General features: G+C 60.0%; 205 protein-coding genes and 2 pseudogenes (2 of these 207 cut by a window edge). 111 read left to right on the forward strand and 96 right to left on the reverse strand.

The window, feature by feature from the left end; translation table 11 throughout:
* Positions 1-629 carry the 3' portion of a threonine/homoserine exporter RhtA gene (gene rhtA, locus AC54XV_RS16540; protein ID WP_024642975.1) on the forward strand. It extends 259 nt beyond the left edge of the window, so only the last 629 of its 888 coding nucleotides appear in the window; the start codon falls outside the window, past its left edge; its stop codon occupies positions 627-629.
* Positions 630-795: 166 nt separating this feature from the next.
* Positions 796-1110: a hypothetical protein gene (locus tag AC54XV_RS16545; protein ID WP_003315720.1), complete on the forward strand. Its 315-nt coding sequence runs from the start codon at positions 796-798 to the stop codon at positions 1108-1110.
* A gap of 24 nt (positions 1111-1134) precedes the next feature.
* Here AC54XV_RS16545 and AC54XV_RS16550 read toward each other — a convergent pair whose 3' ends face one another.
* Positions 1135-2943 carry an aminopeptidase P family protein gene (locus AC54XV_RS16550; RefSeq protein WP_103754710.1) on the reverse strand — a complete coding sequence of 603 codons (1809 nt, stop codon included), beginning with the start codon at positions 2941-2943 and terminating at the stop codon, positions 1135-1137.
* Between the two features lie 57 nt (positions 2944-3000).
* The gene (locus AC54XV_RS16555) at positions 3001-4191 is read right to left on the reverse strand and encodes a cysteine desulfurase family protein (RefSeq protein WP_003407600.1); all 1191 of its coding nucleotides are present in this window, start codon (positions 4189-4191) and stop codon (positions 3001-3003) included.
* 669 nt (positions 4192-4860) lie between these two features.
* Here AC54XV_RS16555 and AC54XV_RS16560 point away from each other — a divergent pair.
* The 13 genes from AC54XV_RS16560 (at position 4861) to ssuE (ending at position 19892) form a co-directional block, all read left to right on the forward strand.
* A complete protein-coding gene (locus AC54XV_RS16560) occupies positions 4861-5982 on the forward strand; it encodes a DegT/DnrJ/EryC1/StrS family aminotransferase (RefSeq protein ID WP_024642978.1) in 1122 nt (373 codons plus the stop codon).
* 5 nt (positions 5983-5987) lie between these two features.
* Positions 5988-7502 (forward strand): lipopolysaccharide biosynthesis protein, encoded by a 1515-nt coding sequence (locus AC54XV_RS16565; RefSeq protein WP_496717098.1) that lies wholly within the window; start codon positions 5988-5990, stop codon positions 7500-7502.
* Between the two features lie 3 nt (positions 7503-7505).
* Positions 7506-8441, forward strand: coding sequence for a glycosyltransferase family 2 protein (locus AC54XV_RS16570; RefSeq protein WP_122249098.1), 936 nt, complete (start codon positions 7506-7508; stop codon positions 8439-8441).
* Positions 8431-8883 (forward strand): low molecular weight protein-tyrosine-phosphatase, encoded by a 453-nt coding sequence (locus AC54XV_RS16575; protein ID WP_011268288.1) that lies wholly within the window; start codon positions 8431-8433, stop codon positions 8881-8883. Before AC54XV_RS16570 ends, AC54XV_RS16575 begins: the two co-directional genes overlap by 11 nt.
* On the forward strand, positions 8884-11091 hold the full coding sequence (locus tag AC54XV_RS16580; protein ID WP_116800175.1) for a polysaccharide biosynthesis tyrosine autokinase: 2208 nt from the start codon (positions 8884-8886) through the stop codon (positions 11089-11091). It begins immediately after the preceding gene.
* Positions 11092-11143: 52 nt separating this feature from the next.
* Complete coding sequence (gene rfaH / locus AC54XV_RS16585; RefSeq protein ID WP_024642981.1) at positions 11144-11656, forward strand: transcription/translation regulatory transformer protein RfaH; 513 nt, start codon at positions 11144-11146, stop codon at positions 11654-11656.
* An 85-nt stretch (positions 11657-11741) separates the two neighbouring features.
* On the forward strand, positions 11742-12743 hold the full coding sequence (locus AC54XV_RS16590; protein WP_054091958.1) for a glycosyltransferase: 1002 nt from the start codon (positions 11742-11744) through the stop codon (positions 12741-12743).
* Positions 12740-13945: a glycosyltransferase family 4 protein gene (locus AC54XV_RS16595; protein WP_496717099.1), complete on the forward strand. Its 1206-nt coding sequence runs from the start codon at positions 12740-12742 to the stop codon at positions 13943-13945. The genes AC54XV_RS16590 and AC54XV_RS16595 overlap by 4 nt, the downstream gene beginning before the upstream one ends.
* Positions 13946-14049: 104 nt before the next feature.
* Complete coding sequence (locus AC54XV_RS16600; protein ID WP_011268293.1) at positions 14050-15165, forward strand: glycosyltransferase family 4 protein; 1116 nt, start codon at positions 14050-14052, stop codon at positions 15163-15165.
* 73 nt (positions 15166-15238) lie between these two features.
* Positions 15239-16468 (forward strand): glycosyltransferase family 4 protein, encoded by a 1230-nt coding sequence (locus tag AC54XV_RS16605; protein ID WP_011268294.1) that lies wholly within the window; start codon positions 15239-15241, stop codon positions 16466-16468.
* 13 nt (positions 16469-16481) lie between these two features.
* Positions 16482-17891, forward strand: coding sequence for an undecaprenyl-phosphate glucose phosphotransferase (locus AC54XV_RS16610; RefSeq protein WP_011268295.1), 1410 nt, complete (start codon positions 16482-16484; stop codon positions 17889-17891).
* Between the two features lie 80 nt (positions 17892-17971).
* Positions 17972-19060, forward strand: a complete 1089-nt coding sequence (locus AC54XV_RS16615; protein ID WP_011268296.1) for a polysaccharide biosynthesis/export family protein — start codon at positions 17972-17974, stop codon at positions 19058-19060.
* 250 nt (positions 19061-19310) lie between these two features.
* Entirely contained in the window at positions 19311-19892 is a 582-nt protein-coding gene (gene ssuE, locus AC54XV_RS16620; protein ID WP_011268297.1) for an NADPH-dependent FMN reductase, read from the forward strand.
* Positions 19893-19911: 19 nt separating this feature from the next.
* Here the strand turns inward: ssuE and AC54XV_RS16625 are convergent, their stop codons facing one another.
* The 3 genes from AC54XV_RS16625 to AC54XV_RS16635 form a co-directional block, all read right to left on the reverse strand.
* A complete protein-coding gene (locus tag AC54XV_RS16625) occupies positions 19912-20520 on the reverse strand; it encodes a LysE family translocator (RefSeq protein WP_011268298.1) in 609 nt (202 codons plus the stop codon).
* Between the two features lie 124 nt (positions 20521-20644).
* Positions 20645-20926 carry a lipoprotein gene (locus AC54XV_RS16630; protein WP_003348622.1) on the reverse strand — a complete coding sequence of 94 codons (282 nt, stop codon included), beginning with the start codon at positions 20924-20926 and terminating at the stop codon, positions 20645-20647.
* Between the two features lie 88 nt (positions 20927-21014).
* Positions 21015-21905, reverse strand: coding sequence for a LysR family transcriptional regulator (locus AC54XV_RS16635; RefSeq protein ID WP_003407625.1), 891 nt, complete (start codon positions 21903-21905; stop codon positions 21015-21017).
* A 129-nt stretch (positions 21906-22034) separates the two neighbouring features.
* Here AC54XV_RS16635 and AC54XV_RS16640 point away from each other — a divergent pair, with 129 nt between their 5' ends.
* The 3 genes from AC54XV_RS16640 to AC54XV_RS16650 all read left to right on the forward strand — a co-directional run bounded on the left by AC54XV_RS16640 (position 22035) and on the right by AC54XV_RS16650 (position 25088).
* The gene (locus tag AC54XV_RS16640) at positions 22035-22736 is read left to right on the forward strand and encodes a CoA transferase subunit A (protein WP_003407626.1); all 702 of its coding nucleotides are present in this window, start codon (positions 22035-22037) and stop codon (positions 22734-22736) included.
* A gap of 42 nt (positions 22737-22778) precedes the next feature.
* The gene (locus AC54XV_RS16645) at positions 22779-23435 is read left to right on the forward strand and encodes a CoA transferase subunit B (protein ID WP_003315741.1); all 657 of its coding nucleotides are present in this window, start codon (positions 22779-22781) and stop codon (positions 23433-23435) included.
* Between the two features lie 234 nt (positions 23436-23669).
* A complete protein-coding gene (locus AC54XV_RS16650; protein ID WP_003412089.1) occupies positions 23670-25088 on the forward strand; it encodes a short-chain fatty acid transporter in 1419 nt (472 codons plus the stop codon).
* A gap of 4 nt (positions 25089-25092) precedes the next feature.
* Here AC54XV_RS16650 and AC54XV_RS16655 read toward each other — a convergent pair whose 3' ends face one another.
* The 3 genes from AC54XV_RS16655 to AC54XV_RS16665 form a co-directional block, all read right to left on the reverse strand.
* Positions 25093-25419 carry an antibiotic biosynthesis monooxygenase family protein gene (locus tag AC54XV_RS16655; RefSeq protein WP_024638409.1) on the reverse strand — a complete coding sequence of 109 codons (327 nt, stop codon included), beginning with the start codon at positions 25417-25419 and terminating at the stop codon, positions 25093-25095.
* Positions 25416-26138: a CTP synthase C-terminal region-related (seleno)protein gene (locus AC54XV_RS16660; protein WP_496717100.1), complete on the reverse strand. Its 723-nt coding sequence runs from the start codon at positions 26136-26138 to the stop codon at positions 25416-25418. Before AC54XV_RS16660 ends, AC54XV_RS16655 begins: the two co-directional genes overlap by 4 nt.
* A gap of 109 nt (positions 26139-26247) precedes the next feature.
* On the reverse strand, positions 26248-27180 hold the full coding sequence (locus AC54XV_RS16665; protein ID WP_024652157.1) for a 2-hydroxyacid dehydrogenase: 933 nt from the start codon (positions 27178-27180) through the stop codon (positions 26248-26250).
* 270 nt (positions 27181-27450) lie between these two features.
* Here AC54XV_RS16665 and AC54XV_RS16670 point away from each other — a divergent pair, with 270 nt between their 5' ends.
* Positions 27451-28593 carry a glycerophosphodiester phosphodiesterase gene (locus AC54XV_RS16670; RefSeq protein ID WP_058822188.1) on the forward strand — a complete coding sequence of 381 codons (1143 nt, stop codon included), beginning with the start codon at positions 27451-27453 and terminating at the stop codon, positions 28591-28593.
* Between the two features lie 38 nt (positions 28594-28631).
* Here AC54XV_RS16670 and AC54XV_RS16675 read toward each other — a convergent pair whose 3' ends face one another.
* The gene (locus tag AC54XV_RS16675) at positions 28632-30818 is read right to left on the reverse strand and encodes a TonB-dependent receptor (RefSeq protein WP_496717101.1); all 2187 of its coding nucleotides are present in this window, start codon (positions 30816-30818) and stop codon (positions 28632-28634) included.
* A 292-nt stretch (positions 30819-31110) separates the two neighbouring features.
* Between AC54XV_RS16675 and pssA the strand changes: the two genes are divergently transcribed.
* Positions 31111-32454, forward strand: coding sequence for a CDP-diacylglycerol--serine O-phosphatidyltransferase (pssA, locus tag AC54XV_RS16680; RefSeq protein ID WP_058822190.1), 1344 nt, complete (start codon positions 31111-31113; stop codon positions 32452-32454).
* A gap of 86 nt (positions 32455-32540) precedes the next feature.
* On the opposite strand, the gene ligD is transcribed toward pssA, so the two are convergent.
* Together ligD and ku are read right to left on the reverse strand one after the other, a co-directional pair.
* Positions 32541-35141, reverse strand: a complete 2601-nt coding sequence (gene ligD, locus AC54XV_RS16685; RefSeq protein WP_024652154.1) for a DNA ligase D — start codon at positions 35139-35141, stop codon at positions 32541-32543.
* A gap of 20 nt (positions 35142-35161) precedes the next feature.
* Entirely contained in the window at positions 35162-36067 is a 906-nt protein-coding gene (gene ku / locus AC54XV_RS16690; RefSeq protein ID WP_003407644.1) for a non-homologous end joining protein Ku, read from the reverse strand.
* Between the two features lie 388 nt (positions 36068-36455).
* On the opposite strand from ku, the gene ssuD reads away from it, so the two are divergent.
* The gene (gene ssuD / locus AC54XV_RS16695; protein ID WP_003407645.1) at positions 36456-37595 is read left to right on the forward strand and encodes an FMNH2-dependent alkanesulfonate monooxygenase; all 1140 of its coding nucleotides are present in this window, start codon (positions 36456-36458) and stop codon (positions 37593-37595) included.
* Positions 37595-38701 (forward strand): sigma-54 interaction domain-containing protein, encoded by a 1107-nt coding sequence (locus tag AC54XV_RS16700; RefSeq protein WP_003407646.1) that lies wholly within the window; start codon positions 37595-37597, stop codon positions 38699-38701. The genes ssuD and AC54XV_RS16700 overlap by 1 nt, the downstream gene beginning before the upstream one ends.
* Positions 38702-39168: 467 nt before the next feature.
* Here AC54XV_RS16700 and AC54XV_RS16705 read toward each other — a convergent pair whose 3' ends face one another.
* The gene (locus AC54XV_RS16705) at positions 39169-40572 is read right to left on the reverse strand and encodes an FAD/NAD(P)-binding protein (protein WP_440058222.1); all 1404 of its coding nucleotides are present in this window, start codon (positions 40570-40572) and stop codon (positions 39169-39171) included.
* Between the two features lie 42 nt (positions 40573-40614).
* Positions 40615-41184, reverse strand: coding sequence for a helix-turn-helix domain-containing protein (locus tag AC54XV_RS16710; protein WP_003397107.1), 570 nt, complete (start codon positions 41182-41184; stop codon positions 40615-40617).
* A gap of 111 nt (positions 41185-41295) precedes the next feature.
* On the opposite strand from AC54XV_RS16710, the gene AC54XV_RS16715 reads away from it, so the two are divergent.
* The 7 genes from AC54XV_RS16715 to AC54XV_RS16745 all read left to right on the forward strand — a co-directional run bounded on the left by AC54XV_RS16715 (position 41296) and on the right by AC54XV_RS16745 (position 48507).
* Positions 41296-42231, forward strand: a complete 936-nt coding sequence (locus AC54XV_RS16715) for a DMT family transporter (RefSeq protein ID WP_024650951.1) — start codon at positions 41296-41298, stop codon at positions 42229-42231.
* A gap of 194 nt (positions 42232-42425) precedes the next feature.
* Entirely contained in the window at positions 42426-45344 is a 2919-nt protein-coding gene (locus AC54XV_RS16720) for a monovalent cation/H+ antiporter subunit A (RefSeq protein ID WP_011268309.1), read from the forward strand.
* Positions 45344-45688: a Na+/H+ antiporter subunit C gene (locus tag AC54XV_RS16725; protein WP_002554068.1), complete on the forward strand. Its 345-nt coding sequence runs from the start codon at positions 45344-45346 to the stop codon at positions 45686-45688. Before AC54XV_RS16720 ends, AC54XV_RS16725 begins: the two co-directional genes overlap by 1 nt.
* A complete protein-coding gene (locus AC54XV_RS16730) occupies positions 45685-47370 on the forward strand; it encodes a monovalent cation/H+ antiporter subunit D (protein ID WP_024650950.1) in 1686 nt (561 codons plus the stop codon). The genes AC54XV_RS16725 and AC54XV_RS16730 overlap by 4 nt, the downstream gene beginning before the upstream one ends.
* Complete coding sequence (locus AC54XV_RS16735; protein ID WP_024650949.1) at positions 47367-47855, forward strand: Na+/H+ antiporter subunit E; 489 nt, start codon at positions 47367-47369, stop codon at positions 47853-47855. Before AC54XV_RS16730 ends, AC54XV_RS16735 begins: the two co-directional genes overlap by 4 nt.
* Positions 47852-48130 carry a K+/H+ antiporter subunit F gene (locus AC54XV_RS16740; protein ID WP_002554071.1) on the forward strand — a complete coding sequence of 93 codons (279 nt, stop codon included), beginning with the start codon at positions 47852-47854 and terminating at the stop codon, positions 48128-48130. The genes AC54XV_RS16735 and AC54XV_RS16740 overlap by 4 nt, the downstream gene beginning before the upstream one ends.
* Entirely contained in the window at positions 48127-48507 is a 381-nt protein-coding gene (locus AC54XV_RS16745; protein WP_024641109.1) for a Na+/H+ antiporter subunit G, read from the forward strand. Before AC54XV_RS16740 ends, AC54XV_RS16745 begins: the two co-directional genes overlap by 4 nt.
* A gap of 18 nt (positions 48508-48525) precedes the next feature.
* On the opposite strand, the gene AC54XV_RS16750 is transcribed toward AC54XV_RS16745, so the two are convergent.
* On the reverse strand, positions 48526-48993 hold the full coding sequence (locus tag AC54XV_RS16750) for a hypothetical protein (RefSeq protein ID WP_003412111.1): 468 nt from the start codon (positions 48991-48993) through the stop codon (positions 48526-48528).
* Between the two features lie 443 nt (positions 48994-49436).
* On the opposite strand from AC54XV_RS16750, the gene AC54XV_RS16755 reads away from it, so the two are divergent.
* Entirely contained in the window at positions 49437-49676 is a 240-nt protein-coding gene (locus AC54XV_RS16755) for a DUF2789 domain-containing protein (RefSeq protein WP_003397146.1), read from the forward strand.
* Between the two features lie 19 nt (positions 49677-49695).
* Here the strand turns inward: AC54XV_RS16755 and AC54XV_RS16760 are convergent, their stop codons facing one another.
* The 16 genes from AC54XV_RS16760 to AC54XV_RS16835 form a co-directional block, all read right to left on the reverse strand.
* Positions 49696-51180, reverse strand: a complete 1485-nt coding sequence (locus AC54XV_RS16760) for a phospholipase effector Tle1 domain-containing protein (RefSeq protein ID WP_024638398.1) — start codon at positions 51178-51180, stop codon at positions 49696-49698.
* Positions 51181-51460: 280 nt separating this feature from the next.
* Complete coding sequence (locus AC54XV_RS16765; protein ID WP_058398479.1) at positions 51461-53065, reverse strand: methyl-accepting chemotaxis protein; 1605 nt, start codon at positions 53063-53065, stop codon at positions 51461-51463.
* A 192-nt stretch (positions 53066-53257) separates the two neighbouring features.
* A complete protein-coding gene (locus tag AC54XV_RS16770; RefSeq protein ID WP_002554078.1) occupies positions 53258-53662 on the reverse strand; it encodes a TraR/DksA family transcriptional regulator in 405 nt (134 codons plus the stop codon).
* A gap of 302 nt (positions 53663-53964) precedes the next feature.
* Positions 53965-54990, reverse strand: a complete 1026-nt coding sequence (locus AC54XV_RS16775; protein ID WP_003370536.1) for an ABC transporter permease — start codon at positions 54988-54990, stop codon at positions 53965-53967.
* A 47-nt stretch (positions 54991-55037) separates the two neighbouring features.
* Positions 55038-56615 carry a sugar ABC transporter ATP-binding protein gene (locus AC54XV_RS16780; RefSeq protein WP_024638396.1) on the reverse strand — a complete coding sequence of 526 codons (1578 nt, stop codon included), beginning with the start codon at positions 56613-56615 and terminating at the stop codon, positions 55038-55040.
* A 69-nt stretch (positions 56616-56684) separates the two neighbouring features.
* A complete protein-coding gene (locus tag AC54XV_RS16785; protein WP_004417204.1) occupies positions 56685-57620 on the reverse strand; it encodes a sugar ABC transporter substrate-binding protein in 936 nt (311 codons plus the stop codon).
* Positions 57621-57664: 44 nt separating this feature from the next.
* The gene (locus AC54XV_RS16790) at positions 57665-57835 is read right to left on the reverse strand and encodes a hypothetical protein (protein ID WP_003403653.1); all 171 of its coding nucleotides are present in this window, start codon (positions 57833-57835) and stop codon (positions 57665-57667) included.
* A 250-nt stretch (positions 57836-58085) separates the two neighbouring features.
* Entirely contained in the window at positions 58086-59105 is a 1020-nt protein-coding gene (locus tag AC54XV_RS16795) for a Gfo/Idh/MocA family protein (RefSeq protein WP_024641778.1), read from the reverse strand.
* A gap of 66 nt (positions 59106-59171) precedes the next feature.
* The gene (locus AC54XV_RS16800) at positions 59172-60032 is read right to left on the reverse strand and encodes a sugar phosphate isomerase/epimerase family protein (protein ID WP_024641779.1); all 861 of its coding nucleotides are present in this window, start codon (positions 60030-60032) and stop codon (positions 59172-59174) included.
* A 52-nt stretch (positions 60033-60084) separates the two neighbouring features.
* Complete coding sequence (iolG, locus tag AC54XV_RS16805) at positions 60085-61095, reverse strand: bifunctional inositol 2-dehydrogenase/D-chiro-inositol 1-dehydrogenase (protein WP_024650943.1); 1011 nt, start codon at positions 61093-61095, stop codon at positions 60085-60087.
* A 68-nt stretch (positions 61096-61163) separates the two neighbouring features.
* On the reverse strand, positions 61164-63101 hold the full coding sequence (gene iolD / locus AC54XV_RS16810; RefSeq protein ID WP_024641781.1) for a 3D-(3,5/4)-trihydroxycyclohexane-1,2-dione acylhydrolase (decyclizing): 1938 nt from the start codon (positions 63099-63101) through the stop codon (positions 61164-61166).
* A 58-nt stretch (positions 63102-63159) separates the two neighbouring features.
* The gene (locus tag AC54XV_RS16815; protein WP_024641782.1) at positions 63160-63990 is read right to left on the reverse strand and encodes a TIM barrel protein; all 831 of its coding nucleotides are present in this window, start codon (positions 63988-63990) and stop codon (positions 63160-63162) included.
* A gap of 35 nt (positions 63991-64025) precedes the next feature.
* A complete protein-coding gene (locus AC54XV_RS16820; RefSeq protein WP_024650940.1) occupies positions 64026-65528 on the reverse strand; it encodes a CoA-acylating methylmalonate-semialdehyde dehydrogenase in 1503 nt (500 codons plus the stop codon).
* Between the two features lie 28 nt (positions 65529-65556).
* On the reverse strand, positions 65557-66366 hold the full coding sequence (gene iolB / locus AC54XV_RS16825) for a 5-deoxy-glucuronate isomerase (protein ID WP_060400925.1): 810 nt from the start codon (positions 66364-66366) through the stop codon (positions 65557-65559).
* Positions 66367-66379: 13 nt separating this feature from the next.
* Positions 66380-67285, reverse strand: coding sequence for a myo-inosose-2 dehydratase (gene iolE / locus AC54XV_RS16830; protein ID WP_496717102.1), 906 nt, complete (start codon positions 67283-67285; stop codon positions 66380-66382).
* Positions 67286-67346: 61 nt separating this feature from the next.
* Positions 67347-69284 carry a bifunctional 5-dehydro-2-deoxygluconokinase/5-dehydro-2-deoxyphosphogluconate aldolase gene (locus AC54XV_RS16835; RefSeq protein ID WP_496717103.1) on the reverse strand — a complete coding sequence of 646 codons (1938 nt, stop codon included), beginning with the start codon at positions 69282-69284 and terminating at the stop codon, positions 67347-67349.
* Between the two features lie 283 nt (positions 69285-69567).
* On the opposite strand from AC54XV_RS16835, the gene AC54XV_RS16840 reads away from it, so the two are divergent.
* Complete coding sequence (locus tag AC54XV_RS16840) at positions 69568-70476, forward strand: MurR/RpiR family transcriptional regulator (RefSeq protein ID WP_003391642.1); 909 nt, start codon at positions 69568-69570, stop codon at positions 70474-70476.
* A gap of 11 nt (positions 70477-70487) precedes the next feature.
* On the opposite strand, the gene AC54XV_RS16845 is transcribed toward AC54XV_RS16840, so the two are convergent.
* From AC54XV_RS16845 to AC54XV_RS16855, 3 genes are read right to left on the reverse strand one after another with little or no spacing between them, the layout of a single operon-like run.
* A complete protein-coding gene (locus AC54XV_RS16845; RefSeq protein WP_024650939.1) occupies positions 70488-71486 on the reverse strand; it encodes a lysylphosphatidylglycerol synthase domain-containing protein in 999 nt (332 codons plus the stop codon).
* The gene (clsB, locus tag AC54XV_RS16850; protein WP_003403681.1) at positions 71483-72733 is read right to left on the reverse strand and encodes a cardiolipin synthase ClsB; all 1251 of its coding nucleotides are present in this window, start codon (positions 72731-72733) and stop codon (positions 71483-71485) included. The genes AC54XV_RS16845 and clsB overlap by 4 nt, the downstream gene beginning before the upstream one ends.
* Positions 72730-73515 (reverse strand): endonuclease/exonuclease/phosphatase family protein, encoded by a 786-nt coding sequence (locus AC54XV_RS16855; RefSeq protein WP_496717104.1) that lies wholly within the window; start codon positions 73513-73515, stop codon positions 72730-72732. The genes clsB and AC54XV_RS16855 overlap by 4 nt, the downstream gene beginning before the upstream one ends.
* A 204-nt stretch (positions 73516-73719) precedes the next feature.
* On the opposite strand from AC54XV_RS16855, the gene AC54XV_RS16860 reads away from it, so the two are divergent.
* Entirely contained in the window at positions 73720-74259 is a 540-nt protein-coding gene (locus AC54XV_RS16860) for a cytochrome b (protein WP_011268328.1), read from the forward strand.
* A gap of 1 nt (position 74260) precedes the next feature.
* On the opposite strand, the gene AC54XV_RS16865 is transcribed toward AC54XV_RS16860, so the two are convergent.
* From AC54XV_RS16865 to psrA, 3 genes are all read right to left on the reverse strand, one after another.
* Complete coding sequence (locus AC54XV_RS16865; protein ID WP_011268329.1) at positions 74261-75001, reverse strand: S-methyl-5'-thioinosine phosphorylase; 741 nt, start codon at positions 74999-75001, stop codon at positions 74261-74263.
* Between the two features lie 9 nt (positions 75002-75010).
* Positions 75011-76021: a beta-N-acetylhexosaminidase gene (nagZ, locus tag AC54XV_RS16870; protein ID WP_058398475.1), complete on the reverse strand. Its 1011-nt coding sequence runs from the start codon at positions 76019-76021 to the stop codon at positions 75011-75013.
* Positions 76022-76146: 125 nt separating this feature from the next.
* Positions 76147-76863, reverse strand: a complete 717-nt coding sequence (psrA, locus tag AC54XV_RS16875) for a transcriptional regulator PsrA (protein ID WP_003403692.1) — start codon at positions 76861-76863, stop codon at positions 76147-76149.
* Positions 76864-77119: 256 nt separating this feature from the next.
* Between psrA and lexA the strand changes: the two genes are divergently transcribed.
* Together lexA and sulA are read left to right on the forward strand one after the other, a co-directional pair.
* Positions 77120-77728 (forward strand): transcriptional repressor LexA, encoded by a 609-nt coding sequence (gene lexA / locus AC54XV_RS16880; RefSeq protein ID WP_003403693.1) that lies wholly within the window; start codon positions 77120-77122, stop codon positions 77726-77728.
* Positions 77729-77737: 9 nt separating this feature from the next.
* Positions 77738-78208: an SOS-induced cell division inhibitor SulA gene (gene sulA / locus AC54XV_RS16885; protein WP_003403697.1), complete on the forward strand. Its 471-nt coding sequence runs from the start codon at positions 77738-77740 to the stop codon at positions 78206-78208.
* A 14-nt stretch (positions 78209-78222) separates the two neighbouring features.
* Here the strand turns inward: sulA and AC54XV_RS16890 are convergent, their stop codons facing one another.
* The 8 genes from AC54XV_RS16890 to AC54XV_RS16925 form a co-directional block, all read right to left on the reverse strand.
* Complete coding sequence (locus AC54XV_RS16890) at positions 78223-78456, reverse strand: hypothetical protein (RefSeq protein ID WP_003315798.1); 234 nt, start codon at positions 78454-78456, stop codon at positions 78223-78225.
* A gap of 64 nt (positions 78457-78520) precedes the next feature.
* Positions 78521-79042 (reverse strand): DUF6586 family protein, encoded by a 522-nt coding sequence (locus tag AC54XV_RS16895; RefSeq protein WP_003403699.1) that lies wholly within the window; start codon positions 79040-79042, stop codon positions 78521-78523.
* A gap of 123 nt (positions 79043-79165) precedes the next feature.
* On the reverse strand, positions 79166-81778 hold the full coding sequence (gene topA, locus AC54XV_RS16900) for a type I DNA topoisomerase (protein ID WP_024641788.1): 2613 nt from the start codon (positions 81776-81778) through the stop codon (positions 79166-79168).
* A gap of 113 nt (positions 81779-81891) precedes the next feature.
* Positions 81892-82128 carry a DUF1653 domain-containing protein gene (locus AC54XV_RS16905; protein WP_003315802.1) on the reverse strand — a complete coding sequence of 79 codons (237 nt, stop codon included), beginning with the start codon at positions 82126-82128 and terminating at the stop codon, positions 81892-81894.
* 102 nt (positions 82129-82230) lie between these two features.
* Positions 82231-83406 (reverse strand): acetyl-CoA C-acyltransferase FadA, encoded by a 1176-nt coding sequence (fadA, locus tag AC54XV_RS16910; RefSeq protein WP_003417674.1) that lies wholly within the window; start codon positions 83404-83406, stop codon positions 82231-82233.
* Positions 83407-83410: 4 nt separating this feature from the next.
* Entirely contained in the window at positions 83411-85576 is a 2166-nt protein-coding gene (fadB, locus tag AC54XV_RS16915) for a fatty acid oxidation complex subunit alpha FadB (RefSeq protein ID WP_024661214.1), read from the reverse strand.
* A 215-nt stretch (positions 85577-85791) separates the two neighbouring features.
* Positions 85792-86169 carry a hypothetical protein gene (locus AC54XV_RS16920; RefSeq protein WP_496717105.1) on the reverse strand — a complete coding sequence of 126 codons (378 nt, stop codon included), beginning with the start codon at positions 86167-86169 and terminating at the stop codon, positions 85792-85794.
* A gap of 98 nt (positions 86170-86267) precedes the next feature.
* Entirely contained in the window at positions 86268-86705 is a 438-nt protein-coding gene (locus AC54XV_RS16925; RefSeq protein WP_024638385.1) for a hypothetical protein, read from the reverse strand.
* Between the two features lie 130 nt (positions 86706-86835).
* Here AC54XV_RS16925 and AC54XV_RS16930 point away from each other — a divergent pair, with 130 nt between their 5' ends.
* Positions 86836-87276 carry a universal stress protein gene (locus AC54XV_RS16930; protein ID WP_011268338.1) on the forward strand — a complete coding sequence of 147 codons (441 nt, stop codon included), beginning with the start codon at positions 86836-86838 and terminating at the stop codon, positions 87274-87276.
* 69 nt (positions 87277-87345) lie between these two features.
* Here the strand turns inward: AC54XV_RS16930 and AC54XV_RS16935 are convergent, their stop codons facing one another.
* Positions 87346-89256, reverse strand: a complete 1911-nt coding sequence (locus tag AC54XV_RS16935; RefSeq protein ID WP_024638384.1) for an ATP-binding cassette domain-containing protein — start codon at positions 89254-89256, stop codon at positions 87346-87348.
* Between the two features lie 204 nt (positions 89257-89460).
* On the opposite strand from AC54XV_RS16935, the gene AC54XV_RS16940 reads away from it, so the two are divergent.
* Positions 89461-91389, forward strand: coding sequence for a transglycosylase SLT domain-containing protein (locus AC54XV_RS16940; RefSeq protein ID WP_024638383.1), 1929 nt, complete (start codon positions 89461-89463; stop codon positions 91387-91389).
* Between the two features lie 57 nt (positions 91390-91446).
* Here AC54XV_RS16940 and AC54XV_RS16945 read toward each other — a convergent pair whose 3' ends face one another.
* Both AC54XV_RS16945 and AC54XV_RS16950 read right to left on the reverse strand, forming a co-directional pair.
* A complete protein-coding gene (locus AC54XV_RS16945) occupies positions 91447-92256 on the reverse strand; it encodes an MOSC domain-containing protein (RefSeq protein ID WP_024641793.1) in 810 nt (269 codons plus the stop codon).
* Between the two features lie 102 nt (positions 92257-92358).
* Complete coding sequence (locus AC54XV_RS16950; protein WP_003315817.1) at positions 92359-93285, reverse strand: chemotaxis protein CheV; 927 nt, start codon at positions 93283-93285, stop codon at positions 92359-92361.
* A 450-nt stretch (positions 93286-93735) separates the two neighbouring features.
* Here AC54XV_RS16950 and AC54XV_RS16955 point away from each other — a divergent pair, with 450 nt between their 5' ends.
* Together AC54XV_RS16955 and AC54XV_RS16960 are read left to right on the forward strand one after the other, a co-directional pair.
* Positions 93736-94167 carry a hypothetical protein gene (locus AC54XV_RS16955; RefSeq protein WP_003403718.1) on the forward strand — a complete coding sequence of 144 codons (432 nt, stop codon included), beginning with the start codon at positions 93736-93738 and terminating at the stop codon, positions 94165-94167.
* Positions 94168-94333: 166 nt separating this feature from the next.
* Positions 94334-94996 carry a response regulator gene (locus tag AC54XV_RS16960; protein ID WP_003403720.1) on the forward strand — a complete coding sequence of 221 codons (663 nt, stop codon included), beginning with the start codon at positions 94334-94336 and terminating at the stop codon, positions 94994-94996.
* On the opposite strand, the gene yegS is transcribed toward AC54XV_RS16960, so the two are convergent.
* Entirely contained in the window at positions 94980-95897 is a 918-nt protein-coding gene (yegS, locus tag AC54XV_RS16965) for a lipid kinase YegS (RefSeq protein WP_011268343.1), read from the reverse strand. The two genes, AC54XV_RS16960 and yegS, sit on opposite strands and share 17 nt — an antisense overlap.
* Positions 95898-96418: 521 nt before the next feature.
* Here yegS and AC54XV_RS16970 point away from each other — a divergent pair.
* The 11 genes from AC54XV_RS16970 to AC54XV_RS17020 all read left to right on the forward strand — a co-directional run bounded on the left by AC54XV_RS16970 (position 96419) and on the right by AC54XV_RS17020 (position 110702).
* Positions 96419-97855: an undecaprenyl-phosphate glucose phosphotransferase gene (locus tag AC54XV_RS16970; protein ID WP_024641794.1), complete on the forward strand. Its 1437-nt coding sequence runs from the start codon at positions 96419-96421 to the stop codon at positions 97853-97855.
* A complete protein-coding gene (locus AC54XV_RS16975; RefSeq protein WP_496717106.1) occupies positions 97855-99312 on the forward strand; it encodes a mannose-1-phosphate guanylyltransferase/mannose-6-phosphate isomerase in 1458 nt (485 codons plus the stop codon). The genes AC54XV_RS16970 and AC54XV_RS16975 overlap by 1 nt, the downstream gene beginning before the upstream one ends.
* Before the next feature lie 132 nt (positions 99313-99444).
* Complete coding sequence (locus tag AC54XV_RS16980) at positions 99445-100224, forward strand: polysaccharide biosynthesis/export family protein (protein ID WP_003403729.1); 780 nt, start codon at positions 99445-99447, stop codon at positions 100222-100224.
* A 17-nt stretch (positions 100225-100241) separates the two neighbouring features.
* Positions 100242-102233 carry a GumC family protein gene (locus tag AC54XV_RS16985; protein ID WP_003403730.1) on the forward strand — a complete coding sequence of 664 codons (1992 nt, stop codon included), beginning with the start codon at positions 100242-100244 and terminating at the stop codon, positions 102231-102233.
* Entirely contained in the window at positions 102233-103411 is a 1179-nt protein-coding gene (locus tag AC54XV_RS16990; protein WP_496717107.1) for a glycosyltransferase, read from the forward strand. The genes AC54XV_RS16985 and AC54XV_RS16990 overlap by 1 nt, the downstream gene beginning before the upstream one ends.
* A 1-nt stretch (position 103412) precedes the next feature.
* The gene (locus AC54XV_RS16995) at positions 103413-104726 is read left to right on the forward strand and encodes a cellulase family glycosylhydrolase (RefSeq protein WP_496717108.1); all 1314 of its coding nucleotides are present in this window, start codon (positions 103413-103415) and stop codon (positions 104724-104726) included.
* Between the two features lie 3 nt (positions 104727-104729).
* Positions 104730-105947, forward strand: coding sequence for a glycosyltransferase family 4 protein (locus AC54XV_RS17000; protein ID WP_496717109.1), 1218 nt, complete (start codon positions 104730-104732; stop codon positions 105945-105947).
* The gene (locus AC54XV_RS17005; protein ID WP_496717110.1) at positions 105938-107038 is read left to right on the forward strand and encodes a glycosyltransferase family 4 protein; all 1101 of its coding nucleotides are present in this window, start codon (positions 105938-105940) and stop codon (positions 107036-107038) included. The genes AC54XV_RS17000 and AC54XV_RS17005 overlap by 10 nt, the downstream gene beginning before the upstream one ends.
* Positions 107038-108453, forward strand: coding sequence for an O-antigen ligase family protein (locus AC54XV_RS17010; protein ID WP_003403740.1), 1416 nt, complete (start codon positions 107038-107040; stop codon positions 108451-108453). The genes AC54XV_RS17005 and AC54XV_RS17010 overlap by 1 nt, the downstream gene beginning before the upstream one ends.
* Positions 108450-109271, forward strand: coding sequence for an acyltransferase (locus AC54XV_RS17015; RefSeq protein ID WP_096135327.1), 822 nt, complete (start codon positions 108450-108452; stop codon positions 109269-109271). Before AC54XV_RS17010 ends, AC54XV_RS17015 begins: the two co-directional genes overlap by 4 nt.
* Positions 109272-109286: 15 nt before the next feature.
* A complete protein-coding gene (locus tag AC54XV_RS17020; RefSeq protein ID WP_116893721.1) occupies positions 109287-110702 on the forward strand; it encodes a lipid II flippase MurJ in 1416 nt (471 codons plus the stop codon).
* On the opposite strand, the gene AC54XV_RS17025 is transcribed toward AC54XV_RS17020, so the two are convergent.
* Positions 110636-111589 carry a LysR family transcriptional regulator gene (locus tag AC54XV_RS17025; RefSeq protein ID WP_116893720.1) on the reverse strand — a complete coding sequence of 318 codons (954 nt, stop codon included), beginning with the start codon at positions 111587-111589 and terminating at the stop codon, positions 110636-110638. The genes AC54XV_RS17020 and AC54XV_RS17025 overlap by 67 nt on opposite strands.
* Positions 111590-111718: 129 nt before the next feature.
* On the opposite strand from AC54XV_RS17025, the gene AC54XV_RS17030 reads away from it, so the two are divergent.
* The 7 genes from AC54XV_RS17030 to AC54XV_RS17060 all read left to right on the forward strand — a co-directional run bounded on the left by AC54XV_RS17030 (position 111719) and on the right by AC54XV_RS17060 (position 118888).
* Positions 111719-112879, forward strand: a complete 1161-nt coding sequence (locus tag AC54XV_RS17030) for a TDT family transporter (protein WP_024641749.1) — start codon at positions 111719-111721, stop codon at positions 112877-112879.
* Positions 112880-112944: 65 nt separating this feature from the next.
* Positions 112945-113877, forward strand: coding sequence for a hypothetical protein (locus tag AC54XV_RS17035; protein ID WP_103713087.1), 933 nt, complete (start codon positions 112945-112947; stop codon positions 113875-113877).
* An 83-nt stretch (positions 113878-113960) separates the two neighbouring features.
* On the forward strand, positions 113961-114305 hold the full coding sequence (locus tag AC54XV_RS17040) for a DUF7693 family protein (protein WP_024641751.1): 345 nt from the start codon (positions 113961-113963) through the stop codon (positions 114303-114305).
* Between the two features lie 560 nt (positions 114306-114865).
* Positions 114866-116241, forward strand: a protein-coding gene (locus AC54XV_RS17045) for an IS3-like element ISPsy9 family transposase (protein ID WP_099081513.1) whose coding sequence is annotated in 2 segments (ribosomal slippage) — positions 114866-115337 and positions 115337-116241 — 1377 coding nt in all. Because the reading frame shifts where the segments join, the coding sequence is not laid out codon by codon here.
* A gap of 309 nt (positions 116242-116550) precedes the next feature.
* Positions 116551-117768: an aldose 1-epimerase family protein gene (locus AC54XV_RS17050; protein ID WP_003403753.1), complete on the forward strand. Its 1218-nt coding sequence runs from the start codon at positions 116551-116553 to the stop codon at positions 117766-117768.
* 166 nt (positions 117769-117934) lie between these two features.
* Positions 117935-118612 carry a type 1 glutamine amidotransferase domain-containing protein gene (locus tag AC54XV_RS17055; RefSeq protein ID WP_024642312.1) on the forward strand — a complete coding sequence of 226 codons (678 nt, stop codon included), beginning with the start codon at positions 117935-117937 and terminating at the stop codon, positions 118610-118612.
* 126 nt (positions 118613-118738) lie between these two features.
* Positions 118739-118888 carry a hypothetical protein gene (locus tag AC54XV_RS17060; protein ID WP_002554136.1) on the forward strand — a complete coding sequence of 50 codons (150 nt, stop codon included), beginning with the start codon at positions 118739-118741 and terminating at the stop codon, positions 118886-118888.
* Positions 118889-118895: 7 nt separating this feature from the next.
* Here the strand turns inward: AC54XV_RS17060 and AC54XV_RS17065 are convergent, their stop codons facing one another.
* From AC54XV_RS17065 to AC54XV_RS17075, 3 genes are all read right to left on the reverse strand, one after another.
* Positions 118896-119831: a LysR family transcriptional regulator gene (locus AC54XV_RS17065; protein WP_024642313.1), complete on the reverse strand. Its 936-nt coding sequence runs from the start codon at positions 119829-119831 to the stop codon at positions 118896-118898.
* 68 nt (positions 119832-119899) lie between these two features.
* A complete protein-coding gene (locus AC54XV_RS17070; RefSeq protein WP_111522262.1) occupies positions 119900-121126 on the reverse strand; it encodes a cyanate transporter in 1227 nt (408 codons plus the stop codon).
* Between the two features lie 113 nt (positions 121127-121239).
* Positions 121240-122331, reverse strand: a complete 1092-nt coding sequence (locus AC54XV_RS17075; protein WP_011268359.1) for an MBL fold metallo-hydrolase — start codon at positions 122329-122331, stop codon at positions 121240-121242.
* A 195-nt stretch (positions 122332-122526) separates the two neighbouring features.
* Here AC54XV_RS17075 and AC54XV_RS17080 point away from each other — a divergent pair, with 195 nt between their 5' ends.
* Positions 122527-123141: a TetR/AcrR family transcriptional regulator gene (locus tag AC54XV_RS17080; protein WP_003403760.1), complete on the forward strand. Its 615-nt coding sequence runs from the start codon at positions 122527-122529 to the stop codon at positions 123139-123141.
* 11 nt (positions 123142-123152) lie between these two features.
* Here the strand turns inward: AC54XV_RS17080 and fahA are convergent, their stop codons facing one another.
* Both fahA and hmgA read right to left on the reverse strand, forming a co-directional pair.
* A complete protein-coding gene (gene fahA / locus AC54XV_RS17085; RefSeq protein ID WP_024661117.1) occupies positions 123153-124448 on the reverse strand; it encodes a fumarylacetoacetase in 1296 nt (431 codons plus the stop codon).
* Positions 124448-125752 carry a homogentisate 1,2-dioxygenase gene (gene hmgA / locus AC54XV_RS17090; protein ID WP_003403762.1) on the reverse strand — a complete coding sequence of 435 codons (1305 nt, stop codon included), beginning with the start codon at positions 125750-125752 and terminating at the stop codon, positions 124448-124450. The genes fahA and hmgA overlap by 1 nt, the downstream gene beginning before the upstream one ends.
* Before the next feature lie 141 nt (positions 125753-125893).
* Between hmgA and AC54XV_RS17095 the strand changes: the two genes are divergently transcribed.
* Positions 125894-126685 carry an IclR family transcriptional regulator gene (locus AC54XV_RS17095; protein WP_058398938.1) on the forward strand — a complete coding sequence of 264 codons (792 nt, stop codon included), beginning with the start codon at positions 125894-125896 and terminating at the stop codon, positions 126683-126685.
* A 1-nt stretch (position 126686) separates the two neighbouring features.
* Here the strand turns inward: AC54XV_RS17095 and AC54XV_RS17100 are convergent, their stop codons facing one another.
* The gene (locus AC54XV_RS17100; protein WP_058398937.1) at positions 126687-128261 is read right to left on the reverse strand and encodes a sensor domain-containing diguanylate cyclase; all 1575 of its coding nucleotides are present in this window, start codon (positions 128259-128261) and stop codon (positions 126687-126689) included.
* A 363-nt stretch (positions 128262-128624) separates the two neighbouring features.
* Here AC54XV_RS17100 and AC54XV_RS17105 point away from each other — a divergent pair, with 363 nt between their 5' ends.
* Positions 128625-130823 (forward strand): putative bifunctional diguanylate cyclase/phosphodiesterase, encoded by a 2199-nt coding sequence (locus AC54XV_RS17105; RefSeq protein WP_496717111.1) that lies wholly within the window; start codon positions 128625-128627, stop codon positions 130821-130823.
* 60 nt (positions 130824-130883) lie between these two features.
* Here the strand turns inward: AC54XV_RS17105 and hppD are convergent, their stop codons facing one another.
* Complete coding sequence (gene hppD / locus AC54XV_RS17110; RefSeq protein ID WP_010438666.1) at positions 130884-131960, reverse strand: 4-hydroxyphenylpyruvate dioxygenase; 1077 nt, start codon at positions 131958-131960, stop codon at positions 130884-130886.
* Positions 131961-132102: 142 nt separating this feature from the next.
* A pseudogene (locus AC54XV_RS17115) lies at positions 132103-132258 on the reverse strand (glutathione S-transferase family protein); the annotation flags it as partial.
* A 138-nt stretch (positions 132259-132396) separates the two neighbouring features.
* On the opposite strand from AC54XV_RS17115, the gene glcD reads away from it, so the two are divergent.
* Genes glcD through AC54XV_RS17135 form a run of 4 tightly spaced genes read left to right on the forward strand, consistent with a single transcriptional unit; the run spans position 132397 to position 136623 of the window.
* Positions 132397-133896, forward strand: a complete 1500-nt coding sequence (gene glcD, locus AC54XV_RS17120; protein WP_003403770.1) for a glycolate oxidase subunit GlcD — start codon at positions 132397-132399, stop codon at positions 133894-133896.
* Positions 133896-134945, forward strand: a complete 1050-nt coding sequence (gene glcE, locus AC54XV_RS17125; RefSeq protein ID WP_058398934.1) for a glycolate oxidase subunit GlcE — start codon at positions 133896-133898, stop codon at positions 134943-134945. The genes glcD and glcE overlap by 1 nt, the downstream gene beginning before the upstream one ends.
* Positions 134946-134948: 3 nt before the next feature.
* The gene (glcF, locus tag AC54XV_RS17130) at positions 134949-136181 is read left to right on the forward strand and encodes a glycolate oxidase subunit GlcF (RefSeq protein WP_011268367.1); all 1233 of its coding nucleotides are present in this window, start codon (positions 134949-134951) and stop codon (positions 136179-136181) included.
* Between the two features lie 34 nt (positions 136182-136215).
* Positions 136216-136623 (forward strand): heme-binding protein, encoded by a 408-nt coding sequence (locus tag AC54XV_RS17135; protein WP_011268368.1) that lies wholly within the window; start codon positions 136216-136218, stop codon positions 136621-136623.
* Between the two features lie 48 nt (positions 136624-136671).
* On the opposite strand, the gene AC54XV_RS17140 is transcribed toward AC54XV_RS17135, so the two are convergent.
* Positions 136672-137643 carry a beta-propeller fold lactonase family protein gene (locus tag AC54XV_RS17140; protein WP_024638673.1) on the reverse strand — a complete coding sequence of 324 codons (972 nt, stop codon included), beginning with the start codon at positions 137641-137643 and terminating at the stop codon, positions 136672-136674.
* Between the two features lie 328 nt (positions 137644-137971).
* Positions 137972-138988 (reverse strand): HTH-type transcriptional regulator GntR, encoded by a 1017-nt coding sequence (gene gntR, locus AC54XV_RS17145; protein WP_024661113.1) that lies wholly within the window; start codon positions 138986-138988, stop codon positions 137972-137974.
* Between the two features lie 283 nt (positions 138989-139271).
* Between gntR and AC54XV_RS17150 the strand changes: the two genes are divergently transcribed.
* The 3 genes from AC54XV_RS17150 (at position 139272) to csrA (ending at position 142067) form a co-directional block, all read left to right on the forward strand.
* Complete coding sequence (locus tag AC54XV_RS17150; protein ID WP_024638672.1) at positions 139272-139760, forward strand: gluconokinase; 489 nt, start codon at positions 139272-139274, stop codon at positions 139758-139760.
* A gap of 241 nt (positions 139761-140001) precedes the next feature.
* Positions 140002-141354 carry a GntP family permease gene (locus AC54XV_RS17155; RefSeq protein WP_003315860.1) on the forward strand — a complete coding sequence of 451 codons (1353 nt, stop codon included), beginning with the start codon at positions 140002-140004 and terminating at the stop codon, positions 141352-141354.
* Positions 141355-141878: 524 nt separating this feature from the next.
* Entirely contained in the window at positions 141879-142067 is a 189-nt protein-coding gene (csrA, locus tag AC54XV_RS17160; RefSeq protein ID WP_002554157.1) for a carbon storage regulator CsrA, read from the forward strand.
* A gap of 117 nt (positions 142068-142184) precedes the next feature.
* Here csrA and AC54XV_RS17165 read toward each other — a convergent pair whose 3' ends face one another.
* From AC54XV_RS17165 to AC54XV_RS17175, 3 genes are all read right to left on the reverse strand, one after another.
* A complete protein-coding gene (locus AC54XV_RS17165; protein WP_496717112.1) occupies positions 142185-143585 on the reverse strand; it encodes a pyridine nucleotide-disulfide oxidoreductase in 1401 nt (466 codons plus the stop codon).
* Positions 143586-144301: 716 nt separating this feature from the next.
* Positions 144302-144562 (reverse strand): DUF1652 domain-containing protein, encoded by a 261-nt coding sequence (locus tag AC54XV_RS17170; RefSeq protein WP_003403781.1) that lies wholly within the window; start codon positions 144560-144562, stop codon positions 144302-144304.
* 404 nt (positions 144563-144966) lie between these two features.
* Positions 144967-145464 carry a GNAT family N-acetyltransferase gene (locus AC54XV_RS17175; protein ID WP_003403782.1) on the reverse strand — a complete coding sequence of 166 codons (498 nt, stop codon included), beginning with the start codon at positions 145462-145464 and terminating at the stop codon, positions 144967-144969.
* Between the two features lie 365 nt (positions 145465-145829).
* Between AC54XV_RS17175 and AC54XV_RS17180 the strand changes: the two genes are divergently transcribed.
* The 3 genes from AC54XV_RS17180 (at position 145830) to AC54XV_RS17190 (ending at position 149499) form a co-directional block, all read left to right on the forward strand.
* The gene (locus tag AC54XV_RS17180; protein ID WP_104684400.1) at positions 145830-146774 is read left to right on the forward strand and encodes an alpha/beta hydrolase; all 945 of its coding nucleotides are present in this window, start codon (positions 145830-145832) and stop codon (positions 146772-146774) included.
* A gap of 54 nt (positions 146775-146828) precedes the next feature.
* The gene (locus AC54XV_RS17185) at positions 146829-147269 is read left to right on the forward strand and encodes a GNAT family acetyltransferase (protein WP_024642324.1); all 441 of its coding nucleotides are present in this window, start codon (positions 146829-146831) and stop codon (positions 147267-147269) included.
* Between the two features lie 109 nt (positions 147270-147378).
* Complete coding sequence (locus tag AC54XV_RS17190; protein ID WP_496717113.1) at positions 147379-149499, forward strand: TonB-dependent siderophore receptor; 2121 nt, start codon at positions 147379-147381, stop codon at positions 149497-149499.
* A 58-nt stretch (positions 149500-149557) separates the two neighbouring features.
* On the opposite strand, the gene AC54XV_RS17195 is transcribed toward AC54XV_RS17190, so the two are convergent.
* Positions 149558-150079 (reverse strand): DUF3237 domain-containing protein, encoded by a 522-nt coding sequence (locus AC54XV_RS17195; RefSeq protein ID WP_024651395.1) that lies wholly within the window; start codon positions 150077-150079, stop codon positions 149558-149560.
* Between the two features lie 184 nt (positions 150080-150263).
* Between AC54XV_RS17195 and AC54XV_RS17200 the strand changes: the two genes are divergently transcribed.
* The 3 genes from AC54XV_RS17200 to AC54XV_RS17210 all read left to right on the forward strand — a co-directional run bounded on the left by AC54XV_RS17200 (position 150264) and on the right by AC54XV_RS17210 (position 153211).
* Positions 150264-150881 carry a TetR/AcrR family transcriptional regulator gene (locus AC54XV_RS17200; RefSeq protein WP_024651396.1) on the forward strand — a complete coding sequence of 206 codons (618 nt, stop codon included), beginning with the start codon at positions 150264-150266 and terminating at the stop codon, positions 150879-150881.
* Between the two features lie 131 nt (positions 150882-151012).
* A complete protein-coding gene (locus tag AC54XV_RS17205) occupies positions 151013-152641 on the forward strand; it encodes a methyl-accepting chemotaxis protein (RefSeq protein ID WP_024651397.1) in 1629 nt (542 codons plus the stop codon).
* A 141-nt stretch (positions 152642-152782) separates the two neighbouring features.
* The gene (locus tag AC54XV_RS17210) at positions 152783-153211 is read left to right on the forward strand and encodes a nuclear transport factor 2 family protein (protein ID WP_032607810.1); all 429 of its coding nucleotides are present in this window, start codon (positions 152783-152785) and stop codon (positions 153209-153211) included.
* A 28-nt stretch (positions 153212-153239) separates the two neighbouring features.
* On the opposite strand, the gene AC54XV_RS17215 is transcribed toward AC54XV_RS17210, so the two are convergent.
* From AC54XV_RS17215 to AC54XV_RS17230, 4 genes and pseudogenes are all read right to left on the reverse strand, one after another.
* Complete coding sequence (locus AC54XV_RS17215) at positions 153240-154121, reverse strand: CAP domain-containing protein (protein ID WP_011268378.1); 882 nt, start codon at positions 154119-154121, stop codon at positions 153240-153242.
* 138 nt (positions 154122-154259) lie between these two features.
* Positions 154260-155123 carry a methyl-accepting chemotaxis protein gene (locus AC54XV_RS17220; RefSeq protein ID WP_404944258.1) on the reverse strand — a complete coding sequence of 288 codons (864 nt, stop codon included), beginning with the start codon at positions 155121-155123 and terminating at the stop codon, positions 154260-154262.
* A pseudogene (locus tag AC54XV_RS17225) lies at positions 155118-155972 on the reverse strand (MCP four helix bundle domain-containing protein); the annotation flags it as partial. The pseudogene AC54XV_RS17225 and the gene AC54XV_RS17220, both read right to left, overlap by 6 nt.
* 127 nt (positions 155973-156099) lie before the next feature.
* Positions 156100-156825 carry a GNAT family N-acetyltransferase gene (locus tag AC54XV_RS17230; RefSeq protein WP_024638663.1) on the reverse strand — a complete coding sequence of 242 codons (726 nt, stop codon included), beginning with the start codon at positions 156823-156825 and terminating at the stop codon, positions 156100-156102.
* Between the two features lie 576 nt (positions 156826-157401).
* Between AC54XV_RS17230 and katB the strand changes: the two genes are divergently transcribed.
* Both katB and AC54XV_RS17240 read left to right on the forward strand, forming a co-directional pair.
* Positions 157402-158907 (forward strand): catalase KatB, encoded by a 1506-nt coding sequence (katB, locus tag AC54XV_RS17235; RefSeq protein ID WP_024638661.1) that lies wholly within the window; start codon positions 157402-157404, stop codon positions 158905-158907.
* Positions 158908-158968: 61 nt separating this feature from the next.
* Entirely contained in the window at positions 158969-159538 is a 570-nt protein-coding gene (locus tag AC54XV_RS17240) for an ankyrin repeat domain-containing protein (RefSeq protein ID WP_011268381.1), read from the forward strand.
* Positions 159539-159550: 12 nt separating this feature from the next.
* Here AC54XV_RS17240 and AC54XV_RS17245 read toward each other — a convergent pair whose 3' ends face one another.
* The 3 genes from AC54XV_RS17245 to AC54XV_RS17255 all read right to left on the reverse strand — a co-directional run bounded on the left by AC54XV_RS17245 (position 159551) and on the right by AC54XV_RS17255 (position 163079).
* Positions 159551-161644, reverse strand: a complete 2094-nt coding sequence (locus tag AC54XV_RS17245) for a hybrid sensor histidine kinase/response regulator (RefSeq protein ID WP_058398930.1) — start codon at positions 161642-161644, stop codon at positions 159551-159553.
* A gap of 216 nt (positions 161645-161860) precedes the next feature.
* Positions 161861-162085, reverse strand: coding sequence for a DUF6434 domain-containing protein (locus AC54XV_RS17250; RefSeq protein WP_011268383.1), 225 nt, complete (start codon positions 162083-162085; stop codon positions 161861-161863).
* A 109-nt stretch (positions 162086-162194) separates the two neighbouring features.
* On the reverse strand, positions 162195-163079 hold the full coding sequence (locus AC54XV_RS17255) for a LysR family transcriptional regulator (RefSeq protein WP_003403808.1): 885 nt from the start codon (positions 163077-163079) through the stop codon (positions 162195-162197).
* A gap of 99 nt (positions 163080-163178) precedes the next feature.
* On the opposite strand from AC54XV_RS17255, the gene AC54XV_RS17260 reads away from it, so the two are divergent.
* Positions 163179-163658 (forward strand): multidrug/biocide efflux PACE transporter, encoded by a 480-nt coding sequence (locus tag AC54XV_RS17260; RefSeq protein WP_003403809.1) that lies wholly within the window; start codon positions 163179-163181, stop codon positions 163656-163658.
* 102 nt (positions 163659-163760) lie between these two features.
* The gene (locus AC54XV_RS17265) at positions 163761-164594 is read left to right on the forward strand and encodes a PhzF family phenazine biosynthesis protein (RefSeq protein WP_496717114.1); all 834 of its coding nucleotides are present in this window, start codon (positions 163761-163763) and stop codon (positions 164592-164594) included.
* Between the two features lie 6 nt (positions 164595-164600).
* Here the strand turns inward: AC54XV_RS17265 and AC54XV_RS17270 are convergent, their stop codons facing one another.
* Positions 164601-165752 carry an MFS transporter gene (locus tag AC54XV_RS17270; protein WP_003403811.1) on the reverse strand — a complete coding sequence of 384 codons (1152 nt, stop codon included), beginning with the start codon at positions 165750-165752 and terminating at the stop codon, positions 164601-164603.
* A gap of 224 nt (positions 165753-165976) precedes the next feature.
* Here AC54XV_RS17270 and rarD point away from each other — a divergent pair, with 224 nt between their 5' ends.
* Positions 165977-166861: an EamA family transporter RarD gene (gene rarD, locus AC54XV_RS17275; RefSeq protein ID WP_003403812.1), complete on the forward strand. Its 885-nt coding sequence runs from the start codon at positions 165977-165979 to the stop codon at positions 166859-166861.
* 3 nt (positions 166862-166864) lie between these two features.
* Here the strand turns inward: rarD and zapE are convergent, their stop codons facing one another.
* Both zapE and AC54XV_RS17285 read right to left on the reverse strand, forming a co-directional pair.
* Positions 166865-167980: a cell division protein ZapE gene (gene zapE / locus AC54XV_RS17280; RefSeq protein WP_024651403.1), complete on the reverse strand. Its 1116-nt coding sequence runs from the start codon at positions 167978-167980 to the stop codon at positions 166865-166867.
* 77 nt (positions 167981-168057) lie between these two features.
* On the reverse strand, positions 168058-169503 hold the full coding sequence (locus AC54XV_RS17285; RefSeq protein ID WP_024651404.1) for a SulP family inorganic anion transporter: 1446 nt from the start codon (positions 169501-169503) through the stop codon (positions 168058-168060).
* A gap of 144 nt (positions 169504-169647) precedes the next feature.
* Here AC54XV_RS17285 and ampC point away from each other — a divergent pair, with 144 nt between their 5' ends.
* A complete protein-coding gene (ampC, locus tag AC54XV_RS17290; RefSeq protein ID WP_116831074.1) occupies positions 169648-170805 on the forward strand; it encodes a class C beta-lactamase in 1158 nt (385 codons plus the stop codon).
* On the opposite strand, the gene ada is transcribed toward ampC, so the two are convergent.
* A complete protein-coding gene (gene ada / locus AC54XV_RS17295) occupies positions 170794-171900 on the reverse strand; it encodes a bifunctional DNA-binding transcriptional regulator/O6-methylguanine-DNA methyltransferase Ada (protein ID WP_003403817.1) in 1107 nt (368 codons plus the stop codon). The two genes, ampC and ada, sit on opposite strands and share 12 nt — an antisense overlap.
* Before the next feature lie 69 nt (positions 171901-171969).
* Complete coding sequence (locus AC54XV_RS17300; protein WP_024651405.1) at positions 171970-172635, reverse strand: DNA-3-methyladenine glycosylase family protein; 666 nt, start codon at positions 172633-172635, stop codon at positions 171970-171972.
* Positions 172636-172887: 252 nt separating this feature from the next.
* Between AC54XV_RS17300 and efeU the strand changes: the two genes are divergently transcribed.
* Genes efeU through efeO (AC54XV_RS17320) form a run of 4 tightly spaced genes read left to right on the forward strand, consistent with a single transcriptional unit; the run spans position 172888 to position 177163 of the window.
* Positions 172888-173742, forward strand: a complete 855-nt coding sequence (efeU, locus tag AC54XV_RS17305; protein ID WP_024651406.1) for an iron uptake transporter permease EfeU — start codon at positions 172888-172890, stop codon at positions 173740-173742.
* Positions 173743-173750: 8 nt separating this feature from the next.
* Positions 173751-174962: an iron uptake system protein EfeO gene (gene efeO / locus AC54XV_RS17310; protein WP_024661104.1), complete on the forward strand. Its 1212-nt coding sequence runs from the start codon at positions 173751-173753 to the stop codon at positions 174960-174962.
* A 24-nt stretch (positions 174963-174986) separates the two neighbouring features.
* Complete coding sequence (gene efeB / locus AC54XV_RS17315) at positions 174987-176309, forward strand: iron uptake transporter deferrochelatase/peroxidase subunit (protein WP_024651408.1); 1323 nt, start codon at positions 174987-174989, stop codon at positions 176307-176309.
* 29 nt (positions 176310-176338) lie between these two features.
* Entirely contained in the window at positions 176339-177163 is an 825-nt protein-coding gene (gene efeO / locus AC54XV_RS17320) for an iron uptake system protein EfeO (protein WP_003403826.1), read from the forward strand.
* 137 nt (positions 177164-177300) lie between these two features.
* Here the strand turns inward: efeO (AC54XV_RS17320) and AC54XV_RS17325 are convergent.
* The 4 genes from AC54XV_RS17325 to AC54XV_RS17340 all read right to left on the reverse strand — a co-directional run bounded on the left by AC54XV_RS17325 (position 177301) and on the right by AC54XV_RS17340 (position 181251).
* Positions 177301-178676, reverse strand: a protein-coding gene (locus tag AC54XV_RS17325) for an IS3-like element ISPsy9 family transposase (protein ID WP_085990149.1) whose coding sequence is annotated in 2 segments (ribosomal slippage) — positions 177301-178205 and positions 178205-178676 — 1377 coding nt in all. Because the reading frame shifts where the segments join, the coding sequence is not laid out codon by codon here.
* Positions 178677-179183: 507 nt separating this feature from the next.
* Complete coding sequence (locus AC54XV_RS17330; RefSeq protein ID WP_004407366.1) at positions 179184-179954, reverse strand: molybdopterin-dependent oxidoreductase; 771 nt, start codon at positions 179952-179954, stop codon at positions 179184-179186.
* A complete protein-coding gene (locus tag AC54XV_RS17335; RefSeq protein ID WP_011268393.1) occupies positions 179951-180571 on the reverse strand; it encodes a cytochrome b/b6 domain-containing protein in 621 nt (206 codons plus the stop codon). Before AC54XV_RS17335 ends, AC54XV_RS17330 begins: the two co-directional genes overlap by 4 nt.
* 74 nt (positions 180572-180645) lie before the next feature.
* A complete protein-coding gene (locus AC54XV_RS17340; protein WP_011268394.1) occupies positions 180646-181251 on the reverse strand; it encodes a hypothetical protein in 606 nt (201 codons plus the stop codon).
* A gap of 170 nt (positions 181252-181421) precedes the next feature.
* On the opposite strand from AC54XV_RS17340, the gene AC54XV_RS17345 reads away from it, so the two are divergent.
* Together AC54XV_RS17345 and AC54XV_RS17350 are read left to right on the forward strand one after the other, a co-directional pair.
* On the forward strand, positions 181422-182111 hold the full coding sequence (locus AC54XV_RS17345) for a heavy metal response regulator transcription factor (protein WP_004407375.1): 690 nt from the start codon (positions 181422-181424) through the stop codon (positions 182109-182111).
* Entirely contained in the window at positions 182090-183478 is a 1389-nt protein-coding gene (locus AC54XV_RS17350) for a heavy metal sensor histidine kinase (RefSeq protein WP_024652368.1), read from the forward strand. Before AC54XV_RS17345 ends, AC54XV_RS17350 begins: the two co-directional genes overlap by 22 nt.
* Positions 183479-183497: 19 nt before the next feature.
* Here the strand turns inward: AC54XV_RS17350 and AC54XV_RS17355 are convergent, their stop codons facing one another.
* Entirely contained in the window at positions 183498-184166 is a 669-nt protein-coding gene (locus AC54XV_RS17355; RefSeq protein WP_011268396.1) for a polysaccharide lyase family 7 protein, read from the reverse strand.
* A 540-nt stretch (positions 184167-184706) separates the two neighbouring features.
* On the opposite strand from AC54XV_RS17355, the gene AC54XV_RS17360 reads away from it, so the two are divergent.
* From AC54XV_RS17360 to AC54XV_RS17380, 5 genes are read left to right on the forward strand one after another with little or no spacing between them, the layout of a single operon-like run.
* Complete coding sequence (locus tag AC54XV_RS17360) at positions 184707-185159, forward strand: MarR family winged helix-turn-helix transcriptional regulator (RefSeq protein ID WP_004407381.1); 453 nt, start codon at positions 184707-184709, stop codon at positions 185157-185159.
* Positions 185156-187243 (forward strand): FUSC family protein, encoded by a 2088-nt coding sequence (locus AC54XV_RS17365; protein WP_004407383.1) that lies wholly within the window; start codon positions 185156-185158, stop codon positions 187241-187243. The genes AC54XV_RS17360 and AC54XV_RS17365 overlap by 4 nt, the downstream gene beginning before the upstream one ends.
* Positions 187240-187449, forward strand: coding sequence for a DUF1656 domain-containing protein (locus AC54XV_RS17370; RefSeq protein WP_003315925.1), 210 nt, complete (start codon positions 187240-187242; stop codon positions 187447-187449). The genes AC54XV_RS17365 and AC54XV_RS17370 overlap by 4 nt, the downstream gene beginning before the upstream one ends.
* The gene (locus tag AC54XV_RS17375; RefSeq protein ID WP_024641167.1) at positions 187446-188330 is read left to right on the forward strand and encodes an efflux RND transporter periplasmic adaptor subunit; all 885 of its coding nucleotides are present in this window, start codon (positions 187446-187448) and stop codon (positions 188328-188330) included. The genes AC54XV_RS17370 and AC54XV_RS17375 overlap by 4 nt, the downstream gene beginning before the upstream one ends.
* A complete protein-coding gene (locus AC54XV_RS17380; protein ID WP_004407388.1) occupies positions 188327-189760 on the forward strand; it encodes an efflux transporter outer membrane subunit in 1434 nt (477 codons plus the stop codon). The genes AC54XV_RS17375 and AC54XV_RS17380 overlap by 4 nt, the downstream gene beginning before the upstream one ends.
* A gap of 20 nt (positions 189761-189780) precedes the next feature.
* Here AC54XV_RS17380 and AC54XV_RS17385 read toward each other — a convergent pair whose 3' ends face one another.
* Positions 189781-190323 carry a GNAT family N-acetyltransferase gene (locus tag AC54XV_RS17385; RefSeq protein ID WP_024652369.1) on the reverse strand — a complete coding sequence of 181 codons (543 nt, stop codon included), beginning with the start codon at positions 190321-190323 and terminating at the stop codon, positions 189781-189783.
* 263 nt (positions 190324-190586) lie between these two features.
* Here AC54XV_RS17385 and AC54XV_RS17390 point away from each other — a divergent pair, with 263 nt between their 5' ends.
* Entirely contained in the window at positions 190587-191420 is an 834-nt protein-coding gene (locus AC54XV_RS17390; RefSeq protein ID WP_004408189.1) for an ion transporter, read from the forward strand.
* 76 nt (positions 191421-191496) lie between these two features.
* Entirely contained in the window at positions 191497-192522 is a 1026-nt protein-coding gene (locus AC54XV_RS17395) for a sulfate ABC transporter substrate-binding protein (RefSeq protein WP_004408188.1), read from the forward strand.
* Between the two features lie 59 nt (positions 192523-192581).
* On the opposite strand, the gene AC54XV_RS17400 is transcribed toward AC54XV_RS17395, so the two are convergent.
* Genes AC54XV_RS17400 through ccmA form a run of 10 tightly spaced genes read right to left on the reverse strand, consistent with a single transcriptional unit; the run spans position 192582 to position 199978 of the window.
* Complete coding sequence (locus tag AC54XV_RS17400; RefSeq protein ID WP_003316888.1) at positions 192582-192989, reverse strand: lipoprotein; 408 nt, start codon at positions 192987-192989, stop codon at positions 192582-192584.
* Between the two features lie 11 nt (positions 192990-193000).
* Positions 193001-194194, reverse strand: a complete 1194-nt coding sequence (gene ccmI / locus AC54XV_RS17405) for a c-type cytochrome biogenesis protein CcmI (protein WP_496717115.1) — start codon at positions 194192-194194, stop codon at positions 193001-193003.
* Positions 194191-194661, reverse strand: a complete 471-nt coding sequence (locus tag AC54XV_RS17410; RefSeq protein WP_024640412.1) for a cytochrome c-type biogenesis protein — start codon at positions 194659-194661, stop codon at positions 194191-194193. Before AC54XV_RS17410 ends, ccmI begins: the two co-directional genes overlap by 4 nt.
* Positions 194658-195194 (reverse strand): DsbE family thiol:disulfide interchange protein, encoded by a 537-nt coding sequence (locus tag AC54XV_RS17415; protein WP_011268401.1) that lies wholly within the window; start codon positions 195192-195194, stop codon positions 194658-194660. The genes AC54XV_RS17410 and AC54XV_RS17415 overlap by 4 nt, the downstream gene beginning before the upstream one ends.
* Positions 195191-197164 (reverse strand): heme lyase CcmF/NrfE family subunit, encoded by a 1974-nt coding sequence (locus AC54XV_RS17420; protein ID WP_103359754.1) that lies wholly within the window; start codon positions 197162-197164, stop codon positions 195191-195193. Before AC54XV_RS17420 ends, AC54XV_RS17415 begins: the two co-directional genes overlap by 4 nt.
* Positions 197165-197167: 3 nt before the next feature.
* Positions 197168-197635 (reverse strand): cytochrome c maturation protein CcmE, encoded by a 468-nt coding sequence (gene ccmE, locus AC54XV_RS17425; protein ID WP_240878935.1) that lies wholly within the window; start codon positions 197633-197635, stop codon positions 197168-197170.
* Positions 197632-197808 carry a heme exporter protein CcmD gene (gene ccmD / locus AC54XV_RS17430; RefSeq protein WP_148193842.1) on the reverse strand — a complete coding sequence of 59 codons (177 nt, stop codon included), beginning with the start codon at positions 197806-197808 and terminating at the stop codon, positions 197632-197634. The genes ccmE and ccmD overlap by 4 nt, the downstream gene beginning before the upstream one ends.
* A complete protein-coding gene (locus AC54XV_RS17435; protein WP_004408171.1) occupies positions 197805-198608 on the reverse strand; it encodes a heme ABC transporter permease in 804 nt (267 codons plus the stop codon). The genes ccmD and AC54XV_RS17435 overlap by 4 nt, the downstream gene beginning before the upstream one ends.
* 54 nt (positions 198609-198662) lie before the next feature.
* A complete protein-coding gene (gene ccmB / locus AC54XV_RS17440) occupies positions 198663-199334 on the reverse strand; it encodes a heme exporter protein CcmB (RefSeq protein WP_004408170.1) in 672 nt (223 codons plus the stop codon).
* A complete protein-coding gene (gene ccmA / locus AC54XV_RS17445) occupies positions 199331-199978 on the reverse strand; it encodes a cytochrome c biogenesis heme-transporting ATPase CcmA (protein WP_024640414.1) in 648 nt (215 codons plus the stop codon). The genes ccmB and ccmA overlap by 4 nt, the downstream gene beginning before the upstream one ends.
* A gap of 189 nt (positions 199979-200167) precedes the next feature.
* Between ccmA and fliK the strand changes: the two genes are divergently transcribed.
* A complete protein-coding gene (fliK, locus tag AC54XV_RS17450) occupies positions 200168-201793 on the forward strand; it encodes a flagellar hook-length control protein FliK (protein WP_496717116.1) in 1626 nt (541 codons plus the stop codon).
* A complete protein-coding gene (locus AC54XV_RS17455; protein WP_003370273.1) occupies positions 201793-202116 on the forward strand; it encodes an EscU/YscU/HrcU family type III secretion system export apparatus switch protein in 324 nt (107 codons plus the stop codon). The genes fliK and AC54XV_RS17455 overlap by 1 nt, the downstream gene beginning before the upstream one ends.
* 21 nt (positions 202117-202137) lie before the next feature.
* Here the strand turns inward: AC54XV_RS17455 and recR are convergent, their stop codons facing one another.
* Both recR and AC54XV_RS17465 read right to left on the reverse strand, forming a co-directional pair.
* The gene (recR, locus tag AC54XV_RS17460) at positions 202138-202740 is read right to left on the reverse strand and encodes a recombination mediator RecR (protein WP_004408165.1); all 603 of its coding nucleotides are present in this window, start codon (positions 202738-202740) and stop codon (positions 202138-202140) included.
* 110 nt (positions 202741-202850) lie between these two features.
* Positions 202851-203735 carry a LysR family transcriptional regulator gene (locus AC54XV_RS17465; RefSeq protein ID WP_004408163.1) on the reverse strand — a complete coding sequence of 295 codons (885 nt, stop codon included), beginning with the start codon at positions 203733-203735 and terminating at the stop codon, positions 202851-202853.
* Between the two features lie 96 nt (positions 203736-203831).
* On the opposite strand from AC54XV_RS17465, the gene AC54XV_RS17470 reads away from it, so the two are divergent.
* The 5 genes from AC54XV_RS17470 (at position 203832) to AC54XV_RS17490 (ending at position 209095) form a co-directional block, all read left to right on the forward strand.
* On the forward strand, positions 203832-204968 hold the full coding sequence (locus tag AC54XV_RS17470) for a DSD1 family PLP-dependent enzyme (protein WP_496717117.1): 1137 nt from the start codon (positions 203832-203834) through the stop codon (positions 204966-204968).
* Positions 204958-205356 (forward strand): RidA family protein, encoded by a 399-nt coding sequence (locus AC54XV_RS17475; protein WP_011268409.1) that lies wholly within the window; start codon positions 204958-204960, stop codon positions 205354-205356. The genes AC54XV_RS17470 and AC54XV_RS17475 overlap by 11 nt, the downstream gene beginning before the upstream one ends.
* 13 nt (positions 205357-205369) lie before the next feature.
* Positions 205370-206554, forward strand: a complete 1185-nt coding sequence (locus AC54XV_RS17480; protein WP_496717118.1) for an NAD(P)/FAD-dependent oxidoreductase — start codon at positions 205370-205372, stop codon at positions 206552-206554.
* Between the two features lie 38 nt (positions 206555-206592).
* Positions 206593-207450, forward strand: coding sequence for a GNAT family N-acetyltransferase (locus AC54XV_RS17485; protein ID WP_011268411.1), 858 nt, complete (start codon positions 206593-206595; stop codon positions 207448-207450).
* 184 nt (positions 207451-207634) lie between these two features.
* Complete coding sequence (locus AC54XV_RS17490) at positions 207635-209095, forward strand: aldehyde dehydrogenase family protein (RefSeq protein WP_024659642.1); 1461 nt, start codon at positions 207635-207637, stop codon at positions 209093-209095.
* A 519-nt stretch (positions 209096-209614) separates the two neighbouring features.
* Here AC54XV_RS17490 and rlmM read toward each other — a convergent pair.
* Entirely contained in the window at positions 209615-210688 is a 1074-nt protein-coding gene (rlmM, locus tag AC54XV_RS17495; RefSeq protein WP_054092377.1) for a 23S rRNA (cytidine(2498)-2'-O)-methyltransferase RlmM, read from the reverse strand.
* Between the two features lie 192 nt (positions 210689-210880).
* Here rlmM and acnA point away from each other — a divergent pair, with 192 nt between their 5' ends.
* The 5 genes from acnA to AC54XV_RS17520 all read left to right on the forward strand — a co-directional run bounded on the left by acnA (position 210881) and on the right by AC54XV_RS17520 (position 218144).
* On the forward strand, positions 210881-213625 hold the full coding sequence (gene acnA, locus AC54XV_RS17500; protein ID WP_110392863.1) for an aconitate hydratase AcnA: 2745 nt from the start codon (positions 210881-210883) through the stop codon (positions 213623-213625).
* A 124-nt stretch (positions 213626-213749) separates the two neighbouring features.
* Positions 213750-214547, forward strand: coding sequence for a CPBP family intramembrane glutamic endopeptidase (locus AC54XV_RS17505; protein WP_103359749.1), 798 nt, complete (start codon positions 213750-213752; stop codon positions 214545-214547).
* A gap of 91 nt (positions 214548-214638) precedes the next feature.
* A complete protein-coding gene (locus AC54XV_RS17510; protein WP_011268416.1) occupies positions 214639-216204 on the forward strand; it encodes a methyl-accepting chemotaxis protein in 1566 nt (521 codons plus the stop codon).
* A 323-nt stretch (positions 216205-216527) separates the two neighbouring features.
* On the forward strand, positions 216528-217193 hold the full coding sequence (locus tag AC54XV_RS17515; protein WP_069704312.1) for a hypothetical protein: 666 nt from the start codon (positions 216528-216530) through the stop codon (positions 217191-217193).
* Positions 217194-217619: 426 nt separating this feature from the next.
* The gene (locus AC54XV_RS17520) at positions 217620-218144 is read left to right on the forward strand and encodes a hypothetical protein (protein WP_024640083.1); all 525 of its coding nucleotides are present in this window, start codon (positions 217620-217622) and stop codon (positions 218142-218144) included.
* 64 nt (positions 218145-218208) lie between these two features.
* Here AC54XV_RS17520 and AC54XV_RS17525 read toward each other — a convergent pair whose 3' ends face one another.
* Positions 218209-220152: an autotransporter outer membrane beta-barrel domain-containing protein gene (locus tag AC54XV_RS17525; protein WP_162886525.1), complete on the reverse strand. Its 1944-nt coding sequence runs from the start codon at positions 220150-220152 to the stop codon at positions 218209-218211.
* 603 nt (positions 220153-220755) lie between these two features.
* Here AC54XV_RS17525 and AC54XV_RS17530 point away from each other — a divergent pair.
* The 3 genes from AC54XV_RS17530 to AC54XV_RS17540 all read left to right on the forward strand — a co-directional run bounded on the left by AC54XV_RS17530 (position 220756) and on the right by AC54XV_RS17540 (position 225821).
* The gene (locus tag AC54XV_RS17530; protein ID WP_011268419.1) at positions 220756-222585 is read left to right on the forward strand and encodes a hypothetical protein; all 1830 of its coding nucleotides are present in this window, start codon (positions 220756-220758) and stop codon (positions 222583-222585) included.
* A gap of 50 nt (positions 222586-222635) precedes the next feature.
* Positions 222636-225269, forward strand: coding sequence for an immunoglobulin-like domain-containing protein (locus AC54XV_RS17535; protein ID WP_058823137.1), 2634 nt, complete (start codon positions 222636-222638; stop codon positions 225267-225269).
* Between the two features lie 93 nt (positions 225270-225362).
* Complete coding sequence (locus AC54XV_RS17540) at positions 225363-225821, forward strand: hypothetical protein (protein WP_004408129.1); 459 nt, start codon at positions 225363-225365, stop codon at positions 225819-225821.
* A 1-nt stretch (position 225822) separates the two neighbouring features.
* Here the strand turns inward: AC54XV_RS17540 and AC54XV_RS17545 are convergent, their stop codons facing one another.
* On the reverse strand, positions 225823-226512 hold the full coding sequence (locus AC54XV_RS17545) for an alpha/beta family hydrolase (RefSeq protein ID WP_024640087.1): 690 nt from the start codon (positions 226510-226512) through the stop codon (positions 225823-225825).
* Between the two features lie 669 nt (positions 226513-227181).
* Here AC54XV_RS17545 and ccoN point away from each other — a divergent pair.
* From ccoN to AC54XV_RS17570, 5 genes are all read left to right on the forward strand, one after another.
* Positions 227182-228624 carry a cytochrome-c oxidase, cbb3-type subunit I gene (gene ccoN / locus AC54XV_RS17550; protein ID WP_011268422.1) on the forward strand — a complete coding sequence of 481 codons (1443 nt, stop codon included), beginning with the start codon at positions 227182-227184 and terminating at the stop codon, positions 228622-228624.
* Complete coding sequence (gene ccoO, locus AC54XV_RS17555) at positions 228624-229232, forward strand: cytochrome-c oxidase, cbb3-type subunit II (protein ID WP_004408121.1); 609 nt, start codon at positions 228624-228626, stop codon at positions 229230-229232. Before ccoN ends, ccoO begins: the two co-directional genes overlap by 1 nt.
* Before the next feature lie 5 nt (positions 229233-229237).
* The gene (locus AC54XV_RS17560; protein ID WP_004408120.1) at positions 229238-229429 is read left to right on the forward strand and encodes a CcoQ/FixQ family Cbb3-type cytochrome c oxidase assembly chaperone; all 192 of its coding nucleotides are present in this window, start codon (positions 229238-229240) and stop codon (positions 229427-229429) included.
* Positions 229426-230403, forward strand: a complete 978-nt coding sequence (gene ccoP / locus AC54XV_RS17565) for a cytochrome-c oxidase, cbb3-type subunit III (protein ID WP_024642994.1) — start codon at positions 229426-229428, stop codon at positions 230401-230403. The genes AC54XV_RS17560 and ccoP overlap by 4 nt, the downstream gene beginning before the upstream one ends.
* A gap of 125 nt (positions 230404-230528) precedes the next feature.
* Positions 230529-230686 carry the 5' portion of a type II toxin-antitoxin system prevent-host-death family antitoxin gene (locus AC54XV_RS17570; protein WP_003370228.1) on the forward strand. 94 nt of this gene lie beyond the right edge of the window, so the window shows 158 of its 252 coding nt (coding positions 1-158); the start codon lies at positions 230529-230531; its stop codon lies off the right edge, out of view.

Here is a 230686-nt window from a genome sequence, read left to right on the forward strand (position 1 = left end):
TTCTCTTCTATATGTCGTTGCAGACAGTACCCCTGGGAATTGCAGTAGCCCTTGAGTTCACCGGTCCGCTGGCGGTGGCTTTGCTGTCCTCCCGCAAGCCCATCGATTTTCTCTGGGTGACTCTGGCAGTCATTGGCTTGCTGCTGTTGATCCCTCTGGGGACCTCATCTGCCGCAATTGATCTGCTCGGTGCCGGCTACGCCTTGGGCGCCGGTGTGTGCTGGGCCGCGTACATCGTGTTCGGTCACAAGGCCGGCGCCGACAACGGTGTGCAGACAGCAGCGCTCGGCGTCGTGATTGCCGCGCTCTTTATAGGGCCGATAGGCGTGATACACGCAGGCTCTGCGTTACTGGATATTTCACTGATACCCGCAGCATTGGGTGTCGCCATCCTCTCGACTGCCCTGCCCTATAGCCTGGAGATGATTGCCCTGACGCGCATGTCGGCGCGTACATTTGGCACACTGGCAAGCCTGGAACCCGTCTTCGCTGCGCTTTCAGGCCTGGTGTTTCTTCATGAAAGCCTTTCACTGACTCAATGGCTGGCGATCGGCGCAATCATCTTCGCGTCCATCGGTGCAACCCTTGGCTCGGCAAACAGCAAACCGCAACTGGTGCCGGCCGACTGAACTTACCACGCAGCAAGAAGCCATATGGCACTAGCATTTGTAACGCGCATGCGCCATGTTTGCACCTGACCGATTTATCTTCGGTGGCTATGCGTTACAGTTCAAAAGACTCATGGTCCAGTCAATCGGATGGATCGCGATCAGCAATGGCCCGCTAAGGAAAGGAATGAAATACATTTTTGTCGTATTGGCCATACTGGCTGTGGCAGGTTGTGCAGCCACGTCCAAACCCGTCACGCAAAGCAAGCGAGGCATCCACATCAACTGCTCAGGCCTCACATCGTCCTGGGCAAAATGCTACGAACTGGCTACCAACTCCTGCGCGTCGAGGACTTTCAAGGTGATCGCGAAGTCCGGCGATGCCACCGAGGAGCCCGAAGACTATCCGTTCGGCCTGAACCCGGCGGGCTACACCAGCCGCAGCATGATCATCGTGTGCAGGAAAGCTGCACCTCTGGCCGATCCGTCGCCGCAGGACTAAGCCCGCGGCAACGCAGAGCCTTGATCAGACGGGGATCGTGCGGGCCTGCAGCCACAACAGCGCAGTGCCCTGCAGCAGTGGGCTCAACCGCTTCAGAACCTGCACATGGTAGTCGTTCAGCCAGGCGCGCTCTTCTGCGTTCAACATCGACACCTCGAGGCAACGGGTGTCGATCGGACACAGCGTCAGAGTTTCAAAGCGCAGAAACTCGCCGAACTCGGTTTTGCCGGCTTCCTGGTTGATCACCAGGTTTTCGATACGCACCCCCCAGCGTCCAGGACGGTACGTACCCGGCTCGATGGACGTGATCATGCCCGGCAGCATGGCCGTCTGCGGCGTTGCCGGCGCCTGATAGGCAATGACCTGCGGCCCCTCGTGCACATTCAGGAAATACCCCACTCCATGCCCGGTGCCGTGGCCGTAATTGACACCCTCACTCCAGATAGGCGCTCGGGCAATTGCGTCCAGCAGCGGCGACAGAATGCCCTTGGGAAAATGAGCACGCGACAGCGCGATCACACCCTTGAGGACGCGCGTACAGTCCTGCTTCTGTTCGGCACTCGGTGTTCCGATCGCCACCATGCGCGTGATGTCGGTGGTACCACCAAGGTACTGGCCGCCCGAATCGATCAGCAGCAGACCATCACCTTCTATCCGTGCATGCTCCGCCTCGGTCGCGCGATAATGTGGCATCGCGCCATTGGCGTTGAAGCCCGCAATGGTGGCAAAGCTCGGCGAGACATAGCCCGGACGCCGCTCGCGTGCCTGAGTGAGCTTTTCATCGATGGTCAGTTCGCTGACAGGCTCTCGCCCCAGCGCACTGTCCAGCCAGGCGAAGAACTCGCAAAGCGCTGCGCCGTCCTGCTCCATTGCCTGACGGATGTGGGCCGTATCAGCTTCGGTTTTTTGCGACTTCAGTAACGTGCTCGGGTTAAGCCCTTCAACCAGCGTGACCTCGCTGTCCAGGTAATCGAGCAGCCCGCAGGTAACCCGGGCCGGATCGACCAGCAGTCGCGCATCCTTCGGCAGCTCGCGCAAGGCGGCGCCAATCTGCGTGTACTCCATGAGGTTGATGCCGTCGCGCTCCAGGCGCGCACGTACCGGGTCCGGCACTTTCTTCGAGTCCACGAACAGCGTGACGCTTTGCGGACCGATCAAGGCAAATGCGATGAACACCGGATTGTAGGAAACGTCTGCGCCACGCAGATTGAACAGCCAGGCGATGTCGTCCAGCGTTGCAATGAAGTGCCAGTCAGCCTTTCGCTCGGCGATGATCTGACGAACCCGCGCAAGTTTTGCGCTACGGTCCAGTGACGCCTGGGGAGGCAAATGCTCGTAAATCGGGTGAGACGGCAACGCGGGGCGGTCCTGCCACAGCTCGGTGAGCAGGTCGATATCGGTTCGCAGCCGCGCGCCGCGCTCATAGAGCCTGCTTGCCAGGGTTCGCGAAGAAGCAACGGCGAGAACCGCCCCATCAACGGCCACCACGCTCTCGGCCTTGGCCTCGTCTGCCAGCCATTCGAGCGGACCTTGCTGGCCGGGCACCAGTTTCACCAGCTCGATGCCACTGCCGGCCAGCTCTTTGGTGGCCTGTTCCCAGTAGCGGCTGTCAGCCCATATGCCGGCAAAATCCTGGGTGATGATCAGCGTACCGACCGAGCCGTGAAAACCCGACAGCCACTGGCGCCCCTGCCAATAGCCGGGCAGGTATTCGGAGAGGTGCGGATCCGCTGACGGCACCAGATAGGCATCGATGCGCTCCCTGCTCATCAAGGCGCGGGTTTGCGCCAAACGTTCTGCCACGTCTGAACTGGCATTGGATTGCGTGCTCATTGACTCTCCTGCTGACCCGGAAATTGACTGCTTTCATTGGTTCAGATAATGGAGCACTCACCGAGCCTGAGCAACCGCCCAGAACGCTGGCTCAATCAAAGAGGCGCGAATCAAGTCAGCTGCGCGCGCTATGTCCTGCTCGCGAGTGAAGCGCCCCAGACTCAGGCGTATGGTCTGGCTCGCGGCCTGCGGGCTCAGTCCCAGGGCGAGCAGGACATGCGACGGCAGGTTTTTCGCCGAGTTGCAGGCGGAGGTGGACGAAAAGGCGAGGCTCTCACCCAGCGCGGCGACGTCCAGATCGTTATGGGTAAAAGTAAAACTGAGTGTGTGGGCAATCCGCTGCGTGGGACTGCCGTTTATACACACGCCGGGGATCTCGGCCAGGCGATCACAAAGAAGATCGCTCAAGCGCTGTATTTCAACCGCCTCCTCTTCAAGCACTTCTGCCGCCAGGGCAAAAGCCGCGCCCATTCCGGCGATCTGATGCGTCGCCAGCGTCCCGGAGCGCAGGCCGCATTCGTGCCCTCCCCCGTGAATCTGGGCGAGAACACGCTGCTGCGCACGCGGGCCGACATACAAGGCGCCAATGCCTTTGGGCCCGTAGATCTTGTGTGCCGAGAGCGACATCAAATCCACCGCGAGCTGGCTGAGGTCGATCGGCAGCTTGCCAGCGCCCTGTGCAGCGTCGACATGCAGCAGCGCCCCGTGCCCACGTACGCGCCTGCCGATTTCGGCGATGTCGTTGACGGTACCCAGCTCGTTATTGACCAGCATCAGCGAGACCAGAAAGGTATCGTCACGCAAGGCTGCACTGACTGCATCGGCACTGATCAGACCCTCGCTGTCCGGCGCCAGCCAGGTGACATCGACGCCCTGTTCCTCAAGTTGACGAGCAGTGTCGAGGGTAGCCTTGTGCTCGATCAGGCTGGTGATGATATGACCAGGTCTGCCTCCGGCGGCGGCTTGCCGCTTGGCACGTTCCTGAGCCACCCCCTTGAGTGCCAGATTGCTGGACTCGGTCGCGCCGGAAGTCCAGATGATCTGCGAGGCTTGCGCACCCACCAGATGCGCAACCTGCTCACGGGCAAGTTCCACTGCAAGGCGGGCCTTTTGGCCGAACGAATGGGAGCTGGAGGCAGGGTTGCCGAAATTGCCTGACGCCCCCAGGCAATCGACCATCACGCTGATAACGCGCTCGTCCACAGGCGTGGTGGCGGCGTAATCAAAATACAGCACTGGTTCGTTCATGCGCGTTCCTCGTTCACAGACCATGAAGAGGATCATGCACGAAATCAAATAGAACCAAAAATTATCAATTAGAATTTATATAGACAAAAATAGAATATATAAAAAGGTACCGTCGTAAAAAATCTGTTTATCTCTTGACGTCTGAGAGAAGCGGTCGGTTGTGTCATTAAATACACATCGGCGGATGATATTTTTTTGACATACATATAAATCAGTACGTTAGATTCACTGCCCTACCATTTATCAAAAATCTAACAGAAACCTGACGAAATAATTTGACAGATACCCTGCCGCCACCGATATATAGGACCGTCAGGCACATTCCGGTTTTACGCACATGCCGCAGAGCATGGCGTCGGAATAATCAGCCGAAGTTGACTGTTGTTCCGTCTCACTCTGTCAGTTATTTCCACGGCGCTTATCAGGCGCTGGCGGATGTCTGTTGACTCTCACTTCCTTTTTAAAATGCTGAATGCGTTCGGTGTGGCGGTAGCGTTGCCTGTTGCAATGCGACCCACTCGACGCTTACGCGTTGATTCTGTGTAAGCAGTGCCCTGACTGGATCGACACGATTCGGCGGTAGCGTGCCCGGCAATCAACGTACTTCTGCGACAGATGCCCGGTCACCCGCTTGGCAACGCGCTGATTCAAAGAAACATGGAGGCTTCGATGATTAACGTGACCAAGACGTATCTGGGTGATATCGACCAGTTCAAACGCTACGTCGAAGGCATCTACGCACGTGGCTGGCTGACCAATCACGGTCCGCTGGCCAGGGAACTGACGGATCGACTCAAGGACTACCTGGGTGTCAGGCACATTATTCTGACCAACAACGGCACCCTGGCTCTGCAAGTGGCCTATCGGGCTCTCGGCCTGAGTGGCAGCGCAGTGACCACGCCATTCAGTTTTGTCGCGACCAGCAGCTCGCTGCAGTGGGAAGGTATCCGGCCCATCTTTGCCGATATCGATGCTCACACCTGGAACATCTCGCCCAAACACATCGAAAACAGTATTGCCGAAGACACCACTGCGATCGTCGCCACCCACGTGTTTGGCAATCCTTGTGACGTGCAAGCCATTGAGCACATAGCCCGCGAGCACAAGCTCAAGGTCGTCTATGACGGCGCACACGCATTCGCCGTGCGTCACGCCGGCCAGTCGGTGCTCAATCATGGCGATATCAGCACCCTGAGTTTTCACGCCACCAAACTGTTTCACACCATTGAAGGTGGCGCGATCATCACCAACGATGACGAACTGGCCAGACAGGCCCATCTGATGTGCAACTTCGGCATTTCCGGCGTCGACCGGATCGATGGGATCGGCATTAACGCCAAGCTCAACGAGTTCTCCGCCGCCATGGGGCTGTGCGTTCTCGACAATATCGACAGCATTCTCGAACAGCGCGCAGAGATAGCCGATCACTACACCTCATCGCTGCAAGACTATCTGGATCTGCAGACACCGCAGGCCGACAGCCAGTTGAATCACAGCTATTACCCTGTGGCCCTGCGCGACGAGCAACAACTGTTGAGCGTGCGCACAGCACTCAACCAGCACAAGATCAACCCCCGCCGTTACTTCTACCCCTCGCTGGACACCCTTGAATACCTGCAGCCTCAACCCGGCCAGCCGGTCTCCAGAGCGTTGAGCGAACGAGTGCTGTGCCTGCCGATCTATCCAGGCCTGCTGAGAAGCGAGCAGGACCTGGTGATCCGCACCCTGATCGAAGCCTGCACTGTGACTGAAGCTGACTACCGGGCTTGCACCGTTGCGCGGGTCTGCTGACGATCATGCCAGGCAAACATTCCCTCATCCGCAACACCCTTCTGAATTACGGCGGGCAGGCTTATGTGCTGCTGATCGGCATTCTGATCATGCCGTTCTATCTGGGCCACCTGGGTGCCGAAGCGTACGGCCTGATCGGTTTCTTCACCCTGCTGCAAGCCTGGCTGCAATTGCTGGATGCCGGTCTGTCGCCCAGCCTGGTGCGTGCCGTGGCGCACGGGCGAGACACTCCTGCAAGCAAACACTATCTGGGCCGTCTGTTGCGCTCGTTCGAACTGATCTTTCTGCCGATGGCCATGTTCAGCGCCCTGCTGGTCTGTGTCGCCAGCCCCTGGATCGCTGCGCACTGGCTGAACGCGAACACGTTACAACCTGACACGCTGACGCATTGCATCACCTTGATGGGCATCATCATTGCCCTGCGTCTGTATTCGACACTGTACAAAAGCGGCATTCAGGGCCTTGAACAACATGGCTGGCTCAACGCAGCCAATGTGTCGATCGCTACGTTGCGCTATTTCGGCGGCCTGGTGCTGGTCAGTCAGTTTTCCCGGGACCCGCAGGACTTCTTTGAATTTCAACTCGCGGTGGGGCTGATCGAAACCCTGCTGTTTGCTGGCAAGGCCCGCGGGCAGATGCCTGCGCCACATTGGCTGACCGGCCTGGACTGGCCATTGATCAAGCCGCTGCTGCCCTTTGCCGCCAGCCTGTCGCTGAGCGCTGTGCTGTGGATTGTGCTGACCCAGGTGGACAAGGCACTTCTGTCGAATCTGTTGCCGCTGGACCAGTACGGATACTTCTCACTGGTGGCGTTGATCGCCACCGGCATCGTGATGCTGACCAACCCGCTGGTTCAGACGCTGCTGCCGCGCCTGACCGTGTTGATGGCCGAGGGGCGGCGCGACGAGATGCACGCCTTGTTTCTGGCCGCCAATCGTCTCGCCTGTACCTTTCTGTTCCCGCTGGCTGCAGTCATTGCCCTGTATGCAGAGCCATTGATCCTCGTCTGGACCGGCGATCCGGTCGCTGCACGCTGGAGTCGTCCGGTGCTGGGCTGGTATGCACTGGGCAGCGCCATCATGGCCGCCAGTGCCTTTCAGTTCTATTTGCAATACACCTACGGCCGGATGCATTTGCACCTGTGGTACAGCCTGATTTCGACGCTGGTCAGCGTGCCGGTGATGATTCTGGCGATCCATTACCAAGGCGTGTACGGCGCGGCGTTGGCGTGGTTTTTTCTGCGTGCGACGTCCTTCGCGATATGGCCAGTCATCGTGCATCGACATCTGGCGCCCGGTCTTCACCGCCAGTGGTTGAGCGACATCCTGCGTATCAGCGCGATGACCGCCGCAGGCCTGGTGGTCAGCGCCCCCGTCTTCAATCTGATTGCCGGTGAAAGCCGTACCAGCCTGCTTCTGGCACTCGCACTCAGCGGCCTTGTCACGCTGACGCTGGTGGCGGCGAGTCACAGGCCGCTGGCATCGAAACTCTATGTTCTGTTCAGTAAACCGAGTACTTGAGCCATGGACGACACTGTAAAAAATACCGACGAAACCTGTCTGGCGCCGCCGCTGCTGAGCGTCATATGCCCTGCCTACAACCAGGAGGCCTTCATCGCTCAGGCGCTGGACGGGCTTTTGGCACAGCAGACCGATTTCAGGTACGAAATCCTGATCAACGACGACGCCTCCACAGACGCCACCGCGCGCATCATTGCGCACTACGCCGAGCGGCATCCGACGATCATTCGGGCCTTCTATCAGCAGGTCAATCAGTACAGTCAGGGCAGAGCGTGCGTCCCGGGCCTGTTTGGCGATGCACGCGGTCGCTACATCGCCTACTGCGAAGCCGACGACTATTGGACCGATCCGCGAAAGCTGCAGCAGCAAGTGGACTTTCTCGAAGCTCATGCGGATTACGTCATCACCTATCACGACGCGTTCGTCTTCGATGAGCACGGCCAGTATGGCGTGCAGTTGCAAGGCCATCTGCGCGCCGATGCCTCGGCACTGGAGTTGCAACAGGCAAGACGCCTGTCGACCCTGACCGTCTGCTTTCGCAATGTGTTCAGCCAGATGCCACCCGAATTGAGCCTGTGCAGCGCGCCGTTGAACGATATGTGCTGGTGGTCGTTGCTGGGGGCCTACGGCAAGGGCAAGTTCATGGCCGGGATCAAGCCGGCCGCTTATCGGATGCACCCTGGAGGGGTGTTCTCGATGCGCAGTGACAAACGCAAGTTGCACATGAACCTGCAGACCTGCTCAAGCCTGGCCAACTATTACAACCGCCTCGGCAATCAGCCGCTGTACCAGTATTTCCTGATGCAGACGGTGTGCCTGTCGCTGGCGGCACTCGCCCCACGCCACAAGTTGCAGACGCTGTGCAAAGTGGCAGGCAACGTGATCGGCAACCTGGCCAGGCGCCTGTTGCCAGCCAACGGCAAAGCTCATGTTCAGTAGTGTGCTGGTGGTGTGCGTGGGCAACGTCTGCCGCAGCCCGATGGCCGTCGCGATGCTGCATCAACGCCTGAAAGCCACACAGGTACGTATTCAGTCGGCAGGCATCGCTGCGTTATCGGGTTCGTCGATCGACCCGACAGCACATGCGGTTCTGCAGTCGCACCGGGTGCAGCCTCAGCGGCATGCCGCTCGCCAGATGAGTCGCGAGCTGCTGCGCCAGGCCGACCTGATCCTGCTGATGGAGCAGGCGCATTTTTCCGACGTCCTCGACCTTGCCCCCGAAGTGCGCGGCAAAGCCTTTCTGATCGGTAAATGGCAGGACCCGCTCGACATCACCGACCCTTACCGACGACCCGCGTCGGCCTTCGAACAGACCTACGCGCAGCTCTCACGCTGCATTGACGACTGGCTTCCCCATTTTCAGTCAGGAGCAACAGGATAAATGACCGCCATGAACCATCCTTCCCTGAATTTCCAACCGGACTCCCGGATTGATCTGGCAACAGTCCTGCGCATGCTGTTCGATCACAAAGCCCTGATCCTGTGGACCGTCGGCGTGTTTTTTCTGATCGGCCTGGGCTATGCCATTCTGGCCACGCCGGTGTATCAGGCCACCGCCATGATTCAGATAGAGCCCCGGAAAATCGGCATCGAGGGCACGCCGGAGGTCAGTGCCAAGCCACTCTCGGTGTCGCAGGCGACCACCGAGATCGAGCTGATCAAGTCCCGCGCACTGCTGGGCAAGGTCGTCGACGATCTGCAGCTCAATAGGCTCCAGACACCTGACTTGTTTCCCGTGATCGGTCCTTATCTGTATCGCACCTTCAAGCCTGCACGCGAAGGTGAACTGGCGCAGCCTTTATTCGGCCTGACCCAATATGCGTGGGGCGGCGAAAAAATAGAGGTGTTCCAACTGGAAGTGCCGGAGCACCTGCTGGGTGAAAAACTCACCCTGACCGCAGGCAAACCCGGCCAGTTCTCGCTCTACGATAGCGAACACACTCTGCTGCTCGGTGGTGCGATCAATCGCGTGGTCGAAGGCCACGGCATCAAGATTCAGGTCGCTACGCTGCAGGCCCGGCCCGGTACCGACTTCACTGTCTCCAGACAGCGCACACTCAGCACCGCGCTGATCTATCAGAACCGCCTGAAGATCGCCGAGGCCGGCAGGGACTCGGGCATCATCTATCTGTCGATCGAGGACCAGGACGCACAAAGGGCCAACCGGATTCTCGATGAGGTCAGCCATCTGTACGTACGTCAGAACGTCGAGCGCAGTTCGGCTGAAGCTGCCCAGCGGCTGCAGTTCCTGCGCTCGCAGTTACCGGCCGTGCGCAAGCAGCTCGAGGAATCGGAAACCGCACTGAATACCTTCCAGACCAGCGCCCGATCGGTGGACCTGAGTATCGAAACCAAGGGGGTGCTTGACCAGGTGGTCAGTCTCGACTCGATGCTGTCTGAGCTGAAACTCAAACGCGTCGAACTGGAACGGCTGTATACCCGTGAACACCCGACCTATCGCAGTCTGATGAGCCAGATAAACCAGCTGGAACAACAGCGCCAGGGCCTGCTGAAAAAAATCGACGCGCTGCCCATGACCCAGCAGGAGTTGTTGCGTCTGACCCGCGATATGCAGGTCATCAGCCAGACCTACACGCTGATGCTCAACAAAAGCCAGGAGCAGGACATTTTGCGCGCCGGCAACATCGGCAACGTACGGGTCATTGACAACGCCGACACCAATGTCGAAAGGCCCGTGAAACCGATGAAGACGCTGATTGTGCTGATCGCCACGCTGCTCGGCGCGCTGGTCGCGATGACCATGGTATTCGTGCGCCAGGCGTTCTACCGCGGCGTCGAAAGCGCCGAGATCATCGAAAATCTGGGTATGCCGGTCTACGCGTCGCTGCCCCACTCTCGTCAACAGGAGCATCTGGACAAGCGCGACCATGCCGGCAAGGAGTCGAAGTTGCTGAGCATCGCGGCGCCCGCCGAGCTGGCGATTGAATCATTGCGCAGCCTGCGCACAAGCCTGCACTTCGCCATGCTTGAAGCACGCAACAACGTGCTGATGATATCCAGCCCGACACCGGGTGCCGGCAAATCGTTTGTATCGAGCAATCTGGCGACCATCATTGCCCAGACCGGCAAACGGGTCCTGCTGATCGATGCCGACATGCGCAAAGGCTATCTGCATCGCCTCTTCGGGCTACAACCCAAACACGGGCTGTCCGACACACTGGCGGCGCGGTTGCGCTGTACCGAGGTCATCAACACCACCCGTGTCCGGCATCTGGATTTCATCTCCTGTGGTTTCGCCGCGCCCAACCCCTCGGAACTGCTGATGCATGACAACTTCCACAAGATGCTTGCCGAACTGTCGCCGCTGTATGACCTGATTCTGATCGACACCCCGCCCATTCTGGCCGTGACCGACGCGACGCTGGTGGGCCGTCAGGCGGGCACTTGCCTGCTGGTGGCGCGCTTTGGCATGACCACCGTCCAGGAAATCGAAGCCAGCAAACGCCGTCTGGGTCAGAACGGAATCCTGATCAAGGGCGCCATTTTCAACGCGGTGGTGCGCAAGGCCACAACGTCCGACTACGACTGCGCCGCCTACGGCTACAACTACCACCCCGCGCCCCGATAGAAGGGACGCTGCCTGCCGCCGACCGAGCTGTTTCATTTAAAAGGAATTAACCATGTCCCACTCCGAACAGGATGTCCGCTGGTACCTGATCCAGACCAAACCACGGCAGGAAGCTCGCGCCGAAGAGCATTTGCGGCGTCAGCAGTTCGAGTGCTATCGACCGTTACAGGCCGATGCAAAAAAAACCGGTACCAGGGTTCAGGCCGGCGAGCCCTTGTTCCCCGGCTATCTGTTCATTCACATGGATCAGGTACAAGACAACTGGTACCCGATTCGCTCCACCCGCGGCGTCTCGCGCATCGTGACCTTCGGTGGTCATCCGGTGCCGGTTCGGGATCATCTGATCGAGCAGATCCGCCAACGACTGGCCACGCCCGCACCGAAAACTCAGTTTGCCCAAGGCGACGCGGTGCTGATCACGCATGCCAGTTGGGGTGACGTCGAGGCCATTTTTCTGAGCAAAGACGGCACGCAGCGGGCGGTTATTCTGCTCAATATGTTGCAGCGCCAGCAAAAAGTGGTGCTTCCCATCAGCAGCCTGTCGCGAATCGAAGCCCGCGCCTAGCACTGGAATCCGCAGAAACCTGCCGCACGACGTGTGCCTGAAAACATGTGTCGCATGCCTACTCCACCAGCCTCGGAACCACACCATGCCGCGCCAGACCACCCTGGTGACGCTCACCTATGGTGACCGTTTCAGCTATTTGCACACCCTGATCAGCCGCTCGCTGGAAAGCCCGCTGATCGGCCGTGTGATCGTTGTCAGCAATGCTTCCACCGCGCCGCTGCAAGCGCTGTGCGATGAGTGGCCTGATCGGGTTGAGGTGATCTGGCTGGCGCACAACACAGGCTCGGCGAATGGCTATTCGGTAGGCATCAAGGCCGCGCTGCAAGCCGGAGACGACTGCATATGGCTGATGGACGATGACAACGCACCGACCGCGCAGGCCATCGAGGTATTGCATCGATCCTTGTGGGAACGACAAACAGTCGAGGGCCAGGACAACTGCGCGGTGCTCGGTTTTCGCCCCACCCACCAAGCCGACATCGCCGCAGGTGTACCGCTGCAATACGCGATCCAGCGGCGCTCAAGCTTCTTCGGTTTTCACATCGCTCAATTGCCGTACAAGATCTGGCGGCGTCTGCCCTGGGGCCAGCCCGACGCGACCCGGCTGATGCCGCAGCGCGTGCAACTGCCCTTTGCCACTTACGGCGGGCTGCTTGCCCATCGCAGCCTTTACGAAAAGATCGGCCTGCCACTGGATGCTCTCAAGCTGTACAGCGATGACAGCGAATACACCTGGCGCATCACCGACGGCGGCGGAAAGCTGTTTCTGGTGCCCGACGCGCGGCTGGACGATCTGGAAGACTCCTGGAACATCAAGGCGCGGACCCGCAATGTCTATGAAAGCTACCTGCTGGGCGGATCGGATCTGCGCGCTTACTACGCAGCGCGCAATCAGGCCTGGTTCGACAGGCATGTCTGGGCAGCTTCCACACTCAGCTATCGGCTCAATCGCCGGGTCTTTCTCTGCCTGCTGAACCTGTATGCCTGGCGCTATGGCGCGGCCCAGCGTCTGGACCTGCTCAACGACGCCATTCGCGAGGGCGAAGACGGCAGGCTGGGCCTGAACAGGGCCTACCCGCTATGAAAATCCTTTTCATCAACAGCCTCTACGCACCCGATATCGGCGGCGGCGCAGAAATCATTCTGCAACGTACCGTCGAGGGCTTGCAGCAGCGTGGGCACAGCGTCGCGGTACTGGCCACCACCGACCAGCCTGGCTTGCAGCTGGCGGAGGTCAATCGGGTGAAGGTCTATCGGGCCGGCCTGCTCAACCGCTACTGGCACTTCATGGCCCAGCGCCCAGGACGACTGGCGCGGTTTGCCTGGCACTGGCGTGATCGCTACAACGCGGACATGCGCGAGTACGTGGAGCGCGTGATGGAACTGGAGCAGCCGGAACTGGTGGTGTGCCATAACCTGACAGGCTGGTCGGTCTCGGCATGGGACCAGATCACCCAGGCCGATTGCCCGATCGTGCAGGTGCTGCATGACTTCTACCTGCTCTGCCCGGCAAGCACGATGTTCAGAAAAGGCAAAAGCTGTCAGCGCCAGTGCACGACGTGCACACGGTTGCGCAGCCATCATGCACAACAGTCGGAACAGGTCAGCGCGGTGGTCGGTGTCAGCCGCTTCATGCTCGACACGCTGCAGGCGCAGGGTTATTTCAAGGGCGCGAGAGGGTATGTGGTGCATAACGCCAGCCCGTTTACGCCAGCGCCTCGCGAGCAACCCGGAGCGCCTGTCGATACCGCGCCGTTGCGCTTCGGTTACCTGGGCACACTGTCGACCAACAAGGGGCTGGAGTGGTTGATCAAGCAGTTCCAGCACCTGCCGTTCAAAGCCACCCTGCAGATTGCCGGGCGCGGACAGCCATCCGACGAAAAGCGCTTCAGGGCCATGGTCACGTCCCCCGACATCAGCTTCGTCGGCTTGCAGAGACCCGATAATTTTTACCGCCAGATCGACGTGGCGATCGTGCCCTCGATGTGGAATGAGCCATTCGGCATGGTCGCGGTCGAGGCGTGCGCACACTCCCTGCCGGTCATCGCCAGCCGTATGGGCGGGCTGACGGAAATCATTCAGGAACCGCTCAACGGCTTGCTGTGCAGCCCCGATGACCCCGATTCACTGGGGCTGGCGATGCTCAGGCTGCATCAGCAGCCCGAACTGCTGGCACGCCTCGGCAGCCAGGCACGCAGCAGCGTCGCGTCGTTGATGAATCTGGACCTGATGCTGGACCAGTACGAAAGCATCTTCGCCCAGACCTTGCAGGACCGCAGCACGTAGCACCTGGCACAAAACACGGCGAACGGGCGCAATTGCCCCCTTTGACGACATCAAGGACATGGTGTGGCCCCCGCCAGCTCACCTTCATCAGCAGGACGCTCAAGATGATTTTCATCAATGCACGGTTTCTTACCCAGGACATCAGTGGTGTACAGCGCTACGCAGAGCAGATGTGCCGAGCGCTGAAGCGACTGCGCGACGATCTGGTATTCGTTGCCCCGCATAACATCAGACTGCATGACTGCGCCAGCGCACTGGAGGCGCACTGCATCGGGCGCTCCATCGGGCATGCGTGGGAGCAGATCGACCTGCCGCTGTACCTGAAACGTCGGGGCAGTCCGCTGCTGATCTCGATCAGCAACACCGGGCCCATGCTGTATGGCAACCAGATTGCGACTCACCACGACATCAACTATGTGCGCTACCCGCAAAGTTACACCCGGCTGTTCCGGCTGGCCTATCGGACCATCACCCCGATCCTGCTGTCGCGCGCCAGAACGCTGATCACCGGCAGCCACTTCTCGCGCAAAGAAATATCCTCGTTCTATGGCTACGCAGAAGACAAGGTGCTCGTCGTCCCTGCTGCGGTCAGCGACGATTTCATACCGGGGCCGACCGCTGTGAATCGTCCGAAATACCTGTTGGCCGTGTCTTCGCCGGCCGTGCACAAGAATTTCAGACGCATGATTCAGGCCTTTCTCAGCCTGCGTGGCCACACGGATCTGCAGCTGCACATTGTCGGCGCAGCCAGCGCGCTGTTCGCCGACCCGAACCTGCAACACCTCGCCTGCCGTGACCCGCGTATCCGTTTTCTGGGACGCCTCAGTGACGCCGAGCTGATCGCGCAATACCAGGGCGCGACCGCGTTCGTGTTCCCGTCGCTTTACGAGGGCTTCGGCATCCCGCCGCTCGAAGCCCAGGCCTGCGGCTGTCCGGTGCTGGCGGCCAATGCCGCGTCGATCCCGGAAGTTCTGCAGGCCAGTGCGCTGTATTTCGACCCGCTGGACGTCAGTCACATGGCCGCAGCCATGCAGCGCATTCTGCTGGATGCGCCCTTGCGCAACGCGCTGCGTGTCCAGGGCCTGCAAAACGTGCAGCGTTTTTCCTGGGAGCTTTCCGCGCAACGCCTTTCCCAGCGCATCGATACGTTGCTGGCGTCTGACCCCGTGCAGCAAAGCAAGCTGCACGTCGCTGCCGACTCGCCCAGCGGCAAACCCTGAACCCACAACAGCAACGCCAGGATGCGCGCCGTCGCGTCCGCAGTAGCGCGGGCCATTACAGCAAGGAACGCCCATGAGAATCGCTATCGTCCACGACTGGCTGGTGAGTTACGCCGGCGCCGAGCGCGTGCTCGCGTCGCTGATCAACGTCTGGCCCGCTGCGGACCTGTTTGCGGTCATCGACTTCCTCAGCGATCAGGACCGCGCGCACCTGCATGGCAAGGTCGCCAGAACGACGTTCATCCAGAAGCTGCCCGGCGCGCGCAAACACTATTCGCGCTACCTGCCGCTGATGCCGCTGGCCATCGAGCAACTGGATCTGTCCGGCTATGACCTGATCATCAGCAGCAGCCATGCGGTGGCCAAGGGCGTGCTGTGCGGCCCGGACCAACTGCACATCAGCTATGTGCACTCGCCGATCCGCTATGCCTGGGACTTGCAGCACCAGTACCTCCAGGAATCAGGGCTGAACAAGGGAGCCAAGGGCGGTCTGGCACGCCTGATCCTGCATTACATGCGCCTGTGGGATCAGCGCACATCGACCGGCGTGGACGCCTTCATTGCCAACTCCGGGTTTATCGGCGCGCGCATCACCAAGGCCTATCGTCGCGACTCCACCGTCATCTACCCGCCGGTAGACACGCTCGGCTTCACCGCCCAGGGCGCGCGCGGGGACTTCTATCTCTGTGCCTCGCGAATGGTGCCTTACAAACGCATGCCGATGATCGTCGAAGCCTTTGCCGCCATGCCTGACAAACGCCTGATCATGATCGGCGACGGGCCGGACCTGGCCAAGGCGCAGGCCATTGCCAGCCAGGTGAGCAACGTGACGCTGCTGGGTTTTCAGCCAGGCAGCGTGCTGCTCGAGCATATGCGCAGCGCCAGGGCGTTTGTCTTCGCCGCCGAGGAGGATTTCGGCATCAGCCCGGTCGAGGCCCAGGCTTGCGGTACGCCGGTCATCGCCTTCGCCAAGGGCGGCGTCATGGAGACCGTGCGCGGCCTGGATCACCCGCAGCCGACCGGCGTGTTCTACCGAGAGCAAACGGTAGCGTCACTGATCGCCGCCATCGGCGAATTCGAAGCGGCGCAATCACGCATCTCTCCCGAGGCCTGCCGGGCCAATGCCGAGCGGTTTTCGGTCGCGCGTTTCGAGCAGGAAATCAAAGCCTTCGTCGAAGACCGTCTGGCCCTCTCACACGGGGTTCATCTGGCGCGCCCGCCTCAGTCGCAACGGGTCGCCCAGGCATCACCCGGCCTCGGCAGCGAGCTGCCGAACCGTGTCGTCCCCCTGAAAATCGTCTGAGCGAGCCCTTCCCATGCGTACTTCAGTCCGCGGCATTCTGCGTGCCCACCAGTCAGCGCTTTCGCTCGCCCACCGCTTGCTGGACCTGGCTGTCATCGTGCTGATCGGTTACTGGCAAACCGGGCTGACGGTCACCGACAGCACAGAGGCCTGGTCGCACATTTTCCTCGCGGTTCTGGTGTTTCACTGGGTCAGCGAGTATCACCAGTTGTATGGCTCATGGCGTGGCGAGCGCATTCTGCGCGAGCTGACCAAGGTCTTCAGTTACTGGGCGATGACCTTCATCACTCTGCTGTCGCTGAACAGCCTGCTGCTCAACCAGACGCAATTGCCCGATAACGGCCAGATGAGCTGGTTCGCGCTGGCACTCGCCGTGCTGTGCGGCTACCGGCTGCTGATCCGTCTGGCCCTGCACACCCTGCGTCGGCGTGGCTTCAACACGCGCCGGGTGGCCATCGTCGGCACCGGGCAGGTCGGCGAGCGGCTGGCCCGGTCCATCGCCCTGGCGCCCTGGATGGGCCTGATCCTGCTCGGCTTCTACGACTCGCACCCGCAGCAGATGAATCTGCAGGCACACAAGCGCCGCCCGCGAGTACTGGGTGACCTGCAGCAGTTGATCGACGATGCCCGCGCAGGCCGCATCGACAAGGTGTATATCACCCTCGCCTTCAGCGCCGAACCGCAACTGCGCGAGTTGATTACCGGCCTGAGCGACACCACCGCCTCGGTGTACCTGATTCCGGATGTGTTCATGTTCGACCTGCTGCATGCGCGCAGCGAAAGCATCAACGGCCTGGCCAGCATCAGCATTTTCGACTCGCCCATGGACGGCGCCTGGAGCCTGGCCAAACGCGCCGAAGACATCGTGCTGTCGAGCCTGATTCTGTTGCTGATCGCTGTGCCGCTGCTGATCATCGCGGCAGCCATCAAGCTCACCTCCGCCGGGCCGGTGCTGTTCCGCCAGCGCCGCTACGGGCTGGACGGTCGCTCGATCATGGTCTGGAAATTCCGCAGCATGAGCGTCCAGGCAAACACCGACGTGGTGCTGCAGGCGACGCGCAACGATACACGGGTAACACCGCTGGGCCGCTTTTTACGCCGGACTTCGCTGGATGAGCTGCCGCAGTTCTTCAACGTGCTGCTCGGCGACATGTCCATCGTCGGCCCACGCCCCCATGCCATTGCCCACAACGAACAGTACCGCAGGCAGGTCAGCGGCTACATGTTGCGCCACAAGGTCAAGCCCGGCATCACCGGCTGGGCGCAGATCAACGGCTGGCGCGGCGAGACCGACACGCTGGACAAGATGCGCATGCGTGTCGAATTCGACCTGGAATACATCGAGCACTGGTCGATCTGGCTGGACCTGAAAATCATTCTGCTGACGCTGCTCAAGGGGTTCGTCAACAAGAACGCCTTCTGATGCCTGCGCTGACCTGAGCACCCACCGAACACCCTCGGTACGCAACACGAAAGGAGCAATGCCATGAAAGGAAAAACGTCATGAATCGAAGCATTACTGCGTTACTGCTGGTCAGCCTGGCGCTGCAAGGCTGTGCATTCGCGCCGGGGCAACATATGACGCCGGATGACGTCACCCTCGACACGCCGGACGAACCCCGGGCACAGTTGATCGAGGTCACCCCGAAAACCCTGCAGCAACAGCAATTGCGCGCCACCGCCGAGGCCAAAGCCCTGCCGCAGGTGCTGCTCGACTACAGGACTCCGGAATACGTGATCGGTGCTGGCGATACCTTGCTGGTCACCGTGTTCGAACACCCCGAACTGACCGCGCCGGGCTCACAGGACCAGCTGGATGCCAACACCCGGGAAGTGCTCAATGACGGCACGCTCTACTTCCCCTATGTAGGCAGAATCCGCGCGAGTGGCAGAACGGTCAGCGAGGTTCGTGAGCAGTTACGCATGGGCCTGGCGCCGCAATACACCGAGGTCAAGGTCGACGTCAAAGTGCTGCGCTACAACAGCCAGCGAATACTGCTGTCCGGCTCTTTCAAGGTTCCCGGCCCGCAACCGATTACCAATATTCCGTTGAGCCTGGTGCAGGCGGTGAGTGTCGCCGGTGTCGACCTGACCGATGCCAACCTGGCCGGGCTGACCCTGCGCCGCGAGGGCAAGGACTACCTGATCGACATCGACTCGCTGAATCGCCGCGATTCGCAACTGAGCCGGATCTTCCTGAAGGACGGCGATTACCTGCACCTCAACAGCAACTCGCGAAACAAGATCTACGTGCTGGGCGAGGTCCGTAACCCTCAGGTGATCTCGTTCGGCACCACGCGCCTGACCCTGCTCGAGGCGTTGGGAAACTCCGGCGGCCTCAGCCCGGACAGCGCAGACGGCGATGCGGTGTACGTCATACGTGGTGCGGAAGACTTCGCCCAGGCGCCCTCCACCGTCTACCACCTCAATGCCAAAAAGCCCACCGCCTACCTGCTGGCGGGGCAGTTCGAGCTCAAGGCACAGGATGTGGTGTTCGTCGGCCCTGCCGATATCACCCGCTGGAGCCGCTTCATCAGCCAGCTGCTCGGCTCGGCCAGTGTGATACAGACCGGTGCGGCCTTTCGCAACTGACCCGGGCGGCCATTCGCCGATCTCCCTGCACGCAGTTGTGCAGGGATTTTTTTTGCCCGTCGCACCGCGTCAGACTGTTGCCAGAGCAACAGCTGTTCAACAGTTGACGGCTTTTGCATCAGCGCGGCGAACCCTCTCCTGCGGCATGCAACAGACGCAGGCCCAACGGCTGCGGGCCATAGCCAGACACACAAGAAGGCTGGCACATAAGCTGCTTTGCACATTTACGCTTATCGCAAGGACATCCCATATGCGCGTCGTTTCACTTTCAGGCAGTCCCTCCCCCAAATCCCGTTCCGGCGTTGTACTGGCCCACGCCGGCCGCTGGCTGCAGAGTCACGGCGTTGAAGTTACCACATTGCGCATACGCGACTTCAATGCAGAGGACCTGCTTTTCGCCCGTTTCGACAGCCCGCAGGTGCTGGAATTGATCGAAGCGGTCAGCCAGGCCGATGGCCTGCTGATTGGTACGCCGGTGTACAAGGCGTCATTTTCCGGCGCGCTGAAAACCTTGCTCGACTTGCTGCCAGAGCGCGCGCTGCATGGCAAAGTGGTCTTGCCGCTGGCCACCGGCGGCAGTATCGCGCACATGCTGGCCGTGGATTACGCGCTCAAACCGGTGCTGTCGGCGCTCAAGTCGCAGGAAGTGCTGCACGGCATCTTCGCTATCGATACCCAGGTCAGCTACGACGACAACGAACTAGGCGGTACGCTGGACGAAATTCTCACCGAGCGCCTGCATGAAGGGCTGGAGCATTTCCATCACGGCCTGCAACGCCGCTTGCAGGCGCGTCACAAGCAGGCTGGCGGACATTTGCAGCTGGCGTTGTAGCCCCGGAATATCCCCGGAATCAATGTTCGATAAACAACGGATACAGCGAGGCCACCAACAGCGCTGCCATGACGCCGTTGAAAATACGTAACCCGAGCGGATCGCGCAGCACATTGCGCAGCAAACTGCCAAAGCCTGCCCAGACGCCCACGCTGGGCAGGTTGATCAGCGCAAACACTGCCGAAATCACCACCACGTTGTAGAAGTAGCCCTGCATGGGGGTGTACGTGCTGATCGCGCCGATCGCCATGATCCAGGCCTTGGGATTGACCCATTGAAAGAGCGCGGCGCTCATGAAACTCAGCGGCTTGCCCTCGCTGTCGAGGCTATCGGAGGCCGGCCCCGAGGTGGCGATTTTCCAGGCCAGGTACAGCAGATAGGCAGCGCCCACGTAGCGCAGGATCGTATAGAGAACCGGCCAGGCCTTGAACACACTGCCCAGACCGAAGCCGACGGCCAGCACCAGAACGAAAAAACCGACACTGATACCCAGCATGTGCGGCAGGGTGCGACTGAAACCGAAATTCACGCCCGAGGCCAGCAGCATCATGTTGTTGGGGCCGGGAGTAATGGAGGTGACGAACGCGAAGAGTGTGAATGCCAGAAGCAAATCGAAAGAGAGAACCATGCTGCCTGTCCGGATCAGTGAGTCAGGTACTCACCCTATCGAAGGCGGTGCAGGAAACACACGGACAGTTGACAGCCAATTACTGCAGTACAGTTTTTACGCAAAGAACTTTTCAGTCAGACTGTTAACCTTGTGGCTGCTGACCGGTGACACCCAGATCGACGCTCGTTTCGCCTTTTTCATCGAAGTCCCGCGCCTGCTGGATCTGCGGATCTGCCATCAATTGCGCCTTGCGCGCCTGGTACTCATCAAATGACAGGCCGCGACGGTTGAGGTCTTCAAGGGCCAACTGATGACTTTCTTCAGCGCTGAACGCCCGCTGCTCGACAGCATGGTGAGTGGAGCAGCCGGAAACCAGCGCAACAGTGAATGTCAGGACAAGCGCAAGGGCAAGCATACGGTTCATCGGGGGCCTCCGGTGGGGCTTCATTTCAGGAATGAAGCAAGGTTACGCCTGCCCCTGACACAGCAAAAATCATCCGCCGTGATAGTCGCTATCGACTGTTGCGAGCATTCTCGATCAACACCTCGCGCAACGCCTGAGCCGCAGTTGAAAGCTTGTGATCGGCGAGCATCATCAGGCCGATACGCCGCTCGATAAGCGGCTCCACCAGCGCCACGCAGCAGGCCCCCAGTTCCTGCATCTGCCCGATGCACAGTGACGGCACCGCGCTGACGCCCAGGCCATTGGCAACCATGCGCCCGATGGTCGACAACTGATGGCTCTCGAACGCGACCGCCAGCTTGCCGTGGCGCGGCTCGATGGCCTGTTCCAGCAGCAAACGTACTGCCGACGGGCGTTGCAGGGCGATGAAATCTTCACGCAGCAGTTCTGCCCAGGTAACCTCACGCCGCTCGGCCAGCGGCGACTCCCGGGGCACCACGGCGACGAAGCGGTCCATATAGAACGGGGTGAACGACAGGGCACTGTTCGACTCGGGCTCAAAGCCGATACCCAGTTCGACACGGCGATGGCGAACCATTTCCAGCACTTGCTCATTGATCACGTCATGCACCGCCACATTGACGCGCGGGTAGCGCCCGCGAAACACCTTCAAGGCCGCGGGCAGCAGATTGCCGGCAAACGACGGCATGGCGGCCACCGACACCCTGCCCATTTGCAACGTAAAACGCTGGCGCAGCAGTTCTTCGGTGTTGTCCCAGTCGGCCAGCAACTGGCGCGCCAGCGGCAACAGGGTTTCGCCTTCAGGCGTCAGACCGACGTTGCGCGTGGTGCGCGTCAACAACTGTCCGCCGAGGTCCTCCTCAAGGCTCTTGATCGTCAGGCTCAAGGCCGGTTGCGACACGTTGAGTCGCTCGCCGGCCTGAGCGAAGCTCAGGTACTGCGCGACGGCCAGAAAAGCACGAAGCTGCTTGACGTTCATATATTTGCTTTTCTTATGAATTGATCAGAAAAACAAAATTAACAAATCAGTCGCACCGAGAGAAGATGCAGGTCACCCGATCCTCCGGCAGCGCGACTGCCGGTCAACAACTATAAAAGGCGGATCATCATGGCTGGACTCGATAAACGAGTAGCGACCTACGAAGAAGCCCTCGCCGGGCTGACCGACGACATGACGGTACTCTGCGGCGGCTTCGGCCTGTGCGGCATCCCGGAAAATCTCATCGCGCAGATCAGGCGCATGGGCATCAAGGGCCTGACCGTGGTCTCCAACAACTGCGGCGTTGACGGCTTCGGACTCGGCATCCTGCTTGAGGACCGGCAGATCCGGAAAATGATTTCGTCCTACGTCGGCGAGAATGCCTTGTTCGAAAAGCAGTTGCTCAGCGGCGAGCTGGAAGTCGAACTCACGCCACAAGGCACTCTGGCGGAGAAACTGCGCGCCGGCGGCGCGGGCATTCCGGCGTTCTATACCGCCACCGGTTACGGAACGCCGGTCGCCGAAGGCAAGGAAACCCGCCAGTTCAACGGCCGCAACGTGATTCTGGAAGAGGCCATCACCGGTGACTTCGCCTTGATCAAGGGCTGGAAAGCCGACCACTTCGGCAATGTCATCTATCGTCATACCGCACAGAACTTCAACCCGGTGGTGGCCACCGCCGGACGGATCACCGTGGTCGAGGTCGAGGAAATCGTCGAACCCGGCGTGCTGCTGCCGACCCAGATCCACACCCCCGGCATCTACGTCGACCGGGTCATACAGGGCACTTTCGAAAAACGCATCGAACAACGCACCGTCAGAAAATCCTGATAGCGCAGCCTTGGCCCTACAACAATAAAGAGGCTTCAGACGATGGCACTTTCCCGCGAACAAATGGCTCAACGCGTCGCCCGTGAACTCAAGGACGGTTATTACGTGAACCTTGGCATCGGCATTCCAACCCTGGTGGCCAACTATGTACCCGATGACATCGACGTCATGCTCCAGTCGGAAAACGGCCTGCTGGGCATGGGCGCCTTCCCGACCGAAGACACCATCGACGCGGACATGATCAATGCCGGCAAGCAGACGGTCACCGCGCGCATTGGCGCCTCCATTTTCTCGTCGGCCGAATCCTTTGCCATGATCCGCGGCGGCCATGTCGACCTGACAGTACTCGGCGCTTTCGAGGTGGATATCGAGGGCAACATCGCTTCGTGGATGATCCCCGGCAAGCTGATCAAGGGCATGGGTGGCGCGATGGACCTGGTGGCGGGCGCCGACAACATCATCGTCACCATGACCCATGCGTCGAAGGACGGCGAATCCAAGCTGCTCACCCGTTGCAGCCTGCCACTGACCGGCGCAGGCTGCATCCGCAAGGTGCTGACTGATCTGGCCTACCTGGAAATCGAAAACGGCGCGTTCATCCTCCGCGAACGCGCGCCGGGGGTCAGCGTGGAAGAAATCGTGGCCAAAACCGCAGGCAAGCTGATCGTGCCGGATGACGTGATCGAGATGAGTTTCTGAGTGCGGACATCCTTGATGCGTCTCTCGTTGCCACACGCCCGTGTGGCCTGCGTAACGGTGTGACGCGGAGCGTCACGAACTGCATTCCCACGCGGAGCATGGGAACGATACTCATGGCCAGCCACCATCGTTCCCACGCTCCAGCGTGGTAACGCCGTTCTGGGCGCTCTGCGTCCGCAATAGTCGGCTGTTGAAGTCACTCCCCGATAATAATTACAAAAAGAGGTGCCCCTGATGGCCGCCAACATAGAAGAAAGCCGCTCCGCCCGATTTGCCTTGCGCTGTGCTGCGTGGGCTGAACGCTGGTTTCCCGATTCATGGGTATTTGCCGCACTGGCGGTGGTCATCGTCACGCTGGCAACGCTGGCCATCGGCGCGCGTCCGGCCGAGGCTGCCAAGGCGTTCGGTGACGGGTTCTGGAGCCTGATTCCGTTCACCATGCAAATGGCCTTCGTGGTCATCGGCGGTTACGTGGTCGCCAGCTCACCGCCTGCAGTACGCCTGATCGACCGCCTGGCCCGGGTACCGCGCAACGGCCGTTCGGCGGTGGCCTGGGTGGCGCTGATTTCCATGCTCGCTTCGCTGCTCAACTGGGGCCTGTCGCTGGTGTTCGGCGGCCTGCTGGTGCGCGCCCTCGCCCGCCGCACTGACCTTCGCATGGATTACCGTGCAGCTGGCGCCGCGGCCTATCTGGGCCTGGGCGCGGTCTGGGCGCTGGGGCTGTCGTCTTCGGCCGCGCAATTGCAGGCCAACCCGGCCAGTCTGCCGCCGTCGATCCTGGCGATTACCGGGGTGATCCCGTTCACCGAAACCATCTTTCTCTGGCAATCCGGGGTCATGCTCGCCGCGCTGGTGGTCATCTCACTGATCGTTGCCTACGCCACCGCGCCTGGCCCGAACAGCGCCCGCGACGCCAAGGCCTGCGGTGTCGACCCGGCCTTCAACCTGCCGCCGCTGCCGCCCCGCACACGGCCCGGGGAATGGCTGGAATACAGCCCGCTGCTGATCATCCTCATGGTGCTGCTGGGGGTTGGCTGGCTGTTCAACGAGTTTTCGAGCAAACCGGCGATCACGGCGATTTCCGGGCTCAATACCTACAACTTCCTGTTCATCATGCTCGGTGCCCTGCTGCACTGGCGGCCGCGCAGTTTTCTCGACGCCGTCGCGCGGGCGGTGCCCACCACCACCGGCGTGCTGATTCAATTCCCTCTGTACGGTTCGATCGCCGCGCTACTGACCACGGTCAAGGGCGGCGATGCGCAAACCCTGGCGCATTACATCTCGACGTTCTTCACCAGCATTGCTTCCCACGATACTTACGCGATTCTGATGGGGGTCTATTCAGCCATATTGGGCTTTTTCATTCCGTCAGGCGGCGGCAAGTGGATTATCGAAGCGCCCTACGTGATGCAGGTCGCCAACGACCTGCAGTACCACCTCGGCTGGGCAGTACAGATCTACAATGCAGCCGAAGCCTTGCCCAACCTGATAAACCCGTTCTACATGCTGCCGCTGTTGGGTGTGCTGGGCCTGAAGGCGCGTGACCTGATCGGCTTCTCGTTCGTGCAGCTGCTGGTGCACACGCCGCTGGTGCTGTTTCTGCTCTGGGCACTGGGCACCACGCTGGCCTATGTGCCACCGGTAATGCCCTGAATGCCTATGCGTCGAACGCGTAGTCACGCTCGACCCGGCAGATTCGCGTGGTAAACGCCTGATACCAGCGTGAACGTCCCTGCTCGCGGACCTGGGCATGATCGGCCTGCTGTTTCCAGGCGAGAATCGCGGCCTCATCGCTCCAGTAGGACACGGTGATGCCCAGGCCGTCGTCACCGCGCGCCGACTCCACACCCAGAAAGCCGGGCTGTTGTCGGGCCAGGCTGACCATGCGCTGCGCCGCCTCTGCATACGCCTGATCATCGTCAGGCGTACGCAGCGAGGTAAACACCACGGCGAAGTAAGGCGTGGCAAACCGGGCGGCCATCATGCCGGGTTGCTCATGCAGGCGCGGACGAACGCGGCCACCAGAGGAGGCGTCTGGCCCTGCAACGCAGCACGCTCCGGCTGGAACAGTGTGGCGACATAGAACGGGTGCCCCTGCAACTCCATACAGCGCACTTCGCCCTCGGGACCGCGCCCACTGACTTTCAGGTGCTTGCCGAACAGCGCCGACTCCAGCTCGCGGCGCAGGCCGTAGCGACAGTGGTAGCGCTCGTCGATGTCGAGCCTGCCATAGGCGTGGGCAATCAGCGTGTCGGGGTGCAACTGGATCGCTGCCACCGATTCAACCAGCGAGCAACTGAGTGGCTCGATAATCACGTTTGCCGCGTGCGGCGCAGTTTCGCCATGCTCGGCGTCTGCCCATCCCAGCCGGTTGCGGGCGTACTCGAGCAACGCGTGCTGAAAGCCCCCGCAAGTCCCCAGAAACGGTACCCGATGCTCGCGGGCGAAACGGATGGCGGTCAGCGCGCCCTGCATGTCCCGATAAGGGCTGGCCGGGACGCACCACAGGCCGTCGAACTCCGCGAGGTGCGCACCGCTGCCGATCTGCGGGGTCGGCAGCCATTCGATATCAACCGCTACCTGCACCTCCGCCGCCGCCCTGTGCAAGGCCAACGGAATGGCCTGATGCGCGGGGACATCCTCACTGAAGTCCCCGACCAGACCAATCCGTATCCCGTTGCGTGTGTTATCTGCTTTGCCCATGCCCTGCTCCCTGTCTGGTTTCGTACAGCCCGGGCGGACTATAAACAGGCAGCAAAACCAGCAGAATGGGCGTTACAGCAATGCCTCGCGTGCAAGCGTGCACGGTTGCTCATTCAGTCACAGGCGTCAGCACCGGTTGCCCGGCAAAAAACGCCAGCAGGTTATCGTTGACCCTCTGCACACTGTCTCTGGACGCCTCGGGGGACAGGCCTGCCACGTGCGGTGTCAGCACCACATTGCCGAGGGTCTTGAATACATCCGGCACCGTCGGTTCATCGTCGAACACGTCCAGCGCAGCACCGGCAATCTGCTCATGCTGCAGTGCACTGACCAACGCCTGGGTGTCCACCACGCTGGCGCGGGCAATGTTGACCAGAAACCCCTCAGGGCCCAGTGCTTCAAGCACCCGGGCGTCGATCAGGTGCTGCGTGCCGCTGCCACCGGGCGTGGCGATGACCAGAAAATCCGACGCGGCCGCCAGTGCCTGCGCCGTCGCATGCCAGGTGTAATCGCAGTCGCTGCGCGGCTTGCGGTTGTGGTAACCGATGACGATATCGAAAGCGGCTGCACGCCTGGCAATCGCCAGCCCTACCGCTCCCAGACCGACGATCCCCAGACGCTTGCCTGCCAGTGACGGGCGTACCACCTTGCGCCATTCGCTGCGGCGCACCGAGGCATCGGCCTGCGGAATGTCGCGCACCAAAGACAGCAGCAACGCCAGCGTATGATCGGCCACCGTGGCGGCGTTGACGCCTGCACCATTGGTGACGACGATGCCCCGCGCCTGCGCGGCAGGCAGATCGACCTTCTCGTAACCGGCGCCGCTTACGCAAATGATGCGCAGCTGCGGCAGTGCATCCATTTCCTCAGCGAAAAATCCCAGCGGTCCGCGTGTCACCACCGCGCTGATGCGCTGCCCGTGCGTGGCAATCGCCGCGGCGCGCAGTTCGGCCGTCGGGGCGCGAATCAACTGAAAACCGCTGCTTTCAAGAATCGGCAAATACGTGTCCAGGTTTTCCACCAGCACCAATACCGTTGTCATGCGCGCTCCCGTTCGATCAGCAAAACGCTGACCTTAACGCGACTCGACGCGCTTGTGCAGCGTCGCTGACGCCGGAACTGAAAAAAGCCTTCCCGAATACGCCGGGCGTTCATAAAGTGGACGCATTTGCCGGACAGACTCATGAGCAAGCTGACCCGGCAATCACCCAGGTGCGCTATCGTTGCGTGCAGTGACGCAACCAGCGGCTCGGGCTGGCGCGCACGCTGTTCATAAAACAGGCTTTCTCAAAAAACAAGGAAACACCCGCCCATGCAAGGATTTCCCACCACCCTGTTGAAAAAGACCCTATTGGCTGCGGCTGTGATGTCGGGCCTGATGCTGTCGTCAGGCATGGCAGCGGCGGCGGACGCCCCAGGCAAGGTGCTGAGCGAGAAATACGGCCTGCCCTGGCCGGCCGTGATCGCCCATCGCGGTGCTTCGTTCGACGCACCGGAAGAAACCACCCCGGCCTACACCCTGGCGCGGGACCTGGGCGCGGACTACCTGGAAATGGACATCCAGCGAACCAAGGACGGCGTGCTGATAGCGCTGCACGATGACGTGCTGGAACGCACCACCAACATCGCTGACGTGTTCCCAACACGGGTGAAAGACCCGGTCAGCACCTTCACCCTGGCGGAGCTCAAGCAACTGGACGCCGGTTCGTGGTTCAACAAGGCTTACCCGGACAGGGCCCGCGACAGTTACAACGGGTTGCAGATCCTGACGCTGGATGAGGTCATCGACATCGCCGAGGGCGGCGCCAACAAGCCGGGGCTGTACATCGAGACCAAGGTGCCGAACAAGTTTCCAGGTGTCGAAGCCGACCTGAAAAAACTGCTGGCCAAACGCGGCTGGCTCGAACAGCGGCCTGCGGCAGCGGCCGGCCATGTCAACGTTGCGCACATGCCAGGACGCGTGGTCCTGCAGACGTTCGAGAAGCAAAGCCTGGAACTGCTGCAGAAAGAAATGCCGAAAGTGCCCAAGGTCATGCTGCTGTGGATTGGCGAAGGCTCGATAGAGCCCAAATCCAGCGTCGCGTTCAAGGACTCGGGGGCCAAGGACAAGGCCAGCTATTACGCGACCCAGGAAGTCAAATCACCGCAGGAGTTCGAGCAGTGGATTGACTGGGCCAAGGCCCACGGCGCCATCGGCACCGGCCCTTCGTCGCAACTGGCCAAGGGTGGCGACCAGAGCTATATGGACCTGGTCAAACCCTGGATGAACAACCTGACCCACGAGAAAGGCATGGTGATCCATCCGTATACGGTGGACGACGCAGAGGACTTCAAGCGGATCAGCCATGATGGCGCGGACGGCTTCTTCACCAACCGCACCGCCGAACTGTTGAAGTTCTACGGGCGGCCAGCGAAAGAAAGCATTGAAACGATTCTGAAGCGCAACGGTTACTGATTCAGCGGCTGGCCGCATCCTGCGATGCGGCCAGTCAATCAGAAGTCGACAGTGCCCGACAGCTTGAGGGTACGCGGCTCGCCCTGAGTCAGGTAACCGCCATTGGCTGATGCCCAATAATCCTTGTTCATCAGGTTCTCGACGTTGGCGCGCAGGGTCACGTCCTTCTGCGCAACGTTGAAGGTGTAGCGTGCGCCCAGGTCGAAGCGGTTCCAGGTCGGGATGCTCAGGTTGTTGGCAGCATCGACATATTGCCCGCCGGTGCGCAGCATGCGCGCATTGATGGCCGCGCCTTCGATCCCCGGAATATCCCAATCGGCACCGGCGTTGAACTGGAAGGTCGGCACACCAATGGCCCGATTGCCGTCGTTGCTGCCGCCGTCAGTACCGCTCACCTCGGTGTCCATCAGGGTCAGACCGGCCAGTAGACGCAGGCCGCTGACAGGCTGGCCAAAGACGTTCATCTCCACGCCGCGGTTGCGCTGCTGACCATCACGGACATAACGCGACCCGGTGCCTTCCAGAACCTGGTAGCCGTCAGCCGGTTGCTCGATGCGGTACACGCCCAGGCTCGCGCCGAACGTGCCCATGTCCAGCTTGACGCCTGCCTCGACCTGCTTGGAGCGTGCCGGCGCAAAGACCTCGCCGGGGTTGATGGTCACCGTGTCGGGAGCGGTCGGCCCCTGGGCCAGGCCCTCGATGCGGTTGGCGTAGAACGACACATAGTGCCAGGGCTTGAATACCACCCCGTAGACCGGCGTGGTGATCGCTTCGTCGTACAGCGCATTACGCGGGCCGCTGCCGTATTCATACCCCTGAACACGCAGTTGCTGGCGACGCAGGCCTGCGGTCAGCAACAGGCGATCATCGAAAAAGCCCAGCGTGTCGGAGAACGCCGCACTGCGCATACGGCTCTTGCCGACAATGCCGGGATCGTTCAGATCGCCTGCGGTGAAACTGTCGAGTGCCGGGCGCTCTTGGGAGACAGGCTCGTAAAGGTTGTTGCTGGAGGTGCCGCCGAACAGATACGCACTGCGCTGTTCGGTCCAGATGCCCGACAGCCCGAAGTTGACCTTGTGACTGACCGCGCCGGTCTGCAGCTTGCCGTTGATGCCGGCCATGGCCGTCTTGTTGTCTTCATCATGCGGGATAAAGGACGGTGCGGCCGTGGTATTGCCTGCGGCATCGTGGACGGTTGGCGAGCCATATACGCCGACCTCGCGAGTGTGCTTCGCGCCCACTGCGGCATACAGCGTCCAGTCTTCGTTGAGGTCGTACTCGGCGCGGCTCATGCCGAAGGTGTCTTCGGTTTCGGTCCAGGTCCAGTTCGGCGCGTAATTGGTATCCGAGTCCGGAGCATGCGGCACGCTGGTCAGGGCGCTGTCGACAAACACCGTATTGCGGCTCTGGTTGATGCGCTGCTTCTGATAGGCAAAATCGCCGGACAGACGGAAGTTGTCACCTCGGTAATCAAGCCCCAGCGCGAACAGCTTGCTGCTATGCTCTTCATCCTCGACGCCGGTCTCGCCTTCGCGCTGCGACAGGTTGAGACGCGCGCCAAAGCGATTGCCTTCGCCAAAGCGCTGCCCCAGGTCGAGATGCTCGCCGACCCGACCGTCGCTGCTGATGTCGGTGGTGAAACGACGCGTCGGCGTATCCTGCGCGCGCTTGGGCTGCAGGTTCACGCCGCCGCCAATCCCGGAGCCGGTCGGGGTCACGCCGTTGATGAAGGCGTTGGGACCCTTGAACACTTCAACGCGTTCCAGCGCATCGGTCGATATGATCTGGCGCGGCAGTACGCCGTAGAGACCGTTGTAGGAAATATCGTCGGTGGTCAGCTTGAGGCCGCGAATGACGAAGATGCTCGAGGCGTTGGCATAGCCACTCGACTGACGCACCGATGCATCATTGAGCAATACGTCGCCGACGGTTTCGGCCTGTTGGTCCTCGATCAACTGTTCGGTGTAACTGCTCATGGTGAACGGCACGTCCATGATGTCGGCATTACCCAGAACACCCAGTTGCCCGCCGCGCGCCACCTGCCCGCCAGCATAAACCGGCGGTAGCGCGTGAGGATCGGCCTTGTCGGCACTGATGTCGGTCTCGCCCAACACCACAGGGCCGTCCTGCCGACCGGCAGCCTCTGCAGCGGCCCAGGCCGGAGATCCAATGGAACAGCAAAACGCGAGCAACGTGAGGCGCATCGGGAACGATGGGGAGTTCATCAATAGGTCCTGCAGACAAGTTGAACGAGATCGGAAGCAACCGTCCTGGACATCACCGATCGGGTGGATGCGAAATGATATCAGATGTTACTGGTAATGCTTATCATTTGTTTACGCATGAAAAGTGAGAGGCGAGCAACGCCACGCGGGTCGTTCCCGCGCCCGGCGTTAAAAATCAGCGCGAATGGCGACCCGTGGCGTTCCGCAATGCCTTGAAACAGGTTGGCGACAGCCACAGGAGGGCGACTGTCGTGTAAGCTCACAGGCTATTGGTTTTCCCATCGAGAGGCCTATGCAGTCCACTTTCCGACGCTCGACCCTGGCAGCACTTCGCGGTTTTGCCCTGCAGAGCGATGCAATCTCCATTGTTCCTTCTGCCGCCGACTATCGACGCTGCCTGCTGGAAAAGATCGCTTCGGCCACCCGGCGCATCTACATCATCGCGCTGTACCTGCAACAGGATGAAGCCGGCCAGGAGATTCTCGACGCGCTGTACGCTGCCAAATCCGCGAGGCCGGAGCTGGATGTGGTGGTTCTGGTCGACTGGTTCCGCGCGCAACGCGGCCTGATCGGTGCCGGACGCCAGCCCGGCAACTCGACCTGGTACCAGGCGCAGAACCTCGAATACGATCAAGAAGTGCCGATCTACGGCGTGCCGGTGCAGACCCGCGAACTGTTCGGGGTGTTGCACCTCAAGGGCAGTGTGGTCGACGACTGCGTGATCTACAGCGGCGCCAGCATCAACAACGTCTACCTGCACAAGCTCGATAAATACCGTCTGGACCGTTATCACCTGATCGAAAACGCAGCACTGGCCGACGCTTTCCAGAATCTGGTGCAGCGGGAAATACTCTCCTCGCCGGCCGTGCACCGCCTCGATCTGCAATCGCCGCCCAGCTCACGCAGTTTGCGCAGTGAGATCCGCGCGTTTCGTGGCGACCTGAAACGCGCCGCCTACGACACCTCGGCGGGCGAAAAGGAAAACGGCGACATGCGCGTGATTCCGCTGCTTGGCGTCGGCCCGCGCAACAATCTCAACCGCGCCATCTGCGATCTGATAGCGTCGAGCAAGATTCAGCTGACCATCTGCACGCCATACTTCAACCTGCCGGTGGCCGTCACTCGCGAAATCAATCGGGCGCTCAAGCGCGGCGTGCAGGTCGATATCATCATTGGCGACAAGACCGCCAACGACTTCTTCATCGATCCGGATGAGCCGTTCAAGGTGATCTCGGCCCTGCCCTATCTCTATGAGATCAGCCTGCGGCGCTTTGCCCACAAGCATCAGAAGGCAATCGCCCAGCATCGCCTCAATGTGCACCTGTGGAAACACGGCGATAACACCTTCCACCTCAAGGGCATCTGGGTCGACCAGCGCTACACCCTGCTGACCGGCAACAACCTGAACCCTCGCGCCTTCAATCTGGACCTGGAAAACGCCTTGCTGATCGACGATCCGCAGGGCCAGTGGAGCGAGCCAAGGGAAGCGGAAATCGCGCATTTGATGCGCAACACGCAGCGCGTCAACCAGTATGACGAGCTCGACACACTGGCCAACTACCCCGAAGGCGTGCGCAAGTTTCTCAAGCGTGTCAGTCGCGTGCGGGTCGAGCGACTGTTGTACCGGATTCTCTGAGCACTCAACGTGCGGCCGGCATGCGAGCTATGATCAGGCGTGCCGGCCCACGTATCCCCTTGCAAAACCCGGACAGTGGCCTTGCCTCAAGGCCGTTTCGCACCCAGTTGCTTCCACATCTTCTGCGTGATTTTGCGCCGGTTGCTGTAACCGGCCCACGGGTCGTCCTTGAGCCGCTTCAAACGCTGCTCAAGATTGGTGATGTCCCACTGTGCCGACGACTTCAGACCCGCCAGCTCATCCAGCGCGATCGGCACCGAGACCGGCAACCCTGGCCGGGCGCGTACTGAGTAGGCGGTTACGGTGCTGCCGCCGCGGCTGTTGCGCAGGTAATCGATGAAGATTTTTCCGACGCGGTTTTTCGGCCCCATGGTGGCGGTGAAGCGTTCCGGCAGCTGACGGCTGGCAAACTCGGCGATGGCCTTGGCGAACGCCTTTACCGTGTCCCAGTCTGCCTGGCGCGCCAACGGCACAATGATGTGCATGCCCTTGCCACCGCTGGTCTTGAGGAAAGCCTCCAGCCCCAGTTCTTCCAGCACGGCGAGCACCATTTGCGTGGCCTCGATCATGCTGCGCCAGGGCAGTGCCGGATCGGGATCAAGGTCCAGCACGAAATGGTCCGGCGTTTCGATTCTGTCACGCGTCGCGCCCCAGGTATGCAGCTCGATGGCGCCCATTTGTGCAGCACCGACCAGTGCCGGCACCGAATCTATTTCCATCAGCGCGGCATGCCCGGGGTCCAGGGCACGATCCAGTTGCCTGATGTGCGGGATCGCCAGATGTTCGGCATGCTTCTGGAAAAACTGCTCACCGTCGATGCCCTCCGGACAGCGCAGCAGAGCCACGGGACGCTTGTTCAGGTAGGGCAGAATCCAGTCGGCGATGGACTGGTAAAACTGCGCCAGTTCGATCTTGCTGGTGCCGGACTTGCTGTCGATGACGCGGTCCGGATGACTGATGCCGGTGCCCGCCACATCAACCTTTCCGTGCGCGGCCTTTTTGCGCGCCTTGGGCGCTGCCGTTGTGGTTGGGGGCTGGCTGGCCACTTTGGCAGGCTGAGCGTCTTCACGCACCACGTCCTTGGCGGGCTTGTCGCTGCGCAGCCCGACAAAGGCAGCCTGGCGCACGATGCCTTCGCGGGTCCACTGGGCGAACTCGGCTTCGCAGACCAGTTGCGGCGCCACCCACTGCACGCCACGCGCCTGGGACGCGGAGAGCTTTTTGGCCAGCGGTGATTCCTTGCGCTGCACCTTCTTCAGCTGTTTATGCAGTTGCTCAAGGCTCACTTCAGTGAATCCGGTGCCGACCCGCCCGGCATAGATCAACCCGTCCTCACCGGCATTGACCGCAAGCAACAAGGCCCCGAACGCCGATCGGCTGCCCTGCGGCGCCGTATAGCCGACGACCACGAATTCCTGTCGCAAGCGACATTTGAGCTTGATCCAGTCGGCATTGCGCTTGCTGACGTAGGCACTGCCGGCACGCTTGCCGATCACCCCTTCCAGGCCCATTGCCGCAGCACTCGCGACAATGTCCTGATGGCCTGCCTGAAAGGCATCCGAGTAACGCAACAGGCGACTTTTCTGTGCGTCGAGAACTTGTTTCAAGGCATCCCGACGCTGCTCGAGCGGCACTTCGCGCAAGTCCTCCGCACTCAGAAACGGCATGTCGAACAGGTAGTACAGAATGTCCTTGCTGTTCCCCGCGTCGAAGGCATTCTGCAAGCCCTGGAAGTCGGGCAGCCCTTGCTCATCGAGAACCACCACTTCGCCGTCGAACCAGCTGTCGCGCAGCTTCATGCCCTTGAGCGCCTTGACCAGTTCCGGCAGCCGCTCGGTCCAGTCATGCCCGTTGCGGGTGAACAGCCGCACATCGTCGCCCTGAATACGAGTCAGCATGCGGTAGCCATCGAATTTGATTTCGTACAGCCAGTCACCGGCTGGCGGCGCCTCCACCAGCGTCGCCAGTTGCGGCGCAAGCGTGTCCGGGAAGGCCGACTTCGCTTTCCTGCGCGCAGGCTTTGCAGCGAGCGTAGACGCTTTTGCTGCGGCGGGTGTCGCGGCCTTGGCTTTGGCGGCGCTGGCCCCGGACTTTTTCGAGGTGCCGCGTTGCTTGCCGACATGAGCTCCACTGATCACGCTTTGCGGCTGCTCATGGGTGATGTCGTACTCGGCAGCAGGTCGCGCGACGTCATCCTTTTCCTTGATCAGCAGCCACTGTTCCTTGCTGCCGCTGCCCTTGAGCCGGGTACGCACCAGCGCCCAGTCACCGCTGAGTTTCTCGCCGACCAGGGTGAACTTGAGTTTGCCTTCCTCGTAGGTCTTTTGCGGATCACCGTGCGGCTGCCAGACACCCCGGTCCCAGACAATCACATCGCCGCCACCGTATTGACCCTGCGGGATACTGCCCTCGAAGCCGGCGTAGTCCAGCGGATGGTCTTCGACATGCACTGCCAGACGCTTTTGCGTGGGGTCCAGGCTCGGACCTTTGGGCACGGCCCAGCTCTTGAGCGTGCCCTCCAGCTCCAGTCGAAAGTCGTAGTGCAGGTTCCGTGCGTCATGCTTCTGGATCACGAAACCGAGCGCGCCAGGCTGCGACTTGCCTTTGCCCTTACGCTTGCTCTCCGCAGGCTCGGAGGTGATGGCGAAATTGCGCTTGCGGGTGTATTCACTGGCGGGCTTGGCCATAACCGGTCACTCCGTAGGGCTCAAGAGGCTTTGCTGGTTTTCTTGCGCGCGGCGGGCCGCTTGGGCCTGGGGCTGTCCTTGTCGGCCGGTTTTTCCTTCGCCGCAGGCTTGCTCGTCTTGGCTTTACCGGCCCCGCCCTTGCCCGCCAGACTGCGTCGCAGCAGGTCGGTGAGGTCAATGACATCGGCACTCTTGCGTTCTTCCTCGGCCGGATCGGTCTCGACATCCTCGATCTCGCCTTCGTCTGCCTTGGTCTTGACCAAGTGCATGATCTTGTCCTGAAAAGTGTCGCGATACTGCTCAGGCTGCCAGTCAGCGCTCATGTCCTTGACCAGACGCTTGGCCATGTCACGTTCGCTCTTGTTCAACTTGGCGTCGGTCACCGCGTCGCTCAGTTCCAGTGTGTCCAGTTCACGCACGTCGGCAGGCCAGCGCAGGATCACCATCACCAGCGCCGACTCCAGCGGCATGACCGCAGCCAGGTGTTCGCGGGTATGCAGCACGACGTTAGCCAGCGCGACCTTTTTGGTATCGACCAGGGTTTCGCGCAACAACGCATAGACTTTCTCGCCGCGCTTGTCGGGCGTCAGGAAATAAGGCGTGTCGATGTTCTGCAAAGGGATCTGCTGGCTGTCGACGAAGGCGAATATGTCGATGGTCTGCGTCGATTTGGGGTGGGCGGAACGAATTTCCTCCTCACTGAGTACCACATAGCGATCCTTCTCGTATGCCACGCCCTTGACGATGTTTTCGCTGGTGACTTCCTTGCCGGTGACCTTGTTGATTCGCTTGTAGCCGACCGGGTCCATGCTGCGTTTGTCGAGCCAGTCGAAGTCGACACTGGTCGACGTTGTCGCCGAAACCAACGCGACCGGTATATGCACCAGCCCGAAGCTGATTGCGCCCTTCCAGATTGCCCTTGCCATGGTCTGACTCCTGTTGGTCCTGGAAAGGTGACAGGGCCGGTCGGAGAAAAGTTTCGGCCGCCTGACGAGCGCCGGGAAACCCGCTGTGCTGAACGAGTTTTTTTATCCTGAAGAACCAACTGTCAACGTTTTGGCTCCTGATAGCCGGGATAGGGATCCGGGTCGTACCTCCGTCAAAGCCTCGTAGTGCAAGGGCTGCGCGAGGTTATGCAAAGTTGCCCGGCCCTTATATGCATTTAGGGTCTAAAAATATGGTTTAACGTTCTTTTACGGAATAAAAAAGACGTTCTATAAATGGCCCCACCCCGAACGCTGTTGGTGAGGTGTCTGCCAACCGACAGCGGGTCCCGTCAGCTTTCACCCGGCTGATTACTTCCAAGGATTTGTCATGAACGTTTTCTGGTTTCTTCCGACTCACGGCGACGGCCATTATCTGGGCACGACAAAGGGCGCACGTCCCGTCACCCTCAACTATTTGAAACAGGTGGCGCAGGCCGCCGATGACCTGGGTTATTACGGTGTATTGATCCCCACCGGTCGCTCCTGCGAGGATTCGTGGGTCATCGCCTCGGCGCTGGTGCCGCTGACCGAGCGCCTGAGGTATCTGGTGGCGATCCGCCCCGGGATCATCTCGCCGACCGTCTCGGCACGCATGGCCGCCACGCTGGATCGTCTTTCCGGCGGCCGGCTGCTGATCAACGTGGTGACCGGTGGCGACCCGGACGAAAACCGTGGCGATGGCAGCTTTCTCGACCACAGTGAGCGCTATGAAGTTACCGACGAATTTCTGAAAATCTGGCGCCGCGTCCTGCAGGGCGAAGCGGTCGACTTTGAAGGCAAGCACTTGCGCGTGCAGAACGCCAAGGCGCTTTACCCGCCGATTCAAAAACCCTACCCGCCGCTGTACTTCGGTGGCTCCTCCGACGCGGCGCATGACCTTGCGGCCGATCAGGTGGACGTGTACCTGACCTGGGGCGAGCCTCCGGCAGCCGTAGCGCAGAAGCTCGCCGATGTACGTGAACGGGCAGCGCGCAAGGGACGCACCGTGAAGTTCGGCATTCGCCTGCACGTGATCGTGCGCGAAACCAGCGAAGAAGCGTGGAAAGCCGCCAGCACGCTGATCGAACACATCAGCGATGACACCATTGCTGCAGCGCAGAAGTCCTTTTCGCGTTTTGATTCCGAAGGTCAGCGGCGCATGGCCGCGCTGCACGACGGGCGCCGCGACAACCTGGAGATCGCGCCCAACCTGTGGGCCGGTGTAGGCCTGGTGCGCGGCGGTGCAGGCACGGCGCTGGTCGGCAATCCCGAAGAGGTCGCGGCACGCATCAAGGAATATGCCGACCTGGGCATCGAGAGCTTCATTTTCTCGGGTTACCCGCATCTTGAAGAAGCCTACCGCTTCGCCGAACTGGTCTTCCCGCTGCTGCCTGAGCCTTACGCCAGCCTCGCCGGGCGCGGCATCACCAACCTGACGGGCCCGTTCGGCGAAATGATCGCCAACGATCTGCCCCCGCAGGCCAAGTGATGTCCGGGCAACTGCTGACCTTACCCCACTCGCCTGCGCTGGCCACCTCGATCAGGGCCACTGCGCAGGTGTTCGAAGACCCCAAGTCGCGAGCCCTGCTCGCTCACGTACGCCAGGTCGCGCCCAGCGATGCCAGTGTGCTGATCATCGGCGAGACCGGCACCGGCAAGGAACTGGTTGCTCGCCACGTCCACGAACTGAGCGCCCGCCGCGACAAACCGTTCGTGGCGGTCAACTGCGGCGCGTTCTCCGAGAACCTGATCGAGGCGGAGTTGTTCGGCCACGAAAAAGGCGCGTTCACCGGAGCGATCAGCGCCAAGGCCGGCTGGTTTGAAGAGGCCAACGGCGGCACGCTGTTTCTCGATGAGATCGGCGACCTGCCCATGACCTTGCAGGTCAAATTGCTGCGCGTGCTTCAGGAGCGTGAAGTGGTGCGTCTGGGCTCGCGAAAGAGTGTGCCCATTGATGTAAGGGTGCTCGCAGCCACCAACGTGCAACTGGAAAAGGCCATCAACGCCGGGCATTTCCGCGAGGACCTTTACTACCGGCTCGACGTGGTTAATCTGGAATTGAGCCCGCTGCGCGAGCGGCCGGGCGATATCCTGCCCCTGGCCCGGCACTTCATAGAGGTCTACAGCCAGCGGCTGCGGCATGGTCCGGTGCGGATCAGCCCCGAAGCCGAGCACAAGCTCAAGACCTACAGCTGGCCAGGCAATATTCGCGAGCTGGAAAACGTCATCCATCACACCCTGCTGGTGTGCCGTGAAGGTGTCATTCAGCGTGATGACCTGCGCATGTCGAACCTTAGAATCGAGCGTCAGGATGAACACAACCCGCCTGACGAATCCGCCGAGCAACTGCTCAACCGGGCGTTTCAGAAACTGTTTGAAGAACAGGCCGGTGCCTTGCACGAGAAGGTCGAAGATACGTTGCTCAGAACCGCCTATCGCTTCTGCCACCACAACCAGGTGCACACGGCCAGCCTGCTGGGCCTGACCCGCAACGTCACGCGCACACGTCTGATCAAGATTGGCGAACTGGCGGTCAACAAACGCAGGCCGGGTGAAAATGTCCAGGGCGACCGCATGCTGCACCTGTCGGTGTGAAGGCGCAGACCGATGACGCGGAGCGTCACGAACGGCATTCCCACGCTGGAGCGTGAGGAACGATAGCTGTCCGGAAGAACACCATCGTGCCCATGCTCCGCGGCGCTGCGCCAAGAGCTGACGCAGAGCGCCATGAACGGCATTGCCACGCTGGAGCGTGAGGAACGATAGGTGCTCGCGAGAACACTATCGTACCCATGCTCCGCGGCGCTGCACCAAGAGTTGACGCGGAGCGTCACGAACGGCATTGCCACGCTGGAGCGTGAGGAACGAGAGGTGCTCGCGAGAACACTATCGTAGCCATGCTCCGCGGCGCTGCACCAAGAGCTGACGCAGAGCGTCACGAACGGCATTGCCACGCTGGAGCGTGAGGAACGAGAGGTGCTCGCGAGAACACTATCGTAGCCATGCTCCGCGTGGGTATGCCTTTCCGGACGCTCTGCGTCCTCTTCTGAGCAGGCGGTGCCTTACGACAAATGTATCGCCAGCGCCTTGGCCTGGATCGCCACGTCGGTCACTGCGGTGCTTTCCCACCACATGCCGCGCAATGGCGGGCCCATGGCGAACAGGCGTGCCGAGTACTGACCGTGTGCGTCAAGTACTGCGCCCGCAGCGTCGGCGGCGATGCCGAGTGCCAGCGGGCCGGGCTGGATCAGCCCGCGTGCCAGCAACTGCCGGGGCAACGGGCGATCCACGCGTCGCCAGTCGTACTCGATGCCGGTGGAGTTGATCAGCGCATCGCCGGTGATCTGCGTCGGCTGGCTCTCACCGCGCCGACGCACGCTGATCTGTACCTGACCTGACGGCAGACTGGCCACGCCCTGCAGCGAGGCCGCGTCAATACTCAACCGCCCTTGCCTGATCAGCCGCGCCAGCAGCGCAGCGCTCGGTGGCGGGGAGCGATGGTGGTGGCTCTCCCACCAAGGCCTTACATGACGGACGAACTGGCGGCGCTGTTGATCGCTGGCCTGATTCCACAGCCTGCCGACGTTGGCGCGCACAGTGTCCAGCGGGGCCTGCCAGTCAATGCCGCTCTCGATGGCCAGCTCGCACTGTTCACGCACTTTGCGCACCAGTTGCCGAGTACTGCGGATACTCGGGTCCTGAGCAAGAAAATCAGGCCATTCCGGCGGCTGACGCCGGACATGCGGCAGCAGGCCGTGCCGGGAAAAGATCTGGATGGGCCCACGATGCCCGGCCGTTTCCAGCGAAACCAGCGCATCGACCATGGTCAGCCCCGAGCCGATGATCAGCACCCTCGACTGCGGATCGAGCTTTCTCATCACCGCCACATCCCAAGGGTCCAGTGCTGCGGTGTTCAGTTCGTTCGAATCACGTCGCGGGGTGCGTGAAGCCGCGTACATGCCGGTCGCCAGCACGGCCCGACTGCCGCGCAGCATACGACCGTCAGCCAGCGAGATACTTACGCCATCTGCATGGACCTGCAGGTCCACTGCCTCGCCGGGCACATGCACGGCGGTCGAGCCAAAGGCTTCAGCAGCGCTTCGGGCTTCACGCAGTCGCTGCTGGACATAAAGCCCGAACACACCGCGCGGCGGAAACAGCTCGGCGACCGGGACCCTCTGCTCGGCGGCTTCAGGCCAGCCCCCGGCAGCCAGATAGTCAGTCAGCCACTGGGTGAGGTCATCCGGGTTGTCCGGATCGACGCTCATCCGTGCAGCGTTGCCATTGAGTGTATGGCCCGGCTCCGTCGCACTGTAGGCCTCGCCCCTGCCGAGTTCGCTGCGGGTTTCGATGATCAGGATTCGGCGCCGGCCCGGTCTGCGCAGCAGTTGCGCCGCCAGCATGGTCCCGCTCAGACCGCCGCCGATGATCAGAATGTCAGCCGTCTGGTGGGAATCTTCGATCATCGAACAGTGCCTCGCTGGGGTGGCTGTAAAAGAATGGGAAGGTCAGAGCACGACGTTACGCACGAAGCGCAGGGGCACATCGGCGTCGTTGCAGTAGCGGTGCGGCTGATTGCTGGGGAACATGAAGAACTCGCCCGCCCCTACCTGCTGCATGGCCGCCGGGTCGGAAAAGCGCAACGTCAGGTGCCCTTCGACAACGTAGACCTGTTCACTCCAGCCATCGGGATCGGCCTCCGAGACATAGGCGTCCCCAGGCTGCAGACAGAATTCCCACAACTCCACCTCGCGCCGGGCAACGGCCCTGGCCAGCAGCACCGCTTTGCTGCCGGCGATCGTACCGGCCCATGCCAGCTCGTTGATGCGGCTGTAATCACGATTTTCGGGCGCCTGGATCAGGTCGCTGAACGCCACTTCCAGGGCTTCGGCCACGCGATCCAGGGTCGCCAGACTGACGTTTTTCTCGCCGGCCTCGATAGCGACCAGCATGCGTCGGCTGACTCCGGACTTTTCCGCCAGCGCCGTCTGACTGAGGTCCGCACAGTTACGCAGACGCCGTACGTTCTGGCTGACGTGCTGCAGCACCGGAGGGCGCTGGGAATTTTCTTTGTGCATGCTGGTGCTCACATCAAACCGTTGCGCATTATACTGCCCAGCCCAGGGACACTGTCAGGGTGTTCAGCCTTTCATCGCGCACATGGCAATTAACAGGAATCCGGAGCTGACATGAAGTCTATCAGCCGTATACCCCGCATCAGCAAGGCAGAAGCCGTACTGATTCTGATCACCATGCTCTGGGGAGGCACCTTTCTGCTGGTCCAGCATGCGATGACCGTCAGCGGGCCAATGTTCTTCGTCGGCCTGCGCTTTGCCGCCGCAGCGCTTATCGTAGCGCTGTTTTCAATGCAGGTGCTGCGCGGTCTTACCTTTCTCGAACTCAAGGCCGGTGTCTTCATCGGCACCGCGATCATGCTCGGCTACGGCCTGCAGACCGTCGGACTGCAGACCATCCCCAGTAGCCAGTCGGCGTTCATCACGGCGCTCTACGTGCCCTGCGTGCCGTTGTTGCAATGGCTGGTACTCGGCCGGCGACCAGGATTGATGCCGACACTGGGCATCATCCTCGCTTTCACCGGGCTGATGCTGGTAGCCGGGCCGCAGGGAGCGTCCCTGCAACTCAGTTCCGGCGAGATCGTGACGCTGATCAGCACGGTGGCCATCGCCGCCGAGATCATCATGATCAGTGCCTATGCCGGTGAGGTCGATGTGCGTCGAGTCACCGTGGTGCAACTGGCCACCGCATCAGCGCTGGCATTTCTGATGATCGTGCCCACCCAGGAACACTTGCCGGAGTTTTCCTGGTTGCTGGTGCTCAGCGCTGTGGGGCTTGGGACCATGAGTGCGGCGATCCAGATCGCCATGAACTGGGCACAGAAAAGTGTTTCGCCTACCCGCGCCACGGTGATTTATGCCGGTGAACCGGTCTGGGCCGGAATTGTCGGAAGACTCGCCGGCGAGCGTTTGCCGGGCATCGCCCTGCTGGGTGCGGCATTGATCGTGGCCGGGGTGATCGTCAGCGAAATCAAGCGGCGTTCTGCGCCTGATGAACACAACATTGTCGACGAAGAGGAAGGACAACAAGGCGCGCGCAAAGCTGAATGAACAGCGGGTATTGCCAGCCATGAAGCACCTTGTTTCCTCGAAACTGCGTCAACGACCTTTCGTTGTATTAGAAGCAATTATTTACTGAATTAAAAAAGCAGACACTTTTTGTAGGAAATTTCGGAAACCGTCCCTTTGGTATCGGAGTGTCTGGCACGTATGATGCTTGACATTCCCCTGCAGATTAGAAGCCTATGTCCCTGATAGTTCTACTGCTTCTGCCTTTCATCGGCAGCTGTCTGGCGGCCTTTTTGCCGCACAACGCGCGTAACGCGGAATCATTTCTGGCCGGTCTGATCGCCCTCATCGGCGCTGTGCAGATGGCCTTGTGGTTCCCGCAGATCGCCGACGGCGGCGTGATTCGTGAAGAGTATTTCTGGCTGCCAAGCCTGGGCATGAACTTCGTTCTGCGTATCGATGGCTTCGCCTGGCTGTTCTCGATGCTGGTACTGGGCATCGGTGCGCTGGTTTCGCTGTATGCCCGCTATTACATGTCGCCGGACGACCCGGTGCCGCGCTTCTTTGCGTTTTTCCTGGCCTTCATGGGCGCCATGCTCGGTCTGGTGATGTCCGGCAATCTGATTCAGATCGTATTTTTCTGGGAGCTGACCAGTCTTTTCTCGTTCCTGCTGATCGGCTATTGGCACCATCGGGCCGATGCCCGACGCGGCGCTTACATGGCGCTGATGGTTACCGGCGCGGGCGGTCTGGCGCTGCTGGCAGGCATGATGATCCTCGGCCATGTGGCCGGCAGTTATGATCTTGACCGTGTTCTGGCCTCCGGCGACGCGATTCGTGCGCACGCCCTGTACCCGGTGTTACTGACCCTGATTCTGATCGGCGCACTGACCAAAAGCGCCCAGTTCCCGTTCCATTTCTGGCTGCCGCACGCGATGGCCGCGCCCACGCCGGTGTCGGCGTATCTGCACTCGGCAACCATGGTCAAGGCCGGGGTCTTTCTCATGGCGCGCATGTGGCCGGCGCTATCCGGCACCGAGCAATGGTTCTGGATCGTCAGTGGCGCGGGTGCCTGCACGCTGATTCTCGGCGCCTACGCGGCGATCTTCCAGAACGATCTCAAGGGGCTGCTCGCCTACTCGACCATCAGCCACCTGGGCCTGATCACCCTGCTGCTCGGCCTCAACAGCCCGCTGGCTGCGGTGGCCGCGGTGTTCCATATTCTCAACCACGCGACCTTCAAGGCGTCGCTGTTCATGGCCGCCGGCATCATCGACCACGAGAGCGGGACCCGCGATATCCGCCGTCTCAGTGGCCTGATAAGGCTGCTGCCCTACACCGCGACGCTGGCGATGGTCGCCAGCGCCTCGATGGCCGGCGTGCCGCTGCTCAACGGCTTTCTGTCCAAGGAAATGTTCTTTGCCGAAACCGTGTTCATTTCCGCCACTGCCTGGGTCGAGATTGCCTTGCCGGTGATTGCGACCATCGCCGGGATCTTCAGCGTTGCCTATTCGCTGCGCTTCACTGTCGATGTGTTTTTCGGTCCGGCGGCCAAGGATCTGCCCCACTTGCCCCACGAACCGCCGCGCTGGATGCGTGCGCCGGTCGAACTGCTGGTGCTGACGTGTCTGGTGGTGGGGATTTTCCCGGCGCAATCGGTCGCTCCCCTGCTCGCCGCCGCTGCGCGCCCCGTTGTCGGTGGAACACTGCCCGAGTACAGCCTGGCGATCTGGCACGGCTGGAACCTGCCGATGGTCATGAGCCTGGTGGCGATGGCGGGCGGTATCATTCTGTACCTGTTGCTGCGCAAGCCGCTCAAGCACGAGCGCATCACCGCCCCGCCGCTGGTGGGACGCCTCAATGGCAAGCGCTTTTTCGAGCGCAGTCAGGTAGTGATGATGCACTGGGCACGCCGTTTCGAACGCAAGGTCAGCACTCGCCGCCTGCAGCCACAACTGTTTCTGCTGGTGCTCGCGGCGGTACTGGGCGGTTTCATTCCGATGTATTTCAGCGGCCTGACCTGGGGCGACCGACCGAAGATTCCGGGTTCCGGGGTGTTTGTCACGCTGTGGCTGATCGCGATTGCCTGCGCCATAGGTGCGGCCTGGCAAGGTAAATATCACCGTTTGGCGGCACTGGTCATGGTCAGCGTCTGCGGGCTGATGACCTGCATCACCTTCGTCTGGTTCTCGGCCCCTGATCTGGCGCTGACGCAACTGGTCGTGGAGGTGGTGACCACCGTGCTGATCCTGCTCGGTCTGCGCTGGCTGCCACGACGCAATGAAGACGTCGCCCCGCTCAGCGCACGCCTGCGTGCCCGTACCCGGCGCATACGCGACTTCGGCCTGGCAGTGCTCGTGGGGCTGGGCATGGCGATACTCTCCTACGCCATGCTGACCCGCCAGACGCCCAACGCCATCTCGTCCTTCTACCTGAGTCGCGCGCTGCCCCAGGGCGGCGGCACCAACGTGGTCAACGTGATGCTGGTGGATTTCCGCGGCTTCGATACGTTTGGCGAAATCACCGTGCTGGCGGCGGTCGCCATGACAGTGTTCGCCCTGTTGCGACGCTTCCGCCCACCGAAGGAAAGCATTCTGCTGCCCGCCCAGCAGCGCCTGCTGGCCCGTGATGTGGTGACGGATCTGGTCAACCCGCGCAGCGCCAGCGATACCGCGCTCGGCTTCATGATGGTTCCGGCAGCGCTGGTTCGATTGCTGCTGCCGATTGCCTTCATCATCTCGATGTACCTGTTCGTCCGCGGCCACAACCAGCCCGGCGGCGGGTTTGTCGCCGGGTTGGTGATGTCGGTGGCGTTCATCCTGCAATACATGGTGGCAGGCACCCAGTGGGTCGAGGCGCAAATGAGCCTGCGCCCGCTACGCTGGATGGGCACAGGCCTGTTATGCGCGGTGCTGACCGGCGCGGGCTCGATGCTGCTGGGTTATCCGTTCATGACCACCCACACCGCCCATGTCGATTTGCCGATCCTGGGTGACATTCACATCGCCAGCGCGCTGTTCTTCGATGTCGGCGTGTACGCCGTGGTGGTCGGCTCGACGCTGTTGATTCTTACCGCACTGGCGCACCAGTCGGTGCGCAGCCATCGGCCGACGCAGTTGCCCAAGCCTGTCGCCAACCCGCAAGGAATCCTCTGATGGAAGAAGTCATTGCAATCGCCATCGGCGTGCTGGCCGCCTCGGGCGTCTGGCTGATCCTGCGGCCACGTACCTTTCAGGTGGTCATGGGTCTGTGCCTGCTGTCGTACGGGGTCAACCTGTTCATTTTCAGCATGGGCAGCCTGTTCATCGGCAGAGAGCCGATCATCAAGGACGGCATTCCTCAGGACCTGCTCAATTACACTGACCCGTTGCCACAGGCGCTGGTGCTGACCGCAATCGTCATCAGCTTCGCCATGACCGCGCTGTTTCTGGTGGTCTTGCTCGCCTCCAGAGGCCTGACCGGCACCGACCATGTAGATGGCCGGGAGCCCAAGGCATGAGCTGGATGAACCAACTGATCATCGCGCCCATCCTGCTGCCGCTGCTGACCGCCGGGCTGATGCTCTGGCTGGGCGAAAAGCACCGGCCGCTCAAGGGCCGTATCAATCTGTTTTCCAGCATCCTCGGGCTGGGCATTTCCGTAGCGCTGTTTCTCTGGGTGCAACACAGCGGCAGCAGCGGCTCGATCGGTGTCTATCTGCCGGGCAACTGGGGCGTGCCGTTCGGCATCGTGCTGGTGGTGGACCACCTGTCAGCGATGATGCTGGTGCTGACCGGGATCGTCGGGGTCTGCGCCCTGCTGTTCGCGCTGGCTCGCTGGGACAGGGCCGGTGCCAGCTTCCATGCGCTGTTCCAGATCCAGCTCATGGGGCTGTACGGTGCGTTCCTGACCGCTGACCTGTTCAACCTGTTCGTGTTCTTCGAAGTACTGCTCGCAGCGTCCTACGGCTTGATGTTGCATGGCTCTGGCCGGGCAAGGGTGTCGACGGGGCTGCATTACATTTCGATCAACCTGCTGGCTTCGTCGTTGTTTCTGATCGGTGCTGCGTTGATTTACGGGGTGACCGGCACGCTGAACTTTGCCGATCTGGCCATCAAGATCCCGCAGGTGGCGGAGTCCGATCTGGGCCTGCTGCATGCCGGAGCTGCGATTCTGGCCACGGCGTTCCTGGCCAAGGCCGGCATGTGGCCGCTGAATTTCTGGCTGGTTCCCGCCTACTCGGCAGCCAGCGCGCCGGTAGCGGCAATGTTTGCGATCATGACCAAAGTGGGGGTCTACACCCTGTTGCGTCTGTGGACCCTGCTGTTTTCCGGTCAGGCCGGTGCGTCGGCCTTCTTCGGCGGCGACTGGCTGATCTACGGCGGCATGGCGACGATTTTCACCGCAGCCATCGCCATCATCGCCGCCCAGCGCCTGGAACGACTCGCCAGCCTGAGCATACTGGTGTCAGCAGGCATTCTGCTCTCCGCCGTCGGCTTCGCCCAACCGAGCCTGACCTCGGGCGCGCTATTCTATATGGTCAGCTCGACGCTGGCATTGAGCGCCATGTTCCTGCTGGGCGAACTGATCGAACGCTCCCGCTCGGCCAACGAGATCCCTCTGGAATACGACGTGGATCAATTGCCTCGTACCCTGGAGTCCCTGCATCCGCCGCCCGGTGCCAACCTGGACGACGAACAGAAGGTCGTGGTCGGTCAGGTCATTCCCATGACCATGGCTTTTCTGGGCCTGAGTTTTATCGCCTGCGCCTTGCTGATCATCGGCATGCCGCCGCTCTCTGGGTTCATCGGCAAGCTCACCTTGATCAGCGCGCTGATGAACCCGCTGGGGCTGGACGTCGCGAAGGATGAGGCGCTTTCCACTCAGGCATGGATGCTGATCGGCCTGCTGATCTTTTCCGGGCTGGCGTCGCTGATCGCTTTTTCAAGGCTCGGCACGCAACGTTTCTGGACGCCACACGAGCGCCCTTCGCCGATGCTGCGTCGCAACGAATGCCTGCCGATCATCATTCTTCTGGGTCTGTGCATCGCGCTGACCTTCAAGGCCGAGCCCTTGTTGCGCTACACCCAGGACACCGCCGCAGCGCTGCATGAGCCCAAACAGTATGTGCAGTCAGTGCTCGCCACACGCCCGATACCCGGCCCCACCAGCCAGCAAGCAGATCCGGAGGAGCAGCCATGAAGCGCCTGTTTCCCGCCCCGCTGCTCTCGTTGGCACTCTGGCTGTTGTGGTTGGTATTGAATCTGTCGATCAGCCCCGGTCACCTGCTGCTGGGCGCGGTGCTGGGGTTTCTTGCCCCAATATTGATGGCCCCCTTGCGCCCGCTGCCGGTACGTATTCGCAAACCCGGCACGATCCTGAAGTTTCTGTGGCGGGTGGGACGCGACGTGGTGGTCTCCAACGTGCAGGTCGGCCTGAGCGTCTGGCGGCTCGAAAGCCGTCCGCCACGCTCGGCTTTCGTGCGCATTCCACTGGATCTGCACGACGCCCACGGCCTCGCCGCGCTGGCGATGGTCACCACGGTAGTGCCGGGAACGGTGTGGTCGGAGCTGGCACTGGATCGCAGCGTGCTGCTGATGCATGTCTTCGATCTGGAGGACGAAGCGCACTTCATCGAGCACTTCAAAACCACTTATGAGCGACCGTTGATGGAGATCTTTCAATGAGTGCACTGCTCGACAACGCCATCCTGATCAGCCTGCTGATCTTCGCCCTGGCGATGGTGATCACCCTGCTGCGCCTGCTCAAGGGACCTTCGGCCCAGGACCGGGTACTGGCGCTGGATTATCTGTACATCATTGCCATGCTGATGATGCTGGTGCTTGGCATTCGCTACGCCAGTGACACGTATTTCGAAGCGGCCATGCTGATTGCCCTGTTCGGCTTCGTCGGCTCATTCGCTCTGGCCAAGTTCCTGCTGCGCGGAGAAGTGATCGAATGACCGGACTGCCGAATACAGTGCCCTTCTGGGTGGAAATACTGACCGCCGGGCTGCTGATCGCCAGCAGCCTGTTCGCCTTGACCGGCGCGCTCGGGCTGCTGCGCCTCAAGGACTTTTTCCAGCGCATGCACCCGCCCGCCCTGGCGTCGACGCTGGGCGCCTGGTGCGTTGCGCTGGCGTCGATCATCTACTTCTCGGCGCTGAAGTCGGAACCGGTGATCCACGCCTGGCTGATCCCGGTATTGCTGGCGATCACGGTACCAGTGACCACCCTGTTGCTGGCGCGCACAGCGCTGTTCCGCAAGCGCATGGCCGGTGACGATGTGCCCGCGGAAATCAGCAGTGGTAACGGCAATGGAGAATCAGCAGGCGGCTGAGTCGATGCCTGGCCAGTGTTACTCGCTGGCCTTGAACGTCAGCTCGCCCTTGCGCCATTTGGCGGCCTTGCCGACGGCGCCTTTGAGAAGCTTGCTCATGCCGATCTGCAGTTGCTCTTTCGCAGCGAAGACCATGAAGACGGTCTGACCTTCCTTGAACACGATACCGTGGCCCTCGGGAATATCGACGAAGGCATATTCACCCAGCCCGTACACGGTGGTCTTGATTTCACGAAATTTCAATTCAAGCTTGCCGCCCTCGCGGCTGGGCAGGACAGACGCGCGAAAATGGTCGCCCACCTTTAGCTCAAGGCGAGGTTTGTCGTCGACGACCAAGGCGCTTTCGGTGTCGATTTCAGCGATATAAATGCCTTCGGCTGATTGCTCGGTGATGTAGACAAAACGGGATTGGAACTGCTTGACCAATTGTGCGCGGAGGTCGCCGAGCACGAACAAGGCGTGGGTATCCAGATTACTTACAGCCAAAGTACAAACCCTCAAACATGAAATGAGGCTGCCTGATGTCAGGGCAGTCGAGAAAGTGATTCATCCATAGACCGCTTCATGTGGCCGGAGATTGTCCGGCATGCTGCACGCAGAAACGCAGACAGCGCCGCCGCACACCTTGTGCAGGCGGGTGGCGGATTCTACCGGCTCATGGCTGCTACGGGATATATACCTTTTGTACACAGCAGTGTCGCGCAAGCGCTGGGGCCCTGAAAATAGCGGCCACCCCGGGCACGGCGCAAAGGCTGGACGGGTTCCAGCCTGCGTTGGGTGCATCCTGCGATAGCGGAAACATAGCATTTATATCCACTGTAGAAAAAGCCATCTTTTCCTGCACAGCTAAATGCATCGAACTCTTGCCCGTACCCACCACTCCCATAAGAACTGATGAATACGGGGATACCCCCCGGCGAGGAGATGACATGGAACAGACTACAACTACCATCAAAGACCTGTTCGAACAGTTGGGGCTTGACTCCGATGATGAGAGCATCGAAAAGTTTATCGCCAGCCATCCTCTGCCCGACGACGTCAAACTGATCGACGCAGAGTTCTGGACGCCGCGTCAGTCTGACTTTCTCAAGGAACAGCTGCACGAAGATGCCGAATGGGCGATGGTGGTCGACGAACTCAACGTGCGCCTTCACAAAAAGCCCGAGTGAGCCACTCGGGCGTTGATACCTATTGCGGATAACCGGGCTGGCCGATATTGGGATGCAATATCCGGCCGCCTGGCTGTGGTGCGTGGACGAAAACAGCGTCGCCAAAAGTACCCACTCTGCCGACGACTGCATTCCAGTGCGCAGACTGATGGATGTAGCGCCAGCGCAGTAATGCCTCTTCATGGCTGTCCAGCAGGTAAGACCCGCCTCGCGCATAATCAATCAACCGGGTAGAAATGTTCTCAAGCTCGGGAGGAAGCTGGAATTCAGGTGCTTGTGGCACCGGGTCGAAAGGCACGCCCTCGTCACACGCCAATGTGTGCATGACCAGTAACGATACCCTCGACAGGTGGCCAAACACCTGACGGCTCATGCCCACTGCGGCAACGACCGTACTCATGCCATTCAAACTTTTCCTGCACGGATAACACTTGCTCTCGCATGCCTGAACCCTCAGCCAGGCCTGGCTATCGAGCGGGTCGATCCAGTGATCGCGATTCATTCGGCTTAATTCAGCCTGTGCCTCCTTCCAGCTCGGTGCCGCCTCGTACGGACTGCCACGGCTGACCACACTGCCGCGAGGGCGCGTGAGCAGTACGTTTTCTTCCATCTGTGGAGGATAACCACCACCGATATCGGAATGTGCACCGGGCAGAACAATTTCCCGGGGCCACACGGGCAGGACGCTGTTCAACGCAAAGTTGCGCCGGGATTCATCGCGGGCCACCAGATGCAACACCTGCTGCGCGCACCCCGGAGGCAGGTACAGATTGACCCTCCTGTTGCTCGCATCGCGGGTATTGCCCATATCCTTGAAGCTGCCTATGGCTGCAACGGTGTCGAACAGACCGATAACCTTGAGCCGTACGCTGCCGTTGCTCCAGCTGAAACGGTCGCTCAACCTGACCTTGCGGCTTTCGAGTATCGGCTCGAGCATGCCCGAACGCTGCTTGAGAATTTCATTGACCAGATGCCTGGCCGACGCTGCACCTCGACTGAAGCCGAACACGTCCAGTTCCAGCGCGTCCAGCACACAATCGGGGTTGTCGCGGGGGAACGCCTTCAATACCGACGCCAGCTTTTTGAATGCGTTTTCCACTTTGGAGATCACACCGGTTGCCCCGCGACCGAAACTCTGCCCCGGCCATACCGAATCACGTCCACCGGAAGTAGTGCCGGCCCCGCTTACATAGATCGGGTAATACACCTTCAGGCCGTCACCGTCATTTTCGGCAACAGGTTGCAGGCGGTAGATATCGACCAGTCTGGCTATATTGCTCGGATCATTATTGTAACTACTGCCAGGCTGAACATGACGACCCGCACACGCTTTAATGTGCTGCCCCTCATTGATCTCGATCAATGCCTGGCAGTCGGCCCCGATCTGACTATTGAAGCGATTATTTCCCGTACCGTCGAAGAAAATGCCTACTCGCGCCGTCACGCGCCGCGTGACCACATCTGAAAGGACTGCTGACTGTTGAAAACTCCGTTTATCGCTCATAACTTTTCCGTCCTTAGAGGCAAGCCAAGAAAAGGCCGCACTTAAATCAAAACGTAAATAACGTTGATTTAAACAGCTTGCTTAAAGACAGTGAGCAGTCAAGTCATGTTGCGTCTTTTCAGACAACTCCTACAACATCTGTAGCCATGAATTTATTATTTATGAATAGAAACCTACACACACGCAGCGATAACTTTTTTGATGCGTTCTTGCGTTAAAAAGACCAACTAAAAGGCCAGCTCCCTTGCCGGGCTTACCGACCTGAATGATCGCTTACACATCAGCGGCCTTGCGGCCTGTACCCAAGGCGCAGACCACCCCAGTGTCGCCCGTTGACCATGATCGGCACGGACAGGTCGTGCATCAGTTCGCCGGTGTCTCGCGTGTAGGTTTGCAGCAGGACCGGCTGTTGGTGGCTACCACAGCGAATGCCGGTGCGATCATCGAACTTGCGCTTGCTTCGATTGCGCGCGTTATCCAACGTCGCGTCGCCCGTCAAGGGCTGACTGAAGGCATTGTTGTGCGTCGGCACATAGCCCTGCTGGGTACAGGCGATGGCAAATACCAGACCTTCATGGCGAGACAGTAGCGGTTCCTGCAGTGCTGGCAATACCTGATCGGTGTAACGGTCGAAACGCGTCGTAAACCGAGTGGGCGACGTATTGGCGACGGGTTTGTAGTTACGATCAAACAGGTCATCAAGGCTGACCCGCCCCTGTTCGATATCGGCCTCGAACTTTTCGCTGATCATTCGCGCGCCTTCACGGGCCAGGTCATAAATGCGCTGGTGGTATTCATCCAGACCAACCTGCGCCAGACGCTGGCTGATGGTCTCGGCCTGCCCCTCCATTTGTACTGCGGACCTGGCCAGTTGCCGGGTCTGCTCATCGCTGACGGCAAGATCACTGCGCATATGCTCGACAGCGTCGAACAGGCTCGCCAACTGATCCTGATTACTCCGCGCGCCCTGAGCGATTTCGCCAACCTGGCTTTCCAGCTCGACCGCAAGCCGGGCGATATTGCCCAGGTGCTCGCCGGTCAGCTCGATCTGCTCGACCCCCATATCCAGATCGGACGACAGCTCGCGAATCTGCTCCACGACCTGGGCGGTGCGCTGCTGAATATCCGCGACCATCTGCCCTACCTCGCCTGTGGCGCTGGCAGTGCGGCCAGCGAGACCACGGACTTCGTCGGCAACCACGGCGAAACCGCGTCCGTGCTCGCCAGCCCGCGCCGCTTCGATGGCGGCATTGAGCGCCAGCAGGTTGGTCTGGCTGGCAATCGACTGAATGACCAGCGTCACACGCTGGATCTCTTCGCTGCGCTGGCTCAGCGCCTCGATCAACTCGCGGCTGCCGACGGCACGCTTGCTCAGGCGGTGCATGCGTTCGATGGACTCATTCAGCACGCCGCTGCCCGATTCGCTGCGCTGCCGCGCCTCGCTGGCGGCAACCAACGCCTGTTGACTCAACTGGGCCGTCTGTTGTTCGGTGGCGATCATCTGCTCGGCACTGCTGACGATCTGTTCGGCAGCCCCCAGTTGCGACTGCACCTTGCCAGCCAGGTGCCCGACCGAAAATGCCACCTGGGCCGCGGACAGCGCGTTATGACTGGTAGTGCGCGACAGGTCGCGGGTCAGCAAGGCGATATCGCTGTCAGCCAACGCGCGTTGCGGCAGCGTTGGCCGGCTGCGCAGCAGGCGCGGCAACCAGACCACCAGCAAGGCCAGAGGAACGACAACATACAGCGACAGGCCCGCAACACTCATGGCGCCGAACAGCAGGCACAGGACAACGCTTTGCACCGCCGGCACCCACCACCTGGATGCAGCGTCGGGCGTATCGGCCAGCGGCAATCCGGCTGCCATGGATAGGTTCTCGGCCATGTTGCGTCACCCCGTCTGTCATTGTCGTTATGACGCTATTAAACGCCAGATAACGGCCTTGTGCCATGCGCTGTTGGTCGTAGCGACCGAGCGGTGGCGATCAAAGTGTTTTCGACAAATTCCGGGCACAACAAAACCGGGAGGCAATTGCTTGCCTCCCGGTCTGGTCACTCAGTCGCGGCTGCCTGCGTATCAGGCCTGGCGCTGGTGCTTGTCGATCTGCTCGTGGCGCTCTTGCGCCTCGATGCAATACTTGGTGGTCGGGCTGATCAGCAGGCGCTTGAGGCCGATTGGCTCGCCGCTGTCGTCGCACCAGCCGAAGGTGTCATCGGCAATGCGCGAAAGGGCCATTTCCAACTGTGGCAGCATGCGCTGGTCGCGATCGATCACGTTGACCAGCCAGTGACGCTCTTCTTCGACCGAAGCAGCGTCAGCCGGGTCGGCAGGCGTGTCCAGGCTCTCGATCGCAATGCGGCTCTGCTCGATACGCTCGTGGATCTCGACCTTCATGCCCTGCAACAGCTCGACGAAGAAAGCGTGCTGCTCGGCGTTCATGTAGTCATCGGCCGGCATGGCCAGCAACTTTTCCTTTGTCATTTATTTCTCTATAAAAAAACGTGCATTGAGGAGCGGCCTGACGTTGCCGTACAAACCAATAATCTCCAAGCGCCACCTGGCACTCAATTTACGAGGGGCGGCAGTCTAAGGCCGGCTAGCGGGCTCGGCAACACAATTGAAGGGTTTTTGTACAACAATTGCCGTAAAACCCTTGAAATGCGGGCGAAAGACCTGGCCAGCAGGTTGCTTGATGAGGCTCTGACCCATTGACAACGAATCGGTTCCTGCAACATCCAACGCACAAAAGGGCCTGAAAAGGCCCTCTGATGCAGATGATTGAATCAGCGCTTGGTCTTGCGCTTGTTGCGATATTGATCGATTACCACGGCCACGACAATGATCAGGCCTTTGATAATGTCCTGCACATAAGCGTCCACGCCGACAAAGGTGAAGCCGCTGGCCATCACGCCGAGGATCAGCGCACCGATCACTGTACCGGTGATCCGCCCCACCCCACCGGAAAGGCTGGTGCCACCGATGACCGCAGCGGCGATGGCGTCCAGCTCGTAGGACATGCCCATCCCGGCCTGTCCGGTTGCCGCCCGCGCCGAGGCGACCACCCCCGCCAGCCCGGCCAGCAGCCCGGCGATGCTGTAGACAATCACCAGATGGCGCTTGACGTTGATGCCCGAAGTACGTGCAGCCTGCATGTTACCGCCAATGGCGTAGGTGTACTTGCCGTACTTGGTGTAACGCAGGGCGATGTGAAAAATGACCGCCACCACCAGGAAGATGATCACGGGCATCGCGCCCTGGCCGATGGCCGTGTACGAGTCGGAGAGCATGCTGACCGGCTGGCCTTCGGTATAGAAACGTGCCAGACCGCGCGCAGAGACCATCATGCCCAGCGTGGCAATGAAGGGAGGAATGCCGGTTATGGCAATGATGCTGCCGTTGATGGCACCGGCCAGCAGCCCGACCCCGAGACCGACGACGACCGGAATCCATACCGGCAGGTCGGTCAGCGACGGGAACACCGCCCGGGAGAAGTCGGAAGTTTGTGCCAGGCTCGCGGCAATCATCGCTGAAAGCGCAAGCACCGAGCCGGACGAGAGATCAATGCCGGTGGTGATGATCACCTGAGTCACGCCGATGGCCAGCAAGCCGATGATCGACACCTGCAGGATCATCAGTACCAGACGCTGGGAGTTGAGCAGGAAGCTCTGATCGCGGACGATCCAGCCGAACAGCTCAAAGATCAGGCCGATGCCGATCAGTACCAGAAAGATGCTCAGTTCGGTGGGCAGCCGCCGTTTGCTTCTGGTCGGCGTCATGGCTGGTTTATTTTGCAGAATCGCGTCGCTCATGTTCGTTACCCTCTTGTTCTTCTTCTACCGAGCCCTGTAGTGCGAACTCAATGAACCTTGTGGCCGGAGGCCAGATGCATGACTTTTTCCTGGGTCGCTTCGCCACGATCGAGGATGCCCATCATTTCGCCTTCGTGCATGACCATGACCCGGTCACTCATGCCGAGAACCTCCGGCAGCTCCGAGGAAATCATGATGACCGCCATGCCTTCACTGGCCAGCAGGGAGATCAGGCGGTAGATTTCTACCTTGGCGCCCACGTCGATACCGCGTGTGGGCTCATCCAGAATCAGCACCCTGGGGTTGGTCATCAGCCAGCGCGCCAACAGCGCCTTCTGCTGGTTGCCGCCGGATAATGTGTCGATGCACTGCTCCAGCGACGGCGTCTTGACCCGAAGCTTTTTGCACATGTCTTCGCACAGTGCGCGCAAGGCCTTCTGTTGCACGAAACCGTTGCCGGCATAGTTGGCCAACACGGCCATCTCCATGTTTTCCATCACCGACAGGCATGGAAAAAGGCCGGTCAGTTTGCGGTCCTCCGTGAGCAGCGCAAACCCCAGTTCGATGGCCTGATGTGGATCGCCGATGTGCACCGTCTTGCCATCGAAGCGTACCTCGCCGCTGTCGCTGGGAGTTATGCCGAACAGGGTCTCGGCCACATTGGTGCGCCCGGACCCCATCAGCCCGGCAATGCCAAGCACCTCTCCGGCACGCAGGTCGAAGCTCACATCCTTGAAAATGCCGTTCAGGCTCAGCTGGTTGACGGACAGCAGTACGTCGCCTGCCGGTTTTTCCCGCTCGGGAAACAGCTGGGTCAGTTCACGGCCGACCATCATGGTGATCAGGCTGTCGCCGTCCATGCTTTCAGCGCGCTGCAGACCGATGTAGGCGCCGTCGCGGAACACCGCCACTTCGTCGGCGATTTCGAAGACTTCGTTCATCTTGTGGGTGATGTAAATGATGCCTTTGCCCTGGGCACGCAGGTCGCTGATGATCGAAAACAGGTGAGCGACTTCGGTTTCGGTGATCGCCGAGGTCGGTTCGTCCATGATCAGCACGTCCGAGTTGTATGACACGGCCTTGGCGATCTCCACCATCTGCCGCTCGGCAATGCTCAGCGTGCCGACCAGTTCCTCTGGGTCGAGTTTAATGCGCAGGCGCTCCAGCAGTTCGGCAGTGCAGCGGTGCATCTCGCGGTGGTCGACCATGTGCAGGCCGTTGAGCTGCTCGCGACCGATCCAGATGTTTTCGGCAATACTCATGAACGGCATCAGGTTAAGTTCCTGATGAATCATGGCGATACCTGCCTGCAACGCTGAAAGAGGCGTATCGAAGCGGACCGGCTTGCCACGCAGGCGGATTTCGCCTGCGTCCGGCTGATAGATGCCCGCGATGATTTTCATCAGGGTCGATTTTCCGGCTCCGTTCTCACCCATCAGCGCCAGCACGCTGCCAGGGCGAACGCGCAGTTGCACATCATTGAGCGCAATGACGCCAGGAAAGCCCTTGCTGACATGGCTGATTTCCAGCAGATACGGGGCCTGGTCATCAGGCGCCTCACTACCCCCGTCGCCGGACGGCAGATCGCGTTGCGCGGGTGGATTGGCAGTAGCAGAACCGAACATGATCACAACTCCTCAAGCGGCAGGCTGCGGGAGAGCATTTGCAGGCCCTCCCGCGCCTGGCGATCGTTGTTATTTGAAGGTGGCGACGTTTTCAGGCGTGATCAGGCGATAAGGAATGATGATCGCCTGGGGCTCGACCTTTTCCTTCCTGGCCAGTTTCACTGCGGCATCGATCGCCCCGTCGGCCTGTCCTTTCGCATCCTGATAGACCGATACGGCCAGATCGCCCTTGGTCACGGCGTTGAGCCCGTCCGGCGTACCGTCGACACCAGCGACGAAAACACTGCCTTTGCCGACGCCTGCCTGCTTCAGCGCCATCGCCGCGCCAATGGCCATTTCATCGTTATTGGCCAGCACCGCATTGAATTTTCGCCCTTGAGTGAGCCAGTCGTTGGTCAGGTCCATGCCCTTCTGACGCAGCCAGGTACCAGTCTGCTCCTGGTCTATCTTGATGTCCGGGTACTTGGCCAACACCTCCTTGATGCCCTTGGTGCGGTTTTGCGTGGAGTTGTTGGCCAGATCACCCAGCAGAATCATGACGCTGCCCTTGTGGTCCATCTTGTCAGCGATGTATTGCGCCTGAAGTCGACCGGCCTCCATGTCATCCGACGTCACGGTGGCGACGCCTGCAGGCAGTTTCGGATCGTCCGGGCGGCGATTGACGTAGACCAGCGGGATACCGGCGGCGACCGCTTCCTTGGTGATCCGCGCGGTAGCAGCGGTATCGACCGGATTGACGATCAGCGCGTCGACTTTCTTGTTGATCAGGTCCTTGACCTGATCGAGCTGTTTGTTGACGTCCGCGCGGGCATCGACGAACTGCAGGTCCACTTTCTCGGTCGTGGACATGACTTTGGCCTTGGCATTCATGTCGTCACGCAGGTAGGTCAGCCAGGTGTCATCGAACTGCGACATGGCCACACCGATCTTGATATCGGCCAACGCTGCACCGCTGCCCAGCATCAGCGCCATCGCCAACGAGGTCAAAGCAATCTTGGTCTTCATGAGGATCTGTCTCCAAATTCTTGTTGTTGTGTGGATGCAGCGAATCAGCGTGACAGGCGGATCCCGGTGGCGCCGGGGATGCAGAACAGTTGCGCGTCCTTGTGGCGCACGCACAGGCCCCGGGCGACGACGGTGAGAAATCGCTCCAGGGTCCGGATCCAGAATGACGAGGTGGCAGAACGCTTGGCGGTGACGCCAGAGGTAGGGGTTTTCATCGACAGTACCTATCTTTTGTTTTGTTTTTGTTGGCTTGCTTCTCGTGATCTGAAAAACCTTCAAAACGCGAGTGATTCGATAGTCGGTAACCTGAAAACGACTCTATTGGAAAATATTTTCCAATTCAACTGATTTTAGAATTTTATTCCATTTCATTTTGTTCAGGCGCAGATGCGAAAAAGCCCGACGCACGGCAGGCGTCAGGCTCTCTTCGCTAACGGGGGCTGGGTGCGCAGCAGCGCGTAATGGCTACAGCACCACAACGCGCCCTTCTCTAGCGCTCAGGCGCGCGGCATCCATGACCTGCGCCGCGGCTATCGCATCGTGTGGATTAACCGGATTGCCGCCCTGTTCGTCAACGGCGCTTTGCAACTGGCGGTAGAACTCAAGCCAGCAACCGCGCTCCGACGGCACACGCTCGCGATGTTCGCCCTGCTCGAACCAGCCCCAGCGCCGATGCTCCTCGACGCCCCAGCGCTCGCCCTCGGACCTTGGCGTCAGCCCGGCAAAGGCGGCCTCTTCCTGGCCGTCCAGCCCGTCGACGCTGTAACAGCCCTTCGCTCCACTGACCCTGAAACGCGGCCTTGCACTGTTTTGCAGGCAACCGCCGGACAGGTGTGAAGTCACGCCGCTGGCATGCCTCAGGGAAACGAAGAACGTGTGATCCAGTTCGTCTTGCGGCGCAGCGTATTGCAGCTCGGCATACACCCGTTCGACCGGGCCGAACAGCACCAGCGCCTGATCCACCAGATGACTGCCCAGGTCACGCAGCATGCCACCACCGCTGGCCTTGCCGACAGAACGTGGCGAATAACGCTCGATGCTGGACTCGAACCGGCTGACCGCGCCCAGCGCCTCACTGTCCAGCAACTTGCGCACGGTGAGGAAGTCCGAATCCCAGCGGCGGTTCTGATAAACGCTAAGCAATACGCCACGTCGCTCGGCCGCGTCCACCAGCTCGCGCGCCTGCGCTGCATCACTGGCGAAAGGCTTGTCGCTGACCACCCCGACACCCAGTTCTATCGCTTCGAGGATCAACGCTCGCCGCGAGGCCAGCGGTGTGGAAATCACCACCACATCAACCCCGGCCGCAACCAGCTCGGCCAGTGTGTCGAAGGTCGCCACGCCGGGATGGTCTGTGGCCACTTCCTGCTTGCGCTCGGGTGAACGGGTCACCACCCCCACAAACGTAGCGCCCGGCAAACTTGAAATCAGCGTCGCATGAAAGTAACGCCCGCCTTTGCCATAGCCCACCAGCCCTGCACGCATGGATATCTCCTGTAGTCCATGAACCTCATGGCCGCAGCCATCGGTCGTGTATTTGATGCCGCCGTATCAACGAAGCAGCTCGCTTTTGACCCGCTCCAGCATGAATCGGCTCGATTCATCTGCGCGCTCCTCCCAGGCAAAGACAGCCACTGTGGCAATACCGTCGAAATTGATATCCCGCAACGTTGAGAAAAATGCTTCCCAGTTCACCTCGCCCTGGCCGATGTCCAGGTGCTGATGCACCGTCGCCGTCACGCCGGGCGGGTTGACGATGTAGCGCAGGTTGGAAGAAGCCCGATGATTATAGGTGTCGGCAATGATCAGATGCGTGAGTTTTTCGCCAGCGTAGCGGAGCATCGAGGCAACATCGCCAACGCCATCATCGTAGAAAAAAGTGTGCGGCGCGGCGTACAGGTAGTTGATCCAGTCGCGATCGAGCCCGCGAATGATATCCACCGACTCATTGTTGCGCTCGCAGAAATCATAGGGATGCGCCTGAATATCGAGCTTTATACCTTCGCGCTCGAAATGCGGCATCAATTCATCCATGGATTTCATGAACTGGTTTTCACAGACCAGCGCATGGTCGGATTGCCCGCTGAACTCGGTATTCATCAGGTCGCAGTCCATTTCAACGGCGACCTGAATGGCGCGTTTCCAGTTGCGAACCGCTGCAATACGCAGGTCTTCATCCGGCGCAGCCCAGTGGTACAGCGGCAGCAGCGAGGAGAGTTTCACCCCGGCATCGCTCAAGGCCTTGCGAAACTCCCTGATCCGCGCCCGATCCACCCGTGGGTATTTGTAAAACGGCATGAAATCTTCACGCGGCGACAACTCGATGTAGTCGTAACCCAGCTCCGCGGTTTTATCGACCATCGCCCCCAGTGACAGATGGCGATACATGTAAGGGTCCAGTGCAATACGCATGATGCCTCCCTTTTGTTCCGTTCAAGAGATGTCCTGGTTAACCGCAAGATGCTCAGCTATAGAACACCGGACGCATGGCGAGGGTGATCGGCACGACTGCTCCCGTGTTCTGCGCCAGCACACAGGCATCGGCGGCCACGGCAGCGGCATAGCCGTCCCAGGCCGAAGGGCCGTAGAGGGTCCCCGCTTTGACGCCGTCGATGAAGTCCTGCAACTCGACGTCGTAGGCAGCAATGAAGCGGTCCTTCCAGTCCATCAGAATCGCGTTGGACAACTTCGCTTCGCTGCGCAACTGGACCTGAGAGGGCTCCGGCAGTTTGGCAATACCGCTCTCGCCGACCACTTCACACTGGATGTCGTAGCCATACTGGCAGTTGACGAATACTTCGACGTCGATGCGTGTGCCTCTGGCCGTTTCCAGCATCACGATCTGCGGGTCCTTCATGTGCGCCAGGGCCTTGCTGGTCTTGCGCGGGAATACCACTTGCACCGACACATAGTCATCGTTGAGCAGCCAGCGCAGCACGTTGAGTTCGTGAATGAGCGTATCGGTGATGGCCATGTCGGTCTTGTAATTCTCGCCAACACGCGGGTTGCGGTGCGCGCAGTGGAGCATCAGCGGCTCGCCGATCTGGCCACTGTCGATCACTGCCTTGAGCGCGCGATAGCCCTGATCATAAGGGCGCATGAACCCCACCTGAACCAGACGCCTGCCACTGGCGATCTCGGCTTCGACAATGTGCCGGCAGCCTTCGGCAGTGACTGCCAGCGGCTTTTCGCAGAACACCGGCTTACCTGCGGCAATTGCCGCCAGCACGAACGCTTCATGACTGGGGCCCCAGGAACAGACCAGTACCGCCTCGACGTCCGGCGCGGCGATCAATGCGTGCCCGTCGGCATACACTTCGGCGCTCAGGTCCAGATCGCGCACCACCTTCGCTGCTTGTTCGAGATTGATGTCGGTGACGGCCACCACCTGACTGCCGACCAGCGTCTTGCTGCAGCGCCGGATATGATCCTGACCAATTGCGCCTGTACCGATCACGCCGAGTTTCAATGCCATTTTCATGTTCCTTTTTTGTTATTGGATATACCCGTGAACGGTTCACGAGCGCTGAACGATAAAAGTGATCAGTACTGGCGAGCCTTGGCCAGCTCGCGGTTGAGCTTCTCGTACACCTGAGCGGTGGTGCCGGTGGTCGACACTTCGGCAACCCCTACACGCCACCACGACAGGTATTTGTGGATCATGGTCTTGGGCAGGACCTTGATGTCGATCAGCGTCGACACCGTCTGACGTTGCGCATCGGCCAGTGCGTTGCGCAGTTGGTCGGCCGTACTCACCTTGTAGGTCTTGCAGCCATAGGCAGCAGCACTCATGGCGAAATCCACCGGCACGAAGTCACCGTCGAGCCTGCCGGTTTCCGGATTGCGGAAACGGAACTCAGTGCCGAAGCTGTTCATGCCGTGCTCCATCTGCAGGTTGTTGATGCAGCCGAAGGTCATATTGTCCAGCAACACAACGTTGATCTTGCGCCGCTCCTGGATGGAGGTCGCCAGCTCGGAATGAAGCATCATGTAAGAGCCGTCACCCACCAGTGCAAACACTTCCCGATGCGGCGCCGCAAGCTTCACGCCCAGTGCGGCGTTGACCTCATAACCCATGCACGAATAACCGTATTCGACGTGATAGGTATCTACTCCGGTACTGCGCCAGGCGCGCTGCAGATCACCCGGCAAGCTGCCCGCTGCTGCAACGATCACCGCATCGGCAGGCAGGCTCTGGTTGAGGATGCCCAACACACCACTCTGAGTCAGGCACGAATCGGTCAGCTCGATAAACTCGCGCAGCACCGCAGGGTCCAGGTGATCGTTGATTTCCGGGACAAAATCCTCGTTCTGGTACTCGACCGCGTACAGGCGATCCACCTCGGCATGCAGCTCGGCACGTGCCGATTGCGGTGCATCGCCCCAGGCCGCACGATAACCGCAGGCCTGGAGGCTTTCGGTCAGCGCCTGCAATGCCGTCTGCGCATCAGCCAGCACCTGCACACCGTCCAGTTTCTGCACATCGAAGGCACCGACATTGAGGTTGAGAAACTGCACATCCGGGTTCTGGAACAGCCATTTCGACGCGGTGGTGAAATCGCTGTAACGGGTGCCGACGCCGATGATCAGGTCAGCCTCTTTGGCCAGCCGATTGGCTGCCAGCGTGCCGGTTTCGCCGATGCCGCCCATGTTCAACGGGTGCGCCGAAACGATGGCACTCTTGCCGGCCTGGGTTTCGGCGAACGGGATATCGAAGCGCTCGGCAAAGGCTTGCAAGGCATCGGCTGCACCTGAGTAACGCACCCCGCCGCCACAGATCAGCAGCGGCTTGCGCTTGCCCGTCAGCAGCTGCAACGCGTCTTCGAGCATGGCCTGGCTCGGCGGGCGACGGTCGATACGGTGCACGCGTTTTTGCAGAAAGCTGTCCGGGTAGTCGTAGGCTTCAGCCTGCACATCCTGAGGCAGCGCCAGGGTAACGGCGCCCGTATCGGCCGGATCGGTCAGTACGCGCATGGCATTGAGCGCAGCGCTCATCAACTGCTCGGGACGGTTGATACGGTCCCAGTATTTGCTCACCGCCTTGAACGCATCGTTGGTGCTGATGCTCAGGTCGTGAAACTGCTCGATCTGCTGCAACACCGGATCGGGCTGGCGACTGGCATAGACATCACCCGGCAACAGCAGCAGCGGAATGCGGTTGGCCGAGGCCGTTGCAGCGGCGGTGATCATGTTCGCCGCGCCTGGACCGACCGACGAGCTGCACGCGTAGATTTTGCGACGCAGGTGCTGTTTGGCAAAACCGACAGCGGCATGGCACATGCCCTGCTCGTTACGTCCTTGATGGACCACCAGGTCGCCGCAGTCCTGCTCCAGCGCCTGCCCAATCCCAAGCACGTTGCCATGCCCGAAAATGGTGAAGATGCCAGCGACGAATTTGCTCTGTACGCCATCGACTTCGACGTACTGGTTATCGAGAAACTTCACCAGGGCCTGGGCCATGGTCAGTCGGGTTGTACTCATGTTCGCACCTTGTTCTTGTTTGAAGTGGCCAGGGTTTGAGGTGGACTGAAGGCTGAAGTCAGTGGCGCTGCGAAACGGCTCGTGACAAATGCGTCATGCTTGCCGCTATTGCCTGAGGGATATCGTCCAGCGCATGAACGCTTTCGGCAAACGGCTCGAACGACAGATGCCCCTGATAGCCACTGTCCAGCAAGCGCTCGATCTGCGACGCATTGCCCAGAATGTCGCCTTCGCCGACCAGCACGCGATGACCATCACGAATGCTGTTCAGCGGCGCCTGTGCATCCTCGACGCCGGAGATATGCACCAGCCCGGTCAGCTCCGGGAACAGCTCGACCTCGCCGGCCAGATGGTGATGAAAGGTGTCGTGAACCAGCCGGTAGACATCCAGCCCGCCCACAGCTTTGATCGCATCCACCGCTTGACGCTTGAGTCTCAGCGAGCACTCCTCAAAGCCGAGGGGTTCGACCAAGCCGAGAATTCCGTGCTCGCGAAGGATGGGGGCCAATGCGGTCAATGCGGTACGCAGCCCCGAGGCGCGCTGCGCGCCGTTGCGCGGGTCGGCGCGGTCATTGAGCGGGCACAGCACCAGACCGCGCGCACCACAATCGCGGGCGTACTGCGCCAGCTTCGTCGCCTGGGCAGCGCGCTCTTCATTCCAGACATCGAACGGGTACAGCGCGTTGATGGACAGCACCTGTACCCCCCTGGCAGCACAAAGATCACGAACGACCCCGGGGGCAGTGCCGTTTTCGATCTCGACGCCCTTGAGGTCGTTACGAATCTCGATGGCATCGGCCCCCAGCTTCACCGCCAGGTCGACGAAACTTTCCAGAGACAGGCGCGGCGCAACCATTCGATTAAGGGCAAAACGCAGAGGTTGGTTCATTGTTTTTGTTCTCCGCAACATTCCATTGATGAAGACTATTTGGCGGTCGGCATACTGAACTCGGGCCCTTTGGCGATGCTGTCCGGCCAGCGCTGCATGACGCTTTTGTAGCGGCTGTAAAAACGCAGGCCTTCTTCGCCGTAGGCGTGATGATCACCGAACAGCGAACGCTTCCAGCCACCAAACGAATGCCAGGCCATGGGCACCGGGATCGGCACGTTGATGCCGACCATGCCGACCTTGATGCTGCGAGCGAATGCACGCGCCACGCCGCCATCGCTGGTGAAGCACGACACGCCATTGCCGAACTCGTGGGCATTGATCAGCGCCACGGCACTGGCAAAATCCGCAACGTGCACAATGCCCAGCACCGGGCCGAAGATTTCCTCCTTGTAGATCTGCATCTGCGGCGTGACGTGGTCGAACAGCGTCGCGCCAACGAAAAAGCCCTGCTCGGCACCCGGCACCTTGAAGTTGCGACCATCAACGAGCAGCCTGGCGCCCTCTTTGACGCCCTGATCGATGAAACCCTCGACCTTGGCCTTGTGCACGGCGGTGACCAGCGGTCCCATGTCCGAATCGGCCTGCATGCCGTTGCCGACCTTGAGCTGGTCGATGCGCGGTAGCAGCTTGTCGACGAGGCGCTGGCCGACATCGCCGACCACCACGGCAATCGAAATCGCCATGCAGCGCTCCCCTGCCGAGCCATAGGCCGCCCCGATCAAGGCGTCGGCGGCCTGATCCAGATCAGCGTCGGGCATCACGATCATATGGTTCTTGGCCCCACCCAGCGCCTGCACGCGCTTGCCGTGGGCCGTGCCTTGCTGATGGATGTATTCAGCGATCGGGGTCGAGCCGACGAAGGAAATGGCCTCGATGTCAGGGTGCTGCAGCAACGCATCGACCGCCACCTTGTCGCCCTGCACCACATTGAAGACGCCATCGGGCAGGCCGGCTTCCTTGAGCAGGCGCGCCATCAGCAGGCTGGCCGACGGATCGCGTTCCGAGGGTTTGAGGATGAAGCAGTTGCCGGTCACCAGCGCCATGGGAATCATCCACAAGGGCACCATGACCGGAAAGTTGAACGGCGTGACCCCGGCGCAGACGCCCAGTGGCTGACGCAGGTTCCAGTTATCGATACCGCCGCCGATGTTGTCGCTGAAATCGCTCTTCAACAGGCTGGGCGCACCGCAGGCAAATTCGACGATCTCGATACCGCGCACCACCTCGCCGCGTGCGTCGGACAACACCTTGCCGTGCTCGCGGCAAATGATCTGCGCCAGTTCATCGTGGTGCTGGTCCAGCAGCTCCTTGAACTTGAACATCACCCGCGCCCGGCGCAACGAGGACTGCTCGGCCCAGGCCGGAAACGCAGCTTTGGCCGCCGCAACCGCTTCATCCACGGTCTTCACGCTGGCCAGCGCAACGCGCGCCTGGACCGTGCCGATCGCCGGGTTGAAGACCTCGCTGTAACGCTCACCCTCGCCATTGTTCAGGTGTCCGTTGATGTAGTGGCCGATCACCGGTGACTCGTTCATCTCATGCCTCCAGAACAAAAATGGGAAATCAGAGATCCAGCAGCCAACTGTGCTGCGGATCGTTGTGGAACTGCCAGGCGCGCGTCGGGCCGGCCATTACATTCAGGTACCAGGATTCATAGCCATAGGGGACGGAGACCGGGTGGTAGCCCTTGGGCACGGTCACCAGGTCATTGTTTTCCACGGCCATGGCCTGATCGATGCTGCGGTCGTCGGTGTAGACCCGCTGAAAAACGAAGCCCTGCGGCGGGTTGACCTGGTGGTAGTAGGTTTCTTCGAGGAAGCTCTCGTGCGGCAGGTTGTCCCGGTCATGCTTGTGCGGCGGGTAACTGGAGGAATGCCCGGAAGGTGTACGCACCTCGACCACCAGCAGCGAATGCGCCGCTTCGCTGTCCGGCAATATGTCGCACACATAACGGGTATTGGCGCCCTTGCCGCGTACGCTGCGCTTCATGCTGCCCGGCATGATCAAGCGTGCCGGAAAATGTTTGCCGGCATCGCCCGGCGCCGTGCATACGGCAAGCTGCACCGCGCCCCGCGCGACAAACTGCGCCTGGCTATGCGGCGGCAGGTAGACCGCGAATGGCGATTTTTCTTCAAACACCGATTGCCGGTCGCCGATGTTTTCCCAGTTGAAAGCGCCCTGCCCCGGCGCTTCACCACTGACGCTGGCGTGCCCGGTCAGCAGGACCACACACAGCTCGTTTTCTTCTGCGCTCAGCGGCAGGCTTTCTCCGGACTCCAGGCGGTAGGCGGCGAAGTTCACGTATTCCAGCGAACCGGGGGCCAGCGCTACGACGTCGCGGCCAGTGGATTTGCTCTTGGTCAGCAGATTCATGTTTCAGTCCTCCTTATCGTGCATCGGCCAGCAGTTGGCGCAACGTGTCATAGCCCTTTTTGGCGTACACATAGCTCGGCGCTACCGCTGGGTCCTGTTCGGCCTCGACCACCAGCCAGCCGCGGTAATCGGCCTGCAGCAACACCTTGAGCAGCGCCGAGAAGTCGATGTCGCCATCGCCCGGCACCGTGAAGGTGCCGTTGATGATGCAGTCGGGAAAGCTCCACAGATTGTTGCGCGCCAGTTGCACCACCGGCTTGCGCACGTCCTTGAAATGCACATGACAGATACGCTGGATGTGCTTGCTCAACACCTGAAGAGGTTCGCCACCGCCCATGTAGCAATGCCCGGAATCGAACAGCAGGCCGACTTCCTCACCGGTCAGCGCCATCAGCCGGTCGATATCCTGCGGCGACTCGACATAAGCGCCCATGTGATGGTGATACGCCAGGCGCACGCCTCGAGACAGGGTAAAACGCGCCAGCTCGGTCAGTTTTTCGGCGTATTCATGCCAGGCGGCATCGGTGTGAAAACGCGGTCGTTCGACCAGCGGAATACGCTGCCCCTGAATCGAGTCGGCCACTTCGCCATACACCAGCACCGAAGCGCCATTTTCGGCGAGCAGTTGCACATGCGCAGTGATGGCTTCGATCTCCTCGGCCACCGAACGCCGCGCCAGGCGGCTGGAGTACCAGCCGGACACCAGCGCCAGATCATGGGGCCGCAACACATCGCCGACGCCCTTGGCATCTTTCGGAAACTTGCCGTTGAGCTCGAAGCCTTCATAGCCAATGGCTTTGCCTTCGCTCAGCGCCGTGCTCAGCGGGGTTTCTCCGCCAAGGGCCGGCAAATCATCGTTGCTCCAGGAGATCGGATTGATGCCGATGCGGATCCTGGGTGTGGAAGTCGAAACGGGCATGGCTGCACCTTTTTTGTTGTTATCGCGACGTTGTTGTCGTGACGTCGAAACCCGGAACCGATCAGGCGCGGCTTTCACGCCAGGACTCGATCAACCAGTTGAAGGTGCTCTGCACCCGACTGATCAGTGTCGCATCGTCTATTTCGCCGGCCATCCAGGCCCGGCTTGGCTCACGGAATATTGTCCGGCCGACGGCAAAGCCCTGGCAGACGCGGCTGTGGCGTGCTTCGGCAAAGCCGGCGCCGAGCTCTTCGACAGGCGCATTGAGCCCGAGCAGCACCACGCCGCGGCAATACGGATCGCGTTGCTGGATCAGTTCGTCCAGTTGCTGCCAGACCTGCGCGCTCTGCGCCTCGATCTTCCACCACGCCGGGTAGATGCCCAGGTTGTACAAGCGCTTCAGCGAGCGAAGCATCACGTCCGGGTGAGGCGACGGGTGATCCTTGGGCGGGATGATTTCCAGCAGCAACTCATGGCCGCTGACTTTCGAAGCGTCGTAGAGCGCCTTGATCTGCGCTTCCTGCTCCAGGCGCAACATCGGCTCGTCATCGGGGTGATATTGCACCAGGCACTTGATGATCTGCTCTTGCGGCCAGGCGAGCAGATTGCTGCCGATGGAGCGACCGTGCTCGAAGGCCAGCGGCCTTGAACCCTGCACTTCCACCGGACGCGCTACCCACCAGCCGCGACCGGTCGCCGCGTTGAGTGAATCCTGACCGAAGCGCTGGTCGGCAAGCAGACCGACATCGGCTTCGATGCCGCGCTTGCGCAGGTCGGCTTCGACCCGCTCGACCGCCTGCACGAACAGCTGCTTGAGCTGGCTGATGCTGCGAAGATCACGCCCGGCCTGTTGCGCCAGTTCGACCAACTGGCCGCGATGATCGAAGGCGAAGATGAACAACTGTCGCCACTGCTTGCGCGGCACGCTGACCTGATGCAGCCGTTGCAGGGCGACATCCTGATCAGGGCGAGTAATGGGTTCAGGGCTGTTGAACAGGTAATCGAGTTCGGCCGGGGTCGGCATGGCGGGCGCACAGGCGTGCCGCGACACCACCAGCCCGCCACAGGCATTGGCCAGCTGGCAGCAGCGTTCGTCGCTGGCCTCCTTGAGCCAGCCGCTGAGAAAACCGGACATGAACGCATCGCCCGCACCGAGCACGTTGAGCACTTCGACCTGCACGCCGGGGTAGATGGCGCCCTCTTCCAGCCGCGCAGGAATGGCCCCGTGAATCACCGTGCAGCCTTGCGGGCCGAGCTTGACCACCAGCGTTGCGGCCGTCAGTTCACGCACCTTGCGCAGGGCAGCGAGCAAATCGGTCGAACCGCCGGCAATCTGAAATTCCTCTTCAGTGCCGACGATCAGGTCGAAACGCGGCAGGATGCGCTGCACATGCTGGCTGACCTTCTGATCGGCAACGAACCGGGTCTCGCCGTCGGCCTTGCCTGCCAGCCCCCAGAGCACCGGGCGGTAGTCGATATCCAGCACGCGTTTGACGTCATGCTTCTCGGCATAGTCGAGCGCCTGGCTGCTGGCCTTGAACACCTGATCAGTGGAGAAATGCGTGCCGGTGATCAACAGCGCCTTGCTGGATGCAATCTGCTGTTCGTCGATATCCTCGGCGCGCAGGGCCATGTCAGCGCAGTTTTCACGGTAGAACACCAAGGGGAAGGTTTCACGATCCTTCAGCCCCAGCAGCACCATCGCCGTCAGGCGCTCGGGGTCGCGCTTGATCGCACTGACATCACAGCCTTCGCGGGCCAGGGATTCGACCAGAAAGCGGCCCATATGATCATCGCCGACCCTGCTCAGCATGGCCGACCTGAGCCCGAGCCTGGCGGTGCCGAAGGCGATATTGGCCGACGAGCCGCCCAGGTACTTGGCGAAACTGGAAACGTCTTCCAGCCGCGCGCCCACTTGTTGTGCATAAAGGTCGACGCCCAGGCGTCCGAGGCAAATCAGATCCAACTGACGCCCAGTGGCAAAGCGTGTCTGGCCCATGGTGGCTCCTGTTATTTTTATCAGCCTGCAGCGCCTGCATCATGTGTACACGCTGCTTTGTGAATGCAGCGTAAAACGTAAGCGCGCATCAATCAATATTTTTTCTATAATTATTTTTATTGGAATATTTTTTCCATACCGCCACTCAAGTGCTGGCACGCTGCACAGGCGGGTAGGATATAGTCGTCGCTCCTGCCCCAAGGCAGCCTCCACCGTCAGACCCACAACGGTCGTGCTGTGCACGAAGTTGCCCTGAAAAAGAACAAGCAGATAGGATGTGAATATGACCAGCACCGATCAGCCCACTTTGCCCGGGACGAGCGTCGACATGCCGCCGAACAGTGCCGAAGGCTTGTTGCGACTGATCACTGATGAATACGAGGGACTGCCACGTCAGCTCAAGCGGATCGCCAGCTATATGAGCCAGCAGAGCGACCGGATCATGGTTGACCGGATCAGCGACATCGCCCGCGAGTGCGAAGTCCACCCTTCGGCCATCGTGCGATTTTCCCAGCGCTTCGGCTTCAGCGGTTTCAGCGAGATGCAGGCGTTATTTCGCGAGGCTTATACGCACAAGACCACGCCGGTGCAGAACTACCAGCAGCGTATCCGCAGCCTGATCGCCAACAAGTCACAGAAAGCCAACGCAGGCGATCTGGCACGCGAATGCGTCAGCGCCACCCTCTCTGGCCTGGAACGCCTGAGTGTCGAACTGGATGACGATGAATTCGAAAAAGCCGTGGACCTGGTGGTCAACGCCGACAACATCTATGTGGTGGGCGTGCGCCGCTCGTTCGCGGTGGCTGATTATCTGGTCTACAACCTGCAACACACCAACAAGCGCATTCACCTGATCTCTGGCCTGGGTGGCAGCTATCGCGAGCAAATGCGCAGTGTGCGCGCCAATGACCTGGTGATTGCCATCAGCTTCACGCCCTATGGCAAGGAGACCCAGCACTGCCTGCGCATTGCCCAGCATCATCAGGCCAAGACGCTGATCATCACCGACAGCAACCTGTCGCCGCTGGCCAAGCGCGCCAACTCGGTGTTGCTGGTCAACGAGGGCAGCTCGTTCGCCTTCCGCTCGCTGAGCGCCACGCTATGCCTGTGCCAGGCACTGTTCATCGCCGTGGCCTATCGCCTGGAACTCAAGGTCGACGAAATACACGAGCAGGTCGGCTTTGATGATTGAGGGCCGAGCCCTCAGGACTTGGCTTCCTCGCCCATGCGCTGCTGGTTCTTCTCGCCCATCTTCTTCGCGCGTTTTTCCAGCACCAGATACACCACCAGTGCCAGCAGCAGCGGCAGCAGGAAGTAGATCGCGCGGTAGCCGATCAACGCTGCGAGCAGGCTGCCCTTGGAGAACTGGTGCGCCAGCAAGGTGATGAACACTGTCTCGAGCACGCCGAGGCCCGCTGGAATATGAGTGATCACTCCGGCGATGCTGCTGATCAGTAACACACCGAGAATCGCCGGATAAAACGCCTTGTCCGGCAGCAGGGTGTAAATCACCGCCGCCATCAACGACCAGTTCAGTGCGCCCAGACTGGCCTGCATCAGGGCCTGCTTCATCGACGGCAGATTGAATTCCTGATCACGGATGGTCCATGAGCGTTTCTTCGAAAACCGGCAGGCCAACAGATAGGCAAAACACACCGCCAACAGTCCGAAGCCGATCAGTTGCAGGGTTGTGGTGCCGATCGACCACTCCTCAGGCAACTCCAGAAAGCGCATCGAAAACACAAAACCGGCCAGCAGCATATAGCCCAGCCAGTTGGTGATCAGGCTTAGGCTGAGAATGCGCGTGATGGTCGAAACGTCCAGCCCCAGTCGCGAATACAAGCGGTAACGCAAGGCAATGCCGCCCACCCAGGAACTGAGATTGAGGTTGAACGCGTAGCAGACAAACGTTACCGGCACGATCTGCTTGATCGCCAATGTGTGCCGGGTGTAATAACGCGCCAACACGTCAAAGCCGCAGTAGGTCGCGTAGCTGGCAAAGGCCACCACCGCCGCGATAGCCAGAGTGCTGGCCTTGTAGGAGGCCAACGCCTGTTTCACTTCTTGCCAGTCAAGCTTCTTGACCAACATAAACAGCAGAACCGGGACGGCGATGAAGAAAAACAGATTGAACGCCCGCTTTGCCCACTTCCACCTGGTTCCCTGCGCACTGTGCGGCGCTGCCTGCGTGGCTTGGGTCATAGGGTTTTCTCCTGATCCATCGGATGGTTGTTCTGCTGCTGTTCGATCACTTTCGCTTCGGGCACTACATCACCGGCACGCAAAGGCTTGAGGCGCACACCGTGAACCGGGAACAAACCGGCAATGGCCGGGAAACGGCGCAGGAAAAAGAAACTCAAGACGATCATCGGCGCACGCCACCACTGGCCACGCGCCGCCCCCTTGAGGCTCATCTGTTTGCTGTGCGCCGCGGCAAGCTCCATCAGATGATTTTGCAGATGCTCATTGAGGGTGCGATCACGAATGAACAGGTTGGCTTCCAGGTTCAGCGCCAGGCTCAGCGGGTCGAGATTGCTGGAGCCCACGGTGGACCAGTCCTGGTCGATCAGCGCGACCTTGCCGTGCAATGCACGTTGCTTGTATTCGTGAATGGCCACGCCATCGCGCAGCAGGTAGGTGTAGGTCAGTCGCGAGCAGACCCGCACGAACGGCATGTCGGGCTGGCCTTGCAGGATCAGGGTGACCTTGACGCCCCGCCGTGAGGCGTTGCGCAGCTCACGCAGAAAGCGGTAGCTGGGGTAAAAATACGCATTGGCCAGGGTGATGCGTTGCTTAGCAGCGCGAATCGCCTCCAGGTACTGCTCTTCGATATCGGTGCTGTGCTCGTCATTGTCGCGCTCGGCGAGCAGCATGCTGGCGTCACCGGCGCGGTCCAGCTTGAGTGCAATGGGCGGCAATTTGTCACGAACGACCTTGCTGAGCATATTCAACGCGCTGTGGTGAATGTCGCCAACAATCGGCCCGCGCACCAGAACGGCGTAGTCCTGTTTGGCCGTCAGACCGGTGTCGGTCATATGATCAACGCTGTAGTTGATGCCGCCGATAAAGCCCAGTTCGCCATCGATCACCACCACCTTACGGTGCAGACGGCGAAACAGATTGGTGCGCATGCCCATGAACCGCGGGCGCGGATCGAACAGCTGAATCTGGATACCGGCGTCGATCATGGTTTTGACAAACGTCGAACTCAGGTCCGAGGTGCCATAGTCATCCACCGTGACGACCACCTTCGCGCCATTCGCGGCGGCTTCGAGCAACGCCTGTTGCAGGCTCTCGCCGATCCGGTCTTCAAAAATGATGAAGGTCTCGATCAGCACTTCTTTGCGCGCGGCACGTATGCATTCGAATACGCGGGCGTAGAAATCCTCGCCATTGATCAGCAACTCTACCGAGTTGCCGTCGCGCCACTGCCCTGTCGTATTGCTCATAAGATCAACTCCACCGCCAGCGGTGCATGATCGGAAAGGTGCGACCACGGTCGGCTGGACAACACTTTCGGCCGGTGCGAGGTCGCATTGCGGACATAGATCCGGTCCAGGCAGAGCAAGGGCCAACGGGCCGGAAAGCTTTTGGCTGGCGCCCCGAAGCGCTCGACGAAAACCTCATGCAGCCCACTGCCCTGCAGCGACGCATCGGCGCGCTGGCGCCAGTCATTGAAGTCACCGGCAACGATCACCGGCTCGCCCTCGGGAATACGTGCCATCAGCTCGTTAAGCAGTTTGAGCTGTTGACGCCGATGGCTTTCACGCAACCCCAGATGCACACAGATCGCATGTACCCGGCCCGCATGTGGCACGTCGAGAATGCAGTGCAACAACCCGCGCTGCTCGGTGCCATGAATGGAAATGTCGAGGTTTTCATGCTGGATGATCGGGTATTTGGACAGCAACGCGTTGCCATGATCGCCATCCGGATACACCGCATTGCGGCCGTAGGCAAAATCATTCCACATGCTGTCGGCCAGAAACTCGTACTGCGAAATCGTCGGCCAGTCCTTGACCCTGCGCGCGTGGCTCTGCTGTTCGCCGTGCACTTCCTGAAGAAACACAATATCGGCCGATACAGTGCGCACAGCTTCACGCAACTCCGGCAGAATGAAGCGGCGATTGAAAATGCCAAAGCCCATGTGCATGTTCATGGTCAGTACATTCAATGAAACACTGGCGGACACAGGTGTTGCTGGGCCGACAGGCGGATTGGCACTGGTCAAGACTTGCTCCCGGGTGAATATTCACGGCATATGAAGCCACCCGTGGGCACAGGTTCCGTCGCGTCTCTCACGTGCTGTGTATTTGCCATATTCAATGGCCGGAGATGCACGCGAAAAACTCAGGCCAACATGAAACGCAGGCGCCCGATCGACAGCCTAAGCTGTCTACCAGACCTGCAAAAAAAAGAGACAAGGAATCAAACCGTGGATGTATCGACTTCTCAACGCTACACCGCCCGGGCCAGATGGCTGCACTGGGTCATGGCCATTCTGATCGTGCTGGCCTACACCCTGATTCTGAGCCGCACTCAGTTCGGCAAGGGCTCTGAATACCGCTTGCTGGTTGTGCAGAGTCACTACTGGGTCGGCATTCTGATTCTGATCATGGCGTTTTTCCGTGTCGCCGAGCGTCGACGCCATCGTCCGCCCGGCATCACACCGCCACTTGAGGGGGCGTTGCGCATTGTCGCGACCCTGACCCATTACGCGCTGTATGCGTTTCTGCTTGCCCAGCCTTTACTGGGACTGCTGACGGTGATGGTGGAAAAAGGCGCGCTGCCCATCCCCCTCACCGACCTGCAGATTCCTTGGCCGCTGGCCACCTCGGACCACCTGGCCGAGACGTTCGAAGACCTGCACAAGTTGCTGGGCTCGATCTTCTACTATGTCATCGGTCTGCATGTGATCGCTGCGCTCTGGCACCATCTGGTGCGCAAGGACAATACCCTCAAGCGCATGCTGTAATTCAGGACGCTGACAGAACCCGGGCAAGAGTGGCTTTCACCTTGCCCATTCCGTCGCGCAAGGCCTGTTCGATTTCCGCCATGGTAATGACGGTGGTCGACTTGCCCGCTGCCGGATTGACCACCAGCGCCAGGCAGGCGTATTCAAGCTCCAGCTCACGCGCCAGCGCGGCTTCGGGCATGCCAGTCATGCCGACGATGTCGCAACCATCACGCTCCAGGCGAATGATTTCGGCAACGGTCTCCAGACGCGGTCCCTGGGTACAGGCATAAACGCCCCGATCAGAGAACGCGCATCCTTCAGTAGCCAGCGCCGCAATCAGCCGGGCACGCAGTGGCTCGCTGTACGGATAACTGAAGTCGATGTGCGTGACCTCTTCCAGGTCATCGGCAAAAAATGTGTGCTGGCGACCGCTGGTGTAGTCGACCAGATCATGCGGCACACAGAAATGCCCGGTGCCCATGGCCGGATGAATGCCACCAACTGCGTTGACCGCAAGAATCGCTTCGGCACCGGCCTGCTTGAGCGCCCAGATATTGGCCCGGTAGTTGACCTGATGCGGCGGCAAGCGGTGCGGGTGGCCGTGGCGCGCCAGAAACATCACTTCGCGACCGGCATAGTCGCCGATCTGGATTTCGCCGGAAGGTGCGCCATAAGGCGTGTTCATCGGCAGGGATTGCCGAATGTTCAGGCCTTCGAGCTGGGTCAGGCCAGTACCGCCAATAATCGCGTAAACAGTCATCGCAAATCCTTAATCGATCAGTTGAGCAGCGCGCAGAGCCTGGAGCGCGGCCTGCCAGCGCGGGTGTTGCCGATAGTCGGTACTGGCCGACGCCTGACCGCGCATACGGGCGATACGTGGCGAAGGCTTGACCTTCAGGCGCTGCGCAGCGCCCAGCGCAAGCTCTGCGGCCGCGCGGTCGTTGCACACCAGGCCCATGTCGCATCCGGCTGTCAGCGCTGCCTCGATACGGCTGGCCGCATCCCCGACGACATGAGCGCCGGCCATCGACAGGTCGTCACTGAAAATAACACCGTCAAATTGCAGTTCGTCGCGCAGAATGTCCTGCAGCCAGTGCCTTGAAAAGCCAGCGGGCTGCGAATCGACTTTCGGGTAGATGACATGCGCCGGCATCACTGCAGCCAGCTGCTGACTCAGGCGTGCAAACGGCACCAGATCGCTGGCGCGGATCTCTTCCAGGCTGCGCTCGTCATTCGGGATAGCCACATGAGAATCGGCTTCAGCCCAGCCGTGACCGGGAAAATGCTTGCCGGTGGCAGCCATGCCGGCGGCGTTCATCCCACGAATGAACGCCCCTGCCAGCAACGCCGCGCGCTGCGGATCGCCTTCGAACGAACGCGTGCCGACCACAGCGCTGCGCTGGTAGTCGAGGTCCAGCACCGGGGCGAAGCTCAGGTCCAGTCCGACCGCCAGCACTTCGGTCGCCATCAGCCAGCCACAATGCTCAGCCAGATGCTCGGCGTCAGGCTTGTCGGCGATGGCGCGCATCGGCGGCAGGCGTACGAAGCCCTCACGCAGGCGCTGTACCCTGCCGCCCTCCTGATCGACAGCGAGCAGCAGGTCCGGGCGCACGGCACGAATCGCGGCGCTCAATTCACGAACCTGACGGGGATGCTCGATGTTTCGGGCAAAGATGATCAAACCGCCCACTTCGGGCTGACGCAAAAACTGACGGTCTTCGCTGGTCAGCCAGGTGCCGGCGACATCGACCATCAGGGAGCCTTGCAGGCCAGAACTCATAGAAAAACCCTTACACACCAGTGCTCGTTCACAATCCGGGCATGGTGCTTGATCCTGAAGCCCGACGCAATGCGACACGCCGGTGCAGCCTGATTCAGGGCAGAGGTTGATTCAAGGCAGAGGCTTCAGGCCTTGGCGACCGCAGGTGTGCTGGTGCTGCTCTTGGTCCGCGGCCTGAGCTGGGCGGCGATCATCGCAGGATCGCTGACGCCGGTGTCGGCGCGCATGCCGGCGGCCAGAAAAGGCACCATCAGGCGCATGACCTGCTCGATGGAGGTATTGACGCCGAAATCGGTCTCGGCAATGGCGCGCAGGGCCTTGATCCCGGACATGCTGAACGCCGCAGCGCCGAGCATGAAGTGCACGCGCCAGAACAGCTCGATGGGCGGAATGCGCGGCGCGGCTTCGTTGACCAGCGTCATGTAGCGACGGAACACCTTGCCATACATGTCTTCGAGGTAGCGCCGCAGGTGGCCCTGGCTCTGACTGAAGGCAAGCCCCAGCAGGCGCATGAAGATCGACAGGTCGTTACCGCTGCGCGGCTGCACCACAAGCGCCTGCTCGACGAGAATCTCCAGCAGTTCCTCAAGGCTTGGCTTGTGTTCGGGTTTCGCCTGGCGGCGCTCCAGTTCGCGATCGAGACTGATGCAGAACGGTCCCAGAAAACGCGAGAACACGGCCTGAATCAACGCCTTCTTCGAGCCGAAGTGATAATTCACCGCAGCCAGATTGACCGACGCCTTGCTGGTGATAAGACGCAAGGACGTTTCGGCAAAGCCTTTCTCTGCGAACAACTGCTCTGCAGCATCAAGAATGCGTTCAACGGTTTCCGACTGGGCCATGGCTCTCTGCCTAACAAACGAACGTTTGAAACATACGTATCAAACGCCTCGATTGTCAAGCCGGACCGTTCATTTTGTGGCCGAACAGTCACGGTAAAGGATGTTAAATGACAAAAGACAGGCATTGCCGAGGTTTTTGACCAGAGGCTCCGCCCGGGTTGAACACCGCCTGGCGGCGAAAATGAAATGGATGATTGCCAACGCGCCTTCACTGTATATAATCCCAGTCACTGTATAAAAAGCCAGAGCGCCCCTCATGATCAAACTGACGCCACGCCAGGCTGAAATCCTGGGTTTCATCAAACGCTGCCTGGAAGACAACGGGTTCCCGCCGACACGTGCGGAAATCGCTCAGGAGCTGGGCTTCAAATCGCCCAACGCGGCGGAAGAGCACCTCAAGGCCCTGGCCCGCAAAGGCGCTATCGAAATGACTCCGGGTGCTTCACGCGGCATTCGCATCCCCGGTTTCGAAGCGCGGCAGGACGACAGCAGCCTGCCCGTCATCGGCCGCGTTGCAGCAGGTGCACCGATCCTGGCGCAGCAACACATCGAAGAGTCCTGCAACATCAACCCTTCCTTCTTCCACCCCAGCGCCAACTACCTGTTGCGCGTTCATGGCATGAGCATGAAGGACGTCGGCATTCTGGACGGTGATCTGCTCGCCGTGCACACCACGCGTGAGGCTCGCAACGGCCAGATCGTGGTTGCCCGGATAGGCGATGAAGTGACCGTCAAGCGTTTCAAGCGTGAAGGCAGCAAGGTCTGGCTGCTGGCGGAAAATCCTGATTTCGCACCCATCGAGGTCGATCTCAAGGATCAGGAACTGGTGATCGAAGGTTTGAGCGTCGGCGTCATTCGCCGCTAAGGAGACGTTATGCAGTTCCATCAAGCACCGCATTCGCAATTGCCGCTGTTCGAGGCGTTTCTGGCCCAGCCCATCGCCCCGCTGCTCACAAATGCAGTCGAAACGCCTTGGGGCGATGAGCCAGAGCCCTTCAGTGAGCTGTCATTGCGCGGCGCCGCCGGGAACTGCCTCAACCTGCTGGCACCCATCCTTCGGGAGCTGAGCGAGGAACTGGATGCGCGCTGGCTGACACTGATCGCACCGCCATCCAGCCTGACGCAGACATGGCTGCGCGACGCGGGACTCAACAGGGAGCGGATTCTGCTGCTGCAGCCACGCGGCATACAAAGCGTACTAGAGCTGACGCGCGAAGCACTTCGACTGGGCCGTAGTCATACGGTGGTGAGCTGGATCAACCCGCTGGGCGCCATAGCGCGTCAGCAATTGATCAGTGCAGCAAAAATCGGGGAAGCACAGAGCCTGAACATCCGGCTGGGCTGAGGCCCGGTCGTCGATCAGTGCAGAACGTGGGGTACATCGTCCTTTTCGATTTCGCCTTCAGCCAGGCGGCCTGCCATCTGCACACCCACACTCAACATGGCTTTGGCGACTTCGACATGCTGACCTTGCATGAACGCTTTGGCATCCGCAGAGAAATCAAGCGTTACCAGAGAACCCTCGTCATCGGCACGACGCAGCTCGATACGTCCGTCAGGCAGTTCGACAATTTCCAGGAAAGAGGTAGGCATTGGTACAGTTACTCCGCGATAAGCCGGCATTGTAACAGCCTGCCAGCCCTTACTTCATTGGTTTTCAGCACTCGCTCAGGCCTTCACGAAAACGGATGGCCAACCCTTTGAGTTGTTGACGCCAATTTTCGAGCTCTTCACGTGAGAGTTCAGACTCCGGCTCGGCGTCCAGGTTCACTGCCTGTATCATCGGCTGCGTGACATCACCCTTGAGCTTTTTCGGCGCACGCGGTGGCTCATACAATGCGTTGTAGGCCGCCATTAGTTGCGCAAGCCATGTCTGGCGATTCTGGGCGAGTTCTAACAGCTCGGCCATTTCGGGAATGGCGATGGCGTTCAGCACTTCCTGCGTCAACAATTCTTCCGCACGACGCGCGCCGGCCTGCGGCAAACGGTAGTAGCCAGCGATCTCGTGGCACAGGCCCAGCAGCGCACCATACAGATGAAACAGCGCGGACTCACGCTCTGCCTGCAACAACGCAGGAGAGTTCACCGCCTGCCCCTTCTCCGCCCTGCCCAACGCTTCGAGCGAGAGCCCTGCGAAATAGATTTTCTGGTTGGTACGGGTATAGAGCTCATGAGCCATGGCGACACTCTCCACAACGATGGGATAGAAAACAGCATAGCCTGTGACGCCTGGACAGTCCGGCGAAACAGGCGGATGCCTGTCGAAAACAGCGCCCGACTCCCTTGAGCCGGGCATTTGCGATCAACGCTTGTCTTCAACCTTCCAGGCGCTGCCGTCGTAGAACGCACGCCAGCCGGTAGGCTTGCCTTCTACTTCGGTCTGGACGTATTGCTCTTTGGTCTTGCGACTGTAGCGGATCACGGCTGGACGACCGTCCGGATCCTTCTTCGGCGCTTCGCAAAGGAAGTGATACTTAGGATCGATTTCGTCCTTGTGCGGGGCGATTTCGATGACCAGCGGCGCGCGGGTTTCGCGATTCTTCGGGAACTGGCTGGCGGCCAGGAACAGACCCGAAGCCCCGTCACGCAGGATGTAAGTATCGTCAACCTTGTCGCACTTGAGCTCCGGCATTTTCACCGGGTCCATCTTCGGCGGCGCCGCGTCGCCGCTTTTCAGCAGTTTACGGGTGTTCTTGCAGTCCGGATTGGTGCAGCCGAAAAACTTGCCGAAACGGCCGGTCTTGAGCTGCATCTCGCTGCCGCACTTGTCACATTCCAGGCTCGGACCTTCATAGCCTTTGATGCGATAAGTGCCTTCCTCGATCTCGTAACCGGTGCAATCAGGGTTGTTGCCGCAGATATGCAGCTTGTGCTTCTCGTCCAGCAGGTAGGCGTCCATCGCCGTGCTGCAGATCGGGCAGCGATGCTTGCCGCGCAGAACCCGCGACTCGGACTCACCCTCATCATCGTCGGCAATTTCGTCGCCGGGGGTCAGATTGACGGTCGCCTTGCAGCGTTCCTTGGGTGGCAGGCTGTAGCCGGAGCAACCCAGGAAAACGCCCGTCGAGGCAGTACGGATCTGCATTGGACGACCGCACACCTTGCACGGGATATCCGTCATCACCGGCTGGTTGGCGCGCATGCCGCCATCAGCGGCCTCGGCCACCTCGAGTTTTTTACGGAAATCGCCGTAGAACTCGTCCAGCACGTTCTTCCAGTCACGCTCACCCTGCGCCACGTCGTCGAGGTTCTCTTCCATCCCGGCGGTAAAGCCATAGTCCATCAGGTTGGAAAAGCTTTCGGACAGTCGCCCAGTGACGATGTCGCCCATCTTTTCCGAGTAGAAGCGGCGGTTATGCAACGCCACGTAGCCACGGTCCTGAATGGTCGAGATGATCGCAGCGTAGGTCGACGGGCGGCCGATGCCACGCTTTTCCATCTCCTTGACCAGGCTCGCTTCCGAGTAACGCGCAGGCGGCTTGGTGAAGTGCTGGCTTGGGTCGAGCTTGTTCAGTTTCAGCGTTTCGCCCTGCGCCATGTCCGGCAGAACATCGTCATCGCCCGGCTTGGCCATCTGCGGCAGTGCACGGGTGTAACCGTCGAACTTGAGGATGCGGCCCTTGGCGCGCAGCTCGAAATCGCTCGCGGCGACCGTGACGGTGGTCGACAGGTATTGCGCAGGCAGCATCTGGCAGGCCACGAACTGGCGCCAGATCAACTCGTAAAGACGCTCGGCGTCACGCTCCATCCCGGTCAGTTTGCTCGGGTGAGTGTTGACGTCGGAAGGACGAATCGCTTCGTGCGCTTCTTGCGCGCCTTCCTTGCTGCTGTAGACGTTAGGCGACTCCGGCAGGTACTTCTTGCCGAATTCGGTTTCGATGTAGTCACGCGCCATGCTGACGGCATCAGCCGACAGGTTGGTCGAGTCGGTACGCATGTAAGTGATGTAGCCCGCTTCGTACAAGCGCTGAGCCATCATCATGGTCTTCTTCACGCCGAAGCCCAGACGATTGCTCGCCGCCTGCTGCAGGGTCGAGGTGATGAACGGCGCCGATGGCTTGCTGCTGGTCGGCTTGTCTTCACGCTTGACGATGCTGTAGCTGGACGCCTTGAGCTTTTCAAGGGCAGCCATGGCCTGGGTTTCATTCAGCGGCTTGAACGCTTCGCCGTTTTCACGCGCCACTTCGAAACGCACATTGGCGCCCTTGGCGGTGCCCAGATCGGCGTGGATCTCCCAGTATTCCTCAGGGTTGAACGCACGGATTTCACGTTCGCGTTCGACCACCAGTTTTACTGCGACCGACTGCACACGTCCGGCGGACAAGCCGCGGGCGACCTTCTGCCAGAGCAGTGGCGAGACCATGTAGCCAACGACGCGGTCGAGGAAGCGACGCGCCTGCTGGGCGTTGACCCGGGCAATATCCAGTTCGCCTGGCTTGGAGAACGCTTCCTGAATGGCTTTCTTGGTGATTTCGTTGAACACCACGCGCTTGTAACGGCTGTCATCCCCACCGATGGCTTCGCGCAGGTGCCAGGCAATGGCTTCCCCTTCGCGGTCCAAGTCCGTCGCGAGATAGATGATGTCGGCATCCTTGGCGAGCTTGCGCAGCTCTTCGATGACCTTTTCCTTGCCGGGAAGGATCTCGTACTTGGCTTTCCAGCCGTGTTCCGGATCGACTCCCATGCGCGAGACCAACTGGCGTTGCGCCTTTTCTTTCGGCGTCAGTACCGGGCCTTCGCCCGCAGCAGCCTTGCCACGCTTGGCGGCAGGATCTTTGGCGGCACTCGCCGAACCGCTGGTGGGCAGGTCTCGGATATGGCCGATACTCGACTTCACCACGTACTGGTTGCCCAAATACTTGTTGATGGTCTTGGCCTTAGCCGGGGATTCCACGATGACCAGCGATTTGCCCATGGATCAGAAAATTCCTGAATACTAGATGAAAGACAGTGAGGAGCTTGTAAAGGCCACGCTATATATAGTGGCTACAAGGTGAGGTCAAGCACAGCCTGTTGTGCAATCGCCTCTCACGTTCGGGAAAACAGGCTGGGTTCAGCCTCAACCAGAGCAAAGCGCGGGACGTGCTCGCCGTCAACCTCGACCGACTCCAGAAACATGCTCAAGGGACGTACCCACATGCCGAAATCGCCGTACAAAGCCTGATAAAACACGACTTCCTCTTCGGTTTCGGAATGTTTTGCAACGCTGAAAACCCGGTAGTGCGGGCCCTTGTAATGGCGATAGAGCCCTGGTTGCAGTTGCATGTCGCGGTCCCCTTGTAACACGTCCAAAAAATTTGCCTGAAACCATTTTTTCAAAAAACAAAAGCCGGGGCACCAAGCCCCGGCTCGCATCACACTCGGGAATCAGACGCGTTCGAAAACGGTCGCGATGCCCTGACCCAGACCAATACACATGGTCGACACACCGAAGGTGCCGCCATTTTGCTTCATGACATTGAGCAAAGTGCCGGAGATGCGTGCACCGGAACACCCGAAAGGATGCCCCAGAGCGATGGCGCCGCCGTGCAGGTTAACCTTCTCGTTCATCTTGTCGAGCACTTTCAAATCTTTCAACACCGGCAAGGCCTGTGCAGCGAAGGCTTCGTTGAGCTCGAAGAAGTCGATATCGGCAATACTCAGACCGGCGCGCTTGAGCGCTTTCTGGGTGGCCGGAACCGGACCATAGCCCATGATTGCGGGGTCGACACCGGCCACTGCCATCGAACGGATCACCGCCAGCGGCTGGATACCGAGGTCCTGGGCACGCTGGGCCGACATGACGATCATGCACGACGCACCATCAGTGATCTGCGAGGACGTACCGGCAGTCACGGTGCCACCTTTTGGATTGAAGGCAGGCTTGAGTGCCGCCAGACTTTCCAGGGTGGTGTCCGGACGGATGGTTTCATCGTAGTCGAAGACCTTGAGGAAACCGTTCTCGTCATAGCCCTGCATGGGGATGATTTCGTCCTTGAACTTGCCTTCCAGCGTCGCCTTGTGCGCCAGCTGGTGGGAACGCAGACCGAACGCGTCCTGCTGCTCGCGGGTGATGCCGTGCATTTTCCCGAGCATTTCGGCGGTCAGGCCCATCATGCCGGAGGCCTTGGCAGCGTGCAGGGACATGTGCGGGTTCGGGTCAACGCCGTGCATCATGCTGACATGGCCCATGTGCTCGACACCGCCGATAACGAACACATCACCGTTGTTGGTCATGATTGCCTGAGCAGCCGTGTGCAGCGCGCTCATGGACGAACCACAAAGACGGCTTACCGTCTGGGCGGCCGAGGTGTGCGGGATCTGGGTCAGCAATGACGCCATGCGCGCGATGTTCCAGCCCTGCTCCAGGGTCTGGTTGACGCAGCCCCAGATCACGTCTTCGACTTCAGCCGGGTCGACCTTGTTGTTGCGCTCGAGCAATTTGCTGATCAGGTGCGCGGACATATCTTCAGCGCGGGTGTTGCGGTGCATGCCGCCCTTGGAGCGGCCCATCGGGGTGCGACCGAAGTCGACAATCACGACGTCTCTTGGATTAAGGCTCATTGGTTCATTCCTCGGAACACGCTTGACCGAAGAAGCTCTGGCCTTTGGCGGCCATCTCACGCAGCTTCGCGGTCGGTTGATACAGGGCACCCAGTTCGGCGTATTGGTCAGCCAGGGCAACGAATTCGGCAACACCGATGGAATCGATGTAGCGCAGCGCGCCGCCACGGAACGGAGGGAAACCGATACCGTAGATCAGGCCCATGTCAGCCTCGGCAGCGGTTTCGACAATGCCGTCTTCCAGGCAGCGGACCGTTTCCAGGCACAGCGGGATCATCATCCAGTTGACGATGTCTTCATCGCTGACTTCGCGCTGCTCGTAGACAATCGGCTTGAGCACGTCCAGCACTGCCGGGTCATTGACCTTCTTGGGCTTGCCCTTCTTGTCGGTCTCGTACGCGTAGAAACCCTTGCCGTTCTTCTGCCCGAGGCGCTTGGCGTCGTACAGAGCGTCGATCGCAGAGCGACGATCATCTTTCATACGATCAGGGAAACCTTCGGCCATGACGTCACGACCGTGGTGGCCTGTGTCGATACCGACCACGTCCATCAGGTAGGCAGGGCCCATCGGCCAGCCGAATTTCTCCATGACCTTGTCGATGCGCACAAAATCCACGCCTGCACTGACCAGTCTGGCGAAACCACCGAAATACGGGAACAGCACACGGTTGACCAGAAAGCCCGGGCAGTCGTTGACCACGATCGGGTTCTTGCCCATTTTCTTGGCGTAGGCAACGGTCGTGGCGACCGCTTCTTCACTGGATTTCTCGCCACGGATCACTTCCACCAGCGGCATCATGTGCACCGGGTTGAAGAAGTGCATGCCGACGAAATTTTCCGGGCGCTTGAGGGCCTGGGCCAGCAGGCTGATCGAGATGGTCGAGGTGTTGGACGCCAGAATGGTGTTTTCACCCACGTTGGCTTCGACTTCGGCCAGTACCGCCTGCTTGACCTTGGGGTTCTCGACGACTGCTTCCACGACCAGATCGACATTGCCGAAATCGCCGTAGGACAGCGTAGGACGAATGGCGTTAAGCGCTTCGGCCATCTTCGCTGCGGTCAGACGACCTTTCTCCAGGCGACCACCCAGCAGTTTGGACGCTTCGTTCAGACCCAGTTGAATGGCTTCTTCGCGGATATCCTTCATCAGGATCGGCGTGCCTTTGACTGCCGACTGGTAGGCAATGCCGCCGCCCATGATCCCGGCGCCCAACACGGCCGCCTGCTTCACGTCCTTGGCAATCTTGTCGTAGCCCTTGGCTTTCTTTTTCAGTTCCTGGTCGTTCAGGAACAGGCCAATCAGACTCTGCGCAGCAGCAGTCTTGGCCATTTTCACGAAACCGGCGGCTTCGATCTCCAGCGCCTTGTCACGACCGAAATTGGCGGCCTTCTGGATAGTCTTGATAGCTTCGACCGGGGCCGGATAGTTCGGGCCGGCCTGACCGGCGACGAAGCCCTTGGCGGTTTCGAATGCCATCATCTGTTCGATGGCATTGAGCTTGAGCTTGTCCAGCTTCGGCTGACGCTTGGCCTTGTAATCGAACTCGCCGGAAATGGCGCGCTGGATCAAATCAAGGGCGGCGGCCTGCAGCTTGTCGGGCGCTACCACTGCGTCCACGGCACCCACCTTGAGAGCGTCTTCCGCGGCGTTTTCCTTGCCCGAGGCAATCCACTCGATCGCGTTGTCGGCACCGATGATGCGTGGCAGACGCACGGTGCCGCCGAAACCCGGGTACAGGCCCAGCTTGACCTCGGGCAGACCGACGCGAGCGCTGCTGGCGATGACTCGATAGTCTGCGGCCAGGCACATTTCCAGACCGCCGCCCAACGCGATACCGTTGATTGCCACGACAGTCGGCACGTTCAGGTCTTCGAAATCACTGAAAATCCTGTTGGCTTCCAGATTGCCGGCGACCAGCTCAGCTTCCGGCAACTTGAAGTTGTCGACGAATTCGGTGATATCGGCGCCGACAATGAATGAATCTTTGCCACTGGTGACAATCACGCCCTTGACCGATGCGTCGGCCTTGACCGCATCGACTGCCTGACGGAACTCATTGAGGGTGAGACGGTTGAACTTGTTGACGGACTCACCCTTGAGGTCGAAATTCAATTCGACGATGCCACTTTCAAGAGCCTTAACCGTGATGGCTTTACCTTCGTAAATCATCAACTGATCTCCACAATATGGAAGCTGAACAATACCCGCCGGACCTCAATGTCCGACGGGGCTACGACGTCGCCGTCGATGAACACGCCAAATCACACGCTTACCGCCGCGACGTGGTAGTCGGGATTCTGTCAGAGCCCTCTGACGACCAAACGCTCATTTCATACGCCCGTTTGATTTGGGTACGCACACCATCAGGCATAACCACAGGATTGTCAATTCGACAAAACGCCTGAAAATCCACGTTTTAACAGGAGCATGCCCAAGGCCATATTGCCCACGAAGACCTGCGATCCTCCATCATTCGCAGTAATGATAGTGGCCATTCGAATGCCCTGCAGCTGCCGCATCTGGCACGCAATGATACGCCGCAACGCCAGGGATGCCGGGCTATGCATGACGATAGCCACGCCGCGTGACATTCGATAGGTACAGGGAAAAATCAGCCAGGAACGCACCGCACGAGGGCACGCGCAAAAAATATTTGCAGGAATCGCGACAAAAAGGAGCAAAAGGTCTAGAGTCGCAGCACTGCGCCACAAGAGGCTCGCAATGCAGCTGATTTGCGGGTGCGCAACAGCGAAAGCCGACATGGCGGCGAAAGCCTGTCGGCACGCGACGAATTATCGGCCTGCCTGGCCAACCCCGGCCCGATGTTGTTATCGGGCTTTTTAATGCCTGCGATTCAGGGTCAGGCCAGCGCCTTGAGCAGCGCATCAATACGCTGTAACACTTCTGCCTCGCCCCGCTCCGCCCAGTACACCGCAACCAGCTGCCCGTCAGCCTCGACCTTGTAGGCATCCACGGGCAATGTTTGCAGATAAGGCAGCAGCTTCGCGTCTTCGCAAGGTTCGCGCCAGCGATTGCGCCACTCGCCCGGCTCGCTTTGCCAGTACACCCAGGCATCTGCATGCGAGCCCCGACGCGGACGATGGTACTGCGCACAAGGGCTGGGCGGCTGCTTGCTCAACCAGTGCGGCCACTCCTGCGGTGTCAGTTGCATGCCCATACCCAGACGCCGCGCCTGCATGCGCAACGCCATCCTGCCGCTCTGCTGGCGCGAGGGGCGTAACCACACCAGCGGACTCAGCATCACACCAATGATTGACAGGACTATCCAGACCGTCATATTTCTTGCCCCCAGCCGATTTCAGGCTCTTTACAACACTCTTGAAAACAATGACTTGCACATGGGCCTGCCCAGATGCCAACGAAAGAGCCATACTCCCATCACTGCAATTCTCCCGGAGGACACCCTCATGCCATACAAACACATTCTGGTTGCCATCGACCTCACCGATGAGTGTGACCCGGTCATCCGTCGCGCCAGCCTGCTGGCCAAGGCCAGCGAGGCAAAATTGTCGGTCGTGCACATCGTCGAACCGATCGCGATGGCGTTCGGCGGCGACGTGCCGATGGACCTTTCACAGCTGCAACAGCAACAGATCGATCAGGCCAGGGAGAAGCTCGGCAAGCTGAAGCTCAAGTATCCGCAACTGGAACACAGCGAAAGCCACATGGTGTTCGGTCAGCCACGCCAGGAAATCCACAAGCTGGCCAAGAGCGAAGCGTGCGATCTGATCGTTGTCGGCAGCCATGGCCGTCACGGCCTGGCTCTACTGCTCGGCTCGACAGCCAACGACGTTCTGCACGGCGCACCCTGTGATGTACTGGCAGTGAGCCTCAAGAAGCCCGAGTGAGCTGACCCGCTACAGCGAAAAGCCCGGTTAACCCGGGCTTTTTTTGCATCTCAGGAACGCGCCGGACGATCACTCGTCCAGTTCGGCCCAACGCTCCAGCAGCTTGTCCAGCTCGGCCTGCAGGCTTTCCAGCTGCGCCAGCACCGCTGCAGTCTGCTCGGACGAGCGCTGGTAGAAGCCCGGCTCGGCCATTTCCGCGTTCAGCGCGGCCATCTTGCCTTCGACTTCATCGATCTGCGCAGGCAACGCTTCCAGTTCGCGCTGAAGCTTGTAGCTGAGCTTCTTCTTCGCCACCGGCATGTCCTGCGCAGCGACCGGTGCGGCCTGCACCACAGCGCTGGCCAGCTCGGCCTTCCCAGACTTGGTGTCGGCGACGCCCAGCAGACGCGGCGAACCGCCCTGACGCAGCCAGTCCTGATAACCACCCACGTACTCGCGAACCTTGCCCTCGCCTTCGAACACCAGGGTACTGGTGACGACGTTGTCGAGGAATGCCCGGTCGTGACTGACCATCAGCACGGTGCCCTTGAAGGTCAGCAGAACCTCTTCGAGCAGCTCCAGGGTTTCGACGTCCAGGTCGTTGGTGGGTTCGTCGAGCACCAGCAGGTTGGCTGGCTTGCTGAACAGCTTGGCCAGCAAAAGACGGGCACGCTCGCCACCGGACAGCGCCTTGACCGGCGTGCGGGCACGTTGCGGGCTGAACAGGAAGTCGCCGAGGTAGCTCAGCACATGACGGCTCTGGCCGTCGATATCGATGAAATCACGCCCCTCGGCAACGTTGTCGATTACGGTCTTTTCCAGATCGAGCTGGTGACGCAACTGGTCGAAATAGGCCACGTCCAGACGCGTACCGACTTCAACCTTGCCGCCGGTCGGCTGCAGGTTGTCGAGCATCAGCTTGAGCAGCGTGGTCTTGCCGGTACCGTTGGCGCCGAGCAGACCGATACGGTCCTCGCGCTGCAGGACCATGGAGAAATCCTTGATCAGTGTCGGCCCGCCAGGGTGGGCGAAGCTGACGTTATCGAGGACCATGACCTGCTTGCCGGATTTCTCGGCAGTGTCGAGCTGAATGTTGGCCTTGCCGGTACGCTCACGACGCTCGCTGCGTTCTACACGCAGCTCCTTGAGCGCACGCACGCGACCTTCGTTACGGGTACGACGCGCCTTGATGCCCTGACGGATCCAGACTTCTTCCTGGGCCAGACGTTTGTCGAACAGTGCGTTGGCGGTTTCTTCGGCGGCCAGCGCGGCTTCCTTGTGGACCAGGAAACTGGCGTAGTCGCCGTCCCAGTCGATCAGGCCGCCGCGGTCCAGCTCAAGGATGCGGGTCGCAAGGTTTTGCAGGAATGCCCGGTCGTGCGTGATGAACAGCACTGCACCCTGGAAATCCTTGAGGGCTTCTTCAAGCCAGGCGATGGCGCCGATATCCAGGTGGTTGGTCGGCTCATCGAGCAACAGCAGGTCCGGCTCGGACACCAGAGCCTGAGCCAGCAGAACACGGCGACGCCAGCCACCGGACAGTTCGGCCAGGGTCTTGTCGGCAGGCAGCTGCAAGCGGCTGAGGGTGCTCTCGACCAGTTGCTGCAGGCGCCAGCCATCACGGGCTTCGAGGTCCTGCTGAACATGCATCAGCTTGTTCAGGTCTTCCTCGGTGACGCAGTTCTGCGCAAGGTGGTGGTACTCGGCCAGCAAGGCACCGACGCCATCCAGACCTTCGGCAACCACGTCGAACACCGTCCGTCCGTCGGCTACCGGCAATTCCTGCGGCAATTCACCGATCTTGAGGCCGGGCGCACGCCAGACAGCCCCTTCATCAGGCTTCTGAACGCCTTTTACCAGCTTCAACATGCTGGATTTGCCTGTGCCGTTACGGCCGATGATGCACACCCGCTCGCCACGGGCGATCTGCCAGGACACCTTGTCCAATAACGGCATGGCGCCGAAAGCAAGGGACACATCGCTGAATTTGAGCAGGGTCATGAGCTTCTCCAAAAACCGGGCGCGCATTCTACCTGAGATAGCAGGCAGATGTCGGCATTCGTGGCACCGCCCCGCGCCTCGACAAGACTTTATGACCGCCAATTATTTCCATATGAGACAAGCTCGTCGGCAATGCTTTCACCAAGAGCTGGCAAAAGGCTAAGCTAGCAATACTTTTCACCGACTCATCTGCTCGGAAGTCTCATGCGCAGTCGTTTGTTCAGCCTTTTATCGTGCCTGCTCCTCTCCGCCACCGCCGTCCAGACTGCTCATGCGGTAGACCTCAACCAACAACGCAAGTATTACGACGAAGCAAAGCGCGCACTGGCCAAAGGCGATTCCGGCCCCTACCAGATGTACGCCACGGCCCTGGCCGACTATCCGCTGGAGCCTTACCTCGAATACGACGAACTGACGACACGCCTGAAAACGGCAAGCAATCCCGAAATCGAGAAGTTTCTTGCCGAGCACGGCGACCTGCCGCAAGCCAACTGGATGAAGCTGCGCTGGTTGCGCTGGCTGGCCGAGCGTGGCGACTGGCAAACCTTCGTCAAGTATTACGACCCGAAGATGAAGTTCGTCGAGCTGGATTGCCTGTACGGGCAGTATCAGCTGAACAGCAACAAGCGCGCCGAAGGCTTTGCCAGTGCCGAAAAGCTGTGGATGACCGGCAAGACATTACCCGCGGCCTGTGACGGTTTCTTTGCCCAGTGGGCGGCCGCCGGCCAGTTGACCGAACAGAAGCGCTGGCAGCGCGCCAAGCTGGCGGCACAGACGCGCAATTACAGTCTGGCCAGCACGCTGGTGGACAGCCTCAACTCGCTGGCACCGCAAGGCCGTCTGCTGCTGGCGGTCGCGCAGAAACCGGAGATGGTCAGCAACCCGTCGCAATTTGCCCCGGTAGACGAGGCGATGTCCGATGTGGTCGGTCTCGGCCTGCGCCGGCTCGCCAAGCAGGACCCGCAGAAAGCCCTGTCGATGCTCGATGGCTATGCCGCGACCATGCATTTCTCCCGCGAAGAGCAGGTCGAGATTGCCAAGGAAATCGGCCTGACCCTGGCACGTCGTTATGACGACCGCGCACTGGAGGTCATGACCAGATACGACCCTGAATTGCGTGACGACACCGTGACCGAATGGCGCCTGCGCCTGCTGCTGCGCCTGGGTCGCTGGGAAGACGCCTACGAGCTGGCGCGCCGACTGCCCAAGGATCTGGCAGCGACCAATCGCTGGCGTTACTGGGAAGCGCGCTCTCTGGAACTGGCACAACCCAACAGCCCGCTGATTGCCGCGCTGTACAAGGATGTCGCCAAGGAGCGTGATTTCTACGGGTTTCTGGCTGCCGACCGCACTCAAAGCCCCTACCAGCTCAACAACAAGCCGCTGGTGCTGAGCCAGGCACTGATCAACAAGGTACGCAACACGCCGGGCGTGCGTCGCGCACTGGAGTTTCACGATCGCGGCGAGATCGTCAACGGCCGACGCGAGTGGTATCACGTGAGCCGCCTGTTCAATCGTGACGAGATGGTTGCCCAGGCCAAGCTGGCCTATGACATGCAATGGTATTTCCCGGCAATCCGTACCATCAGCCAGGCGCAATACTGGGACGATCTGGATATTCGTTTCCCGATGGCGCACCGCGACACGCTGGTGCGCGAAGCCAAGGTGCGCGGCCTGCATTCGAGCTGGGTGTTCGCCATCACGCGCCAGGAAAGCGCCTTCATGGACGATGCCCGCTCGGGCGTCGGCGCCAGCGGGCTGATGCAACTGATGCCTGCCACCGCCAAGGAGACTGCGCGCAAATACAGCATCCCGCTGGCCTCGCCTCAGCAGGTGCTGGATCCGGACACCAACATCCAGCTGGGCGCCGCCTACCTGAGCTCGGTGCATGCGCAGTTCAACGGTAATCGGGTGCTCGCTTCAGCGGCCTACAACGCAGGTCCCGGGCGCGTGCGCCAATGGCTCAAAGGTGCCAACCATCTGGCCTTCGATGTCTGGGTAGAGAGCATTCCATTCGATGAGACCCGTCAGTACGTGCAGAACGTGTTGTCGTACTCGGTGATCTACGGCCAGAAACTCAACTCGCCGCAGCCTCTGGTGGACTGGCACGAGCGGTTTTTCGACGACCAGTGACCGGTCGGCAGGAGTGCTGCGTTAAGCACTCCTGCCAGACAACGGCGGCGCCTGCCCCTACTCCAGCACTTCGACTGACATCCCCACTTCAAGCTCGCCCAAACCCTCGTTGACCACGTTCTGACCGAACAGCACGCTGCCTTCCACTTCCCGATAAGTCTTGAGCGTAGCGAACGGTTCGCGATCTGCACTGCGCTCGCCGGTTGCCGGGTCGACGGTGGTGAGGATGCAGCGCGCACAAGGCGTGAGCAGCTGGAACTCGATGTCGCCGATGCGGATACGTTTCCAGCCATCCTCGGCAAAGGCCTCGGCCCCTTCGATCACCAGATTGGGTCTGAAGCGCAGCATTTCCATCGGCCTGCCCATGCGCGCTGACAGGTCATCGAGCGAGCCCTGGCCGATCAGCAGCAATGGAAAACCATCGGCAAAGCTCACCCGGTCGTTGACCGTCTGATAGCCGCCAGGGATCCAGCGTGCACGCTCTGCCGGCAGATAGACCATACGCGTGGGCTTGCCGATAAACCGGCTGACCCATTCGGCTGCCTCATCGCCCGCGTCCGGCACCTGCAACGAGTCACGCCAGACGGTCACACCCCGCAGGTTCAAGTCGATATCCGGCGGAACCGCGACATCCAGAGGCTCGAAGCCGGGTGCCGAAAGCGTTACACCGCCGCTGGCGTTCCACAACACCGACAGTTGGGACATGTGCGGCAGCGCGCGCTGAGTGAAGAACCTGCCATTGCCGGCGTCGACCAGCATCCAGCGTCGATCACCCGCCAACCCCAACGCATCGAACGATGCGCGCTGCATCAACTCGGCCTTGCAGGATTTGAGCGGGAAACGATAGAGCGAGCTGAGACGTAACATGGGCGCCGATTCCTTTGAGGGCTGGATAAGCTTTGCTGCAGACAGCAAAGCTTATCCGATGCCGGAGCCGGCGGCACTCGCGATGTAGAATCGAGCGCGGTGTCAGACAATCATCAGAAGACGTTCGCGCACAACCTCGACCAGCTTGTCGGGCTGGAATTTGGAAAGGAAGTTGTCACAGCCGACCTTCTTGACCATCGATTCGTTGAAGCTGCCGGACAACGAGGTATGCAGGACGATGTACAAACCGCGCAGGCGTGCATCGTTACGAATCTCGGTGGTCAGACGATAGCCGTCCATTTCCGGCATTTCCGCATCGGTGAACACCATCAGCAGCTTCTCATGCACGTTCTCGCCTGCATCCGCCCAGGCCTTGAGCATGTTCAGCGCCTTGAGGCCATCGCTGGCGACGTGCAGCTTGAGGCCCAACTGAGACAGCGTGTCGCGCAGCTGCGCCAGCGCGACCTTGGAGTCGTCGACCAGCAACACTTCGCGGCCACGGGCATTTTCCAGCACCGGGTCTTCAAGCTTCTCGCGGGACACCTTGGCGTTGTAAGGCACGATCTCGGCGAGTACTTTTTCAACGTCGATGATTTCTACCAGTTGATCATCGACCTTGCTGATCGCGGTCAGGTAATGCTGACGACCGGCGCTGACCGGCGGCGGCATGATGGCATCCCAGTTCATGTTGACGATGCGGTCGACGCCGCCAACCAGGAACGCCTGAACCGATCGGTTGTATTCGGTGACGATGATCGTGCTGCCTGGACCCGGCACCAGCGGACGCATGCCGATGGCCTGGGAGAGGTCGATGACCGGAAGGGTCTGGCCGCGCAGGTTGACCACGCCACACACAAACGAGTGACGTTGCGGCATGAGGGTCAGCTTGGGTAGCTGCAATACTTCCTGGACCTTGAACACGTTGATCGCAAACAACTGCCGACCGGCAAGGCGAAACATGAGGATTTCCAGGCGATTCTCGCCCACCAGTTGTGTGCGCTGATCTACTGTGTCGAGAATGCCTGCCATTATTAGCTCCTGAAGCGATGGTCGCGTTGATTCTGTTGAGCCTGTATCGGCTGAAATCAGCCGGACCTTAATGGCGATGAACGGCCACTCTCAAGCATTGATGTCATTTTAGCATCATGCTTTACTGGTGTCGCTTTCAAGACACGTAAATCCAGCCACAAACCAGCACCGGAAATGCCTCGGTGGCCCTTTGCGGCCAAAGCCGAATCAAAGACCTGCGAAAAGTCAATCAGGGATAACCTGATATGATCGACATCTAATTGCCACTATTGTGACGGCATTCTCACTAAATGAATGGCATCCGATTTGTGTCCGCGTCCCAATCCTTGCAATCGAGCGACGCTGGCAACATTCAGAAACGCCCTACATACTTTTGTTTGAAATCGACATTAACTGTCAGCCATTCGCCGCGGGCGGAAGTTCGCTATCCATGATCAGTGGAGACAAAGGATGCTGAGCCACAACGATTGGCAGCACAAGCACGACGAGTTCCTGAACCTGTCTCAGGCACTTTTGCACAAGTCGGAAGAATGTCTTTCGCATCTGGAGCTGATCCCCAACGATGAGGACGCTACCGGCTGCCTGCTGACAACCCTGCGCAAGCTGGCGCAGGAGGCAGAAGCCGTTCCTGTGCCGTGCATTGCCGATTTTTCCCGCCAGTTGTGTCAACTGTTGAAAACCGGCAGCCAGGCCAGCGAGCTTTCCCAGGAAGCCGTGCTGGCAGTCAAGAACTGCCTGACACTGATGTACTGGCAAGTCGAACTTCTCGATCCGCACACCGGCGAGTTGACGATGGACGACCACGAACAGCTCGAGCTGCTGGAAAAACTGGCCAGCGTCTCCGCGCAATCGGCCTCGCCGAAAGATGCGACCCGCCAATAACACTCGATAACGCCCGGCCGTTGAGCATCGCATCGCGATGTCATTGAGGCAGCGTTGTCACGTCAGCATTTTCCGTTCATTGTCTTCACTGCCGCTAACATCGTCTTCAAGCATGACCGGAGACTGCACACGCGCTTGAGCGGCCCCATTTGCACAAGAAATCACAATGACCTGCAATCTGTTACTGGTCGACGACCACTCCCTTATCAGAGCCGGCGTGCGAGCGCTGGTTGCAGACATGCCTGGATACACCATCCTGGGCGAAACGGCTGACGGCGCGCAGCTGGCGGGTCTTGCGCAGCAGCTCAAGCCCGACATCATCCTGTTCGACATCTGCATGAAAAGTGTCGACGGCCTGGATGCACTCGAGCAGCTGCTGAAGGTGCAACCGCACTGCAAGGTGTTGATCCTGTCGATGCAGAACGATCCGGACATGATCATGCGTGCGCTCGACATTGGCGCGCAGGGCTACCTGCTCAAGGACACTACGGCTGCGGAACTCGAACAGGCACTGGGGGCGCTGCGTGGCAACGAGCGCTACCTGAGCCCGGCCATTGCCCACACCGTCATCGAGCGCGCCCTGCGTGGCAAGCGATCCGACAGGGCCCGGTCGGCAAAGGAACGGTATCACCTGACCGCTCGGCAACTTGAAATCCTGCGCCTGATCGTGCGCGGCAAGTCCACACGCGAGATCGCCGATGGCCTGGGACTGAGCGTCAAGACCATCGAGACTCACCGCGCCCAGGTCATGAAGCGCCTGCAGATATTCGACGTGGCCGGATTGGTGCTGTTCTGCGTTCGCGAACGGATTATCAGTCTGGACGATTGAGCTTCGGTGCGCCGCCCAGTAACGGCGAGTCCGCTGGCAGGTGCACGTGAAGCGCGCCTGGCCGGGCCTCGAAACGCAGGTCCTCGCCCGACAGCGGCTCACCGTCCAGATTGATATCCAGACCCTGGGTGGACTTGAGTTCTACCCACGGCAAACGCGCACGAATGAACATATTATCGATACCCAGCCCGCCCTCCAGGAGGCTCCTCAGCGTGCCGACCACTTCCTGAGGCGCCGGCAGGATACTGATGTCGAGCAGACCATCATCGGCCAGTGCGGTCGGGCACAGCTCGTGTCCACCGCCCGCCTGCCGACCATTGCCGATACCCAGGGCGAGCAGATCGCCGCGCCAGTGGAAATCCGGTCCGGTGAGCTCGCCATGCGCCGAATGCAGCTCGCTGAATCGGGTCAGGCCGGTAAACAGATAGGCGGCACCCCCCAGCACCTTCTTGAGGTCCTCGGACGTGTTCGCCGTGACCTGGCTGCCAAACCCGCCGGTCGCCATGTTGAGGAACAGCTTGCCACCGACCTCACCCAGATCGACGGCACGCGGGGCCACGTCCATCAGTTGCAGGGCTTTGGAGACCTCCAGCGGCACGCCGGCCGCACGGGCAAAGTCGTTGGCAGTCCCCAGCGGCAGAATAGTCAGGCTGGCACTGGTTTCGGCCAGTGCCAGGGCTTCGGCGATATCGCGCAAGGTGCCGTCGCCACCACCTGCGACGATGTGCCGATGGCCGGCCGCCAGGGCTTCGCTGACCAGGCGCTGGGCATCGCCAGCTTCCCAGGTGAGTCGCACGTCCAGTTCCCAGCCCTGCTTGCGCTTGTCTGCCACAGCGTCACGCACGTCTTCATTGAGCGCCTGTTTACCGTGAAGAATGAGCATTGCCCTGCGTTGTGTCATGACACCTCCTCTGCCGAACCCTACCAATTGAAGCCTGCGAGCGATGCTCTTTGTATAATCGGCGCCCGCCTACATTTCGCACGACGCATGACTGTGACCCCGGGCAGTCGGAAAAAGCCCATCCATTTCGGAAAAATTTTTCACCCCCGCAACAGCTCGTCTGCCCCTGCCGGCACTGGGGAAAACCACGCAACGGGCTGTCAGGATCAACGCCTGCATCAAGGCTGAAGCACTTTTGTCCTGTCGCTATTCGTTTCATGAGCTTTACTGACAGCATTACCCTCACTTGAGGGAAATTTCCTTCACAAATGATTGAAAAGGCTTAAATAAAATCCGCTAAGGGACGACATATATAAAGTGATATCTACAAAAGACGATCCGGATTCCTCATACGCACGACGCGTAACTGGCTACGCTTGGACACTGTCCACGTAGAAACGCCTTCGGGTGTTGCAGGCAGACAATAGAAAGACGTCCAGGATCAGCAGAATTCAGATGCATACAGGGAGTAAGGGATTTCTATGAGGTTGCAGCCCGTTGACAGTCTTTCGCTGACCCGCACCAGCCTGGTCGAATACTTTCTTTTTGGCATCCGCCTGGCTCACGGTATCGCCTGCATTTTGCCGGGCCTCCTGATCATGCTGCTGATCAAGGATGGCAGCCCGGAAACACAGAAGAGCTACATGGCCATGCTGCTGTTTTTCGGCTTTGTCGGGCTGCTGGTGTTTCAGGCCATGGGCGTCTATTCCGAAGCACTGTTCAGCAACGACCTGCGCATGGGCGCAATGGCGCTGGCCTGGACTGCCGCCTTCGGACTGTTGCTGTTCATGCAGCAGGCGATGGGCCTGTTCGGCTACCTTCCCCCCGAAGAACTGCTGATCTGGTACCTGACCAGCCTTGCGCTGTTCGGCATCATTCGCCTGCTGTTGCTGATGCTGTTCAAACATCAGATGCGCAAGGGCGTCTTCCTGCAGCATGCCGTGATCCTCGGCGCGACGGAAAACGGCCAGCGTCTGGCCGAATACCTGCTTGAACATCAGGACATTCGTTCGGGGGTGACCGGCTTTATCGACGACCGTATCGGGCGCATGCCAAAGACCGTCGCCAACCTGCCACTGCTGGGCAATACCAACGACCTGGAACGGCTGATCCGTGAAGAGAAAGTGACTCAGGTGCTGGTCGCCCTGCCCTGGACGGCAGAAAACCGCATGGACTACATCATCCGCGAATTGCGCAGGCTACCGGTCAATGTGTTGCTGGTGCCGGACATGATCGCCTTTCGACACACTCACAACCGCATCACCGAAGTCGCCCGGCTGCCGATGTTCAATGCCTCGGACCTGCCGCTCAGTGGCTGGTCGCCGTTCATCAAACGCGCTGAAGACATCGTGCTGTCATCGCTGGCATTGCTGGCGCTGTCCCCCTTGATGCTGCTGGTTGCACTGGCGATCAAGCTCGATTCGCCAGGCCCGGTGTTTTTCCGTCAGAAGCGCTATGGGTACAACAATCGCCTGATCGAAGTGTTCAAGTTCCGCTCCATGCATCAGCACCAGGCCGATGCGACGGCCGAGCGGCAAACCACCCGCGGCGACGCCAGAATCACCCGGGTCGGACGCTTCATTCGCAAGACCAGCCTGGATGAACTGCCACAGCTGTTCAACGTGGTGGCGGGCAGCATGTCGATGGTCGGGCCGCGCCCGCATGCCACGGCGACCAAGGCTGCCGGGATTCTCTTCGAGCAGGCAGTGAAGGAATACACCTCGCGGCATCGCGTCAAACCAGGCATTACCGGGCTGGCGCAGATCAACGGCTATCGGGGTGAAACCGACACCGTTGAAAAAATCGAAAAACGCGTCGAGTTCGACCTTGAGTACATAGAAAACTGGTCCGTCTGGTTCGACCTCTACATCCTTATGCGCACTGTGCCTGCAGTGCTATTCACCCGTGAGGCTTACTGATGAGCACGCTCATTCCCTGCATCATTGCCGGCGGCTCCGGCACACGCCTGTGGCCGGTTTCGCGTGAAGCCATGCCCAAGCCGTTCATGCGTCTGCCAGACGGCCAGAGCCTGCTGCAGAAGACCTTTCTGCGTGCAGTCGGCCTGCCCGGCGTCGAGCGTCTGCTGACGGTGACCAACCGGGAAGTGTATTTCCGGACGGTGGACGACTACCGCCAGTTGAACAAGGGCAATGCACGCCTGGATTTCATCCTTGAGCCTTTCGGCCGTAATACGGCAGCTGCGGTTGCCGCTGCGGCACTGCATGTCAGCCAGCTGTATGGCGACGAGGCGCAACTGCTGGTGTTGCCTGCCGATCACCTGATTACCGACGTGGCGGAATTCTCCCGAGCAGTGACGGCTGCACAGAAGCTGGCCGCAGAGGGCTGGCTGGTGACGTTCGGCATCCTGCCGACCGCGCCGGAAACCGGTTTTGGCTACATCGAGAAAGGCCCGGCACTCAATGCCGACGCCTGTCAGGTCGCCCGTTTTGTCGAAAAACCGGACGCGATCACTGCCCAGGGCTATCTGGACAGTGGTCAGCATTTCTGGAATGCCGGCATGTTCTGCATGCGCGCCGACGCCGTGCTGCGCGAGTTGCGCACGCATGCGCCGGACGTCCTGAGCGCCGTCAGCGCGTGCCTGGAATCGAGCCCGCGCAAGGAAGGCAACCGTGAGCTGCAGGTCGAGCTGGACAGTGAGTCGTTTGCCCTGACACCGGACATTTCCATCGACTACGCGCTGATGGAACGCTCCGACAAAGTCGCCGTGGTGCCTTGCCAGCTTGGCTGGAGTGATATCGGCTCATGGCAGGCGGTGCGTGAACTGTCTCCGGTCGATGCGCAAGGCAACTACTGCAATGGCGAAACCGTGCTGCACGACGTCAGCAATTGCTACATCGATTCCCCCAAGCGTCTGGTGGGCGCGATCGGCCTCGACAATCTGATCATCATCGACACCCCCGACGCCTTGCTGATCGCCGACGGCGGCCGCAGCCAGGACGTCAAGATCATCGCTCAGGAGCTCAAGCGTCAGGGCCATGATGCCTATCGCCTGCACCGCACCGTTACACGCCCCTGGGGCACCTACACCGTCCTCGAAGAAGGCAAGCGTTTCAAGATCAAGCGCATCGTGGTTCGCCCGCAGGCGTCACTGTCGTTGCAGATGCACCATCACCGCAGCGAACACTGGATCGTGGTCAGCGGCATGGCCCGCGTCACCAACGGCGAGCGCGAGTTCATGCTGGATACCAATGAATCGACCTTCATCAAACCGGGCCACACACACCGTCTGGTCAACCCCGGCGTCATCGATCTGGTGATGATCGAGGTGCAAAGCGGCGAGTACCTGGGCGAAGACGACATCGTGCGTTTTACCGACATTTATGGACGTGTACCCGACAAGGCCGTGAAGAGCTGATCGGCGCAGCAACGAGCGCCGCCTGATTCAAGCGGCACGCAATCGACAGCACCCGGAACAGGCATGACCCGCCAACATGAATTTATTACCCGCGAGGGAGCCGTATTTGTGCATGACAGGAGTTCAGGAACAATGAAAAGCATGATGCTGATCGCCAGCTTATTGCTGTTGAGTGCGTGCAATACCCCTTCCAGGGTGGGCCTGCCCGATGACCGTGCGCAAATCGAGGCCGGCCAGGCTGCGGGCCGCGCACTGGCTGGCAAGCCGCTGCCGCCGGAGCGAATCCGCCCCGGCGATACGCTGCGCATCGTGCGCAACAGTGGCGAGGCGCCGTCGATTTCGGCGTTTACCGCCAACTCCATCTATGAACTGACCCTGTTTCAGGTGCTCAACGACGGCACCTTTTCCTACCCTTATATCGGCACCGTCAAGGCTGCGGGCCTGACCCTTCAACAGTTGAACGACCTGCTGGAAAGCAAACTGCAGAGCGTCTACCGCGAGACCGCGCTAACCATCAACATTTCCCAGTCACCGGGTAACACGGTGTTTGTCGGTGGCGCGGTGCGCAACTCGGTCACCCTGCCGGTCAACGTCGCCACCAACCTCGACCAGGCGATTGTCGGCGCGGGCGGCGTGGCGCTCGATGCCGATGCCGGTCAGGTCGCGCTGCTGCGTCAGGAAGAAAACGGGCTCTACAAGACCTACTTCTTCGATTACAGCAAATTCCTCTGGGCGGGCGGCGCCGGTGGCCCTACCGCCCCGGTCCTGTTGAAACGCGGCGATATCGTGTTCGTTCCCAAATCATCGGTCGGCAACAAGGTTGACGGCGTATCCCTGTATTTCAACCAGTTGATCCCCTTCGCGAAGTCGATCGGCCTGGGCCTGAACTACGAGCTGCGCAACAACAATTAATTGTCAGGGAAACAGACATGATCAACATCCGCTCATTCCGCGACTTGCTGCGCCTGCTGTTCATCTTCCTGCGCGAAGTCAGGATTACCGTGCTGGCGACGTTCGTCATCATTCTTCTGGGCGCGTTTCTGCTCCCTAACCGCTATGAGTCCACCGCCCTGTTGCTGGTCAAGCCCGGCCGCGACAGCAGCACTGTGCCAATCGAGTTGTCCGACCGACAGGCCATCGTGATACCGAGCGGCCTGCGCGATCCGCTGCTCGACGAGGAGCGCATGCTCAGCGGGCGGCCGATCATGCGTGCCGTGTCCGAGAAATACCTCGCCGAGCTGTCCATGGTGCCGCCTGAAACCGGCGTTCTGGCCTCGGTGAAGAACGGCATCAAGACCGTCGTCGGAGCGCTCGTCAACGGCGTGCGCAGCGTTCTGCAATTCATCGGGCTGGTGGAACACCGCTCCCAGGCCGAACGTCTGGCCGAGGATCTGGAGAAAAACTTCAAGGTCAGCCATGAGCCTGGCTCATCGGTGATGGAGCTGAGGTTTACCTGGAGCGACCCGGAAGTCGCGCAGACCGTGCTCAGGACCTGGATCACCGAGTACCAGACGCAGCGCACCAAGACACTGGGCCGGGTCAGCCTGTACGCGTTCTACGAAGCGGAAGTGAAGACGACCGGTGCGAACATCATCGAGTACAAGAAGCAAATTCAGAACTACCTGAACCAGTTGAGCGCGGTAAGTATTTCCCAGCGTCTGGCCGACACCTCGCAGGCGCTCAACGATCTGCGCACCGAGCGCAACAACACCACCCGCTCGATTGCCTCGACCAAGGCAGGTCTGGACCTGCTGAAGAAACAACTGGCAGAGCAGCCAAAGACCGTCTCGGCAGGCCGCGAACTAGCCCTCAACCCCAATCGCCAGGACTTGCAGAATCGCATCAACGGCAAGGAAGTGGAGCGTCAGGAAATGCTTCGCTCGTTCAAGGACGAGGCGCCACCGATTCGGGCCATCAACGCGGAAGTCAGTAACCTCAAAAAGCTGCTCAAGGAACAGGACGCCACCGTACAGCGTTCCGAAAGCATCACGCCCAACCCGATCTACAACCGCATGCAGAACGTGTACGCCGACCAGCAGACCAGCTACGCGCGCCTGCAAACCCAGTTCATCCAGCAGAACGAGCAAATCGCGCAACTGGAACGCGACCGCCAGCAGGCACTGAATCTGGAGCCGGAACTGTCACGCCTGCAGAACGAGCTGGATGCGGCAGAAAAAAGCTATGCACTGTACAAAAACAGCCTGGAAAAATCGCGTATCGACCGTGAACTGGACAACAGCCAGATCAGTAATATCGCGACCATCGAGGAGGCGACCTTCAACCCCAGCCGGGTATTCCCGAAAAGCCTGATGATGCTGTTTCTGGCGTTCCCGCTGAGCGTCGTGGTCGGTGCCGTGGCACTGTACTTCTTCTACCTGCTGGACCAGCGCATTCACGACGGCGACAAGATCGAGAGCAGCTTCGGTGTTCCGGTCTGGACCAGCCTTCCCGACCTGGAACGTGCTCAGGAACGCAGTGCAGCCCTCACCTCGAACCTGCATAGGGTCTACGGCATTCTGCCGCTGGACCAAGTAGAAGAGCGCGGGCTGACCATCGGTTTTACTTCGGTCAAGTACGGGGCCGGCGTGTCGTTCGTGATCGCGCGCTTGAGCGCGCTGCTGATCGAACAGGGCCATCGGGTACGCACCGAAGGCCGCAGTCCGGCCATTCCAGGCGAAATTGTGCTGATCAACGCTTCGGCGCTGTCGGCGAATCAGGATGCCTTCGTGCTGTTGCGCAAGGCTGACCTGATCGTGCTGGTGGTTCGCGCCCAGGACACCACGGTGCCGATGCTGGAAGACACGCTGAACAACCTCAACACCGCGTTCAAGAAAGTCGACGGCATCATCATCAACCGTCGTCGCTTCGAAGTGCCTGAAAAGGTCCTGAGTTTTCTCAAGCGGATCGGGAGCCGAGGCTGATGCGAATAGCGTTGCTTGCGCCGCTGCCACCCGAACAGAACGGCATCGCCGATTACGCCGGACATCTGCGGCATGCGCTTGAATGCCTGGGTCTGCAGATCAGTACACCACTGCAAGGCGTCGGCAACGATCCACGCGCTGCAGAACAGCGCGTGGCTGAAACGGACTGGAGCGGCATTGATCTGGTCCACGCCGAACTGGGCGGTGGGCGACTGGCGGAGTTTCAAGCGCTGCGCGCACTGCGTCGGCGCTTCCCGAGGCTGCCGTTGACCGCGACCGTGCACGATCCCGAGCGGCTGGTCTGGCGGCGCGAGAAACTGCCCTGGCCGTTGTCGGTGGTCAGCGGCATGCGCTCGCCGCTGCCGGAGATCGCCACGGTACTGGCCGATCCGCTGTGCCTGCATGAAGAACGGCAACTGGCGCGGCACATGACCCGTCTGGTGACCCTGACCCAGGCGGGCAGCCAGAGCCTGCGCCAGCGCATGGGTCTGACAGCGGCGCAGATGGCCGTCATCAATCACGGCAACCTCGACATCGCCCCCGCGCCGTTGCCGCCCTTGAACCCTCTGCGCCTGCTGTATTTCGGCTTCATTTATCGCGGCAAGGGTATCGAGGACCTGCTCGATGCGCTGTCCAGCGTATTCATTGCTCAGCCTGCACTGCGCTCGAGCGTGCGCCTGACCCTGGCCGGTGGCAGCGAGCCGGAAATGGCCTTCGGCCCATCCGGCAGTTATCTGGAACAACTGCGACTGCGCATCCGCCAACTGGGCCTTGTCGACCTGATCGACTGGCAACTGGACCTGCCTGCCGAACAGATTCCGCAGGTGATCCAGGCCCACCACGTCATGGTTCTGCCCTATCGCGAATCGAGCAAACTGAAGATTCTCGGCAAGCTGCGCGGCACCAGTGGCGCGCTGTCGTGGGCGGTGGCCTGTGGCAGAGGCGTAATCACTTCGGATGCACGCTCGTTTGCCGAAGAGGTCTCGCATGGCAACGGCACGATCTACCCGCAAGGCGATGTCGAGGGGCTGGCACGAGCCCTGGCGCGTGCCTGCGCAACACCGGATCTGGTCAGGCAATGGGCCGACAACGCCGCGCAGATGGGCAAGGCCAGGGTCTGGAGCCATACCGCGGAACATTTTCGGGATGTATTTCGTCAGGCCTGCCAGGAGAAGTGACATGCAGCGTCCATCCAGATTCGGGCAACTCGTCACCCGCGTACTGCTCGGCGCAACGCTGAGCTGTGCCGCGCAGGCGTCAACGGTCCTCAAGGCTCCCCGTGAAGTGGTCTGGGCGGACTTTCTGGGCGTCAACGTACAGTTTCAGTATTTTGCTCCGGACATCTATCAGCAGCAGATGAGCCGTCTGGACGAACTGGGCTTGAACTGGGTAAGACTGACCATTCACTGGCCAGTGATCGAGCCGCAAAAGGATCGCTACGCCCTGACCGAACTGGACGCCGCCATGACTGCGATCAAGGCACACAATTACAACACTGTCGCGTACCTGGTCGGGTCGGCGCCTTTCGCCAGCAGCGCGCCGGCCGACGCAAAGGGCCGCGATCAATATCCGCCGACGGATTTCAACGTGTTTGCCGCACGCATGACGGCCCTGGCCCAGCGCTATCCGCAAGTGAACAACTGGCAGATCTGGAACGAGCCGAACATCGTCTGGCTGCCCAAAGAGGATCCGGCTGCCTATGGCCGCTTGCTGACCACCACTGCCAACGCGATTCGCGCCGCCCTGCCGGACAAGACCATCGTCACCGCTGGCATGGCTTATTACAGTCAGATGCACAGCACCTCCGGCTACATGCTGCAGACCCTGCTCGATAACGGCCTGGGCCAGCAGAATATCGTCGCGGCCTATCACCCCTATTCCGAGTACCCGGAAGGCGATTCCACACCGGATCGCGATTTTCTGGTGCGCGCCAATGCCATAAACCAGTTGTTGCACAGCAATGGCGTCAAGCAGGTGTGGGCCACTGAATGGGGCTGGTCGAGCTATGCAGGCCCGGTGGAGATGCAGCACCTGATTGGCACCTCCGGCCAGGCTGATTACACCCTGCGACGTCTGGCGCTGATGAGCGCCATGGATTTCCAGCGCATCTTCCTGTTCAACCTCAGCGATCTGGACGAGCGCGCCTCGGCCCGCGATCAGGGCTATGGGCTGCTTGACCTGCAAGCCAGTCCAAAACCGGTCTATACCGCGCTGCAGAACTTTCTGAAAATCACCGGCCCGCGCCTGCAACCTGCCGAACCGCCAGCCGTGAGCAGCGTACCGGACGACCTGTATGCCGTTCCGTGGACGCGTGCAGACGGCACGCATTTGCTGATGTTCTGGAGTGCGGCGGGCACGTCATTGAATTTCCCGGCTATCACCGACGCGGTGGTTCACGACCCCTTGACCGGTAGCCGCACCCCGCTGTCCGGCAGCCAGGGCGTCACCCTGCTGCTGAAGCCGACTCTGCAAATTCTGGAATGGAAGCCCTGAGCCATGCGAATCCTGTGGACACTCCCCTACCTGCCCTGGCCCACCACCAGTGGTGGCAAGACCCGGGAATACCATTTGTTGCGCAACCTGGCTGCGCGCGGTCATCGCATCACGCTGCTGGTGCAGTCCAAGAACCCGCTGGACGACGACGCGCGCGCGGCACTGGAGCCTTGGCTGGAACGCCTGATCGTGATCGACCGCCGCCCGCTGCTCAGCCTGCGTACGCTGCTGGCTGTGGCTTTTGCAGCGCCACCGATGCTGGCCAGCGTGAACGGCTACGCGCCACAACTGGAAAAAGCCTTCGAGCAGTTGCTGGAGGAGGACTGGGACATTATTCAGTTGCAACACACTTACGCCTTTCAGCCCTTTGAGCGCGCGCTCAAGCGCTCCGGCAAACCCTTCGTGCTGACCGAGCACAATGTCGAATCGGACCTGGGTGCCGCCAGTTACGACCGTCTGCCGCGCTGGGCCAATGCCTTCGCGGTCTATGACCGCTGGCGCTACCGGCGCTGGGAAACCCGCGTGTTTCGCCAGACCGGCGAGTTGATCGCGGTCACCGAGGACGACGCCAAGGTACTTTCGCGCCTGAGCGGCAGGGCCACGTCCTATGTCGTCAACAGTGTCGACTGCGATTACTACGCCAGCGTCCATGCGGACCGTCACAGCCATCGCCTGCTGTTCATCGGCAACTATGAATACGGCCCCAATGTCGACGCCATCGAATGGGCGGTGGACGAGATCATGCCGCAGGTCTGGGCTCAGGCACCCCATGTACGGTTTGCCATCGGCGGCTTCGGTATGCCTCAGGCCTGGCGCGAGCGCTGGCCTGACCCACGCATTGAATGGCTGGGTTTCGTACCTGACCTGCGTGCCTTGCAAGCCACTGCCTCGATGTTCTTCGCGCCTCTGCGCCAGGGTGGCGGCTCCAAGCTCAAGACGCTGGAAGCCATGGCTGCCGGCCTGCCGGTGGTGACCACCGCGCAGGGGGTTTCCGGGCTGACGGTGCGGCATGGCGAACATTACCTGGGCAGCGAGGATGCCTCCGGGCTGGCGACGCTGATCGCTGAATACACTGACAAACCGCTGCAGCTCGAGCAGATTGGCGAAGCCGGCCGCGTTTATGTTCGCGCGCGGCACGACTGGTCCGTTTCGGCCGCTCAGCTGGAAGTGATCTACACCCGCTTTTCGTTCTCCAAGCAAGGATTGCGCTCATGCGTATAGGACTCGACTACCGCGCGGCAGCCGGTTATCCCATCAGCGGCATCGGTCGCCAGAATCTGGCACTGGAACAGGCCTTTCGTGAACACCCGGACGTGCAATTGCAGCTGTTCGGCGTGGCCCCCTACGATCATCCGGTACGCCGCCTGATGCACGCCCCACGCTGGGCCGCACCTCTGAATTCGGTGCATCGGCTGCCGGATCGCCTGCGCTTCGAAGGCCAGTTCCTGCCTGCTGCCCTGCGCGACGCCGGTATCCAGATCTACGTGGCCAATATCAACATGGGCCTGCCGCTGGGGCGCAAACCGGCCGATATGCGCTACGTACTGCAACTGCACGATCTGTTTCAGCTCACGCAACACAACAGTCACGGTTCGCGACTCAAAGCCAGGATCTACCGGATGACCGACTACCTGTCGATTGCCTGGTCGCTGAAGGTTGCCGACCAGATCTGGGTGCCTTCGCAATTCACTGCAAACGAAGCTGCTCGTATGTTCCCCAGGTTCAAGGCCAAACTGCGCGTCATACCGCTGCTGGTGGAAGCCTTCAAGGGTGAGCCGGCCGACATCGCGCAACTGCACCTGCCGCTGCGTTACTGGCTGTGCGTGGGCACGCGGGAACCGCGCAAGAACATCAAATGGTTCGTGGATGCCTGGCAGACCGCGCGCATGCAATTCGTCGATACCCCGGAACTGGTACTGGTCGGTGGCGACGATCCGCTGACAGAGGCCCAGCGCCAGTTACCGGGTCTGCATGTGCTCAGCGGCCTGAGCGACGCCGAACTGCACGCGCTCTACAAAAATGCCGAACGGCTCTGGCAACCCTCCACAAGCGAAGGCTTCGGGCTGCCGGTGATTGAAGCGCTGAACAGCGGCACACCGGTTGCGGTGGCAACGGGCTCGTCGCTGGATGAGGTCGCCCCGCCCGATAGCCCGCGCTTTTCACCGCTCGATAGCGGCAATCTGATCAGGTTGATGGGCACCCTGTCGCAGGCCCCCGAAGAAGATCCGGCGATTGCCACAGAATGGACGCAGCGCTATCAGTTGAAAGCCTTTTGCGAGCGCGTGCACGCGGCGCTGGAGGAATTGCGCTGATGCCACTGGCCTTGCCTCTGGGGCTGTTGTTCAGCCTGCTATTCGGCGTGATGATCTGGATGCTGCCCGCGCCTTTGGTGGTGGCGGCAGCGATCGGTATCGTGGCGGTTGCCACGATCATGCGTCGGCCGGTACGCGGGCTGCTGCTGTTCTGCCTGATCGGAACCTTCCTGCCCTACTCGACGGTTCAAATCGGCATTCGTACCACGGTGTCCGAAGCGCTGATCATGCTGACCTGGGCCAGCTACCTGCTGCATGGAGTCTTCCAGGAACGCCAGCGTTTGCCCAGCATGCTGCGCCCCGAACGGCTGCTGGTGGCATTGATGCTGTTCAGTGCGTTCCCGTTTCTGGTCGGCCAGTTAACCGTCGTCGCAGAGGGCAACGGCCCGATCAACTGGATACGCTGGCTGTTCAACCTGTCGATCCTGTTTCTGGTGCCGCGCCTGCTGACCGACCTCAAGACGCTGGAAGACGCGATCATTGCGCTGCTCGGCGGGACGCTGCTGCTGCTGGTGCTGTCGATTGGGGTTTACGTCACCAAAGGCTCGGCTACGGCAATCATCCCAATCCTCGGCAGCCTGGGCTACAGCGGTGCCGACATCCTGAGCCAGAGCCTGCTTTCGCTCGCCAGCCGCATGGGCTCACCGTGGATGCACCCCAACGTGGCGGGGGGAGCGCTGGCGATGCTGCTGCCGCTGGCCTTCTGCTTCGGCATGACGCGCAGCGGCGCGGCTCGCAAGCTGGGCCTGACGGTGGCCGCACTGGGCGCGGTCGGCCTGTTGCTGACCGGCTCACGCGGTGCACTGTTGAGCCTGATCGCGATGATGCTGCTGATGGCACGGCGACGCATTCCGCACTTGGGGCGGTTGCTGATGGGCGGATTGGTGGCCGGGATTCTTCTGCTGATGTTATACCCGCCTCTGCAAGACCGCCTGATGGGGCTGTTTAGCGATGACGACGCCAGCACCGCGATTCGCTTTCTGGAATACAGCCATTTCCCCGATGCAGTTGCCACGTTCCCGTTCGGCATCGGTTTCAAGACCGACCCACCGGTACTGGGCTATACAGAGTTCGGCATTTCCAACCTGTGGCTGAACTACATTTACAAGATTGGCATACCCGGCATGCTGCTGTTCATCGCCATCACCGTCAGTTGGTGGAAGGAAGTGCGCCCCGGAAGCGGGCGGGTCGTGCTGACTCGCGAAAACGCCATTGCGCTGGGCTGTACGACCGGTGTGCTGGCTGCGCTGTTCAGCGGTCTGTTCGACCATTACTTCAGTTTCACCAGTGTGCTGGTCGCATTGTTCTGGCTATTGGTCGGCATCAGCCTGCACGAAACCAGACGCCTGCGCGCCAGGACCGACACCCCATCCAGACACCTTGACGCCTCACCCGAGCCGGGAGCCTCCTCATGAAACACCGCATGATGCATTCTCATAATCTCAGAGAGGCACTGCCCGATTACGCGCGCAAGATGGCGGTGCCGCTCGACGAGCTGGAAGCCGCCTACCAGTGGATGCTGGACAACGAAGTGTGCTTTGAAACACGTATCAAGGATCGCACCCTGTCGTTCATCTGCTACCTCAATATCGAGCCCAGAATCGAACACCCGCTGGCGCGACGCTTCTACAAGCTGCTGGCCATCGAAACCAAAGGCGCGCTTATCCCGCTGTACGGGATCAACTGGCCGACCCTGCGCGACCGCATGTTGCGGACCTGGGAGCAGGCTTACAACATCCTGATCTGCAAGGTCCCCAGCCACACCCTGCGCCTGCTGTGGTTGCGCATCGGCGGCGCGAAGATCGGCAAGGGCTCGACGGTCTGGCGCAACACCGAGGTGCTCGGCGTCGACAGCCTGCGCATCGGAAATGACAGCACGGTGGGCTGGCATTGCCAGCTTGACGCGCGCGGCGGGCTGGTGATCGGCGATCACGTCACCATCGCTTCGCATGTGCTGATCATCGCTGGCGGCCACGATCTCAACGAACCCGAATTCTGGGCAGTAGGCGGGCCGGTGTTCATCGGCGACTATGCATGGATCTGCAGCCGCGCGCTGCTTTCGTTCGGGGCAGACATCGGCGAAGGTGCAGTGGTGGGCGGTAACAGCGTGGTCTCCAAACCGGTTCCGCCCTATGCCATCGTCAGTGGCCCGAATGCGGAAATCAAGGGCGAGCGTGCTCGCGGCCTCAACTACAAGGTGGGCGGCAAAGGCCTGTTCACCTTGTTTCACTGATCAGAAGCACAGACGATGCTGGGTTCGACACTTTGGCTGACACTGGCCACCCTCACCGGTCTGGCTGCCGGATTTGCCCGCGAATGGCTGTTGGTGGCGGCCTGGGGTGCCGGAGGCCAGAGCGACGCGTTTCTGGTTTCGATGTTCCTGCCCGAGGCGCTGCGCATGTCACTGGCGGCGGGCTTGCTCAGCGCCGCCGCCCTGCCCCTTTATCAGCAGCGTACCGCTGAACGGCAACAGCGCTGGCTGGGAGGCATGGCACCGCGTCTGTTACTGACCGGGCTGGCAGTGAGCGTCGTTCTGCTGTCGGGCGCCGGTGGGCTGGTGCGCCTGATCGGTCCGGGGCTGGATGCCGACGGCTACGCGCAGGCCGCCAGCGGCCTGCGCTGGCTGGCCTGGTGCGCACCAGGCTTCATGCTGCATGCGCTGTTTTGCGTACCGCTGCAGGCTCGCTCGCGCTTCGTGCTGGCCGGGCTCGGCTCGCTGCTGTTCAACCTGCCGCCGGTCATCTACCTCGCCGCGTTCAGCCATGCCTCGACGTCGGCCGGGCTGGCCAGCGCATGCGTACTGGGTAGCGTGCTGATGCCGGGTGTATTGCTGCCAGCCCTGTATCGTTCTGGCTGGCGGCCCTGGCAGTGGCAATCGGAAGCCGGCGCAATGCGTGAGCTGTTGCAGCGCATCGGCCCGCTGCTGAGCAGCAACCTGGCCAGCCAGGGTCTCGCCCTGCTGGAGCGTATGGTGGCTTCGCTGCTCGGCGAAGGCGCGGTGACCTGGGTCAACCTGGCGCGCAAACTGATCAACCTGCCGCTGATTGCCTTGATGAGCCTGAATCAGGTGCTGCTCGGGCTGATGAGCGGCAGTGCCGGCGATCAGCGCCTGTCGCTGCTCAAGCGCGGACTGGGCAGCGCGACCTTGCTGACCTTGCCGGCGGTGGCCGGTCTGATCGGCGCGGCTGGCGCTCTGGTGACACTGTTGCTGCCCAATCAGACCCAGGGCGGGCCGCTGCCGGAACTGCTGGCCTGGTTTGCCGCACCGCTGATGTTCGGTGCCTGGAATGCCTTGCTGGCGCGCTATGCCTACGCTGCCGGTGACACACGCCTGCCGCTCAACTGTGAGCTGATCGGCAGCCTGTGCAATGCGCTGCTGCTCGGCGCGCTGCCTTTTGCCTTCGGCCTGACCGGCATCGCCCTCGCCGCGCTGGGCGGCGCACTGGTCACTGGCGTGCTGCTGATGCGCCGCCAGTCGTTGCTGGATGTCTTGCCGTGGCGCAGCCACTGGTTGCTGGCCAGCCTGCTGATGGCTATCGCCGCCCTGTCGCTGCATCCATTGCACGACACCTGGCTGCAACTGGGCTTGAGCTGTGTTTACGGCGCGCTGCTGCTGGTCGGGCTGGCGTTATGGCTCAAACCGTGGCGCAACGTATCGGCCTGATCGGCCGCCTGGCGGCAGGCTTCCCTGAAGCGTTCCAGGCTCGGCGAGATGAACTTGTCGCGGTGCCTGATCATGAAGAACCGGCGATTGAGCGGCGGCAGCGGGCTGGCGAGCGTGCGCAACTGCCCGCTGGCCAGCAGGTCGGCGACCACACGACGGGACAGGCAACTGATGCCGATGCCTTGCGCGAGGGTGCGCATGATTGCTTCCGAGCTGCCTACCTGACGCATGTCCTGCAGGTCATGCAAATGCCTGAGCAGCAAGTGTTCGACCTCTTCGCGCGTCCCCGAACCCTGCTCACGCAGCAGCCACTCCGCGCTCTGCAGTTGGCCCAGTGACACGTGTTCCTGCCCGGCCAGCGGATGGGCGCAACCGGCAACGATGACCATTTCATCCACCAGCCATGGCTCGGCGATCAATTCCGGCAGATGACAGGGTGCCTCGATCAGCCCCATGTCGATTTCAAACTGCGCGACCTTGCGAGCAATCAGTGCGCTGTTGCCGATGTCCACATCGATGCGCAATTGAGGCGTCGAGCCGCGCAGTGCCCCGACGATCTGCGGCACGAAGTAATTGCCGATGGTGCTGCTACTGCCGATACGCAGGCGAGCATTCAACGCCGCGTCGGGCAACAGAAAGCTGTCCTCGATCTGCTGGGCGTTTTCCAGCATCTTCATGGCACGCGGCAGCAGTGCCTGCCCACTGTCATTGAGCACCAGCCGCTTGCCCACACGGTCGAACAAACGCGTACCCAACGCGCTTTCCAGCTCGTTCAATGCCGCGCTGGTGGCTGACTGGGACAGCGCCAGAGCGCTGCCTGCGCTGGTAGTGCTGCCACAACGGGTGATCGCGCAAAAAATCTGTAATTGCCGCAGGTTGATTCTCAAGAGCGCCTTCTCTCGCCGAATAAATCTACCTGATAAACAGGTAGCGATGAGAGAGATTACCCGTTTAGAAGATTGACTGTCGATCCGTAGACTGATGGCACGTCCCGAAATCACCAGCAGGAGACTGTCATGAGCAGGCTCGCAATCCTCATCAAGGGCAACGCCCCCCTCGCCGCACTGACCAGCCCGCTGGAGGCGATTCGACAATTCACCCCCAACTGGTTCGCCGTGACCATGGGCACCGGGATTCTGTCGCTGGCCCTGGCTCAACTGCCGGGTGGCCCTGCTCCGTTGCGTGCGGTGGGCGAAGCGTTGTGGTTCCTGAATATCGCCCTGTTCACGCTGTTCAGCGTGATGTACGCCAGCCGCTGGTTGCTGTTTTTCGATGAGGCACGTCAGGTCTTCGGGCACTCCACCGTCTCGATGTTCTTCGGCACCATCCCCATGGGCCTGGCGACCATCATCAACGGTTTGCTGGTGTTCGGGCCGGCACGCTGGGGCAGTGCCATTGTCCCGGTTGCCGAAGCCTTGTGGTGGCTGGACGTGGCGATGGCCATGGCGTGTGGGGTGCTGATCCCTTTCATGATGTTCACCCGTCAGGAGCACAGCATCGAGAAGATGACCGCTGTCTGGTTGTTACCGGTGGTGGCGGCAGAAGTTGCAGCGGCCTGCGGGGGATCGCTGACGACGCATCTTGCAGCCGCTGACTCGCAGTTCACGGTGCTGATCACCAGCTACGTACTGTGGGCCTATTCGGTGCCTGTGGCGCTGAGCATTCTGGTGATTCTGCTGTTGCGCCTGGCGCTGCACAAACTGCCCCACGAAAGCATGGCGGCGTCCAGCTGGCTGGCACTCGGTCCCATCGGTACGGGCGCGCTGGGCATGCTGGTGATGGGCAGCGACGCCCCGGCGATCTTTGCCGCCCACGGCCTGGCATCCATCGGCACGGTGGCCGCCGGCATCGGTGTGGTGGTCGGTATGCTGTTCTGGGGGCTGGGTCTGTGGTGGATGGCGCTGGCCGTGCTGATTACGCTGCGCTACGTGAAACAGGGTATCGGCTTCAATCTGGGCTGGTGGGCATTCACCTTCCCGCTCGGGGTGTATGCGCTGGCGACGCTCAAACTCGGTGCTACCCTGCATCTGGGCTTCTTCGATGTCTTTGGCACGTGGCTCGTCGCGCTGCTGGCACTGATGTGGTCGGTCGTGTCAGTACGTACGCTGGCCGGCGCCTATCGGGGTTACCTGTTCGTCTCGCCCTGCATCGCAGCACAAGGATGTGTCCGCCGGTAAGTTCCCTTGAACTTACCTCTGCGACACGGCGCCTGAGAAGAATATCTTCATGACAGAGAGCTTTCATGCCCACCTCAGCATTTTCCGCCAGTAACTTTTCCGGCAACCACGCAGCTCGCGACGAAAACATCGTCATCAATTCCTACACCACCGTGCTGCGCAGGACGGGCGTTCCCCATGAGCTGTTCGCGACCTACTGGCGCGATGTTCATGGCCCGCTGTGCGCCAGGCTTGAAGGCCTGGGCTGGTATGTTCAGCATCACCTGACGCGGGAAAAGGACGGCCATCTGTGGCCGGTCATCGAAGGTGTTACGGCCTTGCCGGGCTACGTGCTGGACGGTGGCGTGGAGATCGGCTTTCTGTCCGCCGAAGCGCAGAAACAATTCAAGGATGCCAGCGCCCTGCTGTTCTCCGATGAGCAGAACATGTTCGAAGAAACCATCGCCTATGACGTGCCGGATGGCTCCAGCACACTGGTGGATCGTCTGCCTGACCCGATTCCCAACGAAACCGCCACACAGGACAAGATGCATCTGCACTTTCATCTTGCCAGCGATGACCTGCCTGCGGCCCGCAAGGCCATTGAGCAGCTCGCCCGTGACATGGCCGCTTCCGATGCGGTGCTGAAACTGCGCCTGCACCTCGCGCAACCTTACGATAACGCCAAGCCTGCGCCGCCTGCGCCGGATGTTAATCATGAGGTCGAAGAGTCGCGCTTGAATATCGTCATGATGGAGTTGGTGTTCGAATCGGCCTGGACGCGCAGGACCTATTACGCCAGTGAACACTTCAAGGCGATCACCCAAGGCCTCAGCGAGCATGTCCGCTACATCACGCCGTTCGGTGTCAGCGGTGTCTACACCTATGTGCGCGATGCGCTGATGACCACCGCGGGCGTGCGTGGCAGCAGGCAGGCCGAGCTGATCCGTCAGTTGGGCGCGATCAACCAGACCCGGTCCGAGATCGAAAGCCTGTTTGGTGCGCCATCGACTTTTTGAAACACATGTGACCCGCACGTCTGCTTTAACCGGCACGATTCGGAATCGTGCTTTACTCAGCAAAATGGATTTGGGTGACGCCTGTGAAAGCTCTGACGACTCGTGAGGTGTATCAGCAACTGCGGGATGCTGCGATGGGTACACGGTCGCTGAAACTTATCGGTACACCCTCCGGTTCCGGGCTGCAACAGGTCGAGATCGATGGCTGGCTAATGTCGCTGGAAATCACTGAAGGCAGCCCGACCCGCTGTCGGGCATGTCGCTGTCCGTTGGGTCGGGAGGGCTCGTTCGAAAGCTGGCTACGCACTGATCCGGTGAGTTTGCTCAGTGGCTGGGAGCACGCGCAGATCGAGCGGTTGCTGGGTGAGGCGGCAGCCGGGCAGCCTGGGCTCGATCAGGTTCCGGGGCAGTCACCTGAATCTCAATGAGCGGTGCTTAATGTTCCAGATTGCGTTTGGCCAGGGCACCTCATGTTCCGCATGGTAATGCCTTTCGTGATGCTCCGCGTCACACGGCGGCTCTGCGACTTCAGGTGGATTGGGGCTCGACACAGACTCTCGTTCCCACGCTCCGCGTGGTAATGCAGTTCGTGACGCTCCGCGTCACACAGCGGTTCTGTGACATCAGGTAGATTAGAGTTCGACTCAGGCCACCTTTTCGCCCCTCGGCGACTCACTTTGAGGGACCAAAGTGAGCAAAGTCCTTAGCTCCGTTTCCGGCCCGACTTCGTCGGGTTCCTTCGTCCTGTCACTGATCCGGGGGTCGCCGCAACGGGCCCTCCATGGCCCGGTGCGGCTAGCCTGGCGTCCTGCCAGGCTACCCCCGAATCAGCGCCAGGACTCAGCCGTCACTTACGTCGCACTCTGCGTCGTCAGTGCCATCGTGGTTGAAAAGCGCTTTTGCGGCAGTGGCTGCGGGCAGCGCATGACTATCGTTCCTCACGCTCTGGTGTGACCCCCGAAGGTTGGATGCAACCTTTGGAGGCGTCATGGGTAAATATACAGAGCAGGCAAAACTCGCAGCCGTGAAAGAGTATTGTGCCGGCAAGGCAGGTTTGAGGGATGTTGCGCGTCGCCACGATGTGGACTTTTCCTGCCTTCGTCAGTGGGTCGCGGCTTATCAGATCCACGGCCCAGCCGCTCTTAAAGAGAAAAGGCGGCAGCGTTACAGTGACGAATTCAAGCTAGCTGTTTTGAAGCGCATGCATGATGAGCGATTATCACTGCGCCAGACAGCGGCCTTGTTCGATATCCGTCAGTTCGGCATCATCAATCTATGGCAGCGCCTTTTTGACGAAGGTGCTCTTAACGCATCCTCAAAGCCCCCTAAGAAAGTTGGACGCCCAAGAAAGATGACGACGCCCCTTCCCCCTGTGAACTCCGCTCCGATCAACGATGAATCGCGCTCGCGTGACGAGTTGCTTGCCGAGGTGAAGCAACTGCGGATGGAGGTCGATTATCTAAAAAAGCTCGATGCCTTGGTTCAGAAGAAGCAACGAATAGCGCAGCAGAAAAAGCGCAAATCGTGATGGAACTGAGGCCTTTACATTCTCTGGACGGCCTGCTGAAGTTTGCCGGTCTGGCACGCAGCACTTTTTACTATCAACAAAAGGTACTGCTGGCAGATGACAAATACGCCGGGCTGAAAGACCTGATTCAGGCAACTTTCTACGAGCACAAGGGCCGGTATGGCTATCGTCGCATCACGGCAGCGTTGCGCAGGGCGGGCCATCTTGTGAACCACAAGACGGTGCAGAAACTAATGGGGCAGCTAGGCCTGAAGAGCCTGATACGCGTGAAGAAATACCGTTCCTACAAAGGCGAAACAGGCAAGGCCGCGCCTAACCTGCTAAAGCGTGATTTCAAAGCGCAATACCCTAACCAGAAATGGGCCACCGACGTGACCGAATTCAAAGTAGGAGGCCAGAAACTTTATCTGTCGCCGATCATGGATCTGTACAGCGGCGAAATCATTTCCTATGCGATTGCCAGGCGCCCGCTGTACTCCATGGTCGACGAAATGCTTGAAGGAGCATTTAAGCGGCTTGGACCGCATGAAAAGCCGATTTTGCATTCCGACCAGGGCTGGCAATATCGGATGCCTATTTACCAGCGACTGCTCAATGAGAATTCGATCGCAGCCAGCATGTCGCGCAAGGGTAACTGCTACGACAACGCGGCTATTGAGAGCTTTTTTAGCACGCTGAAATCCGAATTTTTCTACCTGAACAAATTTAACGATCTGGATGAGCTTCAAGCGGGTATCGAAGAGTACATTGAGTATTACAATCACTCACGCATAAAACTGAAGCTTAACGGCCTGAGTCCTGTGGAATACAGAATGCAGGCCGCCAAGGCAGCGTAGGTGGATAATTGTCCAACCTTCGGGGGTCACACCACTCCGCGTGGGAATGCAGTTCGTGACGCTCTGCGTCACACAGCGGTTCTGCGATTTCAGGTGGACTGGGGTTCGACTCAGGCCTCCTTTTCGACCATCAGCGAGTGATTTTGATGAGGCTAAAGTAACCTCACACTCTGTGCCGTCAGTGCCATTGTGATTGAAAAGCGCTTTGCCTGGGCTCAGCCCATTGCTGAATCGTTTAACTCGGCGTTAAATGGCCACTCAGACGATAGGCAACACCATAATTCCAATAATTACAGAAGGACCACCACCATGAAATCCCTTCCTCTGCTCGTAGGCCTCGGCGCCCTTACAGCCGCTTCCAGTGTGTTTGCCTGGGATTACGTGCTGCTCGACACCGACAAGGCTGCGCAGAATCAGCAGATCACCAGTCAGCAACTGGGCGTCAAGACCGACAAGCCGTTCACTGTCACGATGCGTACGCTGCATGGCGGTCGTCAGGAAGGCGTGAGCATCATCGATATCGACAACGGTACGATGAAGCTGTCGGTCGTCCCGACCCGCGGCATGAACGTGCTGCAGGCATCAGTCGGCGATGTGCGTATGGGCTGGGATTCGCCGGTCAAGGACGTGGTCAATCCGGCCTTCATCGAGCTCAATGGCCGCGGCGGATTGGGCTGGCTGGAAGGTTTCAACGAGCTGGTAACCCGCTGCGGCTACGAGTGGGTGGGCCATCCGGGGATGGACAACGGCGAGCTGCTGACCCTGCACGGCCGTGCAGCCAATATTCCGGCGAGCAAGGTGACACTGCAGATCGACGAAAAACCGCCGTACGCGATCCGCCTCAAGGGTGAATTGAAGGAGCAGGCGTTCAAGAAGGTCGACTTCTCGGTGCAGACCGAACTGGTCACCGAGCCCGGCAGCACGAGCTTTTCGCTCAACGATACGCTGACCAACAATGGCGACTATCCGAAAGAATACCAGGCGCTGTACCACAGCAATTTCAGCACGCCGTTCCTCGAGCAAGGGGCGCGTTTCGAAGCGCCGGTCAAGCAGGTTTCGCCGTTCAACGACAAAGCCAAGGGTGATCTCGGCGACTGGCAGACCTACCGCGCGCCGACGCCGGATTACGACGAGACGGTCTACAACATCGTGCCTTACGGTGATGCCAAGGGTGACACGCTGACCGTACTGCACAACAAGGCTGGCAGCCTGGGCGTGTCGGTCGGTTTCAATACCAGGCAGTTGCCGGTGTTCTCGCTGTGGAAAAACACCGACACCAAAGGCCAGGGCTACGTCACCGGACTGGAACCGGGGACCAGCTTCTCCTATAACCGCCGCTTCCAGCGCCCGCTGAACCTGGTACCAACCATTGCCCCGAAAGAGCAACGTCAGTTCCAGATCAGCTACAGCCTGCTGGCTGACAAAGGCGCGGTCGACAAAGCCCTTGGGCAGGTCAAGAGCATTCAGGACGGTCGCGAGACCGAAGTGCGCAAAGAGCCGCTGGTGGACCTGAGCAAAGAGCAATGATCGTTATCTGACGATTTTTCAACGCCGCGCTGAAACAGGGCCGGGTGTCGACGCAAGCCATTACGTCGACATCCGGCCCTGCTCGTTTCGGTGGTAAAAAATTCTCACAACACTTGAGGTTTTCGCCTGTCTACACCCTCTCAACCCTTCGAAGACGAGCATGCACATGAAAATCCTGATGGTTTTGACATCCCATGACCAACTGGGCGACACCGGCAAGAAAACCGGTTTCTGGCTCGAAGAGTTCGTCGCGCCGTATTACGCGTTCAAAGAGGCCGGTGCCGACGTTACGCTGGTTTCTCCGAAAGGCGGTCAACCACCGCTGGACCCGAAGAGCGATGAGCCCGACGCGCAGACCGAAGACACCAAGCGTTTCTCCAAAGATGCAGATGCGCAGAAAGCACTCGCTAACACCGGCCTTCTGTCTGGCGTCAATGCTGCCGATTTCGATGCCGTGTTCTACCCGGGCGGTCACGGCCCGCTGTGGGACCTGGCTGAAGACAAGCACTCCATCGCTCTGATCGAGGCATTTGCCAAGGCAGACAAGCCACACGCAATGGTCTGCCATGCACCTGGCGTATTGCGTCACGTCAAAGCAGCGGACGGCCAGCCACTGGTCAAGGGCCGCCGCGTCACAGGCTTCACCAACAGTGAAGAAGAAGCGGTCGGCCTGACCAATGTCGTACCTTTTCTGGTCGAAGACACGCTCAAGCAACTGGGCGGTGACTACTCCAAGGGCGACGACTGGGGCGTTTACGTATTGACCGATGGCAAGCTGGTAACTGGCCAGAACCCGGCCAGTTCGGCGCAGGCAGCCAAAGACCTGATCACGCTGCTGAGCTGATCGATGTGTGCGGTTCGGCGTCCGACGCGATCAGCATCGGGCAACGGACCGCGCGTCATTTAAATCGAATCTTGCACACGCCACACTGACCAATAACCACACCCCTCGACAATAAGGAATACGGTCATGGCTGATGAATCCAAACGCGAAGACCTCGATCACAAGCCGGAAAACGCCGGCAAAGTGGGCGAGAAGAACAAACAGCTCAATCAGCAGGGTGAACAGGCCCGACCTGCCACCTCTCCCGACCCGCAGAAAGACAAGTCAGGCAACTGACGCCGCGTCAGAGCAAGCCGCGCTCGGCACACACCTTCACGACTTGTTCACGCAGCCAGCCACTGGCTTCGTCTCGATCCGCCTGGGCGCTCCACAGCATGTCCAGACTGAAGCCGGGCAAGTCAGGTGGCAGTTCGAATACGCAAATCCACGGCTCATTGCCCAGCAGCGTCTGAATACGGCGTGGCAGAACCAGAATGAAATCGGTGCCTTCCAGCAATTGCAAAGCCGCCCGGTAGCTGTTGGCGCGCGCGACGATGTGGCGCTCAAGCCCCTGGCGCTGCAGCCAGCCATCCACCATGTTGGTGTCGGACGTCCACGGCGTCGGGTAGACATGACGGTGCCGGATGAAGGTTTGCAGGTCGATCAGGGCGCTGCGCGGCGCGAACCGGGAGTCCATGATGCAAACCAGATCATCCTCCATCAACACCTGCGAAATCAGGCTGTCCGGGACTCGGTGAAAGCCAGGCCCGAAGCACAGGGCGAGGTCAAACAGACCGTCGTTCAATTGCTCGGCAGGCAACTGCTTCTCCAGCTTTTGCACATTGACCGTCACCGAGAAGCCGGCTGCAACGAAGTCACGCAGCAAATGCGGCAATACCAGCAGCTCGAAATACTCAGGCGCGCAGACCGTGAAGGTGGTCTGTGCGCGAGTCGGGTCGAACAGATCGAGACCGTCATGACACAGGTTGACCGAGCGGAGAATCTGCTGCACATGGTCATGCATGGCCAACGCCTTGCGGGTCGGACGCATGCCGTTGCGGGTGCAGATGAACAGATCGTCCTCGAAGTTGGCACGCAGCTTTTTCAGGCAGTAACTGACCGTCGACTGGCTGACATGCAACGCTTCCGCGACCAGGGTCAGGTTGCGCTGCTCATACACCGAGACAAAGACCATGAGGTCCTGCATGTCCAGCTTTCTCAGGGCATTACTGTTAAGCATCAAGGCATCTCGCTGGCGCAATGACCGGGCGGTCAGGTCAACGCGCACAAGATAGCATCAAAATGCAATCATTCAGCCTGTCTGCCAGTGATGACAGGTCCGCCGAGTGCGTCGCGCAGATGATCAGCATAACGTCGAGGGTCGAGTCGCACCACCATCAACAGCATGATCACGACCAACGCCATCAGTGACCACCATGCACCCGCAAAGCTGCCCGTCAGGTCACGAATCACTCCGGCAAGCAGCGGCGACAGGCTGGCGATCAGATAACCCACGCCCTGCACGAATGCCGTCAGGCTGCCCGCCTGCTGCGGATCATCGCAATGATCCATGGACACGATCAGGCTCATCGGAAAAAGACCGCCAATCCCCAAGCCCAGCAGGCATGCCCACAGCAGGCCCAACTGCTGCGGCATCAAAATCAGCCCGGCAAAGCCGGTCATCATCAATATCAGCAGCACAACCAGCGCCACGCGCTTATCGCGACTGCGGTTGGCCAGCGCCGGAACCAGCAGACCCGATACGACCTCCATCAGGGTCAGAAAGCCCAGCAGTAACCCTGCACCCTGCTCACCCCAGCCGTTTTCCAGATAATAGGGCGCCAGCCAGGCCAACACACAGGTATAGGACGCAGTGCCAAGACCGAAGAAAATCCCCAGCATCCAGGCCCGAGGCATGTGGAAGAAGGTCTGCCGGTGCCCTGCAGCGATTGACGCGTCGGACTGCAACACGTGCCGCTGGGCAAACCAGAAGCACATTGCCAGAAGAGCCAGTAGCGACCAGACCGCCAGGCCGACGCGCCAACTGCCACTGCTGCTCATTAGCAGAGGGCTGAATGAGGCGGCCAGCGCGGCCCCGCCCATAATCGCGGTCACGTACAGCCCCATGTACAAGGAGACGTCGGCCTTGAAGCGCGATTTGATCAACGCGGGCATCAGCGCCTGAATCAAGGCAATACCCAGACCCGCCAGCACAGCGCTGAAAATCAGTTCGGCAGCAGAATCGAGAAACAGACGCGCCAGGGTTGCCAGACCGATAAGCGCCAGTGAAAGCATGATGCTGCGATACGAACCCAGGTAACGAGCAATGCCCATGCCGAAAAACATGGCCAGTCCCATGGCCATGACCGGCAGCATGGTCAGCAACGACGCCGTCCCGAAACCCAGCGGGACGTCCAGACGAATCGCCACCAGCAATGGACCGACCGCGGCCATCGACGGGCGCAGGTTCAGCGCCACCAACAGGACACTGATCATCAACCCCATATTCTGAACCGCCGAGCCACGCATCTGCATACCGTCACCATCGCTATTGATGGTCATGATTAGGCCGGGCGCGTGCTCAGGTGACAAATCAAAATCTGGGCCGTGCTATCTAAAAATCAGTTCACCCATGCCACAGGCAGATTTCAGGCATTCTGCCGACGGCAGCCGCAGGATTCTGCACCCTCGGTCTGTGCGGTTTCAGGCTCAACCACCTCATCCACGCCCAGCCACCAGGTCAGACCGCGACACGGGTATTGCACATAGAACGGCTGGCCCATCATCGGCGTGGCGATCGAGACATTCTGCTCCCAGGCCAGGGCCAGAATGCGATCGAACGGTTCGTGCCAGGCATGCATCGACAGGTCGAAGGTGCCGTTGTGGATCGGCAGCAACCAGCGACCGCGCAGGTCCAGGTGCGCCTGCAGCGTCTGCTCGGGCTGCATGTGCACATCGGGCCACTCGACGTTGTAGGCGCCGGTTTCCATCAGGGTCAGGTCAAATGGTCCGTATTGCTCGCCAATGGTTTTGAAACCATCGAAGTAACCGCTGTCGCCACTGAAGAAGATCCGTTGATCGCCATCGATCATCACCCAGGACGCCCACAAGGTGCGGTTGCTGTCGAGCAGCGTACGCCCCGAGAAATGCTGCGAGGGCGTGGCGACGAACTCGATGCCCGCCACCTCGGTCGACTGCCACCAGTCCAGCTGACGCACCTTGTGCGCAGGCACGCCCCACTCGATCAACGTATCGCCCACGCCAAGCGGCGCCAGAAAGTGCTCGGTCTTTTCGGTCAGCGCCTTGATGGCCATGCGATCGAGGTGATCGTAATGGTTGTGCGAAAGAATCACCGCCTTGATCGGCGGCAACTCTTCGAGGCTGATCGGCGGCTGATGAAAGCGCTGCGGGCCAGCCCACTGCACGGGCGAGGCACGCTCGGCAAACACGGGGTCGGTCAGCCAGAACTGGTCGCGCAGTTTGAGCAGAACGGTCGAATGCCCCAGGCGGTAAACAGTGTTGTTCGGCGCTGCCAGCAACTGTTGACGCGACAGCGGCTGTACCGGAATGTCGCCTGCCGGGCGTGTGTCCTTGGGCTTGTTGAACACCTGATCCCAGAAAATCCCGAGCGTGCGCAGCAGACTCGACGGCTTCATGGCCGCATGATTGCGGTATCGCCCTGCGTGGCGGGACAAGACAGGCAGTGAAGAAGCGTACTTTTTCTGATGTGTCGAGGCCATGGTTCGCTGACTCCTGGGGGCAGGTTGAGGCTCCAGCCGTGCATTCTTCGTACGTGATCCTGTTGCAGGATGTCCGAGGGAAAATATGTAACAGTGTTTTACACTACACGGTGTAGTTTTAAGCTTGCATGATCCTTGGCGACAAGTAAACTGCTGAGTGTAATTTTCTCTAAACGCACGTTTGAAGCGAACCTAATGACCGAACCCATGCGCCTTACCGATCAGAAACGCGAATCCATCGTCCAGGCGGCTATTGCCGAATTCGGCGATCGTGGCTTCGAGATCACCAGCATGGACCGGATCGCCGCGCGGGCCAAGGTTTCCAAGCGTACGGTCTATAACCATTTCCCCAGCAAGGAAGAACTGTTCGCCGAGATGCTGCAGCGCCTCTGGAGCTGCGCCCCGCCGCAGGCTGAGGTGGTTTTTCGCCCGCAAATCGGGCTGCGCGAGCAGTTGCGGGAATTGCTGTGGGGCAAGATGCGCAATCTGACCAACAGCCACTTTATCGACCTGGCCCGCGTGGTGGTCGGCGCCACCATTCACTCACCCGAACGGGCTCAGGTGTGGATGGCGCGTATCAATGAACGAGAAGAAACCTTCAGTGCCTGGATTCGCGCCGCGCAGAAGGACGGCCGCCTGAAGCCGGTTGACCCGGCCTTTGCCGCGACGCAAATGCATGCATTGCTCAAGTCGTTCGCGTTCTGGCCGCAGGTGACGTTCAGTGCTGCATTGCTTACCCCCGAGGAGCAGCACACGGTGGTCGAATCGACGCTGGACATGTTTCTCGGCTGGTACGAAATAACCCGCTGACGCTGAAGCGGTCAGTCCAGCACAACGCCCCGGCACTCACCGAAGCCAATCGAGATGTGCCCTTCGCGATGACAACGGGCACGCAGAAACACCTCGTCGCCACTTTGCAGGAACATGCGCACTTCGCCATTGGGTAATGTGACCGGTTGTTTGCCGCCTGCGGTCATCTCCAGCAGGCTGCCGTACTGACCTTCCTGGGGGCCGGACAACGTACCGGTGCCGAGCAGGTCACCCGGCTGCAATTTGCAGCCGTTAACGCTGTGATGCGCAACCATCTGCGCCACTGTCCAGTACATGTTCAGCGAGTTGCTCAGACCCAGCCTGTGAGGCGCCAGGCCGTCGGCTTTCATCTGTGCAGTCCGCAATAGCACTTCCAGCTCGATATCCAGCGCCCCGCCCTGCTGATCGTGGTCATCGAGCAGATACGACAGCGGTTGCGGATCGCCGTCCGGACGTGGCGGTTGGGCACGACGAAACGGTTCAAGCGCTTCGGCAGTCACCACCCAGGGCGAAATCGTCGTGGCAAAACTCTTGGACAGAAACGGTCCCAACGGCTGGTATTCCCATGCCTGTATGTCACGCGCCGACCAATCGTTGAGCAGGCAGAACCCGGCAATATGCTCGGCGGCCCGATCGATCCCGATGGACTCGCCCTGGGCATTCCCCGGCCCGATCCAGACCCCCAGTTCCAGTTCGTAATCCAGGCGTTGGCAGGGACCGAAAGCAGGAGCGTTCTGACCTGCCGCCAGGGTTTGTCCGCTGGGGCGCCGCACAGCCGTACCCGAGGGACACAAGGTCGACGCTCTGCCGTGATAGCCGATCGGCACGTATTTGTAGTTGGGCAGCAGCGGGTTGTCCGGGCGGAACAGCTTGCCGACATTCAGCGCGTGATGAATACCGACGTAGAAGTCCGAGTAATCACCCACCCGAGCGGGCATGTGCAACGTGCACTCACTCATCGGCAACAACAAACCGGCAACGCCCTGCAGCCTGTCGCGCTGCGGGCTGTCTTCATCGAGCAACTGCAACAAGGCGGCGCGCAATGCCTGGCGGGCAGCGGCACCCAGTGCAAGAAAATCATTGAGCTGGTCGCGGCTGGCAACCTCGGCAACATCGGCGGCCGGTCCCTGAAACACCCCGGCCTCTGTTGCTGCGCGCAGATCGAAAATCCTGTCGCCTATGGCCACTCCGCCACGCGGGCAGGTCTGGCCATGGCTGAACACGCCCAACGGCAGGTTCTGCAGCGGGAAATCGGCATGCCCGTTGGCAGATTCGACCCAGCTACGACGATTGAGCGCGGTAGTCATCAGCGTGGCTCCTGGGTGAACGTCCTGGCCATATCCTTCCAGCAGGCATCGTAATCGGTTTGCAGTTGCGGACAGTCGAGCGCGTGACGACTGGGGCGCAATACCTTGCCGGTTTCGAACATGAAGGCCATGGTGTTGTCGATCCTGTGCGGTTTCAGCTCGGCAGCAATGGCCTTTTCGGCGGTGACATTATCCGGGCCGTGCGCACTCATGCAGTTGTGCAGCGAAGCGCCACCGGGCATGAAGCCTTCGGCCTTGGCGTCGTACGCGCCGTCGATCAGGCCCATGAATTCGTTCATCAGGTTGCGGTGGAACCACGGCGGACGGAAGGTGTTTTCCGCCACCATCCAGCGCGGCGGGAAGATCACGAAATCGATATTAGCCTGGCCATGAATAGCCCCCGGTGAGGTCAGCACGGTGAAAATCGATGGGTCCGGGTGATCGTAGCTGACCGTACCGATCGTGTTGAAACGCCGCAGGTCGTACTTGTACGGAACGTTGTTGCCGTGCCAGCCCACCACGTCAAAGGGTGAGTGCTCCAGTTGCGTCGACCACAGCTCACCGAGGAACTTCTGCACCAGTTGCATCGGCTGGCGACTGTCTTCAAACCAGGCAACCGGGGTCAGAAAATCACGTGAGTTGGCCAGCCCGTTGCTGCCGATCGGGCCCAGTTCCGGGAGGCGCAAGGCGCAGCCGTGATTCTCGCAGAGGTAACCACGGGCGCTGCTGTCGAGCAGGTGCACGCTGAACTTCAAACCTCGCGGCAAGACGGCGATTTCCAGGGGTTCGATGTCCAGCAAGCCCAGTTCGGTGACGATTCTGAGTCGGCCCTGCTGCGGCACCACCAGCCATTCGCCATCCGCGCTAAAGAACGCTCGCTGCATGGAGGTGTTGGCGGTGTACAGGTAAACGCTGACACCCTCGGCCTGCTCTGCCGCCGAGGTGCTGGCGAGGGGGATGAGACCGTCGATGAAATCGGTCGGTGCCGCGGGGATATCGAAGGCATTCCAGCGCAACCGGTTGGGGTTGATCGGCCCCGGCTCCTGACCGGCCATCTGCCGATCCATGCGCTGGTAACGCGGATGGGCTGCCGACGGCTTGATCCGATACAGCCAGGTACGTCGGGCTTCGCTGCGCGCGACGGTGAAAGCGGTACCCGAGAACTGCTCGGCATACAGACCCAGAGGATGCTTTTGCGGCGAATTCTGGCCAACGGGCAGCGCGCCGGGCAGCGCCTCGCTGCTGAACTGGTTGCCAAAGCCCGACTGATAAATCAATGCGTCGGATCTGGAGTGGATAGCCATCTGGACCTCTTGTTGTCATGGGGTCGGGCAGAGACAGGACGAAACATTATTTTACGTAAAGCGATTACGCATAACGTAATTTGAGTTTGCCAGCCGGTCAAGCTATAAAGCTGCCTTTCCCGATCGGCGCACAGCACCCCCATGACCCAGGAAACCGAAAGCCCCGCAGGCGGACGCCAGCAGAAGGTCCAGGCCGCTGAAGTCGGGCTGGGCGTGCTCAAGGCACTTGCCGAACTCGCCCCTGCCACGTCCCTTTCGAGACTGGCCGAACACCTGGGCATGCCCGCCAGCAAGGTTCATCGTTATCTGCAGGCGCTGATTGCCAGTGGCTTTGCCGAACAGGATGCTGTCAACAATCACTACGGGCTGGGGCGCGAGGCGTTGCAGGTGGGGCTGGCCTCGCTCGGCAAGCTGGATGTCCTCAAGGTGTCGGCCCCCTGGCTGGCCAGCTTGCGCGACGAGTTGAATCAGACCTGCTTTCTGGCGGTATGGGGCAACAAGGGGCCGACCGTGGTGTATGTCGAACCCTCGATGGGTGCGGTGACGCTGGTCACGCAGATCGGCTCGGTGCTGCCGCTGCTTGGCTCGTCCACCGGCCTGGTGTTCGACAGTTTTCTGAACGACCGCGAAACCGCTGCGCTTCGCGAGCAGGAAGTGCCGTTGCTGAGCGCCGCACAGTTGCGTGAGGTCGAGCAGCATGTCGAGCAGATTCGTACCGCCGGCGTGCACCAGATTCAGGGCTTGCTGATGCCGGGTATCAATGCAGCCTCCTCACCGCTGTTCGCCATGGGTGACAAGCTGGTGGGCGTGATCACCGTGGTAGGGCCGGGATCGGTGTTGAACGACGCGACACAGGATCTGGCGGCCACGCGGCTTTTGCAAACGGCGGTGGCGATCAGCGAGCGCATGGGCGGTAGCCGTCCGTCAGACTGAATCAGGGGGAAGCGCTGGATACCCTGGCAAAATGGCTATCTGCTTGCCACCCTTGAATCAAGCGACCTTCGACGCGGTTACGCCCTTTGGTTTTGGCCAGGTAAAGAAGTCGATCCGCTTCCTTCAGCGCAGCGGTGTGCGCATCCTTCTTCTCTGCTGCGTTGATCGCCACCACGCCCGAGCTGATGCTCAGCCTGCCCAGCGGGCTGGACGAGTGCTCTATACAACTGGCTTCAATGGATGATCTGATTTTTTCCGCAAGTTTCAGCGCCCCTGCCAGGTCGGTTTCAGGCAACAGAATGACAAACTCTTCGCCGCCGTAACGTGCAGCCATATCCCCAGACCGGTCGAGGCTGTTGCCAATCAGCCCCGCTACTTGCCTCAGGCAGTCGTCACCCTGCAGATGGCCGTAGGTGTCGTTGTATTGTTTGAACCAGTCGATATCCAGCAAAATAATTGCGATGGTTGCATCATTCCGGCTAGCCCGCCCCCACTCCTGCTGCAAGGCCGTATCGAAGCAGCGTCGATTGGCCAGGTGCGTCAGGCTGTCCGTGTGAGCGATGATCTCCAGGTCGTTCCTGGCAATGTTCAGTTCCCCCTCCGCAGTGATCAACTGCTGGATTTGCCGATACAGCAGGACGCCCAGAAAAACCAGCGCCAGGATAATGATGCCGGTGATGGTCATGGAGCGCTGTGCATAGGCCCACCAGGGCGCGAACACATGCTGACTGGAGATACCGGCAGCGGCGACGATGGGCAATCCTGACACACGCCGATAGGCATAGATCCTTTCCACCCCATCCACCACGGAGTTGATCACTGCGGTACCGCTGTCGCTGTACGGCAGATAGCGAGTGAAGATATCGCCCTTGGCCACATTGGTGGTCATCAGTGCGGTTAATGTGGGCCTACGCGCCAGCAGGTCGCCATTGTTCAGAGCGAGGAAGATCACGCCCTTGTCGTCTACATCCATGCGCTGGAAAAACGCCTGGAAATAAGTCACCGGCACCGTGGCCAGGGCAACGCCTGCAAAACTGCCATCCGCCGCATTGATACGCCGACTGACCGGGATGATCATGTCCCCCGTATTGCGGCTTTCGACAATGGAACCTATATGAATGGACGGGTCAGGGTTGTCGCGGTGATAAATGAAGTAGGCGCGGTCTTCGTTGTTTCTGGTCTGCACGCCCTTGGCAAAGGAATTGGCGACCCAGTTGCCCTGGGCATCGTAGATGAACAGCCCCTGAAGCCCTTTGACGTTTACCAGGTCTTGAGCCATCAGCCTGGTCAAGCGGCTTTGCTGCTCGCCTGCGGCGCCATCCTGCTCAACACGCTCGGCAAGGTCTCGCAGCGTGTTGTCAGCCTGTTGCAGGGTGTCCTGAGCCTGTTGCTCAGCAGCAAGCACGATATTGGACACCGCAATCCTCGCGGTGGCCAAGCGCTCGAGCTTGGACTGGTTCATCTGCCAGGCGGTGGCCATGATCAACGATAGACAGACCAGGGCAATGAAGCCGATCAACGCTTTGCTGAGCGCCGAAGGTGTAAGCCTCGTCGAAATAAAGGAAAGCGGCTTCATAGGATTGTCATCAAATTGGCAGTGAAACCTTCTATGCAGTTTCCATACCTTTGCGACACTTAACCTGAACGTCTTGTTGCATCAGGTAACGCTGGCCTTAGTTGGATCGATGCCCGCCTGGCTAGTTGCTCAAGAAGTTGTTACAGGTATCCGGTTTTTTGACGATACAGCTTCTGAGCTGTCCGAAAACAGCTGCCGATACGCTACTGTGAGAGGTGCTCCAATGCCAATGTATCGAACGTTGTTTTTCCGGCGTGGCGCAGGCGCGTGTTGGCAGGGTGCTTTCAACGGTGCCGGCACAGCGGCGTTGCCCATCGATCGCTGCGTGTTTCAGGCCCGATCAGCTTATAGCGATGGCCTCAAATGAACACTTACCCGGTCGGCGATGATGACGAAGAACGTATTCGTATCTTGAATGCCTTTTCGTTGATGGATACCCCACCTGAGCACGAATACGATCAGATCGTGCAAATGGCATCGCGGATTTTCGATGTGCCCATTGTGCTGATTTCTCTGGTTCATCGAGACCGGCAATTCTTCAAGGCGCGCGTTGGCCTCGATGTCTGCGAAACGGGCCGCGACGTCTCATTCTGCAATTTTGCGCTCATGGGCCGTAACGTTTTTCTGGTGCCTGATGCATTGCAGGATGAGCGGTTCAGCTCAAACGCCTTGGTAGTCGGCGCTCCCCATATTCGCTTTTATGCCGGGGCGCCGCTGATAACCGCCAGCGGTCATGTGCTGGGCAGCCTGTGCCTGATCGACAATAAACCCAGGGAGACTTTCTCGGAGCGAGATCAGCGGGTTCTTCAGGACCTGGCAGTCATGGTCATCGAAAGAATGGAGTTGCGTCGGCTCGAACTGGAGAATGAAGACAGCCACACCCGCTTCATGAATATCACCTCGACTTCACCCGACGCGATCATCTGCTCGGACAGCAAAAACCGGATCATCTCATGGAACAATTCGGCCGAGCTCATTTTCGGGCATCGATCCGAGGACGCCATGGGAAAGCCTCTCGACATCATTATTCCGCCCGAAATGCGCTCCAGGCACCATGCCGGTCTGTCGAGGGTGGCTGCAGGCGGTCCGGCCTCCATCATCGGAAAATCCATCAACCTGACGGCCATCCATCGCGACGGTCATACCATCCCCATCGAGCTCTCGCTCTCACAATGGACGTCTGCCGGCGAGCCACAATTCGGAGCGATCATTCGTGACATCACCCAGCGTGTCGAGGCGGACAAATTACTCAAGCATGCGGCCGAATACGATCACCTGACCGGGCTTGCCAATCGATCGACGCTCAAGAGGCGGATCAAGGAGGCGTGCGATGCTCAGCTTTCAGCAGCCATCCTGCTGATCGATCTGGACGGTTTCAAGGACGTCAACGACACGTTGGGCCACGCTGCGGGTGATTTTGTGCTCAAGGTGACCTCTCACCGTCTTCGCGAACACGTACCGGCCTGCCATATGGTCTCGCGTCTGGGCGGCGATGAATTTGTCGTGTTCCTGTCCGAAACGGCAGACCCCGACAAGGCGATCAAGCTGGGCCTGGAGCTCATCGCGGTCATCGAGGAGCCGATAGAGTTTGAAGACAATTCAATCTATATCGGCGCCAGCATCGGCGTCTCCGTAAGGTGTGGCTCCGACTACGACGAGGAGCAAATGCTCGGTAATGCGGACCTGGCGCTCTACCAGGCCAAGTCTGACGGACGCTCCCTGGTTCGCACCTTCACCTCCGAGCATCGACAGACCGCGTCCAGAAGAGGCGCGCTCAGCTCATCGATGCGTCAGGCGTGGGCCAACAAAGAGTTCGAGCTGTACTACCAACCTCAGGTACGACTTGCGGATGGTCGTATCACCGGAGCCGAAGCCCTTATACGCTGGAACCATCCGACACTGGGTGTCGTGTCCCCTGCGGTTTTTCTACCGGCACTGGAAGCCGGTCTTCTTGCGGTGCCGGTGGGCGAATGGATACTGCGTTCAGCCTGTGAGCAGGCAGCGCAATGGCGAAATACCGGCTGCGAGGAATTCCGCATCGGCGTCAACCTGTTCGCCGCGCAGTTTCGCATGCGGGACTTTGCCGAAATGGTTGAAAGCGCGCTTGAAGATTTTTCCTTGCCGGCACACTCACTCGAACTGGAGATCACGGAAAACATCATCCTGCGAAACGAACAACGCATTATGGAACCGCTGCGCCACCTTCGCTCATTGGGTGTGGGCATCGCATTCGATGATTTCGGTACCGGCTATGCGTCCCTGAGCCTGCTCAAAGACTATCCGGTGACACGACTGAAGATCGACCGCTCATTCGTGAGTGGCGTGGAGCGCAGCAAAAAAGACGAAGTCATCGTCGAGGCCGTCGTCAGGCTGGCAAACGGCTTCAATCTTCAGGTCACGGCAGAAGGCATAGAAACCCGTGAGCAGGAAAGTCTGATGCGCCATTATGTGTGCGACGAAGGCCAGGGCTATCTGTATGGTCGCCCCATGCCGGCGCATGAATTCACCAAGCGTTATATCTCTTCTCACAATTGGCACGCTGACGTGCTCAAGCACAACTGACTCAGAACGAGCCTGGGCAGGCTCGTCTGATCGCGCAATATGGACGCCTCTGGTGATCACTCAGTCCGGCGTCAGTACACCACGCTGGATCTGGTCGCGTTCGATGGATTCGAACAGTGCCTTGAAGTTGCCCTCGCCAAACCCGTCATCGCCCTTGCGCTGAATGAATTCGAAAAATACCGGGCCCATCAGCGTTGCGGAGAATATCTGCAACAGCAAACGACGCTCGCCGCCTTCGGAAGAACCATCGAGCAGAATCCCGCGTGACTTGAGCTCGGCCTCCGGCTCACCGTGGTCGGGCAGGCGGCCTTGCAGCATCTCGTAGTAGGTATCCGGCGGCGCAGTCATGAAGCGCATGCCGGTGGCTTTCAGCGCGTCCCAGGTCTTGATCAGGTCATCGGTAAAGAAGGCTACATGCTGAATGCCTTCGCCATTGAACTGCATCAGGAACTCTTCGATCTGCCCCGCGCCCTTGGACGATTCCTCGTTGAGCGGAATGCGGATCATGCCGTCCGGGGCGGTCATGGCTTTGGAGGTCAGGCCGGTGTATTCGCCCTTGATGTCGAAGTAACGCAGCTCGCGGAAATTGAACAGCTTTTCATAGAAACCGGCCCAATACGCCATGCGCCCGCGGTACACGTTGTGGGTCAGGTGGTCGATGAATTTCAGACCGGCACCGACCGGGTGGCGGTCAACGCCCTCGATGAAGTTGAAATCGATGTCGTAGATCGACGTGCCCTCGCCGAAGCGATCAATCAGGTAAAGCGGCGCGCCACCGATGCCCTTGATTGCGGGCAGGCGCAACTCCATGGGCCCGGTAGCGATTTCCAGCGGTTGGGCGCCCAGTTCAAGCGCCCGGCTATAGGCCTTCTGCGCATCTTTCACGCGGAACGCCATGCCGCACACCGAAGGACCATGCTCGGCGGCAAAGTACGATGCCAGGCTGTGCGGCTCGTTGTTGAGAATCAGGTTGATCGCGCCCTGACGATACAGGGACACGTCCTTGGAGCGGTGGGTCGCGACTTTGGTGAAGCCCATCATCTGAAACACGGGCTCAAGGCTATTGGGCGTCGGTGATGCGAATTCGATGAATTCAAAGCCCATCAGGCCCATTGGATTTTCGTAAAGATCAGCCATGACTGGCTCCTTGCAGGAAAGTGAGAGTGGGTAACCCTGGCAATCACTGTCCTGCGGGCGGCGCACACGGAATCCCTCGCACGCTGCGTGCGAGAAAATCACCGAATATCAGTTGCAGACCAAGAATCTTCATGAGGGCAGCCTACTCCGGCTTGTCCGATTGTGCATCAGGGTGTGCCTGGTAAAAGACCGAGGGCTGCCGGGCCAGATGCTCGACCCGCTGAATACGCACGAATGCAGTCAGGTCGACGCGGTAACGATGCGCTGCGTACAACAGGGGTAGCAGGTAAATAGCCGCATGGATGCGGTGTTTTTATTTTCGTAACCCTATTACGTAATGCGTAAATTGCGTGATCGGACCCTCGCTGTCAACTCAAGCCTCGCAGCGAATGAGCTAGGATGCATTAACCCGACAATAACAACCCAGGGTGGCTTGATGAACATTCTGTACGACGAACGCATCGACGGCGTGCTGCCTGCCGTCGACAAGCAGCAACTGTTGCAGGCGCTGCAACAGCAGTTGCCCGACCTGGACATCCTGCATCGCCCCGAAGAGCTGCGGCCTTATGAGTGCGACGGGTTGTCAGCCTATCGCACCACACCGATGCTGGTGGCGTTGCCGCGTCATGTGGAAGAAGTCCAGACGCTGCTCAGGCTGTGCCACGCACGGCGCGTACCGGTGGTCGCTCGTGGGGCGGGCACCGGGCTGTCGGGTGGCGCGCTGCCGCTGGAAAAAGGCGTGCTGCTGGTCATGGCGCGCTTCAATCAGATCCTCGGGATCGACCCTTCGGCGCGCCTGGCGCGGGTTCAGCCCGGCGTGCGCAACCTGGCCATTTCCCAGGCGGCAGCGCCCCACGGCCTGTATTACGCGCCAGACCCGTCCTCGCAAATCGCCTGCTCCATCGGCGGCAATGTGGCGGAAAATGCCGGCGGCGTGCACTGCCTCAAGTACGGGCTGACCGTGCATAACCTGCTCAAGGTCGAGATCCTGACGGTGGAAGGCGAGCCCATGACGCTGGGCAGCGACACGCTGGACTCGCCGGGCTTCGACCTGCTGGCACTGTTCACCGGCTCCGAAGGCATGCTCGGCGTCATTACCGAAGTCACCGTCAAGCTGTTGCCCAGACCGCAAGTGGCCAAAGTACTGCTGGCAGCGTTCGATTCCGTGGAAAAGGCCGGACGTGCAGTGGCCGATATCATTGCGGCGGGCATCATCCCCGGCGGGCTGGAGATGATGGACAATCTGGCGATTCGTGCCGCCGAGGATTTCATTCACGCAGGCTACCCGGTCGATGCCGAAGCCATCCTGCTCTGCGAACTGGACGGCGTCGAAGCCGATGTGCACGCTGACTGCGAACGGGTCAGCGAGGTCTTGACACTGGCGGGCGCCACCGACGTGCGCCAGGCGAAAGACGAGGCCGAACGGGTCCGCTTCTGGGCCGGGCGCAAAAACGCTTTCCCGGCCGTGGGTCGCCTGTCGCCGGATTACTACTGCATGGACGGGACCATCCCGCGCCGTGAGCTGCCGGGCGTATTGCGCAGCATCAGGGAGTTATCCGGGCAATACGGCTTGCGTGTCGCCAACGTGTTTCATGCCGGTGACGGCAACATGCACCCGCTGATCCTGTTCGACGCCAATCAACCGGGTGAGCTGGAGCGCGCCGAGGCACTGGGCGGCAAAATCCTCGAGCTGTGCGTCAAGGTCGGCGGCAGCATCACTGGCGAACACGGTGTCGGTCGCGAGAAGATCAATCAGATGTGCGCCCAGTTCAATAGCGACGAACTGACCTTCTTCCATGCCATCAAGGCGGCATTCGACGCCAGCGGCCTGCTCAACCCTGGCAAGAACATCCCGACCCTGCACCGTTGCGCGGAATTTGGTGCCATGCACATCCACGCCGGGCAATTGCCGTTCCCCGACCTGGAGCGCTTCTGATGAGCACGATGGACAACGATGTCAGCCAGGCACTGCTCGAGCGGGTCGAACAGGCGCTGCGCGACAACACGCCGTTACGTCTTCAGGGCGGCAACAGCAAGGCTTCTCTCGGTCGTGAAACCGCTGGCGAAGTACTCGATACGCGCGAGCACCGTGGCATCGTCACTTATGACCCGACAGAGCTGGTGATTACTGCGCGCGCCGGCACGCCATTGAGCGAGCTGATGCAGACACTGGACGCCGCAGGCCAGATGCTGCCTTGCGAACCGCCAGACTTTGGCGCTGCGACGCTCGGCGGTATGGTCGCTGCGGGGCTTTCGGGACCGCGCCGCCCGTGGAGCGGGGCGGTGCGTGATTTCGTGCTGGGCACACGGGTCATCACCGGTCTTGGCAAGCACCTGCGTTTCGGCGGAGAAGTCATGAAGAACGTCGCAGGCTACGACGTTTCGCGCCTGATGGCAGGCAGTTTCGGCTGCCTGGGGCTGCTGACCGAGGTGTCGCTCAAAGTGCTGCCAAAACCACGTCTGTGCAGCAGTATCGCGCTGGAAATGGACAGCACGCTGGCCCTGGCGCGCCTTGCCGAGTGGGGTCAGCAACCGATACCGATCAGCGCAGCCAGCCACGATGGCCACGTACTACGCCTGCGCCTGGAAGGTGGTGAAGGTTCAGTGGCAGCAGCCCGGGACCGGCTCGGCGGCGAGCTGCTCGATGCCGCCTACTGGCAGCAGTTGAATGCGCATCGCCTGCCCTTCTTCGATGACCCGCGGCCCCTGTGGCGGCTCTGTGTGCCTGCCGACAGCCGCCTGCCGGGCGAGCAATTGATCGACTGGGGTGGCGCGCAACGCTGGCTCAAGTCGGACGCGGACGGACAAACCATTAGAGCGATCACCATGGCGGTTGACGGCCATGCGACCTGCTACAGCCAGGGCGTCGTCGACAGCCCCTTCGAGCCGTTGGCCGCACCTGTGCTGCGCTACCATCAGGCACTCAAGACCCGACTCGACCCGCAGGGGATTTTCAACCCCGGCCGACTGTACGCGGAGCTTTGAAACATGCAGACCACATTAAGTGAACACGCCAGAACCCTGCCGCGCGCCGAAGAAGCCGAACGTATCCTGCGCAGTTGTGTGCATTGCGGTTTCTGCAACGCCACCTGTCCGACCTATCAATTGCTGGGGGATGAGCTGGACGGTCCACGCGGCAGGATCTACCTGATCAAGCAGGTGCTAGAAGGTCAGCCGGTCACCGAGAAAACCCGTCTGCATCTGGACCGCTGCCTGAGCTGTCGCAACTGCGAAACCACCTGCCCGTCCGGCGTGGATTACCACAACCTGCTGGACATCGGCCGCGCGGCGGTTGAAGACCTGGCCCCGCGGCCAATCGCCGAACGCATGCTGCGTGAAGGCTTGCGTCGGGTCATCCCCCACCCCGGACTGTTCAGATCCCTGACCGGCATGGGCCTGAAGTTCAGGCCATTGCTGCCACAGACCCTGGCCAGCAAGCTGCCGACGACGGTACACCCTGCCGGCCTTCGCCCGCACACCGGTCATGCGCGCCAGGTGCTGCTGCTGGAAGGTTGCGTTCAGCCGGGCCTGTCGCCCAACACCAACAGCGCCACGGCGCGGGTGCTGGATCGTCTGGGCATCGGCATTATGGCGGTCAGCCAGGCGGGTTGCTGCGGCGCCGTGGATTATCACCTCAACGCACAGCAGGCCGGGCTGGACCGGGCGCGGCGCAACATCGATGCGTGGTGGCCTGCGCTACAGGGCGGTGCTGAAAGCCTGATCCAGACGGCCAGTGGCTGCGGAGCCTTCGTCAAGGACTACGGCCACCTGCTGCGCCATGATCCAGGCTACGCCGACAAGGCCGAGCAGATCAGCGCGCGAACAAAGGATCTGGTCGAACTGCTGCGCGACGAGCCCCTGGAAACCCTCGGCATAAAGGCCGAGACGCGCCTGGCGTTTCACTGCCCGTGTACGCTGCAACACGCGCAAAAACTCGGCGGCGAAGTCGAGCGCGTCCTGACTCGTCTAGGCTTCAATCTGACCACAGTGGCGGACGGTCATTTATGCTGCGGCTCTGCAGGCACCTACTCCATCACCCAGCCTGCCATCGCCCGCCAGTTGCGCGACAACCGCATGAACGCGCTGGAGAGCGGCAAGCCGCAGGTCATCGCCACCGCCAATATCGGTTGTCAGACCCATCTGGCCAGCGCCGGCCGAACGCCCGTGCGGCACTGGATCGAACTGATCGACGCGGCACTTGGCACGCCTGAATCACACTGAACCCTATTCAATAATCACTGCTCCGGAGAACCCCATGAAGATCAAAGCCGTCCTGACCCAGACCGAAGTCAGCCTGATGCTCGGCACCGCACGCGAAGAGGCGCAGGCCAATGGCTGGGCCGTGTCCATCGCCGTCGTTGATGACGGCGGCCATTTGCTGGCATTCGAGAGACTGGACGACGCCGCCGCCATCAGCAGCTACATCGCGATTGAAAAGGCGCGCACCTCGGCACTCGGCAAACGTGAATCCAAGGGGTACGAAGAGATGGTCAATGGCGGGCGCACTGCATTCCTGAGTGCTCCGCTGCTGACGTCGCTGGAAGGCGGTGTGCCGGTCATCGTCGACGGCCAGGTCATCGGTGCGCTGGGGGTTTCAGGCGTGAAGGCCGAACAGGATGCTCAGATCGCCAGGGCCGGTGTCGCAGCGCTTGACGCCGACTGACCGGTCGACCCGGCTGATACCACGCAAGCCAGGCCACTGCTGGAGTCTTTATAGCCGGTAGATCGAAATCCAGCTCATGTCCGGATGGGAGGAGTAGATATACGTGCCGGTCTTGTTGAGGACCGCGCCACCTACTGACGGAAAGTAAGCGATGCAGGTGGCGATCCCCTTCACCGTGTCGATCCGGTAGACATCGTAATTACAGGTATAGATCGCGTACACATAGCGGTCATCCGGCGTCACTCCGATGACTTTCACCGGGTAGCCCTGCGTGCCGATCCTTTCCCGATAGAAGGTTTTATTGGTCGCGGCATCGATGATGTAAACCTCGTCGATGCCGCCGACATACAGCCAGGCGCCATCGGAACTGAAGGCCATCGAACGCGGGTCGGAAAACCCGGGGATGTCATGTTGCAGGTAATCGACCTTGCTGATCGCAAGAACATCGGTAGGCGCGGTCCGGTCAACCAGCATGGTCGCGTAAAACCTGTCGTTCAACGGGCTGATCCCGAGGGCCAGCGACGCGTTGGTCAGGGCGCCCAGATCGAACTCGTTTTCGACCGTGTAATTCTCGGTCTCGATCAGGCGAATCAGCCCGCCGAGCGCGTTCTGAAAGGAAAGGCAGATAAAACGGCCATCGGCACTGCACAGGATCCTGTTGACGTTGGCTGCCGGAAGTATCCTGATCACTTCGCGCATGCGCGTATCGACCACGTAGCACCTTTTCTGGCCGATGGTGTAAAGCCTCTTGCCATCGGGACTCAGGGTAATCGCGCCCGCCCCTGCCCGCTTGATGGCCCCCGTCACGCTGGCGCTGGCGATGTCGACCACACTGACTTCCCGGCCGCTTTCATGAGCGACATACAACGTGGTTTCATCGGGGCTGATAGCGATCTCTGCGGGTACAAAGCCCAGCGGGATAATGCCGGTCAACCACGCGATGTCCAGGGGGACACCTGAACCGACGGGGTCGACGATATGCGTCAAGGCTCTAACGTTCTGAGATGCTTTTTTTTGCATTTCTCTCACCTTTCAATAGGTCTTGTAAGACCGCCAGAACGGGGAATAGATAAGAAGATATATCCCCGTCATCCAACGATGCGGCCAAGACACTTATGCCGCTCCGAGCCAAAAACGTAAGGTCATTGAATACTCAACACGGGGGGATGGGTACTGTCAGAAATAACAGTCGAAATGGGCCGCAACCGCTCGAATGAGGGTATCCCCGACAGTGCAGGACAGCACGGTCGGGCACTCCAGCCCGGAGGCATCGAGCCCGCAGAGCGCCCTTACCATTGGTCAGCGCAATGAACCGGGGAAGCTCGCCAGGGTTAGCCGGGGAAAAGACTCAAGAGCTTTCCCGCACCACCAGCTCAAACCCGAGATCCACCTGCGGATGCTGGGAGACCCCGTCAAGCAGGCCCAGCAATACCTGAGCCGCACGCTGCCCGACTGCTTCCCTGGGCGTGCGTATCGAGGTCAGGCGCGGCACCATGTGCGCGGACCCCGGCAGGTCGTTGAAACCCACCAGAGAGACCCGTTCGGGAATCGCGACGCCCAGGCGCAAGGCCTCAAGTGCAGCGCCCTGCGCCAGGTCGTCGTTACAGAAGAACACCCCGTCGACATCCGGATGCTGGTCAAGCAGACGCGCGAACAACTCCCCGCCCAGACCGATCGAGGAGGCCTGGCGGGTCGAGACCTGCAGCGCCGGGTCGAACAGCCCCGCGCTTTCCAGCACTCGACGGAACCCTTCGCCACGTTGCAGTACCCGAGGGTCGAGCTGGGCGGCCATGTACGCCAGCCGACGGCGGCCACGCCCGAGCAGGTGATGCGCGGCTTCAGCGCCGGCCTGTTGTTGCGAGAATCCGACGCAATAAGCGCCCAGGCGGGTGTCGAGTTCCATCATGTGCACGCAGGGTATACCACTGGTTTCAAGCATCTGGCGGGACGCTGCCGTGTGGTCGAAACCGGTCAGCAGAATACCGCGCGGGCGATTGACCAGATGGTTGCGCAGCAGCTTCTCTTCCTCTTCGGGCGAGTAATGGTAGTTGCCGATCAGCACGTCCAGGCCACGCACGCGCAACACGTCCTGAATGGCTTCCAGCGTCTCGATGAACAGCTGGTTGGAAAGCGATGGCACCAGCACCACGACGGTCTGACTGCAGGAAGAAGCCAGCGCCCTGGCTGCCGGGTTGGCTACATAACCCATGCTCTGCGCCGCAGCGCGGACCTTTTCGACGAGTTCAGGCGCTACGGTGCTGATCCCGCGCAACGCACGCGAAGCGGTGATCGGAGAGACGCCAGCCAGCTTCGCCACCTCATTGAGCGTGGGCCGGCCGGTCGAGCGGGAACCAATGCGTATCATGCGTTGCCAACTAACATAGGGGTTGCCAAATGTGTCGAATGCCCCATAAGGTAGCGCTGTCTCATGGAACGTGACAATGCTTTATCGCTGGTTTCACAGGGGTTGCCCGGTTCGGGTCCCGCGGAGAACAGCCTCCCATGCTTATTGATGAGCCCAAAACAACGACAAATAACTGGAACAGCCCGGGCTGAGACTCATGTCCACCCGCAAGAAGACAGCGCTGTCTCCAGATGAGGTGCCTACTGTGACAACTGCGAATACTGCTATTTCCGCCCTTGTGGTGATGGGTGTGTCTGGCTGCGGCAAGAGCGCCGTGGGTGCCGAGATCGCGCTGAACAGCGGCGGCCGCCTGATCGAAGGCGATGCGTTCCATCCACCGGCCAACATCGAAAAGATGAGCGCCGGAACCCCCCTCAACGACGAAGACCGTGCCGGCTGGCTGACCCGCCTGGGCGAAGAGATGGCTGCCGCCCTCGCCAAGGGTGAACACCCGGTCCTGACCTGCTCCTCGCTCAAGCTCATCTATCGCCAGCGCCTGCGTGATGCGGTGCCTGGCCTGGGTTTTGTATTTCTGGAACTCAGCAAGGAACTCGCCGCCGAACGTTGCTCGCACCGGCCTGGGCACTTCATGCCCGCCAGCCTGGTGGACAGCCAGTTCGCGACCCTCGAACCGCCTTATGGCGAACCGCTGACATTGATCGTGGACGCCTCCCAGCCTATCGATGTCATCGGCAAACAAGCCGCAGCATGGTGGAAAGGCTCTCACGCCTGACACAGGCATGAGTGCAAAAGACAGCGCTGTCTTGCGCACACACGATTGAAGTCGGCGCTGTTAGGCTTTGTACGAAAAGTCGGCGAGCGAAGGTCAGGCAAGGCAAAAACAGGCGAGGAAGCGGAGTCTACGTGTTGTAAATGAGCATTCCGAGCCTGTTTTTAACGCAGCATCACCGAGCGCAGCCACTTTACGTACAGAGCCTAACAGTTCCTTAAAACAATAAACCGGAGAGACACCCATGTTCGGTATGACCCATGAGACGTTCCTGCTCGTCGATGCGTTGGTGACCATCGTCGGCCTGGTGCTGCTGATCACCACCTTCAAGGTACACCCTTTCGTCGCGTTGACCCTGGCGGCAGGCTTTCTTGGCCTGACCTCGGGAATGCCGGTCGAAAAAGTCATGAAATCCTTCCAGGACGGCTTCGGCGGCGTGCTGGGCTTCGTTGGTATCATCCTCGGCCTGGGCACCATGCTCGGCAAGCTGATGGCTGACTCGGGCGGCGCGGACCAGATTGCGCAAACGCTGATACGCACCTTCGGCAAACAGAAAGTGCACTGGGCAATGATGTTCTCTGCCTTTCTGGTGGGCATCCCGCTGTTCTTCGAGATCGGTTTTGTCCTGCTGATCCCGCTGGTGTTCATCGTCGCGCGGCGCACCGGCGTGCCCATCGTCAAGATCGGCATTCCGCTGCTGGCAGGCCTGTCGGCCGTACACGGTCTGGTTCCTCCGCATCCAGGTCCGTTGCTGGCCATCGGCATCTTCGGGGCTGACATCGGCAAAACCATTTTCTACGGACTGATCGTTGCGCTGCCGACGGCCATCATCGCTGGCCCGATCTTCGGTAACTGGATTTCCAAAAGCATCCCCGGCACACCGTCCAAGGAACTGATGGATCAGATCGCCAAGGAGTCGAGCACTGAAAACCTGCCAGGCTTCGGCATCACGCTGGTGACCATCCTGCTGCCCGTCTTCCTGATGCTGCTCAAGACCTTTGCCGACGTGGTGTTGCCGGAAAACAACATGTTCCGCATCTGGATGGACCTGATCGGTCACCCGATCACCGCCCTGCTTGCCGCGCTGTTGCTGGCGTTCTACACCTTTGGTGCCGCGCGTGGTTTCGACCGCAGCAAGATCATGAAGCTGCTGGACCAGAGTCTGGCCCCGGTGGCGGCAATCGTGCTGATTGTCGGCGCAGGCGGTGGCTTCAAGCAGATGCTGGTTGCCAGCGGCGTGGGTGACGTCATAGGGCACATGGCTGTGCAGGCACAGATCAACCCGATCATGCTGGCCTGGCTGGTAGCGGCGGTCATCCGCATCGCAACCGGTTCGGCGACGGTGGCAACCATTACCGGTGCCGGCATCGTAGCGCCGGTGGTCGGCCTGATTCCAGGCGTCAATCGCGAGCTGCTGGTGCTGGCAACCGGCGCCGGCTCGTTGATTCTGTCGCACGTCAATGACGCCGGGTTCTGGCTGGTGAAGCAGTACTTCAACATGACCGTTGCCGAGACCTTCAAGACATGGACGGTGATGGAGACCATCCTCTCGGTCGTCGGCCTGATCTTCATCATGCTGTTGTCAATGGCGGTGTAAACCCCGGCCAGGCCTTCGCGGGAGCTGAAGCCCGCGAAGGCCTGGCCCCGCCTCACACCTGTGCATCACCCCACTCCAGTCCCCCCGCAATACCCCGCATCAGCGTGGACACGAAGGTGATCCGCAGTCCCTTCCTACACACTCGCTCACCACTTTCATTTGAATTTTCAGAAAGCACGGGCAATCTGGTGCAGTCATGCCTACGCTTGTACTCATATCGAAATGGCTTGAGCAGCGCCGTCGACCGAGAGGATGACGACCTGAAACGGTGCAGCGGTTCACGTTACTTTTTATATGACGCCAGTAAATACGGGCATTTTCACGTCGAAACGGGCAGAATTGGCGCACTCGTCGTATCCGGGATGCAAATCTCGATGACAAGAAAATGAACCGAGGGAATTTAATTCACCTGTGCGACGTCATAAGACGGATGCATTTGGATGCACTCGGCAACAATCACCACGCAAAGGCAAACGCCAGCCTCTTGAGAGAGGCGTTTTCAAGAGGCCATCAAGGAAAAGATTATGTTGATACTCACTCGCAAAGTAGGCGAAAGCATAAACATCGGTGACGAGATCACCGTCACGATTCTTGGCGTTCAAGGGCTTCAAGTCCGCCTGGGCATCAATGCACCCAAAAATGTTTCAGTGCATCGTGAAGAAATCTACAAACGTATCCAGGCAGAACTGGCTCCCAACCAGGACCCACAATAATTCTCGCACTCCCCCTTATTCAATGCTGATTTGCCGTTTATTGGCAGACCGGCCATACGGCGTCCCTGGGACGCCGTTTTTTATGGCCGCCATTCTGCGCTTCTCTGCTGCACCCGCTTAACCGGCTTGAAGGCCTAACACCGCCTGCATGAATCCGTCCGAAATGAACGTCTCGGCAGCTACAGGCTGATGAGCGAGTCTGCGCGTGACCGCCTCCAGTACCGCTCGGCTGGCATCATGATGAAACTGCCAGACGCCGTATATCCGGCCGTCGAAGGCGGGTTCGCTGCCTAATCGCGGGTCGACGCCCAGCCCGGCGCCCAGGCCGAAAAGATGCAGCCCCCTCATTCGACGACCGTGCTGATCGACTGGACAGCCGCCAGCGTCCGAGTCGAGACCACCCTTGGCCTCGCGCAGGCTGACGGGGTTGCCATCGGCATCCCACAGTCTCGGCAACACGGGCTGATAGCCAGAGCACTGCACGATTACAGTCGAGTCGGCCAGGGCCAGTCGGGCCTGCTCATGTTCATCGGAGCGTCCGCCCAGTGTCTGCAACATCTGCACGCGCACGCCGGTTTTGCCTACGCGGCCGCTTTGCAGCGCCTCGCGTCCGATCTCCAGCGCACGGTAACGTAAACCTGCGGAACGGTTGACCCGACCTGAAACCGGGCAGACATCATACTGCGAGTCGAATGCGTAACCGGCCGCCTGTGCCAGCTCGGCACTTTCGTAAAACAGCCTGATACTGCTGCGATGAACCAGTGTCAGTTCCTGCAGGCCGGCAAACTCCAGTGCATCCGCCAGATTCTCCAGCGTCGAGAACGCGCTGTGAGATCCCCCGACGATGGTTATGCGCCCGTCACCGGCCAGCGCCGGGGCAAACACTTCGCGCAACTGCACCGCGTTCATGCGCAGCAAGCGGTCGGCGCTCTGGATAGTGCAGTGCTCCGGCAGCGCCAGGCCTTGTCGGGCAAGATCATCGATCAAGTGTTGTGGATCCTGTCGCCCGCCCAGGTTGAGTACCAGCGCCTGGCAGCGCACGCGTCTTTTGCCATGCACACTGTCAACGCGCAGACAGAACCCGTCGCCCTCGCAAATGACTTCATCAAGGCGGGTGCCGGACCATACTTCTACGCCATAACGTTGCACGATGTGGTCCAGCACCAGCCTGGCTGCCTCGGCCATGAGCACGCCCACATCCGACAGTTGCGGCGCGCTCTGTGCCTGCGCCTTGATGCGCCAGTAGGCTGCCGAGTATTCGAGGGTCTCGAACACCTCGCGCAATGCAGGATCGCGAAGGCAATCGATGAATACATCGCCTACCGAGTTGGCAGTGATCCGGTAGTCTCCCAGCGCACCCGCCCCGGGCCGGTCACTTGCATCAATGACAATCAGTCCTTTCGCAGCAAGCCCGGGCATCGCGCCGCTCTTCAGGGCGTTGAACAAAAAACCCATGCCTGCCAGCCCGGCACCGCCCACCACACAACCGCAGGCTGTTTCCATACAGTTATCAAACATAATGATGCTCCATCGTCATTTTCATACGTTGGTGCAGTCCAGAAGTTCTGGATGATCGAATACCTGGCTGATAAGGCGAACCAGCGTCCATGCACGATTCGAGGCGAAACACACGCAGCAGAATACACACACGCTCATTCACGGCGCTGAGGAGACGCCATGGTTAGAAAAGGTGGTCTTCACAAAAAATTACAATACTGCAGGTACAGTTTGAAGTTTCAGACCTGCCAGAAGGGATGCGTCATGCTACCGCCCTTTTTAAGACAGCGCTTTTATCAACCTGCAAAGAGTGACAATGCGTTACAAAATAAGTCGGCAACTGAATAGTTGCAAAGAAACGCGGGAGTGTCAAACGGGCTGCCGGAGGCCGCCATCGCTCAGTGTCGCTGTATAACCTGATGATTTGAATGACCTTGCATCTTTTAATCCTTGAAGGCCACTTCAAAAAGATAGTGTTCGATGACATTAACGCGCTCAATGCGTTCAACTTATTTTTTATCGTCTGCGCTAAAAACAGCATGCTTTCGACGCTGTTAATTTGACGAGCTCAAAGCGGTTGTGCGCCACCAGAAGTTTCGCGGTCATGAAGACCAGACGTGCCCCGTTCCGGGCGCTGAATGAGGCCGCCACAGCGCCCATAAAAATGACAAGGCCCCGATCAGCGATGATCAGGGCCCTGTAACGTGATGCCGCGGCATCAGCGGGGTGCAGCCGTATCAGGCAGCGCTGTAGTACGCTTTCGCTACTCGAGTCGTCACCGGCTCTTCACGCAGCTCGGCCACCAGCGCAGAGATGTCCCGAACCGTATTGATACGGCTGAGCGGCAGGCTCTTCTGACGCTGGGTGCGCCCCGATACCGGGTCGCTTATCTGCACATTCATCTGCTCGTTGGCAATCGTACAGGTGCAACGCAACGGCAGAAACGCACGTTCCACAATGCTCCTGAGTTCTAACTCGGACAGTCCACTCGCGATCATTTCTTTATCTCCTTATGTGTGTAAGCATGTCCCGGCAGTGACAAAATTTTGATAATTTTTATTGTTGATGACTTTTTAAAAACGGCACGCGCCAGCCCGCCAATTATCTGTCGCCACTTACGTGATGCTTAAACCCGTTATACACGGTGCCCTGCACTTCAGGCAACTTCCATAACTGAATATCCCGCGCCCTTTTAACGCTGTTTCTTATTGAGGGCATCCACAGAAAAAACGATTCACCGTCATGATCTTCAACAAAATGGCACCCGGCGTGAATCACAGCGGATAAAAGGCGCGCGAAGCAAGAGAATAAAGACTGACGAACGGTCAACGCCTGGAACGCAAGCGGCTCGACACGGCACGCACGCCCTGTTGAAAAGGGTCGCGCGTGCCCACTTGAAAACTTACTCTTGTGTATGTTCCAGGTCCTTGCCGGACAGCCGCAGATGAATCAGCGCAACACGCTCGCCGCGCTTATCGCGCTTTTCTTCAATGTGGAACGGACGAAACCCCATCCGCGGATAAAACAGCAAGCCTGGCACGTTGTGGTTGAAGCACGACGCGATCATTTCGCTCGCTTCGTGCTTGTCGAACGCGATCCCCATCATGGTGGTGATCATGAAGCGCCCTACCCCTCTGGACCGGGCCTTCGGTGCGATGATGACGTTGCCCAGCGAACAGCGGCCGCGAAAGGTGCAGTGAGAGAAATTGGCAAAGCCTACCACCTCACCGTCCATTTCGATGACGGTCGAGTCATGACGCGTTTGAAGCGCTTCACTGAGTTGTGAGGCAGTCAACGGGTACGTTGCCCTGGGGAACATGTAGAACAGCTCATCGGCATTCTGCGGCAGCTCGCAGATGAGAGGGACGTCTTTTTCTTCCAGGGGACGGTGAGTGAACATAGGCGGTAACCTCTTGAAGAAATTGAAGAAAGCGCGGGTATACAGCAAGCAGATTGGTGCAGCGGGCGACGGAAGGTGACAAAAACACAGCGCCCTTGCTGACACAGCATAATCCGCAGCTATCGAAAAGGGCTACCTCAATAGCAAAACGTGCTAATGAGCAGCGCTGTTGACCCCGCCTTTGAGCCACCTCGCGCAAGGTGTTGAAGCGATGGGTTTTACTCGAACATCGCGTTCCCGTTCAGCCTGTCAGTAGTTACGGCGCAAGTACGCAATATCCTGTAACCCGGTATTCGTCGGCTGGTCTTGCATCCTGAATGCAGATTCTGCATTTATTTCACTTTGTTGACCGGACTATTCCTTTTATGTCGATTTCGCCGCTGGCCCGCTTCAAAGCCCGTCCGCTCAGATGGGTTTGCATGATAGCCATCATTCTTGGCCTGCCCGTCGGCTGTGCAGTGCTTGAACACAAGGAGCGCGAACTGGTGTTTCGCATCGAGCCCGGTACCGCCAGCTGGTACAGCGGTCTGCCGGCAGATGTGCAGGAAATCGAACTCAGTACACCGGCATTCGGTAACTCGCAGAATATCCACGCCTGGTGGTGGCCCGCTGCAGACAAGAACGCCCCGGCGGTGTTGTACCTGCATGGATCACGATGGAACCTCACCGGCCAGCTGTTCCGTATCCAGCAACTCAAGGCACAGGGCTACTCGATACTGGCGATCGATTACCGGGGTTTCGGGCAAAGCATGGGCCAACTGCCGTCGGAAAGGTCTGTATATGAAGACGCACGCATCGCCTGGGAACGCCTGAAGCAATTGCAACCCGACCCGCAGCGCAGGCTGATTTATGGACACTCTCTGGGCGGTGCGGTGGCAGTGGATCTGGCTGCCGAGCTGGGCGAAGACGCTGAAAATTACAATTCACCCATTCAGGCCCGCGGGCTGATCATCGAATCCACGTTCACCAACCTCGCCGATGTGGCCACCGCGCTTGCCAACACATCGTTGCCGGTGCGTTGGCTGCTGTCGCAGAAGTTCGACTCGCTGGACAAGATTGCAGACATCCATATGCCGGTGCTGATCGTGCACGGCACCGAGGATCGCTATGTACCGGCACGCTTCAGCGAACAGTTGTTTGCAGCCGCGCGGGAGCCGAAGAAACTGTTATTGGTGCCTGGCGGTACGCATAACAACAGCATGCAGCTCGGACAGCCCGCTTACAGCCGGGCCATTCGTGCCCTGTTCGATAAACCGGCATCACTGCCTCAGGTGACAAAACAGGGCAAGGACTCAAAGAACGCCGGTTAGACAGCGCCGGGTGCGTGGCAGTAGTCTTCGGATTCATGGCCTAAGGACCCCGCAATGAACTGTATTGTCGAGTATTCAGACCCGCATCACCGCCTCGCGGTCATCCAGTTGTGGAAGACCGTCTTCAATGACGACATGCCGCACAATCGCCCAGACCTGTCGATCGACAAGAAACTGGCTGTCGACGACCATTTGTTCTTCGTTGCTCTCGCGGATGACGAGGTGGTCGGCACACTCCTTGCCGGCTATGACGGGCATCGCGGCTGGCTGTATTCGGTCGCCGTCGATCCGCAACAGCGCGGCAACGGCCTGGGCACCCGGCTGGTCAGGCACGCAGAAAAGTCGCTTGCGGATCTCGGCTGCGTGAAGATCAACCTGCAGATCCATACCTTCAATGAAAGCGTGCAGGCCTTCTATAAAACCCTGGGCTATACGCCTGAGCTCATTATCAGCATGGGCAAGCGGATCGATGCCAACGTAACGGCTCAGTCCTGAGCTGTCTGCCGAGGCGACCGAAACCATCGGGCGCCTCAATCATTTATTTACATGAGAATTAATATCAAATTACAATTATTGCTATTAACGTCCTAGCAGAGCATCTCCCTTGAGCACTTCCTTCCAATGCCCTCGCCGTCCCGGCTCTTTTCTGCTGTCCGCGCTTTCTCTGGCGATGTTCTCCGGCGGCGCAGTGCATGCTGCCGAAACCGCAACGCTGCCCGCTACGCAGGTGTCGGCAACCGCGACCGAAGCGCAGGAAGGCTACAGCGCCAAAAGCGCCAGCACTGCGAGCAAGAGTGACGTACCGCTCAAGGAAGAAGCGCAGTCGGTCAACGTGGTGACACCGCAAACCATCGCCGACTACAACGTGCGCTCGCTGGACGATGCCATGAAGTTTGTCAGTGGTGTCAGCCAGGGCAATACCCTTGGCAATACCAAGGACTCGCTGGTCAAGCGCGGCTTTGGCACCAACGATGATGGCTCGGTGCTGCGTGACGGCGTGCGCTCGGTGGTGTCGAAAAATTTCGGTGCCACTACCGAACGCGTTGAAGTGCTCAAAGGCCCGGCCTCGCTGCTGTACGGGGCGATGGAGCCGGGTGGCGTGATCAATGTGATCAGCAAACAGCCGCAATACGTGCAAAGCACCACGCTCAGTGGCTCGGCGTACAGCGAAGGCGGCGGCAGCTTCGGCATCGACACCACCGGCCCGCTGGGTGACTCGGGGCTGGCCTACCGCCTGGTGGCCGAGCGTCAGAGCGAGGACTACTGGCGTAACTATGGCGTTGACCAGCACACGCTGGTCGCGCCGTCGCTGTCCTGGACCGGGGAGCGCGCCAGCCTGACGCTGGCTTACGAGTACAACGATTACGTCAGCCCGTTCGATCGTGGCACGGTGTTCACCGGCGGTCATCCGGCCGATATCAGCTACGACAAGCGCCTGGACGAAAAATGGGCAAATACGGTCGGCATCAGCGAAACCGCTACCGCACGCTTCGAGTACCAGCTCAGCGATGACTGGAAAACCCGCCTGACCTACGGCTGGAACAACGACCGCTACAGCCTCTCGATTGCCCAGCCGAGCACGCTGTCCAGCAGCGGCGTGCTGCGACGCCAGGCCAATGGCGGCCATTACGATTATGAAACGCGTTATGCCAGCTGGGACTTCATCGGCAAGCAGGAGGTGTTTGGCCAGCAACATGATCTGCTGATCGGTGCCGAGCAGGAGGATTCCGACAAGTACCGCGGCAAGACTTACCGCAATGGCGTACAGGGTGGCTTCAATATCTTTTCGCCCAGCTACGGCAGCCTGGCGGAGCCCAGTGTCGTCAGTGCGACCACCAGCAACCTGAGCAATCAACTGACCTCATCGTCAATCTACCTCAAGGACAACTGGCATCTTGATGACCGCTGGATTCTGGTCCTGGGCGGCCGTTATCAGCATTATGACCAGTACATCGCCCAAGGGCTCGGCGCCAGCCGCAACACTAATCTGAACAAAAATGACGATATATTCCTGCCGATGGCGGGTCTGGTATTCAAGGTTAATGAAGACCTGTCGCTGTACGGCAACTACAGCCGCTCTTTCGTCCCCAATGATGACGTCAACGATGACGGCACCACCTTCGACCCGGAAGAAGGCCGCAGCTACGAAGTCGGCGCCAAATATGCGCTGGCACCGGAACTCGACTTCAACCTGGCGGTGTTCGACATCGAGAAGAAAAACGTCGTTACTCCTACCGGCGTGACCGGTGTCAGCGAAGCCGCAGGCAAGGTAGGTTCACAAGGCATCGAGCTGGACGTGACCGGTCGAATTGCCGAGCGCTGGGACATGATCGGCACTTACGCCTACACCCACACCGAAGTGCTGGATGATCCAAGCAACAAGGGCAATCGTCTTAGCCAGGCCCCCAAGCACACGGCCAGCCTGTACCTCACCCACCATCTGCAAGTCCCTTCCGGTCTGGGCGACTGGCACGCAGGTGGCGGCGCACGCTATGTCGGCGAACGCGCTGGCGACGATGCCAACAGCTTCTATATGAGCAGCTATACCGTGGCCGATGCGTTTCTGCGCTGGGACGTGCCCATGGCCGGTTACAAAACACGCCTGCAGTTGAACGTGGATAACCTGTTCGACAAGCAGTACTACCCGTCCAGTACCGGCAGCCAGTTGCAAGTCAATGTGGGTGAACCACGCACCGCACGCCTGAGCGCCAGCGTCACGTTCTAAGAGGTTGCCACGAAGCAGGCCTGCGCGGGCTTGCTCCGTGGGCAATCAAACGGATGAATCAGAACTTCATTCGGTAAAAACTGATCAGCGCTTCATTGCCATACAGGTATTCGAACCTGCCGATGAATGCGCTCTTCTCCAGCCACTCGTTAGGGCCCAGAGCGACCTGAAAGCGTGGTGTGCAGGTGCACTGATAATGGCCTTCGCTGATTGGCCATACTCCGTTTTTCAGTTCGTGCTGCCCCGTTTCGTCAAAGAGCAGAGCCCCCCTGCTTTCAACGTTGATCATTTCGCCCAACTGGGTGACCAGCGTGAAACGGGTTTCGAGAAAGGCAAGCTCGGATGACAACTCAACCAGCGTATTGCTGCCGCCGGAGAGTACCGAGCCGCTGAAGTTTTCGCCGTAAAACTCCCCGCCCACTACATTGCTGTTGCTACGCAGTCCGTCGCTGCATATCCCCATGAGCACAGGAGCGTCGGTCTTCAGAATCACGGTCAGCACTTTTTCCAGATGAGGAGCGGCTACCGTATTACCACGAAAAGCGCGTTTGACGGATTTGTTGAAGTCGATAATGGTCATAGAACTGTTCACTCCATCTTTGAATGGATTCGGGCAACGAATGGCCGGGTGCAGTCCATCGGCATTTATCTACGCCTGCTTTTCCAGTAAGCTCCACGGAGTCGACTGAAATCGTACCGAACGGTTCAGTTCCAGTCTAGGGAATTTTGTACACGATCTGCTCACTGGAGAATTGAGGATATGAATGAAGGTCCGTACTGAAGCTCGCCGCGAAGCCATCATTGATGCCGCAGCAAGTGTCTTCCTCGAAATGGGCTACGAGCGTGCCTCGATGAATGAAGTCACCAAACGAATGGGTGGCTCCAAGGCAACGATCTATAGTTACTTTCCCTCCAAGGAAGAACTGTTCATCGCTGTGGTCAACAGGCTTGCAACTGCCCATCTGGCCGACGCGGTTTCAGAGCTGGCGATCCAGGATGACAAACCGATCGATTTGCGGGCCCTGTTCACGCGCTTCGGGGAACGCATGCTGATGGTGCTTATCAATGATGACAAGGCATTGGCCGTGTATCGCATGGTAGTGGCCGAGTCCGGGCACTCGGACATCGGCATGATGTTCTACGAATCCGGCCCCAGCCAGTGCCTGCAGACAGTCACCTCACTGATGACTCTGGCGATGCGAAAAGGCCAGTTGCGTGAAACCGATCCGCACATCGCCGCGTTGCAGCTGACCTCGCTGTTGACTGCCGAGACCGACATTCGCCTTTACCAACAGGCGCCCATGCCGCTGAGCATCGAAGAAATTCGCGCCATGGTCGAACGCGCAGTGGATACCTTCATGTTGGGTATGGAGAAACGCTGAGTCCGCATAACAGAACCAAGCGGTATTGATAAGAACCGATATTGCAACCCTTCTGACACACCTTGTTACTCTTTTGCAGCCAAGTTAATTCGAATGAGGGCGATAGCTGATTACCCCTTCGGAGAAACACTATGATCCTGCGAAAACTCAACCTGGCCGCCCGTTCGACGCTCTGTTTCGGCGTGTTTTGCCTGATGATCATTGCCTTGGGCTTGCTTGCCCTGCGTCAGGCGGCCGAGCTCAATGCGGCGGAAAAATTCATCGAGACCAATGTGCTTCCGAGCGTGAAACAGCTCGCATCGATCGATCGGGAGTTTGTCAGTATCCGCGGCAACAACGCCCGTGTGCGCAATCCGATTGAGCCGCAGGATCGAAAGACCAAGGCGCTCAGCGATATCCAGCAGTCGCGCTCGCTGATCGCCGGCTATTTTGACACGCTCGGCAAATTGATCGTGACTCCGCAAGGGCGCCAGGCCTTCGACGAATTGTCCCAGGCACAGGCCGGGTATCAGGTGGCACAGGATCGCTACCTCGCCTCGGTAGCCGCCGGCAATCTGGAAGCTGCAGTGGCAACTTCCAATGGTGAAATGAGAAGCGCGGCCGATCAGGTTGAAGCCGGGCTGAAAAAACTCATCGGCGTCAACGACGTCAAAGCCGAGAAAGCCGGCGCTGCCGCTAACGCTGCCTATCAGCAGACGCTGTGGATGGTGGGCATTTTCATCACCGTGGGCGTCATCACCACGCTGCTCCTCGCCTGGATGTACACCCGCAGTCTGACTGGCCCGATTGGCGATTCGTTGAGTATCGCGCAACGCATTGCCACCAATGATCTGAGCAAGGACATCCCGCAACATGGCACTGACGAGGCGGCGAAACTGATTGCCGCACTCGCCACCATGCAGGCCAACCTGCGCAATGCCCTGATCCTGATCGGCGACTCTTCTACCCAGCTGGCTGCGACTTCCGAGGAAATGCATGCCGTCACCGAAGACGCCTCGCGCACCATTCTGCGCCAGACCAACGAGATCGAAATGGCAGCCACCGCCGTCAACGAGATGAGCGCGGCAGTAGAGGAAGTGGCCAGTAACGCCGCATCGGCATCGGAGGTGACCTCGCAATCCAGTACTGCAGCCATGGCTGGGCGCGCGCAGGTCGATGAGACCGTCACGGCGATCAACCTGATGGTCTCCAAGGTGCAGATCACCTCCACTGAGGTACAAGGCCTGGCCGTCATGGCGACGGATATCAGTAAGGTGCTGGATGTGATCCGTGCCATCGCGGAACAGACCAACCTGCTGGCACTCAACGCAGCCATCGAAGCGGCTCGTGCCGGTGAAGCCGGGCGGGGTTTTGCGGTGGTGGCGGACGAGGTCCGGGCGCTGGCGCATCGCACCCAGCAATCGACCCGTGAAATCGAACAGATGGTCGACTCGATCCAGACCGGCACCGGCAATGCTGTCAGCGCAATGGAGCAGACCAGCGTTCAGGCCCACAAGACGCTGGAGATGGCCAATGGCGCCGGCAAGGCGCTGCTGGAAATCACCGAATCCATCAGCCAGATCAATGAACGCAACCTGATGATCGCCACCGCTGCCGAAGAACAGGCTCAGGTCGCTCGAGAAGTCGACAGAAGCCTGGTCAGCATTCGTGATCTGTCCAGCCAGACATCCGAGGGCTCCAATCAGACGGCCATCGCCACTGCCGAACTGTCGACCCTGGCTTCAAGCCTGAACCGTCTCACCAAGCAATTCCGCGTTTAAGCCCCTCTGCCGGGAAGCTCGCTTCCCGGCATCTCCCCTTGTCGAATGGCCTTCCCTGATCTAAGTTGTACGACGACAGATGAATTCTGTCATCTGCGCCGGTTTCGCTCACCTTCAATAATCACAAGAAAAGGGATGAACATGAAAAAGCTGACACTGCTGATGGGGTTTCTGTGCCTGTTCACCGGTTACGTCGCGGCCTCGCCTTCCGACGAGACCGATGTCGCCAATGCCGTAGACAAACTGACACAAGCCATGTGGCACAAGGACATAGCGCAACTCGATGCGCTGACCGCCGACAACCTCACGTATGGTCACTCCAGCGGTACTATTCAGGACAAGAAGGCATTCATTGCGGACATCGAAACCGGCAAGAGCGCCTTCAATGACCTGAAGATGCTCAATCAAAAGATCACCCTGTCCGGCGACGTGGCACTGGTGCGCAATCACTTTTCGGCTCAGGCGGTGAACAGCGGCAAGCTTGTGCCGACTGAAATCGAGAACTTCCAAATCTGGCAAAAGCAGAACGGCCAATGGTTGCTGATCGGCCGTCAGGCATTCCGCTTCTGATTCCAGGTTACCAGCGCAGCGCCAGACGCTACTGCTGCGTGCCGAACATTGCCGTCCAGTAAATTCCTGCGTCACTTTTGGGGTCCATTGCGTAGGCTGCGCCCAGCTCGCGGAAATCCGGATTCATCAGGTTGGCGCAGTGGCCCGGGCTCAGCAGCCAGCCATCCACCACCTTGCGCGCACTGTCCTGGCCGGCGGCAATGTTCTCGCCCACCTGCTGACCCACATACCCGGCCAGTTCGGCGCGGTCGCCAGGCGTGCGACCGTCGCGATCCTTGTGGTCAAAAAAGTTTTGATTGGCCATCGCCTGGGAATGGCGTTGCGCAGCGGTCCCCAGCACCAGGTTCCAGGCCAGCGGCGTGGCAGCGGCGAAGGATTGCGTGCCGCACTGGCGTGCCTGAGTGCGGGCGTTGTTGATCATTTCCAGAATCTTTTGCCCCTCTGCCTGCCAGTCGCCAAGACGCGACGCGACCAGCGAACGCGCCAGCACGATACGCCAGTCTCGCCCTTCGCGGCTGACCCCGATGTCGACGAATTGCGGGTCCAGCACCACACGGCAGAAACTCTCCAGCACCGCCTTGAGTGCAGCGTCGGCATTGTTCGGACCGGACAGGCTTATCGCCTGCACAGTGACCATCGGATAGGAAGCACGGGTCAGCGCCTGTTGCAGGTCCAGATTGCCACTGGCCGGCAGCACCAGACGCGCGTCGCTGGTCAGCGGCGGCAGTTCCATGGACACCTGCTCGCCGCAGCGCTGCGTCTGGCCGCGATAGGCATTGAGGGATTCGATCAATTGCGTTTCGTCACCGGCCAGCGCAGCACTGGAAAAAACGCCAGAGCACAACACGGCCAGAAAGGCTAATGACACTCGCGGGAGCGACAGACGCAGAAGGTAATGAATGACAGGCATGAAAAGTCTCTCTCGGGCTGAGTCCGCCTATGATGCGCGAAATGACCCGGTCGGGCGCAACGCCTTTTTTATGCCTGACCGGAATTTAACAACCGATCGAGCCCAGACGTGCGCCAGACAATGCCTCGTGAGAACGACTTACAGCTTGAAGTTGGCAACCAGTGAGTTGAACGAGGTGGCCAGTCGCGACAGTTCCTGACTGGACGCGCTGGTCTGGTTGGCACCGGCAGCGCTCTGGGTCGACAGGTCCTGAATATTGATCAGGTTGCGGTCCACCTCGCGAGCTACCTGGGCCTGCTCTTCCGAAGCGGAGGCAATGACCAGATTGCGCTCGTTGATGGTGGCTACACCCAGGGTGATTTTCTCCAGCGCCGCGCCCGCACGCAGGGCCAGTTCCTGCGTGTTGGTGGCCAGCGACAGGCTCTTGCCCATCGCCGCAACCGCGCCGTCGGCACCTGACTGCACGGTGCTGATCATGCCTTCGATTTCCACTGTCGATGCCTGGGTACGGTGCGCCAGGGCCCGAACCTCGTCAGCCACCACCGCAAAACCACGGCCCTGCTCGCCAGCACGTGCAGCTTCAATGGCGGCGTTCAAGGCCAGCAGGTTGGTCTGCTCGGCGATACTGCGAATCACGTCAAGCACCTTGCTGATTTCCCGCACATGCCCGGCCAGCTCGGAGACAGCGCCAGTGGATGCGGTGATCTCGTGGACCATGGTGGTGATGCCCTTGACCGTGTGATCGACCTGACCACGGCCATCAACCGCATCGTCTGTAGCGGACTTCGACGCTTCAGACGTGGACACCGCATTGCGCGCCACTTCTTCCACCGCGGCAGTCATCTGATTGACGGCTGTTGCCGCCTGCTGGATTTCGTCGTTCTGGCGAGTCAGCCCGCGGGTGCTTTCATCGGTGACGGCGCTCAGCTCTTCGGCAGCGGAAGCCAGCTGGTCCGAGGCACTGGCAATCTGTTGAATGGTGTTTTTCAGACCGCCCTGCATATCGGACAGCGCGTTCAACAGTTGTCCGGCCTCATCGCCACTGGTAGAAACAATAGGCTGAGTCAGGTCACCGCCCGCAATGCGCTGAGCACTGGCGACTGCAACAGCCAAAGGACGGGTGATCATGCGGGTAATCAGCACGCCCAGCATGATCGCCACCAGAAACGCGATCACCACGCCAATCTCCAGCATCAATACCGAACTGGCCTTCAGGTCGGCAGCAGCGGCTGCGCCTTCCTTGATCTGACGATTGTTGGAGTCGATCATGACGCGCATGTAACTGCGCACCTTGGTAAAGCTTTCCGAGGACAGGCTGTTCAACTGGGTCCGGGCAGCCTCGTAATTACCCGCCTTCATCAGGTCGACAACCTGTTGAGAGCCGGAAATGTAAGCGGGCAGCATCAGTTCCAGCTGGTCACCGGCGGCGCGCTCGTCATCTTCCAGAGGCGTGGCGCGGTAGATCGCGAACACTTTTTGCGCACGGGCCAGGTCATCACTCAACGCCTGACGAACTCGATCCTTGTCCGTTTCGGAGACACCGCCATCCTGCGCATCCAGCAAACGGTACAACCCGCGGTTGTGAGCGGTGAAGCTGGTCAGCGCTTCATTGGTGTTGCTGACCGATACAAGGTTGTTGGAGAAGGTCAGCTCAAGGGCGTTGGCCAGGCGGGTCACGCCCACCATTCCCAGAGCGCCGACGGCCAGCGTAATCAATGCACAAATGATGAAAGCAGAGAGCAGCTTGGTGGAAAACTTGGACTGACGCAGGACGTTCATGGGGCTTACCTGTTGCTGAATGAGGAGTGGTGTCAGTGCCGGAATGAGTTGATCAAACAGCGATGATGTCATAATGACTTCACCTCATTTGGATCGTTCCACGGCCTCCTCGCTTTTTGATAAAAAGAGCTTTGACAAGTCGCACGTGTGCAACTAATGCCCTCTATCGGTCCTGCCTCGTTCGCACGCTCTTCTTTAATCAGTGCAGCCGCAACGTTTGCGACACGCCGTCTGCCAGCTCATTGTTGCCAAGACGTTGCTCGGCGAGCGTTCTCGCTTCAAGGGCCATGCGGTCCAGGTGGCGGTCGCGTTGCTTCTCCGCATCGACCATCGCGCTGTTGCCATGCTGTTTGAGCAAATAAGCGTGGATCTGCCGCACTTCCACCGAGTTGTAGATCGGTGCGATATCCATGACGGCAAGCAGACCGTCAGTACCGTGATCACGCGTGTTCATGATGACCTGCGGACCACGCGCACCCAGCACCTGAAAACCCATCGCCTCGAAATACGCGACTTTGCCGACCACGCAATACAGCTCTGCATGCGGATAGCGACTGGTCATTTTCTCCAGCATCGAGCGTGCGATGCCCTGACGGCGGTGGCTGTCGCGCACCGCCATGTAAGCTACGGCGCAGGCCTGCGGATCATCCTGCACAGGCAGGTACAGCAAAAAACCCAATACGGTTTCAGGGTCCTCGTCGTCCAGCGCGACGATCAGCTCCACGGCCAGCTGCTGCGAACCGTCCATGGCATTCAGGTACAGATGCACCTCGTACCCCACGCCGTACTGGTAAAGGTTGTACAGCGGGTTGCTCGGCGCGATGGCTACCAGGCTGATGTCAGTCACGTAATCGACGACCATCTGCTGGATCTGGCTACGGATGAATTCCGGCGGCGGGGTGTGTAGCAGCATGATCGTTGGCATGGGACAAGGGGCTCCATTAAAGAGGTGTGCCTGTACAGAATGTGGCCACATGATAGCGCGTCGAGGCATTCAAGACCGATATTGTCATATTGCCAGCATTCTGCAGCGCGGCACCTTAGTTACAACTTATACGATGACCTGGAAAAAGAATATCAAATAGCCACCTACTGACAAGATGGCCACAAGTATCAGTACGATCGTACCAGCGCACATCACGGCCATCTGTAGTGCTACCAGACAATAAAGCTGATAATGATTCACATTGACCTGAACACGGAGAAAAACAGCGTGTTTAATGACTGCCGACATTTAATAAAAATCAAATATTTTCAAGGAGATGCATAACTAGCGAAGGCAGGAAAATATAACTTGATCCACCGCATATGAACGTGCCCTCAGTGCACCCTATCAACGGGTACAAACATTCTTTACCGGGTCTACCTTTTGCCCGAGTATTTATCTCAATCGCCCCGATACATTTTTATAATCACTGTGTTTCCCTCACGCGCCTAAGATAACCCGGCCTACTAAAAATATGAGGGATTCAAAATGCCGTTATTAAACTGGTCCAGACACATGGTGTGTTTAACTGCAGCCGGTCTGATTACTGTTCCGACCGTTTATGCCGCTGACACCCTGACCCGCGACAATGGCGCCGTCGTCGGCGACAATCAGAACTCTCAGACCGCAGGCGCCCAAGGGCCTGTCCTGCTGCAAGACGTGCAACTGCTGCAAAAGCTGCAGCGCTTTGATCGCGAACGCATTCCTGAACGCGTCGTGCATGCCCGTGGCACCGGCGTCAAAGGCGAGTTCACGGCCTCGGCCGACATCAGCGACCTGAGCAAGGCGACCGTGTTCAAATCCGGTGAGAAGACCCCGGTATTCGTACGCTTCTCCTCCGTGGTTCACGGCAATCACTCGCCTGAAACCCTGCGCGACCCGCATGGCTTCGCCACCAAGTTCTACACGGCTGACGGCAACTGGGACCTGGTGGGCAACAACTTCCCGACCTTCTTCATCCGTGACGCCATCAAGTTCCCGGACATGGTCCACGCGTTCAAACCTGACCCGCGTACCAATCTGGACAACGATTCGCGTCGCTTCGACTTCTTCTCCCACGTACCGGAAGCCACCCGTACGCTGACCCTGTTGTATTCGAACGAGGGCACCCCGGCGGGCTATCGCTTCATGGACGGCAACGGTGTACACGCCTACAAACTGGTCAACGCCAAGGGCGAAGTGCATTACGTGAAGTTCCACTGGAAATCCCTGCAGGGCCTCAAGAACCTTGATCCCAAGGAAGTCGCTCAGGTCCAGTCCAAGGATTACAGCCACCTGACCAACGATCTGGTCGGCGCGATCAAAAAGGGTGACTTCCCGAAATGGGATTTGTACGTTCAGGTCCTGAAGCCTGAAGAGCTGGCGAAATTCGACTTCGATCCACTGGACGCCACCAAGATCTGGCCGGACGTTCCCGAGAAGAAGATCGGGCAGATGGTCTTGAACAAGAACGTCGATAACTTCTTCCAGGAAACCGAGCAGGTCGCCATGGCCCCGGCCAACCTGGTTCCAGGTATCGAACCTTCCGAGGATCGCCTGTTGCAGGGCCGTGTGTTCTCCTACGCTGACACCCAGATGTATCGCCTTGGCGCCAATGGCCTGAGCCTGCCCGTCAACCAGCCCAAGGTTGCGGTCAACAACGGCAATCAGGACGGTGCGCTGAATACCGGTCACACCACCAGCGGCGTCAACTATGAGCCGAGCCGTCTGGAACCGCGTCCAGCGGATGACAAGGCGCGTTACAGCCAGCTGCCGCTCAGTGGCACTACCCAGCAGGCGAAGATCACGCGTGAGCAGAACTTCAAGCAGGCGGGTGATCTGTATCGCTCCTACAGCGCGAAAGAGAAGACTGACCTGGTGCAGAGCTTCGGCGAGTCGCTGGCCGACACCGACACTGAAAGCAAGAACATCATGCTGTCGTACCTGTACAAGGCAGATCCGGACTACGGCACTCGGGTAGCCGAAGTCGCCAAAGGCGATCTGAGCAAGGTCAAGTCCCTGGCTGCAAGCCTCAAGGACTGATGATCTGATACCCCGTCCCGGTGCTCTGTCGCCGGGACGGTTCCCGTCAGGAGAACGCTCCATGAAGCATCTGATCTATGGCTTGCTGCTGTTTGCCGCAGCCGCAAACGCCACACCACCGACACCCACTCCCACTCCAGCGCCTTCAGAGCTGAGCGCCGAACAGACTGCCAGCCAGCTGCGCACGCTGTTTTTCGATGCCTCCCGTGAAGGCAACAACCCGATGCTGGACACCTTTATCGAAGCTCATTACGACCTCAATATCCGTGACGAACAAGGCTATACCGGTCTGATTCTGGCGGCCTATCACGGCCATGAAGACTCGGTGATACGCCTGATAGACGCCGGAGCAGACCCCTGCGCCAAGGACAATCGCGGCAATACGGCGCTGATGGGTGCGATTTTCAAGGGTGAACTGAGCATCGCCAAGCGTCTGGTGCAGGCAGATTGTGGTGCGAACCTCACCAACAATGCCGGACAGACCGCCGCCATGTACGCCGCCTTGTTCAAACGCACTGAAGTGCTCAAGGAACTGACCGACAAGGGCGCAGACCTGAGCATTCGTGACAGCATGGGCAATGACGTGGAAGGCTTGTCCAAAGGTGAATTCCAGGCGCCGCCCACCCGCTGACGGCTGCTGGAATCAGTCTTCGCGCTCGATCATTTCGTAGATGCGGCTGGCAAACGCTTCCATGGTGAAGGGTTTGGTGAGCACCCACATGCCCGGATCCAGATGGCCGTTGCCAATGATGGCGTTCTCTGCGTACCCGGTGATGAACAGCACTTTGAGGTCGGGTCGAATGATGCGCGCAGCATCGGCCAATTGCCGGCCATTCATGCCACCCGGCAACCCGACGTCAGTCACCAGCAGGTCGATACGCGCATCGGACTCCAGCACCTTGAGCGCGGATGCACCTTCGCCCGCCTCGATCGGAATGTAGCCCTGATCCTCCAGCACTTCAGCCACCAGCATGCGGATGGTCGGCTCATCGTCAACAATCATTACCGTGCGCTCGGTCTGTGCAGGCGCCGATCCACAGGCATCTGCCGCCTCGATCTCTTCTGGCGCCCCGAGGTAATGACGCGGCAGGTACAGGCACATGTTCGTGCCCTGACCAGGCTCGGAATAGATGCGCACCTGCCCGCCGGACTGGCGCACGAAACCGTACACCATCGATAAGCCCAGCCCCGTACCCTGCCCCAGTGGCTTGGTGGTGAAGAAAGGGTCGAATACCCGATTGATGACCTCGGGCGACATGCCTGTACCGGTGTCGCTGACACACAGCGACAGGTACTGCCCGGGGATCAGGTCGCGGCCTTGCGAACCGCGCTCGTCAATCCATCGGTTGGCCGTCTCAATGGTGATCCGCCCGCCTCGCGGCATGGCGTCCCTGGCGTTGATGCACAGGTTCAACAAGGCATTTTCCAGTTGCGGCGCGTCGATGAAGGTTGACCACAACCCGACCGAGGTCACGACTTCCAGAGTGATGTGCGGCCCGACCGTGCGCCGAATCAGCTCTTCCATGCCGATCACCAGCCGGTTGATGTCGACCGGTTTGGGGTCCAGGGTTTGCCGGCGCGAAAACGCCAGCAATCGATGAGTCAGTGACGCCGCACGTTTGGAGGCATCCTGCGCAGCCCCTAGGTAGCGATCCAGTTCATTGAAACGGCCCTGGCTCACCCGTGTCTTGAGCAGTTCCAGCGAGCCCGTGATGCCGGTCAACAGGTTGTTGAAGTCGTGGGCGATACCGCCAGTCAACTGGCCTACGGCTTCCATTTTCTGGGACTGGCGCAAGGCTTCTTCAGCCTGGCTCAGGCGCTCCTGCTCGCGCAGCCGTTCGCTGACATCGTAGGCAAACAGGTAAGCGCCAATGGCCTGCCCCTGAGCATTGCGCAGCGTGCTGTAACGTATTTCAAAATGGCTGGCCGGATCGTTCGAGTCGCTGAAGCTGACGCTTTCGGCGAACTCTTCGCCCGCTAATGCGCGCGTCCAGCGCCTTTCAAGATCAGCCTTGCTCTGCGGACGGTCGTCGAGCAGGTCGAGCATACTGTCACCCACTTGCGGCCGGATGCCGAACAGGCGCTCGAACTCGCGCAGTGCCGCGCCATTGATGGCCATCCAGCGAAAATTGCAGTCGACGACATGAATGATCGCATTGGTGCCGTTGACGACATCGGCCAGCACATTGCGCTCGGCCACGGCTTCGACAATGCGCGCCTCCAGTGTCTCGTTCAGCTGCTTGAGCTCCAGTTCAGCGCGCTTGCGTTCAGTGATGTCTTGAAACAGTACAGCGACCTGCCGACGGCTGGCCGGCTCGATGCGAAACGCGGTCAAGGCCAGATAGCGCCCGGTGGCCACCAGTTCGCGTTCAAAACGGATCGGCTTGCCGGTCCGCAACACGTCGCCGTAAAACTCCACCCAGCCATCGGCCTCCTCGCGAACCATCTCACGCAGCTTCTTGCCCACCACGTTGGAAATGCCGGCGTGGTACTCATAGGCCGGGTTGGCTTCAACGTGAATGTAATCGCTCAGCGGACCGTGCGGCCCGTCAAGGAATTCAATGATGCAAAAGCCTTCATCCATGGCGTTGAACAGAAAACGATAACGCTCCCGGGATTGCGCCAGGGCGTATTCGGCCTCCCGCCCCGTGACGCTCAGGCTCTCTTTAAGCGAAGCGTTTTCCTGCTCCAGAGCCGCTAGCCGGCTCTGGAGATGCTGTAAATCTGTCGGGGTCAAAGCGGCGGCACCTGAGGCATTGGTTGCGCCGCTTTCCCGTCATGCGGGGCGGCACGAGCACGCTACGAGAAAAACCACTCGCATGCAAAAAATAATGGCGTTTTGAGCTCGTAATTTGTTGGTTCTCGCCAGACCAGAGCGAGAGACGATTTGGTGAGCAGCCTTCACCAGCACAGAAACTTACCCTGCAGGACCGCTCCCATCGCCGCAGCGATGTCAGTTCGATGCTGAGGCTGCGGCATGCAGGCGCAGCCATTGGTCTGCGACTTGCCCCATGTTCTTGGGCTCGCCATTGTTGATCCACGCCATGAATGGCCGATCGAACCTGAACGACGCCCCGCACTGCAAGGTCATGAAGCGCCTGACGTTCTGCGTATTCCGATAGGTGTCATCCACCGGCGTGTCACGCGTGATGAGGTCGGAGTGCCAATCGAAAGCCATGCCTTAATCCTTCTGCTGTCGGGTTGCAGGCACTCTTTATAGCGGGATTCTGGTGCAGTCGCGAGGTTTGGAAGGGCTTGTGGCGTACAGGAAATTGCGCAAACCCGCCTCACTCCCCCGCAAACGGTACCAGCGACTCCAGCAGCCACGCCCCCGCAGGCCCCAGACTGCGCTGGAACGACCAGATGACGTCCACCGCCGAGCGCCGTGGCCAGCCTGAGACTTGCAGTTCTTTCAGCAGTCCGCCCGAGTATCGCGACACCAGCCAGCGCGGCAATGCCGACCAGCCAAACCCGAACGCAGCCATGTCCATCAACAGCAGGTAATTGGGTGCCGACCAATGCCGATGGCCGCTGGTGGGCAGGTCGTCAGTGGGGATGCTGTGCTCGATCAGCGTATTGAGGCGCAAGGCGCGATAGCGGGCCAGCTGTTGGTAATCGACCCGTTCCAGCGCGGCAAGCGGATGTTTGTGCGACACGAACAGCCCGAAATCGGCACTTTCATCGATGGTCGCGTGACCGATTTCCGGTGGATAGCTGGCTTGTGCCGACAGCAGCCCCAGTGAGGCCCTCCCCGACTGCACCAGGCTGATGGCGTCGCCATGCTCGGCGAACACGCATTCCATCTCCAGCTCTGGAAAGCGTTGATCCAGCTCGGTCATCAGCCGTTCGAAATCGGCAAACTGGTTGGCATCCGACAGCACCAGCGTCAGCCGTGGCTCGACGCCTGCCGCAAGCCGCGCAGCCGCGCGACGCAGCCGGTCCGAGGCGCACAGCAGATCATCGACACGGCCCAGCATGACCCTCCCCGCTTCGGTCAGGACCGGTTGCCTGGAAGAGCGATCGAACAGCTCCAGGCCCAGATCGATTTCCAGGCGGGCGATCGCTTCACTGATGGTCGATTGACTCTTGCCCAGCCGGCGTGCGGCGGCGCTGAACGAACCCAGGGCAGCAATCTGGGCGAAGGCTTCCAGGGCTTCGGGTGAATAACTCATGGCACTCTCAAATCGGTTTAACCGATGGTATTGATTTTCAGCTTAACGCAAACACCGATGATAATGCTGCCATCAACCAGCACCAAGGGCAGCGTAGTTATGAGTAACAGCCAACCGCACATTGACCAGCACCCCGGCGTCGCCAGCAAAACCCTGCGTGAGCGGGCACTGCATGCCGCGCTGTTCGAGGTCGGCGGCGTTATTCTGGTCGCACCACTGCTGGCCTGGCTGATGAACCAGTCACTGGCGATGATGGGCGCCATGACGGTGATGATCTCGACCATCGCCATGCTGTGGAACATGACCTACAACACGCTGTTCGACCGCCTGCGCAAGCGCTACGGATTTTCCATGAGCCTGACGGTCCGCGTCCTGCACGCAACGGGTTTCGAAGCCGGACTGATTCTGGCCGTGGTGCCGCTGGCCGCCTGGTGGCTGACGATCAGCCTGATGGAAGCGTTCTGGCTGGACATCGGTCTGCTGCTGATGTTTCTGCCTTACACCCTGCTGTTCAACTGGGCCTACGACACACTCCGTGAGCGCCTGGTGCAGCGACGTCTGGCAAGGTGCGAGGTGTAATGCATCAGGCAAACGCATACCGTGCATCAAATGTTCTCACTGGCTAATCAAATCCTCGCCATTGCACACTGTCCCCTACTGACCCAGGCAAGGACACCTACGATGACAACTGAAGTACTCAAACTGGCGGCGTTCAGCGATGGCGATCGCGGTGGCAACCCGGCAGGTGTGTGGATTGGCGATGCGTTACCCGATGATGCCGTCATGCAGCAGATTGCCGCCGACATCGGCTTTTCCGAAACGGCGTTCGCTGCGCCTGTCGAAGGCGGCTGGCGGGTGCGGTATTTCTCGCCGCTGGCAGAAGTACCTTTTTGCGGGCACGCGACCATCGCCCTGGGCGCAGCGCTGGCGGCACAGCAAGGCGATGGCGTGTTTCAGCTGACACTCAGTCAGGCGCAGATTACCGTCGAGGGCCACGCGCAGGGCTTGCTGACGTCGGCGGCGCTGCAATCGCCGCCTACCTTCAGTAAGCCGATCAGTACGCCGGTGCTGGAACAAGCCCTGGCGCTGTTCGGCTATAGCCATGCCGATCTGGATGAGCGCATTACCCCCGCGCATATCAATGGCGGTGCCGGGCATCTGCTGCTGGCGCTGAACAGCCGGGCCAGGCTCAAGGCCATGCGCTACGACCAGCAGGCGGGTCACGACCTGATGGTTCGTGAAGGCTGGGCAACGATTCTGCTGGCGTGGGCCGAGACCGATCAGTTGTTCCACACCCGCAACCCGTTTGCGTTCGGCGGCGTCTACGAGGACCCGGCCACCGGTGCGGCCACAGCAGCACTGGGCGGCTATCTGCGCGATATCGGCTGGCCGCATGGCGGTTTGATAGACATTATTCAGGGCGAGGACATGGGCAGCCCATCGCGCCTGCGCGCCGAAATCCCGCAGCAACCGGGAAGCTCGATCCGGGTGTCGGGGATGGCGCGCAGGTTGTAATACCGATCAGGTCCTGAGCTTGCTGCCGCCGATCGCCACGCCTACCAGCATCACGGCGACGATCATGAACGCCAGTTCAAGGCTGCTGACATGGGCGATGAAACCGATTGCCGCAGGACCGATCAGAATCCCGGCGTAGCCGACTGTAGTAATGGCCGGGATGGCCACGCTTTCAGGCATGGTCTTCTGCCGACCGGCTGCGCTGTAGCAGACCGGCACGATGTTCGAGCAACCCGCCCCCACCAGTGCATACCCCAGCAGCGCAGCCTGCCAGAACGGGATCAATGTCGCGACGGCCAGGCCCGCCGCGGCACACAGTCCGCCGAGAATGATCACTCGAGTGGAGCCGACCCGTTTTACCACTGCATCGCCAAACAGCCGTCCCAGGGTCATGGTCGCGGCGAATACCGCATAACCCAGCCCGGCATAGGAAGGCTCGACACCCCGCAACGAGGTCAGGAATACCGCGCTCCAGTCGAGCATCGCGCCTTCGGCCAGGAATACAGTGAAGCACAGCAGGCCGATAAACAGCACCACGCCACGCGGAATCGCAAAGGCCGGTCCATCGGACGGACTGCCATAGGGCAATAGATTTGGCGCCGCTTTCGCCAGCGCGGCCAAGGTCAGCACCACCACAATCAGCATCGCAGCAAAAGGCGAGATACCCAGGCTGAGCAGGCCGGCGACACCCGCCGCACCGACAATCCCGCCGAGGCTGAACAGGCCGTGAAAACCCGACATCATCGTCTTGCCGCTGGCGCGCTCGACAATCACCGCCTGCACGTTGGCCGTGCAATCCACTCCGCCCATGCTCGCACCAAACAGAAACAGCGTGGCTATCAATAGCGGCAGACTGGAAATCGTCGCCAGTAGCGGCAGGCACAGGCAGATCAACAGCGTCGAACACACCAGCAGGCGCCGACAGCCAAACCGCGCCGCCAGTGCGCCCGCCAGCGGCATCGAAATGATCGAGCCCACCCCCAGGCACAACAACAAGAGCCCGAGTGTGCCCTCATCAAGGCCCATCCGCTGTTTGACGTAAGGCACCAGCGGCGCCCACGAGGCCACGCTGAAACCGGCAATGAAAAACGCGATACGCGTCGAAGACTGTTCCGCCCGAGCCTTGGCATCCTGGGCTGCGGTGCTGAAAGAGGTCATGCATGCTCCTTGTAATTTGCCGAGTACGGTCACACCGACCAGCGCGACAGCCTAACAAAGCTGATCGATTAGCCAAAACCTCTGATGCACTTAAAGGAGGCTCGTTCCATCGCCATGCGGGGGACGCCTGATTTGCAGCTTTTTGCACCTCAGGCCAGTAGACTGGCGAGCAAGCGCACCAGACAGGTGCGTAATCTGTCGAATCAGCTGTTGCGGAGGCCGTTGTGTACAAAGGTGTGGTGCTGTCGGTCCTGGCGTCTACGCTGTTCGGGGTCATGTATTTCTATACGTCACTGATGACCCCGCTCGACGGTGAAGAAATCTTTGGCTGGCGCATGCTGCTCACCGTGCCATGCGCGACGCTGTTCATGCTGGTCAGCGGTGACTGGCGGCGAGTCCGCGAAGTGGCTGTCCGGCTCAGGCAGCAACCGCTGCTGATCTTCGCGCTGCTGCTGTCTTCGGTGCTGCTCGGTGCGCAGCTGCTGATCTTCATGTGGGCACCGCTGCACGGGCGCAGTCTGGAGGTATCGCTGGGCTATTTCCTGCTGCCGCTGAGCATGATTCTCACCGGCCGCGTGGTGTATGGCGAGCACCTCTCCTACCTGCAGAAAGTCGCTGCGGTGTTTGCCATGATCGGCGTGGGGCATGAGCTGTGGCGGCTGGGCAGTTTCTCCTGGGAGACCCTGCTGGTCGCGGGCGGCTATCCGCTGTACTTCGTGCTACGTCGCAAGCTCAAGACCGATCACCTCGGCGGGCTCTGGTTCGACATGCTGCTGATGCTGCCCATCGGCCTGTGGTTCATCGCCCACGGCCATCCGCAGGCCATTCAGCAGGCACCGCTGTTGTACCTGTTGATTCCGCTGCTCGGGGTGATCAGTGCCTCGGCGCTGGTCAGTTACATTCTTGCCAGCCGCCTGCTGCCGTTCAGCCTGTTCGGGCTGCTCAGTTATGTCGAGCCGATCCTGCTGGTCGGCGTCGCCCTGCTGCTGGGCGAAAGCATCAGTCGCGATGAATGGCTGACGTACCTGCCGATCTGGCTGGCCGTGGTGGTCCTGATGATCGAAGGCGCCAAGCATATGCTGGCCCAGCGCCGCCGGGACGCGAGCTGAGCGTCAGGACTCGGTGAAACGCTCCAGCTGCATTTCCTGAAGTCGACTGAGGGTGCGCCGGAAGGCAAACGACAGGTAGCCCTCGGTGTACAGCTCGTCCATCGGCACCGGCGCTTCGACATACAGCGGAATGCGCCGGTCATAGCACTCGTCGACCAGCGCGATGAAACGGCGCACGCCATCATCGTTGGGCGACAACTGCGGCAGCTCGCGATCGCCTGCGGTCACCTGCTCGACGCCATCCTCGGTGCCGCGGGCAATTTTCGCTTCGCGCTGTGCGGCCCCCAGCAGCGGCACCTCGCTGAGCAGAATCACCGAAAAGCGATCGCACAAGGCGATGAAATCCATGGCCGCCAGCGGCTGTTCGCAAAGGTCGCGATAGCGGCACCACACGGCCGTGTCGGAATGCTGAACCACGTTGATGCTGCGATAACCGAGCATGACCTGCGAATCGTGAACCGGCTGATCCGCGCTCAACGCGTCGAAGATGCCCTGCAAGGCGCTGGGTCGACCGGCTTCGGCAATCCAGTAACGCTGATGCAGTTGCCCGGGGTGCAGCCGGTGATCCTCGCCGCCGTCGACCGCCACGACATCCATGTACTTGAGAATGGCCGCAACCGCTGGCAGGAAGCGCTCGCGATTGTGGCCATGGCTGTATAACTGCTCCGGTGGCTGGTTGGACGTGCAGACCAGCACCACGCCCTCTTCGAACATCACCTGCAGCAACCCGCCCAAGATCACCGCGTCGCCGATATCGGTGACGAACAGCTCATCGAAACACATCACCCGCACGTCACGCGCCAGCTCCCTGGCGACCACAGTCAGGGGTCGGGATGTGCCCATCAACTCGAACATGCGTTTGTGCACCCAACGCATGAAGTGATGAAAATGCTGACGCCGGGCCGGTACGCTCAGGCTCTCGAAAAAGCGGTCCATCAGCCAGGTCTTGCCACGCCCGACCGGTCCCCACAGATAAACGCCGCGTGCCCGACCGCGAGCGTCGGCAAGCCCCTCGTAACACGCCTGCAACTGCCGGGCGGCCTGCAATTGCGCCTGATCGGGTTGAAAACCACGCTGGACGGCACGTTCGTAGGCTTGCAGAGGAGAGACGGCATCCATCAGGCACACACCCTTCGCTATCGGAGAAAAGACATCCAGCCTATACGAGGCCGCGCCGCGCAACGCAACTCATCAACTCAGGCATGCTGTACGCCGGCACGCTTGAGCAGTCGCTTGCAGCGCTCGGACAGGTGGACCACACGCAGATGCTTGCCCGCTTTGGCGTAACGCTCGCGCAGGGTCTTGAGCGCAGCGATGGCCGAGTAGTCGACAAAGCTCAGGTGGCGGCAATCCAGAGTCACCTGAGTCGGGTCTTCGGCCGGGTTGAACTGGTCGAGAAACGGTGTGGTCGAGGCGAAGAACAGCGTGCCATGCAGGTGGTAGACCTTGCTGCCATCCGCTTCGACATGGCTGTCGGCGTACAGCTCGCGAGCCTGCTGCCAGGCGAAATTGATCGCCGCGATAATAATCCCGAACAGCACTGCGGTGGCCAGATCGGTCAGCACCGTGACCACGGTCACGGCAATGATCGCCAGTACATCGTTGACCGGCACCTTGCGCAACACACGCAACGAGGCCCAGGCGAAGGTCTGCTGGGCGACCACGAACATCACTCCGACCAGTGCCGCCAGTGGAATGCGCTCGATCAGCGGCGAGAGAAACAGCACGAACATCAGGATCATCAAGCCGGCGACCACGCCCGACAGCCGACCGCGGCCGCCAGAACTGAGGTTGATCACGGTCTGGCCGATCATCGCGCAGCCGCCCATGCCGCCGAAGGCACCGGACACCACGTTGGCAGCGCCCAGTGCTACACATTCGCGATCCGGATAACCACGGGTTTCGGTGATTTCGTCGGTCAGGTTCAGGGTCAGCAGGGTTTCCAGCAGACCGACCAGCGCCATCAGAATGGCGTACGGGGCAATGATGCGCAGGGTCTCAAGATTCCACGGAATATCCGGCATGGCGAATACCGGCAAGCCACCGGCAATGTGCGCCATGTCGCCCAGGGTGCGAGTCGGCAGGCCGAGCAGGTACACCGCCAGCCCGACGCTGAGGATGGCCACCAGCGCTGGCGGCGCAATGCGGGTCAGGCGTGGCAACAGGTAGACAATCGCCATGGTCAGCGCCACCAGCCCGAGCATCACGTACAGCGGCGTACCGCTGAGCCACGATTCACCGACCTTGAAGTGCTCAAGTTGCGCCATCGCAATGACGATCGCCAGGCCGTTGACGAAGCCCAGCATCACCGGATACGGCACCAGCCGCACCAGTTTGCCGAGCCGCAGCAAGCCGAACAGGATCATGATCAGACCGCCCAGCAATACGGTCGCCAGCAAATACTGCACGCCCTGCTGAACCACCAGCGCGACGATCACCACCGCCATTGAACCGGCCGCACCGGACACCATGCCCGGGCGCCCGCCGAACAACGCGGTCAGCGTACAGATGATGAACGCACCGTAAAGCCCCATCAGCGGATTGAGATGGGCGACCAGCGCAAAGGCGATGCACTCGGGCACCAATGCAAAAGATGTGGTGAGGCCTGCCAGGACTTCGGCACGTATACGGATCGTTTTCATGGGTTACCTGAGCGGCGCTCCATGGAGGAAGCGCAAAAAAGGGGGCATATTACGCAAACCTTTGACGACCGACCACCACGGTGGGGCTTCCAGGAAAGCTCTCTGATGATCGGCCCATGCCTCAAAACAACAAGGAGTAAACCGATGCAATGGAATGGAGCGCTGCTCTGCACAGGACTTCTGCTGGTCAGTGCAGTGGCTGTTGCCGACGACGACACAGCGTCTGTCGACGCATTCGTGCAGGCAGAAGCCAGTAAAGTGATGCAGGAAAATCATATCGCGGGCCTGTCGATTGCCGTCACTCGCCAGGGCAAACAGCAGTTCTACACCTATGGCGTCGCGTCAAAAGCCACCGGCCAGCCAGTGACCCGCGATACGCTGTTTGAACTCGGCTCGATCAGCAAGACCTTCACCGCCACCCTCGCTACCTGGGCGCAGGCCAATGGGCAGCTGTCGCTGACGCAAAGCATCGACAGCTATATTCCGCAGTTGCAGGCCACGCGGCTGGGCAAGGTGCCAATTTTCCATCTGGGCACCCACACGGCTGGCGGCTTCCCGCTTCAGGTGCCGGACAAAGTGCAGAACACCCTTCAGTTGATGGAATATTTCAAGGCCTGGCAGCCCGAATATCTATCCGGCACCCATCGCACCTACGCCAACCCCAGTGTGGGCCTGCTCGGCATGGTTGCAGCGCGCAGCATGCAACTGCCGTATGAACAGGCCCTGCAGCAGCGGCTGTTTCCGGCCCTGGGTCTGAGTAATACCTATATCGACGTGCCCGATGAAAAACAGGCGCTGTATGCACAGGGCTACAACAAACTCGACGAGCCGGTCAGGGTCAATCCAGGTCCGCTGGCGGCTGAGGCCTACGGGGTGAAATCGAGCAGCGGCGACTTGCTACGCTTCGTCGAAGCGAACATCGGCCTCGGTCAAAACGACGCCGCGCTGCAAAAAGCCCTGCGCGATACCCGGACCGGCTATTTCAAGGTCGGCGGCATGACTCAGGACCTGATCTGGGAGCAGTATCCGCTGCCGGTTCGTCTGGAGACGCTGCTTGAAGGCAATGCCAGCGCCATGCTGAACACGGTCAAAGCCGAAATGATCGAACCGTCGCAGGCAGCGCAATCTTCGGTCTGGGTCAACAAAACCGGATCAACCAACGGTTTCGGCGGCTATGTGGCGTTCATTCCGGAGCAGCAGTTGGGGATTGCCATCCTCGCCAACAAAAACTACCCGAACGAGGAGCGGGTGAAACTGGCCTATCGGATTCTGCAGAAAATGGGCTGCTACTCAACGCCCTGAAAACAGCCCTGCCCCTTCGGCCGCTTCGATTTCAAGCAGCTTGCGCTTGCGCTCGACGCCCCAGCGGTAGCCCGACAACGATCCATCGCTGCGCACCACGCGGTGGCAGGGAATCGCCACCGCGAGCTTGTTCGCACCGCAGGCGTTGGCCACCGCACGGACTGCACTGGGCAGCCCTATCTGCGTCGCGATCTGTGTATAGGTGGCCGTCGATCCGGCAGGAATGTCCCTGAGCGCCTGCCAGACCCGCTCCTGAAACACCGTGCCGCGGATATCCAGTGGCAGCGCCAGGCCGGTCGCAGGTGATTCGACAAAACCCACGACCTCGGCAACCAGTTGTTCGAACGCGGCGTCTGCACCGATCAGGTTGGCGTTGGGAAACTGGTCCTGGAAAGCTTCGATCAGCGCATGCGGGTCATCACCGAGCGAAATCGCACAGATGCCCTTGCTGCTGGTGGCCACCAGAATCGAACCCAGCGAACTTTCCCCCAGAGCGAACCTGATATCGACATTGGCGCCGCCCGCGCGGTATTCGGAAGGTTTCATGCCGAGCATGTTCTGCGAAGCCTCATAGAAACGACTGTTGGCGTTGTAGCCCGCCTCGTACAACGCACGGGTAATGCTTAGGTCCTGTGAGAGCTGGACTTTCACCCGCGAACGTAACGAGGCGACACTGTAGGCCCTGGGCGTCAGCCCGGTCAGTCTTTTGAAAATGCGGTGGAAATGAAAACCGCTGATCCCGACCTGCTCCGCAAGCGCGGTCAGATTGAGCATCGAATCGGCGGCATCGATCAGTCTGCAGGCCTGGGCAACGACTTCTGCGTGCTTGCGTTGCAGCGCGTTTGAGTCGCCGGCATTGCGCAGGGATGGGCGAAACCCGGCGGCCTCGGCGTCGTGCGCACTATCAAAAAACACCACGTTTTCCGGACGCGGCAGCCGGGTCGGGCTGCACGGCTTGCAATAGATGCCGGTGGTCAGCACGCCATAAACGAAGTCAGCGCCGGCGTGTGAACGCCGATTGACCAGGATGTCCCAGCGCGGGTCGTCTTCAGTGCGCAGGGCGCGTGCCGTTTGAGTGCCTTCTGTGCTGTCCATGGTCGAGCCTGCCTTGAGTTTCGATAAGCCTGCGCCTGTCGGAGCCACTGGGCACTCCGAGTCTTGCTTTCAAATTCGAGATGAGCCGAGTTCGCTGAAATCGACCGGTACTCGCCACAGATACCAGGCAGCAATGGTTCGGTAAGGCGCGAAGCGTTCGGCAAGCCGGGCCATTTGCCGGTGCGACGGTTTGAGTTGCAGAGCATACAGTCGCCGGTATCCTTCGCACACGCCGAAGTCGCTGGCTGGCATCACATCCAGCTGACCGAGCCCATAGATGAGCATCATCTCCACGGTCCAGCGCCCCACGCCCGGCAACTGGATCAGGCGTTCGACCAGCGCCTCGTTGCCCATCGCCAGCGCAGCACTGACCTCAGGCACCAGACCGTCCAACCGCGCAGCGGCAATCGCCTTGATCGCCCGGCATTTGGACGCCGAGAAGCCACAGGAACGCAGTGCCTGATCATCCAGCTCGACCAGTGCCGGGGCGCTCGGAAAGCTGACCTCTGGAAAGAGGGAGCGCAATCTCAGGACCATCGCATCGCCCGCCCTGGCATGCAATTGCTGATAGGCAACGGCCTTGACCAGCGCCTGAAACGGGTCCTGCGCTGCGCTGACCGGATGCAGACAAGGGCCGACCAGGTCGATCAGCGACTGCCATTGCGGGTCTAAAGACCTGAGCGCCGCGACCGCCTCGGCATGCTCGCGGTCGGTGCTGTCTGATTCTGATGACATGATGATTTCCAGATGAGAGCGGCAACCAGGGTTTACAGGGGGGTTGAAAATGATCGCTGATTGTCGAAGGCCGCGGAACGTTCAAAACACCGTGAGCGATTAGCTGAACCTGACCTGAACGACCTGCCAAAAACGCAATCCCGATAAAAAACAACTACACGCATTCAAGAATGAGTATCATTATGTTACGCAGTGTTTCCGGCCGATGGCTCGTCGAGACACATTCACCCTACAGCTTTGACCCGGTGAGATATGCTCGTTCCCTTTTTGATCATGCTGCGCGAAGGCATCGAAGCCGCACTTATCGTTGGCATTATCGCCAGTTACCTGAAGCAGACCGGCCGCGGCGAGTGGATGCCTGCGGTGTGGATCGGCGTATTTCTGGCTGTCGCGCTGTCGCTGTTCGTCGGTGGCGGGCTTGAGTTGATGAGCGCCGAGTTTCCGCAGAAGCAGCAGGAACTGTTCGAAAGCATCGTCGGCCTGATCGCCGTTGGCATTCTCAGTTCCATGGTGTTCTGGATGCGCAAGGTGGCACGGTCGATCAAACACGCGCTGCACGAATCGCTGGACGCAGCCCTCACCGGCTCGAAAAACCAGACCTACGCGCTGATCGCCATGGTGTTTTTCGCCGTGGCCCGCGAAGGGCTGGAAACCGTATTCTTTCTGCTCGCTGTGTTCCAGCAGAGCGAAGGCTCCGGCGCGCCGTTGGGCGCCCTGCTCGGTCTGTTGCTGGCGGTCGGTTTCGGCGTGGCCATCTACAGCGGCAGCATGCGTCTCAACCTGAGCCTGTTTTTCCGCTGGACCGGGCTGTTCATTCTGGTAGTGGCGGCGGGCATTCTCGCCAACTCCGTTCAGGCACTGCATGAAGCCGGGGTCTGGAATCACCTGCAGGAAGTGGTCTTCGACATCAGTGCACGGTTGCCGATGGACGGCCCTGCCGGTTCGGTGCTGGCAGGCATGTTCGGTTACCAGGACGCGCCGACGGTCAGCACTCTGAGTGCCTACCTGATTTACCTGATCGGGGCGCTGCTGCTGTTCTTCAAGCCGCATACCCCGACGACTGGCAAGGTCATGCAGCCAAACACCTCTTCTGTTACGAACGAATAAGGGCCTCCATGTCTAACCGTCCCTCAGGGCCTTCCGGGAAAGCCCGGCCGCCCCGTGTCCTGCGATTGGCAGTCGCCGGCTCAGTGATCCTCATGATCGCCGCAGGCGGGCTGTTCTACTACGCCTCGCAGGTCGCCGCGAAAAAGCGCGCAGCCAATGCCGGAACTGAAACCGTGGTCAATATCCACGCGCACAACTGCGAACCGAACGCCTTGACGGTCGCGGCGGGCAACAACGCCTTCCGCATCGTCAACCGCTCCGAGCGCGCCGTCGAATGGGAAATTCTCGATGGCGTGCTGGTGATCGAAGAGCGGGAAAACATCGCGCCGGGCCTGAGCCAAGTGATCAATGCCAACCTGGCACCCGGCGATTACACGATTACCTGCGGTCTGCTGAGCAATCCGCGCGGCACCTTGCACGTCACGCCGACGGCAGAGTCCGACGCCAAGGCCAAGGCGCGTCCGTCCATGACCGCCTTCATCGGGCCGCTCTCCGAGTACCGCGTGTACCTGAGCCTGCAGAGTTCGGCGCTGATCAAGGCAGTCACCGCCCTGCAACAGGCCATTGATGCCGGCGACCTGAGCGCCGCCCAGGCGGCCTACCTGCCCGCCCGCGCCGCCTACCAGCGCATTGCACCGGCTGCACAGCGTCTCGCCGAACTGGACAATGCAATCAACGCCCGCGCCGACTACTACGAGAAACGTGAACAGGACCCCGGCTTCAGCGGTTTCCATCGCATTGAATACGGCCTGTTCGAGCAACACAGCGTCGAGGGCCTGACGCCGGTGGTGCAGCGTCTGCAAACCGATGTCACCCAGCTCAAGCAACAGTTGCTGGCGCAATCGCTGGCGCCCGAGCAATTGGCGGCCATCGCCACCCGCACCCTGCGCAGCCTGGCTGAGGTACGCAGCAACGGCGAAGAGGAACGCTACAGCCACAGCGACCTCAACGGCTTTGCTGCCAACCTGGACGGCACCCGCAAGATCGTCGACCTGCTGCGTCCGTTGCTGGCCCGCAGTGCGGGCGATCTGTTGCAGAAGATCGACGCGGCCATGGCCGATCTGGACACCACGCTCGATGCGCTGAGCAGCGCCGACGGTGGCGTGCGCCCGTACGATCAGGTGGACGCGACGCAGCGTCAGCAGATCGCCGCCAAGGCTGGCGCTCTGGCTGACGCGCTCAATGGTATCGACCCGGCACTCGGCCTCTCCGGCCTCTGATTTACTGGAGCACAGCACATCACCATGAAAAACCCGGACAGCAATCCAGACACAAGCAACGCTCCGACCTCCCTGCAACGCCGCCGCGTGCTGATGGGGCTTGGCGCTGCAGGGGCCGCGCTGGCTGGCAGCAGCCTGAGCGGCAACGTACTTGCCGCAGCACCTGCACAAGTCGCCGAAGCGCCAAACAGCGAGAAAACGCAGGACCACAACGCGTTTCACGGCGTGCATCAGAGCGGCATCGTCAACCCGCGCCCTGCCGCGGGCATGCTGGTGGCGTTCGATGTTCTGGCCGCCGACCGTGAGGACCTGGAACGCCTGTTTCGCACGCTGAACGAGCGCATCGCGTTCCTGATGACCGGTGGCCCGGTGCCGGAGATCGATCCGAAACTGCCCCCTCCGGACTCGGGCATTCTCGGCCCGGTGGTGACCCCGGACAACCTGACCATCACCGTGTCGGTGGGCGAGTCGCTGTTCGATGAGCGTTTCGGCCTGGCCCCGATCAAGCCGAAACGCCTGAGCCGGATGACCGGTTTCCCCAACGATGCGCTGGATCCGGCCAGTTGCCACGGCGATCTGAGCATCCAGTTCTGCGCCAACACCGCCGACAGCAACATCCATGCGCTGCGCGACATCGTCAAGAACCTGCCCGATCTGCTGCTGGTGCGCTGGAAACAGGAAGGCACCGTGCCGCCCCAGGCACCGAAGAAACCCGGTCAGCCGCCGGAAAGTGCGCGCAACTTCCTGGGTTTCCGGGATGGTTCGGCGAACCCGGATTCCAACAACCAGAAGACCATGAACGAACTGGTCTGGGTGCAGCCGGGCAGCGACGAACCGGCCTGGGCCGCCAACGGCAGCTATCAGGCGGTGCGCATCATCCGCAACTTCGTCGAGCGTTGGGACCGCACGCCGTTGCAGGAGCAGGAATCGATTTTCGGTCGCAGCAAAAGCACCGGCGCGCCCATGGACGGCAAGGTCGAGAGCGATGTGCCCAACTACGCGGCAGACCCGGAAGGCAAGAAAACCCGGCTGGATTCGCACATCCGCCTGGCCAACCCGCGTACCGCCGAAAGCCAGCGCAACCTGATCCTGCGTCGTCCGTTCAATTACTCCAACGGGGTGAACAAGAACGGGCAACTGGACATGGGCCTGCTGTTCATCTGCTACCAGGCCGATCTGGAAAAGGGCTTCATTACGGTACAGAGCCGGCTTAACGGCGAGCCGCTGGAGGAATACCTCAAACCGGTCGGTGGCGGCTATTTCTTCACCCTGCCGGGGGTAACCGGCGACCAGGATTTCATCGGTCGCTCGCTGCTGGCGGCCGTAGCGCCCACTAAAAACGCATGACCTATCCACTCCTGACCCGGAAGACACTCATGAAAAAGACGCCCCTGGCTTTGCTCCTGACCCTTGGCCTGCTCCAGACCCCACTGGCGGCCTTTGCCGCCACCGCGCCGCTGGATCTGGTAGGCCCGGTGTCGGACTACAAGATCTACGTGACCGAGAACATTGAAGAGCTGGTCAGCCACACCCAGAAATTCACCGATGCCGTGAAGAAAGGCGACATCGCGACAGCCAAAAAGCTCTACGCCCCTACCCGCGTGTACTACGAGTCGGTAGAACCGATTGCCGAACTGTTCAGTGACCTGGACGCCTCCATCGACTCACGCGTCGACGACCATGAACAAGGCGTGGCGGCGGAAGACTTCACTGGCTTCCATCGTCTGGAATATGCGCTGTTCTCGCAGAACACCACGAAGGATCAGGGCCCTATCGCCGACAAGCTGTTGAGCGACGTCAAGGACCTGGAAAAGCGCGTGGCCGACCTGACCTTCCCGCCTGAAAAAGTCGTCGGCGGCGCCGCCGCCCTGCTGGAAGAAGTGGCAGCGACCAAGATCTCCGGCGAAGAAGACCGTTACAGCCACACCGACCTGTATGACTTCCAGGGCAACATCGACGGCGCGAAAAAAATCGTCGACCTGTTCCGCCCGCAGATCGAACAGCAGGACAAGGCCTTCTCCAGTAAAGTCGACAAGAACTTCGCCACCGTGGACAAGATCCTCGCCAAGTACAAGACCAAGGACGGTGGCTTTGAAACCTACGACAAAGTCAAAGAAAACGATCGCAAAGCCCTGGTCGGCCCGGTCAACACCCTGGCAGAAGACCTCTCGACCCTGCGCGGCAAACTGGGCCTGAACTGACCTGAAACGCCGCGCCTGCCCAAGGTGCGGCTCTTTGCCCTGCCCGGTGGTTACTGCACCTGAGTGTGACGCAGAGCGTCACGAACTGCATTCCCACGCGGAGTGGTGTGACCCCCGAAGGTTGGACAATTATCCACCTACGCTGCCTTGGCGGCCTGCATTCTGTATTCCACAGGACTCAGGCCGTTAAGCTTCAGTTTTATGCGTGAGTGATTGTAATACTCAATGTACTCTTCGATACCCGCTTGAAGCTCATCCAGATCGTTAAATTTGTTCAGGTAGAAAAATTCGGATTTCAGCGTGCTAAAAAAGCTCTCAATAGCCGCGTTGTCGTAGCAGTTACCCTTGCGCGACATGCTGGCTGCGATCGAATTCTCATTGAGCAGTCGCTGGTAAATAGGCATCCGATATTGCCAGCCCTGGTCGGAATGCAAAATCGGCTTTTCATGCGGTCCAAGCCGCTTAAATGCTCCTTCAAGCATTTCGTCGACCATGGAGTACAGCGGGCGCCTGGCAATCGCATAGGAAATGATTTCGCCGCTGTACAGATCCATGATCGGCGACAGATAGAGTTTCTGGCCTCCTACTTTGAATTCGGTCACGTCGGTGGCCCATTTCTGGTTAAGGTATTGCGCTTTGAAATCACGCTTTAGCAGGTTAGGCGCGGCCTTGCCTGTTTCGCCTTTGTAGGAACGGTATTTCTTCACGCGTATCAGGCTCTTCAGGCCTAGCTGCCCCATTAGTTTCTGCACCGTCTTGTGGTTCACAAGATGGCCCGCCCTGCGCAAAGCTGCCGTGATGCGACGATAGCCATACCGGCCCTTGTGCTCGTAGAAAGTTGCCTGAATCAGGTCTTTCAGCCCGGCGTATTTGTCATCTGCCAGCAGTACCTTTTGTTGATAGTAAAAAGTGCTGCGTGCCAGACCGGCAAACTTCAGCAGGCCGTCCAGAGAATGTAAAGGCCTCAGTTCCATCACGATTTGCGCTTTTTCTGCTGCGCTATTCGTTGCTTCTTCTGAACCAAGGCATCGAGCTTTTTTAGATAATCGACCTCCATCCGCAGTTGCTTCACCTCGGCAAGCAACTCGTCACGCGAGCGCGATTCATCGTTGATCGGAGCGGAGTTCACAGGGGGAAGGGGCGTCGTCATCTTTCTTGGGCGTCCAACTTTCTTAGGGGGCTTTGAGGATGCGTTAAGAGCACCTTCGTCAAAAAGGCGCTGCCATAGATTGATGATGCCGAACTGACGGATATCGAACAAGGCCGCTGTCTGGCGCAGTGATAATCGCTCATCATGCATGCGCTTCAAAACAGCTAGCTTGAATTCGTCACTGTAACGCTGCCGCCTTTTCTCTTTAAGAGCGGCTGGGCCGTGGATCTGATAAGCCGCGACCCACTGACGAAGGCAGGAAAAGTCCACATCGTGGCGACGCGCAACATCCCTCAAACCTGCCTTGCCGGCACAATACTCTTTCACGGCTGCGAGTTTTGCCTGCTCTGTATATTTACCCATGACGCCTCCAAAGGTTGCATCCAACCTTCGGGGGTCACACCAGAGCGTGAGGAACGATAGTCATCAGCCTCTCAGCTACGCTTCTAAAAAGCTTTTCAACCACGATGGCACTGACGACGCAGAGTGCGACGTTAGTGACGGCTGAGTCCTGGCGCTGATCCGGGGGTAGCCTGGCAGGACGCCAGGCTAGCCGCACCGCGCCATGGATGGCGCGTTGCGGCGACCTCCGGATCAGTGTCAGGACGAAGGAACCCGACGAAGTCGGGCCGGAAACAGGAGCGAAAGGCTTCGGTTACTTTGGCCTCATCAAAGTAACTCGCCGAGGGGCGAAAAGGTGACCTGAGCCGAACTTCAATCCACCTGACAAAGAAAAACCGCCATGTGACGCAGAGCGTCAAAGCGTCACGAACTGCATTCCCACGCTGGAGCGTGAGGAACGATAATCTCACTACCGCCATCGTGCGACGCTCTGCCTCGCATGCCCTTCTGGACGCTCTGCGTCCGCTCCTAGATCCCGCTGAACCAGTTGTACCCCTGATCCTCCCAATACCCGCCAGGATTCTCGTTACTGACGAAAATCTCGACGATGTGCTTGGGATTCTTGAAGCCCAGCTTGGTCGGCACCCGCACCCGCAACGGGTAACCGTAATCAGGTGGCAGGGCCACTTCACCGAAATCCAGCGCCAACAAGGTCTGCGGATGCAGCGCAGTAGGCATATCCAGACTTGAGTAATAGCGGTCAGCGCACTTGAAACCGACAAAACGCGCCGTCGTGTCAGCGCCGATATACTCCAGGAACGTCTTCAGCGGCACGCCGCCCCACTGCCCTATCGCACTCCAGCCCTCGATACAGATCAACCGCGTGATATCCGTGCGTTGCGGCAGTTTGCGCAGCGCCTCCAGCGTCCACGGCTGCTTGTCGCGCACCAGCCCCGACACCGCCAGTTGGTAATCGGCAAGATCCAGCTCCGGCACGTTGTATTCAGGGTAGAACGCATTGAACGGGAACGGGTTGGTCAACTGCGCCTTGCTATAGGTCGGCGCCAGCTTCTGGCCGTTGAACAGCCAGGCCTGAACCCGGTCATTCCAGCGCGACATGGCCCACAGCACCTTATCGACCTGATCGCCATCCTGCAGGTTGCAGCCCGTGAGCATCGACATCGCGCCCACGGTCAGCCCCGCGCGCAGAAACGAGCGGCGCTGGATATCCACCAGCTGACGCTGCTGCGCAGGCTCCAGAATGATGCGCTGAGTCGTACGTTTACGTGGTTCGTTCATGATTGCGCAGTTCCGTCTTCGTTCGGCTGGCGGCCGCCGGTAATCATCGGCAGCAAGGTACTGGGCACCAGCACGACCAGCAGCAGATGGACGATGACAAACGCGCCGATGGCGGTCATCGCCCCGAAATGTACCCAACGGGCGAAATCGAATCCGCCCAGCAGACTGACCAGCCCTTGAAATTGCACCGGCTTCCAGATGGCCAGGCCGGACAGCACCACCAATACGCCCATGGCCAGCACCAGCCAATACATCAGTCGTTGCACGGCGTTGTAACGGCCTTTGACGTGGACCAGGCGAAAATGCAGCGCGTCATTCATGTCACGCGTCACTTCGGACGGCCGTACCGGCAGCAGATCGCGCTTGAAATGGCGGCTGAACACGCCATACAGCACATAAATCAGACCGTTGATGACCAACAGCCACATCACCGCGAAGTGCCAGGCAATGGAACCGCCCAGCCAGCCGCCGAGTGTCAGGAATTTGGGAAAGGTGAACGGCATCAGTGGTGATGCGTTGTAAATCGCCCAACCGCTCATGAACATACAGACCATGCCCACGGCATTGACCCAGTGGGTCAGGCGCACCGGCCACGGATGAATGGGGCGGGTTTTCATGTCGAGATCCCTCTGATCAGGCATGGAAGAGGCTATCAGGGGCAGCCTTGTGCCCCTGATAGCCCTGGCGGTGATTACATCGGCGGTGTGAAACCGTCCTTGCCGACGGCAACACCGCGAGCGGACTTGCCGTCGTCAGCCGGGAATACCACGACCTTCGCGCCTTTGGTCAACTGGTCAACCTTGCCTGGCTCGACGTAGGCGACAGGCACATCCTGCGGCACCACCAGTTTCTTCTCGCCACCTTCATACTTGACGATGAGTGTGCGGCCATTGGTGTCGGCCAATGTGCCAACGGTGCCATTGGTCATGGTGCCGGTGCTGCCATCCGCGTTTTGCCAGCCATAGTGACCTTCGCCGCTGCCTTTGAGGCTCGCCTCAAAAACGGTCACTTCCAGCGCTTCCAGCGTGCCGTCAGATTTCGGTTTCGCTGCCGAACCGACAAAACTGCCGTCTTTGATTTGCTTGAAGTCAGCTTCGGACACAAGACGAATACCGGTCTTGTCAGTCAGCTTGATACTTTCGTGCTGACCCGAACGGGTGGTGAAGTCGAGGGTGTCGGCGCTGACGCTGTCGACGGTCCCGCGCATGGGTTTGACCACCTTCATGTCGGCAGCCTGGGTCATGACAGCGGCACTGAGCAACAGCAGGCCGAACGTAGTAGAGAGTGCAGTCTTCATCGGTACTTCCTTGGCAGGTGAGATCTGAAAGCCATCCTTGCACCGCTACCGGCACCGTAGAATGACCGGGCAATGACATTTTTGTCATTCGCCGGACACCCTGTCGGCAACTGGTTAGACTCCGGCATCGGCGCAACAAGGGCGCCAGGAAAAGCGTAGCGGACAAAACGATGCATATCCTGCTAATTGAAGATGACACCAAAACCGGCGAATACCTGAAGAAGGGACTGGGCGAATCCGGCTACGTGGTCGACTGGACGCAGCACGGTGCCGACGGCCTGCATCTGGCGCTGGAAAACCGCTATGACCTCATCGTGCTGGACGTGATGCTGCCAGGCATCGACGGCTGGCAGATCATCGAAGTCCTGCGCGCCAGGCAGGACGTGCCAGTGCTGTTTCTGACCGCGCGCGACCAGTTGCAGGACCGGATTCGCGGCCTGGAACTGGGTGCCGACGATTATCTGGTCAAGCCGTTTTCCTTCACCGAACTGCTGCTGCGCATCCGCACCATCCTGCGCCGCGGCGTGGTACGCGAGGCGGACCACTTTCATCTGGCCGACCTGGAACTGGACCTGCTGCGCCGCCGCGTGACGCGCCAGCAGCAGGTCATCGTGCTGACCAACAAGGAGTTCGCTCTGCTGCACCTGTTATTGCGCCGCGAAGGCGACGTACTGTCCAGGGCACAGATCGCCTCGGAAGTCTGGGACATGAATTTCGACAGCGACACCAATGTCGTGGACGTCGCCATCAAGCGCCTGCGCAGCAAGGTCGACCTGCCCTACCCGGTCAAGCTCATCCACACCGTGCGTGGCATCGGTTATGTGTGCGAGGTGCGGCCATGCGACGCCAGCCTTCCCTGACCCTGCGTTCGACCCTGGCCTTTGCCCTGGTGGCGATGCTCACCGTCAGCGGCGCCGCCCTGTACCTGTATCAGTCAATCGAAGAAACAGTGATGCAACGCAGCGACCATGCCGTGCTCGCGCGGCTGGACCACTTTCGCAAGCTGTTGCGCTATGACCTGACCATGGACAACCTCAAGGGCAGCCCGCAGCTGTTCGAGAACATGCTCGACAGCGAAGAAGACATCTTCATCATCGGCGAGCCGGGCAAGTCACCGGTCATCTCGGTCAATCCGCAGCACGCGCCCCTGCCGGAGCTGCCGACCGTGGCGCAGGACCAACCGCTGCGGGTCGATGACCTGCGCAGCGGCATGAGCCTGCAAGGCGTGCCGTTGCGCGCTGCCGCCGTCCAGGTGATGTCCAACGGTGTCGAAGTGCGCTTGCAGGCTGCGCACCTGATGGTCAAGGAAATGGCCATGCTCGCCAGTTTCCGTCAGCGTATCTATATAGCTGTGGCCCTGGCGTTTCTGATCACCGCAGCCCTGGGTTATGTGCTGCTGCGCCGCGGCTTGCGTCCACTGCGCAGAATGGCCGCCCACGCTGCCGCCATCACCCCGGCCAGCCTGCACAAACGCCTCGACAGCCGCGATACACCCGTCGAGCTGCAACAACTGAGCGATGCCTTCAACGCCATGCTTGACCGTCTGGACGATGGCTACCGGCGCCTGATGCAGTTTTCTGCCGATCTGGCCCATGAAATCCGCACACCGGTCGGCTCACTGATGGGCCATTGTCAGGTCGCCTTGCGCCAGAACCGCAGCGCCGATGAATATCAGGCGCTGCTGGCCTCCAATCTGGAAGAGCTGGAACGCATCTCGCGGCTGGTGGAAAGCATTCTGTTTCTGGCACGGGCGGACGAAGCCCAGGCCGCGCTGGAACGTCAGGCGCTGGATATGCATGACGAACTGCAACGGGTCGCCGGCTATTTCGAGGGGCTGGCCGAAGAACGCAACCTGACCCTGAGCACCCACGGACAAGGCACGCTGCTGGCCGATCCGATTTTGCTGCGGCGTGCATTGAGCAATCTGGTCGCCAATGCGATTCGCTACGCTGATGAAGACAGCGAGATTCTGATGCGAGTGACGGCTGTGGACAGGCACTGGAAGATCGATGTGGAGAATCAGGGACCGGTGCTGCCGGAGGCCACCCTCGCACGCTTGTTCGATCGTTTCTATCGCGGTGACGCCTCACGCCATGAGCGCTCGGATTCCAACGGCCTGGGGCTGGCGATCGTCACGGCAATCATGCAACTGCACGGCGGTCGGGTCGAAGTCGCTCAACCCGCCGTCGGCAGAATCTGCTTCAGTCTGATATTCCCAGCGGCCTGAAGCCTGCAGTGCGCAAGGATCAATTCTTTTTCTCGTGGGCAATGGCCAGCTTGTAGAACGTGGCCGAGCCGCCTTCCGTGGTGTAGCCGGTATTGTCCTGGGTATAGACCCCTGCCTTGAAGTAGAACAGTTTGCTGGCCCAGGCTGAATCCAGCTTGGCGTACCAGACCGCGTCAAAGGCATTGACCGTCAGATCGCCAGACGGCGACAGGTTGATGGTGTAGTTGAATTGCTTGTTGAGCGGCACACCCTGCGCAATGTTGATGACCTCGATTTCCGAGTCCGGCGTACGACGAAACTTGGCGACGATATTGCCGGTCTGCAGCTTCTCCTTGTACTGGTACTCCACCTTCAGCAGCGGTTCGGTGCTCTGGTAGCAGTGGATCTGACCGATCACGATCTTGCCGCTGGAAGGCACCTGATCGACTTCCAGGGTCGCGCGCAGAAAATTGTCGGCACTGGAGTAGGCCCAGTTGAACACCCTTCCGTCCGAAGTCGTCTCGCGCAATTCGGAACGCGGGTACTTGGCGTTTTCGGTGGTTGAACCCGTTACCGGTGCCCAGAAAAACAGCGTATCCCCGGACTGAAAGTAGCCATCCCGATAGCCCTTTACCAACTTGGGGGTTTCGATAATGGTCGCGGGGCTTCCGACGGGGACGGAGAGATTCCAGGTAGCAAGGTCGATCATCGCGTAGCTCGCAAGGTGCGCATCGCGCACCAACTGAATGGCTCTGAAACGGGTGTGCTGGCCCGTTTGGTCATCCAGACTATCGGCTTAATCGTTTATTTTTTAAACAGACTCGACAACGCTTTGGCGTCAACAAACCGTCTAAAATCGGCCAATGCCATTACTACGATATCAATTGTTACGATGCGGCCATGTGCCACTCTCAAGCTGCAAGCATTGATTCACGTGAAGAAGTGTTTTGTGAAGTGCGTCATTTTTTTGAATGTATCGAGGCCGATACAGCGCAAAAAACCGCAAATTCCCGACAGACGGTAGCAGTTATCTTCAGGATAAATGAACTTCCATTGCCCGGAGCTGACCAAGGCGGCCCTTTTAGAGCGTCACGTCGCCTCGAAACGCGCTCTTAACGGGCAGAAAAGAAACCACCTCCGCCTGGCGGCTGCGGGTTGACTGTAAGCAGTTGTTACGAGATATTAGTTAGCAAGCTATTTATCTCCCTGCTAACAATATCGCTCCTAACTAAATTCCTGGTGTTTTTCCATGTCTGTCGAAGCCTTGCATCGGACAATCAGCAGTGGTCTGGTGGCCGCGTCTCGCCAATGGCGACGCATCTGCCAGAACACGCTGGTGACCTATGGCATTTCCGAAGCCTGCGCAGGTCCGTTGCTGGCCATCGCACGTCTGGGCGATGGCGCACATCAGGTGAAAGTCGCCCAGGCGGCCGGCATGGAAAGCCCGACGCTGGTGCGTCTGCTTGATCAGCTGTGCAAGGCTGACATCGTTTGCCGCACTGAAGACCCGAATGACCGCCGCGCAAAGGCCTTGAGCCTGACGCGCAAAGGTCGCGAACTGGCCTGTTCGATCGAAGCCGAACTGACTCGCTTGCGCGCCGAAGTGCTGCAAGGGCTGCAACCTGCCGACCTGGAAGCCACGTTACGGGTGTTACAGGCGTTTGCCGATGCGGCGCAGCGCGAACACGGGGGCCAGGCTTGAACGGATTTTTCTCCAGCGTTCCACCTGCACGCGACTGGTTCTACGGTGTACGCACCTTCGGCGCGTCGATGCTGGCGCTGTACATCGCATTGTTGATGGAAATGCCCCGCCCCTACTGGGCAATGGCCACGGTGTACATCGTCTCCAGCCCCTTCGTCGGCCCGACCAGCTCCAAGGCCCTGTACAGAGCCGCCGGAACCCTGGCCGGTGCCGCAGCATCGGTGGTGCTGGTGCCCATGTTCGTGCAGACGCCCTTGTTGCTGGCCATCGTGGTCGGGCTGTGGACGGGCACCCTGTTGTTTCTGTCCCTGCACTTGCGCACCGCCAACAGCTACGCATTGATGCTGGCCGGCTACACCATGCCGCTGATTTCGCTGCCGGTGGTCGACAACCCGCAGGCTGTTTTCGACATCGCGGTGTCGCGTACCGAAGAGATTTTTCTCGGCATCATCTGCGCCGCTGTCGTGGGTGCGATGTTCTGGCCCAGACGCCTGGCACCGGTGTTTCAGGCCACCACGGAAAAGTGGTTCAGTGACGCCGCGACTTACAGTCAGCGCTTTATCAGCCGCACCTGTCAGCCCGAAGAAATCGGCACACTGCGAAATTCGATGGTCGGCAGCTTCAACTCGCTGGAAATGATGATCGGCCAGTTGAGCCACGAAGGCGCCCGCAAGCAAACCGTGCGCAATGCCAATGAACTGCGCGGCCGGATGATCCACCTCTTGCCGGTCATTGATGCGCTGGATGACGCGCTGTGGGCGCTGGAGCGACGCACACCCGAGCTGCTGGCCAGCGTCAGACCCTTATTGCACAAGACTTGCGACTGGCTCGAAAGCACTGCCGACGGGCCGCAGGTGGAGCAATGGCAGCAGCTGCATCGTGATCTGCAGAGCCTGCAACCGGACTCCGCGCAACTGGACGATCGCGATCAACTGCTGCTCTCCAATACGCTGTTCAGGCTGGGCGAATGGATCGACCTGTGGCTGGATTGCCGAACCCTGCAATACGCGATCAAGACCGACGACCAGTCACAGTGGCGCGCGGTCTACCGCCACTGGCGCCTGGGCCGGCTTACCCCGTTTCTCGACCGCGGTCTGATGCTCTATTCGGTGACCTCGACAGTACTGGCGATCATCGCCGCGTCGGTGTTGTGGATTCTGCTCGGCTGGAAAGACGGCGCAAGTGCCGTGGCACTGGCGGCGGTGTCGTGCAGCTTCTTCGCCGCCATGGACGACCCTGCTCCGCAAATCTACCGGTTCTTTTTCTGGACCCTGCTCTCGGTGGTGTTCGCCAGCCTGTACCTGTTTGTGGTGCTGCCCAACCTGCATGACTTCCCGATGCTGGTGCTGGCCTTTGCCGTGCCGTTCATTTGCGTCGGCACCCTGACCGTGCAGCCGCGCTTCTTTCTCGGCACGCTGCTGACCATCGTCAACACCTCGTCGTTCATCAGTATCCAGAGCGCTTATGACGCGGACTTCATGAACTTCCTCAACGCTAACCTGGCGGGTCCTGTCGGACTGTTGTTCGCCTTCATCTGGACCCTGGTGTTCCGCCCGTTCGGCGTCGAACTGGCGGTCAAGCGCCTGACCCGGTTCAGCTGGCGTGACATCGCCAGTCTCAGTGAAAACGCGTCTCTGGCCGAGCATCGGCGCATGGGCGTGCAAATGCTCGACCGCCTGATGCAACAACTGCCGCGCCTGACGCTCACCGCCCAGGACACCGGGATTGCCCTGCGTGAACTGCGCGTCGCGCTGAACATGCTCGACCTGCTGGCCTACACCCGCCGTGCCACGCCTGCGGCTCAGGTGCTGTTGCGTCAGGTGATCGACGAAGTCAGCGGCTATTTCAAACTGTGCCGCAAGGCCGGTGAACGGCTACCCGCGCCCAGAGGCCTACTGATGGCCATGGACCGCGCACGCCGTTCACTGACCGATCAGGAGATGGGCGACAACCCGGCCCGGCTGCACCTGCTGCATGCCCTGAGTGGCCTGCGCCTGGCTCTGCTGCCGGGGGTCGAGATCGTCACCGTGGGCGGGGAACTGACCGAGCAACTGCCGCATAACATCGATGGAGCGCCCCTGTGATCGGTGATCTGGATATCAGCGGGATCTTCATCCCCACGTTCCTGGCGATGATGGGCATCGCCTATCTGCTGTTTCTGGTCGTGCACGCGGTGCTGTCGCGTGCCCACTTCTACCGTCTGGTCTGGCACCGGGCTTTGTTCAACGTAGGTCTATACGCTTTGTTGCTCGGCGCCGTGGATACTCTAAGTCGATACCTGATGACATGAAAAAACCGATACTGACACTGGGCCGCGTGGTCCTGACCCTGCTGGTTGTCACCCTGGCCGCCGTGGTCGTATGGCGCATGGTGATGTATTACATGTATGCGCCGTGGACGCGCGACGGGCATATCCGCGCCGATGTCGTGCAGATCGCTCCGGACGTGTCCGGACTGATCCAGAAGGTTGAAGTCACTGACAACCAGCCCGTGCACAAGGGCCAGATCCTGTTCACCATCGATCAGGACCGTTTCCGTCTGGCACTGCGCCAGGCGCAGGCGACGGTCGCCGAACGTCAGGAAACCTGGGAACAGGCGCGCCGCGAGAACAAGCGTAACCGTGGTCTGGGCAATCTGGTCGCCCGCGAGCAACTGGAAGAAAGCCAGTCACGCGAAGCTCGGGCCCTTTCGGCGCTGGGCGAATCAAAGGTTGCAGTGGATGCCGCACAGTTGAACCTGGATCGCTCGGTGATCCGCAGTCCGGTGGACGGCTACCTCAACGACCGCGCGCCCCGCGAACATGAGTTCGTCACTGCCGGGCGCCCGGTGCTTTCGGTGGTCGATTCGACGTCGTTCCACATCGATGGCTATTTCGAGGAAACCAAGCTCGATGGGATTCATGTCGGCCAGGGCGTCGACATCCGCGTCATCGGCGACAGCGCGCGTCTGACCGGCCATGTGGTGAGCATCGTTGCCGGTATCGAAGACCGCGACCGCAGCAGCGGCTCGAACCTGCTGCCCAACGTCAATCCGGCCTTCAGCTGGGTGCGTCTGGCGCAGCGGATTCCGGTGCGGATCGCCTTCGATGATGTGCCTGCCGACTTCCGCATGATTGCCGGGCGTACCGCGACGGTGTCGATCATCGACGACACCCAGGAGCGCAGCCGATGAAACGTGCTTTACGCGTGGCTGCTCTCGGCTTTACCGCCGTGCTGTCAGCCTGCCAGATGGTCGGCCCGGATTACCAGGTGCCCAAAGACGGCGCGATCAACCGTCCGGACCTGCAGGGTGAACTGGCTGGCCGCTCGGTCAACACGGTTTCGGCCCCGGTGCCTGCGCACTGGTGGCGCCTGTATCAGGATGCGCGTCTGGATGAGCTGGTGCGCCAGGCTATCGCGTCCAATACCGACCTGCGCATTGCCGCGGCCAACCTGCAGCGTGCCCGCTATCAGACCTCGGAAGCCGAGGCGGCTGGCGGTTTTACCAACGGCGCGAAGATCGGCGCGCAGCGCGTGCAGGAGTCAGGCGAGGCGTTTCTGCTGACCGACAAGGTGCCGGTGGCCAATGTCGGCGATGTGGGTCTGACCACTTCATACCAGTTCGATCTGTTCGGCACCTTGCAGCGTGGCATCGAAGCGGCGCAGGCCAATGTCGATGCCAATCAGGCGGCGGTGGATACGGCACGCATCACGGTGGTCGCCGATGTGGTGCGCGCCTACACGCAGATTTGTGCGGCCAACGAAGAACTCGACATCGCCCGCGCATCGCTAGACTTGCAAAAACAGAGTGTGTCCCTCAACCAGCGCCTGCGTGATGCCGGGCGTGGCGATGAAACGCAGGTCACTCGTTCACAGACACAGTTCAAGTCGTTACGCGCCGAAATGCCCCGTTACGAGGCGCGCCGTCAGGCTGCAATCTTCCGCCTGTCGATGCTGCTGGCCAAACCTGTCGAGCAACTGCCCGCCGGGGTAAGCACCTGCAACCAGCTGCCGCAGATTGCGCAGGTCATGCCTGTTGGTGACGGCGCAGCGCTGCTCAAACGCCGCCCGGATGTGCGTCAGGCTGAACGCCATCTGGCGATGTCGACTGCCGAGATCGGTGTTGCCACCGGCGAACTGTATCCGGACATCAGCATCGGCGCGAGCATTGGCACCACCGGCCTGATCGAGAACCTTGGCAAGCCGGCGGCCAATCGCTGGGGCTTCGGGCCGCTGCTGAACTGGACCATCCCGTCCAATGGCTCACGCGCCCGCATCCATCAGGCCGAAGCCTCGGCGCAGGCGGCACTGGCGCGTTTTGACGGTGTGGTGCTCAACGCCATCCGTGAAACCCAGACCGGTCTGGCGCAATACACCGCCCTGCTCGACCGCCGCGACGCCCTCAAAGAAGCCGAGCAATCCGCCAAGGAAGCGGCTGACCAGACGCACCGCTTCTATCAGGCCGGACGCGCTTCGTTTCTCGCCGATCTGCAGGCCACACGCACTTACACTGACGTGCGCGCGCAAATGGCGGAGGCCAACACGCAGGTGGCCATGGGGCAGATCAATCTGTTTCTGGCACTCGGCGGCGGCTGGGAGAAGGATGACGTGGCGCAGAAATAGGATGGGCGTTCGCCCCGCCATCAGGCGTGGTTCGGATTGATCAGTGCCCTGAGGACATGGTCTTCCCAGACGCCGGCAATTTTCAGGTAGGCACGGGCATAGCCTTCCTGTTCGAAGCCAAGCGACTGCAGAAGTCGCTGACTTTTCAGGTTGTGTGGCAGGTGGTTGGCCATGATTCGATGCAGGCCCATGTGTTCGAAGCAGTAGCGATTGGTGACCTCCAGTGACCTTTTCATCAAGCCCTGCCCCTGAGCGGTTTCTGCCAGTGAGAAGCCGAGGTTGCAGGCCTGGAAAGCGCCTCTCACGATGTTGGTGTAGCTGCAGCGTCCCAGCAATTCTCCGTCCGGAGCGGTGATAAGGAAAAAAAACGCGCTGCCGACCTGCATGCTTTCCCATTGCTGCTGGACCCTTGACCGGGCGTTTTCGAGAATGAAATAGTCATCGTCCCTTAGCGGTTCCCAAGGCTGCAGATGCTGGCGATGGGTGTTTTCATAACGACTGATCAACCCGGCATCATTAAACGCCAATGCCCTGAGAGAAAAGTTTTCGCCTGCATACTGCATGTTTACTCCCCTTATCAGTCTCTACCCGGATTATCGTTCCTACGCTCCAGCGTGGGAATTCAGTTCGTGACGCTCTGCGTCACACGGTGGTTTTTCGTTGTCAGGTGGATTGGGGGCTCGACTCAGGTCACCTTTATGCGGGCTATAACGACCTCTTCGCGAGCAGGCGAAGCGTCGTCCGGCTCGCTCACGCAAGTCTTGTGTGCTTGCACTCAACCTCCCAATGCTCCTAGGCTCACCCGATCTTTGATTCGGGAAGTACCATGGACAGCTCTCTCAGCCGCCGCGAGCGGCTGCATATTGTTATTTTCGAGGCCAATACGCCTGCTGGGCGGATGTTTGACAAGGCGGTGCTGGTCGCGATTCTGCTCAGTCTGCTGGTCACTATCATCGACAGCATCGAGAGTATTCATCGTGATTACGCGATGCTTTTCGCGTGGATCGAATGGGGCTTCACGCTGATGTTTGCCATCGAATACATGCTGCGCCTCTATTGCTCGCCACGGCCGCTGAAGTACGCCTTCAGTTTCTACGGGTTGGTGGACCTGCTGGCGATCGTGCCGGGCGTGCTGTCGATCTATTACAGCGATGCGCAATACCTGCTGATCGTGCGGATCATCCGTATGCTGCGGATCTTCAGGGTGCTCAAGCTCGGCACCTACCTGCGGCAGGCCAATTACCTGCTGGCGGCGCTGCGTGGCAGCAAGCAGAAGATCATCGTGTTTCTGGTCACGGTGTCGACACTGGTCACCGTATTCGGCACGCTGATGTATGTGATCGAAGGTCCGGAGCATGGTTTCACCAGCATTCCCAAGGGTATTTACTGGGCCATCGTGACCCTGACGACGGTGGGCTTTGGCGATATCGTGCCCAAGACTCCGCTCGGCCAGATGCTCTCCTCGCTGGTGATGATTACCGGTTACTCGATCATCGCCGTGCCCACCGGGATATTCACCGCCGAGCTGGCCAACGCCATGCGCGGCGAGCAGCTGAAACACGACTGCCCGGTGTGCTCGAAAAACCTTCACGAGCATGGCGCGGCGTTCTGCTCACGCTGCGGCAATCAATTGTTTACAAAAACAGAGCACAAGGCATAAGCAAAGATCTTTTCGGTCTTTAAACCGCAGGCGCGATGCTGATAGTGTCGCGGCATTACGCCATCAGGCTTGTCACATGACGCTTCATCTCAAGGACCTTGCAGTGATTAAACTCTTCGCCGCCTCGCTACTGGCCGCCGGCCTGGCTTTTGCCAACGCTGCCCAGGCAGCTCCGCCGCTGCTCAACGTCTCCTATGACGTGATGCGTGATTTCTACAAGGACTACAACAGCGCCTTCCAGAAGCACTGGAAAGCCGAGAAGAATGAAGAGGTGACCGTGCAGATGTCCTTCGGCGGGTCGAGCAAGCAAGCGCGTTCGGTCATCGACGGGCTGCCGGCTGACGTGATCACCATGAACATGGCCACTGACATCAACGCCCTGGCCGACAATGGCAAGCTGGTGCCGGAAGACTGGGTCAGCCGCCTGCCAAACAACAGCGCGCCCTTCACCTCGGCCACGGTGTTCATCGTGCGCAAAGGCAACCCGAAGGCGATCAAAGACTGGCCGGACCTGATCAAGGATGGCGTCGAAGTCATCGTGCCCAACCCGAAAACCTCGGGCAACGGCCGCTACACCTACCTGTCGGCCTGGGGCTACACCCTGAAAAAAGGCGGCGATGAAGCGGCGGCGAAGAAATTCGTCGGTGATCTGTTCAGCCATGTGCCAGTGCTTGATACCGGCGGTCGCGGTGCGACTACGACGTTCATGACCAACCAGATCGGCGACGTGCTGGTGACCTTCGAGAACGAAGCGGAAATGATCGCCCGTGAATTCGGTCGCGACCAGTTCGAAGTGGTCTACCCGTCCGTGTCGGCAGAAGCCGAGCCACCGGTCAGTGAGGTCGACAAGGTCGTGGACAGGAAAGGATCCCGCCCCCTGGCTGAGGAATACCTGAAATACCTGTGGTCACCGGAAGGCCAGGAAATCGCGGCCAAAAACTACCTGCGCCCGCGTGATCCGCAGGTGCTGGCCAAGTACACCGATCGCTTCCCGAAAGTGGACTTCCTCTCGGTGGAGAAAACCTTCGGCGACTGGCGCACGGTGCAGAAGACCCACTTCATCGACGGCGGTGTGTTCGACCAGATCTATCCGGGCAAATAAGCCGCTCAGGCAATGCAAAACGGCGACCTGCAAGGTCGCCGTTTTTATTCAAGCCTGAATCATTTACTGAACTGTTTGCCCAGCCCTGCCGGCACGCCGCTGACATCAGTCGCCTGCCACGGGCCGTTGGGGCTGGTTGCCCAGCTCCAGCCGTCATTCCACTGATAGTAGGTGCGCTGGCGATAGAAGGTGTTGGGCTGATCATCCATCACGTACACGCCCAGGCGCGGATCCCAATGGCTGCCGCCACCCGGTGGCGGCGCGAAACTGGCCGAGGACTTCGGCGCGGCGGCAGGCGCCTTGGCAGGCTCCGAAGGCGCGCTACTCGGACGCGGTGCGCCGGGCTGCTGGCCACCCGGCAGGTTGAGGATAGGATCCTGGCTATGTGGCGGTGCCGGATGCTGGACAGCACAGGCACTCAGGCCAACGACCAGACCCAACAAGGTGATGCGTGCGGTACGGTACATAAGCGAATTCTCTAGTTATCCGGACTGTCAATGGTCAACGCCTGCTGAACCCCGGAATCACTGGCCAGTGGCTGACTGCGGCCGACCCACTCACCGGTGGTTGGCTGCCCTGCGCGAGACACTCGCGCAACCAGTTGGACTTGCGCGAAGTTCGACAGGTTCAGTTGCGGCATCATCGCGTCGGAATCGCTCAGTTCCACCTCGGCAGGCAGGTCCGCCACGGTAATGCGTTTGACCGCCAAAGGCGCCGCCGGGCCATTGATGGCGCGGGCGAAGATGAACACGCTGTCGTTCGGCCTTACCTTGCCTTGAAGCGCCGCAGCCAGCTCGACATGAATTTTTATCGACTTCGCCTTAACTGCCGGCGCCGCGTCTGCCGCGCGTTTGGCGAGGTTATCTCTGGCGCGGGCAATGCCGCCTTCCAGTGCCGAACGCGATGCGTCATCTGCGGGCAGTGCTGCGAGCAACCGGGTCCAGTAATCCACCGCCGCCTGATAGCGCTGTGTTTCGAACGCGGCAATCCCCAGCAGACCAAGGCTGGTGACTTCCCTGGGGTCAGCCTGCAGCGCTTCGTCGGTCAGCGCCTGCACCTGGGGTGTGAAGTGCTTGTCGCTGGCGAAATACAGCGCCTGAGCCCATTGCCCGAGCAACTCGGGCTGCCTTCCGGCCAGCGCTACCGAACGCTCGAACATCTGCGCGGCATCACCCGGGCGGTTCTGCGCCATGTAGCTGCGCGCCAGAAAATACAGGTTTTCGGCTGAGTCCGGTTGAGCCTGCACGCTGCGCTCCAGACGCTGGGTCATGTCTGCCAGCGAGGTCGGTGGTCGAGCGAATTCGCGACTCAGTTCAACCCGGTCGCTGGCCCCCAGCTGGAGATAGCCCGCCAGCCCCAACACCGGGACCAGCAGCGCAGCAAGCAGCAGCAAGGGCTTGCCCAGGCGCGAAGTCCGGTCGGGCTCCGCACCTTCGGTGTCGGCAAGCAGCTCGCGCGCTGCTTCGGTACGTGCAGCCTGCAGTTGCGCCACCGACAACACGCCCTGTTCCTGCTGAACCTGCAATTCGTTCAGTCGCTCCTGATACAACGCCACGTTCAGAGCCGTGCGGTCTTCTTCCCGTTGCGCGCGATGGCCGCGCAGCAGCGGAATCAGCAAGAAGCTCAGCGCAACCAGCAGCAACAGCCCGGCTGCCATCCAGAAATCGATCATGGGCGGTGCTCATCCAGCAAGGTGGCAAGACGCTGCCTTTCATCTTCGGAAAGCTCATCGGGCTGTGCGGATTGCGCCTTGCGGCGTCGGCTGACGATAAAGCCGATCACCGCCAGCCCGCCGATCAGCAGAGCGGCGGGCCCGAACCACAGCAGCCAGGTACGCGCATTGAGGCTCGGCTTGTAGCGAACGAAATCACCATAGCGATCGACCATGAAATCGATGATCTGCTGGTTGCTCTGCCCTTCGCCCAGCATGCGGTAGATTTCCTTGCGCAAATCAGCGGCAATCGGCGCATTGGAGTCGGCGATGTCCTGGTTCTGGCATTTCGGGCAACGCAGTTCTCTGGTCAGTTCGCTGTAACGCGCGCGCTCGGCGTCGTCGCGAAAGGCATAAGCGTCGATGGCCGCTTGAGCAATGCCTGAGCACAGCACGCTGAGCAGGACGATCAACAGACAGCGCTTCATGGCTGTGCCTCATCAACCAGTTGCTGATAGCGCGCGGCAAGCTTTTCGCGCCAAACTGCGTCGTCGATGACCCCGACGTGTTTGTAACGAATGATGCCTTGAGCGTCGATCAGGAAGGTTTCCGGCGCACCGTACACCCCCAGATTGAGCCCCAGAGAGCCGTCCTGATCACGAATATTCAACTGATACGGATCATGAAATTCCTTGAGCCATTTCAGCGCGTCGGCGTTGACGTCCTTGTAATTCACGCCATAGATCAGCACGCCCTGCTGCGCCAGCCGGGTGAGCACCGGATGCTCCACCCGGCAGGCCACGCACCAGGTGCCCCAAACGTTGACCAGCGCAGGTTTGCCGAGCAGATCGGCACGGCTCAACATCCGCTCGCCCTGCACCGCTGGTAGCGAAAATGCCGGAAAAGGCTTACCGATCAGTGCCGAGGGCAGCTCGGCGGGGTCCAGATACAAACCGCGATACAAGAACGCCGCGACGCCCAGAAACAGCACCAGTGGCAGTACCATGACCCAACGTTTCATTGTGCAGCTCCCGACATACCCAACGCCTCGCGCACCTTGTTCTTCACCCGGGTGCGATAACGCCGGTCCAGCGCCGCCAGCACCCCGCCCAGACCGGTCAGCAGGCCGCCAAGCCAGATCCAGCGCACAAACGGTTTGACATGAACCCGAACGGCCCACGCGCCATCGCCCAGCGGTTCACCCAAGGCGACATACAGGTCACGGCTGAAACCTGCATCAATGCCCGCTTCGGTCATCATCGACTGCTGCACGGTGTAGAAGCGCTTCTCCGGGTGCAGTTCGGTCAGTTGAACGCCATTGCGCAGCACGCGAACGGTGCCCCGATCCGAGGTGAAGTTCGGCCCTTCATAATGCCGAGCGCCCTCGAAGGCAAAGGTATACCCACCCAGTTCGGTGGACTCGCCGGGGGCCATGCGCAAATCGCGCTCGGCGCTGTTCTGGCTCGACAGCACCACACCCAGCGCGCACACGACAATGCCAAGGTGCGCCAGCTGCATGCCCCAGTAGCTGCGGGTCAGACTGCGTGCGCCGCTGATCAGCCCCTTGTGGCGAGTCTTGTCGAGCAGGTCGCGAACCCCGGCCAGCAGCACCCAGGCGGCGAGCATCAGGGTCGCCAGCACCGCCCACTGGAAATCGCCCAGCAGCAGACCGGCCAGCACCGCCAGGACGACGCTGCCGACCAGTACCGGGGCCAGCATGCCGAGCAGCCATTTCAACGGCGTGTCCTTCCAGCGCACCAGTACGCCGACCGCCATCACCACCAGCAGCAAGCCCATCAATGGCACGAACAGTGTATTGAAGTACGGCGGCCCGACCGACATCTTGGCGCCGCTCATGGCATCGATCACCAGCGGATAAAGGGTGCCCAGCAGAATCATGGACGCAGCAACCACCAGCAACAGGTTATTGCCCAGCAGCAGGGTTTCCCGCGACCACAGGCCGAATCCGACCTGGCTTTTGACCACCGGTGCGCGAATCGCGAACAGGGTCAGCGAGCCACCCACCACGACCAGCAGGAACATCAGGATGAACACGCCGCGCGCCGGGTCCGAGGCAAAGGCGTGCACGGAGGTCAGCACCCCGGAACGGACCAGGAACGTGCCCAGCAGGCTCAGTGAAAACGCAGCAATGGCCAGCAATACCGTCCAGCTCTTGAACACGCCACGTTTTTCCGTGACCGCCAGCGAGTGAATCAGCGCAGTGCCGACCAGCCAAGGCATGAACGAGGCGTTTTCCACCGGGTCCCAGAACCACCAGCCGCCCCAGCCCAGCTCGTAATACGCCCACCATGAGCCCAGGCTGATGCCGATGCCGAGAAAGGCCCAGGCCACCAGGGTCCATGGACGAGACCAGCGCGCCCAGGCAGCGTCGAGTCGACCGCCGAGCAAGGCCGCGATGGCGAACGCAAAAGCCACGGAGAAGCCGACATAGCCCATGTACAGCATCGGCGGATGCACGATGAGGCCAATATCCTGCAACAACGGGTTCAGATCACGTCCATTCGCGGGCATCTGCGGCAACAGACGCGCGAACGGGTTGGAGGTCAGGATCAGAAACGACAGGAAACCCAGGCTGATCATGCCCATCACGGCGAGGACCCGCGCCAGCATCACCTGCGGAAGTTGCCGGGAAAACACCGACACGGCGAAGGTCCAGCCACCGAGAATCAACGCCCAGAGCAGTAACGAACCTTCATGCGCGCCCCACACGGCGCTGAACTTGTAGTACCAGGGCAGCGCGGTGTTGGAGTTCTGTGCAACGTAGGCGACAGAGAAGTCGTCGACCATGAACGCGTAGGTCAGGCAACCGAAGGCGAAGATCAGAAAGCTGAACTGGCCCCAGGCTGCCGGACGGGCCAGGCTCATCCACAAGCGGTCACCGCGCCACGCGCCGATCAGCGGAATGATGGCCTGCACCAGCGCAAAGCCGAGTGCCAGAATCATGGCCAGATGGCCGAGTTCGGGAATCATCGATCAACCCTGTTTGACGGGTGTGGGAGACGCCGCCGGTGCCGCCTGACCGCTGTCACGCAGGGCCTTGGTGACCTCGGGGGGCATGTACTTCTCGTCATGCTTGGCCAGTACCTCGTCGGCCACCACTACGCCCTGTGCATTGAGTTTGCCCAGCGCCACGATGCCCTGCCCTTCGCGAAACAGATCGGGAAGAATGCCTCGATAGGTGATGGTTACCGACTTGTTGAAATCGGTGACCAAAAAACGCACGTCCAGCGAATCGGCCGAGCGCTGCAATGAGCCCTTTTCGACCATACCGCCGGCCCGAATGCGGGTATCCAGTGGTGCCTCGCCATTGGCGATCTGGCTGGGGGTGTAGAACAGGTTGATGTTTTCCTGCAAGGCGCTGAGAGCCAGGGTCACGGCCACACCGACACCGGCCAGCAGCGCGACAATGATCAACAAGCGTTTTTTGCGTAGCGGGTTCACAGGCGATTCCCCCGCTTCAGGCGACGCGCCTGCTGTTTCAGAAAGCGCTGCCGCGCCCATAGCGGCAGCGCCACGTTGATCAGCAGCACCACAAGGCACAGGCCGTAGGCCGACCAGACAAATACCCCGTGGCGGCCCATGGCAAGAAAATCGCTGAACGATGCAAAACTCAAAGCGTGTTCTCCGACTGCGCTGCTGTGTGCCCCAGGCTGCGCAGAATCTCGGCCTTGACCCACTGGGTGCGCGCTTCGCGACGCAACACTTCAAGACGCATGCGCATCATCAACAGCACGCCGAACAAGCAGTAGAAACCCAGCGTGGTGAACAGCAGCGGCAGCCACATTTCAGCCGGCATGGCGGGTTTCTCCGTGAGGCTGAACGTCGACCCCTGATGCAGGGTGTTCCACCACTCGACCGAATACTTGATGATCGGAATGTTCACCACGCCGACGATGGCCAGCACCGCGCAGGCCTTGGCGGCGCTGTCGCGGTTACTGATGGCATTGCCCAGCGCGATCAGGCCGAAATACAGGAACAGCAGAATCAGCATCGAGGTCAGTCGCGCGTCCCAGACCCACCATGCCCCCCAGGTGGGCTTGCCCCAGATCGCGCCGGTCGCCAGCGCCAGCGCGGTCATCCACGCGCCGATGGGTGCAGCGCAGTGCAGCGCGACATCGGCCAGCTTGATTCTCCAGACCAGCCCGACCAGCCCGCACACGGCCAGCATGACGTAACAGGACTGGGCGAGCATCGCGGCAGGTACGTGGATATAAATGATCCGGAAGCTGTTGCCCTGCTGGTAATCCGGCGGCGCGAACGCCAGGCCCCAGACCATGCCGATGACCAGCAACAGCACAGCGACAACACTCATCCAGGGCAGCAGGCGTGCGCTGACGCGATAAAAACCTTTCGGCGAGCCGAGCGTGTGCAGCCAGGCCCAACCGATGCTGCTTTTCATGGCGTTGCTTTTCATCAGGGTACATCCAGGGTGTTGACCGGCATCGAAGTCTCGATCCCGGAACCTCAATTATTCGCCGATGCTGATTTTCAGGCCAGCGGCTATCGCAAAGGGTGTCAGGGTGATCGCCAGCGCCGCCAGGCTGGCCAGCCACAGCAGATAGCCAGTCGCCGGCATGCCCTGCAGCGCGGCTTGCAATGCACCGCTGCCCAGAATCAGTACCGGGATGTACAGCGGCAGAATCAACAATGCCAGCAGCAGGCCGCCACGCTTCAAACCCACGGTCAACGCTGCACCCAATGCGCCCAGCAGGCTGAGCACCGGGGTGCCCAGCAGCAGCGAAACCATCAACACCGGCAGGCACTGCACTGGCAGCCCGAGCATCAATGCCAGCAAAGGTGACAACAGTACCAGTGCCAGCCCGGAAAAAACCCAGTGTGCCAGCACTTTGATCAGCACCAGAAGGGCCAGCGGGTGCGGCGAAAGGACCCACTGCTCCAGCGAGCCATCCTCGAAATCACTGCGCAACAGCCCGTCCAGCGACAGCAGCACGGCCAGCAGTGCCGCCACCCAGACCAGCCCCGGCGACAAGGTTTGCAACAATTGCGTCTGCGGTCCCAGCGCCAGCGGGAACAGGGCGACCACGATCGCAAAGAACACCAGCGGGTTGGCCAGCTCTGCCGGACGCCTCGCCAGCAGCCGCACCTCACGAAGCATCAGCAGGACAAACACATTGCTCATGCTGACCATTGCCCCAGGTCGAGGTCCCGATAGCCCGCAGGCAGGCGGTTCAGGCTGTGGTGAGTGGTCATGACAATCATACCGCCGTGTTCACAGTGCCGGGCGAGGTGGTTTTCCAGTTGCTCGATGCCTTGGCGGTCGAGCGCGGTAAACGGCTCGTCGAGCAGCCAGAGTGGCGGGCCCGGTAGATACAGACGTGCCAGCGCGACGCGACGCTGCTGCCCGGCCGACAAGGTGTGACAGGGCACATCCTCGAAACCTGCCAGCCCGACCGCATCGAGCGCGGTGGCAATGGTATCGGCATCGGCACCGTCCGGCTGGTGAAGTGCACTGAGCCAGGACAGGTTTTCCAGTGGCGTCAGCACATCCTTGATCGCTGGCGCATGACCGATCCACAACGGTTTGCGGCCCGGTGCGGCGGGCTGCCGGCCCAGTGGCTGCGCGTCGAGCAGGATTTGCCCGGCCGTTGGCTGCATCAGCCCGCACAGCAGGCGCAGCAGGCTGGTCTTGCCGCAGCCGTTGGGACCGCTGATCTGCAGCATGTCGCCTGTGTGCAGGTGAAGATCGAGGTTTTCGAACAGCATCCGCCCGTCCCGCTCACACGCCAGAGCCGTCGCTTGCAAAAATGGGGTGGCTGGGATCATCGGGCGTTTCCAGTGTTTTGCGTCGCGAAATGTGCCAAAACAGACACATACGGAGTAAAACGCGGTTCAAGTCGGGGTTGATACGGCCGTTACATGAAGAGAAGTTAATGGCGGCTGGTCCGGTTTTGGCCGGTATTATACATGCGAGTCCTGTTATCAAAGGGGCAATTTCCTCGGGTCGATAGTTCAATGACAGGCGACATCACCAGCGTTCCGGCAACAAACGCCACTCTGACACTGTTGCGCGCCGGCATCTCCCCCGCGCAAGTGCTGACCATGCTGCAATCGGCGGAAAATCTGATCCCCGAAGGCGAAACCGCCAACGCCGAAGTGCTGACCCTCAAGCAGGTCAACCAGAACTTCCAACTGCTGTTGCGGCTGGTGCTCGCCAACGGCAGCCTGACCAATTTACCGGTCACCAGCAGCGTCCCGTTCACGCCCGGCAGCCTGCTGCAAGTGTCGCAGGCGTCGGCTAACGAGCTGACCTTGACGCTGCAGCAACTCAACAGCGCGATGAAAAACTCGATGACCAGCATCGATACCCGACAATTACCGGTCGGCACGCTGCTGCAGGGCAAAGTCATGACCAGCCAGGTGATCGCTCAGGCGGTCAATCAACTGGCCGGCCAGAACCCGGCCGCTGCGACGCCCACCTACCGCTCCATCGTGATGCTGCTCAACACGGCGCTGGCGGGTTCCAGTCTGACCATCGAGAGCCCGCAGCCGCTGACGGTCGGCAGCCTCTTGAGCGCTCAGGTACAAGGCAATCAGGCACTCAACTTCGTGGCCCTGCCCGGTCGCTTCGACCAACTGGCCGTGGCGCAGCAACTGTCCGCACAGCAAAATCGCCAAGGCTCGCTGGACACCCTGATCAACGCCCTGCAAAACCTGCAGTCCGGCAGCCCGACCAGTCCCGGCCCGGCCATCAGCGCACCGCTGCAGGCCAGTATCAGCCAGTTGCTCGCCGACCTGCCCGACGTCGAGCAGATGACCACGCCCAAAGGCGTGGCCCAGGCGTTCAACGCCAGCGGCGCTTTTCTGGAAGCCAGGCTGCTGGCCGGCTTGAACCCGGCGCAAATGCCGGACATGAAGGCCAACCTGATGCGCCTGATCGCCCAGATCCTTCCCGGCCTGCCGGACAACATGTCTTACGGCGCAGCGGCGGCCTCCAATACCCTGGCGCGCACGATGCCCAATGCAATCCGCAATGCGCTGGGCACCCTGGGCCTGGTTGCGGCACGCACTCAGCCCAGCATTTTTCCGTTGCCATCGCGCACGGTCGGCGGTGGCGAGAAGGAGGATGATCTGGAAATCCTCCTCAAGCTCGCGGCGGCTGCTGTCTCACGCCTGCAGAGCCATCAACTGGGCGGGCTGGAACAGACGCGTAGCAACGCCGACGGCACCCAGGTGACCACCTGGCAGCTGGAAGTGCCGATGCGCAACGCCCACGACATTGTGCCCTTGCAGGTCAAGGTGCAGCGTGAAGACACGCCGGATCAGGGCGCGGCCGAAGACCGTGATGATGTCGAGATCAAGGACACCCGGGAAAAGCTCTGGAAAGTCGATCTGGCGTTCGACCTCGAGCCGTTGGGGCCCTTGCAGGTGCATGCACAGTTGCTGCGCGGCACGCTGTCCAGCCAGCTGTGGGCCGAGCGCCCCGACAGTGCGGCATTGATTGAACATGAACTGGGGTACTTGCGCGAACGGCTGATAGCCTGCGGTCTGGAGGTGGGCGAACTGGCCTGCAGCCACGGCGCACCGCCGAGCGGTCCGCGCACCGCGCTCGAACAACGCTGGATTGATGAGAACGCCTGATGAGCCTACCCGATCACACTCCGCGCCAGGCTATCGCCCTCAGCTATGACGGCCAGCACGCCCCGACGCTCAGCGCCAAGGGCGACGACCAGTTGGCCGAGGCCATCCTGGCCATCGCCCGCGAATACGAAGTGCCGATCTATGAGAACGCCGAACTGGTCAAGCTGTTGGCACGCATGGAGCTAGGCGACAGTATTCCAGAGCCGCTGTACCGCACGATTGCCGAAATCATCGCGTTCGCCTGGCACCTGAAAGGCAAATTTCCAGCAGGTCAGGACCCGGACGCGCCGCCTGTCGAACGCGATATCACGCCGCGCTACTGACAGCCGAGGCGCTGGCCGGCATCACATTGCAATCGGCTTGCGCCCTGCAAACGAATGCGCCAGCGTGCCACCGTCGACCAGGTCCAGCTCGCCACCCAACGGAACGCCGTGAGCAATGCGCGACGCGACCAGGCCCTTGTCGTGGAGCAGTTGGGCGATGTAATGCGCCGTCGCCTCACCTTCCACCGTCGGATTGGTGGCGAGGATCACCTCGGTGAAGGTGCCCTGCTGGCTGATGCGCTCCATCAATTGCGGAATGCCGATGGCCTCCGGTCCCAGGCCGTCGAGTGGCGACAGATGGCCCTTGAGCACGAAGTAACGACCGCGGTAGCCAGTCTGCTCCACCGCATAGACATCCGTCGGGCCTTCGACTACACACAGCAGCGTGTCATCACGCCGCGGGTCTGCGCATTGCGGGCAGAGCTCCTCTTCGGTCAGCGTGCGGCACGAGCGGCAGTGACCCACGCCGTCCATCGCCTGCCCCAGTGCCTGCGCCAGCCGCGAACCGCCGCTGCGGTCGCGCTCCAGCAACTGCAACGCCATGCGCTGAGCGGTTTTCTGACCGACGCCCGGCAGCACGCGGAAGGCATCGATCAACTGGCGAATCAGGGGGCTGAAGCTCATGGAGAAAAATCCGACAAAAACACAAGACGCGGTTTATACCCGCGCGTTGCCGTGAGCGTCAATTAAGGTGTTCAACCCAGCGACCAACAGCGTGCCGGTACTGTGCCGAATCAGGCTTTCAGGGCTGTCTCGAGAAACTCGGTCAACGCCTGTACCCGTGCGCTGCGATGCTTGCGTACAGGCACCAGCAGGTTGATCGGCGCACTGGCCAGCTGCCAATCGGCAAGCACCCGCACCAGCCTGCCACTGGCAATGGCGTCGCTGACGTCCCACTGCGAGCGCAACACGATGCCCAGCCCCTGCTCGGCCCAGCGCCGGGCGACCGAGCCGTCGTTACTGAGCAGCGCGGGCTCGATGCGCAGGGTCTTTTTCGTCTGGCCCTTGCTCAGGTGCCAGAGGGTGACGTCTTCATCGTTTTCGCGAATGCAGATGCAGCGATGGCCGGCCAGCTGCTCGGGCGTCGAGGGCACACCATGCTGCTCGATATACGCCGGGCTGGCGCACAACCAGCGATGATTCTGTGCCAACGGCATGGCGATCCACTGGCTGTCATTGAGGCTGCCGATGTGTATCACCGCATCGCTGTCATGACGGTCCGGCCAGGGTGTTTCGCGCAGGTCCAGTTGCAGGCACAACTGCGGGTGCAGCCTGGCGAAGCGCGCCAGCAGCGGCGCAATGCGCTGGCGTCCATAACCGAACGGCGCTGCCAGGCGCAGCGTGCCCACCAGTCGTTCATCTCGCTGCCTGAAGGACTCCGGGAGTGCCTCCAGTTGCTCCAGCAACTGTGCGCTTTCGCGGGCGAAACGCTCGCCATCAGCGGTCAGACTCAGGCGTCTGGCGTCGCGACTGGCCAGGGTGATGCCCAGTTGCGTCTCCAGTTTGCGCAAGCGCATCGACAATGCGGGCGGCGAAACATTGAGGATTCTGGCGGCAGCACTGAGCGATTCGCAGCGCGACAGGGTCACGGCCAGACGCAGGTCTTCGATGGCGATCATTCACTTCAGCTTAAGGATTGATGATCACGCATTGAACCACAGCTTCATCATCGCTGCGTAGAGTGGCTGCCGTACCCAGTCACACGAGCGCTTTCCATGTCAGCCTCCCTGTCTTCTCTCGATACGCCTGTCGCGCTGCTCGACGTGTCGCGCATGCAGCACAATATCCAGCGCATGCAACAACGCATGAACGAACTGGGCGTGCGCTTGCGCCCACACGTCAAGACCAGCAAATGCCTGCCGGTCATTCAGGCGCAGATTGCAGCGGGCGCCAGCGGCGTCACGGTGTCGACATTAAAGGAGGCCGAGCACTGCTTTGCCGAAGGCATCGACGACGTGTTCTATGCCGTCGCCATTGCACCCGGCAAGCTGGAGCAGGCACTCAGACTGCGGCGCAAGGGCTGCCGCCTGAGCATCCTGACCGATAGCGTAGCGGCGGCCCGGGCGATTGCGGTTTTCGGCCGGGCGCATGACGAACGTTTCGACGTGTGGATTGAAATTGATTGCGACGGTCATCGCTCCGGGCTGACCGTCGAAGACCCCTCGCTGGTCGAGGTCGCGAGCACGCTGGTCAACGGCGGCATGCAACTGCGTGGGGTAATGACCCATGCCGGGTCCAGTTATGACCTCGACACCCCCGCAGCCCTGCAAGCGCTCGCCGAACAGGAACGCAGGCTGTGCGTCAGCGCCGCCGAGCGGATTCGCCAGGCAGGGCTGCCCTGTGCGGACGTCAGCATCGGTTCGACCCCGACGGCACTGTCGGCGCAGAGCCTGCACGGCGTGACCGAAGTTCGCGCCGGGGTGTATGTGTTCTTCGATCTGGTGATGCACAACATTGGCGTATGCCGGGCAGATGAGCTGGCCCTGAGCGTGTTGACCACGGTCATCGGCCATCAGCAGGACAAGGGCTGGATCATCGTTGACGCAGGCTGGATGGCCATGAGTCGCGACCGTGGCACTCAGCGCCAGCGTGAGGATTTCGGCTATGGCCAGGTGTGCAACGAAACTGGCGAGTGGATCGACGGTGCACGGGTCACCGGTGCCAATCAGGAGCACGGCATCATCACGCTTGCTGCGGGCAGCGAGACCGACATCAGCGAGCGTTTTCCCATCGGCAGCCGACTGCGCATTCTGCCCAATCACGCCTGTGCCACCGGCGCGCAATTCCCGGACTACCACGCCTGCGACAGCGAAGGCGCAATCCATACCTGGAGTCGTCTGCATGGCTGGTGAGATGAAACCGATCAGTACGCCCGGGGCTGCAGCACCCGGCGGGCATTATTCGCAGGCGATGCTGCATCAAGGCACGCTGCATGTTTCCGGACAACTGCCGGTGCGCGCCGATGGCAGTCACAGCGTCGGCGAGCCGTTCGAGGTCCAGGCCGCCGTGGCGCTGGACAATCTGCTGGCCATCCTTGGCGCAGCGGGATGCAGCACGGATGACCTGCTTAAAGTGACCATTTACATCGCAGGCGTCCAGCACTGGCCTGCCTTCGACCGCCTCTACGCGGGCTATCTGGGCGAGCATCGCCCTGCGCGCGCGGTGGTGCCGGTCCCGGAATTGCACCACGGTTACCTGATCGAGATCGAAGCCCTGGCGCGTTGCAGCCAATCAACATGACCGGGAGCCCCTCATGACCCCACAAAAAAGCGATGTCCTGATTATCGGCGGCGGCTTCATGGGCGCGTCCTCCGCGTTTTTTCTGCGCCAGCACGGCCGTTCGGTCACCCTGCTGGAGCGCGACCAGATCGGCCAATACGCCAGCGGCGTGAATTTCGGCAACGTGCGCCGTCAGGGACGGTTTCTCGGCCAACTGGAACTGTCCAATCGCTCCTGGGCACTGTGGAAGCGCCTGCCGGAGCTGATCGGCGAAGACCTGGAATTCATTCCCAGCGGGCACATGCGCGTTTGCTATCGCGAAGACGAAATCGCCGAACTGGAAGCCTATGCCGCCGCCCCGGAAGCCCGCGAGCTGGACTTGCAGATCCTTTCCGGCAAGGCGCTGCACGACCGTTTTCCGTTTCTCGGTGCACAAGTCAAAGGCGGTTCCTATGCGCCCCATGACGGGCACGCCAACCCTCGGTTGGCTGCACCGGCATTTGCCCGCGCGGCGATTCGTGCGGGTGCAAGAATCGAAGAGCGCACTGAAGTGATCGAGGTGCAGAAGGTCGGCGGCGAGTTTCAGGTCACCACCGCCGATGGACAGCTATTCGTCGCCGAACAGTTGCTCATCACTGCCGGTGCCTGGGGCGCCAGGCTCGCCGAGCAGTTCGGCGAGTCTGTCCCTCTTGAGCCCAACGGACCGCAGATGTCGGTGACAGAACCGATACCTTACGCGCTGCCGACGGTGATCGGGGTGTTTACCAAGATCAAGGAAGAAGTCATCTATTTTCGGCAGATCCCGCGCGGCAACATCATCATCGGGGGCGGCAATCGCAATAAGCCGGACATGCTCAACCGCCGCGCCTACTTCAAGCCGGAAAGCCTGATCAACCAGATGAAACAGATGAAACGCCTGTTACCGGGCGCAGAAAAGCTGAACATCACCCGCGTCTGGAGCGGCATCGAGAGTTACACGCCGGACTCGCTGCCGATCATGGGCAGGAGCGGCAAGGTCGACGGCCTGTTCTATGCGTTTGGCTTTTGCGGCCACGGTTTTCAGCTTGGCCCCGGCGTCGGGGACGTCATGGCCGAGCTGATCAGCACCGGCAGCACGCGCACGTTGATCAGCCCGTTCGATATTCGCCGCTTCACCGATCCGACCGCCATCGAAATGCCGCTCATGTCCAGCCTGATGAGCACCGGAAAGCTGGTATGAGCCCAACCACTCACCCACCTCATCGCAACGGAGGCGCCATGCCTGCAACCCCAGACGCTCACTACCAGTATCGCCCGGTGACTGCGGCGGATATCCCGGCAGCCCATGCCCTTTCAGTGAGCCTCAAGTGGCCACACCGCGAACAGGACTGGGCAATGGTGCAACGTACTTCCGAGGGTTTTGTCGCCGAGCACGATGGCCAGCTGGTTGGCGTGGCGTTTACCTGCCATCAGGGTGACTGGTCCTCGATCGGGCTGGTGATCGTCCGCGATGATCATCAGGGCAAAGGCATCGGTCGCCACTTGATGAGGCTGTGTCTCGACGCAACAGCACCGCGCACGCCGATCCTCAACGCCACAGAACTGGGCGCGCCGCTTTACCAGAGCCTGGGTTTCGTTGACTTCGCACGCATCCAGCAGCATCAGGGCGTTGCCGACCTGTCAGGGCTGGCGCCAGCGAAAGACGACGTGCCGATACGTACGCTGGGCGCGACCGACCACGCAGAACTGATCCGCCTGGCCAACGCGGGCAGCGGCCTGGATCGCACTGCCGTGTTGACTGATCTGTTGCACGATGCAGAACAGGCGGTCGGCATTGAACACGCAGGCCAGTTGCAAGGCATCGCCCTGCTGCGTCGCTTCGGCCGCGGTCATATCATCGGCCCGGTGGTTGCCGGTGATGTAAATCAGGCACAGCGATTGATTGAACACCTGCTGCAACAGATACCCGGCCTGTTCGTGCGCTTCGACATTCTGGCCGACTGCGGGCTGGCGGCGTGGCTTGAAAGCCTGAGTCTGCCGTGTGTCGACAGGGCACCGCGCATGGTGCTCGGGACGCCGCCTGCCGCGAACCCGGATGTGCAGCAATTCGCGCTGGTGACTCAGGCGATCGGCTGAAAACAGCGCGGATAAACGGCCGAAACAGGTCCGCCATGTTAGCGGGTTGCATACAGCAGATTATTCTTTGCAACCCGGCAGATCGGCGCTTTTTATCCAGACTGCTTTGTTAGCTTATGGGTATCGAACGGCCCGACAGCAAACGGCCCGGCCTTGACCATTATCGCTCCAGGGAGCCCGCTGGATGACCTCACAGTCCTTGAACAGCCATCACGTTGATCCGGACACCGCGCTGAAACTGTATATCGATGGTCGTTGGTCCGCCCCGCTCGACCCGGTCAGTATCGCGGTGATCAACCCAGCGACCGAAGAAGTGGTGGCGCATGTCGCCAGTGGCTCGGCCGCCGATGTCGACCGTGCAGTTGCGGCAGCGCGGGCAGCCTTTGCCGGCTGGTCCGGCTCCTCGCCACACGCCCGCGCCCAGGTCATCGGCCGGATCCACGAGCTGATTCTCGAGCGCAAGGAACAACTGGCGCAGGCGATCTCGCTGGAGATGGGCGCATCCATCAGTTCGGCGCGGGCCATGCAGGTGCCGCTGGCCGCAGAACACGTGCGTGTCGCACGTGACCTGCTGGCGACTTACCGCTTCCACACCGTCGAAGGCAGCACGGCGATCGAACGCGAGCCCATCGGTGTGTGCGGGCTGATCACGCCGTGGAACTGGCCGCTGTATCAAATCACCGCCAAGGTCGCCCCGGCCATCGCGGCCGGCTGCACCGTGGTGCTCAAGCCCAGCGAACTGTCGCCCTTGAGCGCCCTGCTGTTCGCACAACTGGTGCATGACGCGGGTCTGCCGCCGGGGGTATTCAATCTGGTCAATGGCAGCGGCCCCGAGGTCGGTGGTGCGATGGCGGCCCACCCTGATATCGACATGATCTCGATCACCGGCTCCAACCGGGCAGGCGCATTGGTGGCGCAGGCCGCCGCGCCGACGGTTAAACGAGTGACTCAGGAACTGGGCGGCAAATCGCCGAATATCCTCCTGCCCGACGCCGACTTCGCCAAAGCCGTGCCGCCCGGCGTGATGGCCGCGTTCCGCAATGTGGGTCAGTCGTGCAGCGCACCGACGCGAATGATCGTGCCCAGGAACCGACTGGCAGAAGTCGAAGCGCTGGCTGCCGAAACGGCCGCAGCAATTGTTGTGGGTGATCCGCAACTGGAGGAAACGGTACTCGGTCCGATCGCCAACGAGGCGCAGTTTCAGCGTGTCCAGGCGATGATCGATGCCGGGCTGAGTGAAGGCGCGAAGCTGATCTGCGGCGGGCCGGGACGAGTACAGGGCCATGAGCGAGGCTTCTATACCCGGCCTACGGTGTTTTCCGAAGTGGACTCGTCGATGCGTATTGCCCGGGAAGAAATTTTCGGCCCGGTGCTGTGTCTGATTGCCTACGACACGGTCGAGGAGGCCATCGCAATTGCCAACGATACGGTCTATGGCCTGGGCGCGCATGTACAGGGGCAGGACCTCGAGCAGGCGCGCGCAGTGGCTTCGCGCATTCGTGCCGGGCAGGTGCACCTGAACTACCCAGCCTGGAATCCGATGGCCCCGTTTGGCGGCTACAAGCGCTCGGGCAACGGTCGCGAGTACGGTGTGCAGGGGTTCGAAGAGTATCTGGAGACCAAGGCTATTGTAGGGTTTGCCTGAGTGGCGTTTGTGCTACGCACTGATTCTTGCCGATTGTGACTATCGTTCCCACGCTCCGCGTGGTAATGCCTTTCGTGACGCTCCGCGTCACACAGCGGTTCTGCGATATCAGGTGGATTGAGGTTCGACTCAGGTCACCTTTTCGCCCCTCGGCGACTCACTTTGAGGGACCAAAGTGAGCAAAGTCCTTCGCTTCTGTTTCCGGCCCGACTTCGTCGGGTTCCTTCGCCCTGTCACTGATCCGGGGGTCGCCGCAACGCGCCATCCATGGCGCGGTGCGGCTAGCCTGGCGTCCTGCCAGGCTACCCCCGGATCAGCGCCAGGACTCAGCCGTCACTAACGTCGCACTCTGCGTCGTCAGTGCCATCGCGGTTGAAAAGCACTGCGGTAGCCGCGACTGCGTGTAAGGCATAACATTGTTTCGCATCGACGATTTGTGACGCGGAGCACCAAGAACTCCATGCCTGCACGGAGCATTGGCACGATAGTCACTGGAGCGTGCGAAACGAGAGTAAGGAATCACTTTCTCGCCGCTTTGGCCACGTCCAGCCTGCGCAGGTGGCAGGTGACTTCTTCGCGGTCGTGGTAGAGCTGTTTGCAGCCGATGGACACCCGCACCCCTCGCGCCTGAAAGCCCTCTTCGATACGGTCGAGCAGTCGGCGCACTTCAGCGTAGCGCTGTTTCATAGGCAACTTGAGGTTGACCACCGCTTCGCGGCACAGGCCTTCGCCCAGCCAGGTTTCCAGCAGCGCCGCGTTGCGCGCAGGCTTTTCGACGATGTCGCAGACCATCCAGTCCACAGGCTGTCGAGGCTTGTAGGTAAAGCCGTCCGCCATCAGATGCTGCACCAGCCCGGTGTCCATCAGGCTTTCCGCCATCGGCCCGTTATCGATGGCGGTCACCAGCATGCCGCGGCGCACCAGTTGATACGTCCAGCCGCCCGGCGCGGCACCCAGGTCCACGCCGGTCATGTCGCCGGAAAGGCGCTCGTCCCACTGGTCTCTGGGAATGAAGTGGTGCCAGGCCTCTTCAAGCTTCAGGGTCGAACGGCTTGGCGCTTCGCGGGGAAACTTGAGGCGCGGGATGCCCATCGGCCACATGGCGGAGTTGTCCGCATCGGCCAGACCGAGAAACACCTCGCGACCACTCTTGAAGGTCAGCAGCAGACGCGGCTTGCGCGGGTCATCCACCAGTTTGCCTGCCTGAGTCAGGGCCTTGCGCAGCGGCGCCTCGAACTTCTTGCAGAAATTCGACAGCTCCTTGCCGTCGTTGGTATCCACGACCTCCAGCCACAGACTGCCGCAAATCGGGAACGCCGCCAACTGCGCGAGAATCACGCTGATGCGATCGGTTTCCGGCAACTCGAGAAACAGCCCCCGCGCCCACTGCCGGGGAAAGATCAGCTTGTCGAAGCGCTGACCGCTCATCAACCGTTCGGCGCCATCCGCCTCGGTGCAGATGAATTCGGCGCAGGCTGTGTCGGGACGGGCCTTGGCATACCCGGCCACGTCCAGGCGCGCGGCGTGATCGGCTATTTCCGAGCAGACTTCGCCCTCAAAACCGGGTCGGCAGTGCATAAACAGTGTATTCATGGGTTACTCCTGGGCAGTGGGCACTCGGGCGTAACCCCGCAGACTTGAAAGCCGCGCATGATAGCCCAATCCAGGAACCACTGGTGCGGCCGAACAGTCCACAGAACTTGAAGCCTGATGCGGCGCTCCCGACCTGATGCACATGGAGCCCGTGAACCGATGTTCGGAGAACATTCCTCAAAGGAGACATTCATGCCCTCCCTCGATAGCCTGAAAAGCCTGAAAACCCTCGAAATCGATAACAAGACCTACCACTACTTCAGCCTGCCGGAAGCCGCCCGATCGCTGGGCGATCTGGACAAGCTGCCCATGTCACTCAAGGTGCTGCTGGAAAACCTGCTGCGCTGGGAAGACAACAAGACGGTAACCGGCAACGACCTCAAGGCCCTCGCCGACTGGCTGACCGAGCGTCGTTCGGACCGGGAAATTCAATACCGCCCTGCGCGCGTCCTGATGCAGGACTTCACCGGTGTACCGGCGGTGGTCGATCTGGCCGCAATGCGCGCAGCCGTAGCCAAGGCCGGCGGCGATCCGCAGCGGATCAATCCCCTTTCCCCGGTGGACCTGGTGATTGACCACTCGGTGATGGTCGACAAGTTTGGCAACGCCGAAGCCTTCGGCGAGAACGTCGATATCGAGATGCAGCGCAACGGTGAGCGCTACGCGTTCCTGCGCTGGGGCCAGAGTGCTTTCGATAATTTCAGCGTGGTGCCGCCCGGCACCGGCATTTGCCATCAGGTGAACCTCGAATACCTGGGGCGCACGGTATGGACCAAGGAAGAGGATGGCCGCACCTACGCGTTCCCCGACACGCTGGTCGGTACCGACTCGCATACCACGATGATCAATGGCCTGGGCGTGCTGGGCTGGGGCGTGGGCGGTATCGAAGCCGAAGCGGCGATGCTCGGCCAGCCGGTGTCGATGCTGATCCCGGAAGTCATCGGTTTCCGGCTGACCGGCAAACTGAAGGAAGGCATCACCGCCACCGACCTGGTGCTCACCGTCACCCAGATGCTGCGCAAGAAAGGGGTGGTCGGCAAGTTTGTCGAGTTCTACGGCGACGGCCTGGCTGACTTGCCGTTGGCCGACCGCGCGACCATTGCCAACATGGCGCCCGAGTATGGCGCGACCTGTGGTTTCTTCCCGGTCGATGATGTAACGCTGGACTACCTGCGTCTGTCAGGTCGCCCCGACGAAACCGTCAAGCTGGTCGAAGCGTATTGCAAGGCTCAGGGGCTGTGGCGCCTGGCAGGCCAGGAACCGGTGTTCACCGACAGCCTGGAACTGGACATGAGTACGGTCGAAGCCAGCCTTGCTGGCCCCAAGCGCCCTCAGGATCGTGTAGCACTGCCAAATGTGTCCAAGGCCTTCAGCGATTTTCTCGGTCTGCAGGTCAAGCCTGCCAAGGTCGATGAAGGTCGCCTGGAGAGTGAAGGCGGCGGCGGTGTCGCGGTTGGCAACGAGGCCCAGGTCAGTGGCGAAAGCCAATATGAATACAACGGCCAGACCTATCACCTGAAAGACGGCGCCGTGGTGATCGCGGCGATCACGTCCTGCACCAACACCTCCAACCCCAGCGTCATGATGGCAGCCGGGCTGGTCGCGAAAAAAGCCGTCGAGAAAGGCCTGAAACGCAAGCCGTGGGTGAAAAGCTCGCTGGCACCCGGTTCCAAAGTGGTGACCGATTATTACAACGCAGCAGGTCTGACCCAATACCTCGACGCCCTGGGCTTCGATCTGGTTGGTTACGGCTGCACCACCTGCATCGGTAACTCCGGTCCGCTGCTGGAGCCTATCGAGAAAGCCATTCAGCAGTCCGACCTGACCGTTGCGTCCGTGCTGTCGGGCAACCGTAACTTCGAGGGCCGCGTCCATCCGCTGGTCAAGACCAACTGGCTGGCATCGCCCCCCCTGGTAGTTGCCTATGCACTGGCAGGCTCGGTGCGCATCGACATCAGCAGCGAACCGCTGGGCGAAGGTGCAGACGGAAAGCCGGTTTACCTGCGTGATATCTGGCCGAGTCAGCAGGAAATCGCCGACGCCGTGGCCAGCGTCAACACCGGCATGTTCCACAAAGAATACGCCGAAGTGTTTGCCGGCGACGAACAATGGCAAGCCATCGAGGTGCCGCAGGCCGCCACCTACGTCTGGCAGGACGATTCCACCTACATTCAGCACCCGCCATTCTTCGACGGCATCGACGGTCCGCTGCCGGTTATCGAAGACGTGGAAAACGCGCGCATCCTGGCCCTGCTGGGCGACTCGGTGACTACCGACCACATCTCCCCTGCCGGTAATATCAAGGCCGACAGCCCTGCCGGGCGCTACCTTCAGGAGAAAGGCGTCAAGTATCAGGACTTCAACTCGTACGGCTCGCGCCGTGGCAACCATGAAGTGATGATGCGCGGGACCTTTGCCAATATCCGTATCCGCAACGAAATGTTCGGCGGCGAAGAAGGTGGCAACACGGTGCATGTGCCCTCCGGCGAGAAGCTGGCGATCTACGACGCGGCCATGCGTTATCAGACAGAAGGCACGCCGCTGGTGATCATTGCCGGTCTGGAATACGGCACGGGTTCCAGCCGTGACTGGGCTGCAAAAGGTACCAACCTGCTGGGCGTCAAGGCGGTCATCGCCGAAAGCTTCGAGCGCATTCACCGCTCGAACCTGGTGGGCATGGGTGTGCTGCCCTTGCAGTTCAAGAACGGCCAGACGCGCAAGACCCTCGGCCTGACCGGCAAGGAGACGCTGAAGATCACCGGGCTGACCAACGCAGACGTGCAGCCGGGCATGAGCCTGACCCTGCATATCGAACGCGAAGACGGCAGCAGGGAAACCGTCGACGTGCTGTGCCGCATCGATACGCTTAACGAAGTGGAGTACTTCAAGTCGGGCGGCATTCTGCATTACGTGCTGCGCCAGCTGATCGCGTCCTGATCACCTCTGAATGGGGCCTGCACCCTGCTTCAGGGTCAGGCCCCAGCATGAAAATTTCTATAATCTCGCCCCTGCCCTGCTGAACGCCGGATAGAATTCCCCGCTCTCAAGGCAGGACTTACTCATGACCACAAGGCACTGGCTGACTTTCTGCCTGCTGAGCAGCGGCTACGCGCTGGCGTTGTTTCACGGCAACCTTGACCCTTCGGCGGCGCTAAGCTTTGGCGCATTGTTCATTGCCTGGTTGTGCGTCGCGCGATCCTCTTATTCCTCCATCCGCCTGTGTGGCCACGGATTATTTATCGTGACCGGTCTGGCGCTGGCCTTTCACCTGGCGCCCGGCTTCAATAACGCCAACGTCATCGAAGCAACGCGATTCAGTGCCGATGCCGCGATGTTTTCCATGGACCTGAATCTGGACAAGCCGCTGATCGGCTTCTGGCTGATAGTGGCCTGCCCATGGATTCTGCCGAAAGTCGACGTTGCCCATTCACTGCAAACCGGGGTTCTGGCGCTGATTGTGACGTCGGCGTTCTGCATGACTGCCGCGGTCATGCTAAACGTCGTCGGCTGGACACCTAAATGGCCTGCCCAGGGCCTGATATGGCTGCTCAACAACCTGTTGCTGGTGACCCTGACCGAAGAGCTGTTTTTCCGCGCTTATCTGCAAGGCGGCCTGCTGCGCCTGTTCAAGGGCTCAAGGTATGCGACGGCATTATCGATCACCCTTGCTGCCGGCCTGTTCGGACTTGCGCACGCAGGTGCCGGCCCGCAGTGGGTGGCATTGGCGGGCATGGCTGGCGTGGGGTACGGCCTCGCATTTCGTTTCGGCGGGCTGCAGGCCGCCGTCATCAGTCACCTGGGCCTGAACCTCGTGCATTTCGGGCTGTTCACCTACCCCATGCTGGCCCGACAGGGCTGACTCCCCAGTCACTTGTCGCACGCCGCTCAATTTATCGACGTGCCCGCCGATAACCACGCCATAGTCTTCCGGATCGAAGGATCGAAATCCCATGCGCAACAACCAACCCATCACTCAACATGAGCGGACATTTCCTGCCGAACAACGACTGATTTCCACCACCGACACCCGAGGCACCATCACCTATTGCAATGATGCCTTCGTCGACATCAGTGGTTACAGCGAGGCTGAATTGCTGGGTGCGGCGCACAACACCGTGCGTCATCCGGATGTACCGCCTGCGGTATTCGAGCACATGTGGACCACGCTCAAGTCCGGGCAGCCGTGGATGGGCATCGTCAAGAACCGCTGCAAGAACGGCGATCATTATTGGGTCAATGCCTACGTGACGCCGGTGCTGGAAAACCGCCAGGTAGTGGGTTTCGAGTCGGTACGCATCAAGCCGACCGCCGAACAGGTCCGCCGTGCCGAGGCGCTTTATACCCGGCTCAACAAGGGCAAGAGCGCGGTACCAGGCCGCGACAAGTGGCTGCCGGTACTTCAGGACTGGTTGCCGTTCATTCTGGTCAGCCAGCTGAGCTTTCTGATCGGGGTGTGGCTCAATTCACATTGGGGGTTTGCCCTGGCTGCGGCATTGTCGGTACCGCTGGGCCTGCTGGGGCTTTCCTGGCAGCAGCGTGGCACCAAACGCTTGTTGCGCCTGGCCGAACAGACCACGTCCGACCCGTTGATCGCGCAGATGTACACCGACAGCCGTGGGCCGCAAGCGCGCCTGGAAATGTCGATCCTCAGCCAGGAAGCGCGCATGAAAACCTGCCTGACGCGTTTGCAGGACACGGCCGAACACCTGAACAGTCAGGCCCGCCAGTCCAACTCGCTGGCCAATGCCAGTTCGATCGGGCTGGAACGTCAGCGTGTGGAGACCGAGCAGGTTGCCGCCGCCATCAACCAGATGGCCGCCACCACTCAGGAAGTCGCCAGCCACGTTAACCGTGCCGCTGATGCCACCCAGCAGGCCAACGAACTGACGCGTCGCGGGCGCGATATCGCCGGTGAAACCCGCGAAGCCATTCAGCGCCTGTCCACCTCGGTGGGCGAAACCGGCCTGACCGTGACCCGCCTGGCCAAGGACAGCGATGAAATCGGTGGCGTGGTCGATGTGATCAAAGGCATTGCCGACCAGACCAACCTGCTGGCCCTCAACGCCGCGATCGAAGCGGCGCGCGCCGGTGAGATGGGTCGCGGCTTTGCCGTCGTGGCAGATGAAGTACGCCAGCTGGCACAACGCACCGCCGAGTCCACCGGGCAGATTCATGGCCTGATCGCCAAACTGCAGCAGACCGCAACCGACGCGGTACACACCATGGACACCGGTCGCCGTCAGGCCGAAGAAGGCGTTGCCCGGGTACTGGAGGCAGATCAGGCGCTGGTGGGCATCAGCGAGGCTGTCGCCAATATCACCGACATGACCACGCAAATCGCCACCGCCACGGAAGAGCAAAGCGCCGTGGCCGAGGAAATCAATCGCAACATCGCCACCATCGCCAGCCTGGCAGACCAGACCTCTGACGAAGCGCGTCGCTCTGCCGTATTGAGTGGCGAACTGACCGACACGGCCAACTCACAGTATTCGCTGGTAGAGCGGTTTAATCGCTAAGGCCTGAAGCTGTTTACCAAGCCTCGACGAACTTCGGTTGGTCGGGGCTTTTTTATGAGTGTTAACAATTTGCCCTGTTAGCGCTCTCTTCAAATCTGACAAAACTTAAGAAGCCATCTGAAGAATGTGTAGGATATTTCCTTAGCATCTTCAATGACAACAATGCAGTAGTTCTGACCATTGACAGCGAACGCATACTCCGATTAGTTGAAATTCAGGTGATGCGGTAGTTATCTATTACCCCTGCAACCACCGACTATCACCCGAGTAAGAACTTTAGAGCTACGCCATGTGGCGTTTGGCTTTTTAATTGGAGAGAAAAAATGAAAGATTTCACCCAGTACTATAAATTTTCCGCACCACGTGTTCCAGCAGCCAGCCATATTGATGGAATGATGCCAGTTGACAGCCTGAACCGGCCGGTAGGCGTTGAGGTTGTTCTTTGGAGCGAGATGCGTCCGGGCTATGACATCCAACTGAACCTGGACGGTCATTTGGTAGGGGAACGAAAAATCCTGACTCACGATAACAAGCCTGGCGAAGTAGTTCACTTGGAGCTGGACAAAAAGTACTTGAGAGAAGAGCGTTCATACACCTTGCGCTGTATGGCCACGAACAATATCAACCAAACTGTAATGGATTCACCGTCTACCTCCTTGATTATCGACCGCACCGCCCCAGGCGCAGCACTGCTTGCGCCTATCATCTTCCATCAGGTCAATTTCGGCGAAGCGCTGAAAGGCATGCTCCCCGGCTACGCCGACATGCAGGCCGGCGATTGCATCCAGACCTTCTGCAATAACAGAGAAGGCCCAGTTCATGTGGTGGAGCCTGAAAACCTTGCCACCGTTCCCATGCAGATCGTTTTCAGCAAAGCATTCCTGCTTGGTCTGGACAGCCAACACGCTACCATCAACTATCAGGTCATCGACCGTGCGGGCAACGTTTCACTGCTCTCGCACTCTGTGACCCTGTCAATGCAGTTTTAAGCACAGCAGCCTACATTTCTGCCCATAACCTTGACGGCCTCGTACGCTAACGCGTGCGAGACCCTAATGATAAAGTTGAGTGAATATTCCTACGCAGGAGTGGGAATTTAGTCAAAACTTACTTTTTTACCTTTTGTAAGACTTATCTGTAGTTAATGTCCTACAGGTATTTCACGCATAAAAACCCCTGGAAAAACACCCACATCAAGCCACACCCTTTATTTACAGCATCTCCGGCACTAACGAGCGATAATTCACTACGAACATGATACCAAATGTAACTGCACAACCTCACACAACCCTGGCTTGGCTTTGACATCCGCAGACGCTTGACCTGAACACTTATGTGCCTTGTAATATTTCCGTTGCCGACAACTGCCGGCACGCACATAACAACTCAACTTAATGTCAATAAAAGAGTTTACGATGGATAAAGAACAATCCACGGATGTAGCGGCGCGCACCCAAAAAGAACAAAACAATCCCGACAGCGCGAGCACTGTTCAAGAAGCCCCACCCCACCAGAGCCTCTACCGACACGCGAGCCCCCTCCATCTTCCATCCGATATTTCCGACACGCTGAAAGCACCTGTGCTGCCTGACATCGATCCTGATTCCATCAGTCACGAACAGGCACATGCGGGCATTACCATTCATATCCCAGGGTCAGTCAAAATGTGCTGGGGTGACGAAATCCGTTTTTATTGGGGAAAAAACCTGTCATCGACCACGCTTTTCCATCGGGTGGGCGAAAACAGCGTGATACGTGTGCTGTGTATTTCCTACACTTTCACGCCCTATGTTCAGTACGGTCTGGTTGACCTGTATTACGAGCTTTATCGTGATCATCGACGGATCGGCACATCGCCAGTGCTGCGGGTAAACGTCAACTACGCGGTGCCTGTCACCTCTCGACAGAGACAACGCAAACGCAGGTTTACCGATCAATAACTGAAAAGCCCCCGGTGATCACTCACTGGGGGCTCTGGTGTTGCTCAGTCACTGGCCTCAAGAATCAGAATGCCAGGCGCAGCCCCACATTCGCTCCCCAGGGTTGCTCGATATGCTGACCTTTCATGTAATCGAAGTCCGCGTGCAGTTTCAGACGCTCGGACAGCGACACCGATACCCCGGCTCCCAGTTCGCCGCGCGAACCGAACAGGCTGTTATCGAATTTCACATCGTTGGCTTTCACCTCGTTGCGGCGCGAAAACTCCTGTGCAATGGCGACACGTACATAAGGCTGCAATACTCCGCCATCCTTGAGCGCAACACTGCGGCCCAGCGAGGTGCCCACCTTGCCCAATACCGATTGGGTCTGGTCGTTCTTCGCTTTCATGCCGTTGTCCAGGCGCAGCTCCTGCCCCTGAACGACGACACTGGACAACTGAGCGAACGGTTCGAGAAAGTAATCGTCCGCCAGTTTGATGTGGCGGCCGAACTCGACCCAGCCCCCTATCCCGTTGTTGGTGTAGTCACCCTTGGCCTTGCTTGCATCGCTCATGGCAACATCTGCCTTGTTGCGAAAGCGGTTGAGTTTGAGCACGCCGTCAACGTAGTAGCCATCGTCCGACAGCCAGGTGGCATAGGCGCCTGCATAGTAGCTGTCGACTTTACCCGTAGTGCCACGGCTCAAATCGATACCGGAGGTGCTGTACCCTCCCAGCACACCGACCACCAGTTGGCCATTGCTGACCTCGACGGGCGCATCGGCACCCAGCGACAGGCCACTTTGTTTCTGCCGGTAGTCGACACCGTCACTGGTCGTGGCATTCAGCCTGTTGCCATAGGCACGCATCCAGCCGCCCGCCCTGCCGCTTGCACGAACCTCACCCATGCGCGAACGCAAGGTAGAGAGCTCACTCATCCAGATCGCAGGTGCCGCGCTGTAAAGGGCAAGCGCGCTCTGGGTCGAAGGGCTTATGACCTTGTCTTTACCGACGATGAACCAGTCATTGCCCTGCTGCTCCAGCAAATACGAATAGGCCCCCAGGTCAACCCGCCCGCCCAGCAGGCTGAATTGCGCGTCGCCACCTTCGGTATGCACCACCTTGAGCGGTGCCATGTCGGCAGACACAACCTCCACCCCCGTATTGCGCACGCGCAAGCCGAACTGCCCACTGGCCTGGCCGTTGACGTCGATGAGGTCTCCGACGCCGTTGTCCAGATCCACGCGCAAGCCGAACGTGCCAGCGCCTGACAACTCATTCAGCGAAAGGGTATGAAACCCTTCGCCAGCAAACGAAACCCTGCCACCCTGCAGGGAAAGCGACCTGACGGCATTGTCGCCCTGCATCTGCCAGTGACTGCCCGAGGTAATCGCCAGACGGTTGCCATTGACGATGTCGCCGTTCAATTGCGCGCCGTTTTGCAGCGTGATGTTCAGGGTGCTGGTGTCATCGGCGACAAGGTTGCCATTGAGGGTGCTGTTGTCGACGTTGAAGTTGGCGGTGCTCTGGTTCAGAACCTCAAGAAGCATGCCATTGCCGGACAGCAGGAGGGTGTTGTTCTTGATCTCAATATCCGCAAGGTGGCTTATACCCTCACGCCCTTCCACCCTTATGGCGGCTCCTGTCAGCCCTTCGACGGTAGAGTTGTCGATGCTCAGTTGACCGTAATTGAACTGCGTTCCATCACCCACTGTGAGGCGTGGATGAGTGAACCATACCCCGTGAGACAAGCCTTTTATGTAGCTTCGGGAAGTGATGTCAGCGCGAGCGCCAAAAATGCCAACGCCCCAGCCAGTGTGTCTACCAACTTCACCCTGCAGCGAGCCGACCTGTGTATTGCTGATCAGGGCGAAGGCGTCCTCGGCAACGGTGATGCCGCCCCCTTTTCCCTCAACGACACTGTGTTCAAGTGTCATGTTCGAGTTGCCCTGCACCACGAGCGCTATCGTGCTATCGCTGAGGATGGTGGAGTCTTTAACTGAAACTCGAGCGTCGCCGTCAGACAACATTCCATCCTTGACCAGGGTATTGCCCGTTAATTCGGTCCTTCCGCCATAAGAAGAGATACGTTTGATCGCAGCCCCATCGGAATGAAGGTATCCAGTACCGTATACAGAGTAATTATGAAATGCGCTGGCCGCATCCACATACTCTGTCCGGTCGCTGACAATCTCCCTAAGCGGAGAGTCAGCCATCACGTGAGTCGATGCGAGGCACGCAATAGCGCCCAGCCCTGCCCTGTAAAGCCCACACTTCCCAATAAAACACTCAGCCACAATAAGAAACCCTCAACATTCATAGGAGTTTTATTGTGGCTGCAACGCTAGCGGATACAATTAATTTCCACTAACAAACAAGTAATCCAATTCCGAAATTTTAGTAGTACCTTTCCCACAAAACATTAAGCTCACCGGATTGGACAGCTAGCCTACCCCAATAAAAATATTTACCTAAAGAGCATTGACAGCTGCTCAAAAAGTCTATTACTTAAAAATCCAGATGAAGCCAAGAACTTCTCTCTGACGGCCAAGCGCCCTTGGAATTATCGTTATCGACTGACGGCGTCAGGACACTCCTGCTCGTCAATAAAAATCAAATAGAGGAATTTCGACATGCGTCAAAAAAACAATTTTTACACACGCAGCCCCAATCAAGAACTGACGCTCATACCACCGTTTGTTCCTGTCGCCGATGAAGCGGACGGACTTATAAAAACTGCCGACCTTGTCAATGACATCATCGTCGAATTTCCGGTCTGGGAAGGTGCCAGGCTTCAAGACTCTTACCAGTTGCAATTGAATGGCGATAAAGTTGGTTTAGCAGGTCAACTGGTACCTCTTCCACCGGTCGGAACGTTACTACGCTTGACCATCCCCGTCGACACCGAACTGAAAGACGATGGCGCGTACAAACTTGACTACTTGACGATCGGTTATCCCAGTGGTACCGAGCAATCGTCCCAAATCAAAACGATTATTGTCGACCGCACCGCTCCGGGCGCCCATCAACTGGGTTATATGGATTTTCCAGCCGGGGCCAAAGATGGTCTGACACTTGAAGAGCTTCAGTCCATGGGCGGTGTATTGACCGGTAGCATTTTCGGGTATTCGGGACTGAATCGCGGCGACGTTATCAAAACCTATTGGGGAAACGTGCCCGGTCCAGAGCTTGAACTGAACGGCCTGGAAGATGAAAGTCAAGCGATCGAAATCCTGTTTACCCAAGAGTTTCTTACTGCTCTCGGCAGCCCTGCAGGCGCAACCTATTACACGGTGACAGACCGGGCCGGAAACACGTCTGCCGAGTCTCAGAAGATTACCATCCCTCTGTTTCTGACCGACGTGACACCAGGACTGCCTGCTCCGGTTATCGATAATAACGACGGCGTGATTGATTACGCAGAGGCCATGGCCAGCGTCGAAGTGAAAATTCCTTTCTCGTCTTTTTTGATGGAAGGCGATCAGATTCTCCTGCACTGGGGTTCTGAAGAGTTAGGGCCTGCTTCTATTGCCGTGGAAGACCTGGACGAGCCTTTCATTCTGTTTTTTGATGTTCCGTACCTGATCATTGAACAGGCTCAGAATGGTCTGCGCGATATCAAGTATGACGTCATTAGAAATGGACAGGTTACCGGTACTTCAGACCCTCTTGAGGTGCTTGTCAACATCGAGCTGCCCGTGCCCGGCGTTCTCGACAAACCGACGATCAAAGGTAGCAGCAGCACGCCCAGCAACGAAGACAACTTTATTGATGAGAACGACTTTGAACTTGACGCCACCGTCTTGATTAACTGGAACCCTCTCTTTAAGGCCAATCAGATCTTGACGGTCTTTTGGGGCGGCCAAGAAGTATTGGAACAACCCTACACGCTCACCAACAGCGACGTCGTCGCCGGCCGTACGCTGTTGCTCACTGCACTGAACAGTAAGTTCACCGCCGTGGGCACAGGTAACGACATCAGAGTTTATTACACCGTCAAAACCGAGGGTAATCCCAATCTCTCCACGTCATCAGAGCAGGGCTTGATCGTGCGTTCAAAAAATGAATTACCGGGTGGCCCGGACGGACCAGAAGCGCCGCAATTTATGTCGCTGTCTGCCAACGGCACGCTCACTTTTGAAAACAGTGCGCAAGGCGCCCCCATTTTTATCCAACCCTATTTAAATATGGCCCCAGGACACGTCATTGTCTTCACCTATGAAGCCTACAACGAACTGGTGGGCGATGATAAAAAATTCGAATGGTCAGTCACGTCACCGGCCCTCACTCAGGAAGAAGTCCAGAACGGCGTTAATATTCTGGTGCCCCGCACTGTATTGAACCAGCACTGTTACGGGCATGCCGAGATCAGCTTCCAGGTAAGAAGCAGTATGGGCCAAGGTAACTCGAAACGCGCCAGCGCCTACGTCGATATGCGTGTCGGTGGACTCTGCAGAATTTGACCTCGCCTGAACTTCGCCATTTATCTTTAAACAAGAAAAAGAGAACATCCATGAACTCACTACAGACTTCACCTGCACTGCCTGTTCCACTGCCCTTGAGCTATAACCCTCAAGGCATTGGCGATGTTGACGTAGCAGACCCCGCCAAGCCGATAGAAATACTGATCGGCCCTATCAACCTCAAGCCAAAAGATCGGATCGACCTGTTCTGGGGCACACACAATGAGGTTATTGATACCTACACACACTCTTCAGACTCACCGAACACCAATGGCTTTTTTTCATTGTATGTGGATACCCGCTGGGTCCAGTCAGGCCTTACTGATGTCAACTATCTCTATACACCGTTCCCCTCCAATATCCAGGAACATTCGCCTGTTAACAAAATAGTCGTCAAACTGGAAATCCCCGGTGGTCGGGATCCCGACCCAGCCACACCCTACGAAAATGAAAAGCTCGACATCCCGACCGTCAACCCGTCCGGCGTGATCACCTCACCTGAGGGGGTAAGCGTTACCCTCGACGCTTACGAAAATATGGCTGCAGGGGATTCGATTTTCATCTATTGGCACGGCATCAGAGTCGAACACCCTCCTCTGACAGCAGACCAGCTTGGTAAACCGGTCACTGTGAGTATCGACAAGCAGATTATTATCGAAGCAGGGGACTCGGAAAATATTGTTGTCCGGTACGATGTCAGGGATATCGTCAATAACTGGTCACGCTTCTCTTTCCCAGCCTATGTTGCAGTCGAGGCTGGCAACTCCAGCCTGCAGGCCCCTATCGCCCCACAGGCGCCCAACATGGAGCTTGATCTCGATAAGCTGGCCGGCGCAGATGTTCAAGCGCTCGTGCTGTCACATGCCAGTATCGCCACTGGTGACATCATAAACTTCGTGATGGAGCGTAACACTGCAGAAGGCATTCAGCTGGAGTCCTTCACCGCATCAAAAGTGGTTCAGATACCTGGCAGCTTCGTGGAGTTTCTCATCCCCAATGAACAGTTCCATCCCATCGCACAGGGCCGGGCACGTTTGAAATACACAGTGATCAAAGGCACTGGCGAGGCATTGCGTTCAAAGAGTCTGACTCTCGCAGTACTCGGTCAACCGCAGCAACTGTCATTGCCACATGTCCAAGGCGTCACCAATGGAATTCTGAACCCTGATAGTCACAATGTGATCACTCAGGTGCCGCCTTATTACTTTATGGCGGACGGCCACGACATCAATCTGGTATGGATTGGCAAGGCTGCCAACGGTGAGACGGTCATGCATCAGGAGGTTAAAAACCTGAATGCTGATGATATCGGCAAGGGCATCGAGTATTTGATCCCGGATGAAAAGGTGAGTGCATTGGCAGGCGGTTCACTTGAGGTTTACTACACCGTAACCACCTACGCGAGAGCGTTCTTCAAATCGCCCATACTACGGTTGCTCGTGGACGTGGATAACAGCAGTCCGCTGGAAGCTCCTGCCGTAGACAAGCTGAGTGCGGACGGCATTCTCGACCCGGCCGATATACCACTCGAAGCCATTGTTCGCGTGTTGCCTTATCGCGCAATGGCTGAGGGAGACAAAGTCACCATTCACTGGGAAGGCGGTGATGCAGGGGGCACCTACAGCACATACACCGTTATCAATACAGGAACCGTCAACAGGGAAACCGTATTCCGCATTCCCAAACGGTACATCGATGCCAATCTAAACGGGCAGGTACAGGTCTGGTATACGGCGCAACATGGAGACAGAATTGCTGAATCGCAGAGATTGGCAATTACTATCCGTGAGATGGTGGCACTGCCCCTCCCCACCCCCACCCTAAAAGAAGCCACCGGCACCACGCTCGACCCGGCCAACGCTTCATCCGGCGCAACCGTGGTGATCGACGCCACCGCCAATCTGCAAGCCGGCGACCAGGTGATCGCACAGTGGCAAGGGCCCAACGGCAATGACACCCGGGAAAAGACCCTGACCGACGCAGACGCGGGCAAGACGCTGGAGGTAGTGTTTGCTGCGGCGCTGGTGACGGCAAACGCCGGGCAGACGGTGGCGATTTCCTATGTCGTCAATCGCGTCAACGGTCTGGTGCAGGTATCCGGCACGCTGGCCCTGCAGATTCTGGCGGCGCAGCCCGCGCTGGTGCTGGACACTTCGCCGGTCACGCTGGCTGGCAAGGTGTATCTGCTTCCGGGCTCGCCGGACCTGCTGCCGAACTTCCCGGCCGACACCACCGTTCAGCGTCAGGCCAGTGGCGGACAGGCCCCCTATCAGTACACCTCGAGCGACCCGCTGGTCGCGAAAGTGGACAGCAACGGCCTGACCTCGGTTCGAGGCAAAGGCACGGCCATCATTACTGCGACCGATGCGCTGGGCGCGAGCAAACAGTACACGGTCACCGTCACCGGCGTCATCCATTGCATCGGCCTGGGCAGCGGCAGCTTTTCTCAGATCAGCAAAAACGCGGGCAACAACGGCGCGAGGATTCCAACCATTCACGAGCTGGTGGATATCCACGCCCTGTATGGCAATCGCTGGCCGATGGGCAACGGCAACTATTGGTCGTCGACTGTCTCAAGCGCCGGCATCGGCGGATGGAACTGGTATTACGTGAAAAACATGGTCACTGGCGGCAACTTCAAACTGAAGAGCCACAACTCCAGCCTTGGCGTAGGCATCAGATGATCGATTGCTGAAACCCGTTGATCATCCGGCAGGGCGTTGCGCTAAAGGTGTAACGCCCTGTCGCCGTTTTCAGGAGCTTCTCAGGTTCAGTCCATGCATCGTCCGCCTCCCTCACCCCTGCGTTGCGTTCACACTGCTGTCCATGAAGGCCGTTTTGCCGCCAGCATCAACACGCAACCCTTCAAGACCTCCTCTCTGACAGGCAGACTGACCCTGCGATCGGAACTGGAACGGGCCCCTGCTCAATGGATATGGCAGGTTATCGCCGACGGCAAGGTGGGCAACAGGCGAGCCACCCTCGGCTTGTTCCTGGATCGCGATCTTGAGCCCGGCGACCACGACCTGATCGATCATGAGCAGATCAAGGTGATCTACAACGAAACGCTGCACCGGAAGAACACCGTCTACCACTCGGCGCATTTCCAGGGCGGCCGGCTGGTTCTGCTTGAAGGCAGTCCCTGCACACTGCGGATAAGAGGCTTATTCAGTTTCAATATGTCATCAATCAACCTGGATGTGACCGACGGCGCTTTCGACCTGTATTGCCGGTGACTCAGGTGCGCAGGAACCCGGCAATCTCTCTCGCGGAGTCAGCCAGGCATTGCTCGTGGCTGATGCCCGCGACCTTCAATGGTTTGAGGTCATGATTGGCAGTCGGCAACCAGTGCAGCCGGATGGCACTCGACAATGCATAGCCTTCCACCGCTTCGCGATTACCCAGCGCGTCGCGTTCGCCCTGCACGATCAGCGTGGGTGTCTTCAGTTCGGCCAGATGAGCCACGCGTGGTTTTTCAGGCTTGCCCACGGCGTAGAACGGATACCCCAGACACACCAGCGCATCGACCTCAAGCTCATCGGCGATCAGGCTGGCCATCCGCCCGCCCATCGATTTGCCGCCGACCGCCAGACGTCCGGAGATGTGAGCACGCGCGCAGGCGAACACTTCTCTCCAGCATTCCAGCAGTTGCGCCTGTGGATTGGGTGGACGCTTGCTGCCGCCCTGACGCCGCTGCGCCATATAGGGAAACTCGAAGCGCAGGACGCTGATACCTTGCGCCGCCAGATCAGCCGCCATGCGGTTCATGAAGTCGCTGTCCATCGGTGCGCCTGCACCGTGCGCCAGCAGCAAGGTCGGCGCTTCCAGCGCATCCGCAGGCCGAGCGGGCGTCCATAGCCAGCCTCTGTCACTGATCAGGTGCAGCCATTGATTCGTACCGATAACAGGCTTCAAGCCGTTGCTCATGGTTGCCTCATTCAGGTGAGTCGCCGAGTGGCCCGCTACTATAGCGGCGAACAGGGTTGCGAATCCTGCACGAATCGCGAGCGCGAGGCGCATCGGCATGCCTCGTCCCGTCGGACAGCCACCATTCAGGTCTGCCCGAGTACTCTGTCAAGGTGCAAAAGGTAAAGTACCGAGGCGATGAGCGCCCCAAACCTGACACCCCGGGCGGTTTCATTGACGGCACTGGCCTCGCACAACTGCAACAACACCGCTGAGTCGGTCACCAGAGTCATATGCCTGCTCAGGCCAATTTGCGGGGCAATGACAGGTGTCACTGCCGACTGAATAGACGTGACGGTCTTTGCGCGAGTCCTGATCAACTCTTCTGTACGCGAAGGTCGCCACCGCTGTGTTCCAGTCCAGCGGCGATGCGTGAACTCCGCACCCTGCAACGGGGTGCGGAATACCCACTCACACATAGCGCTGCCCTCTGCGCCTTGCTACGACTTCCCACACCCCTGTTTCAAAGCTAAACTCGCGAAACGCGTCTGCCGCAACCCTTTGACACTCTTTGATGTGCCTGTCTGTTCCTGCCCCTGCCTTTTCGGTGTGCTTCGATGCCATTTCCAGCGCTGCATCGCCCTGGCCCGATTACGTCTGCGGTAACCCTCTGAATCGTGGAAGTCTGCAATGAGCACAACAATCAGTCCGACAACCTACAACTACACCGTGGTGCGCCAGTTTGCCATCATGACCGTGGTCTGGGGTGTGGTCGGCATGAGCCTGGGCGTGTTCATTGCTTCGCAGCTGGTCTGGCCAGGGCTGAACCTGGAACTTGAATGGACCACCTTCGGGCGCCTGCGCCCGCTGCACACCAATCTGGTGATCTTCGCTTTCGGCGGCTGCGCGCTGTTCGCCACCTCCTATTACGTGGTGCAACGCACTTGCCAGACGCGGCTGATTTCCGATGGTCTGGCGGCCTTCACCTTCTGGGGCTGGCAGGCCGTGATCGTCGGCGCCATCGTCACGCTGCCGATGGGCTACACCACCACCAAGGAATATGCCGAGCTCGAATGGCCGGTGGCGATTCTGCTGGCCATTGTCTGGGCCGCCTACGCTGCGGTGTTTTTCGGCACCATCGTCAAACGCCGGACCCGGCATATCTATGTCGCCAACTGGTTCTACGGCGCGTTCATCGTGGTGACCGGCATGCTGCACATCGTCAACCATATCTCGTTGCCGGTCAGCCTGTTCAAATCCTATTCGGCGTATGCCGGCGCCACCGACGCCATGATCCAGTGGTGGTACGGACACAATGCCGTCGGTTTTTTCCTGACCACCGGTTTTCTCGGCATGATGTATTACTTCGTGCCCAAGCAGGCCGAGCGCCCGGTCTACTCCTATCGTTTGTCCATCGTGCACTTCTGGGCATTGATCACCCTGTATATCTGGGCCGGTCCGCACCATCTGCACTACACCGCCCTGCCAGACTGGGCGCAGTCGCTGGGCATGGTGATGTCGATCATTCTGCTGGTGCCCAGCTGGGGCGGGATGATCAACGGCATGATGACGCTGTCAGGCGCGTGGCATAAGTTGCGGACCGATTCGGTACTGCGCTTTCTGGTGGTCTCGCTGGCGTTCTATGGCATGTCGACCTTCGAAGGTCCGATGATGGCAATCAAGACCGTCAACTCGCTTTCGCACTACACGGACTGGACCATCGGCCATGTCCACGCCGGGGCACTGGGCTGGGTCGCGATGATTACCATCGGGTCGGTCTACCACATGATTCCGAAACTCTATGCCCGCCCGCATATGTACAGCGTCAGCCTGATCAACACGCACTTCTGGCTCGCGACCGTCGGCACCGTGCTGTACATCACCTCGATGTGGGTCAATGGCATCACCCAGGGCCTGATGTGGCGCGCAGTGAACGACGACGGCACGCTGACCTACTCCTTCATCGAAACCATGCAGGCCAGCCACCTGGGCTATATAGTGCGGGCTATCGGCGGCGCGATTTTCACCAGCGGCATGTTGCTGATGGCCTACAACGTGGTGCGTACGATACGTGCCTCGGACCCGCAGGCAGCCGAATCAGCCACCCGTATCGCCGTCGCGGGAGCGCATTGATGAAGCATGATGCGCTCGAAAAAAACATCGGCCTGCTGGCCTTCTTCATGGTGATTGCCGTGAGCATCGGCGGGCTGACGCAGATCGTCCCGCTGTTCTTTCAGGACGTCACCAACCAGCCTGTCGAGGGCATGAAGCCGCGCAGCGCGCTTGAGGTGGAAGGCCGTGATGTGTTCATCGCCAACGGCTGCGTCGGTTGCCACTCGCAGATGATCCGCCCGTTGCGAGCCGAAACCGAGCGCTACGGGCATTACTCGGTGGCGGGCGAAAGCGTCTGGGACCACCCCTTCCTGTGGGGCTCCAAACGCACCGGGCCGGACCTGGCAAGGATCGGCGGTCGCTACTCGGACGAGTGGCACCGGGTACACCTGAACAACCCGCGCGACCTGGTCCCGACCTCGATCATGCCGGCCTACCCGTTTCTGGCCGAGAAGACCATCGACAGCACGCAGACTGCGAAAAAGCTGCAGGTGCTGCGCACCCTCGGCACCCCGTACACCGACGCGGATATCGCCGGTGCAGCGGCTGCGGTGCAGGGCAAGACCGAAATGGACGCGCTGGTGGCCTATCTGCAAGGCCTTGGCACGCTCATCAAGAGCAAACGGTGATCATGATGGACATCGGAATGATTCGAGGCCTTGGCACACTGGTCGTGATGGTGGCGTTCATCGGCCTGATGCTGTGGGTGTTCAGCCCTGCCCGCAAGGCAGACTTCGACGACGCGACCCTGCTGCCTTTCGCGGATGACCCCGAGGCCATCGGCAAGGTCGAAACTGCCAGGGCTGAACGGGAAGGCCGGTCATGAGTACGTTCTGGAGCCTGTACATCGCGGTCCTGACCCTGGGCACCATCATCGCCATGCTCTGGCTGCTGCTGTCCACACGCAAAGGTCAGCCCGACGAACCGACAGATGAAACCGTCGGCCATACGTTCGACGGTATCGAGGAATACGACAACCCGCTGCCCAGATGGTGGTTCTATCTGTTCCTGGCGACCATCGTCTTTGCGCTGGGCTATCTGCTCCTGTACCCGGGGCTGGGCAACTGGCAGGGGTTGCTGCCCGGTTATGAATACCGGGACCAGGACAGCAAGACGCAATTCTCCGACGGCCAGCAAGGCTGGACCAGTGTCCATGAATGGGAGCGGGAAGTCGCAAACGCCGAGGCCCGTTATGGGCCGCTGTTTGCCAGGTACGCGGCCATGCCCGTCGAGGAAGTGGCCAAAGACCCGCAGGCGTTGAAAATCGGTGCACGTCTGTTCGCGTCCAACTGCTCGGTCTGCCACGGCTCTGACGCGAAAGGCGCCTATGGCTTTCCCAACCTGACCGATGCCGACTGGCGCTGGGGCGGCGATGCCCAGTCGATCAAGACCTCCATTCTTGCAGGCCGTATGGGCGTGATGCCAGCCCTGGGCGGCGTGCTCGGCGAACAGGGTGTTCGCGATGTGGCGGCCTACGTGCTGACGCAGCTGGACGCGCGCGCACTACCGGAGGATGCCAAGGCTGACCCGGTGGCCGGACAGAAGACCTTCACCAGCCTGTGCGTGGCCTGTCATGGTCCAGAGGGCAAGGGAATGCCGATTCTCGGCGCACCGGATCTGACCCACCCCAACGCGTTTATCTACGGTTCCAGCTACGCTCAGTTGCAGCAGACCATACGTGATGGCCGCCAGGGCCAGATGCCTGCTCAGCAAGCACTGCAAGGCAATGACCGGGTTCACATTCTGGCTGCCTATGTTTACAGCCTGTCCCGCCAAGAGCAGCCTGCTGAATCCAGATGACAGGGCTCCGCTCAGTCCATGGTTGTTGCAGTCTGAAACAACAAATTCGTTGTAGTTACATCTCTACATAACTAGACTCGTTCACGACCACAATACGCTGTCTACTCATTCCGGAAGTCGCGCACATGCCCACTACCCTCTCCAGCCGTGAATTCAATCAGGACACCAGCGGGGCCAAGAAGGCGGCTAATGAAGGCCCGGTGTTCATTACCGACCGAGGCCGCCCGGCCCATGTGCTGCTTTGCATCGAGGATTACCTGAAGCTGACCGGCAGTGCGGCAAG

The organism is Pseudomonas fragariae (ex Marin et al. 2024) (genome assembly GCF_059621105.1).

What these genes read in the sequence shown, in the direction of transcription:
- AC54XV_RS16545 (WP_003315720.1), top strand. Translation starts at nt 796, where the DNA reads ATGAAATACATTTTTGTCGTATTGGCCATACTGGCTGTGGCAGGTTGT.
- AC54XV_RS16550 (WP_103754710.1), bottom strand. Translation starts at nt 2,943, where the DNA reads ATGAGCACGCAATCCAATGCCAGTTCAGACGTGGCAGAACGTTTGGCG.
- AC54XV_RS16555 (WP_003407600.1), bottom strand. Translation starts at nt 4,191, where the DNA reads ATGAACGAACCAGTGCTGTATTTTGATTACGCCGCCACCACGCCTGTG.
- AC54XV_RS16560 (WP_024642978.1), top strand. Translation starts at nt 4,861, where the DNA reads ATGATTAACGTGACCAAGACGTATCTGGGTGATATCGACCAGTTCAAA.
- AC54XV_RS16565 (WP_496717098.1), top strand. Translation starts at nt 5,988, where the DNA reads ATGCCAGGCAAACATTCCCTCATCCGCAACACCCTTCTGAATTACGGC.
- AC54XV_RS16570 (WP_122249098.1), top strand. Translation starts at nt 7,506, where the DNA reads ATGGACGACACTGTAAAAAATACCGACGAAACCTGTCTGGCGCCGCCG.
- AC54XV_RS16575 (WP_011268288.1), top strand. Translation starts at nt 8,431, where the DNA reads ATGTTCAGTAGTGTGCTGGTGGTGTGCGTGGGCAACGTCTGCCGCAGC.
- AC54XV_RS16580 (WP_116800175.1), top strand. Translation starts at nt 8,884, where the DNA reads ATGACCGCCATGAACCATCCTTCCCTGAATTTCCAACCGGACTCCCGG.
- rfaH (WP_024642981.1), top strand. Translation starts at nt 11,144, where the DNA reads ATGTCCCACTCCGAACAGGATGTCCGCTGGTACCTGATCCAGACCAAA.
- AC54XV_RS16590 (WP_054091958.1), top strand. Translation starts at nt 11,742, where the DNA reads ATGCCGCGCCAGACCACCCTGGTGACGCTCACCTATGGTGACCGTTTC.
- AC54XV_RS16595 (WP_496717099.1), top strand. Translation starts at nt 12,740, where the DNA reads ATGAAAATCCTTTTCATCAACAGCCTCTACGCACCCGATATCGGCGGC.
- AC54XV_RS16600 (WP_011268293.1), top strand. Translation starts at nt 14,050, where the DNA reads ATGATTTTCATCAATGCACGGTTTCTTACCCAGGACATCAGTGGTGTA.
- AC54XV_RS16605 (WP_011268294.1), top strand. Translation starts at nt 15,239, where the DNA reads ATGAGAATCGCTATCGTCCACGACTGGCTGGTGAGTTACGCCGGCGCC.
- AC54XV_RS16610 (WP_011268295.1), top strand. Translation starts at nt 16,482, where the DNA reads ATGCGTACTTCAGTCCGCGGCATTCTGCGTGCCCACCAGTCAGCGCTT.
- AC54XV_RS16615 (WP_011268296.1), top strand. Translation starts at nt 17,972, where the DNA reads ATGAATCGAAGCATTACTGCGTTACTGCTGGTCAGCCTGGCGCTGCAA.
- ssuE (WP_011268297.1), top strand. Translation starts at nt 19,311, where the DNA reads ATGCGCGTCGTTTCACTTTCAGGCAGTCCCTCCCCCAAATCCCGTTCC.
- AC54XV_RS16625 (WP_011268298.1), bottom strand. Translation starts at nt 20,520, where the DNA reads ATGGTTCTCTCTTTCGATTTGCTTCTGGCATTCACACTCTTCGCGTTC.
- AC54XV_RS16630 (WP_003348622.1), bottom strand. Translation starts at nt 20,926, where the DNA reads ATGAACCGTATGCTTGCCCTTGCGCTTGTCCTGACATTCACTGTTGCG.
- AC54XV_RS16635 (WP_003407625.1), bottom strand. Translation starts at nt 21,905, where the DNA reads ATGAACGTCAAGCAGCTTCGTGCTTTTCTGGCCGTCGCGCAGTACCTG.
- AC54XV_RS16640 (WP_003407626.1), top strand. Translation starts at nt 22,035, where the DNA reads ATGGCTGGACTCGATAAACGAGTAGCGACCTACGAAGAAGCCCTCGCC.
- AC54XV_RS16645 (WP_003315741.1), top strand. Translation starts at nt 22,779, where the DNA reads ATGGCACTTTCCCGCGAACAAATGGCTCAACGCGTCGCCCGTGAACTC.
- AC54XV_RS16650 (WP_003412089.1), top strand. Translation starts at nt 23,670, where the DNA reads ATGGCCGCCAACATAGAAGAAAGCCGCTCCGCCCGATTTGCCTTGCGC.
- AC54XV_RS16655 (WP_024638409.1), bottom strand. Translation starts at nt 25,419, where the DNA reads ATGATGGCCGCCCGGTTTGCCACGCCTTACTTCGCCGTGGTGTTTACC.
- AC54XV_RS16660 (WP_496717100.1), bottom strand. Translation starts at nt 26,138, where the DNA reads ATGGGCAAAGCAGATAACACACGCAACGGGATACGGATTGGTCTGGTC.
- AC54XV_RS16665 (WP_024652157.1), bottom strand. Translation starts at nt 27,180, where the DNA reads ATGACAACGGTATTGGTGCTGGTGGAAAACCTGGACACGTATTTGCCG.
- AC54XV_RS16670 (WP_058822188.1), top strand. Translation starts at nt 27,451, where the DNA reads ATGCAAGGATTTCCCACCACCCTGTTGAAAAAGACCCTATTGGCTGCG.
- AC54XV_RS16675 (WP_496717101.1), bottom strand. Translation starts at nt 30,818, where the DNA reads ATGAACTCCCCATCGTTCCCGATGCGCCTCACGTTGCTCGCGTTTTGC.
- pssA (WP_058822190.1), top strand. Translation starts at nt 31,111, where the DNA reads ATGCAGTCCACTTTCCGACGCTCGACCCTGGCAGCACTTCGCGGTTTT.
- ligD (WP_024652154.1), bottom strand. Translation starts at nt 35,141, where the DNA reads ATGGCCAAGCCCGCCAGTGAATACACCCGCAAGCGCAATTTCGCCATC.
- ku (WP_003407644.1), bottom strand. Translation starts at nt 36,067, where the DNA reads ATGGCAAGGGCAATCTGGAAGGGCGCAATCAGCTTCGGGCTGGTGCAT.
- ssuD (WP_003407645.1), top strand. Translation starts at nt 36,456, where the DNA reads ATGAACGTTTTCTGGTTTCTTCCGACTCACGGCGACGGCCATTATCTG.
- AC54XV_RS16700 (WP_003407646.1), top strand. Translation starts at nt 37,595, where the DNA reads ATGTCCGGGCAACTGCTGACCTTACCCCACTCGCCTGCGCTGGCCACC.
- AC54XV_RS16705 (WP_440058222.1), bottom strand. Translation starts at nt 40,572, where the DNA reads ATGATCGAAGATTCCCACCAGACGGCTGACATTCTGATCATCGGCGGC.
- AC54XV_RS16710 (WP_003397107.1), bottom strand. Translation starts at nt 41,184, where the DNA reads ATGCACAAAGAAAATTCCCAGCGCCCTCCGGTGCTGCAGCACGTCAGC.
- AC54XV_RS16715 (WP_024650951.1), top strand. Translation starts at nt 41,296, where the DNA reads ATGAAGTCTATCAGCCGTATACCCCGCATCAGCAAGGCAGAAGCCGTA.
- AC54XV_RS16720 (WP_011268309.1), top strand. Translation starts at nt 42,426, where the DNA reads ATGTCCCTGATAGTTCTACTGCTTCTGCCTTTCATCGGCAGCTGTCTG.
- AC54XV_RS16725 (WP_002554068.1), top strand. Translation starts at nt 45,344, where the DNA reads ATGGAAGAAGTCATTGCAATCGCCATCGGCGTGCTGGCCGCCTCGGGC.
- AC54XV_RS16730 (WP_024650950.1), top strand. Translation starts at nt 45,685, where the DNA reads ATGAGCTGGATGAACCAACTGATCATCGCGCCCATCCTGCTGCCGCTG.
- AC54XV_RS16735 (WP_024650949.1), top strand. Translation starts at nt 47,367, where the DNA reads ATGAAGCGCCTGTTTCCCGCCCCGCTGCTCTCGTTGGCACTCTGGCTG.
- AC54XV_RS16740 (WP_002554071.1), top strand. Translation starts at nt 47,852, where the DNA reads ATGAGTGCACTGCTCGACAACGCCATCCTGATCAGCCTGCTGATCTTC.
- AC54XV_RS16745 (WP_024641109.1), top strand. Translation starts at nt 48,127, where the DNA reads ATGACCGGACTGCCGAATACAGTGCCCTTCTGGGTGGAAATACTGACC.
- AC54XV_RS16755 (WP_003397146.1), top strand. Translation starts at nt 49,437, where the DNA reads ATGGAACAGACTACAACTACCATCAAAGACCTGTTCGAACAGTTGGGG.
- AC54XV_RS16760 (WP_024638398.1), bottom strand. Translation starts at nt 51,180, where the DNA reads ATGAGCGATAAACGGAGTTTTCAACAGTCAGCAGTCCTTTCAGATGTG.
- AC54XV_RS16765 (WP_058398479.1), bottom strand. Translation starts at nt 53,065, where the DNA reads ATGGCCGAGAACCTATCCATGGCAGCCGGATTGCCGCTGGCCGATACG.
- AC54XV_RS16770 (WP_002554078.1), bottom strand. Translation starts at nt 53,662, where the DNA reads ATGACAAAGGAAAAGTTGCTGGCCATGCCGGCCGATGACTACATGAAC.
- AC54XV_RS16775 (WP_003370536.1), bottom strand. Translation starts at nt 54,990, where the DNA reads ATGAGCGACGCGATTCTGCAAAATAAACCAGCCATGACGCCGACCAGA.
- AC54XV_RS16780 (WP_024638396.1), bottom strand. Translation starts at nt 56,615, where the DNA reads ATGTTCGGTTCTGCTACTGCCAATCCACCCGCGCAACGCGATCTGCCG.
- AC54XV_RS16785 (WP_004417204.1), bottom strand. Translation starts at nt 57,620, where the DNA reads ATGAAGACCAAGATTGCTTTGACCTCGTTGGCGATGGCGCTGATGCTG.
- AC54XV_RS16790 (WP_003403653.1), bottom strand. Translation starts at nt 57,835, where the DNA reads ATGAAAACCCCTACCTCTGGCGTCACCGCCAAGCGTTCTGCCACCTCG.
- AC54XV_RS16795 (WP_024641778.1), bottom strand. Translation starts at nt 59,105, where the DNA reads ATGCGTGCAGGGCTGGTGGGCTATGGCAAAGGCGGGCGTTACTTTCAT.
- AC54XV_RS16800 (WP_024641779.1), bottom strand. Translation starts at nt 60,032, where the DNA reads ATGCGTATTGCACTGGACCCTTACATGTATCGCCATCTGTCACTGGGG.
- iolG (WP_024650943.1), bottom strand. Translation starts at nt 61,095, where the DNA reads ATGGCATTGAAACTCGGCGTGATCGGTACAGGCGCAATTGGTCAGGAT.
- iolD (WP_024641781.1), bottom strand. Translation starts at nt 63,101, where the DNA reads ATGAGTACAACCCGACTGACCATGGCCCAGGCCCTGGTGAAGTTTCTC.
- AC54XV_RS16815 (WP_024641782.1), bottom strand. Translation starts at nt 63,990, where the DNA reads ATGAACCAACCTCTGCGTTTTGCCCTTAATCGAATGGTTGCGCCGCGC.
- AC54XV_RS16820 (WP_024650940.1), bottom strand. Translation starts at nt 65,528, where the DNA reads ATGAACGAGTCACCGGTGATCGGCCACTACATCAACGGACACCTGAAC.
- iolB (WP_060400925.1), bottom strand. Translation starts at nt 66,366, where the DNA reads ATGAATCTGCTGACCAAGAGCAAATCCACTGGCCGCGACGTCGTAGCG.
- iolE (WP_496717102.1), bottom strand. Translation starts at nt 67,285, where the DNA reads ATGCCCGTTTCGACTTCCACACCCAGGATCCGCATCGGCATCAATCCG.
- AC54XV_RS16835 (WP_496717103.1), bottom strand. Translation starts at nt 69,284, where the DNA reads ATGGGCCAGACACGCTTTGCCACTGGGCGTCAGTTGGATCTGATTTGC.
- AC54XV_RS16840 (WP_003391642.1), top strand. Translation starts at nt 69,568, where the DNA reads ATGACCAGCACCGATCAGCCCACTTTGCCCGGGACGAGCGTCGACATG.
- AC54XV_RS16845 (WP_024650939.1), bottom strand. Translation starts at nt 71,486, where the DNA reads ATGACCCAAGCCACGCAGGCAGCGCCGCACAGTGCGCAGGGAACCAGG.
- clsB (WP_003403681.1), bottom strand. Translation starts at nt 72,733, where the DNA reads ATGAGCAATACGACAGGGCAGTGGCGCGACGGCAACTCGGTAGAGTTG.
- AC54XV_RS16865 (WP_011268329.1), bottom strand. Translation starts at nt 75,001, where the DNA reads ATGACTGTTTACGCGATTATTGGCGGTACTGGCCTGACCCAGCTCGAA.
- nagZ (WP_058398475.1), bottom strand. Translation starts at nt 76,021, where the DNA reads ATGAGTTCTGGCCTGCAAGGCTCCCTGATGGTCGATGTCGCCGGCACC.
- psrA (WP_003403692.1), bottom strand. Translation starts at nt 76,863, where the DNA reads ATGGCCCAGTCGGAAACCGTTGAACGCATTCTTGATGCTGCAGAGCAG.
- lexA (WP_003403693.1), top strand. Translation starts at nt 77,120, where the DNA reads ATGATCAAACTGACGCCACGCCAGGCTGAAATCCTGGGTTTCATCAAA.
- sulA (WP_003403697.1), top strand. Translation starts at nt 77,738, where the DNA reads ATGCAGTTCCATCAAGCACCGCATTCGCAATTGCCGCTGTTCGAGGCG.
- AC54XV_RS16890 (WP_003315798.1), bottom strand. Translation starts at nt 78,456, where the DNA reads ATGCCTACCTCTTTCCTGGAAATTGTCGAACTGCCTGACGGACGTATC.
- AC54XV_RS16895 (WP_003403699.1), bottom strand. Translation starts at nt 79,042, where the DNA reads ATGGCTCATGAGCTCTATACCCGTACCAACCAGAAAATCTATTTCGCA.
- topA (WP_024641788.1), bottom strand. Translation starts at nt 81,778, where the DNA reads ATGGGCAAATCGCTGGTCATCGTGGAATCCCCGGCTAAGGCCAAGACC.
- AC54XV_RS16905 (WP_003315802.1), bottom strand. Translation starts at nt 82,128, where the DNA reads ATGCAACTGCAACCAGGGCTCTATCGCCATTACAAGGGCCCGCACTAC.
- fadA (WP_003417674.1), bottom strand. Translation starts at nt 83,406, where the DNA reads ATGAGCCTTAATCCAAGAGACGTCGTGATTGTCGACTTCGGTCGCACC.
- fadB (WP_024661214.1), bottom strand. Translation starts at nt 85,576, where the DNA reads ATGATTTACGAAGGTAAAGCCATCACGGTTAAGGCTCTTGAAAGTGGC.
- AC54XV_RS16920 (WP_496717105.1), bottom strand. Translation starts at nt 86,169, where the DNA reads ATGTCGGCTTTCGCTGTTGCGCACCCGCAAATCAGCTGCATTGCGAGC.
- AC54XV_RS16925 (WP_024638385.1), bottom strand. Translation starts at nt 86,705, where the DNA reads ATGACGGTCTGGATAGTCCTGTCAATCATTGGTGTGATGCTGAGTCCG.
- AC54XV_RS16930 (WP_011268338.1), top strand. Translation starts at nt 86,836, where the DNA reads ATGCCATACAAACACATTCTGGTTGCCATCGACCTCACCGATGAGTGT.
- AC54XV_RS16935 (WP_024638384.1), bottom strand. Translation starts at nt 89,256, where the DNA reads ATGACCCTGCTCAAATTCAGCGATGTGTCCCTTGCTTTCGGCGCCATG.
- AC54XV_RS16940 (WP_024638383.1), top strand. Translation starts at nt 89,461, where the DNA reads ATGCGCAGTCGTTTGTTCAGCCTTTTATCGTGCCTGCTCCTCTCCGCC.
- AC54XV_RS16945 (WP_024641793.1), bottom strand. Translation starts at nt 92,256, where the DNA reads ATGTTACGTCTCAGCTCGCTCTATCGTTTCCCGCTCAAATCCTGCAAG.
- AC54XV_RS16950 (WP_003315817.1), bottom strand. Translation starts at nt 93,285, where the DNA reads ATGGCAGGCATTCTCGACACAGTAGATCAGCGCACACAACTGGTGGGC.
- AC54XV_RS16955 (WP_003403718.1), top strand. Translation starts at nt 93,736, where the DNA reads ATGCTGAGCCACAACGATTGGCAGCACAAGCACGACGAGTTCCTGAAC.
- AC54XV_RS16960 (WP_003403720.1), top strand. Translation starts at nt 94,334, where the DNA reads ATGACCTGCAATCTGTTACTGGTCGACGACCACTCCCTTATCAGAGCC.
- yegS (WP_011268343.1), bottom strand. Translation starts at nt 95,897, where the DNA reads ATGACACAACGCAGGGCAATGCTCATTCTTCACGGTAAACAGGCGCTC.
- AC54XV_RS16970 (WP_024641794.1), top strand. Translation starts at nt 96,419, where the DNA reads ATGAGGTTGCAGCCCGTTGACAGTCTTTCGCTGACCCGCACCAGCCTG.
- AC54XV_RS16975 (WP_496717106.1), top strand. Translation starts at nt 97,855, where the DNA reads ATGAGCACGCTCATTCCCTGCATCATTGCCGGCGGCTCCGGCACACGC.
- AC54XV_RS16980 (WP_003403729.1), top strand. Translation starts at nt 99,445, where the DNA reads ATGAAAAGCATGATGCTGATCGCCAGCTTATTGCTGTTGAGTGCGTGC.
- AC54XV_RS16985 (WP_003403730.1), top strand. Translation starts at nt 100,242, where the DNA reads ATGATCAACATCCGCTCATTCCGCGACTTGCTGCGCCTGCTGTTCATC.
- AC54XV_RS16990 (WP_496717107.1), top strand. Translation starts at nt 102,233, where the DNA reads ATGCGAATAGCGTTGCTTGCGCCGCTGCCACCCGAACAGAACGGCATC.
- AC54XV_RS16995 (WP_496717108.1), top strand. Translation starts at nt 103,413, where the DNA reads ATGCAGCGTCCATCCAGATTCGGGCAACTCGTCACCCGCGTACTGCTC.
- AC54XV_RS17000 (WP_496717109.1), top strand. Translation starts at nt 104,730, where the DNA reads ATGCGAATCCTGTGGACACTCCCCTACCTGCCCTGGCCCACCACCAGT.
- AC54XV_RS17005 (WP_496717110.1), top strand. Translation starts at nt 105,938, where the DNA reads ATGCGTATAGGACTCGACTACCGCGCGGCAGCCGGTTATCCCATCAGC.
- AC54XV_RS17010 (WP_003403740.1), top strand. Translation starts at nt 107,038, where the DNA reads ATGCCACTGGCCTTGCCTCTGGGGCTGTTGTTCAGCCTGCTATTCGGC.
- AC54XV_RS17015 (WP_096135327.1), top strand. Translation starts at nt 108,450, where the DNA reads ATGAAACACCGCATGATGCATTCTCATAATCTCAGAGAGGCACTGCCC.
- AC54XV_RS17020 (WP_116893721.1), top strand. Translation starts at nt 109,287, where the DNA reads ATGCTGGGTTCGACACTTTGGCTGACACTGGCCACCCTCACCGGTCTG.
- AC54XV_RS17030 (WP_024641749.1), top strand. Translation starts at nt 111,719, where the DNA reads ATGAGCAGGCTCGCAATCCTCATCAAGGGCAACGCCCCCCTCGCCGCA.
- AC54XV_RS17035 (WP_103713087.1), top strand. Translation starts at nt 112,945, where the DNA reads ATGCCCACCTCAGCATTTTCCGCCAGTAACTTTTCCGGCAACCACGCA.
- AC54XV_RS17050 (WP_003403753.1), top strand. Translation starts at nt 116,551, where the DNA reads ATGAAATCCCTTCCTCTGCTCGTAGGCCTCGGCGCCCTTACAGCCGCT.
- AC54XV_RS17055 (WP_024642312.1), top strand. Translation starts at nt 117,935, where the DNA reads ATGAAAATCCTGATGGTTTTGACATCCCATGACCAACTGGGCGACACC.
- AC54XV_RS17060 (WP_002554136.1), top strand. Translation starts at nt 118,739, where the DNA reads ATGGCTGATGAATCCAAACGCGAAGACCTCGATCACAAGCCGGAAAAC.
- AC54XV_RS17065 (WP_024642313.1), bottom strand. Translation starts at nt 119,831, where the DNA reads ATGCTTAACAGTAATGCCCTGAGAAAGCTGGACATGCAGGACCTCATG.
- AC54XV_RS17070 (WP_111522262.1), bottom strand. Translation starts at nt 121,126, where the DNA reads ATGCAGATGCGTGGCTCGGCGGTTCAGAATATGGGGTTGATGATCAGT.
- AC54XV_RS17075 (WP_011268359.1), bottom strand. Translation starts at nt 122,331, where the DNA reads ATGGCCTCGACACATCAGAAAAAGTACGCTTCTTCACTGCCTGTCTTG.
- AC54XV_RS17080 (WP_003403760.1), top strand. Translation starts at nt 122,527, where the DNA reads ATGACCGAACCCATGCGCCTTACCGATCAGAAACGCGAATCCATCGTC.
- fahA (WP_024661117.1), bottom strand. Translation starts at nt 124,448, where the DNA reads ATGACTACCGCGCTCAATCGTCGTAGCTGGGTCGAATCTGCCAACGGG.
- hmgA (WP_003403762.1), bottom strand. Translation starts at nt 125,752, where the DNA reads ATGGCTATCCACTCCAGATCCGACGCATTGATTTATCAGTCGGGCTTT.
- AC54XV_RS17095 (WP_058398938.1), top strand. Translation starts at nt 125,894, where the DNA reads ATGACCCAGGAAACCGAAAGCCCCGCAGGCGGACGCCAGCAGAAGGTC.
- AC54XV_RS17100 (WP_058398937.1), bottom strand. Translation starts at nt 128,261, where the DNA reads ATGAAGCCGCTTTCCTTTATTTCGACGAGGCTTACACCTTCGGCGCTC.
- AC54XV_RS17105 (WP_496717111.1), top strand. Translation starts at nt 128,625, where the DNA reads ATGAACACTTACCCGGTCGGCGATGATGACGAAGAACGTATTCGTATC.
- hppD (WP_010438666.1), bottom strand. Translation starts at nt 131,960, where the DNA reads ATGGCTGATCTTTACGAAAATCCAATGGGCCTGATGGGCTTTGAATTC.
- glcD (WP_003403770.1), top strand. Translation starts at nt 132,397, where the DNA reads ATGAACATTCTGTACGACGAACGCATCGACGGCGTGCTGCCTGCCGTC.
- glcE (WP_058398934.1), top strand. Translation starts at nt 133,896, where the DNA reads ATGAGCACGATGGACAACGATGTCAGCCAGGCACTGCTCGAGCGGGTC.
- glcF (WP_011268367.1), top strand. Translation starts at nt 134,949, where the DNA reads ATGCAGACCACATTAAGTGAACACGCCAGAACCCTGCCGCGCGCCGAA.
- AC54XV_RS17135 (WP_011268368.1), top strand. Translation starts at nt 136,216, where the DNA reads ATGAAGATCAAAGCCGTCCTGACCCAGACCGAAGTCAGCCTGATGCTC.
- AC54XV_RS17140 (WP_024638673.1), bottom strand. Translation starts at nt 137,643, where the DNA reads ATGCAAAAAAAAGCATCTCAGAACGTTAGAGCCTTGACGCATATCGTC.
- gntR (WP_024661113.1), bottom strand. Translation starts at nt 138,988, where the DNA reads ATGATACGCATTGGTTCCCGCTCGACCGGCCGGCCCACGCTCAATGAG.
- AC54XV_RS17150 (WP_024638672.1), top strand. Translation starts at nt 139,272, where the DNA reads ATGGGTGTGTCTGGCTGCGGCAAGAGCGCCGTGGGTGCCGAGATCGCG.
- AC54XV_RS17155 (WP_003315860.1), top strand. Translation starts at nt 140,002, where the DNA reads ATGTTCGGTATGACCCATGAGACGTTCCTGCTCGTCGATGCGTTGGTG.
- csrA (WP_002554157.1), top strand. Translation starts at nt 141,879, where the DNA reads ATGTTGATACTCACTCGCAAAGTAGGCGAAAGCATAAACATCGGTGAC.
- AC54XV_RS17165 (WP_496717112.1), bottom strand. Translation starts at nt 143,585, where the DNA reads ATGTTTGATAACTGTATGGAAACAGCCTGCGGTTGTGTGGTGGGCGGT.
- AC54XV_RS17170 (WP_003403781.1), bottom strand. Translation starts at nt 144,562, where the DNA reads ATGATCGCGAGTGGACTGTCCGAGTTAGAACTCAGGAGCATTGTGGAA.
- AC54XV_RS17175 (WP_003403782.1), bottom strand. Translation starts at nt 145,464, where the DNA reads ATGTTCACTCACCGTCCCCTGGAAGAAAAAGACGTCCCTCTCATCTGC.
- AC54XV_RS17180 (WP_104684400.1), top strand. Translation starts at nt 145,830, where the DNA reads ATGTCGATTTCGCCGCTGGCCCGCTTCAAAGCCCGTCCGCTCAGATGG.
- AC54XV_RS17185 (WP_024642324.1), top strand. Translation starts at nt 146,829, where the DNA reads ATGAACTGTATTGTCGAGTATTCAGACCCGCATCACCGCCTCGCGGTC.
- AC54XV_RS17195 (WP_024651395.1), bottom strand. Translation starts at nt 150,079, where the DNA reads ATGACCATTATCGACTTCAACAAATCCGTCAAACGCGCTTTTCGTGGT.
- AC54XV_RS17200 (WP_024651396.1), top strand. Translation starts at nt 150,264, where the DNA reads ATGAAGGTCCGTACTGAAGCTCGCCGCGAAGCCATCATTGATGCCGCA.
- AC54XV_RS17205 (WP_024651397.1), top strand. Translation starts at nt 151,013, where the DNA reads ATGATCCTGCGAAAACTCAACCTGGCCGCCCGTTCGACGCTCTGTTTC.
- AC54XV_RS17210 (WP_032607810.1), top strand. Translation starts at nt 152,783, where the DNA reads ATGAAAAAGCTGACACTGCTGATGGGGTTTCTGTGCCTGTTCACCGGT.
- AC54XV_RS17215 (WP_011268378.1), bottom strand. Translation starts at nt 154,121, where the DNA reads ATGCCTGTCATTCATTACCTTCTGCGTCTGTCGCTCCCGCGAGTGTCA.
- AC54XV_RS17220 (WP_404944258.1), bottom strand. Translation starts at nt 155,123, where the DNA reads ATGCAGGGCGGTCTGAAAAACACCATTCAACAGATTGCCAGTGCCTCG.
- AC54XV_RS17230 (WP_024638663.1), bottom strand. Translation starts at nt 156,825, where the DNA reads ATGCCAACGATCATGCTGCTACACACCCCGCCGCCGGAATTCATCCGT.
- katB (WP_024638661.1), top strand. Translation starts at nt 157,402, where the DNA reads ATGGTGTGTTTAACTGCAGCCGGTCTGATTACTGTTCCGACCGTTTAT.
- AC54XV_RS17240 (WP_011268381.1), top strand. Translation starts at nt 158,969, where the DNA reads ATGAAGCATCTGATCTATGGCTTGCTGCTGTTTGCCGCAGCCGCAAAC.
- AC54XV_RS17250 (WP_011268383.1), bottom strand. Translation starts at nt 162,085, where the DNA reads ATGGCTTTCGATTGGCACTCCGACCTCATCACGCGTGACACGCCGGTG.
- AC54XV_RS17255 (WP_003403808.1), bottom strand. Translation starts at nt 163,079, where the DNA reads ATGAGTTATTCACCCGAAGCCCTGGAAGCCTTCGCCCAGATTGCTGCC.
- AC54XV_RS17260 (WP_003403809.1), top strand. Translation starts at nt 163,179, where the DNA reads ATGAGTAACAGCCAACCGCACATTGACCAGCACCCCGGCGTCGCCAGC.
- AC54XV_RS17265 (WP_496717114.1), top strand. Translation starts at nt 163,761, where the DNA reads ATGACAACTGAAGTACTCAAACTGGCGGCGTTCAGCGATGGCGATCGC.
- AC54XV_RS17270 (WP_003403811.1), bottom strand. Translation starts at nt 165,752, where the DNA reads ATGACCTCTTTCAGCACCGCAGCCCAGGATGCCAAGGCTCGGGCGGAA.
- zapE (WP_024651403.1), bottom strand. Translation starts at nt 167,980, where the DNA reads ATGGATGCCGTCTCTCCTCTGCAAGCCTACGAACGTGCCGTCCAGCGT.
- AC54XV_RS17285 (WP_024651404.1), bottom strand. Translation starts at nt 169,503, where the DNA reads ATGAAAACGATCCGTATACGTGCCGAAGTCCTGGCAGGCCTCACCACA.
- ampC (WP_116831074.1), top strand. Translation starts at nt 169,648, where the DNA reads ATGCAATGGAATGGAGCGCTGCTCTGCACAGGACTTCTGCTGGTCAGT.
- ada (WP_003403817.1), bottom strand. Translation starts at nt 171,900, where the DNA reads ATGGACAGCACAGAAGGCACTCAAACGGCACGCGCCCTGCGCACTGAA.
- AC54XV_RS17300 (WP_024651405.1), bottom strand. Translation starts at nt 172,635, where the DNA reads ATGTCATCAGAATCAGACAGCACCGACCGCGAGCATGCCGAGGCGGTC.
- efeU (WP_024651406.1), top strand. Translation starts at nt 172,888, where the DNA reads ATGCTCGTTCCCTTTTTGATCATGCTGCGCGAAGGCATCGAAGCCGCA.
- efeO (WP_024661104.1), top strand. Translation starts at nt 173,751, where the DNA reads ATGTCTAACCGTCCCTCAGGGCCTTCCGGGAAAGCCCGGCCGCCCCGT.
- efeB (WP_024651408.1), top strand. Translation starts at nt 174,987, where the DNA reads ATGAAAAACCCGGACAGCAATCCAGACACAAGCAACGCTCCGACCTCC.
- efeO (WP_003403826.1), top strand. Translation starts at nt 176,339, where the DNA reads ATGAAAAAGACGCCCCTGGCTTTGCTCCTGACCCTTGGCCTGCTCCAG.
- AC54XV_RS17330 (WP_004407366.1), bottom strand. Translation starts at nt 179,954, where the DNA reads ATGAACGAACCACGTAAACGTACGACTCAGCGCATCATTCTGGAGCCT.
- AC54XV_RS17335 (WP_011268393.1), bottom strand. Translation starts at nt 180,571, where the DNA reads ATGAAAACCCGCCCCATTCATCCGTGGCCGGTGCGCCTGACCCACTGG.
- AC54XV_RS17340 (WP_011268394.1), bottom strand. Translation starts at nt 181,251, where the DNA reads ATGAAGACTGCACTCTCTACTACGTTCGGCCTGCTGTTGCTCAGTGCC.
- AC54XV_RS17345 (WP_004407375.1), top strand. Translation starts at nt 181,422, where the DNA reads ATGCATATCCTGCTAATTGAAGATGACACCAAAACCGGCGAATACCTG.
- AC54XV_RS17350 (WP_024652368.1), top strand. Translation starts at nt 182,090, where the DNA reads ATGCGACGCCAGCCTTCCCTGACCCTGCGTTCGACCCTGGCCTTTGCC.
- AC54XV_RS17355 (WP_011268396.1), bottom strand. Translation starts at nt 184,166, where the DNA reads ATGATCGACCTTGCTACCTGGAATCTCTCCGTCCCCGTCGGAAGCCCC.
- AC54XV_RS17360 (WP_004407381.1), top strand. Translation starts at nt 184,707, where the DNA reads ATGTCTGTCGAAGCCTTGCATCGGACAATCAGCAGTGGTCTGGTGGCC.
- AC54XV_RS17375 (WP_024641167.1), top strand. Translation starts at nt 187,446, where the DNA reads ATGAAAAAACCGATACTGACACTGGGCCGCGTGGTCCTGACCCTGCTG.
- AC54XV_RS17380 (WP_004407388.1), top strand. Translation starts at nt 188,327, where the DNA reads ATGAAACGTGCTTTACGCGTGGCTGCTCTCGGCTTTACCGCCGTGCTG.
- AC54XV_RS17385 (WP_024652369.1), bottom strand. Translation starts at nt 190,323, where the DNA reads ATGCAGTATGCAGGCGAAAACTTTTCTCTCAGGGCATTGGCGTTTAAT.
- AC54XV_RS17390 (WP_004408189.1), top strand. Translation starts at nt 190,587, where the DNA reads ATGGACAGCTCTCTCAGCCGCCGCGAGCGGCTGCATATTGTTATTTTC.
- AC54XV_RS17395 (WP_004408188.1), top strand. Translation starts at nt 191,497, where the DNA reads ATGACGCTTCATCTCAAGGACCTTGCAGTGATTAAACTCTTCGCCGCC.
- AC54XV_RS17400 (WP_003316888.1), bottom strand. Translation starts at nt 192,989, where the DNA reads ATGTACCGTACCGCACGCATCACCTTGTTGGGTCTGGTCGTTGGCCTG.
- ccmI (WP_496717115.1), bottom strand. Translation starts at nt 194,194, where the DNA reads ATGATCGATTTCTGGATGGCAGCCGGGCTGTTGCTGCTGGTTGCGCTG.
- AC54XV_RS17410 (WP_024640412.1), bottom strand. Translation starts at nt 194,661, where the DNA reads ATGAAGCGCTGTCTGTTGATCGTCCTGCTCAGCGTGCTGTGCTCAGGC.
- AC54XV_RS17415 (WP_011268401.1), bottom strand. Translation starts at nt 195,194, where the DNA reads ATGAAACGTTGGGTCATGGTACTGCCACTGGTGCTGTTTCTGGGCGTC.
- AC54XV_RS17420 (WP_103359754.1), bottom strand. Translation starts at nt 197,164, where the DNA reads ATGATTCCCGAACTCGGCCATCTGGCCATGATTCTGGCACTCGGCTTT.
- AC54XV_RS17435 (WP_004408171.1), bottom strand. Translation starts at nt 198,608, where the DNA reads ATGAAAAGCAACGCCATGAAAAGCAGCATCGGTTGGGCCTGGCTGCAC.
- ccmB (WP_004408170.1), bottom strand. Translation starts at nt 199,334, where the DNA reads ATGAGCAATGTGTTTGTCCTGCTGATGCTTCGTGAGGTGCGGCTGCTG.
- ccmA (WP_024640414.1), bottom strand. Translation starts at nt 199,978, where the DNA reads ATGATCCCAGCCACCCCATTTTTGCAAGCGACGGCTCTGGCGTGTGAG.
- fliK (WP_496717116.1), top strand. Translation starts at nt 200,168, where the DNA reads ATGACAGGCGACATCACCAGCGTTCCGGCAACAAACGCCACTCTGACA.
- AC54XV_RS17455 (WP_003370273.1), top strand. Translation starts at nt 201,793, where the DNA reads ATGAGCCTACCCGATCACACTCCGCGCCAGGCTATCGCCCTCAGCTAT.
- recR (WP_004408165.1), bottom strand. Translation starts at nt 202,740, where the DNA reads ATGAGCTTCAGCCCCCTGATTCGCCAGTTGATCGATGCCTTCCGCGTG.
- AC54XV_RS17465 (WP_004408163.1), bottom strand. Translation starts at nt 203,735, where the DNA reads ATGATCGCCATCGAAGACCTGCGTCTGGCCGTGACCCTGTCGCGCTGC.
- AC54XV_RS17470 (WP_496717117.1), top strand. Translation starts at nt 203,832, where the DNA reads ATGTCAGCCTCCCTGTCTTCTCTCGATACGCCTGTCGCGCTGCTCGAC.
- AC54XV_RS17475 (WP_011268409.1), top strand. Translation starts at nt 204,958, where the DNA reads ATGGCTGGTGAGATGAAACCGATCAGTACGCCCGGGGCTGCAGCACCC.
- AC54XV_RS17480 (WP_496717118.1), top strand. Translation starts at nt 205,370, where the DNA reads ATGACCCCACAAAAAAGCGATGTCCTGATTATCGGCGGCGGCTTCATG.
- AC54XV_RS17485 (WP_011268411.1), top strand. Translation starts at nt 206,593, where the DNA reads ATGCCTGCAACCCCAGACGCTCACTACCAGTATCGCCCGGTGACTGCG.
- AC54XV_RS17490 (WP_024659642.1), top strand. Translation starts at nt 207,635, where the DNA reads ATGACCTCACAGTCCTTGAACAGCCATCACGTTGATCCGGACACCGCG.
- rlmM (WP_054092377.1), bottom strand. Translation starts at nt 210,688, where the DNA reads ATGAATACACTGTTTATGCACTGCCGACCCGGTTTTGAGGGCGAAGTC.
- acnA (WP_110392863.1), top strand. Translation starts at nt 210,881, where the DNA reads ATGCCCTCCCTCGATAGCCTGAAAAGCCTGAAAACCCTCGAAATCGAT.
- AC54XV_RS17505 (WP_103359749.1), top strand. Translation starts at nt 213,750, where the DNA reads ATGACCACAAGGCACTGGCTGACTTTCTGCCTGCTGAGCAGCGGCTAC.
- AC54XV_RS17510 (WP_011268416.1), top strand. Translation starts at nt 214,639, where the DNA reads ATGCGCAACAACCAACCCATCACTCAACATGAGCGGACATTTCCTGCC.
- AC54XV_RS17515 (WP_069704312.1), top strand. Translation starts at nt 216,528, where the DNA reads ATGAAAGATTTCACCCAGTACTATAAATTTTCCGCACCACGTGTTCCA.
- AC54XV_RS17520 (WP_024640083.1), top strand. Translation starts at nt 217,620, where the DNA reads ATGGATAAAGAACAATCCACGGATGTAGCGGCGCGCACCCAAAAAGAA.
- AC54XV_RS17525 (WP_162886525.1), bottom strand. Translation starts at nt 220,152, where the DNA reads ATGTTGTCTGACGGCGACGCTCGAGTTTCAGTTAAAGACTCCACCATC.
- AC54XV_RS17530 (WP_011268419.1), top strand. Translation starts at nt 220,756, where the DNA reads ATGCGTCAAAAAAACAATTTTTACACACGCAGCCCCAATCAAGAACTG.
- AC54XV_RS17535 (WP_058823137.1), top strand. Translation starts at nt 222,636, where the DNA reads ATGAACTCACTACAGACTTCACCTGCACTGCCTGTTCCACTGCCCTTG.
- AC54XV_RS17540 (WP_004408129.1), top strand. Translation starts at nt 225,363, where the DNA reads ATGCATCGTCCGCCTCCCTCACCCCTGCGTTGCGTTCACACTGCTGTC.
- AC54XV_RS17545 (WP_024640087.1), bottom strand. Translation starts at nt 226,512, where the DNA reads ATGAGCAACGGCTTGAAGCCTGTTATCGGTACGAATCAATGGCTGCAC.
- ccoN (WP_011268422.1), top strand. Translation starts at nt 227,182, where the DNA reads ATGAGCACAACAATCAGTCCGACAACCTACAACTACACCGTGGTGCGC.
- ccoO (WP_004408121.1), top strand. Translation starts at nt 228,624, where the DNA reads ATGAAGCATGATGCGCTCGAAAAAAACATCGGCCTGCTGGCCTTCTTC.
- AC54XV_RS17560 (WP_004408120.1), top strand. Translation starts at nt 229,238, where the DNA reads ATGGACATCGGAATGATTCGAGGCCTTGGCACACTGGTCGTGATGGTG.
- ccoP (WP_024642994.1), top strand. Translation starts at nt 229,426, where the DNA reads ATGAGTACGTTCTGGAGCCTGTACATCGCGGTCCTGACCCTGGGCACC.